This window comes from Thauera humireducens, assembly GCF_001051995.2.
Lineage (GTDB): Bacteria > Pseudomonadota > Gammaproteobacteria > Burkholderiales > Rhodocyclaceae > Thauera > Thauera humireducens.
The window spans coordinates 342,491-567,288 of record NZ_CP014646.1; the positions used below are offsets into that span (position 1 = coordinate 342,491).

At 65.7% G+C, this 224,798-nt stretch carries 215 protein-coding genes and 7 tRNA genes (2 of these 222 running past the window's edge); 119 read left to right on the forward strand and 103 right to left on the reverse strand.

What is annotated here, in order from left to right; translation table 11 throughout:
• The 6 genes from gstA to AC731_RS01640 all read left to right on the forward strand — a co-directional run.
• Positions 1-259 carry the 3' end of a glutathione transferase GstA gene (gene gstA / locus AC731_RS01615; protein WP_004252758.1) on the forward strand. Its footprint begins 347 nt before the window's first position, so only the last 259 of its 606 coding nucleotides appear in the window; its start codon lies off the left edge, out of view; its stop codon occupies positions 257-259.
• Positions 260-413: 154 nt separating this feature from the next.
• Positions 414-2,261, forward strand: a complete 1,848-nt coding sequence (locus tag AC731_RS01620; RefSeq protein ID WP_048708859.1) for an NAD(P)H-dependent oxidoreductase subunit E — start codon at positions 414-416, stop codon at positions 2,259-2,261.
• Positions 2,258-2,983 (forward strand): 2Fe-2S iron-sulfur cluster-binding protein, encoded by a 726-nt coding sequence (locus tag AC731_RS01625; RefSeq protein WP_048708861.1) that lies wholly within the window; start codon positions 2,258-2,260, stop codon positions 2,981-2,983. Before AC731_RS01620 ends, AC731_RS01625 begins: the two co-directional genes overlap by 4 nt.
• Entirely contained in the window at positions 2,983-3,555 is a 573-nt protein-coding gene (locus tag AC731_RS01630; protein ID WP_205626618.1) for an NADH-quinone oxidoreductase subunit B family protein, read from the forward strand. Before AC731_RS01625 ends, AC731_RS01630 begins: the two co-directional genes overlap by 1 nt.
• 26 nt (positions 3,556-3,581) lie before the next feature.
• Positions 3,582-5,048 (forward strand): Ni/Fe hydrogenase subunit alpha, encoded by a 1,467-nt coding sequence (locus AC731_RS01635; RefSeq protein WP_048708862.1) that lies wholly within the window; start codon positions 3,582-3,584, stop codon positions 5,046-5,048.
• 49 nt (positions 5,049-5,097) lie between these two features.
• Positions 5,098-5,547, forward strand: coding sequence for a hydrogenase maturation protease (locus AC731_RS01640; protein ID WP_048708863.1), 450 nt, complete (start codon positions 5,098-5,100; stop codon positions 5,545-5,547).
• Here AC731_RS01640 and AC731_RS01645 read toward each other — a convergent pair.
• Both AC731_RS01645 and AC731_RS01650 read right to left on the reverse strand, forming a co-directional pair.
• Positions 5,528-7,348, reverse strand: a complete 1,821-nt coding sequence (locus AC731_RS01645; RefSeq protein WP_048708864.1) for a GGDEF domain-containing protein — start codon at positions 7,346-7,348, stop codon at positions 5,528-5,530. The two genes, AC731_RS01640 and AC731_RS01645, sit on opposite strands and share 20 nt — an antisense overlap.
• A gap of 184 nt (positions 7,349-7,532) precedes the next feature.
• Positions 7,533-8,504 (reverse strand): YcjF family protein, encoded by a 972-nt coding sequence (locus AC731_RS01650; RefSeq protein WP_048708865.1) that lies wholly within the window; start codon positions 8,502-8,504, stop codon positions 7,533-7,535.
• Positions 8,505-8,612: 108 nt separating this feature from the next.
• Between AC731_RS01650 and AC731_RS01655 the strand changes: the two genes are divergently transcribed.
• Positions 8,613-9,074, forward strand: coding sequence for a ProQ/FINO family protein (locus AC731_RS01655; RefSeq protein ID WP_048708867.1), 462 nt, complete (start codon positions 8,613-8,615; stop codon positions 9,072-9,074).
• Between the two features lie 12 nt (positions 9,075-9,086).
• Here the strand turns inward: AC731_RS01655 and AC731_RS19740 are convergent, their stop codons facing one another.
• Positions 9,087-9,248: a hypothetical protein gene (locus AC731_RS19740; protein WP_156480629.1), complete on the reverse strand. Its 162-nt coding sequence runs from the start codon at positions 9,246-9,248 to the stop codon at positions 9,087-9,089.
• A 113-nt stretch (positions 9,249-9,361) separates the two neighbouring features.
• Between AC731_RS19740 and AC731_RS01660 the strand changes: the two genes are divergently transcribed.
• Positions 9,362-9,437 (forward strand) — tRNA-Thr (locus AC731_RS01660).
• Positions 9,438-9,584: 147 nt separating this feature from the next.
• On the opposite strand, the gene AC731_RS01665 is transcribed toward AC731_RS01660, so the two are convergent.
• From AC731_RS01665 to AC731_RS01695, 7 genes are all read right to left on the reverse strand, one after another.
• Positions 9,585-10,814, reverse strand: a complete 1,230-nt coding sequence (locus AC731_RS01665; RefSeq protein ID WP_205626619.1) for a M20 family metallo-hydrolase — start codon at positions 10,812-10,814, stop codon at positions 9,585-9,587.
• A gap of 62 nt (positions 10,815-10,876) precedes the next feature.
• Positions 10,877-11,962 (reverse strand): tartrate dehydrogenase, encoded by a 1,086-nt coding sequence (locus tag AC731_RS01670; protein ID WP_048708870.1) that lies wholly within the window; start codon positions 11,960-11,962, stop codon positions 10,877-10,879.
• A 20-nt stretch (positions 11,963-11,982) separates the two neighbouring features.
• A complete protein-coding gene (locus tag AC731_RS01675) occupies positions 11,983-12,975 on the reverse strand; it encodes an asparaginase (protein ID WP_048708871.1) in 993 nt (330 codons plus the stop codon).
• Between the two features lie 5 nt (positions 12,976-12,980).
• Positions 12,981-14,255: a TRAP transporter large permease gene (locus AC731_RS01680; protein WP_004252805.1), complete on the reverse strand. Its 1,275-nt coding sequence runs from the start codon at positions 14,253-14,255 to the stop codon at positions 12,981-12,983.
• 13 nt (positions 14,256-14,268) lie between these two features.
• The gene (locus tag AC731_RS01685) at positions 14,269-14,778 is read right to left on the reverse strand and encodes a TRAP transporter small permease (protein WP_004252807.1); all 510 of its coding nucleotides are present in this window, start codon (positions 14,776-14,778) and stop codon (positions 14,269-14,271) included.
• 24 nt (positions 14,779-14,802) lie between these two features.
• Entirely contained in the window at positions 14,803-15,801 is a 999-nt protein-coding gene (locus tag AC731_RS01690) for a TRAP transporter substrate-binding protein (protein ID WP_048708873.1), read from the reverse strand.
• Between the two features lie 45 nt (positions 15,802-15,846).
• Positions 15,847-17,241 (reverse strand): amidase, encoded by a 1,395-nt coding sequence (locus tag AC731_RS01695; RefSeq protein WP_048708874.1) that lies wholly within the window; start codon positions 17,239-17,241, stop codon positions 15,847-15,849.
• 138 nt (positions 17,242-17,379) lie between these two features.
• Here AC731_RS01695 and AC731_RS01700 point away from each other — a divergent pair, with 138 nt between their 5' ends.
• The 4 genes from AC731_RS01700 (at position 17,380) to AC731_RS19380 (ending at position 19,478) form a co-directional block, all read left to right on the forward strand.
• Positions 17,380-18,252 (forward strand): LysR substrate-binding domain-containing protein, encoded by an 873-nt coding sequence (locus AC731_RS01700; protein ID WP_004252812.1) that lies wholly within the window; start codon positions 17,380-17,382, stop codon positions 18,250-18,252.
• Positions 18,253-18,401: 149 nt separating this feature from the next.
• A tRNA-Met gene (locus tag AC731_RS01705) sits at positions 18,402-18,478 on the forward strand.
• Between the two features lie 459 nt (positions 18,479-18,937).
• Positions 18,938-19,171 carry a hypothetical protein gene (locus AC731_RS01710; RefSeq protein WP_048708876.1) on the forward strand — a complete coding sequence of 78 codons (234 nt, stop codon included), beginning with the start codon at positions 18,938-18,940 and terminating at the stop codon, positions 19,169-19,171.
• A complete protein-coding gene (locus tag AC731_RS19380) occupies positions 19,164-19,478 on the forward strand; it encodes an Arm DNA-binding domain-containing protein (RefSeq protein WP_082794224.1) in 315 nt (104 codons plus the stop codon). Before AC731_RS01710 ends, AC731_RS19380 begins: the two co-directional genes overlap by 8 nt.
• Positions 19,479-19,882: 404 nt before the next feature.
• Here the strand turns inward: AC731_RS19380 and AC731_RS01715 are convergent, their stop codons facing one another.
• Positions 19,883-20,074 carry a DUF2283 domain-containing protein gene (locus tag AC731_RS01715; RefSeq protein WP_004254673.1) on the reverse strand — a complete coding sequence of 64 codons (192 nt, stop codon included), beginning with the start codon at positions 20,072-20,074 and terminating at the stop codon, positions 19,883-19,885.
• 779 nt (positions 20,075-20,853) lie between these two features.
• On the opposite strand from AC731_RS01715, the gene AC731_RS01720 reads away from it, so the two are divergent.
• A complete protein-coding gene (locus tag AC731_RS01720; protein ID WP_048708878.1) occupies positions 20,854-23,112 on the forward strand; it encodes a UvrD-helicase domain-containing protein in 2,259 nt (752 codons plus the stop codon).
• A 271-nt stretch (positions 23,113-23,383) separates the two neighbouring features.
• On the opposite strand, the gene AC731_RS01725 is transcribed toward AC731_RS01720, so the two are convergent.
• Together AC731_RS01725 and AC731_RS01730 are read right to left on the reverse strand one after the other, a co-directional pair.
• Positions 23,384-23,788, reverse strand: coding sequence for a hypothetical protein (locus AC731_RS01725; RefSeq protein WP_048708879.1), 405 nt, complete (start codon positions 23,786-23,788; stop codon positions 23,384-23,386).
• Positions 23,789-23,867: 79 nt separating this feature from the next.
• Positions 23,868-24,494, reverse strand: coding sequence for an exopolysaccharide biosynthesis protein (locus AC731_RS01730; RefSeq protein ID WP_237266584.1), 627 nt, complete (start codon positions 24,492-24,494; stop codon positions 23,868-23,870).
• A 178-nt stretch (positions 24,495-24,672) separates the two neighbouring features.
• On the opposite strand from AC731_RS01730, the gene AC731_RS01735 reads away from it, so the two are divergent.
• Positions 24,673-25,713 carry a diacylglycerol/lipid kinase family protein gene (locus tag AC731_RS01735; RefSeq protein WP_048708881.1) on the forward strand — a complete coding sequence of 347 codons (1,041 nt, stop codon included), beginning with the start codon at positions 24,673-24,675 and terminating at the stop codon, positions 25,711-25,713.
• Positions 25,710-26,534 carry a metallophosphoesterase family protein gene (locus tag AC731_RS01740; RefSeq protein WP_048708882.1) on the forward strand — a complete coding sequence of 275 codons (825 nt, stop codon included), beginning with the start codon at positions 25,710-25,712 and terminating at the stop codon, positions 26,532-26,534. Before AC731_RS01735 ends, AC731_RS01740 begins: the two co-directional genes overlap by 4 nt.
• A 166-nt stretch (positions 26,535-26,700) precedes the next feature.
• Here the strand turns inward: AC731_RS01740 and AC731_RS01745 are convergent, their stop codons facing one another.
• Both AC731_RS01745 and AC731_RS01750 read right to left on the reverse strand, forming a co-directional pair.
• Positions 26,701-29,202: a diguanylate cyclase domain-containing protein gene (locus AC731_RS01745; protein ID WP_053085857.1), complete on the reverse strand. Its 2,502-nt coding sequence runs from the start codon at positions 29,200-29,202 to the stop codon at positions 26,701-26,703.
• 168 nt (positions 29,203-29,370) lie between these two features.
• Positions 29,371-31,038 carry a sigma-54-dependent Fis family transcriptional regulator gene (locus tag AC731_RS01750; RefSeq protein ID WP_048708884.1) on the reverse strand — a complete coding sequence of 556 codons (1,668 nt, stop codon included), beginning with the start codon at positions 31,036-31,038 and terminating at the stop codon, positions 29,371-29,373.
• Positions 31,039-31,313: 275 nt separating this feature from the next.
• Here AC731_RS01750 and AC731_RS01755 point away from each other — a divergent pair, with 275 nt between their 5' ends.
• The 8 genes from AC731_RS01755 to AC731_RS01790 all read left to right on the forward strand — a co-directional run bounded on the left by AC731_RS01755 (position 31,314) and on the right by AC731_RS01790 (position 37,638).
• A complete protein-coding gene (locus tag AC731_RS01755; RefSeq protein ID WP_004252829.1) occupies positions 31,314-31,634 on the forward strand; it encodes a 2Fe-2S iron-sulfur cluster binding domain-containing protein in 321 nt (106 codons plus the stop codon).
• Between the two features lie 293 nt (positions 31,635-31,927).
• The gene (locus AC731_RS01760) at positions 31,928-32,191 is read left to right on the forward strand and encodes a phenol hydroxylase subunit (RefSeq protein ID WP_004252831.1); all 264 of its coding nucleotides are present in this window, start codon (positions 31,928-31,930) and stop codon (positions 32,189-32,191) included.
• Between the two features lie 31 nt (positions 32,192-32,222).
• Positions 32,223-33,218: an aromatic/alkene monooxygenase hydroxylase subunit beta gene (locus AC731_RS01765; protein WP_048708886.1), complete on the forward strand. Its 996-nt coding sequence runs from the start codon at positions 32,223-32,225 to the stop codon at positions 33,216-33,218.
• 11 nt (positions 33,219-33,229) lie between these two features.
• Positions 33,230-33,499 (forward strand): MmoB/DmpM family protein, encoded by a 270-nt coding sequence (locus tag AC731_RS01770; RefSeq protein WP_048708888.1) that lies wholly within the window; start codon positions 33,230-33,232, stop codon positions 33,497-33,499.
• Positions 33,500-33,519: 20 nt separating this feature from the next.
• Entirely contained in the window at positions 33,520-35,073 is a 1,554-nt protein-coding gene (locus AC731_RS01775) for an aromatic/alkene/methane monooxygenase hydroxylase/oxygenase subunit alpha (protein WP_048708889.1), read from the forward strand.
• 36 nt (positions 35,074-35,109) lie between these two features.
• Positions 35,110-35,469, forward strand: a complete 360-nt coding sequence (locus AC731_RS01780; protein WP_048708890.1) for a phenol hydroxylase subunit P4 — start codon at positions 35,110-35,112, stop codon at positions 35,467-35,469.
• A 79-nt stretch (positions 35,470-35,548) separates the two neighbouring features.
• A complete protein-coding gene (locus AC731_RS01785; RefSeq protein WP_048708892.1) occupies positions 35,549-36,604 on the forward strand; it encodes an NADH:ubiquinone reductase (Na(+)-transporting) subunit F in 1,056 nt (351 codons plus the stop codon).
• A gap of 104 nt (positions 36,605-36,708) precedes the next feature.
• Positions 36,709-37,638: a catechol 2,3-dioxygenase gene (locus AC731_RS01790; RefSeq protein WP_048708894.1), complete on the forward strand. Its 930-nt coding sequence runs from the start codon at positions 36,709-36,711 to the stop codon at positions 37,636-37,638.
• 40 nt (positions 37,639-37,678) lie between these two features.
• Here AC731_RS01790 and AC731_RS01795 read toward each other — a convergent pair whose 3' ends face one another.
• A complete protein-coding gene (locus AC731_RS01795; protein ID WP_004252846.1) occupies positions 37,679-38,398 on the reverse strand; it encodes an FCD domain-containing protein in 720 nt (239 codons plus the stop codon).
• 160 nt (positions 38,399-38,558) lie between these two features.
• Between AC731_RS01795 and AC731_RS01800 the strand changes: the two genes are divergently transcribed.
• The 9 genes from AC731_RS01800 (at position 38,559) to AC731_RS01840 (ending at position 46,239) form a co-directional block, all read left to right on the forward strand.
• Positions 38,559-38,996, forward strand: a complete 438-nt coding sequence (locus AC731_RS01800) for a GlcG/HbpS family heme-binding protein (RefSeq protein WP_004252847.1) — start codon at positions 38,559-38,561, stop codon at positions 38,994-38,996.
• A 13-nt stretch (positions 38,997-39,009) separates the two neighbouring features.
• Positions 39,010-40,464: a 2-hydroxymuconic semialdehyde dehydrogenase gene (locus AC731_RS01805; RefSeq protein ID WP_004252848.1), complete on the forward strand. Its 1,455-nt coding sequence runs from the start codon at positions 39,010-39,012 to the stop codon at positions 40,462-40,464.
• Between the two features lie 11 nt (positions 40,465-40,475).
• Positions 40,476-41,258: a 2-oxopent-4-enoate hydratase gene (dmpE, locus tag AC731_RS01810; protein WP_048708896.1), complete on the forward strand. Its 783-nt coding sequence runs from the start codon at positions 40,476-40,478 to the stop codon at positions 41,256-41,258.
• Positions 41,259-41,358: 100 nt separating this feature from the next.
• Positions 41,359-42,357 (forward strand): acetaldehyde dehydrogenase (acetylating), encoded by a 999-nt coding sequence (locus AC731_RS01815; protein WP_048708897.1) that lies wholly within the window; start codon positions 41,359-41,361, stop codon positions 42,355-42,357.
• 29 nt (positions 42,358-42,386) lie between these two features.
• Positions 42,387-43,418 (forward strand): 4-hydroxy-2-oxovalerate aldolase, encoded by a 1,032-nt coding sequence (dmpG, locus tag AC731_RS01820; RefSeq protein WP_048710469.1) that lies wholly within the window; start codon positions 42,387-42,389, stop codon positions 43,416-43,418.
• Entirely contained in the window at positions 43,415-44,203 is a 789-nt protein-coding gene (gene dmpH / locus AC731_RS01825; RefSeq protein ID WP_048708899.1) for a 2-oxo-3-hexenedioate decarboxylase, read from the forward strand. The genes dmpG and dmpH overlap by 4 nt, the downstream gene beginning before the upstream one ends.
• A 54-nt stretch (positions 44,204-44,257) precedes the next feature.
• On the forward strand, positions 44,258-44,449 hold the full coding sequence (locus tag AC731_RS01830) for a 4-oxalocrotonate tautomerase (RefSeq protein ID WP_048708900.1): 192 nt from the start codon (positions 44,258-44,260) through the stop codon (positions 44,447-44,449).
• Between the two features lie 106 nt (positions 44,450-44,555).
• Positions 44,556-45,485, forward strand: a complete 930-nt coding sequence (locus AC731_RS01835; protein ID WP_048708901.1) for a SphA family protein — start codon at positions 44,556-44,558, stop codon at positions 45,483-45,485.
• 184 nt (positions 45,486-45,669) lie between these two features.
• The gene (locus tag AC731_RS01840; RefSeq protein WP_048708903.1) at positions 45,670-46,239 is read left to right on the forward strand and encodes an antibiotic biosynthesis monooxygenase; all 570 of its coding nucleotides are present in this window, start codon (positions 45,670-45,672) and stop codon (positions 46,237-46,239) included.
• A gap of 36 nt (positions 46,240-46,275) precedes the next feature.
• On the opposite strand, the gene AC731_RS01845 is transcribed toward AC731_RS01840, so the two are convergent.
• Complete coding sequence (locus tag AC731_RS01845; protein ID WP_004252908.1) at positions 46,276-47,301, reverse strand: threonine aldolase family protein; 1,026 nt, start codon at positions 47,299-47,301, stop codon at positions 46,276-46,278.
• A gap of 8 nt (positions 47,302-47,309) precedes the next feature.
• Positions 47,310-48,545: a serine/threonine transporter SstT gene (sstT, locus tag AC731_RS01850; RefSeq protein ID WP_004252910.1), complete on the reverse strand. Its 1,236-nt coding sequence runs from the start codon at positions 48,543-48,545 to the stop codon at positions 47,310-47,312.
• 195 nt (positions 48,546-48,740) lie between these two features.
• Between sstT and AC731_RS01855 the strand changes: the two genes are divergently transcribed.
• Complete coding sequence (locus tag AC731_RS01855) at positions 48,741-49,223, forward strand: hypothetical protein (protein ID WP_004252912.1); 483 nt, start codon at positions 48,741-48,743, stop codon at positions 49,221-49,223.
• A gap of 5 nt (positions 49,224-49,228) precedes the next feature.
• Here the strand turns inward: AC731_RS01855 and AC731_RS01860 are convergent, their stop codons facing one another.
• From AC731_RS01860 to AC731_RS01885, 6 genes are read right to left on the reverse strand one after another with little or no spacing between them, the layout of a single operon-like run.
• Positions 49,229-50,014 (reverse strand): HAD family hydrolase, encoded by a 786-nt coding sequence (locus AC731_RS01860; protein ID WP_082794225.1) that lies wholly within the window; start codon positions 50,012-50,014, stop codon positions 49,229-49,231.
• A 25-nt stretch (positions 50,015-50,039) separates the two neighbouring features.
• Positions 50,040-50,924: a carbohydrate ABC transporter permease gene (locus AC731_RS01865; RefSeq protein WP_205626620.1), complete on the reverse strand. Its 885-nt coding sequence runs from the start codon at positions 50,922-50,924 to the stop codon at positions 50,040-50,042.
• Positions 50,921-51,817, reverse strand: a complete 897-nt coding sequence (locus AC731_RS01870; protein WP_048708905.1) for a carbohydrate ABC transporter permease — start codon at positions 51,815-51,817, stop codon at positions 50,921-50,923. The genes AC731_RS01865 and AC731_RS01870 overlap by 4 nt, the downstream gene beginning before the upstream one ends.
• Positions 51,818-51,845: 28 nt before the next feature.
• Positions 51,846-53,138 (reverse strand): ABC transporter substrate-binding protein, encoded by a 1,293-nt coding sequence (locus tag AC731_RS01875; protein WP_048708906.1) that lies wholly within the window; start codon positions 53,136-53,138, stop codon positions 51,846-51,848.
• 59 nt (positions 53,139-53,197) lie between these two features.
• Positions 53,198-54,217, reverse strand: coding sequence for an ABC transporter ATP-binding protein (locus AC731_RS01880; protein ID WP_048708908.1), 1,020 nt, complete (start codon positions 54,215-54,217; stop codon positions 53,198-53,200).
• A complete protein-coding gene (locus AC731_RS01885) occupies positions 54,214-55,023 on the reverse strand; it encodes a DeoR/GlpR family DNA-binding transcription regulator (RefSeq protein ID WP_048708909.1) in 810 nt (269 codons plus the stop codon). Before AC731_RS01885 ends, AC731_RS01880 begins: the two co-directional genes overlap by 4 nt.
• Positions 55,024-55,279: 256 nt before the next feature.
• Between AC731_RS01885 and AC731_RS01890 the strand changes: the two genes are divergently transcribed.
• Entirely contained in the window at positions 55,280-56,524 is a 1,245-nt protein-coding gene (locus tag AC731_RS01890; protein WP_048708911.1) for a glycosyltransferase, read from the forward strand.
• Here the strand turns inward: AC731_RS01890 and AC731_RS01895 are convergent.
• Together AC731_RS01895 and AC731_RS01900 are read right to left on the reverse strand one after the other, a co-directional pair.
• On the reverse strand, positions 56,426-56,995 hold the full coding sequence (locus AC731_RS01895) for a hypothetical protein (protein WP_048708913.1): 570 nt from the start codon (positions 56,993-56,995) through the stop codon (positions 56,426-56,428). The genes AC731_RS01890 and AC731_RS01895 overlap by 99 nt on opposite strands.
• A gap of 4 nt (positions 56,996-56,999) precedes the next feature.
• Positions 57,000-57,527, reverse strand: coding sequence for a superoxide dismutase family protein (locus AC731_RS01900; protein WP_048708914.1), 528 nt, complete (start codon positions 57,525-57,527; stop codon positions 57,000-57,002).
• Between the two features lie 144 nt (positions 57,528-57,671).
• Between AC731_RS01900 and AC731_RS01905 the strand changes: the two genes are divergently transcribed.
• The 5 genes from AC731_RS01905 (at position 57,672) to AC731_RS01925 (ending at position 64,663) form a co-directional block, all read left to right on the forward strand.
• Positions 57,672-59,075, forward strand: coding sequence for an NYN domain-containing protein (locus AC731_RS01905; RefSeq protein WP_048708916.1), 1,404 nt, complete (start codon positions 57,672-57,674; stop codon positions 59,073-59,075).
• Positions 59,076-59,109: 34 nt separating this feature from the next.
• Positions 59,110-59,865, forward strand: a complete 756-nt coding sequence (gene ugpQ, locus AC731_RS01910; protein ID WP_048708918.1) for a glycerophosphodiester phosphodiesterase — start codon at positions 59,110-59,112, stop codon at positions 59,863-59,865.
• A 78-nt stretch (positions 59,866-59,943) separates the two neighbouring features.
• Complete coding sequence (locus AC731_RS01915) at positions 59,944-61,164, forward strand: ChaN family lipoprotein (RefSeq protein WP_053085858.1); 1,221 nt, start codon at positions 59,944-59,946, stop codon at positions 61,162-61,164.
• A gap of 78 nt (positions 61,165-61,242) precedes the next feature.
• A complete protein-coding gene (locus tag AC731_RS01920; protein WP_048710477.1) occupies positions 61,243-63,240 on the forward strand; it encodes a M1 family metallopeptidase in 1,998 nt (665 codons plus the stop codon).
• 229 nt (positions 63,241-63,469) lie between these two features.
• Positions 63,470-64,663, forward strand: a complete 1,194-nt coding sequence (locus AC731_RS01925; protein WP_048708919.1) for a lytic murein transglycosylase — start codon at positions 63,470-63,472, stop codon at positions 64,661-64,663.
• 93 nt (positions 64,664-64,756) lie between these two features.
• On the opposite strand, the gene AC731_RS01930 is transcribed toward AC731_RS01925, so the two are convergent.
• The gene (locus AC731_RS01930; RefSeq protein WP_004252950.1) at positions 64,757-65,530 is read right to left on the reverse strand and encodes a GntR family transcriptional regulator; all 774 of its coding nucleotides are present in this window, start codon (positions 65,528-65,530) and stop codon (positions 64,757-64,759) included.
• Positions 65,531-65,890: 360 nt separating this feature from the next.
• Between AC731_RS01930 and AC731_RS01935 the strand changes: the two genes are divergently transcribed.
• From AC731_RS01935 to AC731_RS01955, 5 genes are all read left to right on the forward strand, one after another.
• Positions 65,891-67,588, forward strand: coding sequence for an L-lactate permease (locus AC731_RS01935; RefSeq protein WP_048708920.1), 1,698 nt, complete (start codon positions 65,891-65,893; stop codon positions 67,586-67,588).
• 99 nt (positions 67,589-67,687) lie between these two features.
• Positions 67,688-68,503, forward strand: coding sequence for a (Fe-S)-binding protein (locus AC731_RS01940; RefSeq protein ID WP_004252954.1), 816 nt, complete (start codon positions 67,688-67,690; stop codon positions 68,501-68,503).
• Position 68,504: 1 nt separating this feature from the next.
• On the forward strand, positions 68,505-69,944 hold the full coding sequence (locus tag AC731_RS01945; protein ID WP_048708922.1) for a LutB/LldF family L-lactate oxidation iron-sulfur protein: 1,440 nt from the start codon (positions 68,505-68,507) through the stop codon (positions 69,942-69,944).
• Positions 69,945-70,616 carry a LutC/YkgG family protein gene (locus AC731_RS01950; protein ID WP_048708924.1) on the forward strand — a complete coding sequence of 224 codons (672 nt, stop codon included), beginning with the start codon at positions 69,945-69,947 and terminating at the stop codon, positions 70,614-70,616.
• A 77-nt stretch (positions 70,617-70,693) separates the two neighbouring features.
• Positions 70,694-71,734 carry a DUF475 domain-containing protein gene (locus AC731_RS01955; protein ID WP_237266585.1) on the forward strand — a complete coding sequence of 347 codons (1,041 nt, stop codon included), beginning with the start codon at positions 70,694-70,696 and terminating at the stop codon, positions 71,732-71,734.
• Between the two features lie 25 nt (positions 71,735-71,759).
• Here the strand turns inward: AC731_RS01955 and ubiG are convergent, their stop codons facing one another.
• The 3 genes from ubiG to AC731_RS01970 form a co-directional block, all read right to left on the reverse strand.
• Positions 71,760-72,461 carry a bifunctional 2-polyprenyl-6-hydroxyphenol methylase/3-demethylubiquinol 3-O-methyltransferase UbiG gene (ubiG, locus tag AC731_RS01960; RefSeq protein ID WP_004252963.1) on the reverse strand — a complete coding sequence of 234 codons (702 nt, stop codon included), beginning with the start codon at positions 72,459-72,461 and terminating at the stop codon, positions 71,760-71,762.
• Positions 72,462-72,581: 120 nt separating this feature from the next.
• Positions 72,582-73,292, reverse strand: coding sequence for an OmpA family protein (locus AC731_RS01965; RefSeq protein WP_004252965.1), 711 nt, complete (start codon positions 73,290-73,292; stop codon positions 72,582-72,584).
• A gap of 103 nt (positions 73,293-73,395) precedes the next feature.
• Entirely contained in the window at positions 73,396-74,715 is a 1,320-nt protein-coding gene (locus AC731_RS01970) for a TRZ/ATZ family hydrolase (RefSeq protein ID WP_048708925.1), read from the reverse strand.
• 187 nt (positions 74,716-74,902) lie between these two features.
• Between AC731_RS01970 and AC731_RS01975 the strand changes: the two genes are divergently transcribed.
• A complete protein-coding gene (locus AC731_RS01975; protein ID WP_048708927.1) occupies positions 74,903-76,267 on the forward strand; it encodes a serine/threonine-protein kinase in 1,365 nt (454 codons plus the stop codon).
• 1 nt (position 76,268) lies between these two features.
• On the opposite strand, the gene hemH is transcribed toward AC731_RS01975, so the two are convergent.
• Both hemH and hrcA read right to left on the reverse strand, forming a co-directional pair.
• Positions 76,269-77,366 carry a ferrochelatase gene (hemH, locus tag AC731_RS01980; protein ID WP_048708928.1) on the reverse strand — a complete coding sequence of 366 codons (1,098 nt, stop codon included), beginning with the start codon at positions 77,364-77,366 and terminating at the stop codon, positions 76,269-76,271.
• Between the two features lie 53 nt (positions 77,367-77,419).
• Positions 77,420-78,448 (reverse strand): heat-inducible transcriptional repressor HrcA, encoded by a 1,029-nt coding sequence (gene hrcA / locus AC731_RS01985; protein WP_004252974.1) that lies wholly within the window; start codon positions 78,446-78,448, stop codon positions 77,420-77,422.
• A 126-nt stretch (positions 78,449-78,574) separates the two neighbouring features.
• Between hrcA and AC731_RS01990 the strand changes: the two genes are divergently transcribed.
• Together AC731_RS01990 and recN are read left to right on the forward strand one after the other, a co-directional pair.
• Entirely contained in the window at positions 78,575-79,459 is an 885-nt protein-coding gene (locus AC731_RS01990; RefSeq protein ID WP_048708930.1) for an NAD kinase, read from the forward strand.
• 47 nt (positions 79,460-79,506) lie between these two features.
• Positions 79,507-81,165, forward strand: coding sequence for a DNA repair protein RecN (gene recN / locus AC731_RS01995; protein WP_048708931.1), 1,659 nt, complete (start codon positions 79,507-79,509; stop codon positions 81,163-81,165).
• A gap of 31 nt (positions 81,166-81,196) precedes the next feature.
• Here recN and fur read toward each other — a convergent pair whose 3' ends face one another.
• The gene (fur, locus tag AC731_RS02000; protein ID WP_048708933.1) at positions 81,197-81,634 is read right to left on the reverse strand and encodes a ferric iron uptake transcriptional regulator; all 438 of its coding nucleotides are present in this window, start codon (positions 81,632-81,634) and stop codon (positions 81,197-81,199) included.
• Positions 81,635-81,785: 151 nt separating this feature from the next.
• Between fur and AC731_RS02005 the strand changes: the two genes are divergently transcribed.
• From AC731_RS02005 to greA, 6 genes are all read left to right on the forward strand, one after another.
• Complete coding sequence (locus AC731_RS02005; protein WP_004252983.1) at positions 81,786-82,193, forward strand: outer membrane protein assembly factor BamE; 408 nt, start codon at positions 81,786-81,788, stop codon at positions 82,191-82,193.
• 47 nt (positions 82,194-82,240) lie between these two features.
• A complete protein-coding gene (dapB, locus tag AC731_RS02010; protein WP_048708936.1) occupies positions 82,241-83,047 on the forward strand; it encodes a 4-hydroxy-tetrahydrodipicolinate reductase in 807 nt (268 codons plus the stop codon).
• A gap of 128 nt (positions 83,048-83,175) precedes the next feature.
• Positions 83,176-85,215, forward strand: coding sequence for a response regulator (locus AC731_RS02015; RefSeq protein ID WP_237266586.1), 2,040 nt, complete (start codon positions 83,176-83,178; stop codon positions 85,213-85,215).
• A 155-nt stretch (positions 85,216-85,370) separates the two neighbouring features.
• Positions 85,371-86,513: a glutamine-hydrolyzing carbamoyl-phosphate synthase small subunit gene (carA, locus tag AC731_RS02020; RefSeq protein WP_004252989.1), complete on the forward strand. Its 1,143-nt coding sequence runs from the start codon at positions 85,371-85,373 to the stop codon at positions 86,511-86,513.
• An 85-nt stretch (positions 86,514-86,598) separates the two neighbouring features.
• Positions 86,599-89,829, forward strand: a complete 3,231-nt coding sequence (gene carB / locus AC731_RS02025; protein ID WP_048708940.1) for a carbamoyl-phosphate synthase large subunit — start codon at positions 86,599-86,601, stop codon at positions 89,827-89,829.
• Positions 89,826-90,302, forward strand: a complete 477-nt coding sequence (gene greA / locus AC731_RS02030) for a transcription elongation factor GreA (RefSeq protein ID WP_004252992.1) — start codon at positions 89,826-89,828, stop codon at positions 90,300-90,302. Before carB ends, greA begins: the two co-directional genes overlap by 4 nt.
• An 82-nt stretch (positions 90,303-90,384) precedes the next feature.
• Here the strand turns inward: greA and yhbY are convergent, their stop codons facing one another.
• Positions 90,385-90,849, reverse strand: a complete 465-nt coding sequence (yhbY, locus tag AC731_RS02035) for a ribosome assembly RNA-binding protein YhbY (protein ID WP_048708942.1) — start codon at positions 90,847-90,849, stop codon at positions 90,385-90,387.
• A 76-nt stretch (positions 90,850-90,925) separates the two neighbouring features.
• Here yhbY and AC731_RS02040 point away from each other — a divergent pair, with 76 nt between their 5' ends.
• The 27 genes from AC731_RS02040 to AC731_RS02170 all read left to right on the forward strand — a co-directional run bounded on the left by AC731_RS02040 (position 90,926) and on the right by AC731_RS02170 (position 116,864).
• On the forward strand, positions 90,926-91,549 hold the full coding sequence (locus AC731_RS02040) for an RlmE family RNA methyltransferase (protein ID WP_048708944.1): 624 nt from the start codon (positions 90,926-90,928) through the stop codon (positions 91,547-91,549).
• Between the two features lie 114 nt (positions 91,550-91,663).
• Complete coding sequence (gene ftsH / locus AC731_RS02045) at positions 91,664-93,556, forward strand: ATP-dependent zinc metalloprotease FtsH (protein ID WP_004252997.1); 1,893 nt, start codon at positions 91,664-91,666, stop codon at positions 93,554-93,556.
• A gap of 69 nt (positions 93,557-93,625) precedes the next feature.
• A complete protein-coding gene (gene folP, locus AC731_RS02050) occupies positions 93,626-94,456 on the forward strand; it encodes a dihydropteroate synthase (protein WP_048708945.1) in 831 nt (276 codons plus the stop codon).
• 56 nt (positions 94,457-94,512) lie between these two features.
• Complete coding sequence (gene glmM / locus AC731_RS02055) at positions 94,513-95,865, forward strand: phosphoglucosamine mutase (RefSeq protein ID WP_048708946.1); 1,353 nt, start codon at positions 94,513-94,515, stop codon at positions 95,863-95,865.
• 137 nt (positions 95,866-96,002) lie between these two features.
• Positions 96,003-97,046, forward strand: a complete 1,044-nt coding sequence (gene pstS / locus AC731_RS02060; protein ID WP_237266587.1) for a phosphate ABC transporter substrate-binding protein PstS — start codon at positions 96,003-96,005, stop codon at positions 97,044-97,046.
• A gap of 114 nt (positions 97,047-97,160) precedes the next feature.
• Positions 97,161-98,123: a phosphate ABC transporter permease PstC gene (gene pstC, locus AC731_RS02065; RefSeq protein ID WP_004253006.1), complete on the forward strand. Its 963-nt coding sequence runs from the start codon at positions 97,161-97,163 to the stop codon at positions 98,121-98,123.
• Between the two features lie 13 nt (positions 98,124-98,136).
• A complete protein-coding gene (gene pstA / locus AC731_RS02070; protein WP_048708948.1) occupies positions 98,137-98,979 on the forward strand; it encodes a phosphate ABC transporter permease PstA in 843 nt (280 codons plus the stop codon).
• Positions 98,980-99,029: 50 nt separating this feature from the next.
• Complete coding sequence (pstB, locus tag AC731_RS02075; RefSeq protein ID WP_004253009.1) at positions 99,030-99,794, forward strand: phosphate ABC transporter ATP-binding protein PstB; 765 nt, start codon at positions 99,030-99,032, stop codon at positions 99,792-99,794.
• Positions 99,795-100,005: 211 nt separating this feature from the next.
• A complete protein-coding gene (gene tpiA / locus AC731_RS02080) occupies positions 100,006-100,740 on the forward strand; it encodes a triose-phosphate isomerase (RefSeq protein WP_048708949.1) in 735 nt (244 codons plus the stop codon).
• Positions 100,741-100,772: 32 nt separating this feature from the next.
• On the forward strand, positions 100,773-101,132 hold the full coding sequence (gene secG / locus AC731_RS02085) for a preprotein translocase subunit SecG (protein WP_004253012.1): 360 nt from the start codon (positions 100,773-100,775) through the stop codon (positions 101,130-101,132).
• Between the two features lie 65 nt (positions 101,133-101,197).
• Positions 101,198-101,282, forward strand: a tRNA-Leu gene (locus AC731_RS02090).
• A gap of 100 nt (positions 101,283-101,382) precedes the next feature.
• Positions 101,383-101,757 carry an NADH-quinone oxidoreductase subunit A gene (ndhC, locus tag AC731_RS02095; RefSeq protein WP_004253014.1) on the forward strand — a complete coding sequence of 125 codons (375 nt, stop codon included), beginning with the start codon at positions 101,383-101,385 and terminating at the stop codon, positions 101,755-101,757.
• A 3-nt stretch (positions 101,758-101,760) separates the two neighbouring features.
• The gene (locus tag AC731_RS02100; RefSeq protein WP_004253015.1) at positions 101,761-102,237 is read left to right on the forward strand and encodes a NuoB/complex I 20 kDa subunit family protein; all 477 of its coding nucleotides are present in this window, start codon (positions 101,761-101,763) and stop codon (positions 102,235-102,237) included.
• A 14-nt stretch (positions 102,238-102,251) separates the two neighbouring features.
• Entirely contained in the window at positions 102,252-102,857 is a 606-nt protein-coding gene (locus AC731_RS02105; RefSeq protein WP_048708950.1) for an NADH-quinone oxidoreductase subunit C, read from the forward strand.
• Positions 102,850-104,103, forward strand: coding sequence for an NADH-quinone oxidoreductase subunit D (locus AC731_RS02110; protein WP_048708951.1), 1,254 nt, complete (start codon positions 102,850-102,852; stop codon positions 104,101-104,103). Before AC731_RS02105 ends, AC731_RS02110 begins: the two co-directional genes overlap by 8 nt.
• A 55-nt stretch (positions 104,104-104,158) precedes the next feature.
• The gene (nuoE, locus tag AC731_RS02115) at positions 104,159-104,638 is read left to right on the forward strand and encodes an NADH-quinone oxidoreductase subunit NuoE (RefSeq protein WP_048708953.1); all 480 of its coding nucleotides are present in this window, start codon (positions 104,159-104,161) and stop codon (positions 104,636-104,638) included.
• An 11-nt stretch (positions 104,639-104,649) separates the two neighbouring features.
• Positions 104,650-105,954: an NADH-quinone oxidoreductase subunit NuoF gene (gene nuoF, locus AC731_RS02120; protein ID WP_048708955.1), complete on the forward strand. Its 1,305-nt coding sequence runs from the start codon at positions 104,650-104,652 to the stop codon at positions 105,952-105,954.
• Positions 105,948-108,290, forward strand: a complete 2,343-nt coding sequence (gene nuoG / locus AC731_RS02125; RefSeq protein WP_048708956.1) for an NADH-quinone oxidoreductase subunit NuoG — start codon at positions 105,948-105,950, stop codon at positions 108,288-108,290. Before nuoF ends, nuoG begins: the two co-directional genes overlap by 7 nt.
• Entirely contained in the window at positions 108,290-109,339 is a 1,050-nt protein-coding gene (gene nuoH, locus AC731_RS02130; protein ID WP_038010751.1) for an NADH-quinone oxidoreductase subunit NuoH, read from the forward strand. The genes nuoG and nuoH overlap by 1 nt, the downstream gene beginning before the upstream one ends.
• 7 nt (positions 109,340-109,346) lie before the next feature.
• Positions 109,347-109,832: an NADH-quinone oxidoreductase subunit NuoI gene (gene nuoI, locus AC731_RS02135; RefSeq protein ID WP_048708958.1), complete on the forward strand. Its 486-nt coding sequence runs from the start codon at positions 109,347-109,349 to the stop codon at positions 109,830-109,832.
• A 33-nt stretch (positions 109,833-109,865) separates the two neighbouring features.
• On the forward strand, positions 109,866-110,471 hold the full coding sequence (locus AC731_RS02140) for an NADH-quinone oxidoreductase subunit J (RefSeq protein ID WP_048708960.1): 606 nt from the start codon (positions 109,866-109,868) through the stop codon (positions 110,469-110,471).
• Positions 110,472-110,530: 59 nt separating this feature from the next.
• On the forward strand, positions 110,531-110,836 hold the full coding sequence (gene nuoK, locus AC731_RS02145; RefSeq protein ID WP_004253033.1) for an NADH-quinone oxidoreductase subunit NuoK: 306 nt from the start codon (positions 110,531-110,533) through the stop codon (positions 110,834-110,836).
• A gap of 12 nt (positions 110,837-110,848) precedes the next feature.
• Positions 110,849-112,870, forward strand: coding sequence for an NADH-quinone oxidoreductase subunit L (gene nuoL / locus AC731_RS02150; RefSeq protein ID WP_048708962.1), 2,022 nt, complete (start codon positions 110,849-110,851; stop codon positions 112,868-112,870).
• A gap of 72 nt (positions 112,871-112,942) precedes the next feature.
• Positions 112,943-114,424: an NADH-quinone oxidoreductase subunit M gene (locus AC731_RS02155; protein ID WP_004253036.1), complete on the forward strand. Its 1,482-nt coding sequence runs from the start codon at positions 112,943-112,945 to the stop codon at positions 114,422-114,424.
• 50 nt (positions 114,425-114,474) lie between these two features.
• A complete protein-coding gene (gene nuoN, locus AC731_RS02160; RefSeq protein ID WP_004253038.1) occupies positions 114,475-115,944 on the forward strand; it encodes an NADH-quinone oxidoreductase subunit NuoN in 1,470 nt (489 codons plus the stop codon).
• 30 nt (positions 115,945-115,974) lie between these two features.
• A complete protein-coding gene (locus AC731_RS02165; RefSeq protein ID WP_048708963.1) occupies positions 115,975-116,301 on the forward strand; it encodes a DUF2818 family protein in 327 nt (108 codons plus the stop codon).
• Complete coding sequence (locus AC731_RS02170; protein WP_004253042.1) at positions 116,298-116,864, forward strand: NUDIX domain-containing protein; 567 nt, start codon at positions 116,298-116,300, stop codon at positions 116,862-116,864. The genes AC731_RS02165 and AC731_RS02170 overlap by 4 nt, the downstream gene beginning before the upstream one ends.
• Before the next feature lie 3 nt (positions 116,865-116,867).
• On the opposite strand, the gene AC731_RS02175 is transcribed toward AC731_RS02170, so the two are convergent.
• Positions 116,868-118,043, reverse strand: coding sequence for a GNAT family N-acetyltransferase (locus AC731_RS02175; RefSeq protein ID WP_048708966.1), 1,176 nt, complete (start codon positions 118,041-118,043; stop codon positions 116,868-116,870).
• Between the two features lie 219 nt (positions 118,044-118,262).
• Here AC731_RS02175 and AC731_RS02180 point away from each other — a divergent pair, with 219 nt between their 5' ends.
• Positions 118,263-119,891 (forward strand): NAD+ synthase, encoded by a 1,629-nt coding sequence (locus AC731_RS02180; RefSeq protein ID WP_048708968.1) that lies wholly within the window; start codon positions 118,263-118,265, stop codon positions 119,889-119,891.
• Positions 119,892-119,940: 49 nt separating this feature from the next.
• Positions 119,941-120,279, forward strand: a complete 339-nt coding sequence (locus tag AC731_RS02185; RefSeq protein WP_004253047.1) for a P-II family nitrogen regulator — start codon at positions 119,941-119,943, stop codon at positions 120,277-120,279.
• Between the two features lie 4 nt (positions 120,280-120,283).
• Here the strand turns inward: AC731_RS02185 and AC731_RS02190 are convergent, their stop codons facing one another.
• Entirely contained in the window at positions 120,284-121,393 is a 1,110-nt protein-coding gene (locus AC731_RS02190; protein WP_004253048.1) for a Smr/MutS family protein, read from the reverse strand.
• A gap of 6 nt (positions 121,394-121,399) precedes the next feature.
• The gene (gene trxB, locus AC731_RS02195; protein WP_004253051.1) at positions 121,400-122,353 is read right to left on the reverse strand and encodes a thioredoxin-disulfide reductase; all 954 of its coding nucleotides are present in this window, start codon (positions 122,351-122,353) and stop codon (positions 121,400-121,402) included.
• A 220-nt stretch (positions 122,354-122,573) separates the two neighbouring features.
• Between trxB and AC731_RS02200 the strand changes: the two genes are divergently transcribed.
• The 4 genes from AC731_RS02200 (at position 122,574) to AC731_RS02215 (ending at position 127,805) form a co-directional block, all read left to right on the forward strand.
• Positions 122,574-123,245, forward strand: coding sequence for a Crp/Fnr family transcriptional regulator (locus tag AC731_RS02200; RefSeq protein WP_004253058.1), 672 nt, complete (start codon positions 122,574-122,576; stop codon positions 123,243-123,245).
• Between the two features lie 165 nt (positions 123,246-123,410).
• On the forward strand, positions 123,411-125,702 hold the full coding sequence (locus tag AC731_RS02205; protein ID WP_048708970.1) for a DNA translocase FtsK: 2,292 nt from the start codon (positions 123,411-123,413) through the stop codon (positions 125,700-125,702).
• Entirely contained in the window at positions 125,702-126,373 is a 672-nt protein-coding gene (gene lolA, locus AC731_RS02210; protein WP_048710484.1) for an outer membrane lipoprotein periplasmic chaperone LolA, read from the forward strand. The genes AC731_RS02205 and lolA overlap by 1 nt, the downstream gene beginning before the upstream one ends.
• Positions 126,374-126,389: 16 nt before the next feature.
• Positions 126,390-127,805, forward strand: coding sequence for a replication-associated recombination protein A (locus AC731_RS02215; RefSeq protein ID WP_048708972.1), 1,416 nt, complete (start codon positions 126,390-126,392; stop codon positions 127,803-127,805).
• On the opposite strand, the gene AC731_RS02220 is transcribed toward AC731_RS02215, so the two are convergent.
• Positions 127,777-128,040, reverse strand: a complete 264-nt coding sequence (locus tag AC731_RS02220) for a hypothetical protein (protein ID WP_004253074.1) — start codon at positions 128,038-128,040, stop codon at positions 127,777-127,779. The two genes, AC731_RS02215 and AC731_RS02220, sit on opposite strands and share 29 nt — an antisense overlap.
• Positions 128,041-128,305: 265 nt before the next feature.
• Here AC731_RS02220 and serS point away from each other — a divergent pair, with 265 nt between their 5' ends.
• Complete coding sequence (gene serS, locus AC731_RS02225; protein WP_004253076.1) at positions 128,306-129,598, forward strand: serine--tRNA ligase; 1,293 nt, start codon at positions 128,306-128,308, stop codon at positions 129,596-129,598.
• Positions 129,599-129,605: 7 nt separating this feature from the next.
• Here serS and mltF read toward each other — a convergent pair whose 3' ends face one another.
• From mltF to AC731_RS02275, 10 genes are all read right to left on the reverse strand, one after another.
• A complete protein-coding gene (mltF, locus tag AC731_RS02230; RefSeq protein WP_004253079.1) occupies positions 129,606-130,991 on the reverse strand; it encodes a membrane-bound lytic murein transglycosylase MltF in 1,386 nt (461 codons plus the stop codon).
• Positions 130,992-131,044: 53 nt separating this feature from the next.
• Positions 131,045-132,088, reverse strand: a complete 1,044-nt coding sequence (locus AC731_RS02235) for a DnaJ C-terminal domain-containing protein (RefSeq protein WP_048708974.1) — start codon at positions 132,086-132,088, stop codon at positions 131,045-131,047.
• A gap of 105 nt (positions 132,089-132,193) precedes the next feature.
• Positions 132,194-132,270: transfer RNA gene (locus tag AC731_RS02240), tRNA-Arg, on the reverse strand.
• Between the two features lie 44 nt (positions 132,271-132,314).
• Positions 132,315-132,391, reverse strand: a tRNA-Arg gene (locus tag AC731_RS02245).
• 62 nt (positions 132,392-132,453) lie between these two features.
• Positions 132,454-132,543, reverse strand: a tRNA-Ser gene (locus AC731_RS02250).
• Positions 132,544-132,603: 60 nt separating this feature from the next.
• Complete coding sequence (locus AC731_RS02255; protein ID WP_048708976.1) at positions 132,604-132,963, reverse strand: carboxymuconolactone decarboxylase family protein; 360 nt, start codon at positions 132,961-132,963, stop codon at positions 132,604-132,606.
• Between the two features lie 169 nt (positions 132,964-133,132).
• Positions 133,133-133,939 (reverse strand): GTP cyclohydrolase FolE2, encoded by an 807-nt coding sequence (gene folE2 / locus AC731_RS02260; protein WP_048708978.1) that lies wholly within the window; start codon positions 133,937-133,939, stop codon positions 133,133-133,135.
• Between the two features lie 101 nt (positions 133,940-134,040).
• On the reverse strand, positions 134,041-135,900 hold the full coding sequence (gene dxs, locus AC731_RS02265; RefSeq protein ID WP_004253093.1) for a 1-deoxy-D-xylulose-5-phosphate synthase: 1,860 nt from the start codon (positions 135,898-135,900) through the stop codon (positions 134,041-134,043).
• 57 nt (positions 135,901-135,957) lie between these two features.
• Positions 135,958-136,857: a polyprenyl synthetase family protein gene (locus AC731_RS02270; protein ID WP_048708980.1), complete on the reverse strand. Its 900-nt coding sequence runs from the start codon at positions 136,855-136,857 to the stop codon at positions 135,958-135,960.
• Positions 136,854-137,111, reverse strand: a complete 258-nt coding sequence (locus AC731_RS02275; protein WP_048708981.1) for an exodeoxyribonuclease VII small subunit — start codon at positions 137,109-137,111, stop codon at positions 136,854-136,856. The genes AC731_RS02270 and AC731_RS02275 overlap by 4 nt, the downstream gene beginning before the upstream one ends.
• 124 nt (positions 137,112-137,235) lie before the next feature.
• Here AC731_RS02275 and AC731_RS02280 point away from each other — a divergent pair, with 124 nt between their 5' ends.
• Complete coding sequence (locus tag AC731_RS02280; RefSeq protein ID WP_048708983.1) at positions 137,236-138,342, forward strand: aromatic ring-hydroxylating oxygenase subunit alpha; 1,107 nt, start codon at positions 137,236-137,238, stop codon at positions 138,340-138,342.
• Positions 138,343-138,682: 340 nt separating this feature from the next.
• Here the strand turns inward: AC731_RS02280 and ispH are convergent, their stop codons facing one another.
• The 7 genes from ispH to tsaE all read right to left on the reverse strand — a co-directional run bounded on the left by ispH (position 138,683) and on the right by tsaE (position 146,339).
• Positions 138,683-139,621 carry a 4-hydroxy-3-methylbut-2-enyl diphosphate reductase gene (ispH, locus tag AC731_RS02285; protein WP_048708985.1) on the reverse strand — a complete coding sequence of 313 codons (939 nt, stop codon included), beginning with the start codon at positions 139,619-139,621 and terminating at the stop codon, positions 138,683-138,685.
• 25 nt (positions 139,622-139,646) lie between these two features.
• The gene (locus AC731_RS02290; RefSeq protein ID WP_004253104.1) at positions 139,647-140,075 is read right to left on the reverse strand and encodes an FKBP-type peptidyl-prolyl cis-trans isomerase; all 429 of its coding nucleotides are present in this window, start codon (positions 140,073-140,075) and stop codon (positions 139,647-139,649) included.
• A complete protein-coding gene (gene lspA, locus AC731_RS02295; RefSeq protein WP_048708987.1) occupies positions 140,072-140,608 on the reverse strand; it encodes a signal peptidase II in 537 nt (178 codons plus the stop codon). The genes AC731_RS02290 and lspA overlap by 4 nt, the downstream gene beginning before the upstream one ends.
• Positions 140,601-143,411 (reverse strand): isoleucine--tRNA ligase, encoded by a 2,811-nt coding sequence (ileS, locus tag AC731_RS02300; protein WP_048708989.1) that lies wholly within the window; start codon positions 143,409-143,411, stop codon positions 140,601-140,603. Before ileS ends, lspA begins: the two co-directional genes overlap by 8 nt.
• A gap of 42 nt (positions 143,412-143,453) precedes the next feature.
• Positions 143,454-144,398 (reverse strand): bifunctional riboflavin kinase/FAD synthetase, encoded by a 945-nt coding sequence (locus AC731_RS02305; protein ID WP_048708990.1) that lies wholly within the window; start codon positions 144,396-144,398, stop codon positions 143,454-143,456.
• Positions 144,399-144,498: 100 nt separating this feature from the next.
• On the reverse strand, positions 144,499-145,869 hold the full coding sequence (locus AC731_RS02310; RefSeq protein ID WP_048708992.1) for an N-acetylmuramoyl-L-alanine amidase: 1,371 nt from the start codon (positions 145,867-145,869) through the stop codon (positions 144,499-144,501).
• Positions 145,818-146,339, reverse strand: a complete 522-nt coding sequence (tsaE, locus tag AC731_RS02315) for a tRNA (adenosine(37)-N6)-threonylcarbamoyltransferase complex ATPase subunit type 1 TsaE (protein ID WP_004253112.1) — start codon at positions 146,337-146,339, stop codon at positions 145,818-145,820. The genes AC731_RS02310 and tsaE overlap by 52 nt, the downstream gene beginning before the upstream one ends.
• Positions 146,340-146,381: 42 nt before the next feature.
• Between tsaE and queG the strand changes: the two genes are divergently transcribed.
• The 4 genes from queG to AC731_RS02335 all read left to right on the forward strand — a co-directional run bounded on the left by queG (position 146,382) and on the right by AC731_RS02335 (position 151,237).
• Positions 146,382-147,458: a tRNA epoxyqueuosine(34) reductase QueG gene (gene queG / locus AC731_RS02320; RefSeq protein WP_418081715.1), complete on the forward strand. Its 1,077-nt coding sequence runs from the start codon at positions 146,382-146,384 to the stop codon at positions 147,456-147,458.
• Between the two features lie 31 nt (positions 147,459-147,489).
• The gene (locus AC731_RS02325) at positions 147,490-147,690 is read left to right on the forward strand and encodes a SlyX family protein (RefSeq protein WP_004253114.1); all 201 of its coding nucleotides are present in this window, start codon (positions 147,490-147,492) and stop codon (positions 147,688-147,690) included.
• A 229-nt stretch (positions 147,691-147,919) separates the two neighbouring features.
• Positions 147,920-149,647, forward strand: coding sequence for a nitrite reductase (locus AC731_RS02330; protein ID WP_048708996.1), 1,728 nt, complete (start codon positions 147,920-147,922; stop codon positions 149,645-149,647).
• Between the two features lie 90 nt (positions 149,648-149,737).
• On the forward strand, positions 149,738-151,237 hold the full coding sequence (locus AC731_RS02335) for a type IV pili methyl-accepting chemotaxis transducer N-terminal domain-containing protein (protein WP_082794226.1): 1,500 nt from the start codon (positions 149,738-149,740) through the stop codon (positions 151,235-151,237).
• Positions 151,238-151,268: 31 nt separating this feature from the next.
• On the opposite strand, the gene AC731_RS02340 is transcribed toward AC731_RS02335, so the two are convergent.
• Together AC731_RS02340 and AC731_RS02345 are read right to left on the reverse strand one after the other, a co-directional pair.
• Positions 151,269-151,559, reverse strand: coding sequence for a cytochrome C oxidase subunit IV family protein (locus AC731_RS02340; RefSeq protein WP_004253119.1), 291 nt, complete (start codon positions 151,557-151,559; stop codon positions 151,269-151,271).
• A gap of 16 nt (positions 151,560-151,575) precedes the next feature.
• On the reverse strand, positions 151,576-152,103 hold the full coding sequence (locus AC731_RS02345; protein WP_004253121.1) for a cytochrome c oxidase subunit 3 family protein: 528 nt from the start codon (positions 152,101-152,103) through the stop codon (positions 151,576-151,578).
• 192 nt (positions 152,104-152,295) lie between these two features.
• Here AC731_RS02345 and AC731_RS02350 point away from each other — a divergent pair, with 192 nt between their 5' ends.
• Positions 152,296-152,769 carry a CreA family protein gene (locus AC731_RS02350; RefSeq protein WP_004253123.1) on the forward strand — a complete coding sequence of 158 codons (474 nt, stop codon included), beginning with the start codon at positions 152,296-152,298 and terminating at the stop codon, positions 152,767-152,769.
• 21 nt (positions 152,770-152,790) lie between these two features.
• On the opposite strand, the gene AC731_RS02355 is transcribed toward AC731_RS02350, so the two are convergent.
• Positions 152,791-153,060, reverse strand: coding sequence for a hypothetical protein (locus AC731_RS02355; RefSeq protein WP_048708998.1), 270 nt, complete (start codon positions 153,058-153,060; stop codon positions 152,791-152,793).
• Positions 153,061-153,327: 267 nt separating this feature from the next.
• On the opposite strand from AC731_RS02355, the gene AC731_RS02360 reads away from it, so the two are divergent.
• Entirely contained in the window at positions 153,328-154,314 is a 987-nt protein-coding gene (locus AC731_RS02360) for a magnesium transporter (protein WP_237266588.1), read from the forward strand.
• 29 nt (positions 154,315-154,343) lie between these two features.
• On the opposite strand, the gene AC731_RS02365 is transcribed toward AC731_RS02360, so the two are convergent.
• From AC731_RS02365 to AC731_RS02375, 3 genes are all read right to left on the reverse strand, one after another.
• Positions 154,344-154,730, reverse strand: coding sequence for a thioredoxin family protein (locus tag AC731_RS02365; protein ID WP_004253131.1), 387 nt, complete (start codon positions 154,728-154,730; stop codon positions 154,344-154,346).
• An 11-nt stretch (positions 154,731-154,741) separates the two neighbouring features.
• The gene (locus AC731_RS02370) at positions 154,742-156,721 is read right to left on the reverse strand and encodes a peptidase U32 family protein (RefSeq protein ID WP_048709002.1); all 1,980 of its coding nucleotides are present in this window, start codon (positions 156,719-156,721) and stop codon (positions 154,742-154,744) included.
• A gap of 93 nt (positions 156,722-156,814) precedes the next feature.
• Positions 156,815-157,156 (reverse strand): VanZ family protein, encoded by a 342-nt coding sequence (locus AC731_RS02375; RefSeq protein WP_048709003.1) that lies wholly within the window; start codon positions 157,154-157,156, stop codon positions 156,815-156,817.
• Positions 157,157-157,257: 101 nt separating this feature from the next.
• On the opposite strand from AC731_RS02375, the gene AC731_RS02380 reads away from it, so the two are divergent.
• On the forward strand, positions 157,258-158,394 hold the full coding sequence (locus tag AC731_RS02380) for a PQQ-dependent sugar dehydrogenase (RefSeq protein WP_082794227.1): 1,137 nt from the start codon (positions 157,258-157,260) through the stop codon (positions 158,392-158,394).
• Between the two features lie 28 nt (positions 158,395-158,422).
• Here AC731_RS02380 and AC731_RS02385 read toward each other — a convergent pair whose 3' ends face one another.
• Positions 158,423-160,786, reverse strand: a complete 2,364-nt coding sequence (locus tag AC731_RS02385; protein ID WP_048709005.1) for a serine/threonine protein kinase — start codon at positions 160,784-160,786, stop codon at positions 158,423-158,425.
• A 176-nt stretch (positions 160,787-160,962) separates the two neighbouring features.
• Here AC731_RS02385 and AC731_RS02390 point away from each other — a divergent pair, with 176 nt between their 5' ends.
• Positions 160,963-161,331, forward strand: a complete 369-nt coding sequence (locus AC731_RS02390; RefSeq protein WP_004253152.1) for a diacylglycerol kinase — start codon at positions 160,963-160,965, stop codon at positions 161,329-161,331.
• A gap of 105 nt (positions 161,332-161,436) precedes the next feature.
• Here the strand turns inward: AC731_RS02390 and AC731_RS02395 are convergent, their stop codons facing one another.
• Positions 161,437-161,997, reverse strand: coding sequence for a peptidoglycan L,D-endopeptidase MepK (locus tag AC731_RS02395; protein ID WP_048709007.1), 561 nt, complete (start codon positions 161,995-161,997; stop codon positions 161,437-161,439).
• Between the two features lie 37 nt (positions 161,998-162,034).
• Here AC731_RS02395 and AC731_RS02400 point away from each other — a divergent pair, with 37 nt between their 5' ends.
• From AC731_RS02400 to AC731_RS02410, 3 genes are all read left to right on the forward strand, one after another.
• Positions 162,035-163,702, forward strand: coding sequence for a L,D-transpeptidase family protein (locus tag AC731_RS02400; RefSeq protein ID WP_237266589.1), 1,668 nt, complete (start codon positions 162,035-162,037; stop codon positions 163,700-163,702).
• 90 nt (positions 163,703-163,792) lie between these two features.
• Entirely contained in the window at positions 163,793-165,025 is a 1,233-nt protein-coding gene (locus AC731_RS02405; protein ID WP_048710492.1) for a glycosyltransferase family 4 protein, read from the forward strand.
• Positions 165,025-165,885: a UDP-2,3-diacylglucosamine diphosphatase gene (locus AC731_RS02410; RefSeq protein ID WP_048709009.1), complete on the forward strand. Its 861-nt coding sequence runs from the start codon at positions 165,025-165,027 to the stop codon at positions 165,883-165,885. The genes AC731_RS02405 and AC731_RS02410 overlap by 1 nt, the downstream gene beginning before the upstream one ends.
• Here the strand turns inward: AC731_RS02410 and AC731_RS02415 are convergent.
• The 4 genes from AC731_RS02415 to AC731_RS02430 all read right to left on the reverse strand — a co-directional run bounded on the left by AC731_RS02415 (position 165,864) and on the right by AC731_RS02430 (position 169,623).
• Positions 165,864-166,097: a hypothetical protein gene (locus tag AC731_RS02415; RefSeq protein WP_004253160.1), complete on the reverse strand. Its 234-nt coding sequence runs from the start codon at positions 166,095-166,097 to the stop codon at positions 165,864-165,866. The two genes, AC731_RS02410 and AC731_RS02415, sit on opposite strands and share 22 nt — an antisense overlap.
• Positions 166,094-167,335: an MFS transporter gene (locus AC731_RS02420; protein ID WP_048709011.1), complete on the reverse strand. Its 1,242-nt coding sequence runs from the start codon at positions 167,333-167,335 to the stop codon at positions 166,094-166,096. The genes AC731_RS02415 and AC731_RS02420 overlap by 4 nt, the downstream gene beginning before the upstream one ends.
• A gap of 229 nt (positions 167,336-167,564) precedes the next feature.
• Entirely contained in the window at positions 167,565-168,098 is a 534-nt protein-coding gene (locus tag AC731_RS02425; protein WP_038010757.1) for a hypothetical protein, read from the reverse strand.
• A 487-nt stretch (positions 168,099-168,585) separates the two neighbouring features.
• Positions 168,586-169,623 (reverse strand): IS5 family transposase, encoded by a 1,038-nt coding sequence (locus AC731_RS02430; protein WP_048709013.1) that lies wholly within the window; start codon positions 169,621-169,623, stop codon positions 168,586-168,588.
• 258 nt (positions 169,624-169,881) lie between these two features.
• On the opposite strand from AC731_RS02430, the gene AC731_RS02435 reads away from it, so the two are divergent.
• The 5 genes from AC731_RS02435 to arsB are packed head-to-tail and all read left to right on the forward strand — an operon-like array spanning position 169,882 to position 174,123.
• A complete protein-coding gene (locus tag AC731_RS02435; RefSeq protein ID WP_048709015.1) occupies positions 169,882-170,925 on the forward strand; it encodes an ArsJ-associated glyceraldehyde-3-phosphate dehydrogenase in 1,044 nt (347 codons plus the stop codon).
• Between the two features lie 5 nt (positions 170,926-170,930).
• Positions 170,931-172,184, forward strand: a complete 1,254-nt coding sequence (gene arsJ, locus AC731_RS02440) for an organoarsenical effux MFS transporter ArsJ (RefSeq protein ID WP_156480630.1) — start codon at positions 170,931-170,933, stop codon at positions 172,182-172,184.
• 18 nt (positions 172,185-172,202) lie between these two features.
• Entirely contained in the window at positions 172,203-172,535 is a 333-nt protein-coding gene (locus tag AC731_RS02445) for an ArsR/SmtB family transcription factor (RefSeq protein ID WP_048709018.1), read from the forward strand.
• A gap of 48 nt (positions 172,536-172,583) precedes the next feature.
• Positions 172,584-173,090, forward strand: coding sequence for an arsenate reductase ArsC (locus AC731_RS02450; protein WP_048709020.1), 507 nt, complete (start codon positions 172,584-172,586; stop codon positions 173,088-173,090).
• A gap of 1 nt (position 173,091) precedes the next feature.
• Complete coding sequence (gene arsB, locus AC731_RS02455) at positions 173,092-174,123, forward strand: ACR3 family arsenite efflux transporter (protein ID WP_048709022.1); 1,032 nt, start codon at positions 173,092-173,094, stop codon at positions 174,121-174,123.
• A gap of 11 nt (positions 174,124-174,134) precedes the next feature.
• On the opposite strand, the gene AC731_RS02460 is transcribed toward arsB, so the two are convergent.
• From AC731_RS02460 to AC731_RS02480, 5 genes are all read right to left on the reverse strand, one after another.
• The gene (locus AC731_RS02460) at positions 174,135-174,368 is read right to left on the reverse strand and encodes a DUF3079 domain-containing protein (protein ID WP_048709023.1); all 234 of its coding nucleotides are present in this window, start codon (positions 174,366-174,368) and stop codon (positions 174,135-174,137) included.
• A gap of 217 nt (positions 174,369-174,585) precedes the next feature.
• Positions 174,586-174,676: transfer RNA gene (locus AC731_RS02465), tRNA-Ser, on the reverse strand.
• A gap of 72 nt (positions 174,677-174,748) precedes the next feature.
• Entirely contained in the window at positions 174,749-175,108 is a 360-nt protein-coding gene (locus tag AC731_RS02470) for an Hpt domain-containing protein (protein WP_048709026.1), read from the reverse strand.
• On the reverse strand, positions 175,109-175,486 hold the full coding sequence (locus AC731_RS02475) for a response regulator (RefSeq protein ID WP_038010851.1): 378 nt from the start codon (positions 175,484-175,486) through the stop codon (positions 175,109-175,111).
• A gap of 247 nt (positions 175,487-175,733) precedes the next feature.
• Complete coding sequence (locus tag AC731_RS02480) at positions 175,734-176,351, reverse strand: response regulator (RefSeq protein WP_004253192.1); 618 nt, start codon at positions 176,349-176,351, stop codon at positions 175,734-175,736.
• 278 nt (positions 176,352-176,629) lie between these two features.
• Here AC731_RS02480 and AC731_RS02485 point away from each other — a divergent pair, with 278 nt between their 5' ends.
• From AC731_RS02485 to AC731_RS02520, 8 genes are all read left to right on the forward strand, one after another.
• Positions 176,630-177,016: a DUF2237 family protein gene (locus AC731_RS02485; RefSeq protein ID WP_048710495.1), complete on the forward strand. Its 387-nt coding sequence runs from the start codon at positions 176,630-176,632 to the stop codon at positions 177,014-177,016.
• 7 nt (positions 177,017-177,023) lie between these two features.
• Positions 177,024-178,472, forward strand: coding sequence for an AAA family ATPase (locus tag AC731_RS02490; RefSeq protein ID WP_048709027.1), 1,449 nt, complete (start codon positions 177,024-177,026; stop codon positions 178,470-178,472).
• A 30-nt stretch (positions 178,473-178,502) separates the two neighbouring features.
• Positions 178,503-180,110 carry a VWA domain-containing protein gene (locus tag AC731_RS02495; protein WP_237266590.1) on the forward strand — a complete coding sequence of 536 codons (1,608 nt, stop codon included), beginning with the start codon at positions 178,503-178,505 and terminating at the stop codon, positions 180,108-180,110.
• Positions 180,111-180,156: 46 nt separating this feature from the next.
• On the forward strand, positions 180,157-180,993 hold the full coding sequence (locus AC731_RS02500) for a Rossmann-like domain-containing protein (protein WP_048710498.1): 837 nt from the start codon (positions 180,157-180,159) through the stop codon (positions 180,991-180,993).
• 11 nt (positions 180,994-181,004) lie between these two features.
• Positions 181,005-181,322 carry a DnaJ family domain-containing protein gene (locus AC731_RS02505; RefSeq protein WP_048710501.1) on the forward strand — a complete coding sequence of 106 codons (318 nt, stop codon included), beginning with the start codon at positions 181,005-181,007 and terminating at the stop codon, positions 181,320-181,322.
• Between the two features lie 96 nt (positions 181,323-181,418).
• Positions 181,419-181,850, forward strand: a complete 432-nt coding sequence (locus AC731_RS02510; protein ID WP_048709030.1) for a flagellar basal body-associated FliL family protein — start codon at positions 181,419-181,421, stop codon at positions 181,848-181,850.
• Between the two features lie 191 nt (positions 181,851-182,041).
• Positions 182,042-183,454 (forward strand): YdgA family protein, encoded by a 1,413-nt coding sequence (locus AC731_RS02515; RefSeq protein WP_048709032.1) that lies wholly within the window; start codon positions 182,042-182,044, stop codon positions 183,452-183,454.
• 147 nt (positions 183,455-183,601) lie between these two features.
• Complete coding sequence (locus tag AC731_RS02520) at positions 183,602-185,227, forward strand: methyl-accepting chemotaxis protein (protein ID WP_048709034.1); 1,626 nt, start codon at positions 183,602-183,604, stop codon at positions 185,225-185,227.
• 206 nt (positions 185,228-185,433) lie between these two features.
• Here the strand turns inward: AC731_RS02520 and AC731_RS02525 are convergent, their stop codons facing one another.
• From AC731_RS02525 to AC731_RS02535, 3 genes are read right to left on the reverse strand one after another with little or no spacing between them, the layout of a single operon-like run.
• Positions 185,434-186,723 (reverse strand): saccharopine dehydrogenase family protein, encoded by a 1,290-nt coding sequence (locus tag AC731_RS02525; protein WP_048709036.1) that lies wholly within the window; start codon positions 186,721-186,723, stop codon positions 185,434-185,436.
• Between the two features lie 36 nt (positions 186,724-186,759).
• Positions 186,760-187,866, reverse strand: a complete 1,107-nt coding sequence (locus AC731_RS02530; protein WP_048709037.1) for a carboxynorspermidine decarboxylase — start codon at positions 187,864-187,866, stop codon at positions 186,760-186,762.
• Between the two features lie 8 nt (positions 187,867-187,874).
• On the reverse strand, positions 187,875-188,228 hold the full coding sequence (locus AC731_RS02535; protein ID WP_048709039.1) for a helix-turn-helix transcriptional regulator: 354 nt from the start codon (positions 188,226-188,228) through the stop codon (positions 187,875-187,877).
• Between the two features lie 186 nt (positions 188,229-188,414).
• Between AC731_RS02535 and AC731_RS02540 the strand changes: the two genes are divergently transcribed.
• Positions 188,415-190,085 carry a methyl-accepting chemotaxis protein gene (locus AC731_RS02540; RefSeq protein ID WP_237266591.1) on the forward strand — a complete coding sequence of 557 codons (1,671 nt, stop codon included), beginning with the start codon at positions 188,415-188,417 and terminating at the stop codon, positions 190,083-190,085.
• Positions 190,086-190,099: 14 nt separating this feature from the next.
• Entirely contained in the window at positions 190,100-190,246 is a 147-nt protein-coding gene (locus AC731_RS19745) for a hypothetical protein (protein WP_156480631.1), read from the forward strand.
• Here the strand turns inward: AC731_RS19745 and AC731_RS02545 are convergent, their stop codons facing one another.
• The 4 genes from AC731_RS02545 to AC731_RS02560 are packed head-to-tail and all read right to left on the reverse strand — an operon-like array spanning position 190,247 to position 194,121.
• Complete coding sequence (locus AC731_RS02545) at positions 190,247-191,101, reverse strand: ATP-binding cassette domain-containing protein (RefSeq protein WP_082794228.1); 855 nt, start codon at positions 191,099-191,101, stop codon at positions 190,247-190,249.
• Positions 191,102-191,139: 38 nt separating this feature from the next.
• The gene (gene ssuC / locus AC731_RS02550; protein ID WP_048709041.1) at positions 191,140-191,931 is read right to left on the reverse strand and encodes an aliphatic sulfonate ABC transporter permease SsuC; all 792 of its coding nucleotides are present in this window, start codon (positions 191,929-191,931) and stop codon (positions 191,140-191,142) included.
• Positions 191,932-191,947: 16 nt separating this feature from the next.
• A complete protein-coding gene (gene ssuD / locus AC731_RS02555) occupies positions 191,948-193,123 on the reverse strand; it encodes an FMNH2-dependent alkanesulfonate monooxygenase (protein WP_048709043.1) in 1,176 nt (391 codons plus the stop codon).
• 26 nt (positions 193,124-193,149) lie between these two features.
• On the reverse strand, positions 193,150-194,121 hold the full coding sequence (locus tag AC731_RS02560; protein ID WP_048709044.1) for a sulfonate ABC transporter substrate-binding protein: 972 nt from the start codon (positions 194,119-194,121) through the stop codon (positions 193,150-193,152).
• 411 nt (positions 194,122-194,532) lie between these two features.
• Between AC731_RS02560 and AC731_RS02565 the strand changes: the two genes are divergently transcribed.
• Genes AC731_RS02565 through AC731_RS02580 form a run of 4 tightly spaced genes read left to right on the forward strand, consistent with a single transcriptional unit; the run spans position 194,533 to position 198,450 of the window.
• Positions 194,533-194,853, forward strand: coding sequence for a c-type cytochrome (locus AC731_RS02565; protein WP_048709045.1), 321 nt, complete (start codon positions 194,533-194,535; stop codon positions 194,851-194,853).
• 11 nt (positions 194,854-194,864) lie between these two features.
• Complete coding sequence (locus tag AC731_RS02570; RefSeq protein WP_048710509.1) at positions 194,865-196,148, forward strand: NAD(P)/FAD-dependent oxidoreductase; 1,284 nt, start codon at positions 194,865-194,867, stop codon at positions 196,146-196,148.
• A 35-nt stretch (positions 196,149-196,183) separates the two neighbouring features.
• On the forward strand, positions 196,184-197,032 hold the full coding sequence (locus AC731_RS02575; protein ID WP_048709046.1) for an EAL domain-containing protein: 849 nt from the start codon (positions 196,184-196,186) through the stop codon (positions 197,030-197,032).
• Positions 197,033-197,043: 11 nt separating this feature from the next.
• Positions 197,044-198,450 (forward strand): FAD/NAD(P)-binding protein, encoded by a 1,407-nt coding sequence (locus tag AC731_RS02580; protein ID WP_048709048.1) that lies wholly within the window; start codon positions 197,044-197,046, stop codon positions 198,448-198,450.
• A 27-nt stretch (positions 198,451-198,477) separates the two neighbouring features.
• On the opposite strand, the gene chrA is transcribed toward AC731_RS02580, so the two are convergent.
• The 16 genes from chrA to AC731_RS02660 form a co-directional block, all read right to left on the reverse strand.
• Positions 198,478-199,821, reverse strand: a complete 1,344-nt coding sequence (gene chrA / locus AC731_RS02585; RefSeq protein ID WP_048709051.1) for a chromate efflux transporter — start codon at positions 199,819-199,821, stop codon at positions 198,478-198,480.
• Between the two features lie 66 nt (positions 199,822-199,887).
• Entirely contained in the window at positions 199,888-200,637 is a 750-nt protein-coding gene (locus AC731_RS02590; protein ID WP_048710511.1) for an ABC transporter permease, read from the reverse strand.
• A gap of 5 nt (positions 200,638-200,642) precedes the next feature.
• Positions 200,643-201,881 carry an ABC transporter substrate-binding protein gene (locus AC731_RS02595; RefSeq protein WP_048709052.1) on the reverse strand — a complete coding sequence of 413 codons (1,239 nt, stop codon included), beginning with the start codon at positions 201,879-201,881 and terminating at the stop codon, positions 200,643-200,645.
• A gap of 16 nt (positions 201,882-201,897) precedes the next feature.
• Positions 201,898-202,740, reverse strand: coding sequence for an ABC transporter ATP-binding protein (locus tag AC731_RS02600; protein ID WP_053085859.1), 843 nt, complete (start codon positions 202,738-202,740; stop codon positions 201,898-201,900).
• The gene (locus tag AC731_RS02605; RefSeq protein ID WP_048709053.1) at positions 202,737-203,822 is read right to left on the reverse strand and encodes an acyl-CoA dehydrogenase family protein; all 1,086 of its coding nucleotides are present in this window, start codon (positions 203,820-203,822) and stop codon (positions 202,737-202,739) included. Before AC731_RS02605 ends, AC731_RS02600 begins: the two co-directional genes overlap by 4 nt.
• The gene (locus AC731_RS02610; RefSeq protein ID WP_048709055.1) at positions 203,819-204,379 is read right to left on the reverse strand and encodes a carboxymuconolactone decarboxylase family protein; all 561 of its coding nucleotides are present in this window, start codon (positions 204,377-204,379) and stop codon (positions 203,819-203,821) included. The genes AC731_RS02605 and AC731_RS02610 overlap by 4 nt, the downstream gene beginning before the upstream one ends.
• A gap of 195 nt (positions 204,380-204,574) precedes the next feature.
• Positions 204,575-205,417, reverse strand: coding sequence for an amidohydrolase family protein (locus AC731_RS02615; RefSeq protein WP_048709056.1), 843 nt, complete (start codon positions 205,415-205,417; stop codon positions 204,575-204,577).
• Entirely contained in the window at positions 205,414-206,556 is a 1,143-nt protein-coding gene (gene ssuD, locus AC731_RS02620; protein ID WP_048709058.1) for an FMNH2-dependent alkanesulfonate monooxygenase, read from the reverse strand. The genes AC731_RS02615 and ssuD (AC731_RS02620) overlap by 4 nt, the downstream gene beginning before the upstream one ends.
• A 15-nt stretch (positions 206,557-206,571) precedes the next feature.
• Complete coding sequence (msuE, locus tag AC731_RS02625) at positions 206,572-207,156, reverse strand: FMN reductase (RefSeq protein WP_048709061.1); 585 nt, start codon at positions 207,154-207,156, stop codon at positions 206,572-206,574.
• A gap of 191 nt (positions 207,157-207,347) precedes the next feature.
• Entirely contained in the window at positions 207,348-208,166 is an 819-nt protein-coding gene (locus AC731_RS02630) for an ABC transporter ATP-binding protein (RefSeq protein ID WP_048709062.1), read from the reverse strand.
• Between the two features lie 12 nt (positions 208,167-208,178).
• The gene (locus AC731_RS02635) at positions 208,179-209,024 is read right to left on the reverse strand and encodes an ABC transporter permease (RefSeq protein ID WP_053085860.1); all 846 of its coding nucleotides are present in this window, start codon (positions 209,022-209,024) and stop codon (positions 208,179-208,181) included.
• Between the two features lie 10 nt (positions 209,025-209,034).
• Positions 209,035-210,006: an aliphatic sulfonate ABC transporter substrate-binding protein gene (locus tag AC731_RS02640; RefSeq protein ID WP_048709064.1), complete on the reverse strand. Its 972-nt coding sequence runs from the start codon at positions 210,004-210,006 to the stop codon at positions 209,035-209,037.
• A gap of 242 nt (positions 210,007-210,248) precedes the next feature.
• Entirely contained in the window at positions 210,249-210,905 is a 657-nt protein-coding gene (locus tag AC731_RS02645; protein WP_205626623.1) for a methionine ABC transporter permease, read from the reverse strand.
• On the reverse strand, positions 210,905-211,729 hold the full coding sequence (locus tag AC731_RS02650; RefSeq protein WP_048709065.1) for a MetQ/NlpA family ABC transporter substrate-binding protein: 825 nt from the start codon (positions 211,727-211,729) through the stop codon (positions 210,905-210,907). The genes AC731_RS02645 and AC731_RS02650 overlap by 1 nt, the downstream gene beginning before the upstream one ends.
• A gap of 26 nt (positions 211,730-211,755) precedes the next feature.
• Positions 211,756-212,832 carry a methionine ABC transporter ATP-binding protein gene (locus AC731_RS02655; protein ID WP_048709066.1) on the reverse strand — a complete coding sequence of 359 codons (1,077 nt, stop codon included), beginning with the start codon at positions 212,830-212,832 and terminating at the stop codon, positions 211,756-211,758.
• A 2-nt stretch (positions 212,833-212,834) separates the two neighbouring features.
• Positions 212,835-213,668, reverse strand: coding sequence for a MetQ/NlpA family ABC transporter substrate-binding protein (locus tag AC731_RS02660; protein ID WP_048709068.1), 834 nt, complete (start codon positions 213,666-213,668; stop codon positions 212,835-212,837).
• 346 nt (positions 213,669-214,014) lie between these two features.
• Here AC731_RS02660 and AC731_RS02665 point away from each other — a divergent pair, with 346 nt between their 5' ends.
• Positions 214,015-216,111, forward strand: coding sequence for a molybdopterin-containing oxidoreductase family protein (locus AC731_RS02665; protein WP_048709069.1), 2,097 nt, complete (start codon positions 214,015-214,017; stop codon positions 216,109-216,111).
• 51 nt (positions 216,112-216,162) lie between these two features.
• On the opposite strand, the gene AC731_RS02670 is transcribed toward AC731_RS02665, so the two are convergent.
• The 8 genes from AC731_RS02670 to AC731_RS02710 form a co-directional block, all read right to left on the reverse strand.
• Positions 216,163-217,479: an acyl-CoA dehydrogenase family protein gene (locus AC731_RS02670; protein ID WP_082794229.1), complete on the reverse strand. Its 1,317-nt coding sequence runs from the start codon at positions 217,477-217,479 to the stop codon at positions 216,163-216,165.
• Positions 217,476-218,861 (reverse strand): LLM class flavin-dependent oxidoreductase, encoded by a 1,386-nt coding sequence (locus AC731_RS02675; protein WP_048709071.1) that lies wholly within the window; start codon positions 218,859-218,861, stop codon positions 217,476-217,478. The genes AC731_RS02670 and AC731_RS02675 overlap by 4 nt, the downstream gene beginning before the upstream one ends.
• A gap of 56 nt (positions 218,862-218,917) precedes the next feature.
• A complete protein-coding gene (locus AC731_RS02680; protein WP_048709073.1) occupies positions 218,918-220,186 on the reverse strand; it encodes an acyl-CoA dehydrogenase family protein in 1,269 nt (422 codons plus the stop codon).
• Between the two features lie 283 nt (positions 220,187-220,469).
• Positions 220,470-220,925, reverse strand: a complete 456-nt coding sequence (locus AC731_RS02685; protein WP_048709075.1) for a periplasmic heavy metal sensor — start codon at positions 220,923-220,925, stop codon at positions 220,470-220,472.
• 502 nt (positions 220,926-221,427) lie between these two features.
• The gene (locus AC731_RS02695; protein ID WP_237266592.1) at positions 221,428-221,973 is read right to left on the reverse strand and encodes an RNA polymerase sigma factor; all 546 of its coding nucleotides are present in this window, start codon (positions 221,971-221,973) and stop codon (positions 221,428-221,430) included.
• 66 nt (positions 221,974-222,039) lie between these two features.
• The gene (locus AC731_RS02700) at positions 222,040-222,537 is read right to left on the reverse strand and encodes a hypothetical protein (RefSeq protein WP_048709080.1); all 498 of its coding nucleotides are present in this window, start codon (positions 222,535-222,537) and stop codon (positions 222,040-222,042) included.
• Positions 222,538-222,681: 144 nt separating this feature from the next.
• Entirely contained in the window at positions 222,682-223,890 is a 1,209-nt protein-coding gene (locus tag AC731_RS02705) for an acyl-CoA dehydrogenase family protein (RefSeq protein ID WP_048709082.1), read from the reverse strand.
• 55 nt (positions 223,891-223,945) lie between these two features.
• A protein-coding gene (locus tag AC731_RS02710) for a sigma-54 interaction domain-containing protein (protein ID WP_048709084.1) crosses the window boundary here: on the reverse strand, positions 223,946-224,798 show its 3' portion. It continues 248 nt past the right edge of the window; 853 of the gene's 1,101 nt are visible here — the last part of the coding sequence; the start codon falls outside the window, past its right edge; it ends in the stop codon at positions 223,946-223,948.

Consider the following 224,798-nt stretch of genomic DNA (forward strand, 5'->3'; position numbering starts at 1 on the left):
TTCGGGTGACACCTGGAAGGCGGCGGCGATGGCCAATCTCGAACGCCGGCTCGATTACACGAACGGCGAACTGGCCGGCAAGGCGTATCTGCTGGGCGACGATTTCAGCGTGGCCGACGCTTACCTGTTCACCGTGCTGAGCTGGATGCCCTTCGTCAAAATCGACCTGTCGCGCTGGTCCAACCTGACTGCCTTCCAGGCGCGCGTTGCCGCCCGCCCGGCGGTGCAGGCCGCACTCAAGGCCGAAGGGCTCGCCTGAGGATCTCCGCCGCCCTGAAGAGGGCGGCTGTGCCGGCGGCGGACGCAGAAGCAGAGGTCTTGATCCGCGTCACGATCGAGGCGGATTGTCGTCCGTCGCCGGTACGCCCGGTCTGGTGCTGGTGCAGAATGGTCGGGCAGACCTCGCACGATGCATGTGGACCCCTTCGAGGCAGGAGGAAGGCGTGGCCGTCACGAACATCGAGTCGATCCTGGAGCGGCATGCGTATGAGGCGCACCGCCTGGTGCAGATCCTGCGCGAGACGCAGGACGCGTTGGGCTGGCTGGCGCCGGAGACGCTGACCTGCATCGCACACCGGCTGCAGATTCCGCGTGTGCAGGTCGAGAGCACCGCGAACTTCTACAGCTTCTTCCACATCCGTCCGCTGGGTGAGTACCGCATCCTGTTCTCGGACAACATCACCGACCGCATGCTGGGCAACCAGGCGTTGATGCAGGCCCTGTGCGAGAAGCTGTGGCTCGAGCCCGGGCGCGTCGCCGAGGACGGCCTGGTCAGCGTGGACACCACGTCCTGCACCGGCATGTGCGACCAGGGGCCGGCGCTGCTTGCCAACTACCGCGCGATCACCCGGCTCACACCGGCGCGCATCGACGAGATGGCACACCTGATCCGCCGCCGCGTGCCGGTGGGCGACTGGCCGCCGGAGTGGTTCCACGTCGAGGACAACATCCGTCGCCGCGACGTGCTGCTCGACCACGGCCTGGCGCCGGGGGAAGCGCTGGCGGCCGCGCTGGATCGCGGTCCTACGGGGCTGCTGGGCGAGATCGAGCGCTCCGCCCTGCGCGGGCGCGGTGGCGCGGGCTTCGGCAGCGACATCAAGTGGCGTTCGTGCCGCGACGCCTGGGGCGACGCACACTACGTGATCTGCAACGCCGACGAGGGTGAGCCCGGCACCTTCAAGGACCGCGTGCTGCTCAGCAGCGACTTCGACATGGTGGTCGACGGCATGTGCATCGCCGGCTTCGCCATCGGCGCGAGCAAGGGCTTCATCTACCTGCGCGGCGAATACCGCTACCTGCTCGACCGGCTCGAGACCCGGCTGGCACAGCGGCGCGAGGCGGGGCTGCTCGGGCGCGATATCCTCGGCCGCGGCTTCACCTTCGACATCGAGATCCACCTTGGCGCCGGCGCCTACATCTGCGGCGAGGAATCGGCGCTGATCGAGTCGCTCGAGGGCAAGCCGGGCAAGCCGCGCATCCGCCCGCCGTTCCCGGTGACCCACGGCTATCTGGGGCAGCCGACCACCGTCAATAACGTCGAGACGCTGGCGCTGGCAGCGCTGATTGCGGTGAGGGGCGGCGAATGGTTCCGCGCCATCGGCACCCCGGCCTCGACCGGCACCAAGCTGCTGTCGGTGTCGGGTGATGTGGCGCGGCCCGGCATCTACGAATTCCCCTTCGGCGTCAGCGTGGCCGAGGTGCTGGAGGCAGCCGGCGCCACCGACACCCAGGCCGTGACCACCGCCGGCGCCGCGGGTTCGTGTCTGGCCGTCAGCGAGTTCGGCCGCCGCATCGCCTTCGAGGACGTGCCCACCGGCGGCTCGATCATGGTGTTCGACCAGTCGCGCGATATGTTCGAGGCCGCGCGCAACTTCGCGCACTTCTTCGCGCACGAGAGCTGCGGCTTCTGCACGCCGTGCCGGGTCGGCACCGCGGTCAATGCGCGGCTGATGGACAAGCTCGCCCTCGATCGCAGCTCGCCCTACGACCTCGACGAGATGGAGAGGATGCACCACCTGATGCAGGGCGCCAGCCATTGCGGTCTGGGCAACACGGCGACGATCGCGTTGCGCGACATCCTCGCCAAGTTCCGCCCGGCCTTCGACCGCCGCCTGCATTCGCCCGACTACGAACCCGGATTCGATCTCGATGCCGCCCTGTCGCAGGCGCGGCGCATGACCGGTCGCGACGACGCGGGCGCGCACCTCACCGACAACCGCAGTGCGCATGCCGGCGGACATCCGAGCGAGGCCAAGCCATGACCAGCAGTTTCCTGCTCGACGGCGAGGAAGTCCCCTTCACCCCCGGCCAGACGGTGATGCAGGCGGCCAGCGCCGCGGGCAAGTACATCCCGCACCTGTGCTGGCATCCGGATTTCGCCGCGCATGGCTCGTGCAAGCTGTGCACCGTGAAGATCGGCGGTGGTTTCGCCACCGCCTGTACGACCCGCGCCGCAGCGGGGCAGGACGTGGAGAACGGGACCGAGGAACTCACCGCCAAGCGCCGCACGCTGCTGCAGCTGCTGTTCGTCGAGGGCAATCACTTCTGCCCCTCGTGCGAGAAGAGCGGCAGCTGTGTGCTGCAGGCCAGCGCCTACGAGGTGGGCATGCTGAGTCCGCACTTCGATCACTTCTATCCCGACCGCGCGGTCGATGCCTCGCACCCCGACGTGCTGCTCGATTTCAATCGCTGCATCATGTGCGAGCTGTGCGTGCGCGCCAGCCGCGAGGTGGATGGCAAGAACGTGTTCGCGCTGTCGGGCCGCGGGGCGAAGTCGCATCTCATCGTCAACAGCGAGAGCGGGCGGCTGGCCGACACCGATTTCGCCGCCACGGACCGCGCGGCCGAAGTGTGCCCGGTGGGCGTGATCCTGAGGAAGCGGGTGGGCTTCGCGGTGCCGATCGGGCAGCGCGACTATGACGCCAGGCCGATCAGCCAGAGGGTGGTGGAGAAGCTTGCCGATGGCGAGCAGGAGGCCGGGTGATGAGCAGCGAAACCCTGGACGCAGGCATGACGCCGCGCAAGCTGAAGGTTGCCACCGTGTCGCTGGCCGGTTGCTTCGGCTGCCACATGTCCTTCCTCGACATCGACGAGCGCATCCTGCCGCTGCTGGAACGGGTTGAGTTCGACCGCTCGCCGATCACCGACATCAAGCACTGCGGTCCCTGCGACATCGGCCTGATCGAAGGCGGCGTGTGCAATGCCGAGAACGTGCATGTGCTGCGCGAGTTTCGCGCCAACTGCAAGGTGCTGATAGCGCTGGGCGCCTGTGCGGTCAATGGCGGCCTGCCGGCGCAGCGTAACCACCTGGAGCTGGCCGACATCCTGCAACAGGTCTATCGCACCGGCCATGGCCTGGCCGAGGGCAGCCAGATCCCCAACGACCCCGAGCTGCCGCTGCCGCTGAACCAGGTCCACGCGGTGCACGAGGTGGTCAGGATCGACTACTTCCTGCCCGGCTGCCCGCCCTCGGGTGATGCGATCTGGGCCTTCCTGACCCAGCTCATCAAGGGCAGGGCGCCCACGCTCGGCCACGGCCTGTTGCAATACGACTGATCGAACCGAATGCCCGCGAGACTGCCATGAGCTTCGAACTCGAAACCGCCGCCGTTGCCGGCGAGAACCTGCGCCGCGTCGCCATCGACCCCGTGTCCCGCGTGGAGGGCCACGGCAAGGTCACGATCCTGCTCGACGAGCACAACAAGGTGCATCAGGTGCGCCTGCACATCGTCGAGTTCCGCGGCTTCGAGCGTTTCATCCAGGGCCGGCCGTACTGGGAGGTGCCGGTGATGGTGCAGCGCCTGTGCGGCATCTGCCCGGTGTCGCACCACCTGGCGGCGAGCAAGGCGCTCGACGTGATCGTCGGCGCCGACCGCCTGACGCCCACTGCCGAGAAGATGCGCCGTCTGATGCACTACGGCCAGATCCTCCAGTCGCACGCGCTCCACTTCTTCCACCTGTCCTCGCCCGACCTGCTGTTCGGTTTCGACTCGGAAGTCTCCCGGCGCAACATCGTCGGCGTCGCCGAGAAGTATCCCGACATCGCAAGGCGGGGCATCCTGTTGCGCAAGTACGGCCAGGAGGTGATCCGCCACACTGCCGGCAAGCGGGTGCATGGCACCGGCTCGGTGCCGGGCGGGGTGAACAAGTCGTTGACCGCTGCGGAGCGCGCCGAGCTGCTGAAGGACGTCTACCAGATGATCGCGTGGAGCCGCGACGCGGTGAAGATCATCAAGGAACTGCACGAGCAGAACCCGGCGCTGTACGACCGCTTCGGCACCTTCCCGTCCAACTTCATGGGCATGGTCGCACCCGATGGCAGTCTCGACCTTTACCACGGCGTGCTGCGTGCCAAGGACGCCGCCGGGAACATCCTCTTCGACCACGTCGACTACCAGACCTACGACACGCTGATCACCGAGGAGGTGAAGCCCTGGAGCTACATGAAGTTTCCGTACTTCACCTCGATGGGGCCGGAGCAGGGCTGGTACAGGGTCGGCCCGCTCGCCCGCGTGCAGAACTGCGACAGCATCCCGACGCCGTTCGCCGAGCACGAGCGCCGCGAATTCGTCGCCTACGCCGGCGGCAAGCCGATGCATGCCACGCTCGGCTATCACTGGGCGCGCATGATCGAGATGCTGTTTGCCGCGGAGACGATCAAGGAACTGCTGCATGACGATGCCCTCGCGGGCTCGGACCTCGTCGTGGCCGGCGAGCGCCGCCACGAGGGCGTCGGCGTCATCGAGGCGCCGCGCGGCACACTGTTCCACCACTACCAGGTGGGGGACGATGACCTGGTGACGATGGCCAACCTGATCGTGTCGACGACCAACAACAACCAGGCGATGAACAGTGCGGTGCGCGAGGTGGCGAAGCAGTATCTCGACGGCAAGGAGATCACCGAGGGCCTGCTCAACCACATCGAGGTGGCGATCCGCGCCTACGATCCCTGCCTGTCGTGCGCCACGCACGCGCTGGGCAAGATGCCGCTGGAGGTCACGCTGCTCGATGCCGGGGGGCGGATGCTCGACCGCAAGTACAAATCGTGATTGCGCGGGCTTGGGGTGCGCGCCACGTCGCGGCGATGGGCGGTGCTGGATGAGCCGGGCGCCGATTCTGGTCTTCGGTTGGGGCAATCCGGCGCGCGGGGACGATGCACTGGGGCCGCTGTTCGTCGATGCGGTGGAGGCGATGGGCCTGCCCGGCGTCGAATGCCTGACGGACTTCCAGCTGCAGGTGGAGCATGCGCTGGATCTCGAGGGGCGCAGCCGCGTGCTGTTCGTCGATGCGTCCTTCGGCGCGCCCGAGCCGTTCGGCGTCGCGCCGCTGCGCGCCCGGCGCGACGACAGCATCACCACGCACGCGATGACGCCGCAGGCCGTGCTGCAGGTGTATCGCGACCTGCAGGGCGAGCCGCCGCCCGCCTGGCTGCTGGGCATGCGTGGCGAACGCTGGGCACTGGGTGATCCGTTGTCGGCGTCCGCGCGCAGGCATCTGGACGCCGCGCTGCACTGGGCGCGCGACTGGCTTACACGGCCGCCTGCTTGAGCGGTGCCTGCATCACCCGGTTACGCCCCGCCTGCTTGGCCTGGTACATCGCCGCATCGGCGCGCTTCATCGCAGCCTCGAACGATTCGCCTGTGCCCAAGGGCGTGACGCCGGCGCTGAAGGTGATCACGATCTTCTGCTGGTCGGCCATGAAGAACTCGCGCGTGAGTTCGCGCTGCAGGCGGATCAGCGCCCGGTAGGCGTCGTCGGTCTCGGTCTCGGGCAGCAGGATCAGGAACTCTTCGCCGCCGAAGCGCGCCAGCACGTCCTGCGGCCGCAGGTGCTTGCGCACGACGTTGGCAAGATGCACGAGCGCGGCGTCACCCGTGTGATGGCCGAGCGTGTCGTTGAGCTTCTTGAAATGGTCGATGTCGAGCAGGCCGATCGATAGCGTGCTGCCGCGACGCTGGGCGCGGGCCGCTTCCTTCTCGAACACCTCTTCGAGGCCGCGCCGGTTGAGGGTGCCGGTCAGCTGGTCGTGCCGCATCTGCCGGCTGGCCTCGTCGAGTTCTTCCTGCAGCTTGGCGATGCGCTCCTCGGCGAGGCGGGCCTGCTCGCGGGTGGCGATCAGTTCGTCGCGCGAGCGTTGCGCTTCATCCTGCATGCTGCGGGTTTCCTGCATCACCTCGTCGAGCAGGGGGCCGATGGCCGAAATGTCGTTGACCTCCGCGATGCGCTGGGCGCAGGAGCCAATGCGGTCGTGATAGGCGCCGGTGCTTTCGGAGAAGCGGGCAAGCTGGTCGACGAAGCCGGCGAGCATCTGGCGCAGGTGCCGCTGGGTTTCGACCAGGTTGTGCTTGAGCTGACTCTGCTTGTAGATCAGATCCTTGAGGCGGCGACCAGCATCGTCGATGTTGCGCGGGTTGGGTGGCGCATCGATGATCTCGCGCAGCATCTCGATCTGGCCGGCGAGCCACTTGTCGTCCAGCACCAGGTCGTCGATGTTCCGCAGCAGCAGGCGCAGCAGTTCCAGCAGTCCGCTGCGGATCTCGGCATCGTCCGCTGCGGTCATCTCGAGCCGGTGCGCCAGCTGGCGCAGTCGCGCGCCGATGCGGTCGAGGCGGGCGGTGTCGTCGGTCGCGCCGACCTCCTGCGCAATCTGCGTGGCTTCGTCGGCGAGCTCGGGGTGATCACCGAGGAAGGCCGGCACCACGTCCTGCAAGGTGGCCTGCAGCAGCTTCAGCAGGGTGGCGGCGTGCTCGTTACCGACCAGTCGCAGGATCTGCGTACTCGTTCCCGCCGGCCTGGCGGGCTGTGCCGGCAGGGCTGCGCCGCCCGTCGCCTCTGCACGACTCTCGCCGCCCGGGGATTCGCCGCCTTCCTCAGCTCCGCCCTGGTTCCAGCCCCGCAGCAGTCCTTGCAGGCGTGCGTGCAGGGTGGCGGGATCGGCTGCGTTCAGCACCCGGTCGAGCGATTCGCGTTTGCGCGCGGTGGTCCACCCCGGCTGCCGAGCCTCCCAGGCCCGCAGCAGGTTGGCGATCAGCTCGTTCCAGGCCGGCGGTTCGAGGGTCTTCAGCCCGTCCAGGTAGCGCCCTAGCGCTTCCTCCGCAGCCTTGAGCTTGCCGGCCGCCAGTGCCTGGTCGAACTCGCGGCCGATGCGTTGGCGTTCGGCCGAATCCCGCGGCAGGCGCAGACCCAGCGAGCGCAGGAAGGATTCCGACGCCCCTTCGTCCTCGCTGCGGGTGCCGGCGATCTCGTGATAAAGCTTGCGGTAGTTGTCCGGCGTCGGTGCCACCCGACGCAGGGCGAGCTGACGAAGGGCTTCGCGTGCGACTTCGGAGGGGTTGCTGAGGACGCTCATGAATGGGAAACCGGTGCTCGCAGGTGTATGCGCCGATTATATCGATAGCCCGCACCCGCGAAGGAACAGACGTGATGTCAGTGAGCGGCGGAGCTTGCATCTGCGGTGCCCTCCAGGGGGCCGCGAGACGAACAAGCGGACCCGTCCGCGGCTATGCCGGGAACGGCTCCGCATCATTCAATCCTCAGACGCGCAACTCGTTCATCAGCTTGCCGACGTCGAGCGTGCGGGCGCGTTCCTCGATCTGAGGCGCGTAGCGCTGCTGCAGTTCGCGCGCCTCGCCGACCAGCCCGCTGAACGAGGTCTTGAGCGCATCGCCGCTCAACGAGCGTCCGCCCGCGTAGTAGCGGCGGGCGACGTGACCGAGCGCGTAGGTGCTCGCGAACGAGAAGGCCGAGCCCGTGGCAACGCTGCCGATCGTGCGACCGGCCTTGCCCAGCATCTTGCCGAGCAGTCCACCGACCAGCTTGCGGCCAAATTGCTCGACGTATTGCGAGGTCAGGCCCACGCCGACCGTGGCGAGGAAATCCTTGATGTGACCGCGGTCGAGCTCGTACCCGTAGGACTTGCCGATCCGGTACACCAGCCGCGTCTGCAGCGGGATGATCGCCATCGAAGCCAGCGATTGAGGCAGGAGTTCCAGCGCGCCGTTGAGGATGGAGGCGTTGAGGATCGTCCGGTCGAGTTCGGCGTCGCTCATCGTCGAGTGGCGCGGGCCGGACCCTGCAGCCGTCGCTGCAGGCGGGGTGGCCGATGAGGCTGCCGGGGCGACGTCGAGGGGCAGTTCGGCCAGCTGGTCAGCCTGTGCAGTGAATGCGTCGGCTTCGGCGCGAGCCAGGCCGAGCGCGGTCCGCAGGCGGTCGAGGAACGCCGTCTCGCGGGCATCGTGGACGCCGTCCGCATCGCACACGCCCACCGCGAACTCGAACGCGAGATGGCGCAGCTCCGCTGAGTCCAGGGCCGCCGCAGCCGCGTCGAGACTGAAGCGGCCGAGCAGCACATCTTGATAGACCTGCATCAGGTCCACGCCGCTGTTGGCGCTCAGCGATTCGGCAATACGCCGGATATGCTCGCGCTCGCGATCGTCCTTATGCTGGTCGGCGAAAGCCGCCATCAGGCAGATGGCGACGATGGCTCGGGTCTGTTCGGCTTGCATCCTGAAGTCCTGTCATGGTTTCGGAGAGGCGGGGGCGGGTAGAATACCGGCCTTGATCACCTTGGGATGAAATCGACCGCGTCCCGCCTGTAAGAGTTCTTGTCACCCATGATTACCGAAAACGACGGCAGCACGGCTGCTGCGCCCGAGTCCGATTCATCTGTCGCGCCGGCCGCGCCAAAACAGCGCATCGAGCCGCGTGCCCTGCTGCAGCGCCTGCAGAAGGAATTTGCAGCCTTCCGCGACTGCAAGCCGCTGGCGTTGAAGATCGACGCCAGCATTGCCGAGCGTCTGCCCGAGATCGATCGCAAGAGCCTGCGTGCAGCGCTGCGCATGCACACCGCGTCGACCCGCTATCTCAAGGCGGTGGAGCGTTCGCAACAGCGCTTCGATCTCGATGGGCAACCTGCCGGAGAGGTCACGGAAGAGCAGCGTACGCACGCGGCAACGACTTTGAAGGAGCGGTTCGCTGCGGTCGCCAAGTTGCAGAAGGAGAAACGGGAAGCCGAGGCCGCCGAGAAGCGCCGTACCGAGAAGTTGCAGCAACTCGTGAGCAAGTTCGGGCGCTGAACTGCGCCAGCGCTAACAGCGGCGCTGCACCAGGTTCTGCGAGCGAACCAGCCAGGTCGCGGCGCCAGCAATCACGCTCAGGGCAACGCCCGCCGCCAGGTTGCCGGTCCCCAGCATCAGGCCGGCAAGCAGGCCGAAGGCAAGCAGCAGGCGGGTAAGCAGCGTTTCGGTCATGATTGTCTCCGACGTCGTGTGTTTGATGTCGGTAACTGTAAATCCATACAGTCATTGATGCAAGAGCATCGTGCAGCCTTCGATTCGCGCTTGCGCTATAATCGCGCTCCGCTGCCGGCATAGCTCAGTTGGTAGAGCAGCTGATTTGTAATCAGAAGGTCGTGGGTTCGATTCCTATTGCCGGCACCAAAGAGTCAAGCAAGAACGCCAACCCTTCGGGGTTGGCGTTCTTGCTTTCTGGCACCGTGTATTAATCCTGTAAGCAGGTCCGGGCGGTCCGGGTACGCGAGCGATGCACTGGATTAAGTCGCCGGCGCGCTCGGCGTTTCCGTCGTTCTAGCAGGCGAGCTCGGTCAGGACGGCCGCGAGAATGCGTGCGCCTGCGATCAGATCCGTCTCGTCGGTGTTTTCGGCCGCGTTATGACTGATCCCCCTGTGGCTGGGAACGAACAGCATCCCCGTCGGGCACACATCTGCCAGATGCATCGCATCATGGAACGCACCCGATACCAGCCGGTAGGAGGGTTCGCCAGAGGTCGCGACGGCGGCCTCGACGATCGAAACGACTTCGTCAGCAAAAACGGTCGGAGTCCGCTGCATGAGGCGACGGACTTCAGCGGTACACCTGCCGGTGCCTTGGGCCACGATCTCGCGGATGTGGTGTTCGAATGCAGCGAGGCGCGCTTCTTCCGGGTGTCGCAGATCGATCGTGAACGTGACGCGGTCAGCAACCGTGTTGATGGCGCCCGGGGCTGTGTCGAAGCGGCCCACGGTGACGCGGAGGGCTGGGTCTTCGAGGGAGGCAGCCCTATCGCCGATGCGGGCGACCATCCTTGCCGCGGTCATCAGGGCGTCGCGGCGATCGTCGAGCGGGGTTGTGCCCGCATGCGCGCTGCTGCCGCACACGGTGATCTCGAACCAACGCACGCCCTGGATCCCGGTGACGATCCCCAGTTTGCAGCCAGACACCTCCAGGATGGGCCCCTGTTCGATGTGCGCTTCCAGGTAGGCCCGGACCGGACGGCCAAGCGGCACGTTCAAGGCTTCGGGTGTCGCCGCCACGGTGGCATCGCGCTCCGTCTCGAAGCGCACTCCGCTGGCATCGGTGCTGCCCAGAAAGGCTGCGAGGGACGCGGGTTCTGCGAAGGCACTCGAGCCCATCGCCCCTGGACTGAAGCGGGAGCCCTCTTCGTTGGTCCAGATCGCCAGCTCGATCGGATGCCGTGTGTCGATACCCGCCGAGTCGAGTGCGAGCAAGGCTTCGAGCCCCGCGATGACTCCGTAGGCTCCGTCAAGCCAGCCGCCGACCGGTTGGGTGTCGATGTGGCTGCCCGTCATCACGGGCGGCAGGCTGTCATCGGTACCGGCGCGGCGCAGGAAAAGGTTTGCCGCCGCATCGACGTGCCAGCTGTACCGGGGACCTGATACTTGCTGGATGAGCCAGCGCCTGGCCTCGCGCTCGGTGGCGGTCAGGGCTTCGCGCGCAACGCCGCCATCCTCGCGGCCGCCGAAGCTTGCCAGCGTGCGCTGCATGCCGATGAGCCGGCTGCCGTCCACCTGGGCCATGGCCTGTCTTGCTTCTTCGCTGAGCGAAGGACGGGTGTTTGCCGCACGCATCGCGATACGCCTCAGATCCGATTCAGTGCGGCGGTGACGGCTTTGCCCATCTCCGTCGTGTCCGCCGAGCCGCCGAGGTCCGGTGTGCGCGGGCCGTGCTCGAGCACGTGCTCGATGGCGCTGACAAGCTCCTGCGCGGCCGCAAGGCATGCGGGCTGGCGCTCACCGAGGAATTCGAGCATCAGTGCAGCCGACCAGATCATGCCTACGGGGTTCGCGATGTTGCGGCCGTAGATGTCGGGCGCGGAGCCATGCACGGGCTCGAACAGCGAGGGGAAGCGGCGCTCGGGGTTCAGGTTCGCCGATGGAGCGATGCCGATGGTGCCGGCGCAGGCCGGGCCGAGGTCGGAGAGGATGTCGCCGAAGAGGTTGGAAGCGACCACGACGTCGAAGCGCTCGGGCGAGAGGACGAAGCGAGCCGTGAGAATGTCGATGTGATACTTGTCCCAGCGGACCTCGGGGAAGCCGGCGGCAGCCACTTCGAGACGTTCGTCCCAGTACGGCATGCTGATTGCGATACCGTTCGACTTGGTAGCCGAGGTCAGGTGCTTGCGCTCGCGTCGGGCCGCGAGCTTGAAGGCGTAGTCGAGTACGCGGTCGACGCCGTGGCGCGAGAACACGGCCTCCTGGAGCACGATTTCGCGCTCGGTGCCACCGAAGATCCTGCCGCCGAGATTGGTGTATTCCCCTTCGGTGTTCTCACGCACGACGAGGAAATCGATGTCGCCCGGCTTCTTGCCGGCGAGCGGGCAGGGTACGCCGGGCATCAGCCGGACGGGGCGCAGGTTGATGTACTGGTCGAATTCACGGCGGAACTTCAGCAGCGATCCCCACAGCGAGATGTGGTCGGGCACGACCTCGGGCCAGCCCACCGCGCCAAAGAGGATCGCATCGAAGCCCTTCAGGCGCTCGAACCAGTCCGGCGGCAGCATGTCGCCATGTTCGCGGTAGTACTCGGCGCAGGCCCAGTCAAAGTGTTCGTACTCAAGCGACAGGCCATGGCGCTCACTGAGCGCGGTGAGCGCGCGCAGGGCTTCGGGCATGACTTCCTTGCCGATTCCGTCACCCGGGATAACGGCGATTCTCGATGCAGACATGATTTTCCTCGTGAAAGGCTTCAGCAGCGGTCTTGCTGCCAGTCGAAGGCGGTTCGGATTGCCTGCGGGGTATTTGCCCCGTTGGCCAGAAGCAGGGCCAGGCGGATGCGTGCCTTGCGTGCCGTCAGGTGACGCACGCCGACGGCACCGGCCTCTTCCAGCTCGTGCAGGGAGCCGGGAAATTGGTAGCTCTGGTGGGTCGCGCCATGAAGGGTGGAACTGCAGACGAGGGTGGAAAGACCCCGGTCCATTGCCGAACGCAGTGCCGGCATCCAGCAGGGCGGCACATGTCCGCGCCCGACGCCGTCGATGACGAGGCCGGCCGGTCCGCTCTCGAGCACGGCCTCGAGGAACGCGGCCGAGGCCCCTGCATACACGGGCAGGATGTCGACCCGCGGCAGGGGCGCGCGCAGCATCAGGCGTTGCTGGCGCATCGGCCGCTGCAGGATCTGGACCTCGCCGTTGTCGATGAAGCCCAGGCAGCCCAGTCCCGGCGCATCGAAGCCGTCGAGGCGGAAGCTGCTCACCTTGCGTACGAAACTGGCGCTGTAGAGCGACTCGTTGAACGCCACCATCACACCCATGCCGACCGAATGCACCGATGCGGCAGCGTCTATCGCGCGTTTCAGATTGGCATGTGCGTCACTGCCCAAGGCATGTGGCACGCGCTGCGACCCGGTGACGACGACTGGCACCTTCGCGGTGTCCAGCACGCACTCGAGAAAATAGGCCGTGTCCTCGAGTGTGTCCGTGCCGTGCGTGATCACGATCCCGTCGGCCAGACCGCCGGCAATCAGAGCCTCGCACCGCCGGGCAATCGTCACCCAGTCGGTAGCGTCGATGGCATTGCTTGGCTTCTGGAGTACCGACTCGACTTCGAGCCGGACCTCTTCGCCCAGTGCCAGCGCCTGAACCAGCGCCTCGCCCGGCAGCGCCCCGGACACGTCGCGGCCGTCCTGGCCGGGCGCGCTCGCGATCGTGCCCCCAGTGGAAAGCAGGAAGATGCGTTTCATGGGGATCAATAGAGCGCGTTGGGCAGCAGCATGCTGATTGCGGGAACGTAGGTGATCAGCAGCAGGGCCACCAACATGAGGCAGATCGTGGGCAGCGCCGCGCGGAAGATCTCGTAAAGGGTCATTTTCGCCACCCCCATCGCAACGAAGAGGTTCAGCCCCACCGGCGGCGTCAGCATGCCCACCGACAGGTTCACCAGCGTGATGATGCCGAAGTGGACCGCATCGACGCCGACCTGGGCGGCGATGGGCTGCATCAACGGCGCGAGGATGATGATTGCCGAGGCGCTATCGAGGAAGCAGCCGGCGATCAGCATGATCACGTTGAAGAGCAGCATGATCAGGATCGGGGAGTCCGTGCTCGACAGGACCTCCGAGGCGATCTGGGTCGGCGTGCCCGTGCTGGCGAGGATCCACGAGAATGCGGAGGCGCCCGCCGTGATCAGCAACAGGGTGCCCGACAGCAGTCCCGTGTTTCGCAGGGTCTCGAGGAGTGCGCGGAAGCTGATGTTGCGATACACCACCGCGCCGACGAACCAGCCGTACAGGCATGCCGTTGCCGCCGACTCGGTGGGCGTGAAGACGCCGCTGTAGATTCCGCCGAGCAGGATGACCGGCAAGCCGAGGCCCCACGCGGAGCGCTTGAACGCGAGGCCGATCTGTCCCAGTGACGGGAAAGGGTCACGCGGGTACTTGTGCCGGATGGCGTAGAAGGTGGTGTACGCGATGAGTAAGCCGCCGATGACCAATGCGGGCAGGAGACCGCCGGCAAAGAGCTTGCCAACCGACGTGCCGGTCACCGACCCATAGATGATGAGCGCGATGCTGGGCGGAACGATCGGCCCGAGCGTGCCCGCCGTCGCGATCAGGCCGATGGAGAAGTACTTGTTGTAGCCCGCTGCCACCATGGCCGGATACATGATGGTGCCGATCGCGATGACGGTCGCAGGACTCGAGCCGGAGATCGAGCCGAAGAACAGGCAAGCGAGCACGGTCGCAGCCGCCAGACCACCGGGCAGCCAGCCGATGAGCGCCTTTGCCAGTTCGATGAGCCGGTCGGACAGCCCGCCGATACGCATCAGTTCGGCCGCGAGGATGAAGAACGGAATCGACATCAGGGAGAAGTTGTTCATCCCCGAGAACATCCGCATCGGCACGACCAGCGGATCGACACCGCCGAAGAAGTGCAGCGCGGCCGTGACCGCGAGTGCGAGCGCTGCGAAGATCGGCAGGCCGAAAAGCAGCAGGCTGAAGAAGATGGGGACCAGAGCGGAGATCATTGCGTGCCTTTCCTCAGGTCGCGCTCATGGTGGTCGCGAGGGGCTTGTAGTCCTTGCCGGCCACCAGGGTCTGGAAGATCAGGAGATAGCGAACCAGCATGAAGGCGCCGGCCACCGGAATCGTCAGGTAGATGTACGCCACGGGGACCTGCATCGCTGGCGAGAGCTGGCCCATGTTGGACGTATTGATGAAGAGTCGTCCGCCGTAATAGACCAGCGTGGCGGCAAAGGCGAAGCCGAGGAGGGTCGCCACGTACTTGAGAACGCGGGTCAGTCGGGGACCGGCAAAGGCGTACAACATTTCCACCGAGATGTGCGCTGCGTACCGGACTCCCATGCTGGCGGCGAGGAAGCTCATCGTGATCAGCGAGTACAGGATGAGCTCTTCGGACCAGTAAAGGGAATTGTTGAATACGTAACGTGCCACGACCTGCACGATGGCAACGACCGTGGCCACGAGCATCAGGATGACCACCATGATGTTCTCGACCCAGTCGACGATTTTGTTGAGCGCGTGAATCATTGCCGTCCCCGATCAGAGCTGCGATTAGCTGCCGGCTGCCGCCTTCATGGCCTTCTGGAGCAGCGCGGGCGTGACGCGCGCCTCGAACTCCTTGTAGATCGGCTTGGACTTCTCGACAAAGGCGGCGCGGCCTTCAGGCGTCAGCTCACGAATGTCGATCTTGTCCTTGATCTCGGCGATGATGCGCGCGTCCTCCGCGTCGGTGATCTGGCGTGCATAGTCGCGGCCCACATCGAAGGCGTCGCGCACGACCTTCTTCAGATCATCGGGTAGCGAGTTCCAGGCGGCCTTGTTCATCACCGCTGCATAGGTGTGATAGGCGTGACGGGTCAGCGTCAGATGCTTCTGGACCTCGTGGAAGCGCATCGAATAGATGTTCGCGAACGGGTTCTCCTGACCCTCGACGACACCCTGCTGCAGGCCGTTGTACACCTCGGTGAAGGCCATCGCCGTCGGGTTGGCGCCGTAGGCACGATAGGTGGCGAGGATTGCAGGCGCCTGCAGGGTCCGCATCTTGATGTTCTTGAGGTCATCCGGCTGCGTGATTGGACGGACGTTGTTCGTCATGTGGCGGAAGCCCGCGCCCCAGAAGTTCACGCCGTAGAGGTTGCTCTTGTCGAGCGTGTCCAGCAGTTCGCGACCCACTTCGCCGTCGAGGACGCGCTTCATCGCGTCGTTGTCGGGCATCAGGAAGGGCAGGTCGAAGAGGTACATCTTCGGCTCGAAGTTGGCGAGGTTGCCGGTCGGCGGAATCGCGATGTGAACCAGGCCCATCTGGGTCTGTTCGATGATCTCCACGTCGCCGCCGAGCTGGGCGGCCGGACGGATGTTGATCTCGATGCGACCGTTGGAGTTCTTCTCGACCTCTTCCTTGAACTTCACCGCGGCCTTTGCGTTGGGCGTGCTCTCGACCAGCACGTGAGCGAAGGTGAACTTGAACTCGGCGGCCTGCACTGCGCCAGAGAACAGGGCAGCCATCACGGACGCGACAGCGATCTTCTTCCAGCTCTTCTTGGGTGTCATATGAATCTCCTCCCTCTGCGAGGGTTGGTTGAAACGCAGGAAAAATCAGGCCAGCGCGGGGGCGCGGCCGAGTACGTCGAAACCCCTGCCGATCAGGGACTCGATGTTCAGTGCGATGCCGATCAGGCGCTCTTCGGCCATTGGCGGTCCCATCAGCTGAAGTCCAACCGGCATGCGGCTGGCGTCCAGGCCCACGGGCAGGGTCAGCGCGCACCAGCCGAAGAGGTTGCTGATGACCGTATTGCGCAAGGCCATCATGTTCGCGGGGCCGTAGGCCGAGACCTCGGCGATGTCGGTCAGGCGCGGCGGACTGATCGGAACGGTCGGGGAGAGCAGGACATCCACCTCGTCATAGATGCGTGTGGCGCCCGCAGCGCAGCGTTTGAGCACGGCCTTGCGGCGCAGGTACTCGACCGAGGAGATGCCGTCGGCCCCCTGGACCCGGGCGCGCACCACGGGATCGAGCCGGTCGATCTTGTGAGGGAAATGTTCGTTCAGGTACGCGGCCAGTTCGGGCGCGGCCAGACCGCCTTGCCGGAAGATCTCGTACGCTTCATCGCAATGCGACAACTGGAGCCGGACAATCCGCGCACCTGCTTGCGCCAGGCGTTCGATCGTCGACTCGACGAGCGCACCGATGCTGGAATCGATGTCGTGCCAGAAGAAGTTGTCAGGCACCCCGATGCGCAGACCGTCGAGCGGACGGGGCGTACCCGGGCTCGCCACCCTCAGGCCCCTGTCGTCGATGGCCGAGAAGGCGAAGGCAAGGTCCTCGACCGTACGTGCAAGCAGGCCCGGCGTATCCAGCGAGGACGACAAGGGCACGATGCCATCGAGCGACCAGCGGCCGTAGGTTGTCTTCAGTCCGACCTGTCCGGTCATTGACGCAGGCACGCGCACGGACCCGGCCGTATCCGTGCCCAGCGCGAGCAGGGCGCTTCCCTGGACCAGGGACACACCTGCGCCCGAGCTCGAGCCGCCGGGGGCGCGATGTTCGGCCGCGGACCAGGGGTTGAACGGCGTGCCCCAGTGGGCGTTGACGCCGATGCCCCCGAACGCGAACTCGACCGTATGCGTCTTGCCGACGACGATGCCCAACTGCCTTTGCAGGCTGGAGATCACCGGCCCAGCGGCCTGCCATGCCTCAGGCAACTGCTCGGCGCTGCCGGCGAATACCGGCAGGCCGGGCACGCCGTAGAGGTCCTTCACCGAAACCGGGATCCCCATCAGCGGGCCGAGATCCACGCCCTGGGCAAACAGGGCATCGCTTGCCTCGGCGAGCTTGCGGGCACGGTCACCATCCCAGGTCTTGTAAGCGTTCAGGCGATCTTCGGTACGCAGGAAGTTCCGCGTGCAGTGTTCGACGAGTTCGACCGCTGTCTGCTCGCGATGGCGCAGCCGGCGCGCATGCTCGGCCAAGGGCAGGTAGCTTGTGTCCAACGGTGACCCCCGTAATCGTTTGGATGAACTATTTGTGTCAATTCATCGTACGATCGCATCACACCCGGGGCAACGGTCCATAAATAAACTTAGTTTTTACAAAGCGTGAACAATCGATTCTCGATCGAAGACCTGCAGGTGTTCTCGGAGGTCGTCCGGACACTCAACTTTTCGCAGGCCGCCCAAAGGCTTGGCGTGTCGCCTGCCTTCATTTCAAAGCGTATTCAGGTGCTTGAGGCGCAGCTCGAGTGCAAGCTCTTCCATCGCTCTACGCGTCAGGTTTCGCTCACGGAGCAAGGCGAGCACGTCTATGAGCTCGGTCGTTCGATCCTCGACAAGGTGAGCGAACTCCACGAGGAACTGGGGGTGAAGCGAAACGAACCGCGCGGCGTCCTGCGGGTGTCGACGAGTTTCGGCTTCGGACGCCGGGTCGTTGGCGAGAGCCTGGCGGAGTTCTCGCACAAGTATCCCGAGATCGAGGTTCGGCTCGATGTGCTCGATCATCTGCTCGACCTCGCGCAGAACAAGATCGACCTCGATGTGCGCATCGGCGACGTCATCTCGCCGCACTACATCGCGAAGCGCCTTGCACGTAACCACCGCATCCTTTGCGCCGCGCCGTCCTACCTCGAGCGCTGCGGAACACCGACGGATCTCAACGAGCTTGCGCAGCACAACTGCCTGATCATCAAGGAACGAGACCACCCCGTCGGGCTATGGAAGCTGACGCGTCGAGGCCGGAACTACAACGTCAAGGTACGCGGCTCGCTGGTCACCAACAACGGCGAGATCGCAGTTGCATGGGCGCTTGCAGGCCATGGCATCATGCTGCGCTCGATCTGGGATGCTCGTACGCATCTCGATTCGGGGCTGCTGGTTAACATCCTCCCCGACTACACGCAGGAAGCAAACATCTGGGCCGTCTATCCCGAGCGGCTCAGTTCCTCCGCGAAGATCAAGCTTTGCGTGAAGCACATGGAAGAGTTTTTCCAGCGTTGGGAACAGCGCTGATGCCTTTCCCGGCGGCTGCCGGACCCGGTTCTTCCCCCTTTTTAGTCCGGCTGGGAGAGGGTGAGGACACTGCCACGGCAGCTGAACGAAAAAGATCGAAGAAAAGCTTGCATTGTTTCTCGTCATCACTTATAGTTCTGTTTCTCCGACGCGGGGTGGAGCAGTCTGGCAGCTCGTCGGGCTCATAACCCGAAGGTCGCAGGTTCAAATCCTGCCCCCGCAACCAAAAAAAGTCATTAAAGCCAATCACTTAACGGTGGTTGGCTTTTTTGCGCTTGGGCCACCAGAATGATGTTGGCCCACCTTTGGCCCATGTTGGCCCACCCGTGGCCCCGTCATTTTTTTGCTTTTCTGGCGAGGTCACCGTTTGATCTTTGCTCGTGTCTGCCCTTGGCCCCGTCGGTGTCCGTTCCCAAGTAGGCCTCCAACGCGAGGCGCAAGACCTCGGACCGACTCGGGATCCTCCCTAGTACGGCTTGAAGCGAGACTCGTCGATGATCGATTTTGGTGGCTAGTTCTTCTGTAAGCCGAACATTGATTTGTTGCCGATCCATGTGCACAGACTCCAGTGGGTACGGCGAGATTGTAGCTGTCTAGAAAATAGCGGGTTGACCCGTTGCTCTTCTGCGATAGATTGAAACTGTCTAGGTGCTAGACAAATAGATAAATAGCAAAGGAGCAAGAAATGGCTGCGACCTATCTGACAACTGAAGAACTATCCGATCGCATCAAGTACGACCAGCGAACAATTCGTGAGCGCCTCAAGGACAGCGTTCTGCTTGAAGGAGTGCACTACATCCGTCCGTTTGGAGGAAGGAAGATCCTATACGTCTGGGAGAGGATCGAGGAGGACATGGCGAAGTCCTCACTCAACACGTTCGTGATTCCGATGTCGAACGGGGGCGTGTGTCATGGCTAGCATTCGGACTCTCGCGAGCACAGGAACGCTCTTCATCGATTTTCGCTATGAAGGGAAGCGTTGTCGTGAATACACGCGGCTGGAAGACACTCCCGCGAACCGCAAGAAGCTCATGCGACTCGTACAGCGTCTTGAAACGGATCTTGCCGCTGGCACCTTCGACTACGCCAGCTTCTTCCCTGGCAGCAAGAAGAACTCAAAAGCCCACGGAGGCCGGGTAGAAGCGCAAGCGGTCGTCACAGTCGCTCCGCCTTTGCCGGCTGCGATGCCTATCGGGGCACCGTTTGCTGCAGGCTTGGGCGGATAGCCTTGGTACAGATAGGGCGCAGCCACTGCCGCGCTGATGAGGCAAACGTGCTTCAACACGGCGCTTACCGCGTTACCCCGCTTGTATGAATTCCTGATGGCGCTCTCGAGCAAGCTGGTAGCCGCGTGGGCGGATCGGGCTCTGCGCGCCAGAATGTCGAGCGCACCCGCACCCCACTCCCCGTTCAGCAAGGGCATCTTCCCCGACGTGGAGATGTTGGAGCCAGAGTGACCAGTGTCCTGCTAATTAAAGAAATCCGCGTAAACTTAACTAGTGTTCCGCACTAGTTAAGCGGGCTTAACTAGGACCCCACGACCAACGCTCGTCTAACGGAGCACCGCCGTGATCGGCGCCGTCGAAGTCGACCGTGACGCCGCCTGTCTGGCAGCGGCGTATGTTCTCGGTCACTGTGGGCTCGGTTCGATCTCTATCGGCCAGTGACCTGCGGTTCGGGCATCCAGGATCGTGATCTCGGCGATTCCGTTTGCTGTAAAGCCGATGTTCACGTTCCACCCGAGTGAAACATCCCTCACGATCGGTTCCTCCGAGAAGCCGATGCACAGGATGTCATCTTGCTCGTCGTATCTGATCCTCATCGATGCGCGTCCCTTGCTTCATGTCTACAGGTGTTTCCGTGAGCGCTGCCTCAATCCTCATCTGGGAGTCGGAGAGCAAGCGCTCGGCTTCGCGGGGTGGGAACCCGAGATCCAGAAAGACGTTGCCGCCAATCGGCGTAACGTGAGAGCTTGAAACTGTGTTTTGAGTATCATTCATCCTAGATGGCCCTGCGCAGCGAAGCATCAGATGGTTAGCATAGAGTTCCGCTCTCGCGGACTGTGGGACGATCGAAGCTCGTCCGCCGAGTTTCCTGGTCGGATCTCTTCCACCCGGACTGTATCAACTCGGCATGGTCATCGTACGCCACAAATCGACCAGTATCCCGAAGTGAGTTGTCCGTCTGGCTTCGCGAGTGGACCACGGCCGCCTCAAAGGGACGGATGCTCGGCTAGTTTTTGGAGGAGGACTGTGACACCTAGGCTGTTGTGGTCCACGCGAGTGGTCTTCGACGTCACAGATCGGTGTGCCAAAAGCGCTATGAAATCAAGCTTGAGGTCTTTTAAGCCCAGAGAAACCACAAACGATTGCGCTGGACGCCGTGCAATTTTTTTAGCCTCATAACCCGGGTCGCAGGTTCAAATCCTGCCCCCGCAACCAAAAAAGTCAAAAAAGCCAATCACTTCACGGTGGTTGGCTTTCTTGCGTCTGGGCGCACTGTGGGCACAGTGCACATCCTCGCTGTACGGATTCTGTGCTCAAGGGTTTGACGCCGGTCGGCGCTATCATCTCGCACTTCGTCATTTGAGCTCGACCAACGATGCTGCCGATCAACTACCGAGGTGCGAGTTCAGTGCGGTTCGTGCCGGGGGATTTCCAGCCGACGGCCGAACAGCTGGCGATTCAGCGCTGCCAGAATCGCTATGTCATCGCAATGTCCGCTGCCGGGTCAGGCAAGTCGACGACCATCGCGCTCAAGGTGATGGAGAACGTCCGGTACGGGAAGGATCCACGCAAGATCCTGGTGCTCACCTTCTCGCGCGAAGCGGCGCAGGTGATCCGGCGGATGATCGCCAAGCTTTCAAACGATGCGCAGCTAGCGAATGCCATCAGGTGTGTCGCGTTCGACGACTTCTGTGTCGAGGTGCTGAACGGCTTTGGATATGAGCGGGCCGATCAGCTATCGTCGATGGACGAAGTCTGCGCATATGTCCGGAAGGCGGCGGCGAACATCAAGAAGCGCGAGGACGATCGCGTGCGGCCGCTCGAGATCGCGCTACCCGAGCATAACGAGCAGATCGCCGAGTTCGTGCGGAATGCCCGCCTGATGAAGGCCAATCTCTTGAGCCCCGACCTCGATGAGGACGAAACCTACGAAGACCGGGCGATCCGGTACGGGCTTCCAGAGAGCTTCTTTTATATCTATCGGGAGGTAGAGCGGGTCCGCGGGACGGGCAGCTATTACGACGACCGGCCGGCGGCCTGGCGGAGCGAATTCGACGCGACTTTCGATCTGGCGAGGATGCTGATTGAGACGCAGGGCCGAATCCGGATGCCGACGTACGAGTTCGTCGCCGTCGACGAACTGCAGGACATGAACCCGGCGAGTTACGAGGTCTTGAAGTGGCTGCTGGATCCGTCGCGTGAATCGGTCGAAGGATCGATCGCCGCGGAGATCCTGGGCCCGAAGCCCGTCTACTTCATCGGCGCGGGTGACTTTGACCAGATCATTCACGGCTGGGCGGGATCCAATATCCGCTTCATGAAGGAGTGTTTCGGGGCAGAGTGGCCATCTTCTTCGGTCGTCCGTCTCACGCTGTCGAGCACCTACCGCCACGGGCCGATCATGGCAAAGATGGTGTCGGCGCTGATGGGGGACGGGAGCGATAACGAGCGGGTGCGATCCGGGAGATCGCACAAGACCGAAGTCCGGGTAGAGCGCTATGCAGACCACGGTGCCGCCGCCGGCAAGCTCGTTACGGCACTTGTGGACTTCAGGAAGCGAGGCGGACGTCTCGACGATACGGCGATCATCCTGCGCTCGCCGTACCAGTCCATCCTTGTCGAGAATGCGCTCTTCGAGGCCGGCCTGAACTGGCGTATCGAGGGGATGGAGAGTTATCTGATGCGGCCCGAGGTCCTGGCGCTGCGGGGCATCATGGCCTTTGCGCTGGACGATCTGACGACGATTCCTGGCGACGATAAATTTTCCAGAGTCATCAGTTCCCTGCTGCTTTGGCAGCAGTTCGAATGGGCGCCGGAGCGTCTTCAAGGGAAGTATCTGAAGGATGCGGCCAAGGATCCGGGGCTGAATTTTCAGCACTTCCTGCAGGGGGTGCTGCTGCGTCCGCGAACGATCTATGACCGGCGTGTCGCCCGTCTATCGTGGGAGCGGCAATCAATGGAGGAGACCGCGCTCCTTGAGCGGATCCAGGCGTTGAATCGGAGCGGCCAGACCGCCAAGGCCGAAGAATTGCGCCGGCGCAGCGATTACGAATCGAGCACGGTCGAGGAGACATCCGAGGAGAGAAGGAATCGTCTGCGGCTCGACGCGTCGGTGGCGCTCATTCGTGGCGCTGCGCCTGACGCTCCCGCTCACGTCCTGCTCGAACAGGTCGTAGCCACCCTGGACATGAAGAACAAGGCGCGCTTGCTGTTCGTCGACCCGGCCATGGCGCGAATGGTGTCTCAGTCGTTGGACGGCTTCGTGCAGAGTGCCAAGCGCAGGAACTGTTCGCTGCGCGAGTTCGCGAACTGGCTGAAGGATGTCGATATCGCGCTCCGAAAGGCCAGGCCCATGAACACGCTGCTGGTGTGTTCGGTAGAGGCGGCAAAGGGGCAGGAGTTCGAGGCTGTCCTTCTTCCGTTCCTGGAGGCGGGTGTTTTCCCGGCGCGTGATGCCGACCCGCACGAGGAGCGCAACCGCTTCTATGTCGCAGTCACGCGCGTCTGCGACGAACTGACCCTGCTGGTGCCGGAGGACGAGCAGCGCGTGAGCCCCTACGTCAAGTCCCTGAAGGTGGCGCGGTCGCTTCGGGAGGGGGGCTTTCTCGATCGCTGCAGTGATGACAATCGGTGATCTTTCGCTAGCAATACGCCCCCTTCATCTCGACCTGTGCTTGAGGGCGGCCACATCAAGAGGGTCTGGCAGGCCAAGCTGCGGGTATGTTGGGCTCGCTCAAACGGTGCTCATCGCCGTGCTGCCATGCAGCTTTTCCAGGGCAGTGTGATGCTGGCGGAGCGTTCCCGACTTTCCTTGGCTTCGCCATTTCCTGTGGTCGCGATTCGTGCCGCAACGCTGCGCATCCGACGACCTTTCGGGATGTACTCAAGAAGTTCGCCCAGTGAGATCAGCCATGGATGCCGGGTGGGCTCGGGCGATTTGCCGGGAAAAACGAACCAAGTAGCCGGTGTCCGATTACCGTGATGATCAGCAAGCTCAGGGCGCCCAGCGCCCAGACCGTCCAGAGCAGCGGGCTGAGCCACGCCATGCCGGCGGCAAGCCAAGGCATGATCTGACGGACCCCTTCGATGGTGGCGACGAGACCCGCGTGGATCGATTGGAGCCAGGCAGGGTCAATCCACAGTGCTAACCAGGACGGCAGCGCTGTTGCGTCGAGAACCGTACTGAGGTCGTTCTGAAGCGCAGTGCCCGACTTATGCGCAATCCAGTCGATGACATGAACAGTGAGTGCGGTCATCCCCGTCCACGCGGCGAGGATCACGAAAAACAGGATCCAGATGATCGTTTTCATGTTTGCGTAATTCTTCCAATTGACGTGGAACGGTGAGTGTTCGATCTTCGTTGCTCGTCCGCGGTTGAGGCAATTGAGCTTACTGGCTGAAAGTCAGGCCCATCAGCGACAGCAGTTCGGTGGCGGCGACGGTGCCGCCCCACCACAGCAGCCCGACCGAAGCGACCGCGGCCAGCGTCACCAGATAACCGGCCAGCAGCATCAGGCCGTCACGCAGACGCAGCCCCCAGGAGATCAAGACGATGGCGAGCGCCGGCAGCACGTTGTCAAAGCTGATGATGGGGACGGGGACCATCATCGACAGTCCCGCGGCACAGAGCATCAACCCGTTGGCAATGCGCGCGGGCTTGTCGCTCAAGCGCAGCATGCGCGGTCGTCCCCACCGTGCAATGATCTGGATGACCCGGCTGGTCATGCGCTCGAGCAGCATCCGGGCGCGATCGTTCATCTCTCGTCTGGCAAGCCAGGCGGGCAAGGGCACGGGCTGGCCGCTAAGCAGCCCGAACGCGATCAGAATGGAAAAAGCGCCCACCACCGAAGCCATCCCCGGTAGTGCCACCGGAACAAGAAGTGGCATTGCCAGCAGGCTCAACCAGACCATGCGTTGCCGATTGCTTTGACCCACGGCGTCGGCCATCGTACCGTTCATCGAGGCCAGTCGCGCCCCGGCAATCCGTTCCAGGGTAGCTCGTCGTTTGTCCTTCATGACCAATAGACCCTGCTTGAACTATTTGGCAGTTCGGACTCGTGATCGGGTCCTGCGGTTCCCCGAGGTTTCGCCCCGGTTGCGCAACGACGCACGCCGCAGGCTTTCCACAGCAGCATCTTCCAGAGAACACATTCCATGCCCAACACTCGAAACCTCACCGCCGTCCGGATGCGGCATGGATGACAATTTCCGGTCACAGTGGATCGGGAGCGACAGCGCGCACCGCGCTGCGATGTCGGCTCCGCGACTCGACCCCGCGGCGCCCCTGCTGTTCGTGATCAATGCCGGTGCAGGTGCGCTCGACCTTGAGGCCAAGCAGGCCGTGATCCGGCGTGCGCTCGCCGAGTATGGGCGAAAGGGTGAATTGTTGGCGTGCGAACCTGCTGATCTGGGACGGGGGGCCACCGAGGCCGCTGCGGCAGCGGCGGCGCGCGGCACGGCCGTGGTGGCGGTCGGTGGCGATGGAAGCCTCAACACGGTGGCGCAGGCTGCGCACGCAGCCGGTTGCCCAATGGGCGTCATCCCCTACGGTACCTTCAACTACTTTGCCAGGACGCACGGGATCGCCACCGAGCCGGACGCTGCGGCACGCCAGTTGATGGATGCGAGCCCGATGCCGGTGCAGGTGGGGGCCATCAACGACCGGATTTTCCTGGTCAATGCCAGCCTGGGCGCTTACCCCGAACTGTTGCAGGACCGCGAGGCCTGGAAAGCGCGCTTTGGCCGCAGCCGCTGGGTGGCGTTCGTGGCGGCTTGTGCGACCTTGCTGCGTGCGCAACGCCGACTGCGGCTGCACATCGAAACGGCCACCACGGTGCGTGATGTGCAGACCCTGACGCTCTTCGTCGGCAACAACCGGCTGCAGTTGCAACAGGTCGGAGTGGATCCTGAAGACACCCTGGCCGGTACGCCCGGCGACGGTAGCATGGCCGCGCTGATGCTGCGGCCCATCGGTACGATGTCGATGCTCGGACTGATGCTGCGCGGCGCAATGGGCAGGCTGGGGGATGCCGCCGGCGTGGAAACCTTCGAGTTCCGGCACATGGTGGTGAGGCCCAGGCTGGCAACGAGACGCAAGGTGTTCGTCGTCGCGTTTGACGGAGAAGTGACACGTATGCGCGCGCCGATCGACATTCGTGTGCTGGACAAGCCCTTGTACCTGCTCCAGGCGTCGGGCGCAGGCGGCAGGGCCAGTGCGCCCGAGGCCGCGGCATGAGTGTTCTGCTGCACATTTCCGACACCCATTTCGGCACCGAAGACCCGCGGGTGGTCGAGGCCCTGGTCACTCTGGCCGCCCAGCAGCGCCCGGATATGGTGGTGCTGTCGGGTGACATCACGCAGCGTGCGCGGCCCGCCCAGTTCCGCGCGGCAAAGACCTTCGCCGATCGACTGGGGGCGCTGGTTCTGGCTGTGCCGGGTAACCACGACATCGCACTGTTCGACCTATGGGCGCGCTTCACCCACCCGTATGCGCGCTACGCCAAGGCGTTCGGCTCTGATCTCGAGCCCGTTCACGCTTCGCAGGATCTCCTCGTCATTGGCGTCAACACCACGCGCCCATGGCGGTTCAAGAACGGCGAAGTGTCCGCGGCGCAGATCGATCGCGTGGCTGCACGGCTGGCAGGCGCCAGCGCGCAGCAGTTGCGCGTGGTGGTGGTCCACCAGCCTGCGGCCGTCATCAAGGCTGAAGACCGTGCCGACCAGTTGCGCGGCCACCATGCGGCCTTGCAGGCCTGGGCGGCCGCCGGGGCGGACCTGGTGCTGGGTGGGCACATTCATCTGCCCTACACGCTGGCACAGCACGGTTTGGCGCGGCGACTCTGGGTCGTACAGGCGGGAACCGCGGTCTCGTCACGCATACGCCTCGAGGTGCCCAACTCCGTAAACATCCTGCGCTGGGGCGCGTCGTGCGGTGAGCAGGTACGGCGCGGCGCCGATGCGGGCAAGGACTGTCTTGTCGAGCAGTGGGACTATGCGCGCCACGAAGATGTCTTCGTCCGCACGGCGGCCACGTCGGTCGCGCCCGAGCGCGGCTGATCGGAAGGCGGTGTCGGCGACAGGGCGAGCCGCTGCTGGCCCCTCGTCGGCATGAGGCAGAGCCGCGGATGTCAGGGCTGTCGGCAATGCCGCCGTCCGGCGCCGATTGGTGCCCTGTCGCGAAGGACTGCTTCACGCGAACAGACAGCGCTAACGATCAGTCGGACTACAAATCCTGACGATCGTCAAAAACCTGGCATTGGTTCTTGCCGGCCTGCTTGGCAATGTACATGGCCTGGTCGGCTTGGCGCATGAGCTGATCGGGTGCGATCGGTTCGCGTTGGGGGTAGAAGGTAACCCCGATGCTGCCCGACACCTTGACCGTTGCGTTATCGAGGGCAACAGGCTGATTGATGGCGGCCAGCAGGCGAGCGATGGGTTGTTCGATGTCGCTGCGGCTGTCCAGTGCGCTCATCACCACCACAAACTCATCCCCACCCAGTCGTGCCACGGTGTCTTCGGCGCGCAGACTTTCCGTCATGCGCTGCGACACGGTTTTCAGGAGGACATCGCCAGCGTCGTGACCATGAAGATCATTGACGGCCTTGAATCCGTCCAGGTCGATGAGCGCGACTGCGACGAGCTTGCTGCTGCGTCGGCTCTGGAGCAGGGCCTGCTCCATGCGGTCGGCGAGCAGGGTGCGGTTGGGGAGGCCGGTCAGCGAGTCGAAGTGGGCGAGCTTACGCAGGCGCTCTTCAGCTTCTTTCTGCGGGGTGATATCCGAGAACAGCCCGACGTGGTGAAGCACCTCACCCGAGGGGCTTCGCACCGTGCCGATTGTGAGCAGTTCGGCATAGTCTCGGCCGGATTTGTGACGGTTCCAAATCTCGCCCTCCCAGTAGCCATTGTCCTTGACCGAGCGCCACATCGCCTCATAGAAAGCCGGGTTGTGGCGCCCCGATTTGAACAGGCGCGGGTTCTCGCCAAGCAATTCGTCGCGCGACCAACCGGTGATGTCTGAACAGGCGGCGTTGGCCTCGACAATGCAGCCCTGCGGGTCGGTGATGATGATGCCCTCGCGGGCGCCACTGAACACGCTGGCCGCTAGCTCCAACTGGGTATGCGCATGATGCAACTCGGTGATGTCGGTACAGGAACCCACAATCTCGAGGACGGTGCCGGCATCGTCCAGAACGGCATTGTGGTGTAGCTCGACCCATTTCTGGCCCGCAGCGTCATGGGCAAGCCGGTAGGTGCCACTGAGCAGGCCGACAAAACCCCGTTCCCGCCAGGCCAGCAGTCCATCGCGCAGCGTTGCGCGGTCCTTGGGATGGATGGAGCCAAGCAGGTGCTCCAGATCGAGCGAGTCAGCATGGTCTGCGGGGCCGAGCAAAGCTTCAGCGTTGGGGCTGATGAATGTGCAGTTCAGCGTGTGGGGGTCAAGCGCAAACACAACCGACGGCGTGTTGCGCAGCAGGCCGGACAGACGTTGCGCTTGGGCGCGCTGCGCGTCGACCAGCGAGGCAATCTCGTCGGCCATCGCGTTGAACTGCTCGCCCAGGTGACGAAACTCGTCCTGCGACTGAACCTGAACCCTGACACTGAGGTCGCCTGCAGCAAAGAGGGCGGAGCCTTCATTGATAGTGTTTACCGAGCGCCGGATCGACGTGTAGATGGCGGCAAACAGCGTGCTGATGATGACGAAGAAGCTCATCAGCACAAGGACGTCAGCAATCATTGCGCGCCGCACGTCCGCCAGGCCCGCTTCGATCATGGCCACTGACCGAGGGTACAGATGATCGACATGAAGTCGTCTGGCCGCGTCGATGGCCTGCGTGGCGACGTCGAAGAGGTCTGCGGCCTCGACGGGTGCAGGAGAAAGGTAGGTGCTGGAGCGCGTGGTATTGCGGACATACCGGATGGCATCATGAAGCTCGCGCACCACAGGGTCATCCATGTGAAGGCTGTCGGGCAGCAACCTGCTGATACGGTCGATGCGGTTGTGTGTGTGGCCTTCCACGATATCGACGGCCGACACGCGGCCAGCAAGTTCAGAGGTGATGCCTGCATCGCGCCCGCCCGCCAACAAGGTGCCGGTGGCGTAACCGCGCAGATTGGCCAGGCTTTCGACCAGACTAGGCAGTGACCGAATCTGCGCCAGATTGAGGTGGTAGAGCGCCGGGTTCGAGGTGGCGGTGATGCCTGCCTCATCCCCGATGTCCACGATCCACGCGAGCAACTCGTTTACTGCCGCCGTATGGGTGTCAAAGCTGGACTGCGCGCTTGATTGATCTTCGGTGGAGTGGATGGCGCGCTCGATACCCGCACGTACGGATGCCCAGCGGGGATGCAAGGCCGTGAGCGAATCAAGCCGCACGAGGGCCGCTTCCACCTGTTCGATGCCGCTGCGAACTGCTGACTTCTGCTGAGGGAGGCGGGCCGTGAAATCGTCACCACCCTTACGCGCGGTGAAGGTCACCCCACGCTGGAGCTGAAGCTCGATCATCAGTGCGAGAGAGTCACGCACCAGCCCTAGACCACCGATTGCGCGCTCAGCCAGCACGGCTTGCGCGCGGTAATGGGCGTAGATCTGGTGCAGGAACCCGGCTGCCGCGACGACAAACACCACGGCCACGGTCGCGAACTTCCAGCGAAAGCTGAGGCGGTCCAGGAGACGGACGATGAACGCGAACGGGGCGTAGAAGGCGGGCGTAGAGGGGGCGCTCAAGGCTGGTTCTGGGCGCCCCTTTGCTGGGTGGGGCGTGATTGTCTCAGAGCCCCGAGTGTACCTCCATCGAGTATGCGGTACTGCAACATCGGTCACGCCCCGTCTGTGTTTGCGGGGCTGAAGCGATCGTCGAGCATGCGTCCATGCAGTAAGGCGCTGAGATGCGCCTCAGTCCGACTGCTTCTTGATCCGGTAGTTGAGCTGCGGCCGGGTCATGCCCAGCAGCCGCGCGGCGGCGGCGAGGTTGCCGTTGGCGCGCTCGACGGCGCGTTGCAGGAGGCTTTGCTCGAAGGCCTCGAGCGACACCCCTGACTCGAGCACGGCAGCGGCGAGATCCTGTGGCGGCTGCCGTCTGGCTTCGAGCGCGCCGTGCGCGCCCAGCGAGTGTTGCTGGGCGGCCTCACTGAAGTTGCCGATGAAAAGGCGCTCGACCTCGATCATGCCGTTTTGTGGCGCGAGGATCACGCCGCGCTCGAGCACGTTCTCGAGTTCGCGCACATTGCCGGGCCAGGTGTGGAGCTTCAGCGCGTGCATGGCCTTGTCGCTGATGCCGGCGATGCGCTTGCCATGCAGGGTCTCGAAGCGGCGGACCATGGCATCGACCAGGGCCGGGATGTCGCCCGTTCGCTCGCGCAGCGGTGGGATCGTCACCGGATAGACGTTGAGGCGGTAGAACAGGTCGCGGCGGAAGGTGCCGGCATGGACGGCCTTCTGCAAGTCGACGTTGGTCGCGGCGACTAGCCGTACATTGACCTTGCGCGTGCGCTCGTCGCCGAGCCGTTCGATTTCCCCTTCCTGCAATACGCGCAGCAGCTTGGCCTGGGCCGGTAGAGGCAATTCGCCGACTTCGTCGAGGAACAGCGTGCCGCCGTGCGCGCGCTCGAACTTGCCCGCACGTGAGGCGTGGGCGCCGGTGAAGGCGCCGCGCTCGACCCCGAACAGCTCGGATTCGATCAGCTCGTCGGGCAGGGCGGCGCAGTTGACCGCGACGAAGGGCTCGTCCTTGCGCGGGCTCATCTCATGCAGGGTGCGTGCGAAGCGCTCCTTGCCGACGCCGGTTTCGCCGAGCAGCAGTACCGAGACGTTGGTTGACGCGGCACGGCTGATCAGGTCGTAGGCGTGGAGGAAGGCCGCGGAGTTGCCGATGAGGTCGGCGGTCCGGCGCGGGCAGGCGATCGTGTGGCGCATGGCCTCGATCTCGTCGCGCAGCTCGAGCAGGCGGCCGACGATCGAGTCGGCCTCGAAGTACGGCCGCAGCTCGTCCGCGTCGGGCCACGCCTCGGCGGGTTTGCCGACGATGCGGCAGTGCTCGCACCCCGTCGCCGCACACTCGACTTCCTTGAACAGGATGAAGCGTCCCATGAAGGCGCTGGTGTAGCCCGAGGCATAGCCGATCATCATCCAGCACACCGGGTGGTCCACTTCACCAAAAGCCTGCACGTGCGCCTCGGCTTCCCAGGCGTTGTACCACAGGAACTCGCCGTAAAAGCCGTTGCCTGCGCCGCCAAACTCGAGCCGTACCGGCTCGACCCGCGCACAGCCCTCGAGCATGTGCAGTTGTGGCCCGACCACGAAGGCGTCTGCGGGTTCGCTGGTGCCGCGCGTCTTGCGCGCCAGTTCGGCGTCGCGCATGCCGGAGGCGAAGCCCATGCGCGTGAGGATGCGGCGTGCCTGTTGCTGGCCCACCGAAGCGATCAGTTCCTTGCGCAGTTCGGACATGGCGCCGGCATGCAGGAGCAGCATGCGGTGCTCTCCCAGCCAGATGTGCCCGTCTTCCGCAGCGAACCGGAGCAGGCTGCGGAGATCTGCGCTCTCCGGGTAATGGATAGTGGCCAAGGGTCTCCTCCAGGTCAGGTCGCTCCGCTCTGCGGCGGGTCGTTCCCCGGACACCTCGGCGTTGTCCGGACTGAGGCCGAAGCTTAACCGAGGCGGCTCCTGTTTAGGGAGCGGGGACTTCTGGCGATGATAGTAAGAATCTCGAGATAAATAAACGATTGGCACGATTCTTGTAACGGTGCGCCACATCGCCGGTATGCGCGACCAATTGCTGATCGCGTACAGGCGTAGTGATACGCACGACGACAGGCACATCGAGAGAGGAGGCCGTAAGGATGGGGCAGAGATTCGCGGTGACGATCGAGGACAGTGGAGAACGGGTTTCATGCGCCGAGCAGGACAGCGTGCTGCACGCGATGGAGGCCCTTGGCCGCAAGGGGATTCCGGTCGGTTGTCGCGGGGGCGGTTGCGGTGTCTGCAAGGTGAGGATTACCGGCGGCGCATACCACACGCGGAAGATGAGCCGTGCCTGCGTGTCCGAAGCGGAAGAGGCGGACGGGGTGGTGCTGGCATGCAAGCTGTTCCCCGACAGCGACCTGAGCCTGAAGGTGGTGGGGAAGATGGCGAAGGCGGTCTGTGCGGAGGGGCATAACTGAACCGTAGATCGGACAACCTGGCAGGGTGCCGAACGGGTCGGCGGACGCAGGTCCCCGGCCCGTTCTGCTTTCGGGCTCCGGTTGTGCAGAGCAATAAAGTAAGTGAATCAAATAATCAACGAAATCCATGAATGGATCATTTGATCAAACCATGCGCCTGCCTGGTGTGGCGGTCAAATCTCGATAATTCGGATAAATAGCGCCAATACGAGGATTGGCTGAGATTGGCACGGAAGTTGTTAATACCCTCCCCATAGCAAGCCCGTGTTGATCAAACCGAAGGAGTGTGGGGGATGAAGCGTACAGAGCCCGAAATCGACCTCAGCCGCAAGTTCGTGCGCCTGATCGAGCGTCGGCCCGACGGTTTCGTGGAATTCGAGTTCGCGATCGGAGATCCCGAGCTCTACGCCGAGATGCTGCTCCCGGCGGAGGCTTATGCCGCGTTCTGCGAGGTCAACAGCGTGACCTTCCTCGAGCCCCGTGAAGAGGGCGGCGCGGGCGAGACGGAGGATTGGAACTGGAACCTGCATCAAGCCACGCACCAGCGGTTCCGCTGAGCGTGACCCACAAGCACAAGGAGGAGAATCCATGCAGATCGATTTGCGCACCGTCACCATCAAGCCGCTGCGGCATACGTTCGACAACATCGCCCGGCGCATCGGGGGCGACAAGCCGGCGTCGCGGTACCAGGAAGGCACGCTGGACATGCAGCAGACGGCCAACTTCCATTACCGGCCGACCTGGGACCCCGAGCACGACATCTACGATGCCTCGCGCACGGCCATCAGGATGGCCGACTGGTATGCCTTCAAGGATCCGCGCCAGTTCTACTACGGCGCCTACACCATGGCTCGCGCCAAGCAGCAGGACACCGCGGAGGCCAACTTCGACTTCGTCGAGAACCGCGGCCTCGCTGCGACCCTGCCCGAGTCGGTGCGCGATACCGTGCTGAAGCTGCTGCTGCCGCTGCGCCACGTGGCCTGGGGCTCGAACATGAACAACGCGAGCGTCTGTGCCTACAGCTACGGCACCGGCTTCTCGCAGCCGCACATCTACCAGGCGATGGACCAGCTCGGCATCGCCCAGTACCTGACCCGCGTCGGCCTGCTGCTCGGCGACGTCGAATCTCTGGACGAAGCCAAGCGCGCCTGGATGGAGGACGACACCTGGCAGGGCCTGCGTCGCTACGTCGAGGATTCCTTCGTGATCAAGGATCCGGTGGAGCTCTTCGTGGCGCAGAACGTCGCGCTCGATGGCCTGCTGTATCCGCTGGTGTACGAAACCATCGTCGATGACGTGCTTTCGTCCCGGGGCGGCACCGCGGTGGCGATGCTCACCCAGTTCATGACCGACTGGTTCGCCGAGACCCGGAAATGGGTCGATGCCACGGTCAAGATCGCGGCGGCCGAGTCGCCCGAGAACAAGGAGGTCATGACCCGCTGGCTGAACCTGTGGCGTGATCGTTCGGCCTCGGCGCTGCTGCCGGTGGCCCGCATCGCCCTCGGCGATCGCGCGGACGAGGTCCTCGCCGAAGTCGTCCAGCAATTCAACGCACGCATGGCCAAGGCCGGCGTCGCCCTCTGAGCGGAGCACCCATGTCGACCGTATTCCTTGCATTGCAGACCAACGAAGACACCCGCCCGATCATCGAGGCGATCCTGCAGGACAACCCTTCGGCCGTCGTCGACGCGCAGCCCGCGATGGTGAAGATCAACGCCGACGGCCGCCTCGTGGTGCGTCGCGAGACGATCGAGGAGATCACCGGCCGCGCCTACGACCTGCAGGAGTTGCAGGTCAACCTGATCACCATGTCGGGCAATCTCGATCAGACCGACGACGAGATCACCCTGTTCTGGAAATCCTGAGACCCCGAGGAGACAAGACGATGGACATGCAAGTTGCCAAGAAGAAGCTCGGCCTGAAAGAGCGCTATGCGGTGATGACCCGGGGCCTCGACTGGACGCCGTCCTACCAGAAGATGGAGGACATCTACCCCTACATCGCCTACGAGGGGATCAAGATCCACGACTGGGACAAGTGGGAGGACCCCTTCCGCCTGACCATGGATGCCTACTGGAAATACCAGGCCGAGAAGGAGCGCAAGCTGTACGCGATCATCGACGCCTTCAACCAGAACAACGGCCACCTCGACGTCACCGACGCGCGCTACATCAACACCGTCAAGCTCTTCATCAGCGGCATCAGCCCGCTCGAGTACGTCGCCCACCGCGGCTTCGCCCATGCCGGCAGGGCTTTCCCCGGCCCCGGCCCGCGCGTCGCCTGCCTGATGCAGTCGCTCGACGAGATCCGCCATGCGCAGACGCAGGTGCACGCGATCTCGAACTACAACAAGTACTACAACGGCATGCACGACTTCCATCACATGCATGACCGCGTGTGGTTCCTGTCCGTGCCCAAGAGCTTCTTCGACGACGCCATTACTTCCGGGCCGTTCGAGTTCATGGTCTCGATCGGCTTTTCGTTCGAGTACGTGCTGACCAACCTGCTGTTCGTGCCCTTCGTCTCGGGCGCCGCCTACAACGGCGACATGGGCACGATGACCTTCGGCTTCTCGGCGCAGTCCGACGAAGCACGCCACATGACGCTGGGCCTCGAGGTGATCAAGTTCATCCTCGAGCAGGACCCCGCCAACGTGCCCATCGTGCAGCGCTGGATCGACAAGTGGACCTGGCGCGGCTATCGCGTGCTGACCCTGGTGGCGATGATGATGGACTACATGCTGCCCAAGCGCACGATGAGCTGGAAGGAAGCCTGGGAGGTGTACTTCGAAGAGAACGGCGGCGCGCTGTTCAAGGACCTCGCCCGTTACGGCATCAAGATGCCCAAGTGTGCTGAGCAGATCGCGCTCGAGAAGGACCACCTGTCGCACCAGGCCTGGCGCACCTTCTACAACTACGCCGCCGCCGCCAACTTCCACACCTGGATGCCGGACGAGGACGAGATGGCGTGGCTGTCGGCGAAGTACCCGGAGAGCTTCGACAAGCACTACCGTCCGCGCTACGAGTTCTGGCGCGAGCAGGCCGTCAAGGGCAACCGCTTCTACAACAAGACGCTGCCCATGCTGTGCCAGACCTGCCAGATCCCCATGCTGTTCACCGAGCCCGGCGACCCGACCAAGATCTGCTACCGCGAGGTCGACTACAAGGGCGACAAGTACCACTTCTGCTCGGATCACTGCAAAGCGATCTTCGAGCACGAGCCGGAGAAGTACGTCCAGGCCTGGCTGCCGGTGCACCAGATCTACCAGGGCAACTGCTTCCCCGAGGGCACCGACCCGACGGTCGAGGGCTTCGACGCGCTTGGCGCGGTGCTCAAGTACTACAACCTCGAGCATGGTCGCGACAACCTCGACTTCGACATCTCGGAAGACAAGAAGAACTTCGCCGAATGGCGCGGCCAGGCGACGAAGAACATCTGAGCCCGCGACCGACGACAAGACATCAGGAGACATGACATGGCTGTAGTCGCCATTTCCAAGTACGACTTCGCGCCCGCCGACACCAGGGACAAGTTCCACGGCGCGCAACTGCTCTACATCGGCTGGGAAGACCATCTGCTGTTCTGCGCCCCGTTCTGCTTCCCCTTTCCGCCGACGATGCGTTTCGGCGACGTGGTTGCCGGACCGATGAAGGCCGCCTTCGGTTACCACCCGGACTTTGCCCGGATCGACTGGGCGAAGGTCGAGTGGCTGAAGTCCGGCAAGCCGTTCGCGCCCGACTTCGACAAGTCGCTCGCCGACAACGGCCTCGGGCACAAGGACGTAATCCGCTTCCGCACGCCGGGCCTGACCGGCATCAAGGGTTCGTGCAGCTGACGCGGCGCAGGGATGGCGGCCCGCTGCGGCGGGTTGCCAACCTCGCCCGGCGGAGAACGCAAAAGAACGGAAACGCATCATGAGCTACGAACTGACCATTGAGCCGATCGGCCAGACCATCGAAGTGGAGGAGGGCCAGACCATCCTCGACGCCGCCCTGCGCGCGGGCGTCTGGCTGCCCCATGCCTGTTGCCACGGCCTGTGCGCCACCTGCAAGGTGCAGGTGATCGACGGCGAGGTCGACCACGGCGAGGCGTCCAGCTTCGCGCTGATGGACTTCGAGCGCGACGAGGGCAAGACGCTGGCCTGCTGTGCGCGCCTCGAGTCCGACGTGACGATCGAGGCAGAGATCGAGGAGGAGGCGGACGCGGAGTCGATTCCGGTGCGCGACTTCCCCGGCACCGTGACCCGCATCGAGGCGCTGACACCGACGATCAAGGCGGTGTTCATCGAGACCGACGAGCCGATGCACTTCCAGGCCGGCCAGTACATCAACTTCTTCCTCGAAGGCGGGGAGTACAGCCGGGCCTTCTCGCTGGCGAATCCGCCTTCGACCGGACGCGAGGTGGAGCTCAACATCCGCATCGTGCCCGGCGGGCGGGGCACCACCTGGATCCACGAGCAGCTCAAGGCCGGCGAACGCGTACGCCTGTCCGGCCCCTATGGTCGCTTCTTCGTGCGCAAGTCGGCGCCCGAAGCGCTGCTGTTCATGGCCGGCGGCTCCGGGCTGTCGAGCCCGCGCTCGATGATCCTCGACCTGCTCGAAGCCGGCGACACGCGACCGATGACCTTGGTGTACGGTCAGCGCAACCGGGGCGAGCTGTATTACCACGACGCGTTCCTCGCGCTCGCCGCGAAGTACCCGAACTTCAGCTACGTCCCGGCCCTGTCCGACGAGCCGGCCGACTCCGGCTGGGACGGCTTCCGCGGCTATGTCCACGACGCGGCGACGGCGCACTTCGACAATGACTTCCGCGGACACAAGGCCTACCTGTGCGGCCCGCCGCTGATGATCGACGCCTGCATCACCGCGCTGATGCACGGCCGCCTGTTCGAGCGGGACATCTTCATGGAGAAGTTCTTCTCCGCGGCCGATGTCCAGCAGGTCCGCAGCCCCCTGTTCAAGCGCATCTAGTGTTCTCTGGCCGGCGGCGCCTGCCCGGCTGCCGGCCTGTGTCGTGACGATTTCAAACCGCCGCGGGAATCCACCCCGGCAATCAATATGGAGAGGAGACAATCATGGCAATGACTGGTGTTCTGCGTCCGGGCCACGCCCAGATCCGCGTGCTCGACATCGAGGAAGGGGTCAAACACTACGGCAAGGTGCTCGGCCTGATCGAGACCGGCCGCGACAGCCAGGGCCGCGTGTACTTCAAGGCCTGGGACGAGCGCGACCACCACAGCGTGATCCTGCGCGAGGCCGACAGCGCCGGCATCGACTTCTTCGGTTTCAAGGTGTCGGACCAGGCCACGCTCGACAAGCTTGACCGCGACCTGCAGGCCTACGGCGTGAAGACCGAGCGCATTCCGGCCGGCGAGCTGCTCGAGACCGGCGAGCGCGTGCGCTTCGAGGTGCCTTCCGGCCACCTGATCGAGCTGTACTGGGAGAAGAGCGACTACGGCAACGACGACACCTACACCAATCCGCCGCCCTGGACCGACGACGCCGAGCGTGGCATCGCTCCGATCCGCCTCGACCATTGCCTGCTCTACGGTCCCGACATCGAGAAGGTGCAGGACATCTTCGTGAACGTGCTCGGCTTCTACCTCGTCGAGCACGTGATCATGGAAGACGGCAAGACCGATCTGGCGATCTGGCTGTCGTGCTCGATCAAGGCGCACGACATCGCCTTCGTCCGCCATCCCGAGCCGGGCAAGCTGCACCACGTCTCCTTCCTGCTCGAAAGCTGGGAGAAGGTGCTGCGGGCGGCCGACATCATGTCGATGAACCGGGTGTCGATCGACATCGGTCCGACCCGCCACGGCATTACGCGCGGCACCACGATCTACGCCTTCGACCCGTCGGGCAACCGCTTCGAAACCTTCTGCGGCGGTTATCAGTGCTACCCGGACTGGAAGCCGATCCGCTGGACCTGGGACGAGGTCGGTGCGGGCATCTTCTACCACGACCGCAAGCTCAACGAGCGCTTCCTGACCGTGGTGTCGTAAGCGGCAGCGGCCACGGCAGCCTCGCTGCCGTGGCCGGGTCTCAGTGCTTGCCCTTGCCGGTGAAGAAGTCTGCCGGCATGCGCCTGACGGCATCCAGGGTGCGCAGGATGTGCTCGGTCAGGATGGAGGTGGCGCGGGTCGCATCGCGTGCCAGCGTTGCCTCGAACAAGGCCTGGTGCTCGGCATGGATGTCGCGGGCGATGGGCTGTCGGAACAGGCTGATGCGGCGATACCGCTCGGACTGCTGGTAGAGGATGTGCTGGAAATGACGGATCCAGCGCGAGCCGGAGGCGGAGATGAGGGCTTCATGGAAGGCGCGGTTGCGGACCTCCCATTCCTGCGTGGTGCCGACGTCGTGATCGGCCAGGCGCTGCTCGGCACGCGACAGGCGGTGGAAGGCGGCGACGATCGCGGCTTCCCATTCCTCGCCACCCGAGGCGATCGATTGCCTGAGCGCTTCGGTCTCGAGCAGTACGCGGGTGCGGGTGATGTCCTCGAAGTCGGCGATCGAGATCGGTGCGACACGGAAGCCACGCTGGCCCTGCGCGACGACCAGGGCGTCGGTCACCAGCAGCAGCAGCGCCTCGCGCAGCGTGCCGGCGCCGACGTCGTAGCGGTCCTTGAGGTGCTCGACGCGCAGCTTCTCGCCCGGTGCATGCACGCCCTCGATGATGTCGCGGCGCAGACGCTGATAGGCGCCTTCGACCAGGGTCTTGGGTTCCAGGGCTTCCGGGGCTTGGGTGAGGGCGTTTTCGCTCATGGCCGCGAGGGATCTGAAGGAAGGTTTCGCTTGCATTCTAGCTGACGCGAGGCACTGCTGTAGATTAATTAAAATATCGAGAAAACATATTGACGTCGAGAAAATGGTAGTCTAAGTTCATGCAGGTAAGGCGCAAGGGCGCGAAATGGGAGTCGAGAGAATGAAGCTTGCCGTCACGCAGAATACGATCAGCTGGGAGGCCGCGCATGCGGCGGTGGAGGCCGCCGTGCAGGAGGCGCAGCGGCTCGGTGTGCGCATCAACGTCGCCGTGGCCGATGCTGCGGGCAACCTCGTCGCATTCCTGCGCATGCCGGGGGCCTTTCCGCAGTCGATCGCGATCGCCATCGACAAGGCCTACACGGCGGGCGGCTTCGGTTTCCCGACCGGCGACTGGATGAAGGTGGTGGGCGACAACGAGGGCATGAAGCTCGGATTCTCCGCCCAGCCGCGGCTCATCGTCTTCGGCGGTGGCCTGCCCATCCGCAGTGGTGGCGCCCTGCTGGGCGGCATCGGCGTGTCCGGTGCCTCGGAAGAACAGGATGGCATTTGCGCACAGGCCGGCCTGCGCGCGATCGGTGCCGACGACAACGAAGCGTGAGGGAGCGCAGTCAATGAAACAGATCCACAACTTCATCAACGGCGAGTTCGTCGCCACGGCCAAGTCCTTTGACAAGTTCTCGCCGCTGGACAACGCGCTGATCGCCAAGGTGCACGAGGCCGGCAAGGCCGAGGTCGATGCGGCCGTCGCCGCGGCCCGCGCCGCGCTGAACGGACCCTGGGGCCGCATGACCGTGGCCGAGCGCGTCGACCTGCTCAACGCGGTGGCCGACGGCATCAACAAGCGCTTCGATGATTTCCTGGCGGCCGAATGCGCCGACACCGGCAAGCCGCGCAGCCTCGCCAGCCACATCGACATCCCGCGCGGCGCGGCCAACTTCAAGGTGTTCGCCGACGTCATCAAGAGCGTGCCGACCGAGTTCTTCGAGATGGCCACCCCTGACGGCCGCGGCGCGCTGAACTACGCCGTGCGCCGCCCGGTGGGCGTGGTCGGCGTGATCTGCCCGTGGAACCTGCCGTTGCTGCTGATGACCTGGAAGGTCGGCCCCGCGCTGGCCTGCGGCAACACCGTGGTGGTGAAGCCGTCCGAAGAGACCCCACAAACCGCGACGCTGCTGGGCGAAGTCATGAACGAGGTCGGCATGCCCAGGGGCGTGTACAACGTGGTGCACGGCTTCGGCCCCGGTTCGGCGGGCGAGTTCGTCACCACCCATCCCGGCGTCAATGCCATCACCTTCACCGGCGAGACGCGCACCGGCGCGGCGATCATGAAGGCAGCGTCCGACGGTGCGCGCCCGGTGTCGCTGGAGATGGGGGGCAAGAACCCCGCCATCGTCTTCGCCGACTGCGACTTCGATGCCGCCATCGAAGGCACGATGCGCTCGGTCTTCGCCAACTGCGGCCAGGTCTGCCTGGGTACGGAGCGGGTCTATGTCGAACGTCCGATCTTCGACCGCTTCGTCGAGGCGCTGAAGAAGGGTGCCGAAGGCCTGCGGCTCGGCCGTCCCGAGGATGCAGCCACCGGGCTCGGCCCGCTGATCTCGCAGGAGCACAAGCGCAAGGTGTTGTCCTACTACGAGAAGGCGAAGGCGCTGGGCGCCACCGTGGTCACCGGCGGCGGCGTGCCCGACATGCCGGGCGAGTTGGCGAACGGCGCCTGGGTGCAGCCCACCATCTGGACCGGCCTGGACGACAGCTCGCCGATCGCGCGCGAGGAGATCTTCGGCCCCTGCACCCTGATCCAGCCCTTCGACGCCGAAGACGAGGTGATCCGCCGCGCCAACGACACCGAGTACGGCCTCGCCTGCTCGGTGTGGACCAAGGATCTGGCGCGCGCGCACCGTGTCGCCGGCCAGATCGAAGCCGGCCTGGTGTGGGTGAACTCGTGGTTCCTGCGCGACCTGCGCACCCCCTTCGGCGGGTCGAAGCAGTCGGGCATCGGCCGCGAAGGCGGCGTGCATTCGCTCGAGTTCTACACCGAACTCAAGAACGTCTGCATCAAGCTGTGAGGAACGCCGCCATGGACAAGAACACCATCGAACAGCTCGGCGACGAGCTCTATCAGGCGCTGGTCAAGCGCGAGGTGCTGTCGCCGCTCACCGAGCGACATTCCGACATCACCGTCGAGGACGCCTATCGCGTCCAGCAGCGCATGATCGCGCGGCGCCTCGAGGCGGGCGAGCGCATCGTCGGCAAGAAGATCGGTGTCACCAGCAAGGCGGTGATGAACATGCTCGGCGTGTTCCAGCCCGACTTCGGCATGCTCACCGACGGCATGCTCTACAACGAGGGCGAGGCGATTCCCGCCAACACCCTGATCCAGCCCAAGGCCGAAGGCGAGATCGCCTTCGTGCTGAAGAAGGATCTCAAGGGTCCGGGCGTGACCGCGGCCGACGTGCTGGCCGCCACCGAAGGCGTCATGACCTGCTTCGAGATCGTCGATTCGCGCATCCGCGACTGGAAGATCAAGATCCAGGACACCGTCGCGGACAACGCCTCGTGCGGTGTGTTCGTGCTGGGCGACAGCCTGGTCGATCCGCGCAAGGTCGACCTGAACACCTGCGGCATGGTGCTGGAGAAGAACGGCGAGATCGTCGCCACCGGCTCGGGCGCCGCGGCGCTGGGGGCGCCTGCCAACGCGGTGGCTTGGCTGGCCAACACCCTGGGCGCACTCGACATTCCGCTGAAGGCCGGTGAAGTCGTCCTGTCCGGCTCGCTCGCGATCATGGTGCCGGTTGCGGCTGGCGACAACCTGCGCGTCACCATCGGCGGCATCGGCAGTTGTTCGGTGCGTTTCGTCTGATTGCGCGTGTCCAGTTCGCAACTGCACGGCTCCCGTCTCCCACTTTCTCCGGGGGCCGTGCGGTCTGCGTCCTTACGCCACTCCTTGCAAGGAAGCTCTCATGAACAAGATCAAATGCGCCCTGATCGGTCCGGGCAACATCGGCACCGACCTGCTGTACAAGTTGAAGCGTAGCCCGGTGCTGGAGCCGGTGTGGATGGTGGGGATCGACGCCACCTCCGAGGGCCTGGCGCGTGCGCGCGAGATGGGCCTCAAGACCACCGCCGAGGGCGTCGACGGCCTGCTGCCGCATGTGGTCGCCGACGGCGTGCAGATCGCCTTCGACGCCACCAGCGCCTACGTCCATGCCGAGAACAGCCGCAAGCTCAACGAGCTGGGCGTGCTGATGATCGACCTCACCCCGGCCGCGATCGGCCCGTTCTGCGTGCCGCCGGTGAACCTTGCCGAGCACGTGGGCTGGCCGTCGCCGGGCCGCTCCCAAGACGGCCAAACCCCCTCGGGGGGCAGCGAACGCAGTGAGCGTGGGGGCCTGCTCTCCGAGATGAACGTCAACATGGTCACCTGCGGCGGCCAGGCCACGATCCCGATGGTCGCGGCCGTGTCCCGCGTGCAGCCGGTGGCCTACGGCGAGATCGTCGCCACCGTGTCGAGCAAATCGGCCGGTCCGGGCACGCGCAAGAACATCGACGAGTTCACCCGCACCACCGCGGGCGCGGTCGAGAAGGTGGGCGGCGCCAAGAAGGGCAAGGCCATCATCATCCTGAACCCGGCCGAACCGCCCCTGATCATGCGCGACACGGTGCATTGCCTGACCGAGACCGAACCGGACCAGGCCGCGGTCACCGAATCCATCCACGCCATGATCCGCGAAGTGCAGAAGTACGTCCCCGGCTACCGCCTGGTGAATGGCCCGGTGTTCGACGGCAACCGCGTCTCGGTCTTCCTCGAAGTCGAAGGCCTGGGCGACTACCTGCCCAAGTACGCCGGCAACCTCGACATCATGACCGCGGCCGGTGCGCGCACCGCCGAGATGTTCGCCGAGGAGATCCTCGCCGGGCGCCTGAAACTCGAATCCAACCGCGCCACGCTGGTGGCCTGAGCGGCGACCGAACGAAGGAGATGAAGAACATGGAACTTCGCGGCAAGAAGATCACCGTCCACGACATGACCCTGCGCGATGGCATGCACCCCAAGCGCCACCTGATGACGCTCGAGCAGATGAAGACGATCGCCGTCGGCCTGGACGAAGCGGGCATCCCGCTGATCGAGGTCACCCACGGCGACGGCCTCGGCGGCAGCTCGGTGAACTACGGCTTCCCCGCCCACAGCGACGAGGAATACCTCGGCGCGGTGATCCCGCTGATGAAGCAGGCCAGGGTCTCGGCGCTGTTGCTGCCGGGCATCGGCACGGTGGACCACCTGAAGATGGCGCACGAGATCGGCGTGTCGACCATCCGGGTGGCCACCCACTGCACCGAGGCGGATGTCTCCGAGCAACACATCGGCATGGCCCGCAAGCTTGGCATGGACACCGTCGGCTTCCTGATGATGGCCCACATGAACAGCCCCGAAGGGCTGGTCAAACAAGCCAAGCTGATGGAGAGCTACGGCGCCAACTGCATCTACGTCACCGACTCGGCCGGGCACCTGCTGCCCGACACGGTCAAATCCCGCCTCAGCGCGGTGCGCGATGCGCTCAAGCCCGAGACCGAACTGGGCTTTCACGGCCACCACAACCTCGCCATGGGCGTGGCCAACAGCCTCGCCGCGCTCGAAGTCGGTGCCACCCGCATCGACGCGGCGGCCGCCGGGCTGGGTGCCGGGGCGGGCAACACCCCGATGGAAGTCTTCATCGCGGTGTGCGACCTGATGGGGATCGAGACCGGCGTGGACGTGTTCAGGATCCAGGACGTGGCCGAAGACCTGGTGGTGCCGATCATGGACTTCCCGATCCGCATCGACCGCGACGCGCTCACGCTGGGCTACGCCGGGGTGTATGGCTCCTTCCTGCTGTTCGCCAAGCGCGCCGAGAAGAAGTACGGCGTGCCCGCGCGCGAGATCCTGGTCGAGATGGGCCGGCGCGGCATGGTCGGCGGGCAGGAGGACATGATCGAGGATACGGCGCTGAATCTGGCGCGGGCGAAGGGGATTGCAGCATGAAACTGTCACGTGAAGTCATCAAACAACTGGCCATTCATCTCGAAACCTGCGAGCTGGAGGCGAAGGACACGCCCAAGATCACCGATGCGCATCCCGACATGGACTGGGATGACGCCTATGCGATCCAGGACGAGATCAAGCGGCGCAAGATCGCCCGCGGCAACCGGGTCATCGGCCTCAAGGCCGGCCTGACCTCGCACGCCAAGATGAAGCAGATGGGCGTCGAGACGCCGGTGTTCGGCTTCCTGGTGGATTACTTCAGCGTGCCCGAGGGGGGTGAGATCGACACCTCGAAGCTGATCCATCCCAAGGTCGAGCCCGAGATCGCCTTCGTCACCAAGGCGCCGCTGCGCGGACCCGGTTGCCACATCGGCGCCGTGCTGGCAGCGACGGATTTCGTGATTCCCGCCATCGAGGTCATCGACAGCCGCTACCGCGACTTCAAGTTCGACCTGAAGAGCGTGGTCGCCGACAACTGCTCGTCGAGCCGTTTCGTCGTCGGTGGCCGGATGGGCAACGTAGCCGACCTCGACCTGCGCACCACCGGCATCGTGCTGGAGAAGAACGGCGAGCCGGTGGCCTTCGGCGCCGGTGCCGCGGTGCTGGGGCACCCGGCGGCAGCCATCGCCATGCTGGCCAACATGCTGGGCGAGCGCGGCGAGGAGATCCCCGCCGGCACGCTGATCCTGTCGGGCGGCATCACCGAGGCGGTGGCCGTGCAGCCTGGCGACGACGTCACGCTGCGGGTGCAGGACCTCGGCTCGGTGTCCGTCCGCTTCAAGTAAATCGAACCCTTCGGGGCGTCCTCCGGCGCCCCGACCTCATTCCGGGAGAAGGCAATGCCGTTTGCGCAGATTCACATCCTCGAAGGCCGTACCGAAGAGCAGAAGCGCGCCGTGATCGAGAAGGTTACCCAGGCGCTGGTCGAAGCGCTCGATGCGCCGCAGCAGACCGTTCGCGTGCTGATCAGCGAGGTGCCGAAGGGCAACTGGGGCATCGGCGGCGTGTCGGCGAAGGACCTCGGTCGCTGAGCGCACGCGACGTCGTCGCGGTGTTCCACCGAGCATCCTGCAGAGGGTGCCGGCAGAAGGGCAGCAGACATTGCAGCAACACAACCATCAAGGAGGAGAAAGGGACATGGAAATCAGGAAGATCGCTGCAGCCGTCGCGTTGGGCGTGCTCGCACTCGGCAGTGCGCAGGCGAAGGAAGGGGGCGACCAGTACCCGAACGGCGCCGAGACCTGGCTGGCAGGCGCCGTGCCGCCCCCGGGCAACTACTTCATCAACTATTTCGGCTACTACAGCGGCGACCTGGTGGATGGCGACGGCAAGCGCGTGCGCGGTGCCGGTGTCGATGCATGGTTCGATGCGCTGCGCTTCGTGCAGACCACCGAGCACAAGATCCTCGGTGCCAACTGGGGCTGGCACGTCATCGTGCCGCTGGTGCATCAGGACGTGAGCCTCGGCGCAGGATCGAAGTCGAAGTTCGGCCTCGGTGACATCACCATCAACCCGTTCATCCTGTCCTGGCACACGAAGAACTGGCACTGGGCCCTGGCGCTCGACATCAACCTGCCGACCGGAACCTACAAGTCGGGCGAGCCGCGCGAGAGCATTGGGGCCAACTACTGGAGCGTCGAGCCGATCTTCGCCGTCACCTACATGGGGGACACCGGCTGGGAGGTGTCGGCCAAGTTCATGTACAACATGAAGTCGGAGAACAAGGACTTCCGCCCGGTAGTGGGGGTGCCGAAGATGGACTACCAGTCCGGCGACGAATTCCACATGGACTATCTGGTCGGCAAGCGCTTCGGCCCTTGGGGCGTGGGCCTTTCGGGCTACTACCTGAAACAGACGACCAATGACGAACTCGATGGGCGCAAGATCTCGTCGGCGTTCGGTCCCTGGTCCGACGGTCGCAAGGGCGAAGTCTTCGCGATCGGCCCGAGCGTGACCTACACGACCAAGAACGGCATGCATTTCATCGCCCAGTGGCACCACGAAGCCGAGGCCGAGAACCGCTTCAAGGGCGACAAGGCCTGGTTCAAGCTGATCATGCCGCTGTGACGGGCCTGCCCACCGCAAGCTGACCGGAAACCCCGGCTGCCGCCCGACCCGGGGGCGGCCGGGGCGCCGGCATTTTCAACCCGACATTTTCAACCCGACATTTTCAACCCGACATTTTCAACTCGACATTTTCAACTCGACATTGGCGGCGCCGACAGCGGCAGGCCGCGGAGTCCATGACACGATGAGCAGCACGACAGACAGCCCGGCAGCCCGCGTCACCCGTATCGCCCGCCGGCGCGCGCAGCCGGGGCGTGAGCGCGAATACGAGGAGCGGCTGCGCGAGATGCTGGCGAAGATGCGCGCCCACAAGGGTTTCCTCGGTGGCGACGTCATTCCGCCGGAGGTGCCCGACGGGGAGTATCAGATCGTGACCCGCTTTGCCTCCGAGGCCGAGCTCGACGAATGGGACCGCAGCGCCGCGCGCGCCCATTGCCTGGAGCGCCTGCGCGAAGTGGCCGAGGGCGAACCCGAGTTCCGCAAGATGAGCGGCCTCGAAGCCTGGTTCGAGCCCGCCGTCGTGCCCGCCAGCATGCATCCGCCGCGCGCGCGGATGGCGCTGGTGACCTGGCTCGGCATCTTCCCGACGGTGTCCTTCTTCCTCTGGTTCGTCGCGCCCTGGCTGCAGGGCCTGCCTTTCCTGCTGCGCACGGCGCTGCTGACCGCGCTGATCGTCATGACCATGACCTGGCTGGTGATGCCGCGACTGACGCGACTGATGCGCGGCTGGCTGAATCCGGCGCGCCGCGACTGAGCATGGCGTTCGGGCGCGGACTCTGACGCGACGCGTTCAGCGCGCCAGCGTGCGGATGTCCGCCAGCAGCGCGTCGACGCTTTCGGGCAGGGTGTCCCAGCCGCACATGAAGCGGGCGCCGTCGGTCCCGATGAAGGTGTAGAAGCGCCAGCCGCGCTCGCGCAGGCCGCTCATCACCGGCTCGGGCAGGCTGCAGAACACGCCGTTGGCCTGCACCTCGAACAGCAGGCGGATGCCGGAAATGCCGTGCAGGCCGGCAGCGAGGCGCTGCGCCATCGCGTTGGCGTGGGCGGCGTGGCGCAGCCAGGCACCGTCCTCCAGCATGCCGAGCCAGGGCGCCGACAGGAAGCGCATCTTGGACGCGAGCTGGCCCGCCTGCTTGCAACGCCAGGCGAAGTCCTCCGACAGCTTGCGGTCGAAGAACACCACGGCCTCACCCACCGGCAGGCCCATCTTGGTGCCGCCGAAGCACAGCACATCCACTCCTGCGCGCCAGGTGAATTCCGCCGGCGCGAGGCCCAGGGACGCGGTGGCGTTGGCGAAGCGCGCGCCATCCATGTGAACGTGCAGCCCGTAGCGATGCGCCAGTTCGGCAAGCGCGGCGATCTCGTCCGGCCGATACACCGTGCCGACTTCGGTGGCCTGCGTCAGCGTGAGGACGCGCGGGCGCGGGTAGTGGATGTCGTTGCGCCGCGTGATCAGTTCGGTCACCGCATCGACGGTGAGCTTGCCGTTGGCGCCGCGTGCCGGCAGCAGCTTGGCACCGTTGGAGAAGAACTCGGGCGCGCCGCACTCGTCGGTATCGACGTGGGCGATCTCGTGGCAGATCACGCTCTGATAGCTCTGGCACAGCGAGGCGAGCGCGAGCGAATTGGCCGCGGTGCCGTTGAAGACGAAATAGACGTCGCAGTCGGTCTCGAACAGGGCACGCAGCCGGTCCGACACGCGCTGCGTCCATTCGTCCTCGCCATAGGCGGGGGCGTGGCCGGCGTTGGCCGCCTGCAGCGCGGCGAGCGCCTCCGGGCAGATGCCGGCGTAGTTGTCACTGGCGAAATGCTGCATCGTCGGTCTCAGGCAGTTTCGGCTGCGCCCTTCGGGGCCGGCGCCGTGCATGCGGCGGCGGTGAACAGCACGTCGGTGGAGGAGTTGAGTGCGGTCTCGACCGAATCCTGCACCACGCTGATGATGAAGCCAATCGCCACCACCTGCATCGCCACGTCGCTCTCGATGCCGAACAGCGCGCAGGCCATCGGGATCAGCAGCAGCGAGCCCCCCGCCACGCCCGACACGCCGCAGGCCGCGAGCGAGGCCACGATGCAGAGCAGCAGCGCGGTGGGCAGGTCCACCTGGATGCCCAGCGTGTGCGCGGCAGCGAGGGCCATCACCGTGATGGTGATGGCCGCGCCCGCCATGTTGATGGTGGCGCCGAGCGGAATCGAGATCGAGTAGGTGTCCTCGTGCAGGTCGAGGCGACGGCATAGGTCGAGGTTGATCGGGATGTTGGCGGCCGAGCTGCGGGTGAAGAACGCAGTCGTCGCGCTCTCGCGCAGGCAGGTGAAGACCAGCGGGTAGGGGTTGCGGCGGATCTTCCAGAACACGATCAGCGGGTTCATCACCAGTGCGACGAACAGCATGCAGCCGACGATGAGCAGCAGCAGCCGGCCGTAGTCGAGCAGGGCGCCCAGGCCGGTGTCGGCCAGCGTGCTCGCGACCAGGCCGAAGATGCCCAGCGGTGCCAGACGGATGACCATGCGCACGATGCCGGACACCGCGTCGGCGACGTCGACCAGCAGCGTCCGCGTGCTCTCCGTGGCATGGCGCAGGCCGATGCCCAGCGCGGCGGCCCAGGCGAGGATGCCGATGTAGTTGGCCTCCATCAGCGCTTTCACCGGATTGGCGACCGCGCTCAGCAGCAGGTTCTTGAGCACGCCGACGATGCCGCCCGGCGGCGTGCCCGCGGCCTGCGGTGCGTCGAGGATCAGCGTGGTCGGAAAGGCGAAGCTGGCGACCACCGCCACCAGCGCCGCGCCGAGCGTGCCGATCAGGTAGAGGATCAGCACCGGGCGGATGTGCGTGGGCTGACCGTGGCGGTGGCTGGCGATCGCGGAGGCGACGAGTACGAAGACGAGCACCGGGGCAACGGCTTTCAGCGCCGACACGAAGACGTCGCCGAGCAGGGCGACCGACGCCGCCGCGGACGGGGCGAAGACCGCGAGAAGGATGCCAAGCACCAAGCTGGCTGCGATCTGGCTGATGAGGCTTGCGCGCGTGATGCGCTGCAGGACGGAGGGGCGTGCCATGTTCATGGAGTGACACCGCGCGAGGCGGGATCCGGTCAAAGAACGGAATTGTGCGGTGCGAGCGGAGATTTCGGGGCGGAATTCGCAGCGAATGCGTGAAATCCGAGGGGATGTCGCGGGGCGATGGGGCGCAACGCAAAACGCCCGTAACCTTGATCGCCTAGGCTCCCCGCCGTTTGTGCATTCATTGGGAGTCGGGGCATGTCAGCGCTGCGGGTTACCTATGTCAAGACCGAGGCCGGCGTGCGTGAAGTTGCCGCACGCAGCCTGCGCCTGCCCGCGAACCTGCGCCGCCTGCTGATCCTGATCGATGGTGAGCGCGATGCGGCGCAACTCGCGAACCTGCTTGGCGCGGATGCGGTCGCCGCGCAACTCGCCGAACTCGAGGCCGCCGGCCTGATCAGGAATCCTTCTGCGCCACCTCAGGTCAGCAAGCCCGACGCCGCGCCGGTGGTCGATCCGTCGGTGCTGCAGCATGCCCGCGCGCTGATGTGCGACAGCGCGATGCGCCACCTCGGCCTGCTTGGCAAGACCCTTGCGCGCGAGATCGAGTCGGCCGAAAGCCGCGGCGAACTCCTGTCCCTGAGTGCCCGCTGGCACATGGCGATGCGTGCCTCACGCGACGGTCATCAGGAGGCGGATGTGCTGTTGGGTTCCCTGCGCAGGATGCTGGCGCTGGCCTGATCCGATCAACGGCTGATGGCCGGCGCCGTCCCACGAGGCAGGGCGCTGCCGCCGGCCCGCTTGGCGGACGCCGCGAACGAGGAGGGCGTTGACGCCGCCTCGCCGCCGAGAGAGAGCTGCGGCCAGCCGCGTTCGCGTGCGACATCGGTTAGTCTCGCATCGGCATCCACCGCCACCGGACGGCCCACGGCCTCGAGCAGGGGCAGGTCGTTGGCGGAGTCGGAGTAGAACCAGGCGTGCGAAAGCGTGTTTGCGGGATCGAGACCGAGTGTCGCCAGCCAGCGGTGCACGTGTCCGATCTTGCGCTCGCGAAAGCAGGGCTCGCCGTCGATGCGGCCGGTGAAGCGGCCGTCGACCACTTCGGCTTCGGTACAGATCAGGCTGTCGATGCCGAGCAGGCGCGCGCTCGGTTCGGCGAGGAAGCGATGCGTGGCCGAGACGATGGCGCAGCGCTGTCCTTGCGCACGGTGGTGCGCGATCAGTGAAGCGGCACCCGGTGCGATGTGCGGCGCGAGCTGGGTGGCGGCGAAGGCCTCGCGCAGCGGCTGCAGCGATTCCAGGCTGCGGCCAACGAGAGGCTCGAGCTGGAATTCGAGGTAGGCGAGGATGTCGAGCCGTCCTGCCGTGTAGTCGGCCAGGTAGTGCGCCTGGCGGGCCAGGACCGCGGCGGCGTCGATCAGGCCGCGATCGGCGAGGAAGCCCAGCCAGAGTTCGTTGGAGTCGCCGGCGAGCAGGGTGTGGTCGAGGTCGAAGAGCGCGATCGAGGGGGAAGGGGTTTCGGGGCTGGGCATGAAGGGCGTGGCGGGATGTGGCAGGTCAACGGATGCCTGCGCGCAGGAAGCTCTGCACGAACTGGCGTTGGAACAGCAGGAAGGCGATGAGCAGCGGGCTGGAGGCCAGCAGCGTGGCGGCAGTGATGATCGCCCAGTCGATGCCCTGGTCGGTGCCGGCGAAGACCGCCAGGCCGACGGTGAGCGGGCGCGTTTCGACGGTGTTGGTGACGATCAGCGGCCACAGGAAATTGTTCCAGTGATGGCTCATCGACACCAGCGCGTAGGCGAGGTAGGTGGGTTTGGCCAGCGGCACATACACCCGCCACAGGATGCCGAGCGTGCCGCAGCCCTCGATGCGCGCGGCTTCTTCCAGTTCGCGCGGGATCGTCTTGAAGGTCTGGCGCAGCAGGAAGATGCCGAAGGCCGAGGCCATGTAGGGCAGCGCCATCGCCGGGATCGTGTCGACCAGGCCGAGCGCGTGGATGCTGCGGTAGTTCTCCACCACCAGCACGTCGGGCATGATCATCAGCTGGATCAGCACCAGCGCGAAGGCGATGTCGCGCCCGGGGAAGCTGAAGCGGGCGAAGGCATACGCCGCCAGCGTGCCCAGCACGAGCTGGCCGGCGAGGATGGTGGCGACCAGGATGCTGGTGTTGAGGAAGTAGCGCGGAAAGGGGGCAGCCGCCCAGGCGGCGCGGAAGTTCTCCAGTGTCAGCGGCGCGAGGAGATCGAAGCGCGTCGAGTAGGCGCCGGGATGGAAGGCCGTCCACACGGCGTACAACAGGGGGGCCAGCCACAGCAGGCCCAGCGCCCAGGCGCCGGTGGTGTTCAGCATGCGGTCGATGCGGCCGTCGGCAAGCAGGCCCGATGGGGCCGGCGAGGCGATGGGGCGCACGAGGGCGCGGGTGAGTTGGGCGGATTCGCTCATTGATAGTGCACCTTGCGTTCCAGCCAGAAGAACTTGAGCAGCGCCACCGTTGCGAGCAGCGACAGCAGCACCATCGTCAGCGCGGCGGCATAGCCCTGGTCCCAGAACTTGAAGCCGACCTCGTAGATGTAATAGAGCAGCAGCGACGTGGCGTTGTCCGGGCCGCCGCGCGTCAGCACGAACAGATGGTCGACGAGGCGGAAGGCGTTGATGGTGGCGTTGATCAGCACGAACAGCGTGGTCGGCATCAGCAGCGGGAAGGTCACGCGCCAGAAACGCTGCCAGCGGCTGGCGCCTTCGAGCTGCGCGGCCTCGCCCAGTTCGGGCGGGATCTGCTGCAACGCGGCGAGGTAGAAGATCATGAAGAAGCCGGCTTCCTTCCACACCGTGACCACGATCACCGCGCCCAGCGCGGTGTCGCCGCTGCCGAGCCAGTTGACCGCCGGCAGGCCGAACAGGCCGCGCAGCTGGTCGAACAGACCGTAGTCGGGCGTGTAGAAGAACAGCCAGATGTTGGCCACGGCGATCATCGGCAGCACCGTGGGGGTGAAATAGGCCAGGCGCAGCAGGCCGCGGCCGGCGATGCGCGCATTGACCCACAGCGCCATCGCCATGGCGAGCGCGATCGAGGGCAGGATGGTGCCGGCGGCGAACACCAGGTTGTTCTGCAGCGCCGTCCAGAAGATCGGGTCGGCCAGCAGGTCGCGGTAGTGGTCGGCGCCGATGAAGCGCGCCGGACGGTTGCCGCGCGGGGTGGTGAACAGGCTGTGCCAGAAGGTGGCGACGGCCGGGTAGTGGGTGAAGGCGGCGAGCAGCACCGCCGCCGGCAACAGCAGCAGCCAGCCGTGTATCGCGGCCAGGCGGCCGCCGTTGCCGAGGGGGTGTGCAGTCATGCTTGCGGGCTCCGCGGGCGGCTTCGCGTCAGCGGTAGGGGCGCAGGATGCGCTCGGCTTCGCGCTGGGCGTCCTGCATGGCCTGGGCCGGGGTCTTGGTGCCGGTCAGCGCGGCCTGCAGACCGTCGTTGAGCGCCTTCGTCACACGCTGGTTCTCGTGCGTCGACAGCTCCGCCACCGCGTACTGCAGCTGGTCGCGCGCGACCGTGGGCGCGGGGAAGTCCGCCACGTACTTCTTCATCGTGTCGGTTTCCCAGGCCGCCGGCGACACCGCCACGTAGCCGGTGGCAATCGCCCATTCGGCGGCGCGCTGCGGCGCGGTCATCCACTTGACGAACTTCATCGCGGCTTCGCGTTCCTCGGCCGTGGCGCGCTTGAAGACATGGAAGTTGCCGCCGCCGGTGGGCGTTCCACGCTGCTTGCCCGCGGGCAGCATCGCCACGCCGAAGTCGAAGCCTGCGTTGTTGCGGATGTTGGTGAGGTTGCCGGTGGTGGTGTAAATGATCGCGGCCTTGCGCTCGAAGAAGTCCTTCGGCGTCGTGCCCCACTCGACCACGCCCTGCGGATGCACGCCGTGCTTGCGCGACAGGTCGACCCAGTACTGCAGCGCTTCGATGACCTCGGGCTTGTCGAAGTAGGTTTCGGTGCCCGCGGTGTTCATCAGCTCGACGCCGGCCTGCGTGGTGAAGGTCTGGAACAGCCAGTAGGGGAAGCCGGAGGAGGGCACCTGCACGCCCCAGGTGGTGACCTTGCCGCTGGCGTCGCGCTGGGTCAGCTTCCGGCCGTAGTCGACGAGTTCCTGCCAGGTTTGCGGCGGACGCTCCGGATCGAGACCGGCGGCCTTGAACAGGTCCTTGTTCCAGTACATCACCACGGTGGAGCGCTGGAAGGGAATGCCCCAGGTCTTGCCGCCGGTCTGGCTGTTCTTCATGAAGCCAGGGAAGAAGCCCTGCATCCAGGCGCGGTCCTCGTCGCTGCGGGCGAGTTCGTCGAAGGGCACGATGGCGTCTTCGTCGATCAGGGTGTACATGTCGGTCGACAGCAGGACCGAGACGTGCGGCGCATCGCCGCCCTTGCTCGCGGTCAGCACCTTGGTGATGGTGTCCTGATAGCTGCCGGAATACACCGGCTTGACGCGTATGCCGGGGTGTTCCTTCTCGAACGCGGCGGCCATGTCGTCGACGATCTTCGTGACTGGCCCGCCAACCGCGACCGGGTAGAAGAAGGTGAGATCGGTCGCCACGGCCGGGGTGGCCGCGACACTGAGGGCGATGCCGAGGCCGGCAGCGATCTGGTTGAGTCCGGAGAACAGCTTTCTCATGCGGGGAAGCTCCTGGTGGATGGAACGGGAGGGGAAGTCGGGAGGAAGGGCGCGCGCGTTCATGTGCCTGCCACGCGGCGCCCGTGGTCGCGGGCGAAGCGGTGTTCGGCATCGGTCGGCCAGACGAGGCCGACGCGTTCGCCGATGCCGGCGGTGACGCGGCCGGGCATGCGCACGGTGATGCGGTGCGCGTCGTCGTGGCGGCAGATCAGCATGGATTCGGCGCCGAGGTACTCGATAGTTTCGAGCTGCGCAGGCAGTCCGCGCCCGGGTTCGCACAGGGTGATGTGCTCGGGGCGCACGCCGATCAGGATCGAGTCCGCCGGATCGCCGGCGCGCGCGGCGGCGGCGGGCAGCAGGTTCATCGCCGGGCAGCCGATGAAGCCGGCGACGAAGGTGCTGGCCGGGCGCTCGTAGAGTTCGGCCGGGCTGCCGTGCTGCTCGATGCGGCCGGCGCGCATCAGCACGACCTTGTCGGCCATGGTCATGGCTTCGGTCTGGTCGTGCGTGACGTAGATCAGGGTCATGCCCAGGCGCTGCTGCAGCGCGCGGATCTCCTGCCGCATCTGCTGGCGGAGCTGGGCGTCGAGGTTCGACAGCGGTTCGTCCATCAGGCACACCGCCGCCTCGGCGACGATCGCGCGCCCGAGCGCCACGCGCTGCCGCTGGCCGCCCGACAGCTGGGCCGGCCGGCGGTCGAGCAGCGCGCCCAAGCCCAGCAGTTCGGCGGCGGCGTCGAGCCGGCGCTTGCGCTCGGCCACCGGCACGCGCCGGACCTGCAGCCCGAACACGATGTTCTCGGCGACCGTGAGGTGCGGGAACAGCGCGTAGGACTGGAACACCATGGCCACGCCGCGCTGGGCCGGCGGCAGGCGGGTGACGTCGCGTCCGCCGATGTGGATCTCGCCCTCGTCGGCGCCCTCGAGGCCGGCGATCAGGCGCAGCGTCGTCGACTTGCCGCAGCCCGAAGGCCCGAGCAGGGCGACGAGTTCGCCCGAATTGACGTGCAGGCTGACGCGATCGACGGCGCGCGTCGTGCCCCAGTTCTTGACGACCGCGTTCAGATGAACGTCGCTCATGAGCAGCTTTCTCCGGTTTGACGGGCGGGGGTCTCGGCACTGGCCGCGACGTGCACGCGGGGCCGGTCGGCATCGAGTGCGCCGAGGTAGTCGGCCGGGACCGGTGCGTCGATGAAAAGGTGGTCGGCATCGCCGAGCGGGCCGCCGCGGGCAATCGCGGGGCGACCGAATTTGCTGGCGTCGGCCACGAGCAGGCTGGTGCGGCAGTTGTCCGCCATGGCCTGGCGGGTGGCGACTTCGGCCACATCGAAGTCGAGCAGCGTGCCGTCACGGTCGATGCCGCCGACGCCGAACACCGCGAAGTCGGTCTTGAAGGCCGAGAAGCAGCTCACCGCGCCGCTGCCAACGACGTCGAGGTCGGTCGGGCGCAAGGGGCCGCCGGCGATCGTCACCTCGATGCCCGGGTTGCCGCCGAGCGCGGTGGCGACGTTGAGGCTGTTGGTGATCACGCGCAGGCGAGTGTGGGCACGCAGTGCCACCGCGACCTGGGCCGGCGTGGTGCCGATGCCGATCGACACGCTGGCGCCATCCGGGATGAAGGCCGCCACCGCATTGGCGATGCGGCGCTTGGCGTCGAGGTTGAGGATCTGGCGGCGCGGGTAGGGCAGGTTGCCGTGGCGGGGCGAGTCGACGCCGCCATGCACGCGCCGCAGCAGGCCTTGTTCGCACAGGCGGTTGACGCCGCGCCGGATGGTCTGCGGGGTGACGTCGAAGCGTTGCGCCAGATCGTCGATGCCGGCGAAGCCGCTGCGCAGGACCTGCTCGAGGATCTGGCGTTCGCGGGCATCAAGGGTGGGTGGGATCATCGCTGATTCGAATGGAGTCGGTTTTCATTCGAATCCTGAAGGGCGCGTGTTGCCGTTCGTTTGCACGAATGTGATCGCAGTGTGAAACCGCGGGTGGAGACGCTGCGGTGTGCTGCCGGACGCCGTCACGCGGGCTTCATGTGCGTCACCTAGCCTGTGGTGTCCGGGCAGGTGCGGCGCAGGCCGCGACTGCCAGCGGGGCGAGCGGTCCGCCATGAACGGGATGCGCCGCCTAATCGACCCAGGAGGGGCGTCCATGCGTGTGCTGATGGTTTCCGACGTGTATTTCCCCCGCGTGAACGGGGTCTCGACTTCCATCGAAACCTTTCGCCGAACGCTGGCGGCCTATGGTGTCGAGGTGCGTCTGGTGGTGCCGGCATACGGTGAAGACGCGCCGGAGAATGGGGTGGTCCGGGTGCGCGGCGTTCCGGTGCCCGGCGACCGCGAGGACAGGCTGGTGGGCTGGCGGGCGATGCACGCGGCGGTGCTGCACGCCGCGCGGGACTGCGACCTCATCCACGTCCAGACGCCCTTCGTCGCGCACTACGCCGGGCTTGCGGCTGCGCGCAAGCTGGATCGGCCGGTGCTGGCGACCTACCACACGCTGTTCGAGGAATACCTGCAGCATTACGCCCCCTTCCTGCCTGCGGGCTGGCTCAGAGGCCAGGCACGCGCCTGGTCGCGGCGCCAGTGCAATGCGCTCGATGTGGTGGTGGTGCCGTCGACCGCGATGCGCGAGCGTCTCGCCGGCTACGGCGTCGAGGCTCCGATGCACGTGCTGCCCACCGGGATTCCGCTGGCTGCGCTCGGAGGCGGCGATCGCGCGCGCTTTCGCATGGAGCACGAGATTGCCGCGGATCAGCCGGTGGCGCTCTTCGTCGGTCGCGTCGCGCACGAGAAGAACATCGGTTTCCTGCTCGATGCACTGCGCCACGCCCTGTGCACGCGTCCCGATCTGCTGTTGCTGATCGCGGGCGAGGGGCCGGCGCTGGAAGATCTGCGCCGCCGCGTGCGTCGTGAGGGACTGGACGCCGCGGTGCGTTTCATCGGCTATCTCGACCGTGGCGAGGCCTTGCCGTCGTGCTACGCGGCGGCCGACGTCTTCGTCTTCGCGTCCCGCACCGAGACCCAGGGGCTGGTCCTGCTCGAGGCGATGGCGGCGGGCGTGCCGGTCCTGGCGCTGGCGGAGATGGGCACCATCGACATTCTCCAGCCCGGACGCGGTAGCGTGTCGCCGCCCGCCGACCCAGCGCTGTTCGGCGCCGAACTGGCCAGCCTGGTGGCGGACGAGCCGCGCCTGCGCGCCCTGGGCGCCGAAGCGCGGAAGTACGCGCAGCACTGGTCGGACACCGCGATGGCGCAACGCATGGCGCAGCTCTACACCGGTCTGCTGCAGCGCGCCTCAGCCGTTCGGCGCGCCGAAATGCAGGGCGACGTCGCAGTCGCCGCCGCCGCGGAACCAGCGCGCGGACACGCGGGCGCCGCCCGCGAATCGCAGTGAGTGCTCGTCGGTCATCGGGCCCGCCCGCATCGGTTCGGCGCTGAACGCCGCGAGGGCGCCTGTCAGGCGCGTGGCGAAGGCCTCGGCGGCATCGCGGCAGGCTGTGCTGCTCGACGTGCGCAGCTTGCCGTGCGCGGGCTGGAGCACGATCTCCTCGATGCGGCCATCGGCACCGGCCATGGCCATCACGCTGGCCGGCGCGCGCCCCAGCGCCTCCGGCAGACCGACCTGCAGCCCGAACTGCGGACGTGCGTCGCATCCAGGCCCCACCGCTGCCGCCGCAGGATCCAGCGTTGCCGCGATGCGGGCCGCGTCATGCACGTCGCGGCCCAGCGTCACCGGACCGACGCCGTCTGGGGCCAACTGCACGGGCTGGCCCTGAGCGGTCGGAGGCGGTGCGCGCTGCGCCGAGGGCAGCGCAGTGAGCGGTGCCGTCAGCAGCAGCGCGAGCAGCGCGCGCCTGAGCCGCATCGCCTCAGTCGCCCTTGATCACGCCGCAGAAGACACGCGCGCCGGCCCCGCCGATCGGCTGTGTCGCGTGGTCGTCGCGGTTCTCGTGGATCACCAGCGCCGCGCCGTCCTCGTCAAGGATCTTCGCGCGTCCGCCGCGGCCGTCGAGGCTGGTGAGCGGGGTGTACAGCTCGGCCTCGACACTGCCGTCCGCATGCACGAAGAGGTTGGGCAGGTCGCCCGCGTCCGGCCCTTCCGGGTTCATCAGGCCGTGCTTGCGGCCATCCGGGTTGAGGTGACCCTTCGAGGCGACGAAGCCCTTGTCCGCGTCGTCGCAGGTGCCCACGCTATGGATGTGGATGGCCTTGGGACCGGGCGGAAGGCCCTTGGCCGTCAGGTGGATCATCACGCCTTGCGGGCCTTCGACGAGGGTCGCCGTGCCGACGGTCTGGCCCTGGCGGTCGATGATGGAGGCGCCGGCGCGCTCGGTGGCATGGCTGGCCGTTGCCAGGGTCAGCAGGGCGCAGGTGGCAAGGAGGCGGGGCAGGTTCATGATCGGTCTCTCGTTGTTGTGGGGGAAACTATGATGATAGTCAGCATTCCGGACAGGTAAAGCCGGCGCCCACGCAACGCAGGCTTGGGTGGCGCGGGTCGGCCACAGGCCGTAACATCGCGCCCAACATCCAGGGAGAAGAACATGGCGTCCTCCGCCGACAGCATCAGCATGGCGCTCTTTTGCGACTTCGAGAACGTGGCCCTTGGCGTGCGCGACGCCAACTACGAGAAGTTCGACATCAAGCGCGTGCTCGAACGCCTGCTGCTCAAGGGCAGCATCGTGGTCAAGAAGGCCTATTGCGACTGGGACCGCTACAAGAGCTTCAAGGCGTCCATGCACGAGGCCAACTTCGAGTTGATCGAGATCCCCCACGTGCGCCAGTCGGGCAAGAATTCGGCCGACATCCGCCTCGTCGTCGATGCGCTGGACCTGTGCTACACCAAGTCGCATGTCGACACCTTCGTCATCATCAGCGGTGATTCGGACTTCTCGCCGCTGGTGTCCAAGCTGCGCGAGAACGCCAAGCAGGTCATCGGCGTCGGCGTGAAGCAATCGACTTCGGATCTGCTCATCGCCAACTGCGACGAGTTCATCTTCTACGACGACCTGGTGCGTGACAGCCAGCGTTCAGCGCGGCGTGACGCGCGCGACGCCCAGCCCGCGACGAAGCGTTCGCCGGAAGAGGAAAAGCGGCGCAAGGAGGAGCTCGAGGCGCGTCGCGGCCAGGCGATCGAGATCGCGGTCGAGACATTCGACGCGCTGATGGCCGAGCGCGGCGACAGCGGCAAGATCTGGGCCTCGATGCTCAAGGAAGCGATCAAGCGTCGCAAGCCGGATTTCAACGAGAGCTACTTCGGCTTCCGCGCCTTCGGCAATCTGCTCGACGAGGCGCAGTCGCGCGGCCTGCTGGCGGTGGGGCGCGACGAGAAATCGGGCACATATGTCTATCGCCCCTCGGCCGAGCCCGCGCTGAACGTGGTGCCAGCCGAAGCTGAAGCCAGGGTGGCAGAAACCAGGGCAGCCGAAACGCCGGCGGCCGAGGCGCCCGCCGCCGAGCCGACCCGCGCAGCCCGTGGCGCGGCTGGGCGCAAGAGTGGAGATGGGCGAGCGGCGGGCGGGCGCAAGGGCAGGGGCGCGGTCGAGATTTCGGCTGAGGAACTGCGGCCCGTGACCGAGCCTGCCGTGGCGCCGGAGCCCGCTCCGTCGTCGGTGGCCGAGGTCGAGGCGCTGCTGGCTGCAGCCCCCACTGCCGTCGAAGGCGAGGCCGTCGTGCGCAAGGCGGCGGAGCCGACGGCCAGTGGGCCCGTCGAAACCGAGGCGAAGCCGGCGAGCCGCGCGCGCAAGCCGTCCAGCGGACGTGCGCGCGCCAGCCAGCGCAGCGGCAAGGCCGCCGCCACCCCGGCTGCGGTCGAGCCGCCACCGGCCGCAGTGCCGGCCAAGGCCTCCGAAGCACCGGCTGCCGAGGCCGAGACCCCCAAACCGCACAAGCCGGCCACCCGCCGCCGCACCCGCAAGCCGGCGGAGGGCGCGGGCGAAGGCCACTGAGGTCGCACGTCACGCCACCCGTCTCGAGCGCGACATGATGCAACTGCCGATCGATGCCGCGACCTGGCCTTACCCGCGATGGATCGCCCATCGCGGGGCGGGCCTGTTCGCGCCGGAGAACACGCTGGCGGCTTTTCGCCTCGGCCATGCCCACGGCTATCGCATGTTCGAATGCGATGTCCGCCTGAGCGCCGATGGCGTGCCCTTCCTGCTGCACGACGATGTGCTGGATCGCACCACCGACGGCAAGGGGGGGGTCGCCGGCCTGGACTGGCCGGCGCTGTCGCGGCTCGATGCCGGCAGTTGGCATTCGCCGGGCTTCCGCGGCGAGCCGCTGGCGAGCCTGCAGGCGGTGCTGTCCTTCTGCGAGGCGCAGGACTGCGCGCTGAACGTCGAACTCAAGCCGACGCCGGGCACCGAATTCGAGACCGGCGTCGTCGTCGCCCGGACGCTGGAGCGCGACTGGCGCGGCCGACTGCCGCCGTTGCTGAGCTCCTTTCGCATCGAAGCCCTGCGCGGTGCACAAGAAGGTGCGCCAGCGTTGCCGCGCGCGCTGTTGATCGAGCGGCTCGAGCCCGACTGCGTTGACCTCGCCCTGGGGCTGGGCTGCGTTGCGGTCGTCGCCCACCACGCGCTGATCACTGCGCGCTTCGAAGCCTGGCTGCGTTCGGCAGGGCTCGCGGTGCTCGCCTACACGGTCAACGACGATGCCGAGGCGTGGCGCCTGCGGCAGATCGGGGTGCACGGCCTGATCACCGACCGTGTGGATCACTTCGATCCGGCAAGCTGACCAGGGCCGCGGAGCGATGCCGGAACTCGCCATGGCAGCCGTGTTCTACGCACTCATTGTTCCGTCGAGACGCAGGTCATGAACGTTGCCCGATTGCTTTTCTCCCGCCACCTCCGCATTGCGCTCCTCATTGCGGTGCTGCCTGCGGCCCCCAGCTTTGCGGCCGATGACGGGCCCGCCTGCCTGCAGCCCGGCGCCTGGACTGCACTCGATGCCGACGGCGTGCGGCCGGGAGCGCCAGTTGCGCCGCTGGTGGCGTCGATGGCGAAGCGCGAGGTGGTCCTGCTCGGCGAACAGCACGACGACGCCGACCATCACCGCTGGCAGCTGCAGATGCTTGCAGCGCTGCACGCGCAGCGCCCGGACATGGTAATCGGCTTCGAGATGTTCCCGCGCCGCGTGCAGCCGGTGCTGGATCGATGGGTGGCGGGCGAACTGTCCGAGCGCCAGTTCCTGGATCAGGCGGAGTGGGACAAGGTGTGGAGCATGCCCGCCGAGCTATACCTGCCCCTGTTCCACTTCGCGCGCCTGAACCGCGTGCCGATGGTGGCGCTCAATGTCGAGCAGGGCCTGACGCGCAGCATCGCCACGCGTGGCTGGGACGGCGTGCCCGAGGCGGAACGCGAGGGGGTGGGGCGGGCTGCAGAGCCGCCTTCGGCCTATGTGGACTTCCTGTTCGGCGTCCACCGCGAGCATGCGCGCATGCGTGGCCGTGGCGACAAGGAGGCGTCGCGCGACGAGCCTACCTTCCGCAACTTCGTGGAATCACAACTGGCCTGGGACCGGGCCATGGCTGAGGCGCTGGTGGCGGCGCGCGACAAGGCGAGCAGCGCGCAAGGGCGTGCGCCGCTGGCGGTCGGCATCATGGGTAGCGGCCATGTGCGCTTCGGCCACGGCGTCGCGCATCAGCTCAAGGCGCTGGGTACGACCGAAGTCGGACAACTGCTGCCGCTGGCTGCATCGACCGCCTGCGCGGAGGTCGTCGCCGGGCTGGCAGATGCGGTATTCGCGGTGCCGGAGCCGGTGCGCTCGCCAGCCCCGCCGCCCAGGCTGGGGATCAGCATGGAAGACCATCGCGACGGCGTGCGCATCGTCGAGGTCACCGCCGGCAGCCTTGCCGCGCATACCGGCCTGCGTGCCGGCGACATCATCGTCGATGCGGCCGGCGCACCGCTCAAGCGCTCGGGTGCGCTCGCGGCACTGGTGCGGGAACAGCCGCCGGGTACCTGGCTGCCGCTGAAGCTCCGGCGCGACAAGGAGACACTCGATTTCGTCGTGCGCTTCCCGGCGCGCAAGTGAGTGGCGGACGCTGTCGTGCGTGACGTCCTCCGTGGCTTCTCCCGCGGTCTAATCGCCGCGGTCCTGCTGCTGGGGGTGATGCGCCCGGCGCTTGCCGACACATGGCCGATATCGCTCGAGGTCGACCTTGACCCGGCGCGGCGCAGCCTGCAGGTCGATGCGGCACTGCATCCGACCGAGCGCGACTTCCGCTTCCTGCTGCATTCGAGCCTGAGCATCCTGTCGGCGGAGGTCGATGGCAAGCCGATGCGCGTCGAGCGGGCCGGTGGCGGCGCGCGCGATGCCCTGAAGGCGTGGCGCATCCGGCTGCCGGCCGATGGCACGCTGCGCCTGCGCTATGGCGGCACCCTGCCGGCGCTGGATGCGCGGCTCGACCATCGCGAGGTGCTGCAGGGCCTGCCGCCGATGGCCGCGGAGACGGGCAGCTACCTGCCCGCAGGCGGCGCGTGGTATCCGCGGCCGGCCGACACCTTCGCTTACCGCGTCGACGTCCGCGTGCCCGGCGGACAGCGCGTGGTCGTGCCCGGGCGGTTGGTCGAGGAGACGGTCCCGCCGCCCAATGGACAGGAAGGGGGCACCTACCGCGCGCGTTTCGAGTTCCCCCATGCCGCGGACGGTATCGACCTGATGGCCGGGCCGTGGGTCGTGCGCGAACAGGTCGTGGCGCGCGCAGGCGCCGAGCCGCTGCGCCTGCGCACCTATTTCCCGCCCGCGCTGGATGCGGAGCCGGACCTGGCGGATGCCTACCTGCGCGACAGTGCCCGCTACATCGCGCACTACAGCGAGCGCATCGGCGCCTACCCCTTCACCGAGTTCTCGGTGGTCGCCAGCCCGCTGCCCACCGGTTTCGGCATGCCGACGCTGACCTACCTCGGCGAGCAGGTGCTGCGCCTGCCCTTCATCCGCGCCACCTCGCTCGGCCACGAGGTGCTGCACAACTGGTGGGGCAACGGCGTGCTGGTCGACTACGCGCGCGGCAACTGGTCCGAGGGGCTGACGACCTTCATGGCCGACTACGCCTACAAGGAAGCGCAATCCGACGCGGCGGCGCGCGAGATGCGGCTGGGCTGGCTGCGCGATTTCGCCGCGCTGCCGGCCGATGCGCACCAGCCGCTGGCGAGCTTCCGCTCGCGCACCCACGGCGCGGCTGCGGCCGTGGGCTACGGCAAGGCGTCGATGGTGTTCGTGATGCTGCGCGACCTGATCGGTGCCGAGGCCTTCGACGAGGGTATCCGCCTGTTCTGGGCGCAGAACCACTTCCGCATCGCCGGCTGGGCACAGTTGCAGGCGGCGTTCGAGCAGGCCTCGGATCGTGCGCTGGACGACTTCTTCCGCCAGTGGCTGACGGTGCCCGGCGGCGCGGCGGTGACGATCGAGCAGGCGCGATTCGTAGCGGCGGGCGGAGAGGGCAGGCTGCAACTCAGCGTGCGCCAGTCCGGGCCGACGCATGTGCTGAACCTACCCGTCCGCCTGGAGGCCGACGATGGCGTCGAAACGCGCTGGATCACTGCGTCCCGTGCGCAGGAGACGGTCGAGTTGCCGGTGGCGCGCGTGCCGCGGGCCGTCCGTCTCGATCCCGAACTGCGGGTCTGGCGGCGGCCGGAGGCGGCGCAGCTGCCGCCCATCCTCCGGCAGTGGATGCTCGCGCCGGCGCCGCGGCTGGTGGTCGCGAACGAGGGCGATGGGGCAGTGCGCGATGCGGCCCAGGGGCTGGCCGAGCGCCTGTTCGAGCGTCCTGCACGCTGGGCCGGGCGTGACGCGCTGAAGACGCCGGCGGACGGGACGCTGCTCGTCGGTACGCATGCGGCCGTCGATGCCGCGCTGGCCGGCGCCGGCCTGCCGCCGCGTCCGCCGACGCCGGGCCTGCGCGGTGGTGCCCAGGTCTGGACGCTGCGCACCGAAGCCGGGACGACCCTGGCCGTGGCGTCGGCACGGGACGCCGCAGAGCTGGCTGCGCTCCAGCGCCCGCTGCCGCATTACGGCGGGCAGAGCTGGCTGGTGGCGGAGGCGGGGCGGGTCGTCGACCGAGGGGTGTGGGACGCGCCGGGCACGGCGGTGCCGGTTCGGCGTGACTGATGCGCCGCACCGATGCGGCCGGTCAGCCGGCCGCACGGTGCTGAGGTGAGGGTGGCCCAGCGAGGCGTGGTCCAGAGAAGCAGGTCGTTTCGAAATGTGCCTGAGTGCGAGGGCCGCAGCTGTCGCGATTAGAATTCAGCCCATGAACACGACACTGCATTCTTGCCCTTTTCCCGCTGCATTCCGCACGCCCCTGACGGCGCCTCCAACCCGCAGGCCTTTGCGTGCCATGCTGCTGGCAGGCGCGTTGTCCGGCCTGTCTGCCTTCGCCTCGCAGTCGCTGGCTTCCGAAGAGGCCTTCGCGAGCTGCCTGCGCGAGCTGCGCGCCGAAGCCGCGTCGAAGGGCGTGACGACGGCGACCTTCGATCAGCACACGGCTGCGCTGGCGCCCGACATGGCGGTCGTCGGTTTCCTCGACGCCCAGCCCGAGTTCGTCACCCCGATCTGGGACTACCTGGCCGGCCTGGTCGATGCGGAACGCGTCGCCGACGGGCGGGCGATGCTGGCGCAGTGGCAGGACGTCCTCGCGCGGGGCGAAGCCGAATACGGGGTCGATCCGGCGACCGTGGTCGCGGTGTGGGGCGTGGAGAGCAACTTCGGGCGCAACTTCGGCTCGCGTCCGCTGCTCACCTCGCTGTCGACGCTGTCCTGCTTCGGGCGGCGCCAGCCCTTCTTCCGCGGTGAATTCTTCACCACGCTGAAGATCGTCCAGGAAGGTCACGTCGCGCCCGAGCGCCTGACCGGCTCGTGGGCGGGCGCCTTCGGCCACACGCAGTTCATGCCCTCGACCTTCATGCGCCTGGCCGTGGATTTCGACGGCGACGGCCGTCGCGACCTGGTCGACAGCGTGCCGGACGCGCTGGCCTCGACGGCGAATTTCCTCAAGCGCGCGGGCTGGAACAGCGCGCTGCCCTGGGGCTTCGAGGTTTCCCTGCCGGCGGGTTTCGACACCTCGGACGCCGGCCGGCGCAACAAGCAGCCGATGCAGCAGTGGGTGGCGCGCGGCGTGAAACGTGTCGATGGCGGGGCGCTGCCGCCAGGGGCGACGCCGGCAGGCCTGTTGCTGCCGGCCGGTGCGGGCGGACCGGCCTTCCTCGTCACGCGCAACTTCGATGCGCTGTATTCGTACAACGCGGCTGAAAGCTACGCACTGGCCATCGCCCATCTGTCCGACCGATTGCGGGGCGGCGGCGCCTTCGCGACCGCCTGGCCGACGGATGATCCGGGCCTGTCGCGCGTCGAGCGGCGGGAACTGCAGACACTGCTGATCGCGCGCGGCCACGACATCGGCGAAGCGGACGGCATGATCGGCAGCCGCACGCGCGAGGCGCTCAAGGCCGTGCAGGTCGAGCTGGGCCTCGAGCCCGATGGGCGGGCCGGGCAGAAGGCGCTCAACGCCTTGCGCGCCGCAGTCCGGAAGTAAGCCGCCCGGCGCTGGCCAGCACGTATTTCTCGGGTTTTTTCACCCTGCAGGGCGCACGGGTCAGCGTGTCCTGCAGGGCGGCTGTCACCGCCTTCAGGCCGGGGCGCGTCGGCGGCTGGCCCGCTCGGCCCGGCGCACCGCATCCTGTGCTTCAGCCAGCACGTCCTGCACGTAGAGCAGGTGGCGGCTCGACAGCGCACGCGCATCGTCGGCGCGGCCGTCCATGATCGCCCGGTAGAGTTCGCGGTGCTGGTCCATCAGCGCGTCGCGCACGTCGCTGCCTTGCGGATACATGCCACCGATGTTGGTCACCACACTGCGCTCGAGCAACTGGAACAGGCTGCGGATGGTGTGCAGCAGCACGGCGTTGTGGCTGGCCTCGGCAATGGCAAGGTGGAAGTGCGCGTCGGCAGCGCCTTCCTCGGCGCGCGTGACCTTGCCCGGCGGACGTGCATGACAGTCCACGACGCGGTCGAAGGCTGCGGTGAGACGCTCGCGGTCCGGCGCGGTCGCGCGCAGGGCGGCGTAGTAGGCGCAGGAGCCTTCCAGCGTATGGCGGAACTCGAGCAGGTCGCGCTGGGCTTCGGGATTGTTCTCGAGCAGGGCGAGCAGCGGGTCGCGGAAGGATGAACCGATCTCGGCGCTGACGAAGGTGCCGCCACCCTGGCGGCTCAGCAGCAAGCCGCGTGCTACCAGCTTCTGCAAGGCCTCCCGCAGCGAGGGGCGCGACACGCCGAACTCCTCTGCCAGCGTGCGTTCGGCCGGCAGCCGTTCGCCCGGTTTCAACGTGCCTTCCAGGATCAGGGTTTCGATGCGTTCGACGATGTCGTCCGACAGTCTTCGCTGTTGCAGCGAGGGTGCCTTCATGTGGACGCTCCTTGCAGGTTGGCGATGGTCGGCGTCGTGGCGCCGAACGCAAGACGATCGTGCATGTTTCTGGTTGTCGCGATGGTGCCGAATCGGGCGCTGTTTCCCGATCGACGGCGGCACGGGCGTTCGGCGGAATCCGGCCTTATCTTCTCATCCAATTTGCTGATTTCCTCGATTGACTCTTTGAATTCAGTCGCCTACTCTAGCGCAACAGTTGGTCAAATGGTAAGACCAATTGACCAATTTTTCCACATGGAAACCTCTGAGGGAGTAGGTCGATGAAGATGCGGCTCAACGGAATCGGGATGCGCGCGCATCCTCTGGTGCGCGCGGCGCGAGTCTGACGGAGCGACATCGATGCAAGCCGGAACCCTCGCCTTATTCGCCTTCTCTCCCATCCTGCTCGCAGCGCTGCTGCTGGTCGGCCTGCGCTGGCCGGCCAAGCGGGCGATGCCGCTTGTCTATCTGCTGACGGCGGGCATCGGCCTGTTCGTCTGGGACATGAGCCTGAACCGCGTGCTCGCCTCGACCCTGCAGGGCCTGGTCATCACCATCGGGGTGCTGTGGATCATCTTCGGCGCCATCCTGCTGCTGAACACGCTGAAGTACTCCGGCGGCATCACGGCGATCCGCGCCGGCTTTGCCACCATCAGCCCCGACCGCCGCATCCAGGCCATCATCATCGCCTGGCTGTTCGGCTGTTTCATCGAGGGCGCCTCGGGCTTCGGCACGCCGGCGGCCATCGCCGCGCCACTGCTCGTGGCCATCGGCTTTCCGGCGCTGGCGGCGGTGCTGCTGGGCATGCTGGTGCAAAGCACGCCGGTGTCCTTTGGTGCGGTGGGCACACCGATCATCATCGGCGTCAACAGCGGGCTGGACACGGCCGCGATCGGCGCCCAGCTTGCCGGACGGGGATCGAGCTGGGAGCTCTTCCTGCAGCAGATCACCAGCAACGTGGCGATCATCCATGCGCTCGTCGGTACGGTGATGCCCTTGATCATGGTGATGATGCTGACCCGCTTCTTCGGCCGCGAGAAGAGCTGGAAGGCCGGGCTGGAGGTGCTGCCGTTCGCGCTGTTCGCCGGTCTCGCCTTTACCGTGCCCTATGCCTTCACCGGGGTCTTCCTCGGTCCCGAATTCCCCTCGTTGCTCGGCGGTCTCGTCGGCCTGGCGATCGTGACTTCGGCGGCGCGTGCCGGTTTCCTGGTGCCGAAGAAGACCTGGGATTTTGCCGATGCGAAGGACTGGCCGAGCGAGTGGATGGGCAGTCTCGAGATGAAACTCGACCAGTTGCCGCATCACCAGCCGATCAGCGTATTCCGTGCCTGGTTGCCCTATGTGCTGGTCGGTGCGCTGCTGGTGTTGAGCCGCGTGTTCCCCGAGATCGGCGGGGCGATGAAGTCGGTGGTCATCGTCTTCTCCGACATCCTGGGCGAAAAGGGCATGAAGGCCGATTTTCAGCCGCTCTATCTGCCGGGCGGCATCCTGGTTGCAGTGGTGCTGGTCACCGTCTTCCTGCACCGCATGCATGCGCGCTCGCTGGTGAAGGCCGTGGGCGAGTCCTCGCGTGTGCTGCTGGGCGCGGGCTTCGTACTGTTGTTCACCGTGCCGATGGTGCGCATCCTGATCAACTCGGGCGTCAACGCGGCCGGCCTGCCAAGCATGCCGATCGCGATGGCGCAGTGGGTGGCGGACAGCGTTGGCACGGTCTATCCGCTGCTGGCGCCCTCGGTCGGGGCGCTGGGCGCCTTCATCGCCGGCTCGAACACCGTCAGCAACATGATGCTGAGCCAGTTCCAGTTCGGCGTGGCGAGCACGCTCGGCATCTCCGGCGCGCTGATCGTGGCGATCCAGGCGATCGGCGCCGCCGCCGGCAACATGGTGGCCATCCACAACGTCGTGGCGGCATCGGCCACCGTCGGCCTGCTGGGACGCGAAGGCGCGATCCTGCGCAAGACCTTCTGGCCGACGGTGTACTACGTGCTGATGACCGGCATCATCGCGATGGTCGCCCTCTATGTGCTGGGCGTCTCCGACCCGCTGGTCGCGGGTTGAGCGCCGGACCGGGATGATCCCGGGTATTAGCGTTATCAGCAGTCGCGCATCCGCCGCGGCTGCCGCACAATCGAGAAGTCATTCACGGAGGCACTCCGCATGAGCCATCAAACCGCTGCCGCACCGAACGCCACCCGCGTGGCGCCGCCGCTGCAGGCGCCGCGCAGCTACCCCGCCAAGCCGAGCGACGTCTTCCTGTTCGGCACCTGCGTACTCGACCTGTTCTTTCCCGACGCCGGCATGGACGCGATCCGCCTGCTCGAGCGCGAGGGCATCAAGGTTCACTTCCCGCAGGCGCAGAGCTGTTGCGGCCAGCCGGCCTACACCTCGGGCTATACGGAAGAGGCACGCGAGGTGGCACGGGCGCAACTGGCGCTGTTCGCGGGCGAGTGGCCGGTGGTGGTGCCGTCCGGCTCCTGTGCCGGGATGTTCCGTCACCACTATTTCGAGCTGTTCAAGGACGAGCCCGGCACGCTGAAGCAGGTCGAGTCGCTGGCCGCGCGCACCTTTGAGCTGGCCGAGTTCCTGCTGGAGGTGTGCCGCGTGAAGCTTGCCGACACCGGGGCGCCGGTGAAGGTGGCGCTGCATACCTCGTGTTCGGCACGGCGCGAGATGAACACCCATGTCCATGGTCGTGCGCTGCTCGCACAGTTGCAGGGGGTGGAGCGCCTCGACCACGACCACGAGAGCGAATGCTGCGGCTTTGGCGGCGCCTTCAGCGTGCGCATGCCGGACATCTCGGGTGCGATGGTCAAGGACAAGACTGCGGCGCTGAAGGGGTCGGGGGCGGCCGAGGTGGTCAGCGCCGACTGCGGTTGCCTGCTGAACATCAACGGCGCCTTCGAGAAGCAGGGCGAGTCGCTGCGCGGCGAGCATCTCGCCAGCTTCCTGCTGCGTCGCACCGGAGGAAAGTGACATGAGCAATCTTGCCGACCTGCCCGGCGTACCGATCGAGTTCAAGCGCAACGCGCGCGAGGCGCTGGGCGATGGCCAGTTGCGCCGCAACTTCCGTGGTGCGATGGATTTCCTGATGGCCAAGCGCCTGGCCCAGTTCCCGGATGCCGATGAGCTGGAGCGCCTGCGCGCGTTCGGCAACCGCGTCCGGGCGCGGGCGCTGTCGAAGCTGCCCGACCTGCTCGAGCGCCTCGAGGCCAACCTGACGCGCAACGGCGTGAAGGTGCACTGGGCGGAGACGGTCGAGGAGGCCAACGCGATCGTGCATTCGATCGTGCAGGCGCATGAGGCGAAGAAGGTCATCAAGGGCAAGTCGATGGTCAGCGAGGAAATGGAGATGAACCATTTCCTCGGCGACCGCGGCGTCGATTGCCTCGAGTCGGACATGGGCGAGTTCATCGTGCAGCTGCGCGAGGAGAAGCCGTCCCACATCATCATGCCGGCGATTCACCTCAACGCCGGGCAGGTGGCCTCGCTGTTCCACGACAAGCTGGAGGTCGATTACACCGAGGACGTCGATCGGCTGATCCAGATCGGGCGCGAGACGCTGCGGCGCAAGTTCTTCGAGGCCGATATCGGTGTGTCGGGCGTTAACTTCGCCATTGCCGAGACGGGCACGCTGCTGCTGGTCGAGAACGAGGGCAACGGCCGCATGTCGACGACGGTGCCGCCGGTGCACATCGCGGTCACCGGCATCGAGAAGGTGGTCGAGAACCTGCGCGACGTCATTCCGCTGCTGTCGCTGCTGACCCGCTCGGCGACCGGCCAGCCGATCACCACCTACGTCAACATGATCTCGGGCCCGCGCAAGGCCGATGAGCTCGACGGCCCGCGCGAAGTACACCTGGTGCTGCTCGACAACGGTCGCAGCCAGGCCTTCGCCGACGGCGAACTGCGCCAGACGCTGAACTGCATCCGCTGCGGCGCGTGCATGAACCACTGCCCGGTGTATACGCGCATCGGTGGTCACGCCTACGGCACTGTCTATCCCGGCCCGATCGGCAAGATCGTCACGCCGCACATGCTGGGCCTGGACAAGACGCGCGACCTGCCGACCGCTTCGTCGATGTGTGGCGCCTGTGGCGAGGTATGCCCGGTGAAGATTCCGATTCCCGCCCTGCTGCGCCGGCTGCGGGAGGAGGCGGTACGCGCGCCCGACGAAGGGCCGCATCACATGCGCGGGCAGGGCGCCAAGTATTCGGCAAAGGAAAGGATGATCTGGAAGGCGTGGAAGGCGGTGAACACCTCGCCCGGCCTGTATCGCGTTGCCCGTTTTGCCGGCACCCGCCTGCGCGGGCTGATGCCTTCCAACATCGGTCCCTGGACTGAACACCATGCGCCGCCGAAGCCGGCCGCGCGCAGCCTGCACGAACTCGCGCGCGACCACCTGGGAGACGAATGAATGAGCGCCAAGGAACGCATCCTCGCCAAGCTGCGCGGCAGCCTCGAGGGCACGACAGCGGTTGCCGACGACTACGATGAGGCGCTCGTCACCGTGCCCTGGCGCTATGCGCCGGAGAAGCGACTCGACCGACTGCGCGAAGTGCTGGAAAGCGTGCATGGCGAGACGCGGCTGACGACCGCTGCCGACTGGCCTGCACTGGCGCTGGCAGCGCTGGTCGAGCGCGGCATCGACGAGTTGCTGGTGTCGCCGGCCACTGCGCATGGGCAGCAATTCGCGGGCTACCTCGCGCTGAACGGGAGTTCATTGCGCTTGAAGGCCTATGACCGCCCGGTCGAGGACTGGAAGGACGAACTCTTCTTCCATACACCGGCGAGTCTGACCGGGACGCTGGGCGGCATTGCCGCGACCGGCAGCCTCATCGTGTGGCCGACGGCGCAGGAGCCGCGCCTGATGAGCCTGGTGCCGCCCCTGCACATCGCGCTGCTGAAGGCGAGCGAGGTATTCGACAATCTGTTCGAGGCCATGCACACGCAAGGCTGGGCGGGCGGGCTGCCGACCAACGCGCTGCTGGTCTCGGGGCCGTCGAAGACCGCCGATATCCAGCAGACGCTGGCCTATGGTGCGCATGGACCGAAGGAATTGCTGGTCCTGATCCTGCAGGACGCCTGATCAGGGGGGCGGCGCTGCAAGCGACACGACGTTGATCGAGGACTTTCGCTAGAATCGCGCGCTTCAGGCCGGACGTATTGCCGGCCTTCATCCTTTCCTGGCTGCACATGCAAGATCTCGGCTATTTCAAGTGGTCCATCCTCGTCACCATTCTGGGCGTCATCGGTGGTTTTCTGCTGGCGGGGTGGTCCGGCGCCTTCATCGTTGTCGTGCTCGCCATTCTCGAGACCTCGTTGTCCTTCGACAACGCGGTGGTGAATGCCACGGTCCTCAAGCACATGGACGAGAAGTGGCGCCAGCGTTTCCTGCTGTGGGGCATCCTGATCGCCGTGTTCGGCATGCGCATCGTGTTTCCGCTCGCCATCGTCGGTGTCGTGGCCGACATGGGGCCGATGGCGGTCATCGACCTCGCGCTGTTCGATGAAGCCGAATACGCGCGCATCCTGCTGTCCGCCCACCACGAGATCGCCGCCTTCGGTGGCGCCTTCCTGGCAATGGTCTTCCTCAAGTTCTTCGTCGACAGCAACAAGGACTTGCACTGGCTGCAGATCCTCGAGGAGCCGCTGACCAAGCTGGGACGACTCGAAGCCGCGCAGATCCTGCTCACGCTGTTGGCGATCCTGAGCAGCGCCGCCTACCTGGAGAGCGACACGAAGCGCGTGGAGTTCGTTGTCGCCGGTGTGTGGGGGCTGATCACCTACATCATCGCTGACGGTCTGGGGGCGATCCTGGGCGGCGAGGAGGGCGAGGGCGGCAAGGTCGTGGCCAAGACCGGTTTCGCCGGCTTCATGTACCTGGAGTTGCTCGATGCGTCGTTCAGCTTCGACGGTGTGATCGGCGCCTTTGCGCTGACGAACAGCCTGCCGATCATCGCGATCGGCCTGGGCGTAGGCGCGATGTTCGTGCGCTCATTCACGCTCATGCTGGTCTATCGAGAGACACTCAACGCCTACCGCTTCCTCGAGCACGGCGCATTCTGGGCGATCGGCGCGCTGGCGGCGGTGATGTTCATCGGTGTGCACGTCCACATCCCCGAGGTCTTTACCGGCCTGGTCGGCGCCGTGCTGATCGGTGCGGCGTTCTGGAGTTCGTTGCGCCACCGGCGGGCCATCGCCTGAGCGCGGCCCGCCGCCGGCGGCGGCGTCAGCCGCGGCGGGTGTGCAGCAGGTAGTTCACGTCGGTATCGCGGCCCAGCGAATAGACCTTGGTGAGCGGGTTGTAGCTCATCCCGATCAGTTCGTGCGTGTCGAGGCCGGCATTGCGGCAGTAACGGCCGAGCTCGGACGGCTTGAGGAACTTGGCGTATTCGTGCGTGCCGCGCGGCAGCATGTTCAGCACGTATTCCGCACCGATGATGGCCAGCACATACGCCTTGAGATTGCGGTTGATCGTCGAGAAGAAGACGTGTCCGCCCGGTTTGACCAGGCGCGCGCAGGCGGCAATCGTGCTGGCGGGATCGGGAACGTGCTCGAGCATTTCCATGCAGGTCACGACATCGAAATGGCCCGGCATCTCCTCGGCGAAGGCTTCCGCGCTCACCAGCCGGTAATCGACGCTGTGGCCGCTCTCGAACAGATGCAGGCGTGCAACGCTGAGCGCCTTCTCCGACAGGTCGATCCCGGTGACGCGGGCGCCGACGGAAGCCATGCCTTCGGCCAGGATGCCGCCGCCGCAGCCGACGTCCAGCACCGTCTTGCCGGCGAGGTCGGCTTTTCCGTTGATCCAGCCCAGGCGGAGCGGGTTGATCTCGTGCAGCGGCTTGAACTCGGATGCGGGATCCCACCAGCGGTGGGCGAGCTCACTGAATTTCTGCAGTTCGGCAGGGTCGGCGTTGATTGCACTCATCGTCTGTCGTCCGGGGGATTGGTTGAATGAGACCACGTGAATCGTCGTGCGTTTCGATCCGGCACTCCAAAAAACAAAAAGCCCCGCCGAAGCAGGGCTTTTCGCGCATCGGAAAACCGATTACTTGGAGCCGATGACTTCGACTTCCACGCGGCGATCCGGCTGCAGGCACTCGATCAGAGCCTTGCGGTTCTTCACGTTGTCGCACTTGTTGCCGGTAACGGGCTGCTTCTCGCCCTTGCCTTCGGTGTAGACGCGGTTGGCTTCGACGCCCTTCGACACCAGGTAGGTCTTCACGGCGGCAGCGCGACGCTCGGACAGCTTCTGGTTGTAGGCATCCGAACCCAGACGGTCGGTGTGGCCGACAGCCAGGATGACTTCCAGCTTCAGCTGCTTCGACTTGGCGGCCAGGTCGTCCAGCTTGGCGCGGCCTTCCGGCTTCAGCGTGGCTTTGTCGAAGTCGAACAGGGCGTCGGCAGCCAGCTTGATCTTGTCAGCGGTGGGCTTGGGTGCAGGAGCGGGGGCCGGCTTGGCAGCAGCGACCGGCGCAACGCACTTGTCCTTGGCGACGATGTCGCTGTCGCACTCGCAGCCAACCGGGAACTGGCCGGCCATGGCGGTCGAGGCGGCAGCCGGCGACCAGTAGCCAGTGCGCCAGCACAGGCCGGTACCGCTGCGGGCAACGACGTTGCGTGCATCGATGACGTAGGGGATTTCGCCCTTGCCGTCGACCACGACATCCTTGACTTGCGCGTAGGCGCTGGGAGCGGACAAGCCGATCGAGGCGATGGCGGCCAGCATGAACATCTGCTTCTTGGTTTGTTTGATCATGGTTTCCTCTTTGAAGGGCGAGTCGCCGGATTTACCACTGCAACGGAAAGTGAAAGCAGCCGTGAAGCTGAATTCGCGTCGATATTGAACGACTGTATCCAGTTCAATTAGCGAGCTTAGTGTGCCATAGCGCTGCGATCCTGAGCAATTCTTTGTCGTGAATATGCAACAGCGGAACGCCTTTGTTCACGCGGAGTTCGCCATTTACCCACACATGTGTGACGTGTTCGCGACCCGCCGAATACACGAGGTGGGAGACGGGGTCGAAGCACGGTTGCGTAAAAAGGCCACCGAGGTCGACGGCACACAGATCGGCCTGCTTGCCCGGCGTGATCGAACCGATCAGTGCTTCCATGCCGAGCGCCCGTGCACCGTCGATCGTGGCCATTGCCAACACACGGTGCGCGGGAAGGGCGCCAGCGTCCAGGCTTGCGACCTTGGCCAGCAGGGCCGCGTGTCGCATTTCCTGGAAAAGGTCGACGCGGTTGTTGCTCGCGGCGCCGTCGGTGCCGAGGCCGACGCGTATCCCGGCCTCGAGCAGGCGCGTGACGGGTGCGATGCCGCTGCCCAATTTCATGTTCGATGTGGGGCAATGCGCGACGCTGCAGCCATGTCGGGCGAGCAGTTCGACGTCCATGTCGGCGAGATGCACCGCGTGCACGCCGATCGTGTTCTCGCCGAGCACGCCCAGGCGGGCCAGGCGGGCGAGGGGGCGCACGCCGTGGGTCGCCAGCGACTCATGGATCTCGGTCTCCGTTTCATGAACATGGATGTGAATGCCTGTGTCGAGCTCATCCGCCAGTGCGCGTACGCGCTCGAAAGCCGCATCGGACACCGTATAGGGCGCGTGAGGCGCCACGGAAAAGGACAGCAGGGGATGCTTGGCAAAGCGATCGCGTGTCTCCAGTCCCTTGCGCAGATAGTCGTCCGCATCGCTCGCCCACGGCGTGGGGAAGTCGAGCACCACGATGCCGACGACGGCCCGCATTCCCGCCTCGGCAAACGCTTCGGCCGCTGCGCCGGGATAGAAGTACATGTCGTTGCAGGTCGTGATGCCGCCCCGCAACATTTCGGCTGCCGCGAGCAGGGTGCCGTCGCGCACGAAGGCGGCGGATACGTGCCGGCTCTCCGCCGGCCAGATCGCTTCCCGCAGCCAGCGCATGAGCGGCAGGTCGTCGGCGATCCCGCGCATGAGGTTCATTGCCGCGTGCGCATGGAGATTGACCAGCCCGGGTATCAGGACGTGTTGCGGTAGTTCGACCGTCTCGCCCGGCTGGAATCGAAGACGGGCTTCGTCCATGGGCAGGACGGCGATGATGCGGCCGTCGCGGATGGCGACCGCGTGGTCCTCGAGGGGCGCACCGGCCGGTTCGACGGTGATGGTCCAGCGCGGGTGAATCAGCAGGTCGATGGGTTCGCTCAAGCGCAGCTCCTGGGGCGGCGCAGCACGGCAGGCTGCGGGGGTGGTCGATTGTAGGCATGCCGCTGTGCGTGGAACAATCGAGACATGCCCGCGCCCGCTGGAACGCAGTGCCGGCGGGCGCGACTTCGTGCCACAATCAGGCGACTTCTAAGCAAAACGGCGGTGTCTGATCGCCGTCTCGATCGCAATGAGCGAAACCCCGGACAGGATCGGCAAGTACAGGATCGTGCGCGAGATCGGACGCGGTGCGACGGCGATCGTCTATCTGGCGGAGAGCCCCGACTATCCCGAGCCCGTTGCGCTCAAGCACGTCCGCTTCGACGACAAGATCAAGGACGAGGCGAAGTGGAACCGTCGCCTGCTGAAGCTGCTGAAGGCCGAGGAGGCGGTGTCGAGCCGCCTGAACCATCCGAACATCATCCGCATCTTCGACGCGTCGATCGAGACCACGCAGGCCTACGTGGTGATGGAGTATTTTCCCGGCGGCTCGCTCGAACGCTACTGCAGCTTCGAGAACCTGCTGCCGATCCATCGCACCATCGGCATCGTGTTCAAGTGCTGCATGGCGCTCGATCATGCCTATCGGCAGGGCATCGTGCACCGGGACATCAAGCCGGCGAACATCCTTGTCGATGATCAGGACAACGTGAAGATCACCGACTTCGGCCTGGCGATGAACATCAACAAGAAGGTGGACACCGATTCGACCTTCATCATGGGGGTCGGCTCGCCGGCCTACATGAGCCCGGAGCAGATCAAGGGCTATCCGCTCAACCAGAAGACCGACCTGTACTCGCTCGGCGTCCTGCTGTTCCACCTGTTGACCGGGCGCCTGCCGTTCCGCGCCAGCAACCCCGCGCAGCTGGTCTACAAGATCATCAACGCGGATCCGCCTTCCGTATCACAGCTCAACCCGGACGTGCCCGAGCAGATGGATGCGGTGATCCGCAAGGCGCTGGAGAAGGACCTTTACTCGCGTTATCGCAATGGTGCGGAGTTTGCGAAGGATCTCGCCGCGGTGCGCTACAAGATCCTGGACGACAGCTACGTGCCGCCCGACACCAGCCGCTTCGCGCGCTTGCGCAAGGTGGCTTTCTTCACCGAGTTCGAGGATGTCGAGCTGTGGGAAGTGCTGCGCATCTGCAGCTGGCGCAAGGTCGACAAGCACGTGACGCTGGTCCGGGAAGGCGGCACGGATCAACGCTTCGGCATCGTGCTCGACGGCAGCGTGGAGCTGTCCGTCGATGGACGCAAGGTCATGGAACTGGGACATGGTGAAGTCTTCGGCGCCCAGGCCTGGCTCGATCACCTCGAGCACAAGCATTCGATGTCGGTGGTGTCGCTGACGCCACTGACCTACCTCGAGATCAATCCGTCGGCGCTCGCGCTGGCCAGCGAAGAAGTGCTCGAGCGCTTCCGGCGCCAGCTGACCACCGTGATCGTGCGTCGCATGGCTCAGCTGGCGAAACGGATGTCGGAAGACGGACCGCCAGCGGTGCGTGGAGAATTCACGTCAACGGGCGGTCTTGACCTGCAGTTGATCGACAACTGACTCAGCGCGTCGCACCCTTTTCCATGGCGCGACTGCGGGCTGCGGCCAGCGAAGCCTCGTCCGGGCGCCCGATTTCGAGCCAGTTTCCGAGGTGTGCGATGCTCAGGCGGGTCAGCGCATCGATCCACTCGTGGTTCTCGTTGAGGCAAGGGATGTAGTGGAATTCCTTGCCGCCGTGCTCGAGGAAGGCCTCGCGGCACTCCATGGCGATTTCCTCCAGCGTCTCCAGGCAGTCCGCGACGAAGCCGGGGCAGATCACGTCGACGCGCCCGACGCCTTGCGCAGCCAGCGCCTCGAGCGTGGGTTGGGTATAGGGCTTGAGCCATTCCGCCTTGCCGAAGCGCGACTGGAACGTGACCAGCGCGCGTTCGCGCGGCAGGCCGAGCGCCTCGGCGAGCAACCGGCCGGTCTTGTGGCACTCGCAGTGATAGGGGTCGCCGAGGTCGAGCGAGCGGCGCGGCACACCGTGAAAGCTCATGACCAGCCGATCCGGTTCGCCGTTCTTCATCCAGTGGTCACGCACGCTGCGGGCCAGGGCCTCAATGTAGCCGGGATCGTCGTGAAAGTTTCGCACGAAGCGCAGTTCCGGCTGGTTGCGCATGTGGCCCATGCAGCGCGAAACCTCGTCGACCACCGTCGCGGTGGTGCTCGCCGAGTATTGCGGATAGAGCGGCACGACCAGAATGCGGCTGCAGCCGCGTGCGCGCATCGCCTGCAGGCGGTCGGCGATGGACGGCGAGCCATAGCGCATCGCGAAATCGATGTCGAGATCCGGGTGGCCGGCCTTGGTCAGGTAGCCGGCGAGCAACTTGGCCTGGCGCTCGGTGTGCACCTTCAGCGGCGAGCCCTCGTTCATCCACACGCTGGCGTACTTCTTGGCCGATGCGGCCGGGCGGGTGTTGAGGATGATGCCGTTCAGGATCGGCCACCACACGAGTCGGGGAATCTCGACGACGCGGGGGTCGGACAGGAACTGCTTGAGATAGGGCCGCAGCGCGGCGGCTGTCGGGGCTTCGGGCGTGCCGAGATTCACGAGGAGCACACCGGTGCGTGCCGCGGTGCCGTGTTGGTAGGCGGGTTCGGGCCAGTAGCGAGCCATTGGGGTCCTTGAGCGGTGGTTCCAGTGCCGGTCGCGTCATGCGCGCCGGCAGGTCAGGCGTTTGCGGACAGGGCGTTCGACAAGAGCCGTGCGGTGATGTCGACGATGGGGATGACGCGGTCGTAGGCCATGCGCGTCGGGCCGATGACGCCGACCGAGCCCACGACCTGGCCGTCGACCTCGTACGGCGCGGTAACGACGCTGCAGCCATCGAGCGGAGCCAGGCCCGATTCGCCGCCGATGAAGATCTGCACGCCTTCGGCCCGGTTCGAAAGCTCGAGCAATTGCATCAGTCCGGTGCGCTGTTCGAAAAGCTTGAACAGCTCGCGCAGGCGCGACATGTTCGAGGACAGGTCCTCGACGTCTAGCAGGTTGGTTTCACCCGAGATGACGTAGCTGGTGGCAGTCTCTTCGGCGGCTTCGCTGCCGGCATCCACCGTGGCGGTCATCAGCTCGGTCATGTCGCTGCGCAGCTGACGCAGTTCGTCGGCAAGCCGGCGACGGATCTCGTTGAAGGACAGCCCGGCGAAGTGTTCGTTGAGGTAGCTCGCCGCGCCGCTCAGTTCGCCCGCATTGTAGGCGCGGCGCGTCAGCAGGATGCGGTTCTGCACGTCACCCGCCGTGGTGACGATGATCAGCAGGATGCGGTTTTCGGACAGGCTGATGAACTCGAACTGGCGGATGCGCACGGCGTCCTTGCGCGGCGCCACGACCACGCCGGCGAACTGCGTGAGGTTCGACAGCAGGTGAGAGGCCGAGTTGATCAGGCGCTGAGGCTGGTCGGGCTGGAGCTGCCCTTTCAGCTCGCGGACGCGGGCGGTCTCGAGCGGCTGTACGGTCAGCAGGGCATCGACAAAGAAGCGATAGCCCAAAGGCGTCGGGATGCGCCCTGCCGACGTATGCGGGCTGGCGATCAGACCCATCTCCTCGAGGTCGCTCATCACGTTGCGCACCGTGGCTGGCGACAGCTCCAGTCCGGAAAAGCGTGACAGGGCGCGCGAACCAACCGGCTGGCCGTCCACGATGTAGCGTTCGATCAGGGTCTTCAGCAGGATCTGGGAGCGGGCGTCGAGCGAATTCATGGCTGACAGGGAATATAGCCCGGATTCTATGAGAGTGGGGCGCGGGTGGCCAGTAGGGCAGCGCTCGTGCAAGCGCCGCCCGCAGCGGCGCCAAGGGGCTGTCCGGTTATGGTTTAATCCGCCTCCATGAATGCCAAATTCAGGAACCTTGCCCTCGTCGGCAAATACCAGAGTCCGGACGTCGCCGAGTCGGTGATGGCGATCGCCCGCTTCCTGCGCGAAAGCGGGCTGATGGTGTGGATCGAGCAGGGAACGGCGAGTTCCATCGGCGGCGCGGGAGATTTTCCCGTCGCGAGCTACGAGCACATTGGTGGCGAGGCCGACCTTGCCGTGGTCATCGGCGGCGACGGCACGATGCTGCATACCGCACGCCGACTCGTCGAATACGGCGTGCCTCTGGCGGGTGTCAACCTCGGGCGCCTCGGCTTCCTGACCGACATCGCGCTCAATGACGCGCAGCGGGGTCTCGGGGAGATCATCGCGGGGCGCTACACGGAAGAGTCCCGATTCATGCTCGATGCCGAGGTGCTGCGCGGCGGTACTCGGGTCTTTCACACGCTGGCGCTCAACGACGTCGTGGTCAACAAGGGCGATCTCGGGCGGATGATCGAGTTCGATCTGTCGATCGATGGCGAATACGTCTACACGCAGCGGTCGGACGGCATGATCGTCTCGACGCCGACCGGCTCCACCGCGTATGCGATGTCCGCCAACGGGCCGATTCTTCATCCCAGCGTGGGGGGCATCGCGCTGGTGCCCTTGTGTCCGCACGCGCTGACGGCGCGGCCGATCACGCTGCCCGACCATTGCCGTATCGACATCGAACTGCTGCCGCCGCAGGACGCGCGCGTGCACTTCGATGGCCAGGCGCGCTTCGATCTGCGCGCCGGTGACGTCGTGCGCATGACGCGCTCGGCGCAGTCGCTGCGACTGCTGCATCCGGAAAGCTACAGCTACTTTGCGATGCTGCGCGAAAAGCTCCACTGGAGCGCCACGCCGCGCCACAACTGAACCCGTGCCGCGCCGGCGGTCCGTCCTCCCAATTCCGTTCGTCTGCCATGCTGAGAAGCCTCTCCATTCGCGATTTCGTCATCGTCGATCAACTCGAGCTCGACTTTGGTTCCGGCTTCGGCGCCCTGACCGGCGAGACCGGCGCAGGCAAGTCCATCCTGCTCGACGCGCTGGGACTGGCGTTGGGCGGGCGTGGCGAGGCCGGCATGGTACGCGTGGGGCGGGAGCGCGCTGACGTGATCGCCGAGTTCGACCTGCCCGAAGGCGGTGGCCTGCGGGCGTGGCTGGGTGAGCAGGCGCTGCCGGTGGAGGAGGGCTGCGTGCTGCTGCGGCGGACCATCGACGTCAGCGGCCGCAGCCGCGCGTGGATCAACGGTGTCGTCGTGACGCTGGCGCAGCTGCGTGCGGCGGGGGAATGGCTGGCCGACATCCATGGCCAGCACGCGCATCACGCGCTGCTGCGCGCCGATGCGCAGCGCGTCCTGCTCGATGCCCAGGCCGGCGCCGAGGCGCTCGTCGCCGAGGTCGGAGCGCGCTATCGCGACTGGCAGCGCCTTGCCCGACTGCGACTGGAAGCCGAGAACGACTCCGCCAGTTCCGCGCGCGAGCGCGAACTGCTCGCCTGGCAGTTGCAGGAGCTGGATGAACTCGCATTCGATGCGGACGAATGGGCCGAGATCAACGCCGAGCATGGGCGCCTGGCGCATGCCGCCAGCCTGATGGAAGGCGCCGACGAAACGCTCGATACGCTGGGCGAGGGCGAACTGGCCGTGTGCTCGGTGTTGCGCCACCTCGACGCGCGCATCGCGTCGCTGGCCGACATCGACCCGGCCCTGGGCGACGTGCGCGAACTGCTGGCGTCAGCGGCCATCCAGGCGGACGAGGCGCTCCATGCGCTGCGTCGCTATCGTGACCGGCTCGATCTCGATCCGCAGCGCCTCAACGAAATCGAGCGCCGCATCGCGGCGGTGACCGACATGGCGCGCAAGTACCGGGTCGGGGTGGATGTGCTGCCCGAACTGCGCGAGCAGTGGAAGGCGCGGCTCGAGACCCTCGAGGCGAGCGCGGATCCCGAGCGGCTGGCGGCGGACGAGGCGCGCGCGCGCAGGGACTACGATGCGGCCGCCGAGCGTCTGTCGGCCGCGCGGCGGCCCGCGGCCGAGGTGCTGTCGCATGAGATCACCGAGGCGATGCAGACGCTGGCGATGGCGGGCGGGCGCTTCGAGGTTGCCCTCGAGCGCTGCGAGCCCGGTGCGTTTGGCGTGGAGAGTGTCGAGTTCCGCGTGGCGGCCAACCCGGGGCAGACCTTGCGCAGCCTGGCCAAGGTGGCGTCGGGCGGCGAATTGTCCCGGATCGGGCTGGCGATCCAGGTGATGACCAGCCGTGCCTCGGAGACGCCGACGCTGATCTTCGACGAGGTCGATGTCGGCATCGGCGGGCGGGTGGCCGAGATCGTCGGCAAGTTGCTTGCCCGTCTGGGCGAGGGCCGACAGGTCATGTGCGTGACACACCTGCCGCAGGTCGCTGCCTGCGCCGACTGGCAGTGGCGCATCGCAAAGCGCGAGCAGGCAGGCGAGACGGTCAGCGAGGTCACGCCGCTCGATCGCGAGGGGCGCGTGGAAGAGATCGCGCGCATGCTGGGCGGCGTCAACATCACCAGCACCACGCGCGAGCACGCTGCCGAAATGCTCGGGCAGCGCGGTTAGGTCAGCGAGCCTGGCGGCTCCGGCTCAGTATTCAGCTTTCGGCAGGACGGTCCGGGCAGTTCTCGCGGGTGCAGTCGGCATACAGGTACAGCGCATGCTCGCGCAACGAGAAGCCGCGTTCCTTGGCGATGGCATTCTGCCGGCGTTCGATCTCGGGGTCGTAGAACTCCTCGACCTTGCCGCACTGCATGCACACGAGGTGGTCGTGGTGACCGCCTTCATTGAGTTCGAACACGGCCTTGCCGGATTCGAAATAGTGGCGCTCGAGCAGGCCCGCCTGTTCGAACTGCGTCAGCACTCGGTAAACGGTCGCCAGGCCGATGTCCATGCCCTCGTTCATCAGTGAGCGATAGACGTCTTCGGCGGTGAGGTGGCGTTGATCTGAACTCTGAAAAAGGTCGAGGATCTTCAGGCGCGGGTAGGTCGCCTTGAGGCCGATGCTTTTCAGGTTCTTGGAATTGTCGGTCATGGCGGCGGCTCGATGGGTGGGGGTTGGCGCATGTGCGTTGTATGGGCGCGCGTGCGAGTCTGCACGCCCTGTAATGTCACCCTATGTTATATTTTTTGCCCTTTCCTGAGAACCGCGCACCCCGTGCGCACGCTCCTCGACACCTTTCTACATGCGCCCCTACCTGCCAGCAGCTCTTCTCGCCGCAAGCCTGATTTCCGGCTGCTCCTTCGACTCCGTGGTCGGTGTCGTCAATCCTTACCGTATCGATGTTCGCCAGGGCAACTATGTGGACCAGGACATGGTGGCCCAGCTCAAGCGCGGCATGACGCGCGATCAAGTGCGTTTCGTGCTCGGTTCGCCGCTGGTCGTCGACCTGTTCCGCAAGGACCGCTGGGACTACGTCTACCGTTACCTGCCGGGCTCCGGTCAGGCCGAGCAGCGCGTCATTTCCGTGTATTTCGTCGACGATCGTCTGGATCGCGTCGAGGGCGACGTGCAGGCAGCCAGTGATTCGGCGCCGGCAGCCGCTGTCGAGCGCAGCCGCGTGGTCGAGGTTCCGGCGTCCGCCGACAAGTGATTCATCGCCCCGCTTGGGCGGGGCCAAGATTTCTAGGACGGGATTCGATGTCTGATATTCGTGTTGCGATCGCCGGCGCTTCCGGCCGTATGGGCAGGATGCTGATCGAGGCTGCGCTGGCAGCCGAAGGGATCCGCCTCGGCGCGGCTTTCGATCGTGCCGGTACGCCCTTCGTCGGGCGTGATGCGGGCGAGATGGCCGGCGTGGCAAGCGGTGTCGCGATCGTCGACGACGTGCGTGCCGCGATCGCAGCCGCCGACTGCGTGATTGACTTCACGCGGCCGGAAGGCACGCTCGAGCATCTCGCGATCGCACGCGAGCTGGGCAAGGCCATGGTGATCGGTACCACCGGCTTCGATGCGGCCGGCAAGGCAGCGATTGCGGAAGCGGCCGAGGACATTCCGGTGGTGTTCGCGCCCAACATGGCGGTGGGGGTCAACGCGGTCTTCAAGCTGCTCGAGGTGGCGGCGCGCATCCTGTCCGAGGGCTATGACGTCGAAGTCATCGAGGCGCATCACCGCTTCAAGGTCGATGCCCCGTCGGGTACCGCGCTGCGCATGGGCGAGGTGGTGGCGCGCGAACTCGGACGCGATCTCGACGAGTGCGCGATCTACGGACGGGAAGGCCACACTGGCGAGCGTCGGGCCGAAACCATCGGCTTCTCGACGATTCGCGGCGGCGACGTCGTGGGGGATCACACCGTCCTGTTCGCCGGCATCGGCGAGCGGATCGAAATCACCCACAAGTCGGGCAGTCGCATGCCCTATGCGCTGGGTTCGCTGAGGGCCGCGCGCTTCCTGCAAGGACGCAGCAAGGGGTTGTTCGACATGCAGGACGTCCTGGGATTGCGCTGAGCGAGAGTATGGACAACAAGCGGCGTAGCGACCAGCTCAGGGCGGCGGTCGCTACCCGAACGCCCCGCTGGATCTGGCGACCGTTCCCGGCTTCGGGCATCGCGGTCGGGGGGCGTGGGCGGCGCGAAATGGAGCTGCTCGAAGCCAAGGCGGCTGCCGAGGCATCGAGCCGGGCCAAGAGCGATTTTCTTGCCAGCATGAGCCACGAGATCCGGACGCCGATGAACGGCATCCTGGGCATGACGGATCTGCTGCTCGATACCGAACTTTCCGGTGAGCAGCGCGACTACGTGCAGACCGTCAAGTCCTCGGCCGAGACCCTGCTCACGATCATCAACGACATCCTCGACTTTTCGCGTGTCGAGGCGGGGCGGCTGGAACTGGAGGAGATCGATTTCACGCCGGCCCTGGTGGTGTCGGACACCTGCCGGGCGCTCGCCTTGCGCGCACACCAGAAGGGTGTCGAGCTCTTCTTCGATCTCGCGCCCGATGTGCCGTCGGTATTGCGTGGCGACCCGACGCGACTGCGGCAGGCGCTGACCAACCTCGTTGGTAACGCAATCAAGTTCACCGAACGGGGTGAGATCGAGGTCAGTGTTCGCGTCGAGGGACGAACCACGGGCGGTGTGGTGCTGCGCATCAGCGTGCGCGATACGGGATGCGGCATCGATGCCGCCAAGCTCGAGAGCATCTTCGAGGCGTTCTCGCAGGCCGAGGTGTCGACCAATCGCAAGTACGGCGGTACCGGGCTGGGGCTTACGATTTCCCGTCACCTGATCGAGTTGATGAACGGCCTGATCGAAGTGCAGAGCGAGCCGGGCCGGGGTAGCACCTTCTCGGTCGTCGTGCCGCTGGGTGTGGTGGCCGATGAGCCGCTGCAGGACCCACGCGATCTGCGCGCGGCGCGCCTGCTGATCGCCGCACGCAACGAAGCCTTCGCCGCCATGCTCGCCGGAGTATGCCTGCAGTGCGGAATCCGTGCCGACGTCGCCACGACGGGTGAAGCCGTCATCGCTGCGCTCGTCTCGGCGCGCGATGGTCGTGATCCTTTCGACTTCCTGCTGATGGACGCGGACATGCCCGAGCCGGCGGGTTTCGAGCTGGTCAGGCGTTTCGCCGACGCGACGCCCTGCGTCGATCGCATCGTCATGATGCTGTCGAGCCATACCCAGCGGGAGGACTCGGCACGCTGCAAGGAATTCGGCCTGCCCGTGCGGCTGTCGAAGCCGTTCTCGGCCGGCGACCTGTTCGAGGCGCTGCAATTGGCGAAAGGCCGACACGAAGCGCAGGCCGAGGTGCCCGTGGTGGCGCCGGCCTTCGTGCTGGAGCCGGCGATGCTGCTCGAGTCGGCGCTTGCTGAGAAGCCTTCCGAGGGATACTCGATCCTGGTCGCCGAGGACAACCTGGTGAATCAGACCGTCGTCACCCGCCTGCTGGAAAAGGCCGGGCACCGTGTGAGCATCGTGGGCAACGGCGCCGAGGCCATCGAGGCATACGATGCGGGGCGCTTCGATCTGATCCTGATGGACGTGCAGATGCCGGTCCTGGGCGGCCTCGAGGCGACGCAGGCGATCCGTGCCCGCGAGGCGCGACGCAGCTGGATCGTGCAAGGGCACTGGCATGCCGTCCCGATCATCGCCATGACGGCGCATGCGATGGCGGGCGACCGTGAACGCTGCCTCGAGGCGGGGATGGACGATTACGTCTCCAAGCCGATTCGTGCCGACGCGTTGCACGCTGCGATTGACCGGGTGATGCGACCGAGGCACGAGGACGACGACGGCTATGGCGATCGCAGCCTTCTAGAGCTCGACCCGTCGGCCGACAGGCTTGTCGCCAATCTGCAGGAGGCGCGGCAGATGTTCGAGGGCGACGAGGAGGTGGTGCAGCAGTTGCTCGCGGTGTTCTTCCGTGATTTCGACCGTATCGTCGGTGACTTGCAGCGCGCAGCGGCCGGGCTCGATTTCACGCGACTCGCAGACCTTGCGCACTCGATCAAGGGGTCCGTGGGCCTGTTTGGTGCCCAGCGTGCGCTGGAGGCGGCAGGAACGCTAGAGCAGATGGCCCGCGACGGTGATCCCGCCGCCGCCACGACCGAGGCGAGCCGTCTCATCGACGAGATGAGACGGCTGGCGAAGGTGCTGCGAGCCGATTATCGTCCTTCATAGTGAATCGGCGCCGTTTGCCTTCGTTCGCCCAAAAATATACAATTCGGCGGTTTATTCAGCGGGATCGGCCCAGAGGCTCGTCCCGCTTTTTTGCACATATCGGGGCGCGAATTTTCGTTAGTCCCTGATTTTAAAGCTGAATCCAGGAGTTACTCGTGAGTGCATACCCGTCCGCCCTTCTTGCGCTTGCCGACGGGACGGTTTTCCACGGCAAGGGTATCGGTGCGGTAGGCAGTACGGTTGGCGAGGTGGTGTTCAATACCTCGATGTCCGGTTATCAGGAAATCCTGACCGACCCGAGCTATTCGCGCCAGATCGTCACGCTGACCTATCCCCACATCGGCAACACCGGTGTCAATGTCGAAGACGTCGAGTCGGCGCGCGTCCATGCGGCCGGCCTGGTCATTCGCGACCTGCCGATCCTGCCGTCCAATTTCCGCATGACCCAGCGTCTCGACGCCTACCTGCGTGCCGAGAACGTCGTGGCGATCGCAGGCCTCGACACGCGCAAGCTGACGCGTGTGCTGCGTGAAAAGGGTGCGCAGGCGGGTTGCATCGTCACCGCCGCCGAAGGCGAGACGCTGAACGCCGATGCAGCCATCGCGCAGGCGCGGGCCTTCCCCGGCCTGGCCGGCATGGACCTGGCCAAGGTCGTGAGTGTGACCGAGGCTTACGAATGGAAGCAGGCCGAGTGGAAGCTCGGCGAGGGTTACGTCGACCAGGCCGAGCCGCGTTTCCACGTCGTCGCCTACGATTTCGGTGTCAAGTTCAACATCCTGCGCATGCTGGCTGAACGTGGCTGCCGCCTGACCGTGGTGCCGGCGCAGACGCCCGCCAAGGACGTGCTCGCGCTCAAGCCGGATGGCGTGTTCCTGTCCAACGGCCCCGGCGACCCCGAGCCCTGCGACTACGCCATCGAGGCGATCCGCGAGATCGTCGCAACGCGCACGCCCACCTTCGGCATCTGCCTCGGCCATCAGCTGCTGGCGCTTGCCTCCGGGGCGAAGACCATGAAGATGGCCACCGGCCACCATGGTGCGAACCACCCGGTGAAGGACCTCGACACCGGCAACGTGTTGATCACTAGCCAGAACCACGGTTTTGCCGTCGATCCGTCGACGATGCCGGCCAACCTGCGCGTGACTCACGTTTCGCTGTTCGACGGCACCAACCAGGGTATCGCGCGCACGGACGTGCCGGCCTTCACCTTCCAGGGGCACCCGGAAGCGAGCCCCGGTCCGCACGACGTCGCCTATCTGTTCGACCGCTTCATCAAGCTGATGGAAGAGGCCAAGTAACACGGCACCGGGCGGGCTCTGGGCCTGCCCTCACTGTTCGACGCCGGCGCACAAGGCCGGGTCAAGGAATCATCGAGGCAAGACAATGCCGAAACGTAACGACATAAAGAGCATCCTGATCATCGGCGCCGGCCCGATCGTCATCGGCCAGGCCTGCGAGTTCGACTACTCCGGCGCCCAGGCCTGCAAGGCCCTGCGCGAGGAAGGCTACAAGGTCATCCTTGTGAACTCGAATCCGGCCACGATCATGACGGATCCGGAGACGGCCGACGTCACCTACATCGAGCCCATCACCTGGCAGGTGGTCGAGCGCATCATCGAGAAGGAACGCCCCGACGCGATCCTGCCGACCATGGGCGGGCAGACCGCGCTGAACTGCGCGCTCGACCTCGGTCGCAACGGTGTGCTGACCAAGTATGGCGTGGAGCTGATCGGTGCCTCGGAAGAGGCGATCGACAAGGCCGAGGACCGCCTGAAGTTCAAGGACGCGATGACCAAGATCGGTCTCGGTTCGGCGCGCTCGGGCATCGCCCACAGCATGGAAGAGGCGCTGCAGGTGCAGGGCGGCATCGGCTTTCCGGTCATCATCCGCCCGAGCTTCACGCTCGGCGGCACCGGTGGCGGCATCGCCTACAACATGGAAGAGTTCCACGAGATCTGCAAGCGTGGCCTCGAGGCGAGCCCGACCAACGAGCTGCTGATCGAAGAGTCGCTGCTCGGCTGGAAGGAATACGAGATGGAAGTCGTGCGTGACCGCGCCGACAACTGCATCATCGTGTGCTCGATCGAGAACCTCGATCCGATGGGCGTGCACACCGGCGATTCGATCACCGTCGCCCCGTCGCAGACGCTGACGGACAAGGAATACCAGATCATGCGCAACGCCTCGATCGCGGTGCTGCGCGAGATCGGCGTCGACACCGGCGGCTCGAACGTGCAGTTCGCCATCAACCCGAAGGACGGTCGCATGATCGTCATCGAGATGAACCCGCGCGTGTCGCGTTCGTCGGCGCTGGCCTCGAAGGCGACCGGTTTCCCGATTGCCAAGGTCGCAGCCAAGCTGGCGGTGGGTTACACGCTCGACGAACTCAAGAACGACATCACCGGCGGCGCCACGCCGGCGTCCTTCGAGCCCTCGATCGACTACGTCGTCACCAAGATTCCGCGCTTCGCCTTCGAGAAGTTCCCGCAGGCCAACGACCGCCTCACCACCCAGATGAAGTCGGTGGGCGAAGTCATGGCCATGGGCCGCAGCTTCCAGGAGTCCTTCCAGAAGGCCCTGCGCGGCCTCGAGGTGGGGGCCTATGGCCTGGACGAGATCGAGGCGGACAGCGCCGACCTCGAGCACGAACTGTCGAGCGCCGGCCCGCAGCGCATCTGGTACGTCGGCCAGGCCTTCCGCGAGGGCATGAGCCAGGAACAGGTGCACAACCTGACCAAGATCGATCCGTGGTTCCTCGCCCAGATCGAGGACATCGTGCTGTCCGAGAAGGCGCTCGCCGGCCGTTCGCTCAAGGCACTGCAGGCCGCCGAACTGCGCGAACTCAAGCGCAAGGGCTTCTCAGATCGCCGCCTCGCGAAGCTGCTCAACACCGACGAAACTGCCGTGCGTCTGCATCGCCATGCGCTCGGCGTGCGTCCGGTGTTCAAGCGCGTCGATACCTGCGCGGCCGAGTTCGCCACTTCCACCGCATACATGTATTCGTCCTACGAGGACGAGTGCGAGGCGCGTCCGACCGACAAGAAGAAGATCATGGTGCTGGGCGGCGGTCCGAACCGCATCGGCCAGGGCATCGAGTTCGACTACTGCTGCGTCCATGCCGCGCTTGCCCTGCGTGAAGACGGCTACGAGACCATCATGGTCAACTGCAACCCCGAGACCGTGTCGACCGACTACGACACCTCGGACCGCCTGTACTTCGAGCCGATCACGCTCGAGGACATCCTCGAGATCGTGCATATCGAGAAGCCGGTCGGCGTGATCGTGCAGTTCGGCGGCCAGACGCCGCTGAAGCGCGCGAAGGCGCTGGAAGAGAACGGCGTGCCCATCATCGGCACCACGCCGGACATGATCGACGCTGCGGAGGACCGCGAGCGCTTCCAGAAGCTGCTGACCGACCTCGGCCTCAAGCAGCCGCCCAACCGCACCGCGCGTACGCCGGAAGAGGCGGTCCGCCTGGCCGCCGAGATCGGCTATCCGCTGGTGGTGCGCCCGTCCTACGTGCTTGGCGGTCGTGCGATGGAAATCGTGCATGAGCAGAAGGATCTCGAGCGCTACATGCGCGAAGCGGTGAAGGTCTCGAACGAGTCGCCGGTGCTGCTCGACCGCTTCCTGAACGACGCCACCGAAGTCGACGTCGATGCGCTGTCCGACGGCAAGCAGGTCATGATCGGCGGCATCATGGAACACATCGAGCAGGCCGGCGTGCATTCGGGCGACTCGGCCTGCTCGCTGCCGCCCTACACTCTGTCGGCCAAGTTGCAGGACGAACTGCGCCGCCAGACCGAAGCGATGGCGCGTGCGCTCAACGTCTGCGGTCTGATGAACGTGCAGTTCGCCATCCAGGGCGAGGGCGACAACGCCGTCGTGTATGTGCTGGAAGTGAACCCGCGCGCTTCGCGTACCGTTCCCTTCGTTTCCAAGGCCTGCTCCCTGCAACTGGCCAAGGTCGCTGCACGCTGCATGGCCGGCCAGAGCCTGGAGAGCCAGGGGGTGAACGGCGAGATCGTGCCGCCGTACTACTCGGTCAAGGAAGCGGTGTTCCCGTTCGTGAAGTTCCCCGGCGTGGATACGATCCTCGGGCCCGAGATGAAGTCGACCGGCGAGGTCATGGGCGTCGGGCGTACGTTCGCCGAAGCCTTCGTCAAGAGCCAGATCGGCGCGGGCGTGAAGCTGCCGACCGGCGGTAATGCCTTCATCAGCGTCAAGCCCAGCGACCGTCCGGTGGCGGTTGAGGTGGCGAAGGAACTCCACGAGCTTGGCTTCGCACTGGTGGCCACCCGTGGCACGGCTTCGGTCATCGAGGCGGCAGGTATCCCGGTCACCGTGGTGAACAAGGTCAACGAGGGGCGTCCGCACATCGTCGATATGATCAAGAACGAGGAGATCTCGCTCGTGATCAATACGGTCGAGGAAAAGCGGCAGGCCATCACCGACTCGCGCTCCATCCGTACCAGCGCGCTCGCGGCGAAGCTCACCATCTTCACCACCATCGAAGGTGCGCGCGCGGCCTGCATGGGCATGCGGCACATGGCCAATGGTCTGGACGTGTATTCGGTGCAGGCGCTGCACGCCGAACTGAAGGGCGCAGCATGAGCAAGACGCCGCTGACTGTTGCTGGCGCCGAGAAGCTGCGCGAGGAACTCCACCGCCTGAAGACGGTGGAGCGTCCGAACGTGATCGCGGCGATCGCCGAGGCGCGCTCGCACGGCGATCTGTCGGAGAATGCCGAATACGACGCCGCCAAGGAGCGCCAGGGTTTCATCGAGGGGCGCATCATGGAGGTCGAGGGCAAGCTGGCCAACGCCCAGATCATCGATCCCAAGCTGCTCGATGCCGATGGGCGCTGCGTCTTCGCCGCGACCGTGGAACTCGAGGATATGGAGTCCGGGCAGGTCGTGACCTACCAGATCGTCGGCGAGGATGAGGCCGACATCAAGGAAGGCAAGATTTCGGTGAGCTCGCCGATCGCCCGCGCGCTGATCGGCAAGTACGCCGGTGACATCGCTGAAGTTCAGGCGCCGGGTGGTGTGCGCGAGTACGAAATTCTCGACGTGCGCTACGAGTGAAAGTCGGGTATTCGTCTGCAGGTGGCGAATGAAAAAGGGGCGGCCATCGAGCCGCCCCTTGTGCTATCTTGCGTCGCCTCGCTCAGCGACCGCGAGTGCCGCTGCCCGGACCCCGGCTGCGTGAAGCCGGCCCGCGCGCGGGCGAGCGGCGTGCTTCGGCGCTCGCCTTGGCCAGTGCGGCACGTCGCGCCGCGGCAGCAAATGCCGCTGCCGATTTGGCTGTCGAGGGTCGTGCGCCGGACTTCTGCGTAGCGGGGGCTGCATTCTTTTCTTCCTCGCGTCGCTGGCGCCAGACGACGAGGATGTTGCCAATATGCTGTACCGGTGCTGCGTCGAGCGTTTCGCACAGTTCGTTCATCAGCGCATCGCGCTGCTCGCGTTCGGCGCCCTGGATCTTCACCTTGATGAGTTCATGGGCCTGCAGCGAGCGTTCGATTTCGGCCACGACGGTGGGTGTCAGGCCATTGCCGGCGATGGTCACGACGGGGTTCAGGTGATGGGCCCGCGCGCGCAGGTCGCGGCGCTGGACCGGGGTGAGTTCGATCATTGAATCTCTCTGAATGCTTGAAGCGTCAAACGCGCAATTCTACTCTGATTACTAGAGGCGAACTTCTTCTAAGTCGATGAAAAAGAACAAGACAAGCCGTGCCTGGGTGCACGACCATCTGAACGACCCCTATGTGCAGCGCGCGCAGCAGGACGGTTATCGCGCCCGTGCGGCCTACAAGCTCATCGAGGTCGACGAGCGCGATCGCCTGCTGAAATCCGGAGCGGTCGTGGTCGATCTCGGTTCGACGCCGGGGTCGTGGTGTCAGGTTGCAGTAAAACGTTGTGGGGCAAAGGGCAAGGTGTTTGCGCTCGACATCCTGCCGATGGAACCGGTGGCCGGTGTCGACTTCCTGCATGGCGACTTCACCGAGGATGCGGTGCTCGAGGATCTCGAGTCGCGGCTCGAGGGCGCCAAGGTCGATGTCGTCCTTTCGGACATGGCGCCGAACCTGTCCGGCGTGACGTCGGTCGACCAGGCGCGATCGATCCATCTGTGCGAGCTGGCGCTCGATTTTGCCGTCCGCCATCTGAAACCGGGCGGTCAGTTTTTGGTCAAGGTGTTCCAGGGCGAAGGCTTCATGGAGTACCGCAAGCAGATGGAGGCGGCGTTTGCTTCGGTGCAGGTGCGCAAGCCCAAGGCGTCGCGTGACCGCAGTGCCGAGGTCTATCTGCTCGGCAAGGGTCCGCGTGCGGTCTGATGCTGTAGCGATTGGCCGTAGTAATCGCGGCCATTGGTTTGCCGGCGGGAACGTTCGGCACTAGAATCGGTCAGTCGCGTACATGGCCAAAAACGGCTTCTGAGGAAGGGAACGTTGAACAATCTATTCAAAAACCTCGCGATCTGGATGGTCATCGGCGTCGTGCTGATGACCGTGTTCAACCAGTTCAATACGCGTCAGGTTGCGCCCAACACCATGGAGTACTCGCAGTTCCTGGAGGAAGCCAAGGCTGGACGCATCGCCAAGGCAACCATTGACGGTCGCATGCTCAAGGCGACCACCCAGGAAGGACGCTCGATCACGGTCTATACGCCCGGTGTGCAGGATATCTGGATGGTGTCCGACCTGATGCGCTACGGTGTGCAGATCAATGCGTCCAAGCCGGAAGAAGAGCAGTCCTTCCTAGCCAGCGTGTTCGTCTCCTGGTTCCCGATGCTGTTGCTGATTGGCGTGTGGGTCTTCTTCATGCGTCAGATGCAGGGGGGCGGCAAGGGAGGCGCGTTCTCGTTCGGAAAGAGCAAGGCGCGCATGCTTGACGAGTCCGCCAACACCATCACTTTTGCCGACGTCGCGGGCTGCGACGAGGCCAAGGAGGAAGTGTTCGAACTGGTCGAGTTCCTGCGTGATCCCTCCAAGTTCCAGAAGCTCGGCGGTCGCATTCCCAAGGGCGTGCTAATGGTCGGCTCGCCGGGGACCGGCAAGACGCTGCTCGCCAAGGCCATCGCAGGTGAGGCCAAGGTGCCGTTCTTCTCGATTTCCGGCTCCGACTTCGTCGAGATGTTCGTCGGCGTGGGTGCGGCGCGCGTGCGCGACATGTTCGAGCAGGCGAAGAAGCAGGCCCCGTGCATCATCTTCATCGACGAGATCGACGCCGTGGGGCGCCAGCGCGGCGCAGGCCTCGGTGGCGGCAACGATGAGCGCGAGCAGACCCTTAACCAGTTGCTCGTGGAAATGGATGGCTTCGAGGGGCAGACCGGCGTGATCGTGATCGCCGCGACCAACCGTCCCGATGTCCTCGACCCGGCGCTGCTGCGTCCCGGCCGTTTCGACCGTCAGGTGGTGGTGGCACTGCCCGACATCCGTGGCCGCGAGCAGATCCTGAAGGTCCACATGCGCAAGGTGCCGATCGCACCCGACGTCGATCCGCAGGTTCTGGCGCGTGGTACGCCGGGCTTTGCCGGTGCCGATCTGGCGAACCTGGTCAACGAAGCCGCACTTTTCGCCGCCCGCGCCAACAAGCGCCTGGTCGACATGGACGACTTCGAGCGTGCCAAGGACAAGATCATGATGGGCGCGGAGCGCCGCTCGGTGGTCATGCCTGAGGAGGAGCGCCGCAACACGGCCTATCACGAGTCGGGACATGCCGTGGTGGCGCGCCTGCTGGACAAGACCGATCCGGTGCATAAAGTCACGATCATCCCGCGTGGTCGTGCGCTGGGCGTGACGATGCAGTTGCCGACCGAAGACCGCTACAGCCAGGATCGCGACCGTCTGCTGCAGACGATCGCCGTGCTGTTCGGTGGCCGTATCGCGGAAGAGGTGTTCATGAAGCAGATGACCACCGGCGCCTCGAACGATTTCGCGCGTGCGACCGATCTGGCGCGTCGCATGGTGACGCAGTGGGGCATGTCGGACACGCTGGGGCCGATGGTGTATGGCGAGGAGGAGGGCGAGATCTTCCTCGGGCGCCAGGTGACGACGCACCGCAATGTGTCCGAGGCGACGATGCAGAAGGTCGACGCCGAGATCCGCCGGATCATCGACCAGCAGTACGCCTTGGCGCGTCGCCTGCTCGAGGAGAACCGCGACAAGGTCGAGGCCATGACGAAGGCCCTGCTCGAGTGGGAAACCATCGACGCCGAGCAGATCAACGACATCATGGAGGGCAGGCCTCCGCGGGCGCCGAAGCCGGTGTCGACGCCGACCTCGCGTCCGAAGGACGATGCCCCCGGGGCGGCTCCCACCGCGGCAGCTCCCGCGGCCTGAGTTTCACCGCTCTTGACCCTGTAATCCGACGGGCCGGTTTTTCCGGCCCGTTTCTCTTGGTGCTTCAGCATGACGACTGTTCAGTGTGGGCGTTTCCGCCTCGATCTTTCCCGGCCGCAGGTGATGGCGATCATCAATCTCACCGATGACTCCTTCACCGGTGATGGCCTTCACGGCGACCTGTCCGCAGCCCTGCGGCGGGCCGAGTTGGCCGTCGAGCAGGGTGCGCAGATGCTCGACATCGGTGCCGAGTCATCGCGCCCGGGCGCAGATCCGGTCCCTGAGGCGCAGGAGATGGAGCGCGTGGTCGGCTTCATCGAACGCACCCTCGACTGGAACATTCCACTGTCGGTCGATACGCTGAAACCGGCCGTGATGGCCGCGGCGGTGCGGGCCGGGGCGGACATGATCAACGACATCAACGCGTTCCGCGCTGAGGGCGCCATCGAGGCGGTTGCTGCGAGTCCGGCGGGCCTGTGCGTGATGCACATGCAGGGCGAGCCGCGCACGATGCAGGACGATCCGCGCTACGACGACGTGGTGGGTGAGGTGAAGGCCTTCCTCGACGAGCGGGTGCAGGCCCTCGAGGCTGCGGGCGTCGCACGCGAGCGCATCGTGCTGGACCCGGGTTTCGGCTTCGGCAAACGTACGGTGCATAACTACGCCTTGCTGCGGGAACTCGAGCGCTTCCGGGTCGATGGGTACGCGGTGCTCGCAGGGCTGTCGCGCAAGACCATGCTGGGTGCGGTGACTGGACGGCCGGTCGAGGCGCGCATGCCGGCCAGCGTCGCTGCCGCGCTCATCGCCGTGCAGCGCGGAGCGGGCATCGTGCGCGTGCACGATGTGGGGCCGACCTGCGACGCACTGAAGGTCTGGCAGGCGGTGTGCGGCGACGCGTGAGCAAGGCTGGGTGCCGGATGCGATAATCCGCGTTTTGAGACAGACGTGGAGTGACGATGGGGCGCAAGTATTTCGGTACCGATGGCGTGCGTGGCAAGGTCGGCGACGCGCCGATCACGCCGGAGTTCGTGATGAAGCTGGGTTATGCGGCCGGGGTGACGCTCGTTGCCCGCGAGAAGCTTCCAGCTGGCGAACGCCCTGCCGTACTCATTGGCAAGGACACCCGCATCTCGGGCTACCTGCTCGAGGCTGCACTGGAGGCGGGGTTCGCTGCGGCCGGTGTGGATGTCATGCTCGCGGGACCGATTCCCACGCCGGCGGTCGCCTACCTGACCCGGGCGCTGCGCCTGCAGGCGGGCGTGGTGATATCCGCCTCGCATAATCCTTTCTACGACAATGGCATCAAGTTCTTCTCCGCAGGCGGCACCAAGCTGCCGGATGCGATCGAGGTCGAGATCGAGGCGCGGCTGGATCAGCCGATGGGGTGCGTCGACTCCGCGCGACTCGGTCGGGCGCGTCGCATCAACGACGCCGCCGGACGCTACATCGAGTTCTGCAAGAGCACCTTCCCCAACGAGCTCGACCTGCGCGGCTTGCGCATCGCGCTCGATTGCGCCCATGGCGCGGCATACCAGATCGCCCCCGCCGTGTTCCACGAGCTGGGCGCCGAGGTGCTTCCCGTCGGGGTGGAGCCCAATGGCCTCAACATCAACGACGGTGTCGGCGCGACCCGGCCAGAGCACCTGCGCCAGGCGGTGCTCGCGCAGGGGGCGGACCTCGGCATCGCGCTCGACGGCGACGCCGACCGGCTGATGATGGTCGACCATCGGGGCGAGATCTACGATGGCGACAAGCTGCTGTACGTGATTGCAGCGGCTCAGAAGGCAGAGGGACGGCTGGACGGGGTGGTCGGTACGCTCATGAGCAACCTGGGCTTCGAGCATGCCATTGCCCGTCTTGGTGTGCCGTTCGCGCGCGCGAAGGTCGGCGATCGCTACGTGCTGGAATTGCTGCACGAGCGCGGGTGGAAGCTCGGTGGCGAGAACTCCGGGCACATCATCTGCCTGGACCGCCATAGCACCGGCGACGGCATCGTCTCCTCCCTGCAGGTGCTGGCTGCCCTCAAGCAGCGGGGCGCGACGCTTGCGGAAGCCTGCGCCGACCTCGTCTTCTATCCACAGAAGCTCATCAACGTGCGCCTGCCGGCGGGCTTCGACTGGCGCGCTGACGGAGGTATCGCTGCGGCACAGGCACAGGCAGAAGCGGAACTGGGCGACAGCGGTCGCGTGCTGCTGCGTCCGTCGGGTACCGAGCCCTTGCTGCGCGTGATGGTGGAAGGCAGCGATGGCGTCCTTGTCGAGCGCCTTGCCCAAGACATCGCCTTGGCCGTGCAGAACGCGGTCGCCTGATTGGATGTGCTGCCGGAGCCGAGGGCGGCTCCGGCTACCGTCGCTTGGCGGGGTATTCTTCCCGTTTGATGACATGAAACGTGGCTGTAACAATGCATTGATACCTTACGGGTCTAGTCTTTCAACCCGAGGTAGTCATGATGCGTTTTTCCACCAAGTTCGCTCTTACCGCTTCTTCCGCCGTCCTGTTTGCCGTCAGTGCCCAAGCGGCTGACATCACCGGGGCGGGCGCATCCTTCCCCGCGCCGATCTACGCCAAGTGGGCTGACGCCTATCAGAAGGCGACGGGCAATCGGGTGAACTACCAGTCGATCGGTTCCGGTGGTGGCATTCGCCAGATCACCGCCAAGACGGTCGACTTCGGTGCTTCGGACATGCCGCTGACGCCCGAGAAGCTTGCCGAAGGCGGTCTGCAGCAGTTCCCGACCGTGATCGGTGGCGTGGTGCCCGTGGTGAACCTCCAGGGCGTCAAGCCGGGTGACCTGAAGTTTACTGGCGAAGTCTTGGCCCAGATCTACCATGGCAAGATCACCAAGTGGAACGACCCCGCGATCGTCGCGCTGAACCCGGGTCTCGCGCTGCCGGACCAGGACATCGGTGTGGTCCGTCGTGCTGACGGCTCGGGCACCACCTTCGTGTTCACCAACTACCTGTCGAAGGTTTCCGCCGAATGGAAGGAAAAGATCGGTGAAGGCACCGCCGTGCAGTGGCCGGTGGGGCTGGGTGGCAAGGGCAACGAAGGCGTGTCGGCGTTCGTGCAGCGTCTGCCGGGTTCGATCGGCTACGTCGAGTACGCCTACGCCAAGCAGAACAAGCTCTCGCATGCCATCATGCAGAACAAGGAAGGTCAGTTCGTCGAGCCGAACAACGAGACTTTCGCCGCTGCTGCAGAGGGTGCAGACTGGTCGAAGTCGGCGTTCTACGAGATCCTGACCAACCAGCCGGGTGCGAAGTCGTGGCCGATCACCAGCGCAACCTTCATCCTGATGCACAAGGTTCAGGACAAGCCCGCTCAGGCCGCCGAAGCGCTCAAGTTCTTCGACTGGGCCTACGTCAACGGTGGCGAGATGGCGCTCGAGCTCGAGTACATCCCGATGCCGAAGGCGACGATCGACCTGATTCGCGCCTCCTGGGGCGAGATGAAGGACGCCGGTGGCAAGGCGGTTTTCCCGGTCAAGTAACCCGGACCGCGCCCCGTGGTTCAACGTAACCAACAGCCAGAGGCCCGCGGGGCCTTTGGCGTTTCCATTTCCCCGGGTGGCGGTGCTCCGGCCGCGGCCCTTTCGGGTGTTTCCATGCGAACGACCGAGTTCACGTCTTCGGCGTCCAAGCGGGTCGGCGACAAGGTGTTCGGCGGTTTGGCGAAATCCTTCGCCTGGCTGACCCTCATCCTGTTGGCGGGCATCATCATTGCCCTTGTCTATGCGTCCTGGCCAAGCATACAGGCCTTCGGTATCGGCTTCCTGTTTTCGGATGCCTGGAATCCGCCGATGGAGGATTTCGGCGCCCTGATCCCGATCTACGGCACGCTCGTCACCTCCGCAATCGCACTGCTGATCGCGGTGCCCGTCAGTTTCGGTATCGCGCTCTTTCTCACCGAGCTTTCCCCGACGTGGTTGCGTCGCCCCCTCGGTACCGCGATCGAACTGCTGGCCGCGATCCCGAGCATCGTTTACGGCATGTGGGGCCTGTTGGTCTTCGCCCCCATCTTCGCCCAGTACATCCAGCCCGCCCTGCAGTCGTCGATCGGTCACGTGCCCGTTATCGGCAAGCTATTCGCCGGCGCACCGCTCGGTATCGGTCTCCTCTGTGCCGGCGTCATCCTGGCGATCATGATCATCCCGTACATCGCTTCGGTGATGCGCGACGTTTTCGAAGTGACGCCGCCCATGCTGAAGGAGTCCGCCTACGGTGTGGGCTGCACGACGTGGGAGGTGATGCGGGGCGTGGTGCTGCCCTACACCAAGACCGGCGTCATCGGTGGTGTGATGCTGGGTCTGGGGCGTGCGCTCGGCGAGACCATGGCCGTGACCTTCGTCATCGGCAATACCAACTTCCTGAACTCCGCTTCCCTGTTCGAGCCCGGCAACAGCATCACTTCGGCGCTGGCGAACGAGTTCGCCGAGGCGGATCAGGGGCTGCATACGGCGGCGCTGATGGAACTGGGACTCATCCTGTTCGCGATCACGCTCGTGGTGCTGGTCGTTTCCAAACTGCTGCTGACGCGACTCGCCAAGGGCGAGGGTGCGAAGAGCTGAGCGAGTGACCGACATGAACCTGCTTACAAGACGCAAACTCGTCAACAAGATTGCCCTGACCCTGTCGTTGTCGGCGATGGTCTTCGGCCTGTTCTGGCTGGCCTGGATCCTGTGGACCGTGTTCGAACTGGGCCTGTCCGGCCTTTCGCTGACCCTGTTTACCGAGATGACGCCGCCACCCGGCGCCGAGACGGGCGGGCTGCTCAACGCGATTGTCGGCAGCCTGATCCTGGTCGTGCTGGCGACCCTGCTCGGCACGCCGATCGGCGTGCTCACCGGCGTGTATCTTGCCGAGTACGGGCGTCATCACTGGTTGGGGCAGGCGACACGCTTCATCAACGACCTGCTGCTGTCGGCACCCTCGATCGTGATCGGCTTGTTTGTCTATGCCGTCGTGGTTGCGCAGACGGGCAAGTTTTCCGCGTGGTCCGGCGTCATCGCGCTGGCGTTGATCGTGCTCCCGGTGGTCGTGCGCACCACCGAGAACATGCTGCAGCTCATCCCGAACACGCTGCGAGAGGCGGCGTTCGCGCTGGGGGCGCCGAAGAGCGTGGTGATCTCCAAGGTCACGCTGCGCGCGGCGCGGGCGGGCGTTCTGACCGGCGTGCTGCTGGCGGTGGCGCGCATCGCGGGTGAGACGGCGCCGCTGCTCTTTACCGCCCTGTCGAACCAGTTCTGGACGCTGAATCTGAATGAGCCGATGGCGAACCTGCCGGTCACGATCTTCAAGTTCGCGATGAGCCCCTTCACCAACTGGCAGGAACTCGCCTGGGCCGGCGTCTTCCTGATCACCATGGGTGTGCTGGTGCTCAACATCATCGCCCGTGTCTTCCTGCGGGCCGAGAAGATCAACTAAGGAACCAATCGATACCATCCGTGCCGCGAGGTACGAGATTGGAGATGACTATGCAAATCACCGACGCGCAAATCGAGTTCAAGGACTTCAACTTCTATTACGGCAAGTTCCACGCGCTGAAGAACATCAACTTCCAGATGGCGCGCCACAAGTGCACCGCGTTCATCGGTCCCTCGGGTTGCGGCAAGTCGACGCTGTTGCGCACCATCAACCGCATGTACGACCTCTACCCGGAGCAGCGGGCCGAAGGTCAGTTGCTGTTCGACGGTCGCAATCTGCTCGGCTCCGACATCGACGTCAGCGTCTTGCGCGCGAAGATCGGCATGGTGTTCCAGAAGCCCACGCCGTTTCCGATGTCCATCTACGACAACATCGCCTTCGGTGTGAAGCTGCACGAGAAGCTGTCGTCGAAAGACATGGACAACCGGGTCGAATGGGCGCTGCGCAAGGCGGCGCTGTGGGACGAGGTGAAGGACAAGCTCAACCAGAGCGGCATGAGCCTGTCGGGCGGTCAGCAGCAGCGTCTGTGCATTGCCCGCGGGATCGCGGTGAAGCCGGAAGTCATCCTGCTCGACGAGCCGACCTCGGCGCTGGATCCGATCTCCACCGCGCGTATCGAAGAGCTGATCGACGAGCTCAAGACCGAGTTCACGATCGTCATCGTCACGCACAACATGCAGCAGGCCGCACGGATCTCGGACTACACCGCCTACATGTATCTGGGCGAGATGGTGGAGTTCGGCGTAACCGATGAGCTCTTCGTGAAGCCCAAGAAGAAGGAAACCGAGGACTACATCACTGGCCGCTTCGGCTGATCGATGAAAGGGCGGATGATCCACCCTTTTTCATTCCGAGGCGGGGCGCCCGATTGGTACTGATGGTGCGTGACGACAACGTCCCCTCGACCCCGAGAGTCGGTATCGGCTGAACTGGCATCATGGCCGCGTGTCACGGCGTGAATTTGCCGCCACGGCGAGTGATGCCTATAATCCCGCGGTTTAGCTCTCGACGTCAGCCGTCCGTACCATGAGAAAATTCGTCGCCGGCAACTGGAAGATGAACGGCAGCCTTGCCGCCAATGAAGCGCTTCTCGCCGGTCTTGAGGCGGTGCCCGGGGTCGAGGTCGCGCTTTGCGTGCCGTATCCTTATCTGGGGCAACTCCAGCGCCGCCCCGTCGGTCTCGAGTTGGGCGCGCAGGATGTCAGCGAGTTCGACGTCGGTGCCTACACGGGCGAAGTGAGCGCTGCCATGCTTGCCGAGTTTGGTTGCCGTTACGTGATTGTCGGGCATTCCGAGCGGCGTGCGCTGTTCGGGGACGATGATCTTTCGGTGGCGCGCAAGGCAGAGGCCGCCCTCTCTTCCGGGCTGGTGCCCATCGTTTGCGTCGGCGAGACGCTGGCCGAACGTGACGCCGGACAGGTGCACGCGGTGATTTCCCGTCAGCTTGCTGCGGTCGGCGAGGTGCTGGGACGTGAGCGATTCGGCGGCGTGGTCGTGGCCTACGAACCGGTCTGGGCGATCGGTACGGGGCGTTCGGCCACGGCTGCCCAGGCGGAAGAGGTGCATGCCGCGATTCGCGGCTGGCTCGTGGAGCAGGGCGTGCAGGCGGATGCGGTCCGCATTGTGTATGGTGGAAGCGTGAAGCCGGACAACGCAGCCGAACTCTTTGCCATGCCGAACGTGGATGGCGGGCTGATCGGCGGCGCATCGCTGGTGGCTGACGATTTCATGGCGATCTGCCGCGCGGCGGCTGGGGTCTGATCTTTCAACGAAGTGTCTTTTTAGGGTTTGTGATGGGCGACTATCTTTTTTCTCTGGTGCTGACCGTGCACGTGCTGGTGGGCCTCGGTGTCATCGGCCTGGTTCTTGTGCAGCACGGAAAAGGTGCTGACATGGGGGCCGCCTTCGGTAGCGGGGCCTCGGGCAGCTTGTTCGGATCGTCCGGCTCTGCGAACTTCCTGAGCCGGACGACAGCCGTGCTTGCAGCTGTGTTCTTCATCACCAGTCTGGGTCTCAGCTATCTCGCAAGCGACAAGCCCGCTGCGCCCTCCAGTGTCATGGAAGGCGTTCAGTCGTCGCCTGCGACTGATGCGGTGCCTGCCGTTCCTGCGCCTGCGGGGGATGACTCCAAGGCGCAGTCGATTCCGAAATAATTGCGCAACGAACTCTTTGCGCACCGCGCAAAAAGTCGTATAATCATTTGGCTTTGAAACGAAGCGCCGACGTGGTGAAATTGGTAGACACGCTATCTTGAGGGGGTAGTGGCGAAAGCCGTATGAGTTCGAGTCTCATCGTCGGCACCAGATTACGGAGAACGCCCGCTTATGCGGGCGTTTCCACGCAGAGCAACCAAAACAATAATGGCAGCAATAAAGCTGTCAATCTTACTGGGGGTTTCTGAACATGCTGGAAAACTACTTTCCTGTATTGATGTTCATACTCGTAGGTTTGGGTTTCGGTGTTGCTCCTGTAGTCCTCGGGCGAGTTCTCGCCCCATATCGCCCTGACAGCGAAAAGCTCTCTCCTTACGAATGTGGCTTCGAGGCGTTTGAAGACGCCCGGATGAAGTTCGACGTTCGGTATTACCTGATAGCCATCCTCTTCATCCTGTTTGATCTGGAAATCGCCTTTCTTTTCCCGTGGGCGACGGTCTTTCAGGAATTCATTGCCGCTGGCGAGCTGGCCTGGTTCGTGTTCGGTTCGGTAATGGTCTTTCTCTCGGTTCTGGTCATCGGTTATATCGTCGAGTGGAAGAACGGCGCACTCGACTGGGAGTAATGCATGAGCATTGAGGGCGTCTTCCGCGAGGGGTTTGTCACCACCTCGCTCGATGCGGTCATCAACTGGACGCGAACCGGTTCGATGTGGCCGATGACTTTCGGTCTTGCCTGTTGTGCGGTCGAGATGATTCATGCGGGCTGTGCTCGTTACGACCTTGACCGCTTCGGTGTCGTGTTCCGTCCGAGTCCCCGTCAGTCGGATCTGATGATTGTTGCCGGCACGCTGTGCAACAAGATGGCGCCGGCGTTGCGCAAGGTCTATGACCAGATGTCCGAGCCGCGCTGGGTCATCTCCATGGGCTCCTGCGCCAATGGTGGCGGCTATTACCACTATTCCTACTCGGTCGTGCGTGGTTGCGATCGCATCGTGCCTGTCGATGTCTATGTGCCGGGCTGTCCGCCGACGGCCGAGGCCTTGATTTACGGCATTCTCCAGCTTCAGAACAAGATCAAGCGCACCAATACGATTGCGCGCTGACGGGTGTCATAGACATGAGTGCCAAGTTTGAACGCCTGAGCCAGACCTTGCGCGACCTATTCGGCGACACCCTGCAGTCGCTCGTCGTTGATCGAGGCGAGGTCACCATCGAAGTTGCCGCTGCCGATTACCTGCAAGTCGCGCGCATGCTGCGTGACAGTCCGGATCTGCATTTCGAGCAGTTGGTGGATATTTCGGGGCTCGACTATTCCGCCTTTGGCAATGCGCCCTGGTCAGGCAAGCGTTTTGCGTCCGCGGCTCACCTGACTTCGGTGCGGCACAACTGGCGCCTGCGTCTGCGCACGTTTGCCGATGATGACGAGTTTCCGGTGCTGGATTCTGTCGTCGACGTGTGGCCGAGTGCCAACTGGTACGAGCGCGAGTCCTTCGACCTCTACGGCATCATGTATTCGGGGCATCCGGATCTGCGCCGGATTCTCACTGATTACGGTTTCGTCGGGCATCCGTTCCGCAAGGACTTTCCGGTGTCTGGGTATGTCGAGATGCGTTACGACCCGGAGCAGGGGCGGGTCGTCTATCAGCCGGTCACCATCGAGCCGCGCGAGAACACGCCGCGCATCGTGCGCGAAGAGAACTACGGGGACGTCGGCCATGGCTGAGATCCGCAACTACACGATTAACTTCGGTCCGCAGCACCCGTCTGCGCACGGCGTGCTGCGTCTGGTGCTGGAACTGGACGGCGAAGTCGTCGAGCGTGCCGATCCGCATATCGGTCTGCTGCACCGCGGCACCGAAAAGCTGGCCGAAACGCGCACCTGGGTGCAGTCCGTGCCCTACATGGACCGCCTCGACTATGTGTCGATGATGTGCAACGAGCACGCCTACTGCATGGCGATCGAGAAGCTGCTCGGTGTGCAGGTGCCGGAGCGTGCGCAGTACATCCGCGTGATGTTCGACGAGGTCACGCGCATTCTGAATCACCTGCTGAATATCGGTACGCACGCACTCGACATCGGCGCGATGACGATGGTGTTGTATACCTTCCGCGAGCGCGAGGACCTGATGGACGCCTACGAGGCGGTGTCGGGTGCGCGCATGCACGCGGCGTATTACCGGCCGGGTGGTGTCTATCGTGATCTGCCCGATCGCATGCCGAAGTACGAGGTCAATCGGTTCAAGAACGAGAAGGTCGTTCGCGAATTGAATGCGAACCGTGAAGGCTCGCTGCTCGACTTCCTCGAGGACTTCACGAACCGCTTCCCGACATACTGCGACGAATACGAGACGCTGCTGACCGACAACCGGATCTGGAAGCAGCGCACCGTCGGTATCGGTGTTGTCTCGCCCGAGCAGGCGCTGGCTTGGGGTTTCACCGGTCCCATGCTTCGTGGCTCCGGGGTTGCGTGGGATCTGCGCAAGAAGCAGCCCTACGAAGTCTACGACCGGATCGACTTCGACATTCCCGTCGGCAAGAACGGTGACTGCTACGACCGTTACCTGTGCCGCATGGAAGAGATGCGCCAGTCGAACCGGATCATCAAGCAGTGCATCGACTGGCTGCGCAAGAATCCCGGTCCGGTCATCACCGACAACCACAAGGTGGCACCGCCGGCGCGCGAGGACATGAAGTCCAACATGGAAGAGCTGATCCACCACTTCAAGCTCTTCACCGAGGGTATTCACGTGCCGAAGGGCGAGGTCTATGCGGCGGTGGAGCATCCGAAGGGTGAGTTCGGCGTCTATGCGGTGTCCGACGGCGCCAACAAGCCTTACCGGCTGAAGCTTCGCGCACCGGGCTTCGCGCATCTCGCGGCCATGGACGACATCGCGCGTGGGCACATGATCGCCGACGTGGTCGCCATCATCGGCACGATGGACGTCGTGTTCGGCGAGATCGACCGCTGAAGGTCGTGACCGTAGCAAACAAGAATCGGCAGGCTATCCGGAAGATCAAGACGACATGCTGAGCCAGGAATCGCTGCAACAGATAGATCGAGAGATCGCCAAGTACCCATCGGATCAGAAGCAGTCCGCCGTGATGGCGGCGCTGCGGATCGCGCAGGTCGAGAAGGGCTGGCTGCCGAAGGAGCTCATCGAGTTCGTCGCGCGCTACCTCGACATGCCGCCGATCGCCGCCTTCGAGGTGGCAAGCTTCTACAACATGTACGACCTCCATCCGGTCGGTCGCCACAAGATCACCGTCTGCACGAATCTGCCCTGTGCGCTGTCGGGGGGTGTGCATGCCGGTGAATACCTCAGGCAGAAGCTGGGTATCGGCTTCAATGAGACCACTCCCGACGGCAAGTTCACGCTGAAGGAAGGCGAGTGCATGGGCGCCTGTGGCGACGCCCCGGTGCTGCTGGTGAACAACCATCACATGTGCAGCTGGATGACCACCGAGAAGATCGACCAGATGCTGGCCGACCTGGACAAGAAATGAGCACGCAAGGAATGATCCTCGCCGGCTGTGACGGCGACCGCACCTGGCGGCTCCAGGACTATGTCGCGCGGGGCGGTTACGCCGCACTGCGCCGGATCGTCGCCGAGAAGATTCCCCAGGACACGATCATCGGCGAGCTGAAGACTTCGGTGCTGCGCGGTCGTGGCGGTGCCGGCTTCCCGACGGGCTTGAAGTGGAGCTTCATGCCGCGCTCGTTCCCGGGCGACAAGTACCTCGCCTGCAACTCCGACGAAGGCGAACCGGGTACCTTCAAGGACCGCGACATCCTGCGCTACAACCCGCACAGCGTCATCGAGGGCATGGCGATTGCCGCCTATGCGATGGGGGCTGCGCGCGGTTACAACTACATCCACGGCGAGATCTTCGAGGTGTATCAGCGCTTCGAGGAAGCGCTGGCCGAGGCGCGGACCGCTGGTTTGATCGGGCAGAACATCCTGGGCTCGGACTTCTCGTTCGAACTCTTCGCCCATCACGGCTACGGTGCGTACATCTGCGGCGAGGAAACGGCGCTGCTGGAATCGATCGAAGGCAAGAAGGGGCAGCCCCGCTTCAAGCCGCCGTTCCCGGCAAGTTACGGCCTTTACGGCAAGCCGACCACGATCAACAACACGGAAACCTTCGCGTCCGTGCCGTTCATCATGAACATGGGCGGCGAGGCCTTCCTGAATCTCGGAAAGCCCAACAACGGCGGCATGAAGCTGTTCTCTGTGTCGGGCCACGTCAATCGCCCGGGCAACTACGAGATTCCGCTCGGCACGCCGTTCTCCGAGTTGCTCGAGATGGCGGGTGGCATGCGAGGCGGACGCAAGCTAAAGGCCGTGATCCCGGGAGGCTCGTCAGCGCCGGTCGTGCCGGGCAGCGTCATGATGGACTGCACGATGGATTACGACTCGATCTCGAAGGCGGGTTCGATGCTCGGTTCCGGTGCGGTGATCGTGATGGACGAGACGACCTGCATGGTGAAGGCGCTCGAGCGTCTGTCCTACTTCTACTTCGAGGAGTCCTGCGGTCAGTGCACGCCCTGTCGTGAAGGCACCGGCTGGCTCTATCGCGTGGTCCACCGCATCGAGAACGGCCTCGGCCGTCCGGACGATCTCGATCTGCTGAATTCCGTGACGGCCAACATCATGGGTCGCACCATCTGCGCGCTGGGCGATGCCGCATCGATGCCGGTGCAGAGCTTCGTCAAGCATTTCGGCGCAGAGTTCGAATACCACATCGAAAACAAGAAGTGCCTCGTGCCGCCGGAAGTGCAGCGCGCGGGCAGTCAAATCTACGTGAGCCCGTCATGCTAGAGATCGAAATCGACGGCAAGCAGGTCCAGGTCGACGACGGCAGCACCGTAATGGATGCCGCCGCGGTTGCTGGCGCCTACATCCCGCACTTCTGCTACCACAAGAAACTGTCGATCGCGGCCAACTGCCGCATGTGTCTGGTGCAGGTTGAGAAAGCGCCCAAGCCGTTGCCGGCCTGTGCGACGCCCGTCACCAACGGCATGAAGGTGTGGACCCACTCGGAACTCGCCGTGAAGGCCCAGAAGGGCGTCATGGAGTTCCTGCTCATCAACCACCCGCTCGACTGCCCGATCTGCGATCAGGGTGGAGAATGCCAGTTGCAGGATCTGGCGGTCGGTTATGGCTCCACGGCCTCGCGCTACCAGGAAGAGAAGCGCGTCGTCTTCAACAAGAATCTCGGTTCGCTCGTGTCGACCGACATGACGCGCTGCATCAACTGCACGCGCTGTGTCCGTTTCACGGCCGAGATCGCCGGCGAGATGGAGCTGGGTCAGGCCTTCCGCGGCGAGCATGCGGAGATCATGCCCTTCATCGAGAAGACGATCGACTCCGAGCTGTCGGGCAACATCATCGATCTGTGCCCGGTTGGCGCATTGACGTCGAAGCCGTTCCGCTTCGCCGCCCGCACGTGGGAGTTGTCACGGCGCAAGTCGGTCAGCCCGCACGATTCGCTGGGTGCAAACCTGATCGTCCAGACCAAGCACGACGTCGTGAAGCGTGTGCTGCCGTTCGAGAACGAAGACGTCAACGAGTGCTGGCTGTCGGACAAGGATCGCTTCTCCTACGAGGCGCTCAATGGGGACGAACGCCTGACGGCCCCGATGATCAAGCAGGGCGGCGAGTGGAAACGCGTCGACTGGCAGGCCGCGCTTGAATTCGTTGCGACCGGGCTGCGCGACATCGCCAAGGATCATGGCCCTGCGTCGATCGGCGCGCTGGGTTCGCCGCACTCGACGCTCGAGGAACTCTATCTGCTGCAGAAGCTGGTTCGTGGCGTCGGCTCGGATAACGTCGATTTCCGCCTGCGTCAGTCGGATTTCCGTGCTGATGGCAAGCGCAGTGGCGCGCCCTGGCTCGGCATGCCCGTCGCGGGCGTGAAGGACCTGAATCGCCTGCTCGTGGTGGGCAGCTTCTTGCGCAAGGATGCGCCGCTGCTTGCTCAGCGCGTTCGCCAGGCCGCGAAGAAGGGCCTGCATGTCAGCGCGATCGGGCCGAACGCCGAAGAATGGCTGTTGCCGGTCAAGCATCGTGCGCTGGTTGCGCCGTCGGCCATGGTCGCGATGCTCGCTGAGGTGGTCGCGGCCCTGTCTGCAGCAAAGGGCGTCGAGGTCTCGGTCGCCTTGCACGGCAAGCTGCCTGGCGTCGTGTCCGACGCCGCGCGTGGCATCGCAGAGAGCCTCGCAAGCGGGGGCAAGGTTGCGGTGTTGCTGGGTAACCTCGCCGCCCAGCATGGACGTGCGAGCGAGTTGCAGATGCTCGCCCAGGAAGTTGCACGCCTGTCCGGCGGCACGTTCGGCTTCATCGGCGATGCGGCGAACAGCGTCGGCGGATACCTCGCAGGCGCGACGCCTGGTGCAGACGGCCTCAATGCGCTCAGCATGATCGCGCAGCCCCGTCAGGCTTACGTGGTGCTCGGCGCCGAACCTGATTTCGATTTCGCCGACCCAGTGGCCACGAAGGCAGCCCTCGGCAGCGCGCAACTGGTTGTCGGCCTGAGCGCCTTCGACTCGGCGTCGTTGCGCGGCGTCGCCGATGTGATGCTGCCGATCGCACCCTTCACGGAAACCTCCGGTACCTACGTGAACTGCGAAGGCCGTGCGCAGAGCTTCACCGCTGTCGCGCGCCCGCAGGGCGAGACGCGGCCGGGCTGGAAGGTCCTGCGCGTGCTCGGCAACATGCTGTCGCTCGACGGTTTCTCGCAGGGGGATTCGGAGGCCGTGCGCGACGAAGCCTTGGCCAGCGGCATCGCCGAGCGGCTCGACAACGGTCTCGAGGGCGTGTTGGTATCGTCAGCAGTGGCGGCGGCCGGTGCGCTCGAGCGCGTGACCGATGTGCCGATCCATTTCGCCGACCCGATCGTGCGTCGTGCGCCATCGCTGCAGAAGACCCGTGACGCTGCAGCGCCGGTGGCTCGTATCGCCCCTGAGACCCTTGCTGCGCTCGGCGTCAATGCCGGCGATCGCGTGCGGGTCCGCCAGGCTGGCGGTGGGCAGGCGGATCTCGTGGCACAGGCCGACGCCGGCCTCGCGGCCGGCTGCGTGCGGATTGCTGCGGCACATCTTTCAACCGCAGCGCTGGGCGCGATGAGCGGTGATGTCAGCGTGGAGCGTGTCTGATGGAAGCGATGCTGCAACCCGTCGCCGATTTCTTCGGCCCGACCTGGCCGGCCGTGTGGACGCTGGTCAAGATCGTCGCGATCATCGCGCCGCTCATGATTGCGGTCGCCTATCTGACGCTGGCCGAGCGCAAGGTCATCGGCTTCATGCAGGTCCGGTTCGGGCCGAATCGCGTCGGCCCCTGGGGACTGCTGCAACCGATCGCGGACGGCGTCAAGCTGCTCCTCAAGGAGATCATTGTCCCCAGCGGTGCGAGCAAGGGGCTCTTCATCCTCGGCCCGATCCTCGCAATCGCGCCGTCGCTTGCGGCATGGGCGGTGATTCCTTTCGATGACGGGCTGGTGCTGGCGAACGTCAATGCCGGCCTGCTGTTCCTGCTGGCGATCACCTCGATGGAGGTTTATGGCGTGATCGTGGCCGGCTGGGCATCGAACTCGAAATATCCCTTCCTCGGCTCGATGCGTGCGGCTGCACAGATGGTGTCGTATGAAGTGTCGATGGGCTTCGCCCTGATCTGCGTGCTGCTGATCTCGGCGAGCCTGAACCTGACCGACATCGTGACCTCGCAGGGGCAGGGGCGCTTTGCCGACATGGGGCTGGGTTTCCTGTCGTGGAACTGGTTACCGCTGCTGCCGATGTTCGTCGTGTATGTGATCTCGGGCATCGCCGAGACCAACCGCGCGCCGTTCGACGTGGTGGAAGGTGAGGCGGAGGTGGTCGCGGGTCACATGGTCGAGTACTCGGGCATGGCCTTCGCGCTGTTCTTCCTCGCGGAGTACGCCAACATGATCCTGGTCTCGATTCTGACCTCGGTCCTGTTCCTGGGCGGCTGGCTGTCGCCGGTGGGTTTCCTGCCTGACGGCTTCCATTGGCTCGCACTGAAGACGGCTGCCATCCTTTTCGTCTTCCTTTGGGCGCGCGCCACGTTCCCGCGGTTCCGCTACGACCAGATCATGCGGTTGGGCTGGAAGGTATTCATACCGGTTACCCTCGTGTGGGTGTTTGTCGTGGCGGTGTGGTTGATGTCGCCGCTGTCGATCTGGAGTTGAGAAGACCATGGGTGCCAAGGATTACATCGGCAGTCTGTTCCTGAAGGAACTGCTCAAGGGCATGGCCCTGACCGGGCGGCATTTCTTCCAGCGCAAGATCACTGTCCTGTTCCCGGAAGAAAAGACGCCGCAGAGCAACCGATTCCGGGGACTGCATGCGCTGCGTCGCTACCCGAATGGCGAAGAGCGCTGCATTGCTTGCAAGCTGTGCGAAGCGATCTGTCCCGCGATGGCGATCACCATCGAATCGGAGCAACGCGACGACGGTTCGCGGCGCACAAGCCGCTACGACATCGACCTGACGAAGTGCATCTTCTGCGGATTCTGCGAAGAGGCCTGTCCGGTCGATGCAATCGTCGAGACGCGAGTGTTCGAGTACCACGGTGAACAGCGGGGCGATCTCTACTACACCAAGCAGATGTTGCTGGCGGTGGGGGATCGCTACGAGTCGCAGATCGCGGCCGACCGCGAACAGGACGCGAAGTACCGCTAACGGACGGCGCCCTGCGCGCCACGAGTCAAGAACATGGAATTCAAGACCTTCGTCTTCTACTTTCTCGCCGCGATCATGGTGTTCGCGGCGCTGAGGGTGATCACAGCCCGGAATCCGGTGCATGCCGCGCTGTTCCTGGTGCTGACCTTCTTCAACGCGGGTGGCATCTGGCTGCTGCTGCAGGCCGAGTTCCTCGCGATCACGCTGGTGATGGTGTACGTCGGCGCAGTGATGGTGCTGTTCCTGTTCGTGGTCATGATGCTCGACATCAACCTGGACAGGATCCGCGAGGGTTTCTGGAGTTACCTGCCGGTCGGTGCGCTGGTCGGCATCCTGATGCTGGTCGAGATGGTCATGGTGCTCGGGGGCTCCTACTTCGGGCTCGAGGCGATGCCGGCGCCGCCGGCTGCGGGTGAAGGGTTCAGCAACACCCGCGAACTCGGGCGGGTGCTCTACACCGATTACGTCTATCCGTTCGAACTGGCTTCGCTCGTGTTGCTGGTGGCGATGGTGGCCGCTGTGGCGCTGACGCTGCGCAAGCGCAAGGGCATCAAGTACATGCATCCGTCGGACCAGGTGGCCGTCAAGCGCGAAGGGCGCGTCGAGCTGGTCAAGATGCAGGCCGAGAAAGAAGACTGAACCCGCACGCGAACAAAGAAACGCACCGGTAACAGACCGGTGCGATCAGGGAGTCACAGATGCTTTCGCTTTCCCATTTCCTCATCCTGGGCGCGATCCTGTTCGCGATCAGCGTGGTCGGGATCTTCCTCAACCGGAAGAACCTGATCGTGCTGCTGATGGCCATCGAACTGATGCTGCTTGCGGTGAACATGAACTTCATCGCCTTCTCGCACTATCTCGGCGACATTGCCGGCCAGGTTTTCGTTTTCTTCATCCTCACGGTCGCGGCTGCCGAGTCGGCAATCGGTCTGGCGATCCTGATCGTCATGTTCCGGAACATGCGCACGATCCATGTGGATGATCTGGACAGCCTCAAGGGTTAAGGAAGCGTCACGATGACGGACATGCAGACTCTCTATCTCCTCGTCCCGCTGGCGCCGCTGGCCGGGGCGATCCTTGCCGGCCTGTTCGGCAAGACCATCGGGCGCACCGGCGCGCACATCGTCACCATCCTTGGCGTTGCGATTGCGCTGGCAGCCTCGGTCGTGATCTACCAGGACGTTCAGGCGGGCAACACCTTCAACGGCACCATCTACACCTGGATGGTTGCCGGTGGCATCACCTTCGAGGTGGGTTTCCTGATCGACTCGCTGACCGTCATGATGATGCTGGTCGTGACCTTCGTGTCGCTGATGGTGCATATCTACACCATCGGCTACATGTCCGAGGACCCGGGCTACCAGCGCTTCTTCAGCTACATCTCGTTGTTCACCTTCTCCATGCTGATGCTGGTGATGTCCAACAACTTCCTGCAGTTGTTCTTCGGCTGGGAAGCGGTGGGGCTCGTCTCGTATCTGCTGATCGGTTTCTGGTATGACCGCCCGACGGCCATCTACGCCAACCTGAAAGCCTTCCTGGTGAACCGCGTGGGCGACTTCGGTTTCCTGCTCGGCATCGGCCTGATTGCCGCCTATGCAGGCACGCTGAATTACGCCGAAGTCTTCGCGAAGGCCGGCGAACTCGCTTCGCAGGACATGGCCGTGACCGGCTGGCCGCTCATTACCGCGATTTGCATCTGCCTGTTCATCGGCGCGATGGGCAAGTCGGCCCAGGTGCCGCTGCACGTCTGGCTGCCGGACTCAATGGAGGGCCCGACCCCGATCTCGGCACTGATCCACGCCGCGACCATGGTGACTGCCGGCATCTTCATGGTGGCGCGCATGTCGCCGCTGTTCGAACTGTCGGACGCAGCGCTGTCCTTCGTGCTCGTGATCGGTGCGACGACCGCGCTGTTCATGGGGTTCCTCGGCATCGTGCAGAACGACATCAAGCGCGTCGTGGCGTATTCGACGCTGTCGCAGCTCGGCTACATGACGGTCGCGCTGGGCGTGTCGGCTTACTCGGCCGCGGTGTTCCACCTGATGACGCACGCCTTCTTCAAGGCGCTGCTGTTCCTTGGCGCCGGTTCGGTGATCATCGGCATGCACCACGACCAGGACATGCGGAACATGGGCGGCCTGTGGAAATACATGCCCATCACGTGGATGACCTCTTTGCTGGGTTCCCTCGCGCTGATCGGCTTCCCGCTGTTTTCGGGCTTCTACTCGAAGGACTCAATCATCGAGGCCGTGCATGCCTCGACGATCCCGGGCGCGGGCTACGCACTGTTCTGCGTGCTGCTGGGGGTGTTCGTCACCGCGTTCTACTCCTTCCGCATGTATTTCCTCGTCTTCCATGGCGAGGAGCGCTTCGGCAAGGCCGACGGGCACCATGACCACCACGGTGATCACGATGACGAAGAACCCGCGGCCGATCATCACCATGGTCTCGCTCCGGGCCAGAAACCGCACGAGTCGCCGTGGGTCGTGACGCTGCCGCTGGTGCTGCTGGCGATCCCGTCGGTGCTGATCGGTTTCTTCACCATCGAGCCGATGCTGTTCGGCGACTGGTTCAAGGGTGTGATCTCCGTCGGCGACAACCATGTCGGCCTGAAGGAGCTCGAAGCGGCGTTCCACGGTCCCGTCGCAATGGCCTTGCACGGCCTGCAGACCGCGCCGTTCTGGCTGGCGATGGGGGGAGTCGCAACCGCCTGGCTGTTCTACATGGTCAAGCCGGGCATCCCGGCCGCGATCCAGCGCACCTTCAAGCCGATCCACAGCCTGCTCGAGAACAAGTACTACTTCGACCGCTTCAACGAAATCGTCTTTGCCGGTGGTGCGCGAGCGCTGGGCAAGGGCCTGTGGAAGGCGGGCGACCAGGCACTGATCGACGGTGTGGCGGTGAATGGCACCGCGCGGCTGGTGGGCTGGGTCGCGCAGATGTCGCGCCTGTTCCAGACCGGCCATCTGTACCAGTACGCCTTCATGATGATCATCGGCGTGTTCATCCTGCTCACCTTCTGGTTCAACCGCGGGTAAGCAGGACACGGCGGCAGGAATACATAACAAGATGGAACGCGCCGTACGCGGCGCACTGAACGGAAAGCAACGATGACGGACATTCCTCTCCTCAGTCTGGCGATCTGGGTGCCGATTCTCGGCGGCCTGCTGGTGCTCGCGACCGGCGCCGATCGCAATGCCCCGCTGGCGCGCATGCTCGCCCTCGCGGTTGCGGTGGCTGGTTTCGTCGTGACCCTTCCGCTCTACACCGGCTTCGACACGACGACGAGCGCGATGCAGTTCGTCGAGATGACGTCCTGGGTGCCGCGGTTCAACATCAATTACCACCTCGGCGTCGACGGCATCTCGGTGCTGTTCGTGATCCTCAATGCCTTCATCACGATCACGGTCGTCCTGGCGGGCTGGAAGGTCATCGATGACAGGGTGGCGCAGTACATGGCGGCCTTCCTGATCATGTCGGGGCTGATGAACGGCATTTTCTCGGCACTGGACGGCGTGCTGTTCTACGTGTTCTTCGAGGCCTCGCTGATCCCGATGTACCTGATCATCGGCGTGTGGGGCGGTCCCAACCGTGTGTATGCGGCGATCAAGTTCTTTCTCTACACGCTGCTCGGCTCGCTGCTGATGCTGGTCGTGCTGCTTTACCTGTTCATGCAGTCGGGCGGCAGCTTCAGCATTCTCGACTGGCACCAGCTTCCCCTGCCGATCGAGCCGCAGATTCTCATCTTCCTGGCCTTCCTGATCGCCTTTGGGGTCAAGGTACCGATGTGGCCGGTGCACACCTGGCTGCCTGATGCCCACGTCGAGGCGCCGACGGGTGGCTCCGTCGTGCTGGCCGCGATCGCGCTGAAGCTGGGTGCCTATGGTTTCCTGCGCTTCTCGTTGCCGATCGTGCCCGATGCTTCGCAGGAGCTGGCCTGGCTCGTGATCATGCTGTCGCTGATCGCCGTGGTGTATATCGGTTTCGTCGCGTTGGTTCAGGCCGACATGAAGAAGCTGGTGGCCTATTCGTCGATCTCGCACATGGGCTTCGTCACCTTGGGCTTCTTCATCTTCAATCCGCTGGGGGTGGAAGGCGCGATCGTCCAGATGATTTCCCACGGTTTCGTGTCGGCCGCGATGTTCCTTTGCATCGGGGTCCTGTACGACCGCGTGCATTCGCGCCAGATCGCCGATTACGGCGGTGTGGTGCACACCATGCCCAAGTTCGCCGCGTTCTTCATGCTGTTCGCGATGGCCAACTCGGGTCTCCCGGCGACGTCGGGTTTCGTGGGCGAGTTCATGGTCGTGCTGGGGGCAGTGCAGTACAACTTCTGGATCGGCTTCATCGCCGCCACCACGCTGATCCTCGGTGCCGCGTATTCGCTCTGGATGTACAAGCGCGTGGTGTTCGGCAAGGTCGCCAACAAGCATGTGGCCGAACTCGAAGATATCAACGCGCGCGAGTTCGCCTTCCTTGGCATCCTTGCACTCTGCGTCCTGGCGATGGGCCTGTACCCGTATCCCTTCACCGAGGTGATGCACGCGTCGGTCAACGAACTCCTGCGGCATGTTGCCGTGAGCAAGCTCTGAGTGCCGGGCATCCCGAGCGCCATAGAGACTTATAACGGACTGGTCAGAAGATGAACTTTGTCGTCCCCGACTTCTACCCCGCAGCGGCCGAGATTTTCGTTGCCGTGATGGCCCTGGTGATCATGCTCGCGAGCACCTTCGCGCGCAGCATTGCCCGATCGCTTTCCTACTACGCGACCCAGTTCACGCTGATCGCGGCGGCCTTCGTCACCATCTTCACGATGGAGGGCGAGCCGGTGTACACCTTCAGCAATCTGTTCATCAGCGACCTGATGGGCGATTTCCTGAAGCTGATGATCTACTTCTCGACGGCCATCGCCTTGCTTTACGGCCGGGCCTACCTCGCCGACCGCAAGATCGACAAGCCCGAGTACTACCTGCTTGCGCTGCTGATGACGCTGGGCATGATGGTGATGGTCACGGCCAACCATATGCTACCGATGTATATCGGCCTCGAGATGATGTCGCTGGCGCTGTACACGATGGTCGCCTTCGACCGCGAGTCGGCACGCTCGACCGAGGCGGCGATGAAGTACTTCGTGCTCGGCGCACTTGCATCGGGCCTGTTACTCTACGGCATGTCGATGGTCTATGGCGCGACCGGCTCACTCGAGTTCTCGGCCATTGCGCAGGCGATCTACAACGAGGCAGCGAATCGTACGGTGCTGATGTTCGGCCTCGTGTTCCTGGTCGCCGGCATCTCGTTCAAGCTCGGTGTCGTGCCCTTCCACATGTGGGTGCCCGACGTCTATCAGGGCGCACCGACGGCAGTCACACTGATGATCGCGACTGCGCCCAAGCTGGCGGCGTTTGCAATGGCGGTGCGTTTGCTGATCTGGGCGCTGTTCGACATCGCCGAGGAATGGCAGACGATGTTGATGCTGGTTGCGGTCGCTTCGATCGTGCTCGGCAACCTGGCTGCGATCGCGCAACAGAACATCAAGCGCATGCTCGCCTACTCGGGTATCTCGCACATGGGTTTCATGCTGCTTGGCCTGCTTGCGGGGGTGGTGGACGGGGATCGCCACTTCGCGCTCAATGCCTACAGCTCGGCCATGTTCTACGCCGTGTCGTACGTGATCATGAGCCTGGCATCCTTCGGCATGCTCATCCTGCTGTCGCGTGCCGGATTCGAGGCGGAGAACATCGACGACTTCAAGGGACTTAACAGGCGCAGCCCCTGGTTTGCGCTGATGATGCTCTTCGTCATGTTCTCGATGGCCGGCATTCCGTTCTTCATTGGTTTCTTCGCCAAACTGTCGGTCCTTCAGGCCGTCGTGGCAGCCGGTTACTTCTGGCTTGCGGTGGTCGCGGTGCTGATGTCGGTCGCTGGGGCGTTCTACTACCTGCGTGTGGTCAAGGTCATGTATTTCGACGAACCGGTCGATGCGTCCCCGATCCACGCGCCTGCTGAGGTCCGCGTGATGCTATCGGCGAACGGTATCGCGATCGCTGCGCTGGGACTGGCGCCGCAGATGCTGATGTCCCTGTGCGCGTATGCGCTGTTGGGGTCGCTGTAAGCCGGTCCGGACGTTCGGCGCCGCTGACTCATGAACGAGACGACGAGCGTCTATCTGCTCCTGGCCATCGTGTTTACGATGGCCAACCTGCCTTTCGTGTTCGATCGCATCCTCTTCGTAATCCGCCCCCCTGCGGGGCGTGCAAAAGGCCTGGCGTGGCGCCTCTTTGAGTTGGCGATCCTGTATTTCGTCGCCGGCGCACTGGCGATGGGACTCGAAGCTCAGGGGCATGGCAGCGTGTATGCGCAGAACTGGGAGTTCTACGCCACCACCTTCTGCCTGTTTCTCGTGTTCGCATTCCCGGGTTTCGTCTTCCGCTACCTGTGGCACGCACCGCGCAAGGCAGCAGCCGAATGAGCGGGGCCGCGGGGACGGAGCCGCTGGAGGAGCGCGAGCTTTCGACCGAGCAGGTGTTCGGCGGCCGTCTGCTGAATGTGTGGCGTGATCGGGTGCGCCTGCCCGATGGCGGGGAAGGTACCCGCGAGTACATACGCCATCCCGGTGCGGTGGTGGTGGTTGCGGCGCTGCCGGACGGCAGGCTGCTGTTCGAGCGCCAGTTTCGCTATCCGTTGCGGCGCGCCTTCGTTGAGCTGCCAGCGGGCAAGATCGACCCGGGCGAGGACATCCTGGCCTGCGCGCAGCGTGAGCTGCGCGAGGAAACGGGCTACGAGGCGGCGAGCTGGCAGCATGTCGGCGTGATGCATCCCTGCATCGGTTATTCGGACGAGCGGATCGAGATCTTCTTCGCTCGGGGTCTGCGTCATGTCGGTCATGCATGGGACGAAGGCGAGTTCCTCGAGATCCTGACGCTTTCCGTGGAAGAGGCCGAGGCGGCCATTCACCACGGCGAAATCACCGATGGGAAGTCGATCAGCGCCTTGTATCGCTGCCTGCCCCTGTTGCGTTCAGCGGGGCGTTGAGGGCTACGACCCCCCTTTCGCCGAGGCCTTGAACGGGGCGTGCTCGGCCAGTTCGTCGAGATAGAAATCCATCTGCCCGCGTTCGCGGGTGAGATAGTCGTCGACCGCCGTCCGGAAGCGTGGGTCGGCGATCCAGTGTGCCGAGTGCGTTCGCACCAGCTGCAGTCCGCGTGCCAGCTTGTGTTCGCCCTGTGCGCCTCCTTCGAAGCGTTGCAGGCCATGTTGGATGCAATATTCGATGGCCTGGTAGTAGCACAACTCGAAATGCAGGAAGGGCAGGTTCTCCGTTGCACCCCAGTAGCGCCCGTAGAGTGTGTGGTCGTCGCACAGGAAGAAGGCCGACGCGACCGGTGATTGTCCGCGCTCGGCAAGCAGAAGGCGCACATGGCCGGGCAGGTCACTGGCCAGCCGGTCGAAGAAGGCGGGGCTGAGGTAGGGTGTCGAGCGGTGCAATGCGTAGGTCGTGGCGTAGCAACGGTAAAGGAAAGCCCAGTCCGCGGTCGTGGCCGAATGGCCGTCTTCCCAACGCAGGGACAGGCCGTGGGTGGCTGCGCGACGACGTTCCTGTCGGATCTTCTTGCGCTTGTCGTGATTGAGACTGGCGAGGAAAGCATCGAAGTCCCGGTAAGGCGGACCGGAGGGATCATGCGGATCGGCATTGCGCCAGTGGAACTGCACGCCGTGGCGAATCGACAGACGCGCGTTCTCCAGCACGCCCAGGTCGTCGTCCATCGGAAACAAGAGGTGTAGCGAGGACAAGCCGCTCTGACGAGCGTGCTGGATCACGCTCGTCAGCAATGCCTGGCGGCTTGCGGTCGAGCGGCCGAGGAGGCGTGGGCCGGGAATCGGGGTGAAGGGGATGGCGGACAGCCATTTCGGATAGTAATCCAGGCCATGGCGGTGGTAGGCCTCGGCCCAGGCCCAGTCGAACACGTACTCGCCCCACGAATGCGTCTTCAGATAGAGCGGCATCGCCGCGACGAGTTCGGCATCTGCCCATAAGGTTGCATGCCGGGGCGTCCATCCGGTCTCGGGGCATACGCAGCCGCTGGCCTCGAGGGCGTGCAGGTAGGCATGGCGGAGGCAGGGTGGCGCGTCGGATGGGAGCAGGGCGTCCCACGCTTCGGGCGCGACGTCGGAGATTGCGTCGAGGAGATGGAGGCCGTGCCGGGCGTGCATGAGCGGGGGCGGGAGGGAGCGCGGGTGGTTCGGCGAGTTGCCGTAGGCGGGAGCAGGCTGGGGGGCTGCCTTATTTTTGAGCAGATCGAAGATACGCTTTGTGCGCTGCAACTTGCAAGCGCTGTCCACTGCTTGTCCACAGGCTTTCACACGGTCGCTGTGGGTTACACAGGTCCGCGTTTGCACGGCGGTTGCGCCGAAGCGGTATAGTTTCGCTCCATGAATGCGAACGCCCACATGCCCCTTACGCTTGCAGTCGCCCAACTCAATCTCACCGTCGGAGATCTCGTCGGCAACGCCGACCGGATCATCGGTGCCATCGAGCGCGCTCGCGCGGCAGGGGCCGACCTTCTGCTCACGCCTGAACTCGCGCTGTCCGGTTACCCGCCAGAGGATCTCTTGCTCCGGCCCGACTTCTATCGCGCCTGCGCCCGCGAGACGCAGCGCATCGCTGACGCGGCAGGCGACATGCGGGTGGTCCTCGGCCATCCCGCGGAATCCGGCCATGCGCGCTTCAATGCAGCGTCGGTGCTGAGCGGCGGTCGGGTGCTGACCAGTTACTACAAGAACCTGCTGCCCAACTACGAGGTTTTTGACGAGGAGCGCTATTTCGAGTCCGGTGCGACGCCCTGTGTGTTCGAGCTCAAGGGCGTGCGGTTCGGCGTCAATATCTGCGCCGACGTCTGGGAGACCGGACCGGCGGAGCTCGCGCGGGCGGCAGGCGCCCAGGTGTTGCTGTCGCTGAACGCTTCGCCCTATCACATGGACAAGCAGGCGCAGCGCGTGCAGGTGCTGCGTGACCGTGTGCGGGAGACGGGCCTGCCGGTGCTGTACTGCAACATGGTGGGCGGACAGGATGAACTGGTGTTCGACGGCAATTCGTTCGCGCTCGACATGGATGGCCGGCTGGGCTATCAGGCGACGTCCTTCGATGAGCGTGTCGACATTCTCCGTTTCGATGCCGGACGCTGGTCGAGCGATACCAAGGCAGCACCCCGTCTCCTCGAGGCTGAGGTCTATGAGGCGCTGAAGACCGGGGTGCGCGACTATCTTGGCAAGAACGGTTTCCCCGGGGCGATCATCGGCTTGTCTGGCGGAATCGATTCGGCACTTACCCTGGCGGTGGCGGTAGATGCGTTGGGGGCGGACAAGGTTCGCGCGGTGATGATGCCTTCGCCCTACACCGCACAGATGAGCCTGGACGATTCGCGCGAGATGGTGCGCAGGCTGGGCGTGCGTTACGACGAGATCCCGATTGCGCCGGCGATGCAGGTGTTCGCCGACCTGCTCGAACCGCATTTCGCCGGGCTGCCTCCGGATGCGACGGAGGAGAACCTGCAGAGCCGGATCCGCGGCATGATCCTGATGGCCTTGTCCAACAAGACGGGGGCGATCGTGCTGACCACGGGCAACAAGAGCGAGATGGCCACCGGCTACGCGACCTTGTATGGAGACATGGCTGGCGGATTCGCGGTCCTGAAGGATCTCTACAAGACTTTCGTGTTCCGCCTGTCGAACTGGCGCAACACCGTGGGCCCGGTGATTCCACGAAACATCATTGACCGCCCGCCATCGGCCGAGCTCAAGCCCGACCAGAAGGATCAGGACAGTCTGCCGCCCTACGAAGTGCTCGATGCGATCATCGAGGCCTACATGGAGCGTGACGAGTCGCCGCGCCATATCATCGCGGCTGGTTTTCCAGAGGCGGAGGTTCGTCGCACGGTGGGCATGCTCAAGCGCAACGAGTACAAGCGTCGCCAGGCGCCGGTGGGCATCCGCGTGACACAGCGGGGGTTCGGCAAGGACTGGCGTTATCCGATAACATCTCGTTATCAGGATGAGTTCTAGTCATTGAGCTTGGCTCTAGGTTCGACCCCAACATCTTCAGGAGACATGCATGAAAAAAATCGAGGCGATCGTCAAGCCTTTCAAGCTGGATGAGGTCAGGGAGTCGCTGTCCGAAGTGGGCATCACCGGCCTGACCGTTACCGAAGTCAAGGGTTTCGGGCGCCAGAAGGGGCATACCGAGCTCTATCGTGGCGCTGAGTACGTCGTCGACTTCCTGCCGAAGATCAAGGTGGAGGTCGTGCTCGCCGACGACATGGTGGATCAGGCGGTCGAGGCCATCGTGAAGGCTGCGCGCACGGGGAAGATCGGCGACGGCAAGATTTTCGTGACGTCGGTGGAGCAGGTCATTCGCATCCGTACCGGCGAGACCAACGAAGCCGCGATCTGAGGTTTCAGCGCTGCGCGGCGTTCTGCGCCCGCAGCAGCACCAGCAGCGCGCCCCCGCCGCCATCGTGGGGGCCAGCCTGGCAGAAGGCCAGGATCTCTTCGCGCTGGGCAAGCCAGCCGCGGGACAGTTGCTTGAGGATGGACACCTTTCCCGGCGAGCCGTGCCCCTTGCCGTGGATCACCCGGATGCAGCGTTTGCCCTGGGTCAGGCTGTCGTGCAGGAAATGGGCGAGCGCATCGCGCGCTTCGTCGCGCACCAGACCGTGCAGGTCGATCTGCCCCTGCAGCACCCAGCGCCCGCGTCGCAGGTCGGTCAACACCCTGCGCGGTAGTCCGGGACGAAGGAACGCCGCCTCGTCGCCCATGTCGAGGCGATCTTCGAACGTCAGCGGCGCCTGCAGCGATTCGTGCAGCGCTGCCCGCTCGTCTTCCTCGCGCTTGATTGGCGCCGGCCGCGGTGTTGGGCGGGCGAGCTCCACCCGGTTGCGCAGGTCGATCGGCTGGGTGTCGCCGACCACACTGCGGAAAAGCGACGCAGGGTCGCTGACGTCGGCATCAGGGGGCAGGACGATGGCGTCGGGCCGTTGGATGCGTGGCGCCTGTCCGGTCGTGTCGTGCCGAACGCGGTGCCGCAGCGGGGTGTCGAGTTCTACCCGGCCGGTATCGCGCAAGGGCATGACGCCTTCGTAGGCCAGGCTGAGCGGGTCCCGGGGCGGCTGGCGTGCGGGGGCGGGTTCATCGTCGACGGTAGGCTGAGCGCGCGGGATCGGTGCGGGACGTGGACGCTCGATCTCGATGCGGTCACCGCCGCGGACCGGCAAGGTGTCACCGGCCATGCGGCGGAACAGCGCCATCTCTTCCGCGTCGGGCAGGCGGGCGTCGGCCAGCGAGGTGTCGCCTTCGGTCTCGCGTGTGGCCGTGCGCGACGGACGGATCTTCTTTCCTGCCGGTTGTGGCACCTGCGTCGGCCGCGTGTCAGCCTGGTTGTCGCGGAGTTGCTTGCGCAGCCCCGCGAGCGGCGTGTTGGGCGGAAGCCCCCGGCCTGCGTCGGCGTCGCCCGTGCGCGCGCCGGCCGGCGTGGCCGAAGGCAGGGCAGGGCGCGGGCGACGAGCCATTGCGGATCAGTTGCCGAGTGCGTCGAGGTAGCGCTCTGCATCGAGCGCGGCCATGCAGCCGGTGCCCGCAGACGTCACTGCCTGGCGGTAGATGTAATCCTGCACGTCACCGGCGGCGAACACGCCGGGGACGCTGGTCTGGGTGGCGTTGCCGTTGCGACCGCCCTGGGTGACGATGTAGCCGCCTTCCATCTCGAGCTGGCCTTCGAAGATGTCGGTGTTGGGCTTGTGGCCGATGGCGATGAACACGCCCTGCAGGGCCACATCACGGGCAGCGCCCGTATTGACGTCCTTGATGCGCATGCCGGTCACGCCGCTGTTGTCGCCGAGCACTTCGTCGAGCGTCGCATTGAGGGCAAGCTCGATCTTGCCGGCGGCGACCTTTTCCATCAGCTTGTCGATCATGATCTTCTCGGCGCGGAACTTTTCGCGGCGATGGACGAGGGTGACCTTCCGGGCGATGTTGGCAAGGTAGAGCGCTTCCTCGACCGCCGTGTTGCCGCCACCGACCACGGCGACGTCCTGATTGCGGTAGAAGAAACCGTCGCAGGTGGCGCAAGCCGAGACGCCGCGACCGGCGAACTTCTCCTCCGAGGGCAGGCCGAGGTACTTGGCGGTGGCGCCGGTGGCGATGATCAATGCGTCGCAGGTGTACTCGCCGTTGTCGCCGATCAGGCGGAAGGGCTTTTCGGCCAGTTTCACCGTGTGGATGTGGTCGAAGATCATCTCGGTGTTGAAGCGCTCGGCGTGCTTCTGGAAACGCGCCATCAGGTCCGGACCCATCACACCGTCTGCGTCGGCGGGCCAGTTGTCGACGTCTGTCGTGGTCATCAACTGGCCACCCTGGGCGAGGCCGGTGACCAGCACCGGATTCAGGTTGGCGCGGGCGGCATAGACGGCAGCGGTGTAGCCGGCGGGGCCGGAGCCGAGGATCAGCAGGCGGGCGTGTTTCGTGGTCATCGGAAGCATTCCTGCGGGTTGCGAGTGAAGCGCGGATTATAGCCGAGCGCATCCTGACGTCGCGGCCATGAAGCCGATAGGGGCGCTTCATCGCCGGTGTGCGTCCCGTGTGGACGTGATCTGCATCACGCTGCTGCAATGGTGCGGCGAATATTCGTTTAAACTCGTGACAAAACGCCCTCGACAAACATTCTTGCGCTGTGTTACCCGCGGAGTCAGCATGACCAAATCCACTGCCGTGTCCGTCATCGCCCTGAAGACGTTCCCGCTCTTTCACGGACTGTCCGACGATGTGCTCGCCAATGTGGCCCGCGTGTCGATGATGCGGCGCATTCCGCGCGGACAGTCGGTCGTGAATGCGGGCGATCGTTCAGACTATGTGTATTTCGTGCTGACCGGCAGCCTCAAGGTCATCGTCAGCGACGAGGACGGTCGCGAGGTCATCCTGTCGATCCTGGGGCAGGGCGAACTCTTCGGCGAGATGGGCATGTTCGACGAGCAACCGCGCTCGGCTTCCGTCGTCGCCGTGGTGCCGGCCGACCTCATCCTGATCGCCAAGCAGGATTTCCGCATCATCATGCGCGACAACTTCGAGGTCGCCTGGCGCATCATGTGCAATCTCGCCAGTCGTCTGCGCAATGCGGACCGCAAGATCGAGAGCCTGGCGCTGATGGACGTCTACGGGCGCGTTGCCCGCCTGCTGATCGAGATGGCCGAGGATGTCGGCGGCGAGTCGGTCGTGGTGCGCAAGATCTCGAAGCAGGATATCGCCAAGATGATCGGCGCCTCGCGCGAGATGGTCAGCCGCGTCATGAAGGATCTCGGCCAGCAGGGCCTCATCGAGGAGCGCCCGCAGGGCATCATATTGCGCGAGCGACTCAGCGAAGTCTGACCTGCTCCCGGGCGATTCCCTTCGATTGGCGGTGCGCAGGTGGCGGCGCTGCGGAGAAGGGTTCCGGCGCAGGTTTGTGAGCAGGCGCAACGTCGCGGCCGAGTGCCGTGATGCATCGCATATAATCCGCGCTGTTGTTTCATTCAGGCTTGCTGCCGTCGCCCAATGCTGTCTCGTTCGTCGTCCCGTTCCCAGCCCCTGCCGGAAAAGATCTCGCTGCTGCTGCAGGAAGCACGCTGGCTGATCCTGGGCGTCATGTCGCTCTACGTCGGTCTCATCCTGCTGGGATACAGCAAGGCTGACCCGGGCTGGTCGCACGCGTCGGATGTCGGCCGCGTGGTCAATCCGGGCGGCCGCTTCGGCGCCTGGCTGGCCGATCTTCTGCTTTACCTTTTCGGCGTGTCCTCGTGGTGGTGGGTGGTCTTTCTCGGCTACAGCCTGCTGTGGGGCTTCCGGCGCCTGAAGAACCGCCTGACGCTGGACCGCCGCTCCTTCGTCTTCGTGATGATCGGCTTCCTGGTGGTGCTGCTGACCAGCAGCGCGCTCGAGTTCCTGCGCTTCCACAGCCACGGTGCGGCCGTGCCGCTGGGGCCGGGTGGGCTCATCGGCATGGAGCTGGGGGGGCTGACGAACCGCTACTTCGGCTTCACCGGCGGCACCTTGCTGCTCCTGGCCCTGCTGGCGTCCGGATTGTCGCTGTTCACCGGGGTGTCGTGGGTTGCGGTCGTCGAGCGGATCGGGCTGTGGCTGGAGCAGGCTGTCATCGGTGCGCAACAAGCGTGGCTGCGCTGGCAGGACCGGCGAGTCGGACGTGAGATCGCCCAGAAGCGTGAAGCCGTGGTCGAGACCCGTCGGCGCAAGACCGAGAAGGCGCCGCCGCCGCCACTGCGTATCGAGCCGGCTGTGGTCACCGTGCAGAAGTCGGAGCGTGTCGAAAAGGAGCGTCAGCAGACGCTGTTTGCCGACGCCGCCGAAGGGGCGATTCCGCCGGTGGGGCTGCTCGACCCGGCGTCGGGCGAGGTCGAGCCGCCGTCGGCCGAGGCACTCGAGTTCACGTCGCGCCTGATCGAGACCAAGCTGGCCGATTTCGGCGTCGAGGTGAAGGTGCTGGCTGCGTATCCGGGGCCGGTCATCACGCGCTACGAGATCGAGCCGGCCACGGGGGTGAAAGGCAGCCAGGTGGTGAATCTGGCCAAGGATCTGGCGCGCGCGCTGTCGCTGGTGTCGGTGCGGGTGGTCGAGACCGTGCCCGGCAAGTCGTGCATGGCGCTCGAACTGCCCAACCCCAAGCGCCAGACCGTGCGCCTGTCCGAGATCATCGGCTCCAAGGTCTACCATGACATGGCCTCGCCGCTGACCGTCGTGCTCGGCAAGGACATCGGTGGCCAGCCGGTGGTCGCCGATCTGGCCAAGATGCCGCACCTGCTGGTCGCGGGCACGACCGGTTCGGGCAAGTCGGTGGGCATCAACGCGATGATCCTGTCGCTGCTGTACAAGAGCGAGCCGGACCGTGTGCGCCTCATTATGGTCGACCCGAAGATGCTCGAATTGTCGATCTACGAGGGCATCCCGCATCTGCTGGCGCCCGTCGTCACCGACATGAAGCACGCAGCCAATGCGCTCAACTGGTGCGTGGCCGAGATGGACAAGCGCTACAAGCTGATGGCGGCAGTCGGCGTGCGCAACCTCGCCGGCTTCAACAAGGCCGTCATCGAGGCGCGCAAGGCCGAGACGCCGCTGACCAATCCATTCTCGATCACACCGGAGAGCCCCGAGCCGCTGGAGACGCTGCCCTACATCGTCGTCGTCGTCGACGAGCTGGCCGACATGATGATGGTGGTCGGCAAGAAGGTGGAGGAGTTGATCGCGCGCCTGGCGCAGAAGGCGCGTGCGGCGGGCATCCACCTGATCCTCGCCACCCAGCGGCCGTCGGTCGATGTCATCACCGGCCTGATCAAGGCCAACGTGCCGACACGGATTGCGTTCCAGGTTTCCAGCAAGATCGATTCGCGCACCATCCTCGACCAGATGGGGGCCGAGACCCTGCTCGGCATGGGCGACATGCTCTACTTGGCGCCCGGTACCGGACTGCCGGTGCGGGTGCATGGCGCCTTTGTCGCGGATGACGAGGTGCACAAGGTGGTCGATCACCTCAAGCGCGTCGGTCCGCCGGATTACGTCGAGGGCATCCTCGCTGCGCCCGAGGACGATCTCGAGGCCGCCCTGGGCGGCGGGGGCGAGGGCGGGGACGGTGAGGCTGATCCGCTTTACGACCAGGCGGTGGAAGTGGTGATCAAGACACGCCGGCCGTCGATCTCGCTGGTGCAGCGCCATCTGCGCATCGGCTACAACCGCGCGGCACGCCTGATCGAACAGATGGAGCGCGCCGGGCTGGTGTCGGCAATGGGCAGCAACGGCAACCGCGAGGTGATCGTGCCGGCGAAGGAGGGCGAATGATGTCAGTGCGTTTCGGCGTGGGGCGTGCAGTTCGGGCGCTGGTTCGGAGCCTGTGCGCTGCCGGCCTGCTGGCGATCGGCGGGTTGACGCTTGCCGCGGACGGGGTCGAGCAGCTGCGCCAGTTCGTGAGTTCGACGCGCAGCGCGGAGGGGGCTTTCGAACAGACCGTGGTCGCAAAGTCGGGGCGCAGGCCGCAGCAGGCGGCCGGCAGCTTCGCCTACGCGCGGCCCGGACGCTTTCACTGGGAATACGACCAGCCCTATCGGCAGGTGCTGGTGGGCGACGGCACTCGGCTATGGACCTGGGATCCGGATCTGAATCAGGTGACGGTACGCGAGATCGGCGAGGCCCTCGGCGCGACGCCGGCGGCGATCCTGTTCGGTAGCGGCGAACTCGAGGAAGGCTTCGAGTTGGCCGATGGTGGTACCGACAATGGGCTGAGCTGGGTCGAGGCGCGCCCGAAGAAGACCGAGAGCGGCTTCGAGTCGTTGCGCATCGGCCTTCAGGACGGTCAGCTGCGGCAGATGGAAATGCGCGACAACTTCGGCCAGACCACTTTCATCCGCTTCACGCGCCTGCAGCCCAATCCGCAACTCGATGCCGGTCGCTTCCGCTTCACGCCGCCGGCGGGCGCAGACGTGATCGGCGACGTGCCGGCCGTGGCGCGTTAAGTCACGGTACTTCCCGATGGCCGACCTGTTCGAATCGATCGAGCCGCCACGCGTCCCGCTGGCCGAGCGCATGCGGCCGAAATCGCTGGACGAGGTTGCGGGGCAGCAGCACCTGCTGGGTCCCGGAAAGCCCTTGCGCCTGGCCTTTGCCGCGCGCAAGCCGCATTCGATGATCCTGTGGGGGCCACCCGGTGTTGGCAAGACGACGCTCGCCCGGCTGATGGCGCAAGGCTTCGATGCCGATTTCGTCGCGCTCTCGGCGGTGTTCTCCGGGGTCAAGGAGATTCGGGAGGCGATCCAGCAGGCGCAGGCCGCCAAGGCGCGCGGACGGCATACGATCCTGTTCGTGGATGAAGTCCATCGCTTCAACAAGTCGCAGCAGGATGCATTCCTGCCATACGTCGAGCAGGGGCTGGTGACCTTCATCGGCGCCACCACCGAGAATCCATCCTTCGAGGTCAATTCGGCGCTGCTGTCGCGTGCCACCGTGTATGTGCTCGAGCCGCTGGACGCCGGTGCGATGCAGATGCTGTTCGGGCGAGCATGGCAGATTGCCTGCCCGGCGCTGGCCATCGACGATGATGCGCGGGATCGCATGATCGGCTTTGCCGATGGCGATGCACGCCGCCTGATGAACCTGATCGAGCAGGTGCAGGTGGCGGCCGAGACGGCCGCGGTGGCACCGGTGACGGCGGATTTCATCGACGCTGCGCTGTCGCAGAACCTGCGGCGCTTCGATAAGGGCGGTGAGGCTTTCTACGACCAGATCTCGGCGCTGCACAAGTCGGTGCGCGGTTCTGACCCGGATGCCGCGCTGTACTGGCTGTGCCGCATGCTCGACGGTGGGGCCGATCCGCTCTATCTCGGACGACGGCTGATCCGCATGGCGGTGGAGGACATTGGTCTCGCCGATCCGCGCGCGCTCGAAATCAGCCTGAACGCCTGCGCGACCTACGAGCGCCTCGGCTCGCCGGAGGGCGAGCTGGCATTGGCGCAGGCGACGATCTTTCTGGCCTGTGCGGCCAAGTCCAACGCCGCTTACAAGGCCTACAACGCGGCGCGCGATTTCGTGAAGCGGGATGGCTCACGTCCTGTGCCGCTGCACCTGCGCAATGCGCCGACCCGGCTGATGAAGGAGCTGGGCTACGGCAAGACCTACCGCTACGCACATGACGAGCCCGAGGCGTATGCGGCCGGGGAAGACTACCTGCCTGAGGGCATGCCGCGGCCGGGCTGGTACCAGCCCACGCCACGGGGCATGGAAGCCCGGATTGGCGACAAGCTCGCCCATCTCCGGGCGCTGGACGCCGCCGCGCAACAAGAAAGCACCCGCCTCGGGAAGCCTGCTGCTCCCGCGACGGGTGCAAACCCGGAGGGGACATCCGGGCAAGATCGTGACGACCTCAATGTGGCAGGGGGTGATCGGACATGAAACGCTCGCACACCCTGCGTGCCAATTGCGCCTTCCGTTCGTCGCCGCGTTCACTGGCCCGCTCGATGAGGTCGAGCATGTAGTGGGTCAGCATCAAGACGCCTTCGGGCGTCTGAACCAGACCGCAGGCCATCTGTGCCGCAGCCACGTCGGGAATGCCCTCATGCTCGGCGATGAGCGAGACCTCATCGTCGGTAAGGTCGCAGTAGTCGAGGCAGTCTCGAATGGATAGCATGCCGTAATCCTCCTTTGATCGTTACCGTCTGGTGCGGCTTGATGACTCCTTTAAACATATTCGACGATAGAGAAATTGCAAGTTCGATTTACGTAGGGTCAACTCTCTAAGTGATTGATCTCGATAGTTAATTTTGTGCGTCGCATCATCGTGGTGCGACGTCCTGGATGCCGTTTCGGATCAGATACTTGTTGAATCTGTTCCAGGCTCCACTTCAGATTTCGACGCCAAGTCGATGACTCAATAACGATTTCAGGAACGACCGATGCTCGACATTCAACTTCTGCGCAGCCAGATCGATGTGGTTGCCGCTCGCCTGGCCAGCCGCGGACTGCAACTGGACAGCGCTGCCTTTCAGGCACTCGAGGACGAACGCAAGCAACTGCAGACCCGCACCCAGGAACTGCAGGCGCGGCGCAACGCCTTGTCGAAGCAGATCGGCATGCTCAAGGGCAAGGGCGAGGACGTCGCGCCGGTGATGGCCGAGGTGGCGCAACTCGGCGATGAGCTGAAGGCCTGCGAGCAGGCTCTGCCCGGCCTGCTGGAGCGCATCAACGACTTCGTGGCCCGCCTGCCCAACCTGCCGCACGAGAGCGTGCCGGTCGGCGAGGACGAGAGCGGCAACGTCGAGGTGCGCCGCTGGGGGATGCCGGCGCAGTTCGACTTCGAGGTGCGCGACCACGTCGATCTCGGTGCGCCGCTGGGTCTGGATTTCGAGACCGGCGCCAAGTTGTCGGGTTCGCGTTTTGCCTTCCTGCGCGGCCCGATCGCGCGCCTGCACCGTGCGCTGGCGCAGTTCATGCTCGACACCCACACGCGCGAGCACGGCTACACCGAGTGCTACACGCCCTACATCGTCAACCGCGAGGCCTTGTTCGGGACTGGCCAGCTGCCCAAGTTCAAGGAAGACCTGTTCTGGGTGCTGCGCGGCGGCGACGAGGAAGGTGTCGAGCAGTACCTGATCCCGACTGCCGAGATCACGCTGACCAACAGCGTGCGCGAGGACGTGCTGGCGCTGGATGCGCTGCCGATCCGCATGACGGCGCACAGCCCCTGCTTCCGCTCGGAGGCGGGCAGCGGTGGCCGCGACGTGCGCGGCATGATTCGCCAGCACCAGTTCGACAAGGTCGAGATGGTGCAGGTCGTCGAGCCGTCGACCAGCTACGAGGCGCTGGAGCAGATGGTCGGCCACGCCGAGGCCATCCTGCAGAAGCTCGAGCTGCCCTACCGCGTGATTACGCTGTGCACCGGCGACATGGGCTTTTCCGCGGCGAAGACCTACGACCTCGAGGTCTGGCTGCCGGCGCAGAACACCTATCGCGAGATCTCGAGCTGCTCGAACTGCGAGGCCTTCCAGGCACGCCGCATGCAGGCGCGCTTCAAGAACGCCCAGGGCAAGAACGAGTTGGTGCACACGCTCAATGGTTCTGGCCTGGCGGTGGGTCGCACGCTCGTAGCGGTGCTGGAGAACTATCAGCGCGCGGACGGTGCCATCGTGATTCCCAAGGCGCTGGTGCCCTACATGGGCGGCGTCGAGGTGCTCGAGCCGGCGTTGTAAGCAGGGCTCAGTCGGTCTGGCCCAGCCTCAGGCGGGGCAGGGCCAGTGCCGGCTCGTAGGGGGCCTCGAGGCGTAGCAGGATGTCGTGGAAGCTGCGCACGTTTTCCGTCATCACCACCGCTTCGCCGCCGCGTGCCGGCCCGGCTTTCAGCCGCTGTGCGTATTGCGGTCTCGACAGCAGCGGCAGCACCGACTTCATGTCCCACCACGAGCGGTCGTCCTTGCCGAGGCCGCGTGCGATGGTGCGCGCGCCTTTCATGTGGCCCATGCCCAGGTTGTAGGCCGCGGTCGCCATCCACGTTCGATCCGGCTCGGGGAGGTCGTCCGGCAGTTGCTCCCTGAGCATGTCCAGGTAGCGGGCGCCACCCAGGATGCTCTGGCGCGCATCCAGCCGGTTCTCGACGCCGAGGTGATCGGCGGTGTCCGCCGTCAGCATCATCATGCCGCGCACACCGGTGAACGAGGTGGCGTGGGGATCCCAGTGCGACTCCTGGTAGGCGACGGCCGCGATGTAACGCCAGTCGAGGCCGGTCAGGGCTTCGGCCTCGTGGAAGAAGGGGCGGTAGCGCGGCAGGCGCTCGCGAATGCGGCTCAGGAAGGTGGCGACGTCGGCTTCGTCGAGCCGCCGCACGTGGCCGAAGTAGCGATCGGCGATGCGTGCCAGGCGGCCACTGGCGGTGATCTCCGTGAGGAAGGCCGCAATGTCGGTCGCGAGTGCGCCTCCCGCCTGAGGCAGCGCCCAGGCGATGCCTGAGCGGCCAGGCAGTTCATGCACGATTTCGAGTTCGGGATGGATGCGTGCGGCAAAGACGAAATGCAGGCGATCGGTGGCGACGAGGTCGAGTCTGCCTTCGGCCAGATCGCTCAGCAGCTTCTCCTCGGCGCTCCGGGTCGGGAAATGCACGTTAACGCCCGGCAGGCGCTTGCGGATCTCCGACACCTTGTCGGCGGCGAGTGTGCCGCGACGCACGGATACGGTACGTCCCGCAAGATCCTTCTCGGCGTTGACCGCTCGTCCATCGCTGCGTCCGACGATGACGTACTCCACCTCACGCAAGGATTGCGACCAGCTCAGTGGCAGGCGATCGTTGCGTCCTAGGCCGGCGGCGGCCATATGGACCTGGCCGTTGATGACGGCGTCGAGCGCGCGTGCGGCATCGGGATAGGGCACGAAACGCACGGGTACGCCCAGCGTGTCACCGAGTGCAAGCAGCAGATCGTGCTCGAAGCCACTGGCGCGGCCGTCCTCGTCGAGGCGGTATGAGATGGCGTCGTGGCGGGTTGCCACGCGCAACTCACCGACGCTGCGATAGTCGCCCACGCGCGGGGTTTCGCTCGGGGCACAGGCGGCCAGGACAAGGCTCAGCAGGGCAATCAGGAGCAGTCGGAGCATCGTGTATCCCGGTGTTGTGCCTGCGCTCAGGCCGGGCACGTCCGTGAGTGAGCTCAATCGGGTAGCCATTGTGCCTGCCAGGCGGCCAGTTCCGGTAGGTGATGTGCCAGCGCGCCCTGGAGTTCCCGCTCGAGGGCTTCGAGCAAGGGCTGAAGCGTGTCGTCGGCATGCGACAGCATGACGGGGCGCAACTCGACGATCAGGTCTCCCGCAGGGCGTTCGCCGCGCGCCGGAAAGCCCGCACCGGGGATACGGAGCTCGCGCGGGGCCGTGCTGCCTGGGGCGAGCGAGAGCGTGCGCGTTCCGTCTGGATGGGGGATCTGAAGATCGCCACCGAGCAGCAGACGAACGGCGCTTACGGGACGCTGCAGGCGCAGATCGCGGCCCTGGCGTCCGAAGAGCGCATGCGGCTGAAGACGTATGTGCAGATGAAGGTTGCCCGGGAGACCATGGTGTTCTGCGGGCGGCTCGCCTTCGCCGGCCAGGCGCAGGGTGTCGCCATCGATCAGCCCTGCGGGAAGGCTGACTGCGAGCCAGCGCTCGAGCGTTGTGTTGCCCTGCCCGTGGCAGTGCGGGCAGGGCGTTGTATTGCGATAGCCACGACCGCCGCAGCCCTCGCAGCGTGTCAGGTGCCTGCTGCCTCCCACGCGGCCGGAGCCGCGGCAGGGTTCGCACAGACGCGTGTGCGCAAGGGTCACCTCGCCCTCGCCGTCGCAGTGGGCGCAGGGCGAAGACTGTTGCAGACATAGCGGCTTCTGCCCCCCGCGGAAGGCCTCTTCGAATGTGAGCTCAAGCTCCATGAAGCGATCTGCGCCGCGCGGCTCGGCATTGGCGGCGGCGCGCGCCGCTTCCGCCTCGGGTGCGGCTCGCCGCGTGTTCGCATCGTCGTCCGATGTCGGCCCGGTGCTGGCCAGGCCCTTCTCGATTTCATCGAGCAGCGTGTCGTGCGCCTGACGCAGTGCCTTGAAGTGTTCTGCGGCCAGGGGGTCGCCATTCCGATCGGGATGCCAGCGCATCGCCAGCCGGCGAAACGCACGCCTGATTTCGGCCCGGGTCGCGCCGGGCTCCAGGCCGAGCAGTTCGTAAGCGTCGTGCATGATTGGCGTCTGCCTGATGGAGGAGGGGCTCCAGAGCGCTTGGGTGTCGAGACGGTGCCGAAACGCAAAAGGCCCAGTCCGGAGACTGGGCCTTTTGCGCGAAGCTGGCGCGCCCGGAAGGATTCGAACCTCCTACCCCCTGGTTCGTAGCCAGGTACTCTATCCAGATGAGCTACGGGCGCAATCTCGAAACGTTTAGGGCCCGTCATCGAAAGGCCTGAAAAACTGGCGCGCCCGGAAGGATTCGAACCTCCTACCCCCTGGTTCGTAGCCAGGTACTCTATCCAGATGAGCTACGGGCGCTTTTTGCTGCACTGCGAAGGAGCGGGATTATAACGCTTAATTCCGCATCTTCAAGTGTTTTTTGGCGGAGAGGGTGGGATTCGAACCCACGGTAGGCTTGCACCTACGCCTGATTTCGAGTCAGGTACATTCGACCACTCTGCCACCTCTCCGCTCGAAGGTCGGCATTATAGGGCGTAATCCGGGGAAGTAAACGCCCTTGCGTGAAATTTTTAAGCTGTGGGGGTCTTCGGTGCCATTTCCTCATACGCACGAACCGCTTCGGCCGCATACATCAGGGCCGGGCCGCCGCCCATGTAGGTGCATACGCCCAAGGTTTCCATGATCTGCTCGCGGCTGGCGCCGAGTCGGATCAAGGCCTTGATGTGGAAGCCGACGCAGGCGTCGCAGCGTTGGGTGACAGCGATCGCCAGGGCGATCAGTTCCTTCTGCAGTTCGCTCAAGACGCCATCCTGCAGTGCGCCTTTGGCCATCGCGCTGAAGCCCTGCATCGTTTCCGGGGTCTCCTTGCGCAGCGTGGCGAGCGCCTTGGATACGTCGGTGGTGATCTGGACGAAGGACTTGGAGGACATCGCGGCGACTCCGTATTTAAGGAAATGCTTATTTTAATCCGAAAGTGCGGGCGAGGGGCATTGGCCTTGTCGATTCATGCATGCGGCAAACGAATCGGCCGGAAAGCGAAACGGCGGCCGTCCCTTTGGAGGATGGCCGCCGCAGGCAGGATTGAAACGCGGGCGACGCTCAGGGGCGGCGCTTGTCGCACTCGATCAGGGCGTACGCGGAGTGGTTGTGGATGGATTCGAAGTTCTCGGATTCCACGACGTAGGCGTCGATGCGAGGTTCGGCATTGAGCAGGCCGGCGACGTCGCGCACGAGGTCCTCGACGAACTTGGGATTGTCGTAGGCGCGCTCGGTGACCCATTTCTCGTCCGGTCGCTTGAGCAGGCCGAAGACCTCGCAGGAGGCCTGGCTTTCGACCAGCTGCACCATGTCCTCGATCCACAGGTGGTCGTTGAGCACCGCGGTCACGGTGATGTGCGAGCGCTGGTTGTGCGCGCCATAGTCCGAGATCTTCTTGGAGCAGGGACACAGGCTCGTGACCGGCACCACGATCTTCATCGTGAACTCGTAGCGGTCACCTTCACGGATCTCGCCGATGAAGGTGACGTCGTAATCGAGCAGGCTGTTCACGCCGGAAACAGGTGCGGCCTTGTTGATGAAGTAGGGGAAGCTCATCTCGACATGGCCGGTCTCGGCCTCGAGGCGCTCGACCATGGCACGGAGCATCGGTTCGAAGGATTCGACCGAGATGTCGCGTTCGTTCGAATTCAGGATCTCGACGAAGCGCGACATGTGGGTGCCCTTGAAGTTGTGGGGCAGCCCGACGTACATGTTGAAGCTGGCGACGGTGTGCTGGACGCCACCGGTCTTGTCGCTGACCTTGACGGGATGGCGGATCGACTTGATGCCGACCTTGTTGATCGCGATCTGCCGCGTGTCCGCGCTGCTCTGGACGTCGGGCATGGGTGCATCGGTGGGGGTGTTCATGAGCGGCTCTCAGGAAAGGCTGCGGGGCGGCCTGCCGCGCCCGCATGACATGCAACCCAGTTGCAACAGGGTTGCCATCTTAGCTTTCCCGACAAAAATGCTCAACTATCGATCTGATTGACTTTCCCGATACTGGCGAGGATGCCGGCTTCGTCGAGGCCTACCGAGGCGAGCAGTTGCGCCTGGTCGCCGTGGTCGATGAAGCGGTCGGGCAGGCCGAGGCGCAGCACGCGCGGGCGCTGTGGCAGCGTATCGACGAAGCGCGAGACTTCGGCGCCGGCGCCGCCGACCACGGCGTTCTCCTCGAGGGTCACGAACAGTTCGTGGCTGCCAGCGAGTTCGGCGAGCAGTGCTTCGTCGAGCGGCTTGACGAAGCGCATGTTGACCACGGTGGCGTCCAGCGTCTCGCCGACCCGCTCGGCCACGCCGACCATGCTGCCGTAGGCCAGCAAGGCGACCCGCTTGCCGGCGCGCCGAACTTCGGCCTTGCCGATCGGCAGGGCCTGCATCTGTGCCGCCGGCGCCGCGCCGGTGCCGCTGCCGCGCGGGTAGCGCACGGCGGTCGGTCCCGGGTGTTGCGTGGCCGTGTAGAGCATCTGGCGGCATTCGTTTTCGTCCGCCGGCGCCATCACCACCATGTTGGGGATGCAGGCGAGGTAGGACAGGTCGTAGGCGCCGTGGTGGGTGGCGCCGTCCGCGCCGACCAGGCCGCCACGGTCGATGGCGAACACGACCGGCAGGTTCTGCAGCGCGACGTCGTGGATCAACTGGTCGTAGGCGCGCTGCAGGAAGGTGGAGTAGATCGCTACCACCGGGATGAAGCCTTCGCAGGCCATGCCTGCGGCGAAGGTCACGGCGTGCTGCTCGGCGATACCGACGTCGAAGTAGCGATCCGGGTACTCGTGGGCAAAGCGCACCAGGCCCGAGCCTTCGCGCATCGCGGGAGTGATGCCGACGATGCGCGGATCGGCCTTCGCCATGTCGCACAGCCAGTCGCCGAAGACCTGGGTGTAGGTGAGCTTGCCTGCCCCCTTGCCGGTCTGGATGCCTGCCGTGTGGTCGAACTTGGAAACGCCGTGATAGAGAATCGGATCGGCTTCGGCCAGTTTGTAACCCTGACCCTTCTTCGTGATCACGTGCAGGAACTGCGGACCCTTGAGCTTCTTGAGGTTCTGCAGCGTCGGGATCAGCGCGTCGAGGTCATGGCCGTCGATGGGGCCGTAGTAGCGGAATCCGAATTCCTCGAACAGCGTTCCCGGGCTGATCATTCCCTTTGCGTACTCTTCGACCTTGCGCGCCAACTCGGCGACCGGCGGGGCCATGCCCAGCACCTTTTCGCCAACGCGGCGCGCCGTGTTGTAGGTCGAGCCTGAGAGCATTCGGGCGAGGATCTTGGTGAGTGCGCCGACCGGCGGCGAGATCGACATCTCGTTGTCGTTGAGGATCACCAGCAGGTTGATGTCCTCGATGTCGCCGGCGTTGTTGAGCGCCTCGAAGGCCATGCCGGCGCTCATCGCGCCGTCGCCGATGACGGCGATGGCATGGCGGTCTTCCTTGCGCGCACGGGCGGCGACAGCCATGCCCAGTGCCGCCGAGATCGAGGTCGACGAGTGTGCGGTGCCAAAGGTGTCGTATTCGCTCTCGCAGCGTCGCGGGAAACCCGAGATGCCGCCCCAGTGGCGCAGGCCGGACATCGCCTCGCGGCGGCCGGTGAGTACCTTGTGGCCGTAGGTCTGGTGGCCGACGTCCCACACGATACGGTCGTAGGGCGTGTCGAACACCCGATGCAGCGCGATGCTCAGTTCGACCGTGCCGAGGTTTGACGAGAGGTGGCCGCCGGTCTTGGAGACCGATTCGATCAGGAAGGCACGCAATTCCTGAGCAGCCGTGTCGAGCTCGCGGCGGTCGAGTGCGCGCAGGTCGGCAGGTGAGCTGATGCGTTCCAGGGTGGGGTAGGACATGGGCGGTCCGAGTCTGAGTCGTGTTCGTTCGTGGGCGTCGGTCGGGCGGTCGCTTGCCTAGAAGGCGCGGTGCACGATGTAGTCGGCCAGGGATTCGAGGCGCGCGGCAGCGGCGCCCAGGGGCGACAGTGTCGCACGGGCGTCGGCCAGCATGTCTTCCGCCAGACGTTTGGCGTCGGCGAGGCCGAGCAGGCTCACGTAGGTCGGCTTGTCATTGTCGGCGTCCTTGCCCGCGGTCTTGCCGAGCGTGGCGGTGTCGGCCTCGGCATCAAGGATGTCGTCCACGACCTGGAACAGCAGGCCGACGACCTTGGCGTAATGGTCCAGGCGCTCCAGGGTCGCGTCGTCCAGGCTGCGTCCGGCATGCGCACCCAGCAGCACGGCGGCGCGAATCAGCGCTCCGGTCTTGTGGATGTGCATGAACTCCAGCTCCTCGCGGCTCAGCTGCTTGCCCACCGCAGCGAGGTCGATCGCCTGGCCGCCGGCCATCCCGCGCGAGCCCGATGCCGTCGCCAGCAGGCCGAGCATCTTGAGCTGCGTCTGCGGCGTGTCGGCCGTCTCTGCATCGGTCAGGGACTGGAAGGCGAGCGTCTGCAGGGCGTCGCCAACCAGCAGCGCGGTGGCCTCGTCGTATTCGACGTGCACGGTCGGCTTGCCGCGACGCAGCACGTCGTTGTCCATGCAGGGCATGTCGTCATGCACCAGCGAATAGGCGTGGATCAGCTCGACCGCACAGGACACGCGATCCAGTCGCTCGGCCGACGCACCCGCGAACTCGCCGGCTGCATGCGTCAGCAGCGGGCGGACACGCTTGCCGCCGCCCAGTACCGCGTAGCGCATGGCTTCATGCAGACGCTGGGGGGCAATCGCCGCGGCGGGCAGCAAGGTGTCCAGTGCGACCTCGGTGCGCTGCTGCACCTGGAGCATCCATTCCTTGAAGGACTGAGTGGTGCTCATTCGGCATCTCCCGTGTTCGCGGCCTGACCGCTTTCGTTGCCGAATGCGACCAGTGTGTCGCCTTCGAGCACCTTGATGCGCTGTTCGGCGTTCGCGAGCGTACCCTGGCAATAACGCAGCAGGCCGACGCCGCGCTGGTAGCGCGTCAGCGCCTCTTCCAGTGGCAGGTTTCCGGACTCCATCTCCTGCACGATGGCTTCGAGTTCGGAAACCGCAGCTTCGAATGACTTGGGGGAGGTCGCCGACTTTGGCATGGATGAATATCTGCGCGGCAAAAGCGGGAAAATAACCGATGGCAGGTCTGGCGGTCAAACAGAGGGTGGCTTACACTAACCTGTTTATTTTTCCGGATTTCTTGTCCGCAAGGGGGGTTCGGGGATGACCGACATCGCTTCCAAGGCTCAACTGGCCCAGGCTGTTTCGCAACTGCCTGTTTCGTGGTACTTCGACGAGAAGGTGTTCGAACTGGAGAAGCAACTCCTCTTCGATGCCGGTCCGGGGTACGTCGGCCACGAGCTGATGGTGCCTGAGGTCGGCAACTACCGTTCGCTCGAGTGGCTGGATCACTCCAAGCTACTGTTCCGCACCGAAGCCGGCATTCACCAGATGTCGAACGTCTGCCGCCATCGTCAGGCCATCATGCTGCAGGGCAGTGGCACAGCCGAGCACATCGTGTGCCCGGTGCACCGCTGGACCTACAACCAGCAGGGCGACCTCATCGGGGCGCCGCATTTCGCCGAGAAACCTTGCCTGGGACTCAAGCGCGATGTGCTGGAAAACTGGCATGGCCTGCTGTTCAAGGGGCCGCGCTCGGCCAATGCCGACCTCGCGGGCATGAAGGTCGCGCCTGAACTGGACTTCTCCGGCTACAAGCTCGACCGCGTCGAAATCCACCAGTGCAACTACAACTGGAAGACCTTCATCGAGGTCTATCTCGAGGACTACCACGTCGTGCCTTTCCATCCGGGCCTGGGCAGTTTCGTGACCTGCGACGACCTGACCTGGCAGTTCGGCGACTGGTATTCGGTACAGCAGGTGGGGATCACCTCGCTGGCCAAGCCGGGCTCGGCGACCTACGCCAAGTGGCACAAGGCGGTGCTCGACTACTACGGCGAGAAGAAGCCCGAGCATGGGGCGATCTGGCTGACCTACTACCCCAACATCATGGTGGAGTGGTATCCGCACGTGCTGGTGGTGAGCACGCTGATCCCGACCGACATCGACAGGACGACCAACGTGGTGGAGTTCTACTACCCGGAGGACATCGTCGAGTTCGAGCGCGAGTTCGTCGAGGCCGAGCAGGCCGCCTACATGGAGACCGCCATCGAGGACGACGACATCGGCGAGCGGATGGACCGCGGGCGGCTGGCGCTATACAAGGAAGGCCGTAACGAGGTCGGTCCGTACCAGTCGCCGTTCGAGGACGGCATGCAGCATTTCCACGAGTTCTACCGGCGGATCATGGAGCCGCACATCGGGAGGTAAGGCGCTTCAGGCGGGCGGGGCGCCGTGGCGTGTCCGGGGCGTGATGTGCGGGGTATTCGCTCCGCTGGCTGCGGAACTCGCTCGATTCCTCGCTCGGACAGTCCTCGCCAGCTGCGCAAACACCCCGCACACCACTCCACTGATCGGTGCGGGTCGGCCCCGCTGCAACCCGCCTTCTAAACTGGGCGGGCTCTTCAGTACCGATCACGTGAGCGGCGTGCGGGGTATTCCTGGAGTCGGCGAGGACTGTCCGAGCCCGTAGGGCGAGTTCCGCAGCCGATGGAAGGAATGCCCCGCATGGCGCCTTCGGAGCGCTTAAGGAGACGCTTCGAAGCGCTTTTCAGCGAACGTCCTGCAGTTCCTTCGGCAGCGGAAAGGTCACCTTCTCCGGCACGCCGTCGAGGTTGCGCACCGAGCCGCCGCTCAGTTCCTTGAGCCGCGCGATCACTTCCTCGACCAGCACCTCCGGCGCCGATGCCCCCGCGGTGACGCCGACGCGGCGCTTGCCTTCGACCCAGGCCGGGTCGATGCCTGCCGCGTTGTCGACCAGATAGGCCGGCACGCCCCGCAGTTCCGCCACTTCGCGCAGGCGGTTGGAGTTCGAGCTGTTCTTCGAGCCGACCACGAACACCACGTCCGCGTGCGGGGTCATGAACTTCACCGCATCCTGGCGGTTCTGCGTGGCGTAGCAGATGTCGTCCTTCTTCGGTCCGGCGATGTTCGGGAAGCGCGCGCGCAAGGCGTTCACGATGTTTGCCGCATCGTCCACCGACAGCGTGGTCTGCGTGACATAGGCCAGCAGATCCGGATTGGCGACCTGCAGCGTGGCGACGTCTTCCGGGGTCTCGACCAGATGGATGCCGGTCTTGACCTGGCCCATCGTGCCCTCGACCTCGGGGTGGCCCTTGTGGCCGATCATGATGATCTCGCGGCCCTGCTCGCGCATGCGGCCGACCTCGATGTGCACCTTGGTCACCAGCGGGCAGGTGGCGTCGAACACGCGCAGGCCGCGTTTCTCCGCTTCCTCGCGCACTGCCAGCGATACGCCGTGGGCCGAGAAGATCACGGTGTTGCCGGTGGGGACTTCGTCGAGTTCCTCGACGAAGATCGCGCCCTTGTTGCGCAGGTCGTCGACGACGAACTTGTTGTGCACGACTTCGTGGCGCACGTAGATGGGCGCGCCGAAGCGCTGCAGCGCGCGCTCGACGATCTCGATCGCGCGTTCGACGCCGGCGCAGAAGCCGCGCGGGTTGGCCAGCAGGATTTCCTTGTCGCTCATGTTTCGTCTCTGTGGGGCGCAGGGCTCAGGACACGCCGATCACTTCCACCTCGAAGCGGATGGATTTGCCAGCGAGCGGGTGATTGAAGTCGATCAGCGCGGACTGTTCGTCGATTTCGCGCACCAGACCCGAGTAGCGCGAGCCGTCGGGCGCGGTGAATTCCATGATGCTCATCGGCTCGATCTCCTCGTCCGGCATGTGTTCGCGCTTCACGCGCTCGATGAGCTCGGGACGGTGCGGGCCGAAGGCCTGTTCCGCTTCCAGCTCGAACACGTGGTGCGTGCCGGGGGCGAGGCCGATCATCAGCTGCTCCATCGCCGGCAGCATTTCGCCCGCGCCCAGTTGCAGGGTGGCGGGCGTGGCATTGAAGGTGCTGATCAGCGGCTGCCCGTTGGGCAGCGAGATGCGGTAGTGCAGCGTGACCAGGCTGTTGGCTTGGACGACTTGGCTCAAGATGGCTTCTCCGGGGTCGGGCGGCGGTCGTGGCGGAATTGTCCCCACAGCATCAGCACCACGCCGACGGTAATGGCCGAGTCGGCCAGGTTGAACGCCGGCCAGCTCCAGCCGGCGTAGTGGAAATGCAGGAAATCGACGACTGCGCCATGCACGAGGCGGTCATACACGTTGCCGACGGCACCGCCGATGATCAGGGCGAAGGCGGTCGGCAACAGTTTCTCGTCGCGGTGCTGCCAGGTCAGCGCCAGCAACCAGCCGCAGATCACGGTGGCGAGCCCGGTGAAGAACCAGCGCTGCCAGCCGTCGTGGTCGGCAAGAAAGCTGAAGGCCGCACCCGGATTGAACACCAGCACCAGGTCGAAGAAGCCGGTGACCGGGATGATCTGGCCGTGGTGCAGGCTGTTGAGCACCCATTGCTTGCTCGCCTGGTCGAGCACGGCGACCGCGATCGCCAGGGCGATCCAGGGCGCCATGGCGGCCAGTGCGGGACGCGTCGAGGTCTTGTGCATCGCGGGCAGTACGTCAGGCATGGATACGCGTCTCGCCGTCGCCGAACAGGTTGCTCACGCAGCGGCCGCACAGCGTGGGGTGTTCGGTCTGGCTGCCAACCGATTCCACGTAATGCCAGCAGCGCTCGCACTTCTGCGCGGCACTGGGCGTGGCGACGATGCGCTCGTCCTCCGCGTTGGCCACCTGGACGAGGGTTGCGGCCGAGGTCATGGTGACGAAGCGCAGGTCCTCGCCCAGGCTGGTCATCGCGGCGAACTTGTCGGCGGTCAGCGCCAGGCTCAGTTCGGCCTGCAGCGAGGCGCCCACCTTGCCCTCGGTGCGCAGCGCCTCGATCACCTTCAGGCCCTCGCTGCGCACGGCGCGGATGATCTCCCAGCGCGCGATCAGGCCGGCTTCGCCTTCCTGGGCGGGCAGGGCATGGAAGGTGTGCAGCATCACGCTGTCGGGTTCCTCGCCGGCCTTGGCCGGGTTCAGGATGGACCAGGCTTCCTCGGCGGTGAAGGACAGGATCGGCGCCATCAGCTTGAGCAGCGTCTGGGTGATGTGCCACAACGCGGTCTGCGCGGCACGGCGCGGCAGGCTGCCGGCAGCCGTGGTGTATAGGCGGTCTTTCAGGATGTCGAGATAGAAGGCGCCGAGGTCCTCGGCGCAGAACACCTGAAGCGCCTGCACGATGCGGTGGAACTCCATCTTCGCGTAGTCGGCCTCGGCCTGCTGCGCCATCTGGCGGGTGAAGGCGAGCGCGTAGCGGTCGAGGTCCATCCACTGCTCGAGCGGCACCGCGTCCTTGGCGATGTCGAAGTCGGCGGTGTTGGCGAGCAGGAAGCGCAGCGTGTTGCGGATGCGGCGATAGACCTCGACCACGCGGTCGAGGATCTCCTTCGAGATCGACAGCTCGCCCGAGTAATCGGTCGACGCGACCCACAGGCGCAGGATCTCGGCGCCGAGCTTGCCGGTGACTTCCTGCGGCACGACCACGTTGCCGAGCGACTTGCTCATCTTGCGCCCGGCGCCGTCCACCGCGAAACCGTGGGTGAGCAGGCTGCGATACGGTGCGTGGCCGTCGATCGCGCAGCCGGTGAGCAGCGATGAGTGGAACCAGCCGCGGTGCTGGTCCGAGCCTTCCAGGTACATGTCGGCGCGCGGTCCTTCGGGGTGGCCGTCGTTGTGCGAGCCGCGCAGCACGTGCTTGTGGGTGGTGCCGGAGTCGAACCAGACGTCGAGGGTGTCACTGATCTTGTCGTACTGGCCGGCTTCGGCGCCGAGCAAGTCCGCAGCGTCGAGCTTGAACCAGGCCTCGATGCCTTCCTTCTCTACGCGCAGCGCGACTTCCTCCATCAGTTCGACGGTGCGCGGATGCAGCTCGCCGGTTTCCTTGTGCAGGAAGAAGGGGATCGGCACGCCCCAGTTGCGCTGGCGCGAGATGCACCAGTCGGGGCGGTTGGCGAGCATCGCGTGCAGGCGCGCCTGGCCCCAGCCGGGGTAGAACTTGGTGGCTTCCACCGCGCGCAGCGCGCGCTCGCGCAGCGTCGAACCGTCGGCGGCCGTCTTGTCCATGCCGACGAACCATTGCGCGGTGGCGCGATACACCAGCGGCGTCTTGTGGCGCCAGCAGTGCATGTAGCTGTGGGTGATCTTGCCGTGCGACAGCAGGGCGCCGACTTCGGCGAGCTTGTCGACGATGGCGGCGTTGGCCTTCCAGATGTTCATGCCGCCGAAGAAGGGCAGGTCGGGCACGTACTCGCCGCCACCCATGACCAGCGACAGGATCTCCTCGTTGCTGCGGCCGTAGGCGCGCCACGAGTTGAAGTCGTCCACGCCATGCGCCGGTGCCGAATGCACGATGCCGGTGCCGGCGTCCACGCCGACGTAATCGGCCAGATACACCGGCGAGACACGGTCGTAGAAGGGATGGCGGAACGCGATGCGGTCGAGCGCCACGCCCTTGGCGGTCGCGACGATCGTGCCTTCGCGCTGGTAGCGCTGCAGGGCGGTCTCGACCAGTTCCCTGGCGAGCACCAGAAGACGATCACCCACGTCCACCAGCGCATAGTCGAACTCGGGGTGGGCGTTGAGGGCCTGGTTGGCGGGGATGGTCCACGGGGTGGTGGTCCAGATCACCGCGGCGGCGGGCTTGTCGAGCTTGGCCAGGCCGAAGGCGGCAGCGAGCTTGTCAGCCTCGGCCACCGGGAAGGCGACGTCGATCGTCGGCGACTGCTTGTCGGCGTACTCCACCTCGGCTTCGGCCAGCGCCGAGCCACAGTCGAAGCACCAGTTGACCGGCTTCAGGCCCTTGAACACGTAGCCGTTCTTCGTCATCTCGGCCAGCGCGCGGATCTCGTTGGCTTCGTTGGCGAAGTCCATCGTGCGGTAGGGGTTGTCCCAGTCGCCGAGCACGCCGAGGCGGATGAAGTCGGCCTTCTGGATCTCGATCTGCTCGGCGGCGTAGGCGCGGCACAGCTCACGCACCTTGTCGGCGGGCAGGTTTTTGCCGTGGGTGACCTCGACCTTGTGCTCGATCGGCAGACCGTGGCAGTCCCAGCCCGGCACATAGGGCGCGTCGAAGCCGGCGAGGGTCTTCGAGCGCACGATGATGTCCTTGAGGATCTTGTTCAGCGCATGGCCGATGTGCAGGCTGCCGTTGGCGTAGGGCGGGCCGTCGTGCAGCACGAACTTGGGCCGGCCGGCGCTGGCCTTGCGGATGCGCTGGTAGAGCTTCCTTTGCTGCCAGTCGGCGATCCAGTTCGGCTCGCGCTTGGGCAGGTCGCCGCGCATCGGGAAGGGCGTGTCGGGCAGGTTGAGCGTCTTGCGGTAGTCGGCCATGGCGTAAACGTCAGTCTTGTGGGTTCTTGGGGCTCGGGCCGTTCAGGCCTGAAGGCGGTCGGGGTGGTCGGCAAACCACTGCCGTGCGATGTCGGCGTCGAGTGCAATCTGGGTGCGCAGGGCGTCGAGCGATTCGAACTTGCGCTCGGCACGCAGCTTGTGCAGGAAGTGCACGCGGATGTGGGCGCCATAGCAGCTCTGCGTCCAGTCGAAGAGATGCACTTCCAGACGCGCGCGTCCTGCGGATGTCGCGGTGGGACGAACGCCGATGTTCGCCACCCCGGCGATGCGCTTGCCGGCTAGTCCTTCGACGCCCACTGCATAGACGCCGGTGAGCGCCGGCCGGCGGTGCTTCATCTGGATGTTGGCGGTCGGGAAGCCCAGCTGGCGACCGATCTTGTCGCCATGGCTGACGCGGCCGGCAATGCTGTAAGGGCGCCCGAGCAGGCGCGCGGCATGCTCCAGGTCGTCCTCGCCGAGCGCGTCGCGTACCGCGGAGCTCGATACACGCTCGCCCTGGACGCCGAGCGTCGGCATGGATTCGACCCCGAAGCCATGTCTGTCGCCCGCCGCCTGCAGCATCGCGAAGTTGCCCTGACGGCGCGCGCCGAAGCAGAAGTCGTCGCCGACGAAAAGGTGGCGCACACCCAACCCACGGACCAGCGTGTCCTCGATGAAGGCTTGCGCGGTCTGCGATGCAAAGCGGGCGTCGAAGCGGCACACGTAGGTACGGTCGACACCTGCGGCGCCCAGCAGCAGCAGCTTCTCGCGCAGCGAGGCGAGGCGGGCGGGGGCGTCGGACGGGCTGAAGTACTCACGCGGGTGCGGTTCGAATGTGAGCACGACAGCCGGCAGGCCGAGTGAACGCGCCTTGTCGGTGAGTAGCTTGAGCAGCGCCTGATGGCCGAGGTGGACACCATCGAAGTTGCCGATGGTCAGCACCGCGGCGGTGTCGGCTCGCTCGGGAATCCCGCGAAAAACCCGCATAAGCGCCTGAAAAAAGCGGCAATTATAACGGCAAAGCGCGACCGTGCGGGCTTGCCGCGGACCGCGTCGGTTGCGATAGGGTCCGCAGGCCGCGGGGTGTTCAGCCGAGTTGGGCGACGCGCGTCGTACCCGCTGGCGGGTTGGTCTCGAAGTAGCGCCGGATTCCGCGCAGCAGGGCGTTGGCCATTTTTTCCTGGTAGGCCTCGTCGTTCAGGCGGCGCTCTTCCTGCGGGTTGCTTATGAAGGCCGTCTCGACGAGCACCGAGGGGATGTCCGGCGCCTTCAGGACCGCGAAGCCCGCCTGTTCGACATCCTGCTTGTGCAGGCGGTTGATGCCGCCGATCTCGCCGAGCATGGCGCGGCCGAGCTTGAGGCTGTCGTTGATCGTCGCGGTCTGCGACAGATCGAGCAGGGTGCGGGCGATGTGGCCGTCCTGGCGGGCGAGATTGACGCCACCAACGAGGTCGGCGTCGTTTTCCTTTTGCGCCAGCCAGCGTGCCGCGGTACTCGAGGCGCCGCGCTCGGACAGCACGTAGACCGAGCTGCCGTTGGCCTCGGGTTTGACGAAGGCGTCGGCGTGGATGGACACGAAGAGGTCGGCACGCACGCGGCGCGCGCGCGTGACACGCTGCTGCAGCGGCACGAAATAGTCGCCGTCGCGCGTCAGCACCGCGCGCATGTTCGGTTCGGCGTCGATCTTGCGCTTGAGGCGGCGGGCGATGGAGAGCGTGACGTTCTTCTCGTAGCTGCCCGCGGCGCCGATCGCACCCGGGTCTTCGCCGCCGTGGCCCGGATCGAGCACGACGGTAAACAGGCGATTGACGTTCGGGTCGGCGCGGCGGGCGGTGCTGCGTTCCGCCGGCGGATTCCCGTTGTCGGAAACGCTGGCCTGGGCGCTGTCCTGGCCAGCGTCGCCCGCCGCGGCGTCCATCGGCGAATCCTTCATGATCAGCGCCAGCAGCGGGTCGTGCTCCTCGGTCGAGTGCAGGTCGAGCACCAGACGGTGGCCGTAGTTGCCGACCGGTGCAAGGGTGAACACCTGCGGATTCACCGGCGCTTTCAGTTCGACCACCACGCGCACGACACCGGGGCGGTTCTGGCCCGCGCGGATCAGGCGGATGTACGGGTCGGACTCCATGACCTTGGAGGGCAGGGACTGCAGCACGCTGTCGAGGTGAACGCCCTCGAGGTCGACCACCAGTCGGTCGGGGTCGGGCACCAGCATGTGGCTATAGCGCAGGGTGGTCGAGCCCTCGAGCGTGATGCGGGTGTATTCGGCCGACGGCCAGACGCGAACGGCGAGCAGGCTGGCCGGCGCTGCGTGGCCGACAGGGCTGACCAGCAGGGCCAGCGTCGCCCCGGCGAACTTGAGCAGGCGACGACGATCGATGCCCTGCGCAAGCGCAGCATCCGGCTCCGTCAGGACGCCGGGTCCGCGCCCCGCAATGCTTTCCCCAGTTCGATCACGCATGTCCGCCCCGCATCCGTATTGCCATCGATCTCCACAAACCGCCCGGAATCATGGGTTTCGAGCCGGATTTCGAGGTCAGGCGGCGGCAGATAGGGGGCGGCTTTGTCCGGCCATTCCACTACACATACGCCCTGACTCGCGAAGTATTCGTCCAGCCCCGCGTCCAGATATTCTTCGGGCGAATTGAAGCGATAAAAATCAAAGTGATATAAGTCTAATCTAGAAACAACGTAAGGTTCAATCAAGGTGTATGTCGGACTTTTCACCTTGCCTTCGTGACCGAGTGCCCGCAGCAGCCCGCGCGTGAGCGTCGTCTTGCCCATGCCGAGGTTGCCCTGCAGCCAGATTCTGAGCCCCGGACGCAGGGTGGCGGCCAGTGCGGCGCCGATGGCTTCGGTGTCGGCCTCGGCGGGCAAGTGCGCGCGGAGGCGGGCGCCGCTATCATCGGCGGCCTTGAGCAACTCGATCATGGAATCCTCTCGTTGATGGCTGAAAACGCGGCGGCAGACGGCATGGCGGGTGCCGATGGCACCCCGTTCGACGGGGCCGCCCTGCTGGCCCGCATCCGCCAGTGGGCGGCGGAACTCGGTTTCGGCGCCGTCGGCGTCGCGGACACCGACCTGCACGAGGCCGAGCCCGGGCTCACGGCATGGCTGAATGCCGGTTTTCACGGCGGGATGGATTATATGGCGCGCCACGGCATGAAGCGTGCGCGTCCGGCCGAACTGGTGCCCGGAACCCTGCGCGTGATCAGCCTGCGGCTCGACTACTGGCCCGACGCCGCCGATGCCGGAGCGAACCTGGCCGATGGCCAGCGTGCCTACGTCTCGCGCTATGCACTGGGGCGCGACTACCACAAGGTCTTGCGCAACCGGCTGCAGAAGCTGGCCGAGCGGATCGCCGCCGAGGTGCCGCACGCGTACCGCGTGTTCACGGACTCGGCGCCGGTACTCGAGGTCGAGCTGGCCAGTCGCAACGGGCTGGGCTGGCGCGGCAAGCACACCTTGCTGCTGGATCGCAGCGCCGGCTCCTATTTCTTCCTCGGTGAGATCTTCACCGACCTGCCGCTGCCGGTCGATGAGCCGGTCGAACCGCACTGCGGTCGCTGCACCGCCTGCATCGACGCCTGTCCGACCGGCGCCATCGTCGCGCCCTACCAGGTCGACGCGCGGCGCTGCATCTCCTATCTGACGATCGAACTGCACGGCCCGATTCCCGAGGCGCTGCGCCCGTCGCTGGGCAATCGCATCTATGGCTGCGACGACTGCCAGCTGGCGTGCCCGTGGAACCGCTTCGCACGCCTGACGGCGGAGGGCGACTTCGCGCCGCGTCATGGCCTGGACACTGCGCGCCTCGTCGAACTGTTCGCCTGGAGCGAGGCGGTGTTTGCCGAACGCACTGCCGGCAGCCCGATCCATCGCATCGGTCACGAACGCTGGCTGCGCAACATCGCGGTGGCGCTGGGCAACGCGCCGGCCGCGCCGGATGTGCTCGCCGCCTTGCAGGCGCGCGCCGACCATCCCTCGGCCCTGGTGCGCGAACACGTGGCATGGGCGCTGGCGCGGCATGGCGCGCCCCTTGCCGGCTAGAATCGCGCCCCTCAACTCACCGGATACCCGCATGGAAGACCGCCTCGAAGCGCTCGAAACCAAGATCATGTCGGCCGAGGATCAGCTCGACGAACTGAACCGCACCGTTTGGCGCCAGCAGCAGGAGCTCGACCTGCTGCGCGAGCAGGTGCGACAGCTGGCGCAGCAGGTCAAGACCATCCAGCCGGGCGCGCCGAACCGTCCGGAAGACGAGATCCCGCCGCACTGGTAGGACATCCACGGAACGCCTCGGAGGCGGACGCGCGCGCGTGTTCGCGACACCCTCGGCCGGGCCCGGGAGACCGGCAGGAAGCGACACCCTTACCCTCGATCAAGTCCGGTTTGGCCTGAAACCCGCACGCCGACCGGGGTTTTAGGCCCTCTTGATTTTCATCAAAGCGGCGATTTTCCTGCTTGCGAAATTGCGCCACCGATTTCGTTTTCAGCCAGGAGAAGGGACCATGAAGTCAGCAGCTTTGAAGCAGTTCGGGGTGCTTGCGGTGTCGACGCTCGCGCTCGCATGTCAGGTGGCCTTCGCCGAGGCCCCGGCCGGACATGGCGATGCGGCGATGAAGGAGTACCAGGCCGGCGGCTCGCCGATGGCCGACGTGCCGATGCACCACGACATCAACCCGCTGGCGCCGCGCATGTCCGAGCCCGAGTTCGACAAGGCCAAGCGCATCTTCTTCGAGCGTTGTGCCGGCTGCCACGGCGTGCTGCGCAAGGGGGCGACCGGCAAGGCGCTGACGCCCGACATCACGCTGGAGAAGGGGCTCGAGTACCTGAAGGTCTTCATCAAGTACGGTTCGCCCGGCGGCATGCCGAACTGGGGTACGTCCGGTGTGCTGAGCGACGACGAGGTCGACCTGATGGCGCGCTACATCCAGCAGACGCCGCCGGCGCCGCCCGAGTACGGCCTCAAGGAAATGGAAGCGTCGTGGAAGGTCGTCGTCCCGGTCGAAAAACGTCCGACGAAGAAGATGAACGATCTCAATCTCGAGAACCTGTTCTCGGTGACGCTGCGCGATGACGGCAAGATCGCGCTGATCGACGGCGACAGCAAGAAGATCGTCAGCGTTCTCGAGACCGGCTACGCGGTGCACATCTCGCGCATGTCGGCCTCGGGCCGCTACCTGTTCGTGATCGGCCGCGATGCCAAGATCAACCTGATCGACCTGTGGATGGAGAAGCCGGACACGGTCGCGGAGATCAAGGTCGGCCTCGAGGCGCGCTCGGTGGAGAGCTCCAAGGCCAAGGGCTGGGAGGACAAGTACGCCATCGCCGGCACCTACTGGCCGCCGCAGTTCGTGATCATGGACGGCGACACGCTGCAGCCGCGCAAGATCGTCTCCACCCGCGGCATGGTCACCGGCACCCAGGACTATCACCCCGAGCCGCGCGTGGCCGCGATCGTGTCCTCGCACTTCAATCCGGAATTCTTCGTCAATGTGAAGGAAACCGGCATGGTGTATTCGGTGGACTATCGCGACCTCGAGAACCTGAGCATCAAGATGATCGAGGCGGCGCCCTTCCTGCACGACGGGGGCTTCGAGTCCACGCACCGCTACTTCATGGACGCAGCCAACGCATCGGACAAGATCGCGGTCATCGATACCAAGGAAGGCAAGCTGGAGAAACTGGTCGACGTGGGCAAGGTGCCGCACCCGGGTCGTGGCGCGAACTTCGTCGATCCGAAGTTCGGCCCGGTATGGGCCACCGGCCACCTGGGCGACGAGACGATCTCCTTGATCGGCACCGATCCGCACCAGCACCCGGACAATGCCTGGAAGGTGGTGCGCACGCTGAAGGGCCTGGGGGGCGGATCGCTGTTCCTGAAGACGCATCCGACGTCGAAGAACCTGTGGGCCGACACCACGCTGAACCCGGACGAGAAGATCAGCCAGTCGGTTGCCGTGTGGGACATCGACAACATCGACAAGGGCTACGAGCTGATCCCCGTCGGCGAGTGGTCCGGCGTCAAGGCCGGCCCGAAGCGCGTCGTTCAGCCGGAATACAATAAGGCGGGCGACGAGGTCTGGTTCTCGGTCTGGAATGGTGCGGACCAGGAGTCGGCGATCGTCGTCGTCGATGACAGGACGCGCAAGCTCAAGGCCGTGATCCGTGATCCCAGGTTGATCACGCCGACGGGCAAGTTCAACGTCTACAACACGCAACACGACGTGTACTGAGGCGCCTGCGAGTCCCTCGGGGGAGAGGGCAGCCCCTCCCCGGATTGCTCAGTCCGTCGCCTTGCCGAACCATCTAGAGGTGTCGTTGAAGTGATCGCCCCAACGAGGGACGCCCTTTGGGCGCAACGCAAGCTGCTGGCGGCCGAGCCGCTCTTTGCCGGCCTGCCGGCGGCCTTGTTCGACGAACTGGCGGTGGGTAGCCGCGTGCTCGAACTGAACGCGCAGAGCCTGCTCTACCGTGCCGAGGATCCGATCCACGAGGCCTTCGTGCTGGCCAGCGGCAGCGTGGCGCGCGAGCACCTGCTGCCCACCGGCAACGAGAAGGTGCTGGAACTGGCGCAGGCGCCGCAGGTGCTCGCGCTCGGCGAACTACTGGCGCGCACGCATTACGGCGCATCGTGCAGGGCGCTCGCCCACAGCGTCGTCGTTGCGATCGACATCCGCCGCCTGCGCGGGGCCATCCAGAAGGACCCTGCGTTGAGCTGGCGGATCGTGCAGACGCTGGCGAAGCGCCAGTGCGCGATCGAGTTCGACGTTTCCGGCCACCATTCGGGGGCCACCGGCGCACAACGCATCCTCGACTACCTGCTCGCGCAGGCGGGTGATCGCATCGGTCTCGCCGGCGAGACCACGGTCGTGCTGAAGGCCAGCAAGAAGATCATTGCGGCCCGCATCGGCATGACCCCCGAGTCCTTTTCACGCAGCCTGCGCCAACTCAGCGATCAAGGTGTGGTCGTCGTCGAGGGGCGCAAGGTGCACGTCCAGCACGCCGCGCTGAGCGATATCGAAGCCGGCAAGTCGGGCCAGCGCCTGCGCTTCGTGCGCAAGGGCAAGGCCCAGGGCGTGCCGTCCGGTGCGCGTATCGCGCCCGGGGCACTGGTCAACCTGTGCGGTCGCTGTCGCATGCTGTCGCAGCGCATGGCCATCGCCTGGGCACTGATCGCGGCGGGCCTGTCGGTGGAGAAGGCCGCGGTGCGCCTGCGGCGGCTGGTGCACGAGTTCGAGCGCGTGCTGGCCCGTCTCGAGGCGCTGGGGATGCCCGATCTCCTGGAGTCGGGGCGCGTGGCCGTGGTCGAGGCCTGGCCCGATTACCGTGCCGCGCTGGCCGAGGACGGCGCGACGCCGGCGCGGGCGAAGCGGGTGCTTGCCGCCAGCGAAACCGTGCTCGATGCGGCCGACCGGCTCACCAGCGCGGCCGAGCAGGCGTTCGGGCTGCCGGACGCGCATTACGTCAATGTGGCCGGTCGCAACCGCATGTTGTCGCAGCGCATCGGCAAGCTGTTCGTGTTTCGCGAGTGGGTGGCCGAGCCGGCGCGCATCCAGGACGAGATCGACGCGGCAACCGGTGAGTTCGAGCGCAACCTCGACGAACTGCGCCACAGCGGGCGGCGCCTTCCCGAACTGTCTGGGCAACTGCAGGAAGTGTCGGACCAGTGGCAGCGCTTCCTGCGTGCGCTGGCACCCGATGTGATGCGCGTGCAGCGCGCGCAGCATGTGCGGGCGGTGGTCGGCGAGGCCGACCGGCTGTTACGCCATGTGGATACCGCAGTGAAGCTCTATGAGCGGCTGACGCCGGCGCCGGCCGCCTAGGGCATGACACGCCGCGGACCAACGGGGCGCATCAGACCAGCGCGCCGGTCAGCCGTGCGAGCATGTCGCCGAAGGCGCTGGTGAGGATCACCAGAATCGGCATGCCGTAGCAGAAGCCGTGCATCGCCAGCCGGATGCCGCGCCGGGCCGTCGGCAGTTCGAGGAAACGGTCGCACACGATGCGGACCTTGATGCCCATCACCAGCGCGACCAGCACGGTGACGCCGAAGCCGGTGTCCGGGCTGCCGCCGAGCGCGGCGCCGACCACGCTCAGCACGACCAGTCCCAGCCAGGCGAGGTCGAGCTTGCGGATCTCGTTCATGGCATCGTCTCCAGGCTCAGCGCAGCACGTAGAACAGCGGAAAGATCATCAGCCAGATGATGTCCGTCGCGTGCCAGTAGCAGGCAAAGGCCTCCAGTCCCGAATGCTCGTCGGCCGAGTAGGAGCCGGTGCCGGTGCGCAGCATCACCCAGATCAGGCCGAGCAGCCCCCAGAACACGTGGATCAGGTGGTTGAAGGTCAGGTAGTAGTAGGTGACGATGAATACGCCGGCATCGCCGTCGAGACCGTGGGCGAGGTTCCAGCGCACTTCGAACAGCTTGATCACCGGGTAGCCGAGACCGAACACGAACGCGCCCAGCAGCCAGCGCAGGCTCGCCTTCCGGCGTCCGGCGCGCATGGCGTGCACTGCGCGTGCCACGCACCAGCCGCTGGTCAGCAGCATCAGCGTGTAGCCGGTGCCGGCCAGCAGCGACAGTCGCTCCGGGCCGGCGCGGAAGACCTCGGGGTGATGCGCGCGCGCGATGAAGTACACCGCGAACATCAGCGCGAATTCGGTCACCTCGCAGAAGATGCCGACCCACATCGCCTTGCTGCCCGGGATGCGGCCGGGGGCGGGTGGAGCGTCGGGCAGGGTGGCGGCGTACGACACGGGAGGGGCTTGAAGACGGGATCGGAAAGGCATTCTCGCGCGGCCGCGCCGGCGCTGCCTTGATGCAGGGTAAATTGCGCGTCGCAATGCGATACTGGCGGCTCTCCGCAACAAGGATGCACGGACGTGAAGATCTTCCTGCTCGGCGCGCTGGGCGCCGCCCTGGCATTGCCGCTCTGCGCGCAGGCCGAGACCGTCGGCGCTGTCGATACCGCATTCAAGCTCATCGGGCGCAATCACCAGGTGGTGGTCGAGGTGTTCGACGACCCCAAGGTGAAGGGCGTGTCGTGTTACGTATCGCGTGCGCGGACGGGTGGCATCAAGGGGACGCTGGGCCTTGCCGAGGACACGGCCGATGCCGCGGTTGCCTGCCGCCAGGTGGGTGAGATCACCCTGCTGGAACCGTTGGACAAGCAGGAGGAGGTGTTCTCCGAGCGCGCGTCGATCCTGTTCAAGAAGGTGCGCATCGTGCGCATGGCCGACGCCAGGCGCAACACGCTGGTATACCTCGTCTATAGCGACAAGCTGATCGATGGCAGCCCGCAGAACAACGTTACCGCAGTCCCCTTGCCCGCGAGCGTACCGCTCAAGCTGCGCTGAACCGAGCTCGTCTCAGCGCGCTCAGGCGGCGGCGACTTCCTGCAGGCTGCACTTGGCGACACCGAATTCGGTGTTCACCAGCAGCGGGTAGCGGGCACCGCTGAAGCGGCCGTAGTGGCCGATGTTGTAGCCCACCACGCAGCCGGCGACGTGGCCGACCAGGACTTCGCGTCCGATACGGTAACCCGCATGGATTGCGCGGTTGATCGCGATCTCTACGCCGTCGGGGCAGATGGGGTCGTGGGGTTGGTGGCGCGAACCCTCCACGATCAGGAGGTCTTGGGGGCGCATGATGGCCTCTGGGTCCTTGTGTTGAAGCGCGGATTTCGCGCCTGTCTTGTCTGACTCAATGGTAATCCCCGATGCCGTTGGACTGCGTGTGAGCCCTGTCACGGAGCGGCGCATGCAGTCTGCGCGGGCGGGGAGGCCGGTTTCGACCTCGGGCTGTTCGCGGGCCGGGGCCCTTTGCTAGCATCTGGGCAGGAAACGGCGGGAGGCAGGGGCGTGGACGAGACGGACGAGCGTCGGAAGGAGGTGTCGGCGTCTCACGGAGGCGGAGTGTCCGGCGCCCGGCGCGACGGCATGGGACCGGACGAGACGGCCGGGCACTATCTCGTTGCCAACGTTCCGCGTGCCCGGCGCGGGCAGACGGTGGCCGAGGTGCTGTCCCAACTTATCGCGCATGCCCACGACTGCATGGACGTCGTGTGTGTGCTCGATGACGACGAGCGTCTGGTGGGCGTGCTGACCCTGGCCGCCCTGTTCGCGCTGGAGCGGGACCGCCGTCTCGGCGACGCGGTGCAGCCGGGGTTTCCCAAGGTGCACGCCACGACCGACCAGGAACGGGTGGCCTCGCTGGCGCTGCACCATGCCATCAGCGCAATTCCGGTGGTCGATGCGAAGGGCAAGCTGCTGGGCGTGGTGCCCTCAGCAGCGCTGATGCACATCCTGCGCCGCGAACACGTCGAGGACCTCCACCGTTTCGCCGGCATCGCGCGCGAGACCACGCTCGCGCGCGAGGCGATCGAGGCGCCGCCCCTGCGCCGGTTGCGTCACCGCCTGCCGTGGCTGCTGCTCGGGCTGGCGGGCAGCATGCTGGCGACGCTGATCATGTCGCGTTTCGAAGGGGCGCTTGCGATCGATCCGGCGATTGCGTTCTTCGTCCCGGGCCTCGTCTATCTGGCCGACGCCATCGGCACGCAGACCGAGGCCGTCGCGGTGCGCGGCTTGTCGCTGAGCCATGCCCGCATGCGCACCATCATCGGCGGCGAGGCGCGCACCGGCGTGCTGATCGGTCTGGTCATGGGCGGGCTGACCTTTCCCGCCGTGTGGCTCGTGTTCGGCAGCGTCCACCTGGCGGTTGCGGTCGCGGTAGCCCTGGTGGTGGCCGGCGGCATCGCCACGACCGTGGGGCTGGTGCTGCCCTGGTTGCTCGGCCGCTTCGGCAGCGATCCCGCCTACGGCAGCGGGCCGATGTCCACCATCATCCAGGACCTCCTGACGCTGCTGACCTATTTCGTCGTGGTCAGCCTGATCGTCGGCTGACGGCAAGGGACTGCGGCGGGCACCGGCGTTCAGCCGGCCAGGCGTGCGCCGAGCTCGAGCACCTCGGCCGGGATGTCGCGCGGCGCGCCCGCGGGTGTGGCGGCCGCGCTGCGGATCAGGCGCGTGACCACGGGCTCCAGGGGCAGGGATGCGCCGAAGTGCAGCGGTGTGCCGTGGTGGAAGATCGCGAGGGTCGGGAAGCTGTCGAGTTCGATGTCGCCCACCAGCTCGGCATCGTCCTCGATGTCGGCCCAGGCGAACACCATCTCGGGATGGGCGAGCGCGATGCGCTCCAGCACGGGCTGGAACTCGCGGCAGGTTCCGCACCAGTCGGCGCAGAGCGCGATGACGATCACCGGCCCGTCGGCAAGGCGCGGGTGAGCGGGAAGGCTCTGGATCGGGTGCAGGGCGGACATGGGGGCGGGGTTCAGTTCCGTGCTGCTGCGGTCTTGTCGCTGCCCGGCTTGCTCGGGAAGAAACTGACCTTCTGGGCCACCACGGTGTCGCGCATCTTCGTGATGTGCGGCTTCATCGCGCCGACGACGTGCATCTCGCAGCGCTTGCAGTCGAAGCGCAGGGTCAGCGTCTCGTTGCCGTTGACCAGCTGCATCGGGTCGGGGCGGATGCCTTTCACTTCCTTCGGGCACAGGTTGAAGCTGTAGCGCAGGCAGTGCTTGGTGATCATCAGCGAGACGTCGTCGGTCTCCTGGTTCTCTTCGAAGGCCGCGTCGATGAGCTTGACGCCGTGCCTGGCGTAAAAGACGCGCGCCTTGTCGTTGAGCACGTTGGCGAGGTAGCTCAGCGCGTCCTGCGGGTAGGGCACCGGCGGCTCGACCGCGGCGGCGCGCGGCGGGCGCGCGTGGGCCGCGATGCGGGCGGCTTCCAGGCGTTCCACGGCCTCGCGGCGCAGCGCGTTGAGCTGGCCGGCGGGCAGGAAGGGCACGGTGGGCAGGTCGAGCGTGATCGCGTCGAGGGTGAAGATGGTGTTGCCCAGCTTGCCGAGGTGCTCGTGCAGCGTGGCGAGCGCGCGCTCGGCGTTCTGCGCCGGCTCGAGGGCGGCGGCGAGCGTCGCGGTGGCGCTGACGCCGTCCTCGTCGCGCAGCGTCAGCGCCAGGCCGTCACCGGTGACGGCGAGCTGCGCGTCGACGCGGAGGCGGCGCTCGGCGGACTTCTTTTCCAGCGCACGCTCGAACGCGTGGTCGTGGTTGCGGAACACCGAGGTGCCCGGCACCAGTTCGGCCGGCAGCGCGTCGGACGGGAAGATGCGGTCGATGCCCTCGCCGCCGCCGTTGGGCTCCGAGCGGTTCACCCGCAGGCCGGTGAGTTCGCCCTTGGGCGTGTACCAGGTCAGGCCGTCGGCGTTGTGGATGGGCGAGCTGCGCTCGACATCGAAGAACTTGCGGCCCTTGGTGTCGATCTTCGTCACCCGGCCGATCGGCTCGCCCACGAACTTGGGCGACTCGAAGGCCTCGATGCCGTGCTGGCGATCGTTGGCGAAGTAGTCGGTGTAGCCGCGGTTGAAGGTCTTGTCCGCCTGCGGGGTGAACAGGAAGGTGGTGCGACCGCTCGAGGCGCGGCGATACGCCGGGCCGTCGGCGTCCGGGTGCTCGATGATCTCGTCGAGCAGTGTGCGGTAGTGCGCGGTGATGTTCTTGACGTAGGAGAGGTCCTTGTAGCGGCCCTCGATCTTGAACGAGCTGATGCCGGCCGCGGCCAGCGCGCGCAGGTTGGCGCTCTGGTTGTTGTCCTTCATCGACAGCATGTGCTGCTGGCTGGCGATGGTGTTGCCGTCCTTATCCTTGAGGTCGTAGGGCAGGCGGCAGGCCTGCGAGCATTCGCCGCGGTTGGCGCTGCGCCCGGTGTGGGCGTGGCTGATGTAGCACTGGCCGGAAAACGCCACGCACAGTGCGCCGTGCACGAAGTACTCAAGTTGGCAGGTGGTGGCCGCGGCGATCTTCTTCACGTCATTGAGCGACAGTTCGCGCGCCAGCACGATCTGCGAGAAGCCCACGTCCTGCAGGAAGCGCGCCTTGCTGGCGTCGCGGATGTCGGTCTGCGTGCTGGCATGGAGCTGGATTGGCGGCAGGTCGAGCTCGAGCAGGCCCATGTCCTGCACGATCAGCGCGTCGACGCCCGCATCGTAGAGCTGCCAGATGAGCTTGTGCGCCGGTTCCAGTTCGGCATCGAACAGGATGGTGTTGGTGGCGACGAAGACCTCGGCGTGGTAACGGTGAGCGTGCTGCACCAGGCGGGCGATGTCTTCCACCGTGTTGTCCGCCGAAGAGCGTGCGCCGAAGGCCGGGCCGCCGATGTACACCGCATCCGCGCCGTGGTTGATGGCCTCGATGCCGAAGTCGGCGGTCTTGGCCGGGGCGAGGAGCTCGAGGGTGTGACGGGGATGGCTCATGGGGGCGGCTCGGGCGCGTGTCTGTCGCAAGCGCTTGATTGGAAAGGGCGCGATGATAGCAATAGGCCCGGTTCTTGACGAGCGGACCGTGTCTCAGCGCCGCTGGCTGCGCAGCCAGGCCGGCAGCAGCACGAGCAGCCCGACCGCATCGGCGAGCCAGTCCCAGGGGTCGCCGAAACGGTGCCCGGTCTGGGACTGGGCCAGCTCCATCGCTGCGCCATACAGCAGGAGGCCAAGGGCGATGGCGACCGGTCTCGTCGGCCACGCCACCAGCGCGAACAGCGCCAGCGCGGCGAACAGGACGGCATGCTCGATCTTGTCCTGCCACGACACGAGCCTGGCCACATCCGGCGCGGGCATCAGGGCGAGCCAGAATACGGCGACCAGCGCCAGCACGAAGGCGATTCGAATCAGGGTGCGAACGGATGAGGTCATGAAGAGTCCTAGAATCGTTCCCGAACGCCAGGCGGTTCGGGGTGCGTGGGCCGCGGGCGGGGCCGAGGCCGGCGAAAAGCGCCGCTAACAGGGAGGAGCGCATGATGAAGATCATTCACAGGATTGTCCTGTCGGCGGGGCTGGTGTTCGGCCTGGGGCTGTCCGTGCCGGGCTGGGCGGCGGACCGGGTGCTTCAGTCGGAAACGGGGCCCCTGCGTGTGACCGAAGTTGCGCACGGGCTCGATACGCCCTGGGCGCTGGCCTTCCTGCCGGATGGCCGGCTGCTCGTGACCGAGCGGCCAGGGCGCATGCGGCTCGTCGCACGCGACGGGTCGCTGTCCGCACCCATTGCCGGCGTGCCACCGGTGCATGCCCGCGGACAAGGCGGTTTGCTCGACGTGGCGCTCAGTCCGGACTTCGGCACTGACCGGACGATCGTGTTTTCGTTCGCCGAACCGACCGCGGGCGGTGCCCGTACGGCAGTGGCGCGGGCACGGCTGGACCTCGAGCGCCTGAGGCTGGAGGACGTCAAGATCATCTTCGCGCAGAACGAAGACCCCTCGGGCAGCCACCACTGGGGCTCGCGTCTGGTGTTCGACCGCGCGGGCAACCTCTTCGTGACGCTGGGCGACCGCTTCCATTCGCGCGACCGTGTGCAGGCGCTGGACAGCCACATCGGCAAGGTCGTCCGCATCCGGCCCGATGGCAGCGTGCCGGCCGACAACCCCTTTGTGCAGCGGGAGGGCGCGCGGCCCGAGGTGTGGTCCTACGGCCACCGCAACGTGCAGGGCGCAGCGCTGCATCCGGTGACCGGCGAGCTGTGGGCGCACGAGCACGGCCCCCAGGGCGGCGACGAGCTCAACCGCGTCCTGTCCGGGCGCAACTACGGCTGGCCGGACATCACCTACGGGCGTGAATACGTGATCGGCACGAAGATCGGCGAGGGCACGACACGGCCGGACGTGGAGCCGCCGGTGACGCAATGGACGCCGTCGATCGCGCCCTCGGGCATGAGCTTCTACACCGGCGATGTGTTCCCGCAGTGGAAGGGGAATCTTTTCGTTGGCGCGCTCAAGTTCCAGTTGATCGCGCGCCTGGTGCTCGACGGGGACAAGGTGGTGCACGAGGAGCGCATCGAACTGGGCCACCGCGTGCGCGACGTGCGCGAGGGGCCGGACGGCCGGCTGTGGCTGCTGGACGAGAGCGGCGGACGCGTGTTGCGGATCGACCCGGCCTGAGCCGGCGTGAAGCCAGGCCCGCCGTTCGTCAGCCGGCCTGCTTGATCGCCATCACCGCCTGGTTGCGCAGGGTACGCAGCAGGGCCAGCTCCTGCTCGCTGATCTCGATCTCGCCGGCATTGTCCTTGTCGGCGTAGATCATTCCCACCGGCCGGCCCTTGATCATCAGCGGGAACAGCACGAAGGTGCGCGAGGGCACGTTTCTCCGGTACCAGGCGGGGATGCGCGCGGCGATCTTCGTCTCGTCGATGTCCTCGATCAGGATGTCCACCCCCTTCGCCGTGGCGACGTTGAAGACGTTGTCCGGGTGGGCCGACAGGCTGAAGCGCAGGTGACGGGCGAGTTCGGTCGCGCCGGGGCCGAAGCCGAAGCGGCCGGTCATCTCGTTGCTGCGCGCATCGCGCACGCACAGCAGCACGCGCTTGAAGCCCATCGCGCGGTACATCGTCTCGAGGATGATGCGCAGCACGTCGTTGAGCTTGAAGTCCTCGACCAGCGTGTTGCTGATGTCCTGGATACCCGAGCTGAGCACGGCCTGCGGGTCGGCCGGTTTCTCGCCGGCCAGCGCCGCTTCGGCCACCGACTTCTGTTCGAGCACCGCCTCCGAAGGCATCTGCGTCTCGGTGGTCGCGTGCGGGTGGATCAGGGTCTCCTCGCTGTCGAAGCTTGCGAGATTGCGGCCGATGCGGGTCTGGCGCAGGTTGATCTTGATGATCTGGGCGAAGTTCTCGATCTCCTGCACCGCGGCCTGCATGAGCTCGCGCACCGCCTTCAGCTCGACCGGCACCGCATCGGCAAAGCGACCCGCGATGGCTTTCATCGCCTTGTCGCGTTCGGCCGGGGCGAGGTGCGCGACCGCGTCGCAGTATTCGTTGGCAACCGCCGACAAGGCGCGCAGCCGGTCTTCCTGGGTCGCCGGCCGGCGCACCGCGCCCGCGGGCAGCTTGCGCATGCTCTCGAGAATCACCTGCGGAAAGCCCCAGCTGCGTGCGAGGCCGATGCCCAGGTCCTCGAAGCTCACGCCCAGCACGCGCTGGGCGGCCACATCCTCGCGGTAGTCGTGCTGCGTCATCACGCGGCGGATGTCCTCGGACTCTTCCGGAAAGTAGTACTGGCACAGCAGACGCCCGAGGCTGTGGAAGATCGAACAGATGTAGGCCTGCTCGAGCTCGCGGGTCTTCATGTGCTTGGCGAGGTCGCGCGCGAACAGCCCCGCCAGGCAGGCTCGCAGGAACTCCTCGCGCAGCAGCGCCGCATGCGACTTGTTCTGCAGGTGCTCGAACAGCAGCACCGTGATGGCGATGTTGCGGACGGTGTCGAAGCCGAGCACGACCAGGGCGCGCGACACCGTGCTGATGCGTCCGCTCGCCGGGCGGTAATGCACCGAGTTCACCAGCCGCAGCAGCTTGTTCGTCAGCGAGAAGTCGCGCAGCACCAGGTTGGACAGGGTGTCGATGTTCTCGGCCTCGCTCGAGGCGATGCGGTTGATCGCCGCGACCGATTCGGAGAGTGCGGGGAAGTCGCCGCGGTGGCGCATGCGGCGCAGCAGGAAATCGACCGCGCCGGAGCCCGCCGGTGCGCTTGGTGCTTCCTGGGGATTGAGCCACGCGTCGAGGGCGACGCGGAAGTCCTCGGCGCTCTGGAAGCGGGCCGCAGGGTCGAGCGCCGCGGCGCGCAGGGCGATGGCCGCAAGCGCCTCGTCGACGTCCGGCGCGTCCTTCGGCAGCGTTACCGGCACGGTGGCGGCGAGCTGCAGGGCGCGCTGCGGGTCGCGTTCACGCATCACGCGGCGTCCGCTGATCATCTCCACCAGCATCACGCCGGCAGCGAACACGTCGTTGGACGGCGCGACCTGGCGGCTGCGGATGTACTCGGGCGCCATGTAGCCGGGCGTGCCCGACAGCGTGGTGCCGGCGGTGTCGGCGTCCAGGCGTTGCGCGATGCCGAAGTCCATGACCCGCGGCTTGCCGTCGACGTCGATCAGCACGTTGCTGGGCTTGAGGTCGCGATGGACGATGCCTTCGGCGTGGGCCGTCGACAGTGCGGTGAGGATGTCGATGCACAGCCGCGCGGCATCGGCCGCGGGCAGGGGGCCGTGCTGCTGGAGATGCGTGCCGAGGTTGTCGCCCGGCACGTACTCGAACACCAGGTAGACGTCGCCGGCTTCCTCGCCCGCCTCGAACACCGGGACGATGCCCGGATGGCGCAGGCGGCTGACGGCGCGCGCCTCGGCCAGCAATGCGGCGTTGTCACGCCGCTCGGCCGCGCTGAAATGCAAGGTCTTCACCGCCACCTCGCGCTCGAGCTGGGGGTCCCAGGCCAGGTAGACGATGCTCTGGGCGCCGCGCCCGAGTTCGCGTCGAATGTCGAATCGCCCGATCTTGCGTGTCATGGGTGTGGAGAAAGAAGGCCGGTTTGCGCAGCCGGCAGCGCAGTGTTGCTGGGTGCGGCACGCTATTACGTTTCGCCCGCGGCGTCCAGCGTGCGCATCCGCGTGCAGGACTGCAACCGGAATGACGCAGGATGTGTGCAATCATCCCGCCTTTGCGACGTTTTGGAAGAAGCTGAATGGAGAGTCCATTCAAGGGCAAGACCGGCCTGCGCCGCGTCTGGAACGCCTTTCACTATTCGCTCGACGGGCTGCGCGCGGCCTACCGCCACGAGGACGCCTTTCGCCAGGAGGTCTGGCTGGCGCTGCTCCTGATCCCGCTGGCGCTGTGGCTTGGAGACGGGGCCGTGTCGAAGGGGCTGATGATCGGCAGCGTGATGCTGGTGCTGATCGTCGAACTGATCAACTCGGCCATCGAGGCCACCGTCGACCGCATCTCGCTCGAAAGCCACCGCCTGGCGAAGCGCGCCAAGGATATCGGCAGCGCGGCTGTGCTGATCGCGCTGCTCAATGTCGGCGTGGTCTGGGGGCTGGTGCTGTTCGGATGAGATGATCCGGAAATGAAACCGGGCGCAGCGCGCCCGGTCGAACTTTCGAAATGGCCTGGCGCAGAACCCGCGCCGGGAAGCGCCGGGTCCGCACTCAAGCCACACTCAAGCCGATTTGGGACCCCAGTGGCGCACCGGGCCGGTATCGATATGGACGAAGTCGGAGTCAGGGTAATAGCCGACCCCGCCTGCACCGAGGGCGATCGCCGCATCGCGCACGCGGGCGGTGTCGCAACCGACCAGGCGGATGTCGATGGCCTTGCCGTCCATGTGCAGGCTGCGCTTGGCGACGCCGCCGCCGGTCTTGCGCAGCATCGCGTTCGTCTTGGGGGAACGGTAGCCGGAGATGATTTCGAAGGTCTCCCCGCCGCAGCTCACGCTGAGTGCGTGGAGGATGTCGTACAGTCGGGGATCCATGCGGGCCACTTCGCCGGTCCGAAAGTCGCGGAGCAGCCAGTTCATGCGCTTGATCGCCGGCTCGATGTAGCCGCGGCGGTTGCGGAACGCGGTGCTGAGACGTTCGTCGGTGTGGGTGTGTCGAAAGGACAGGTGGAGCATGTCGCCCGCCTCTGCAGAAGCAAAGGGAAGGGCCAGCGGTAGCGAGGCGAGGCCTTTCAGGAACAGACGGCGATGCGGGACGGTGTGGTGGCGGGAACGTGAGAACATGAATAAACTTCAGTCCGTACAAGCACTTGAAGGCGGCATGCTAATCGAACTCGGGATTGGTTTGCGCAAATCAGTTGTAACGGTCGCGACCCTTGTGACGGTGGCCCTGATCGGTGCGCCGCAGACAACTCTGGCCGTGGGCGTCGCGTCGGCGGACGGCGCCGCCGCCGGGCAGCCGGCCGCAGCGCTGCCTGCGTTGATCGAGGCGGGCCTGCTGGCCGGTGCCTACGACGTCGACGAGACCGTCCAGATCTTTTACCGGCAACGGGGCTTTCAGCCCGTCTGGAATCGGCCCGAGCGCATCCACGAACTGATCGCGGCGGTCGAAGCCTTGCGTGACCATGGGCTGGATCCTTCGGAGTTCGAGGCCGATGGCCTGCGCGCCGAGGCGTCCCTGTCCGTGGCCGCACTCCCGCCCGAGCGGCAGGTCGAGCGGGAGCTGCGCTTGACGGGCACGCTGGCCCGCCTGGTGCAGCAGATTCGCTTCGGCAGGGTCGATCCGCGCGGCCTCTACCGCATGTGGAACTTCTCGGTGCCGGAGCAGGCCTTTGAGCGCGCCCTGCGGCTCTCGCGCGTCGTTGATGGACCGTCGCTGCAGGCGGCCGTGGAAGCCCAGGCGCCCGATCTGCCGCTCTATCGCGAACTGCGCGCAGCGCTGCAGCAGTATCGCGCGCTGGCGGCCTTGGGCGACTGGCCAAAGGTGCCCGGCGGCGCAACCCTGCGGCCGGGCGAGCGCAGCGCGCGCATGCCCGCGGTGCGAGCCCGGTTGGCGGCCGAGGGCGAGGGTGATGACGGGTTGGTCGGCAGCGACGATCCGGCGCGCTACGACGACGCGCTGGCCCAAGCCGTGATGCGCTTCCAGCGGCGTGCCGGTCTGGCGCCGGACGCGGCCATCGGGCGGCAGACGGTCGATGCGCTCAACATCGGCCCCGCGCAACGTGTCGACCAGATCCGCGTCAACCTCGAGCGCCTGCGCTGGGTGGCGCAGGACATGCAAGGCGATCACCTGCTGGTGGACATCACCGCATACCATGCTCATCTCCGGCTCGGCGGGCTGCCTGCATGGTCGTCGCGTGTGATCGTCGGCAAGTCCGCGCGGGCGACGCCGGCCTTGCTCGACAGCGTTCAGCACCTCGTCTTCAACCCGAAGTGGGTGGTTCCGCCGACGATCCTGCGCGAAGACGTGATCCCGGGCGTGGTGCGCAACCCGGAGTACCTCGCCGATCATCGCATGCGCGTCGTCGACCGTTCCGGCCAGGCGGTCGATCCGGCACTGATCGACTGGCAGAACGCGAGGCGCAGTGGTTTTCCCTACATGATCGTGCAGGCGTCGGGCGCAGATGGATCGCTCGGGCGGATCAAGTTTTCGCTCGCCAATCCCTACTCGATCTACCTGCACGACACCAACGCGCGTTCGCTGTTCCGGCGCGACGCGCGCGCACTGAGTTCAGGCTGCGTGCGACTGGAGAAGCCGCAGGAGCTGGCGCTGATCCTGCTCGACGATGCCGCGCGCTGGACCCCCGAGGCGCTGGAGGCGGCGCTGGCGGGCGGCAAGACCCGCAGCGTGCCGGTGGCGCGCGAGATCCCGGTGCTGCTCCACTATGCGACTGCCGGCCTGGACGATGAAGGACGCTTCCAGTTTCGCCCCGACATCTACGATCGCGATACGGCGGTGCTGGCCGCCTTGAACGCCGCGCCTCGCTGACGCGCTGGTCGCTGGCGCGGCCGGTCCCTGTCACGCAGCAGACACGCCGGCGTAACGCCGCGGTCTTTTTCGCCGCCTATGCTGCGGCGCATGAAAGCGATCGATTTCACGACCGAAGAGCTCTGTCATGATCCGCGGCTGCGTATCGCCCTGGTGACCGAGACCTGGCCGCCGGAAGTCAACGGCGTGGCAATGACGCTCAAGCGCATGGTCGATGGCCTGATCAAGCGCGGCCACAGCGTGCAACTGGTGCGGCCGAAGCAGACGCCTGGCGACGTGGCACTGCGGGGCGGCGCGCTGGAGGAGGTGCTGTCGCGCGGGCTGAAGCTGCCGCGCTACGACGGCCTCAAGCTCGGCCTGCCGGCCAAGTCGCGGCTGGTGCGAACCTGGACGCGGCAACGGCCCGATCTGGTGCATGTCGCCACCGAGGGGCCGCTCGGCTGGACCGCGGTCTCTGCCGCCGCCAAGCTTCGGCTGCCGGTGACCTCCGATTTCCACACCAACTTCGACCACTACAGTGCGCACTACGGCGTGGGTTGGCTGCGCCAGCCCGTTGCGGCCTATCTGCGCCGCTTCCACAACCGCACTGCCGCCACCTTCGTACCGACCGGCGAACTGGCCCACGCGCTCGCCGGTCAGGGTTACGAGCGGGTCGAGGTGATCTCGCGCGGGGTGGATACGACGCTGTATTCGCCCGCCCGTCGCAGCGACGAACTGCGCGCGCAGTGGGGTGTGGCGCCCGGCGGTCTTGCCGTGGTCAGCGTCGGCCGCCTTGCGCCCGAAAAGAACCTGGGCCTGACCCTGCGCGCGTTCGCGGCGATCCGCCAGCAGCGGCCCGATGCGCGCATGGTGGTGGTCGGCGACGGCCCGATGCGCGAGGCGCTCGCGCGCGAATGTCCGCAGGCGGTGCTCGCCGGCATGCGCCACGGCGAGGATCTGGCGGCGCACTATGCGTCGGCCGACCTCTTCCTTTTCCCCAGCCTCACCGAGACCTTCGGCAACGTCACGCTGGAAGGCATGGCGAGCGGGCTATGCACCGTCGCCTACGACTACGCCGCGGCGGCCGAAGTGATCCACGATCTGCACAACGGCGCTGTGCTGCGTTGCGGTGACGAGGACGGCTTCATCGAACGTGCGGTGCAACTGGCCTGTGCGGATGAACTGCGCACCGAGATCGGCCGCGAGGCGCGGCGCAGCGCGGAGGGCATCGACTGGGAGCGGGTGAACGACCATTTTGCCGAAGCGCTGGTGCGCGTCTGGCGCGGTGGCGTCGGTGCCCGCGATGGCAAGACCGTGTTGCGTACGCAGGAGGCGGAAAGCTGATGCCAGCCGTTCGAGCGATCTTCATCTCCGATGTGCATCTGGGCACGCGGGCGAGCCAGGCCGACCGCCTGCATGCCTTCCTGAAGGAGTACGAGTCGGAGTACCTCTACCTGCTGGGCGACATCATCGACTTCTGGGCGATGAGCCGCAGCGTGCAGTGGGCGCCCGCGCACAACACGGTGGTGCAGAAGGTGCTGCGGCGCGCGCGGCATGGCGACAAGGTGTTCTTCATCCCGGGCAATCACGACGAGACCCTGCGCGAGTACGCCGGCATCGCGTTCGGCGACATCCGCGTCGAGAGCGAGTGGATCCACGAGACCATCGACGGTCGCCGCTACTGGCTGATCCACGGCGACGAGTACGACCAGGTCACGCGCCACCACCGCTGGGTGGCCGTGCTGGGCGACGTGGCCTACAACGCGCTGGTGCGGCTGAACCTGATGCTGTCGCGCGTGCGCCGCCTGTTGCGCATCCCTGGCTACTGGTCGCTGGCGGGCTACGCGAAACAGAAGGTGAAGCGCGCGGTCAGCTTCATCTTCGACTTCGAGGATGCGGTCGCACACGCGGCCCAGCAGCGCGGGGTCGATGGCGTGATCTGTGGTCACATCCACTGGGCGGCCGACCGCCGCATCGGCAACGTGCGTTACCTGAACTGCGGCGACTGGGTCGACACCTGCAGTGCCGTTGTGGAGCACTACGACGGCCGAATCGAGGTGTTGCAGTGGGGCGCGCAGGCCGTGCCCCAGGCGCGCCCGGACGAGCCCGGCGTTTCCGTGCCCGCCGCGCAGCCGGCGGAGCCGGCGACTGCGGCGAAGTCCGTGCTCGAACTCGAGCGCCTCTATCTCACTCCCGACGTCTGATCGCGCGCTGCCGGGGGCTCGCGCATTAGCCCGACGGCAAGGCGGATGCCGAGCCAGGCATTGACCAGCGCAAAGCCCGCCACCACGATCATCGCCAGCGGCACGAGGGGGTAGGTGCGCAGGATCCAGGCCAGAACCGACGACATCACATTGAGCACCACCATCATCCAGAAGGCCGGATTGCGGGGTTGCCAGAGGCGGGAAAGCTTCATCGGGATTCCAGGGCAGGGTGGGCCCGCAGCCTGCCGCGGCGCGCGATGAAGAGGACCGCCAGCGCCAGGACGACCTCGATGGCGCCGATGGTGATGAACACCGGGGCATTGGGGTTGGCGGAGAATTGGCCGTAGAACGCCAGCAGCAGACTGCTGATGAGCGGTCCGGCAGCGAAGCCGAGTGACCCCGCCATGTTGAACGCGGCCAATGCGCTGGCGCGGCAGTCCTCGCCACCGTAATGCGCCGCCAGCACCAGCGAGGGCGCGTACATCAGCGCGGCGATGACGCCGCCGGCGGCCATCGTGCCGACCACCCAGTCCGGCGGCACGAAGACCAGCGCGCCGAGAAAGACGCCGTACAGCACGCTGCCCGCGACCATCATCAGCAGCGGATCCCAGTGGCGCGACAGGTGGCCGGCTGGCCAGGTCAGCAGCGAGAACGGAATCAGGAAGGCCGCCATCGCACCGCCGATGGCGCGTGCATCGAAGCCGAGGGTGAGCCCGAGATAGAGTGACAGCGTCGACACGATGAAGCCGACCGTGAGCCGGTCGGCAAACGAGAAGGCGAGCGGGATCGCCAGGGCCCGGCGGGTGCGCAGCGTGGCGAGGATCTCGCCGATCGCGAGGCGGGGGCGGGCGCCGCCGCTGTCCTGCAAGGCGATGGCGCCGAGGCCGGCCAGTGCCACCGACAGCAGGCCGCCACCCAGCGGCACCCACGCCGGGTCGATGCCGCCGATCACGCCGCCCAGCGGTGCGCCAGTGGCCACGCCGAGGCTGATCGCTGCGCCGATCGCACCCATGCGTCCGCCCAGCCCGCCGCGCCCGACGTGGTCGGCGCCCAGCGCCATCAGCAGCGACAGCGCGGACATGTGGGCGAAGCCTTCGATGAGGCGCAGGGACAGCAGCAGGGCGTAGCTGTCGATGTGGCGGTAGGCGAGGGCAATACCGAGCAGCGTCAGGCCGTTCAGGGCCAGCGCAGCGACGGCGAACGCCTTGCGCCGGCCGAGGCGGTCGGACAGCAGACCGGCGATCGGTGCGCCCAGCAGCGCACCGATCATGTTGATGGACATGAAGAAGTGGCTGGCGAACTGGCTCAGGCCGGCGAAGCGCTGTGCGGTGAACTCCGACAGCACCGGCACCATCCCGGTCACCGGCAGCATCAGTCCGAACAGCAGCAGGAGCGGAGCGAGCGTCCGTACCGGGGCGATGCCATCGGAGGCGGTGGAAGGAGCGGCCATGGAGGAAGAGGCGGGACGGTAAGCGCCCAATGATACGCTGACCGCACCGTGCCCAAGCCCGGCCCGAGGGGAAAGGGCTTCCGCCCCGGGCACGCGCAGCCAGCGTGCGCCTCAAGCCGTTATGCCTCGCCGAATCCGTCCGTTTCCAGCGCGTCGCGATGCGGCGCGGGTCCGGCATTGCCGAGCGAGGCCGCAGTCAGCGTGCTTGCGTGCAACGGCCTTCGACTTGTCAGTCCTCGTCGCGACCCAGGCGCGGAAAGCCGCCCGCGATCCACCTGACAGCCTCGGCATTGGTGAGCCGGAAGTCCGGCCGAACGCGCTCCTGCGCCACTTCCTCGCCTTCGTCGTCGATGGCGCTGAGCGTGGCAAAGGGCTCGTATTCGTCGGGCGTGATGTCGAGCCGGATTTCCCACTGGCGTTCGAGCGCGAACACCGTCAGGCGCTTGTGCAGGGCTGCGTGTGCCTGTTGCGCGTGGCGCTGCAGCACCTCGGTCGCCGTCTTGACCAAGGTGTTGAAAGCGGACTGGTCGAGCGGCTTGGGGTTCTTCTTGTCCCGTCCCATGGTCCAGGGGCCGACGAGGGCGGGTTCGGGCTCGCCGTCCTTGAACATCTCGACGGCCCAGCCGTCGTCATCCTCGTTCTTGACGACGCGTGCGGTCCAGCCGTTGTCGTGCCACAACCGGTCTTCGCGAATCGCGGTGTTGGAACTGTCCTGTGCGGCATCGGTTGAATCAGTGGGGGCGGGGAGGTCTGTGTGCTGCATGGGGCCTGGGGCTGGAGTCGGGGTGGAGTCGATGGCGTCGTGCGCGATCAGGCGCGGCTGCGGGGACGTCGCAGGCGGGGCGGCAAGCCTGGACGCTGCGCGAGTCCGTGCGGGCCGGGCCGTGGGTGCGGGCATGACTGCGTCTGGGAGGGCAAGACTGAGTTGGCTCACGTGAGGCTATCCGGGGTGCTTTCCGAGAGACTGAAAGTTTATACAGTTATTGCGTTCGTGCAAGCCTGCCGGAATCACGATGTCGAGGCGCCACCGGCATGGCAGGTTTTCCCCAGCCGGTGGGGACAGGCTTGTGGGGCGACTTGTGGATGGGGACCTCGAATAACCCGAGGTTTTCAGTGAATCCCGCCGCGCAATGATGACCGCGAACGAATTCGACCCAATTTCTTTGGCAAACCACCGCGTTTCTCGGCGGGGTTGCCTCGTTTTTGCCTCGAATCGTCCCGGGCATCGGCGATTCGGCCCATTTCGGGCGTCAGAAGGCCTCGATGCCGGCCTTCCGGAAGTAGACCAGCCGCTTCAAGTTGTAGCAGGCGGCCATCATCATCATCGCAAAGTTCGCCCGCGCCTGACCGATGGTGCGCAGCAACTTGCCGCCCATCTGCTCGATGGCGGCAAATACATGCTCGACCCGGACGCGCGTTTTGGCGATGCGCTGGTTACGCCGCTGCTGGCACTCGGACAGCGGCTTGTTGCGTTTGCCCTTCCTCTGGATCTGATTCCGGAAGCCCTTCTCTTTGAGCCAGGCTTCACGCGCCTCGGACGGGTAGCCTCGGTCGGCATAGACGTCCCGACTCGTGTTGCCCGCATCGAAGACGTTGTCGAAGTGCTGGCTGTCGTGCGTACTCGCCGTGTCGGTCTCGATTCGGCGAATGATCTTGTATTTCTTGTCGACGTTGATCGAGAGCTTGTAGCCGAAGTGGCTCTTGCCGTGCTTCTTCGTCCAGGTCGCGTTGATGTCCTTCTGGCGCCGCTTCGCAGGCTTCCAGTCGGCGGGCATCGCACCTTGCTCGATCAGCGCCTTCTCGCCTCGGCTGTTGTGCTGCTTGGGGGCGGGGACCAAGGTGGCGTCGATGATCTGACCGCCGCGCGCGATGAAACCCTGCTTCAACAGCTGCGCCGAGACTCCGTCAAAGAGCGCCTTGGCGCCCGCTTCACCGATCCGGTTCTCGAACATCCACACCGTGGTGCGGTCCGGCACGTGGGTCGCGTTCACCAGTCCGCAGAAGCGCTTGTAGCTCATGCGGTCGAGCAGTTGGTACTCCATCTGCTCATCGGACAGGTTGTACAGACGCTTGAGCACCAGGATCCGTACCATCGTCTCGGTCGGGTACGGCGGACGCCCGCCCTGCGCGCTCGCCGGGCGCGGCGCAACCTCATCCACCTCGGCCGCCAACGCCACAAAGTCGATGTGCGACTCGATGTCGGCCAGCGGGTCGCCCAGCGAGTCGAGCTTCTTGCGGTGGTGTTCGTCAGCGAACAGGTCAGTCTTGATAGCGCTACGCGGTTTCATCGGTGCAGCCTGCGGCGTTCAGGGCGTCGTAATTTTACCAAGGGCGGGCGAGACGGAGGTTTTTCGAGGCGCCCGGATAAGTGCCAGCAGGGCGCGGCCGTCCTGGGAACGACGCTGATGCCTCACAAATAGGCAGCGGCGGGGCGTGGCGTGTCAGCGCGGTCTTTATGGCCGCGCTCAGGCTGCCTGCAAAGAAACGGTCATAATTCGCGGCAATAATTCAACTAATATTAAAACGTTGTCGAACGGAGACCGTATATGAAAGTGGGCATCAACGGCATGGGCCGCATCGGGCGGCTGGCACTGCGTGCAGCGATGGGCGCGGCGGAGCGGCCGGCAGACGATCCGCGCGCCGGCAACCGCCTGGAAGTCGTGCACCTCAACGAACTGAAGGGCGGAGCGGCGGCGACCGCCCACCTGCTGGCCTTCGACAGTGTGCAGGGCAAGTGGCGCGCCGACCTCCGCGCCGAGGGCGAGGACACGATCCGTATCGACGATCGTACGCTGTCGTTCTCGTCGCACGCCACCGCCGCGGAGATCCCCTGGGGCGAACTTGGGGTGGACGTGGTGCTGGAATGCACCGGCAAGTTCCTGACCCCCGAGACCCTGCAGGGCCACCTCGATCGGGGCGCCAAGCGCGTGATCGTGGCCGCCCCGGTCAAGAGCGGCGGCGTGCTCAACATCGTGGTCGGCATCAACCACGAGGCCTATGATCCGGCGCGCGACCGCATCGTCACCGCGGCCTCGTGCACGACCAATTGCCTCGCGCCGGTGGTGAAGGTGGTGCATGAGAACCTCGGCATCCGCCACGGCCAGATCACTACCATCCACGACCCCACCAACACCAACCTGGTGGTCGACGCACCGCACAAGGATCTGCGCCGCGCGCGCAGTTCGCTGATGAGCCTGGCGCCCACCACCACCGGCAGCGCCACCGCGATTGCGCTGATCTACCCGGAGTTGAAGGGCAAGCTCAACGGCCACGCGGTGCGTGCGCCCGTGTTGAACGCCTCGCTCACCGACTGCGTGTTCGAGTTGCAGCGCGAGACCACGGTGGAGGAGGTGAATGCGCTGTTCAAGGCCGCGGCCGAAGGTCCGCTCGCCGGCATCCTCGGCTACGAGGAGCGCCCGCTGGTGAGCGTCGATTACGCGCGCGATACGCGCAGTTCGATCGTCGACGCGCTCTCCACCATGGTCACCGACGGCACGTTGCTCAAGGTTTACGCCTGGTACGACAACGAGATGGGCTACGCCTGCCGCATGGTCGACCTCGCCTGCCACATGGACGCCGTGGGCATCTGAAAACCATGCAACACGCCGCGCGCAACTACGCCATCGTCACCGCCGCCTACTGGGGCTTCACGCTCACCGACGGCGCGCTGCGCATGCTGGTGCTGCTGCATTTCTATCGGCTCGGCTACTCGCCCTTCACACTCGCCTTCCTGTTTCTGCTCTACGAGGCGGCAGGTGTACTGGCGAACCTGGTGGGCGGCTGGCTGGCGACGCACTACGGCATCGCGCGCATGCTGGCGGTGGGCTTGGTGACGCAGATTGTCGGCTTCGTGCTGCTGTCGGTGCTCGATCCGGGCTGGACGGCGGCGATGGCGGTGGCCTGGGTGGTGGTGGCGCAGGGCATCTGCGGCGTGGCCAAGGACCTGACCAAGACCGCGAGCAAGTCGGCGATCAAGATCACCCAGGCGGAGGCGAAGGCCGAGGCCCAAGGGGGGAGCCCGGGGCAACTCTTCAAGTGGGTAGCGTGGTTCACCGGCAGCAAGAATGCGATGAAGGGCATCGGCTTCTTCCTTGGCGGCCTGCTGCTGGAGACCCTGGGCTTTCGCGGCGCGCTGTGGGCGATGGCGGGGCTGTTGGCGCTGGTGCTCGCGGGGGTGCTGCTGTCGCTGCCGCCGATGATGGGCAGAAAGAAGGCCTCGAGGTCGGTGCGCGAACTGTTTGCCAAGAACCCCGGCATCAACGCCTTGGCCGCCGCGCGGGTGGTGCTGTTCGGTGCGCGCGACGTGTGGTTCGTGGTCGGGGTGCCCGTGTTCCTGTACTCGGCGGGCTGGACCTTCACGATGGTCGGGACCTTCCTCGCCGCGTGGACCATCGCCTACGGCGTCGTGCAGGCGCTGGCGCCGCAGATCGTGCGCCGCAGTGCCGACGGCCTCAGCCATGAGGTGCCGGCGGCGCGGCTGTGGTCGGCGCTGCTGGCGTTGATTGCGGCGGCGCTGGCGGTGGCGGTGTGGCTGCAGGCGCCGAATCTGGAATGGGTGGTGGTCGGCGGGCTGGGGCTGTTCGGCTTCGCCTTCGCGGTCAATTCCTCGGTGCATTCCTACCTGATCCTCGCCTACGCAGGCTCGGAGAAGGCGGCAGAGGATGTCGGCTTCTACTACGCCGCCAACGCGCTCGGCCGCTTCATCGGCACGCTGCTGTCGGGCCTGCTGTACCAGTGGGGCGGGCTGCTGTATGCGCTGATCGGTTCAGCCGTGATGCTGCTGATCTGCTGGCTGACGACGCTGGCCCTGCCGCTGGCACGTCACGATGCCGCCCGGGCGGAGTCCTGAGCGATCTGGAGAACGAATATGGAAAAGAACATTGCGCTGCCGATCTTCGAGGCCCTGTCCTCGGGCATTCGCCTGGACGTGTTTCGCCTGCTGGTGCGCGTCGGACCCGAGGGCATGGTGGCGGGCGAGCTGTCGGCCGCACTCGATGTCCCGCCCACTAACCTGTCCTTCCATCTGAAGACGCTTACCCATGCGGGCCTGGTGTCGGCCGAGCAGGAAGGCCGCTTCCAGCGCTACCGCGCCAACATGGCGCTGATGCGCGAACTGGTCGCCTACCTCACCGAGGAGTGCTGCGCGGGGGCGCCCGCGCTGTGCGGCGTCGATGCCTGTGCCTCGGGATTGAACTGCTGAACTGCAAGACCGCCCGATCCGGGCTCATAACGATTACTGGAGTCTCCCATGTCCGACAAGATCTACAACGTGCTCTTCCTGTGCTCGGCCAACTCGGCGCGCAGCATCATCGCCGAGGTCATCCTCAATCAGATCGGGAAGGGCCGGTTCCGGGCCTTCAGCGCCGGCAGCCATCCGCGCGGCGAGGTGCACCCGATGACCCTGCAGGTGCTGCAGGGCCAGGGCTACGACACCAGCGCGCTGCGCAGCAAGAGCTGGGATGAGTTCGCACGCCCCGACGCGCCGCAGATGGACTTCGTGTTCACCGTGTGTGACCAGACCGCCGGCGAGCTCTGCCCGGTGTGGCCCGGCCAGCCTCTGACCGCCCACTGGGGTTTCGCCGATCCGGTCAAGGTCGAGGGCAGCGAGCAGCGCCAGCTCGATGCCTTCAGCCAGATCCAGAACCAGATCGCCAATCGCCTGCGCCTGTTCCTGAGCCTGCCGCTGGCCAAGCTCGACCGCCTCGCGATCAAGCACGAGATCGACCGCATCGGCCAGACCTCGGCGGAGGCATGAGATGGGGCTGTTCGAACGCTACCTGACGGTTTGGGTCGGGCTGGGCATCCTCGCCGGCGTCGGCCTGGGGCTGGTCGCACCGGGCGCCTTCCAGATGATCGCCGGCCTCGAGTTCGCCCAGGTCAACCTGGTGGTGGCCGTGTTCATCTGGGTGATGATCTACCCGATGATGATCCAGATCGACTGGCATGCGGTGAAGGACGTCGGCAAGAAGCCGCAGGGCCTGCTCCTGACGCTGGTGGTCAATTGGCTGATCAAGCCCTTCACAATGGCGGCGCTCGGCGTGCTGTTCTTCCAGCATCTTTTCGCGCCCTGGGTCGATCCCGCTTCGGCCAGCGAGTACATCGCCGGCATGATCCTGCTCGGCGTGGCGCCGTGCACCGCGATGGTGTTCGTGTGGAGCCAGCTGGTGAAGGGCGATCCCAACTACACCCTGGTGCAGGTGTCGGTGAACGACCTCATCATGGTGTTCGCCTTCGCCCCGATCGCCGCCTTCCTGCTCGGTGTCACCGATCTCACCGTGCCGTGGGAGACCTTGCTGCTCTCCACCGTGCTCTATGTCGTCCTGCCGCTCGTGGCCGGTATGGCGACCCGGCACGTGCTCGAACGCCGTTCGGCACAGGCAGTCGCTGAATTCGTCGGCCGGCTGAAGCCCTGGTCCATCGTCGGTCTGATCGCCACCGTGGTGCTGCTGTTCGGCTTCCAGGCACGCACGATCGTGGCGCAACCACTGGTGATCGGCCTGATCGCGGTGCCGCTGCTGGTGCAGAGCTACGGCATCTTCCTGATCGCCTACATCGCCGCGAAGGCGATGAAGCTGCCGCACAACGTGGCGGGGCCGGCCTGCCTGATCGGTACATCCAACTTCTTCGAGCTGGCGGTGGCGGTGGCGATCTCGCTGTTCGGGCTGAACTCGGGCGCGGCGCTGGCAACCGTGGTCGGCGTGCTGGTGGAAGTGCCGGTGATGCTGTCGCTGGTGGCGATCGTCAACCGCACGCGGTACTGGTTTCCGGCGCCGATCGCGCGGCGCTGAGCGAAACCGCGCTAGCGCGAGCTGTTTGCTTGCGGATCGGCGGACCGGCTGGGGTCGGGGGTGTCCTCGGGAAGGTCGAGGCCCCAGTCGCCATGCATGTACCAGTCGTCGCCAAGCATTTCCGCAGGGTGCATGGTGCGCCCAGAACCGTTGCCGCACCCGAGGGCGTCTGCTGCGCAGTACTTGTCGCAACCCCAGCAGATGCGCTCGGGGTGCTTCGGGTGGAGGGGGAACTTCTTGGCCATGGGAAGCCCTGCAGAAGGGGAGTGCCCAAGGCTAAGCCTTTGCCGCAGTCAATGCACTGACTGCAATCAAGTCTGGAAGGTTTTGCTTTGGAGATGCCCGTGCAGTCCGCCCGACGAGGGGTGCTCTGCCGTTGCCTGTTCGGCCCGTAGAACCTGATGCAGAACGCCAGGTAGAAAAAGAAAAAGCCCTGAAGAGTCAGGGCTTTCTTGTGTTCGGTGGCGGACAGGGCGGGATTCGAACCCGCGTTGGGATATTATCCCAAACACGCTTTCCAGGCGTGCGACTTAAACCACTCATCCACCTGTCCATCGAAGCCCGGCAGTATAGCCGAAAGAGGCGGGCATAGGAAGAAAAAGATGTGAGGCGAGAGGCGCGTGCTTCAATCGGCCAAGTAGGTCTTGACTTCGGCCAGCACGGCCTTCAGTTCATGTTTTAGCGGGCCGACATCCGCTTCGGTCGGGCGATAGGCGGAACCGGCCTGCTTGCAGCGCGATTCGATGCGCTGCGCGATCTCGACGGCGTTGGCGGCATGGAGCTGGGCCAGCGTACCGCGCACGGTGTGCGTCACCCGGGCCAGCGCCAGCGCATCGCCGGCTGACGCCGCGGCCTGAAGGTCGGCCTGCGCACCATCATGCCAATCCGCGAACGCGCCAAGCACGCTGACGACGACGGCCTTGTTGTCGAACAGGTCGTGAAGCAGGGCCCGAGGGTCGAAGTGCGTGTAGCTTCCTTCCGGCATTCAATGGCTCCCGGGGCTGCCGATGGTTTGGGTCAGGGCGGCGACCGTGACGGGCTTGATCAGCACCGCATCGAAACCGTCGGCCAGAAAACGGTCGATGTCCTCGTTCATCGCATGTGCCGTGTAGGCAACGATACGGACATCCTTGCACTCCGGATTGCTCCGGATTCGTGCGCACGCCTCTTCGCCGCCGATGTCCGGCATCGAGATGTCCAGCAGGATCACTGCAGGACGAACCGACTGGAGACGATCGAGCATCGGGGCAGCGCCTTCGAACGCCTCGATGCGCCAGCCGAGGCGTTGCATGAGCGCAGTCGCGACCTTGACGTTGATTGCGTTATCGTCGGTGACGAAGGCCAGGTTCTGGTCGATATCCATCAGTCGATTCGCCGGGCGGAACATTCGAAGCTGCGTGGCCGTTAAGACCGACCCGCCACATGCGGCGAGTGTAGCGCTAACCGGTTGTCCTTCGTCATCGCCGAGCGGTCGGAGTCCGGTTCCAGGGTTGCAGCGTGGGTTTTCGAGTCGGCGTCTGTTCGGTAGCCCTGACTCGGCGTTCGGTCCGTAGGCGAGTCTGCGCGCCACATCACCGCAACATGCGCATCGACCCCGGCCGAGGCCGGCGTCAGCCGGTCGTGCGGGTGCGCCGGCGCTGCGCCACCAGCGCTTGCATGTAGCCGTGGAGTTCGTGGAAGGGGACAGGCTTGCGATACGCGGTGACGTCCTCGGGGAGGCCACCTTCGGCCGCGATCTCTTCAGCGCTGAGGGCAGATACCACGACGATGGCGACTTCGCTGGCGAGCGGGTTCTCGCGCAGGCGCCGGATCATCTCGAAGCCATCGAGGCCGGGCATGCGCAGGTCTGCGATGAGCAGATCGGGCGGCTCGCGGCCGACTTCAACGAGGGCGTCGAGGCCGTGATCAAACACGCACAACTCGATATCCATCGTCCATTCGCCGAAGGTTTCGCGGTACACCTGCTGCAGCAGGCTGTCGTCTTCGACCACCACCACCCGGAGCTTGGCGCCGTTGTTGCGCGGACGGGCGCTGCCCGTATGCTGGCTGCGGGCGAGGAGCGCATCGACCGAGTCCTGACGGATGCGGCGGTGGCCGCCGGCCGTCTTCCAGCCTGCCAGGGTTCCGCTCTCGACCATCTGCTGGACCGCTCCGAGCGAAAGTCCGAGCTGGCGGGCGGCCTGAGCGGTGCTGATGAATTCGCGTGTGGAGTCAGCGTTGCGCGCCATTTGTGATCCGACGAAATGCGTAAAACAGTGAAAATAACAGCATTGGGTCGATTGCGGCAAACCCAATTTTGACCGGGCCAAATTATTCTTACAAATGGGTGATCTGACCAGCGCACATGACCCTTGGATGCGTGCTTGCGCCGCACCGCGGTGATACGCAAGGGGCCTTCGGCGAGCCGGCAGAGTGGCGGTACAATTGTGCTCCGCGCGCTGGCGTCGGCTTGATGCCTGGCCTTGCGCTGGGCTGGATGGAATGTGACGCGACCTCGGGGGTCTGCATGAACACATCGAAGAACGTTCTGGGTGGGCCATTGCTGGCCTGCAGTTACGCCCCGCTAACCGGGTTCTACCGGACAGGATGTTGCGAGACGGGGCCGGAGGATGCCGGCCGTCACGTCGTCTGCGTGCGGGTTAGTGAAGCGTTTCTGGCTTTCTCGCGCAGTGCCGGCAACGACTTGTCGACGCCTCGGCCCGAGTACCGCTTTGCCGGCCTGAAGCCGGGTGACCGCTGGTGCCTGTGCGCGCTGCGCTGGAAGGAAGCATGGGAGGCGGGGGTTGCGCCGCCGGTCGTGCTCGAGGCCACGCACGAGTCGGCCCTGCGTATCGTCGATCTCGACACCCTCAAGGCGCACGCCTTCGGCACTGCGGCGGGCTCGCGGGACTGAGCCCGCCATGGCGTCCGAGGCCGTCGTACCTGCCCACGACTGGCCGGCACGCCTGTCGCCGATTCTCGTCGCGCTGGAAGCGGGGCTCGTCGAGCGCCGACTGCCGCTCCGACTGGCCTTGCTTGCGGCACTGAGCGGCGAGCACACCCTGCTGATCGGTCCGCCGGGCACGGCCAAGAGCGTACTCGCCCGCCGCGTGCATCTGGCGTTTCGTGACGCCCGCTATTTCGAGCGCCTGTTGACGCGCTTCACCGTGCCCGAAGAGCTGTTCGGCCCCTTGTCCATCCGTGCGCTGGAGGAGGATCGCTATGAGCGTCACACCGCGGGTTTCCTGCCCGATGCCACGGTGGCTTTCATCGACGAGGTGTTCAAGGCCAACAGCGCCATCCTCAACGCCCTGCTGACGCTGCTCAACGAGCGAGAGTTCGACAACGGCGCGGGTCGCCAGCATTGTCCGTTGGTGAGTGTCATCGGCGCCACCAACGCCGTGCCCGAGGACGAAGTGGCGGAAGCCTTCTTCGACCGTTTCCTCGTGCGCCTGAGCGTGGGGCCGGTGAGCGCGGGCGGCTTCGAGCGTCTGATGCTCGACGCGGCCTCAGTCCCCTTTGGTGAGGCAGGCGTCGCCATGCCTGCGGCCTTGTCGGCTGCCGAGCGTGCCGCCTTGTCGCAGGCTGCGCTGCAGGTCGCCTTGCCGGACGAGGTGCTGAGCCACCTCGGTGCCTTGCGGACCTGGCAGGCGGAGCGGGGGAATTACGTTTCCGATCGGCGCTGGGTCAAGCTCGGGCACTTGCTGCGCACTGCAGCAGCCTGCGAGGGGCGCGACAGTGTTTCGGCGTGGGATCTTGCCTTGGCACCGTATTGCGTGGCGGCCGATGCGAGCGAGCAGGGCGAGATCGCAGCGTGGCTGGCGGCGCGCCTGGGCGTGCGGGCGGTCTGGTCGCCACCGCGATTGACTCGCATCGTCGAGGCGTTCGAAGCCCAGCTGAGCGCCGAGCGTGCGGCCAACGACCTCGACTACGACGAGGCTGGCCGGCTGCGTTTCTCCGCGATCGGGCAGGCGCAGGAGCAGGCCGAGGCGCTTGCGGGTGCGATTGGCGATGCCAAGGGCGGGGCGGGCGCGCTGCGCATGAGCTATTCGCGCCAGCGCCGCTACGGCCCATTGCACATCGGCGCACGCACGCGCCAGATCGACGAACTGCTTGAACGCATCGCCCGGTACCAGCGTGAGCTGGCGGCCCAGCGCGCGGCGCTGGCGGACTGGAGGGCCGGCAGCCTGTGGGCGCCGCCGCGCTTCGCCGAGCAGGCGCAGACGGTGCTGGAAGGTGTGGCCGCTGCGCTCGGTGCACTCCAGGTCCGCGCGAGCGAGGCCCGCGCCGGGTTCGAGTCGCTTCCCCGTCTTGCGGAAGGGGCAGGAAGCGCACCGGAGCCGGTCGCGCACGAACCGTTCGTCGACTGAGGGCGAGGCCAGATGGAAGAGGCGCGCCCCATGCCCTGCCTGTTCGAGCCCCTCGAAGCCCGGCTGGCGGTGCTCGACGCCTTGCCCCCCGCCCTGTGGCTCGGCGGCATGACGCACGCAGGTGGGCGGCTGGAACCCCGCTTGCTGGCCCTGCAGACGTGGCGCGGACTGCTGGCGCAGGGCCTGAATCCACTTGATCGCCTTGCACCGGGGCCGTTGTCCGACGCGGACTGGCCCGCGCCTGTGCTACGCGAAGCATTGAAGACCTGCTTCGACCACCTGCAGCTGGCGCGCTACTGCGAGGCGCATGCCGATCTCGCCGATCTGGTGCTGCAGAGCTTGCTGTTCCATCTCGACCTCATTGTCGATTACCGCGATCGCGGTGCAGGCGAGGCCGCGGCAGCGCGCATCGCGATCGAGGCCTTCCATGCCGACTGGGCCGAGCGGTGCGGCGAGATCGACGAGCTCGCCGCGGCCTTCGGTGAGCTGGGCGACCTGTTCAAGAACACGCGCTGGGATACCTTGCGCGGCCTGCTGCGCAGCCGCGAGTGGCAGGACCTGGTGCGCATCCGCAGGCTCGTCGAGAGATTGCCCGAGCTGGCACGACTCATCCGCAGCCTTGGGCGGGCTCAGCCGGTCGAACCGGCGCCGACCGACAGCCAGCACAGGCAAAGCGTCATGATGCCGGCGCTGGCGCTGCAGGCCGACGCGCATACGCAGCGCGTACCCGACATGCCGGGGGAGACACGCGGCGTGCATCGTTCCGATCGTCTGGCGCGCATGCTGCCGGCAGAGGCCATGTTGCTCGGCCATCCCCGCCTGCGCTTCGTCTGGCATGCCCGTCGCGCCGAACGTACGCTGCTGTGCTATGAAGACGACGACCGTCTGCGCGAGCGGCATCACCACCCTCTGCCGGTGCCGCGCCCACAGCCGCGTCCGGCGCCGGCCCCGCGGCTTGCGATGGGACCGATGCTGGTCTGCGTCGATACCTCGGGATCGATGCAGGGTGGCGCCGAGGCGGTGGCCAAGGCCGTGGTGCTGGAGGCGGTGCGCACCGCCCACGCGCAGCACCGGCCCTGTCGCGTCTTCGCGTTTGGCGGTGAGGGCGAGGTGGTCGAGATGTTGCTGGCGCTCGATCCCTCCGGTGTCGCACAGCTCGCGCGCTTTCTCGGTCAGGGCTTCCACGGCGGCACCGACATCTGCGGCCCGATCGAGCACGCCCTCGCGCGGCTGCAGGAAGAGGACTGGCGACTGGCCGACCTGCTGATCGCCTCCGACGGTGAATTCGGCGCCACCCCCGCGGTGGCGGCGCGCCTGCAGCAGGTGCGCCGTGAACAGGGGCTCCGCGTGCAGGGGGTGTTGATCGGCGACCGCGAAACCATCGGCCTGCTCGAGCTGAGCGACGCGATCTTCTGGGTGCGCGAATGGCGCCGCTTCGGCCCGGCGGCTGAGGCTGGCCGCTACGGAGAGGGGGGCGAGGGCGGCGAGGGCGGCGGCTCGCCCGTGCATTCGAGCAGGCTGACGGCCGACTACTTTCCCGGTGCGCTGCGCACGCCGGACAATCTCGCCCGCACGCAGCCGCCCGAAACCGCTGCTGCTGCGGTGCGTGCCGGTCGGCATCGCGACGCGGCGTCGTGACCACCCGCCTGAAGCCAACCCACAGACCGTGTCCGGGATCTCGTCCATGACCTTCGCTTCCGATCTCATCGCCGAACTCGAACGCGCCACGGCCGGCCACCCCGTGCCGCGCGTGCGTGCGCTTCATTTGCCGCCGCCCGAGGCGGCTGCGTCGAAGAATGGCGAGTTCTGTGCGCTGGAACTCGACGACGGCGCGCTCGGCATCGCCTACGTGCTGCTCGACGACGCCCTCACGCGGCTGTGCGCTGCGGGCGATCGGGCGGGCGTGGCCGGCATGGATGCGCTGCAGCTTGCGCGCGAGTTCGTCGGCGGTGCCACCGACCTGCGGCGTACGCTCGGTTTCGCCGCGGCCAACGCGCTGTCGCGCAGCGTCATGGACCGCATCGGCTTTGCGCCGCCGCGGGCCACCGATTCGATCGGCGGCATCGCGCCGCAGGCTGGTGACCACATCGGCATGGTCGGGCTGTTCTCCCCACTGCTGAAGCAGGTCACCGCAGCCGGTGCGCGACTGACGGTGGTGGAGCTGAACCCGGACTACGCCGGACAGTACGACGGCTATCGCGTCACGCTCGACGCGGCCGAGCTCGAAAGCTGCAACAAGGTGCTGTCGACCAGCACCATCCTGCTCAATCACTCGGTTGATCGCATGCTGGCGCACTGTCGCAACGCGACGCGCATCGCGCTCATTGGCCCGAGCGCGGGCTGCCTGCCTAATCCCTTGTTCGCGCGCGGCGTACGTGTCGTGGGCGGCAGCTGGGTGAGCGACCGCGCGGGCTTCGTCGATGCGCTGCGCAGTGGGGCGGCCTGGGGTGGGTTCGCCTACAAGTTCGCCCTTACGCCGGAAAACTGGGCCGTTGCCGATCGGCACTGGTCGGGGGTGTGACAGGCCGCGCCATGCCGTCCATCTACGACATCCTGGCCGAACAGCGCATCGCCGATGCGCTGCGTCGCGGCGAGTTCGACAATCTGCCGGGCGCGGGCAAGCCCCTGGTGCTCGACGACGAGCTCTTCGTGTCGCCCGAGCAGCGCATGGCGAACAAGGTCTTGCGCAATGCAGGCTTCAGTCCGCCCGAGGTCGGCCTGCGCAAGGAGATCGCGAAGTTGCGCGCCGAGATTGGCGAACTCGAGGACGGCGAACGGCGCAGCGCCCTGCGGCGCCGGCTGGCGATGCTGATCGTGCAACTGGGCGAGATTGCGCGCAGCGGGCACTGACCGGGCTGTGATGCGCCGAGCGTGACATTGCTCACGCCGCGGAACGGCGTTGTCAATGTCACAATCGCGAGTCCGTTGAAGCCATGGAAGCGCCTGATGTCGGACAGGATCCTCACCGCAGTCGTCGCCAGTCTCGTGCTGGTCTTGCTGCTGCTCATCTACGGCATCGCCACGCTGGGCTCGAACACGGCGGACAGCGACCGCGTGCTGCCCGAACGCCACCATGCCCGCATTGGGCAGGTCGTATTCCGTTCCGAAGGTGGAATGACGCGCATCAATCCCGCCGTTGCGTGCGCCACGCGCGACGCGTGCGAGCTGGTTGACCGGATCGCCGCAGAGGTCAAGGACGGCATCCAGGCGCTCGGCGGGGCGCACCCGGTTCACGCGCTCGAGACGACCGAAGGCAAGCTGCAGCTGCAATCCGCGCTCACGGCCCATGTCCAGCAGCTTGTGCAACGGAACACCGGCAATCCGTCCGACATCGTGACGGTGTTCTTCGACGAGATCATCTCGACGACGGTCGATTGACGTGCCAGGCGGGGCGCGGAGGCGGCGCCCGTGTCTCTGGCGCCCGCGCTTCGTCGTCTGCCATCACCTAATGCATTCGCATATACTGTGCGCCGTTTTGCGGTGCAGCACGCTACGCCAGCGTTCGTGGCAGCGCTCGATTGACGCCGCCGCCAAGCAGATCGCCCCGATCGAACAAGGAGAATCACAGCATGAGCCGTCCTACCAAGATTGCGACCGCGCTGGTCGCGATCGCGCTGATCTACCCCGCCGCCACGTGGTTTTCCGGCCAACGCATCCAGGCGGTCCTGGACGAGCACTATGCGGACATGAAGTCGCACCCTTCGCTGAAGGTCAGCGAGCGGACCTATGAACGCGGTGTGTTCAGCAGCACCGAGAAGGTCAGCTTTGAAATGGCGATGCCGGTGGCGGCCGAGGACGGCACGGTGCAGGCGGGCGAGCCGCTGCGCATGACCATCAGCAGCCGCATCCAGCATGGTCCCGTGCCCGGTTTCGAAACGCTTGCCGCAGCCATGCTCGACAGCGAAGTCGTGCTGGAAGGCGAGGTCGGCGCTGCGCTGCGCAAGTCGCTGGGCGGCAAGGCGCCGCTCGTGGCGCGCACCGTGGTGAAGTTCGACGGCGGCGGACATTCGGCGATGACCAGCCCCGCCTTCGAGCTTGCCGTCCCCGACGGCACGGGCCAGGCCTTGCGCATCGGCTTCAGCGGCCTCAAGGCCGACATCGATTTCAGCGCCGGGATGCGCAGCTACACGATGAAGGGGACGGCAGACGGCCTGTCGATGGAAGACCCCGACATGCTGATAGAACTGTCGGGGCTGGTGTTCGACGCGGACCAGCATCGTCTGTTCGACGACGAAGCCTGGCTGTATGCCGGCAAGCAGCGCGCGACGGTGGCTTCGATGAAGGCCGAGGCGAAGGAGGAGGGCGAGCTCGGCGACACCCGTTTCGAGCTGGAGCTCCTGAGCTACGACATCGATATGCCGGGCAAAGGCGAGTACCTCGACATCAAGGCACTGATGGGCACCGAAGTGCTGCGCGTGGCGGACGTCGACTACGGCCCCGCACACTACGACTTCTCGATCAGGCACCTGCATGGGCGCACGCTGATGGATCTGTATCGCAAGCTGCTGGAGATCAGCGGCGATCCTGCCCAGCTCGCCCAGCAGACCGAGGACCCGGCAGCGCTGTTCGCGCCCCTTGCCGGACCCGCGATGACGCTGCTGGCCCACGACCCCGAGTTCAGCATCGACCGCATCAGCTTCACCAGCCCCCACGGCACGGCGGCCCTGTCGGCTGAAGTCAGTCTCAAGGGCGTCCAGCCCGACGAGCTGAGCAATCCGCTGATGCTGCTCGCCAAGCTGCGCGCCTCCGCCGACCTTTCGGTGCCGCAAGGCCTGCTCCTGGCGTTCGCCAGCAACGAGGCAGAAGACCCGGAAGAGGCCGACTTCGCGGCCGCCCAGCTGCAGCAGCAGCTCGAGCTGCTGGAAGCCCAGGGCTATCTCCAGCGTCAGGGCGATCAGGTCAAGACCAGCGCGGCGTTCTCCCAGGGACAGCTGACGGTGAATGGCCGGCCGTTCAATCCGCTGGCGATGGGCGGGCGCTGAAGCAACACGACCCAGGTCATAAGCGCTCCAAATCCGAGGATCACTGTGCATCACGTCACAGCTCGGTCGGTGCGTCGGGCTGTCTGTCACAGAACCGACGCAATCCGCATCTAGATTCCACGGCGCTCCGCTTTCGCCGTGAACTAGATGAAGATCCGACACCAACTGGTGAGCTTGCTCGTTGTCACCATCGTCGCCCTGATCGGGCTTTCCGTGCTTTCCTTTCTGCAGCTCAAGCGCACCGCTGAGCTGACGCGGGATCTGACCGATCGCGCCATTCCTGCGTTGGCTGCCGCCAATGAGCTGCGGTCGAGGGTCGTCCTCTACAACGAGACGACCGTCTCGGCCTTTCGTGCGCCGGACCTGTTCTCGACCGCCGAACTGCGTGAGCGTCTGCAGTCAGGGCATGCCCAGATTGCGCAGAGCGTCTCCGAGCAGCTGGACTACACGTCCGACCCGACGCAGCTCGGGCTCATCAGCCAGATTCGGGAGAGCCTGCAGCACTACGTCGAGGCTGGAGAACAGGCGCTCGCGTTCGTGGGCGGCGATCAGGTCGAGCTGGCGCAGGCGGTGATATCCGGCAATGCCGAGCCCCACATCCGGGAGATCGAGCAAGTGCTCGAGACGCTGCTCGTGGAGAAGGGGCGGTCGCGCGACGAGGCTGTGCGGGCGCTGGAGACGGCGCAGAAGGATGCGCGGACACTGATGGGCATTGCGCTTGCCGTCACGGTGCTGTTGCTGCTCATCCTCGGTGTTCGCCTGTACCGGCGGATCGTGGGGCCCTTGCGGGTGATGGAGGCCAAGATGCATGCCATCGCGACGGACCTGGATTTCACGCAGCGCGTTCCGGTCGGTCGCGATGACGAGCTTGGGCAGTCCGTTCGCACCTTCAACATGCTCATGGAGGCCGTGAGCGCGGCGCTCGGCGAGATGGCGGCCGTCATTCGCGACAACGAGGTCATCGCGCACGAAATGCAGCGCTCGGCGACGGAGGTGTCCCGTATCGCCGACGAGGGCAAGGGCTCGACCGTGGAGATCCGCGGCGCGGCGCGGGCGGTGCATGATCAGATCGAACAGATCGAAACGGCGACGAATACCGCGGGTGAGCTTGCTGCATCGTCCCGCGAACGCGCCATGACGAGCAGTGAGGCGATCGGCCGCACGGTCGAGGACATCAATGCGCTCGCAGCGAGCGTGGGGGCTGCGGCGGATCGCGTCTATGCGATGGAGTCGGTGGGCGCGAGCATCTCGACGCTGGTGGGCGAAATCCGGGACATTGCCGACCAGACGAACCTCCTCGCACTCAACGCCGCCATCGAAGCCGCCCGGGCTGGCGAATCCGGTCGCGGCTTCGCCGTCGTCGCCGACGAAGTGCGCAAGCTGGCTGAACGCGTCACGTCGGCCACACGCGCGATCACCGAGCAGGTATCCGCCATCAATACCACGTCAGCGGAGTCGACGACCCTGATACGGCGCGTCGAGGCGGATCTGCGGCGCAACATCGCGCTTGCCGCTCAGGCCAAGTCCGCGATGGACGAGGTGCGGACGTCGTCGCTCAAGGTCACGGCGGTGGTGGGTGACATCGGCGGCCAGGTTCAGGCTGGCTATCTCTCCGGCAGCGACATCCTGAGGCGCTCCGACACCATCGCAGGGCTGATGGCCGAGGCAGTCGATACGGCCGCAACCACCAGCGCGCTGGCCGACAACATGCGCCAGATGTCGGCCCGGATGCTGTCGATCGTGCACAGGTTCAGGGTCGGCTTGCCTGGTTGAGGGACATCGGACGCGGTTTACCGTCGAGGCGTTCGCTGATCGCCAGCCTCGAGGAAGCGGGGTCTCTGGCCGTGGTCGTCTATCCGCTGAGTACGCCTGCGCCGGAATGATCGAGGCATGGGGGCAGGTTTTCCATGCTGTCAGGATCATTGCCGGGCAGGCGGGGCCATGACGACCGATCTGGCTGCCGAGGCAGCCCTTCGAGCTTACCTTGCGCTGGCGGTCTTCCGCTGCTCGCGGCTGAAACCGACTTCGCGCTCGGGATCGAGCAGGCGGTCGCCCGCGGCGTCGCGAATGCGGGTCGGCAGCCCCATGCCGTTCATCAGCTGGATGAAGGGCAGCGGATCGAGCTCCTCGACGTTGGCCATCTCGCCGATGTCCCAGGTGCCGTCGGCGATCAGCATCGCCGCCGCCACCGCCGGTACGCCGGCAGTGTAGGAAATCGCCTGACTGCCCACTTCGCGGTAGCACGCCTCGTGGTCGCACACGTTGTATAGCAGCACTTCCCTGGCCTGGCCGTTGCGGGTGCCCTTGATCAGATCGCCGATGCAGGTCTTGCCGGTGTAGTTGGGCGCAAGCGAGGCCGGGTCAGGCAGGACCGCCTTCACGACCTCGAGCGGGACCACCTCCTGGCCGCGCGCGGTGCGCACCGGCTTCTCGGAGAGCAGGCCGAGATTCTTCAGCACGTTGAAGACGTTGATGTAGTGCTCGCCGAAACCCATCCAGAAACGGATGTTCGGCACGCCGAGGGTCTGCGACATCGAGTGCAGTTCGTCGTGGCCGGTGAGGTAGGCGGCCGATTTGCCGACCACCGGCAGGTCCCATTCCTTGCGATGCTCGAACATCGCGTTTGCCTTCCAGGCGTTGTCCTCCCACGACCACACGGTGGAGGTGAACTCGCGGAAGTTGATCTCCGGGTCGAAGTTGGTCGCGAAGTAGCGCCCGTGACTGCCGGCGTTGATGTCGATGATGTCGATCGACTCCACCTGGTCGAAGCAGTGGTCGACCGCGTAGCGCGCGTAGGCATTGACCACGCCGGGGTCGAAGCCGACACCGAGCACCGCGGTGACACGGGCGTCCTTGCACGCCTCGCGGCGCTTCCACTCGTAGTTGGCATACCAGGGCGGCGTCTCGCACACCTTGGCCGGGTCCTCGTGGATCGCGGTGTCGAGGTAGGCCGCGCCGGTGTCGATGCAGGCGGCCAGCACCGACATGTTGAGAAAGGGCGAGCCGACGTTGATGACGATCTGGCTGCGCGTGGCGCGGATCAGGAACTTGGTTGCCTCGACGTCCATTGCGTCGAGGGCGTGGGCCTTGAGCTGGCCCGGCTGCTGCATGCTGCCCTTGTCCTCGATGGAATCGATGATGGCCTGGCACTTTGCGAGCGTGCGCGACGCAATGTGGATATTGCCGAGAAGGGCATTGTTCTGTGCGCACTTGTGCGCCACCACGTGAGCGACACCGCCCGCTCCGATAATCAGGACATTACGCTTCATTTACATCTCCCATCACTCTGGTTTGACCGCACTTCGTCAGGACAAGCTGCTGACGTAGTCGTCATACGAAAAATCGCGCACGAGGCGCACGCTGCCGTCCAGTTCGCGGACGGCGATGGCCGGCATGTGGATGCCGTTGAACCAGTTCTTCTTCACCATGGTGTAGCCGCCGGCATCTCCGATCGAGATACGGTCGCCGACCTGCAGCGGGCGGGCGAAACGGCCCTCGCCGAAGATGTCGCCGGCGAGACAGGTCTTGCCGCAGATCTGATAGACGTACTCACCCTGTCCATCGCCGATCGGCGCGGTTTCGCGGTAGATCAGCAGGTCGAGCATGTGGGCTTCGGTCGAGCTGTCGACCACCGCGAGCTGTTTGCCGTTGAAGCCGGTGTCGAGCACGCTGACTTCGAGCGTGGTGGTGTGGCGCACGGTGGCCTCGCCCGGTTCGAGATAGACCTGCACGCCCCATTTGCTGGAGAAGTGGCGCAGACGCTCGCAGAAGGCGTCGAGCGCATAGCCCGGCGAGGTAAAGCTGATGCCGCCGCCCAGGCTCACCCATTGCAGCCGCTGCAGGATTGCGCCGTAGCGGCGCTCGACCTCGCCCAGCAGCGCATCGAACCGCGCGAAATCGTCGTTCTCGCAGTTGTTGTGGATCATCACGCCGCTGAGACGATCGATCACCGACAGGATGCGGGCAGGATCGGATTCGCCCAGCCGGCTGAAGGGCCGCGCCGGGTCGGCGAGATCGAATCCGGCGCAGCTGACGCCCGGGTTCAGGCGCAGGCCCACCGGCTTGCCCATTGCGGCGGGTGCAAAGCGCTCGAGCTGATTGATCGAGTTGAAGATGATCTTGTCGCTGTGGGCGACGACTTCATCGATCTCGTGGTCGGCGAAAGCCACGCTGTAGGCATGGGTCTCGCCGCCGAACTTCTGCTGACCCAGTTTGACCTCGTACAGCGACGACGAGGTGGTGCCGTCCATGTGCTCGCGCATGAGATCGAACACCGACCAGGTCGCGAAGCACTTCAGCGCCAGCAGCACTTTTGCGCCGGACTGCTCGCGCACGCGGTCCATGATCTGGAGGTTGCGCAGCAGGGCCGACTTGTCGATGAGGTAGTAGGGGGTCGAGATCGTTTCTTGCATCAGGGTTCCTAGTGTTCGCTGGCGGTGACCTTGGTCCGGCTGCCGCGTTTCTTCGCGGCTCTCGTCTCGCCGAGATGATCGATGATCACCGCGTTCTGATCCGGAAACGTCGCCACCAGCGCGAGCTGGCCACCGACACTCTCCACGTAGTGCCGCAGGGTGGACAGGAGCATGTCGCTGCGCTTTTCGAGGCGCGAGATGGTGTCCTGCCCGACGCCCAGCGTCTCCGCCAGGTCTTCCTGGGTCCGTTTCGCGCGTTTGCGCAGTTCCTTCAACGTAGCCAGCGGCAGGGCGACCAGCTCAGTGCTTCCATTGCGGCCGGCAGGACGTACCGGATCCTCGTCGCCGTGCTTTCTTGCCATGCCGAAGTCTCTTCGATCGCTTAAGGAGGCTGGATTATGGCATTAAAACCATATGCTTTCAATGCCATGTGTCTCTGCCGGCGGGTGGGCGTCGTAATGCCTGGTGCCAATCGGGCGGCGCCGCAGGAAACGGGGTGCTGCGTCGCGGCAAACCTTGCATGCGTGTCACATTCGAGGACAAGAATCGTGCAGGTTCCGATCCTGGGCAGCGCATTCATGAGCATCAGACACAGTCTCGTATCCCTCATCGTCATCACCACTGCCTTGCTGATTTCGATCGGCGTGATCGGTGGCGGCCACTACCGTCATAACACCGAACTCATCCAGTCCCTGACCGACGATGCGATCCCCGGCGCATTGATTGCCGCCGACCTCAGTGCGGACCTCAAGCAGGCCGAGCTTGAACTGATCAAGCTGGTCATTGCGCCGACGCCGGACATCATCGAAAGCGTTGAGCGCAGCCTGCGCGCCCAGCATGCGCTGCTGGGCGAACGCCTCCGGTCCCTCAGCCAGCTTCCCTCGTCACCGACGGAGCGCGCCCTGATCGAGCATGCATCGCAGCGGCTCGCGGACTATCAGGCCTCGACCGAGGACATCGTCGGCCTGGCGCGCTCGGGGCAGCGCCTGCTGGCCGAGGCAAGCCTTTACGCCAATGCGGCGGAATATGAGCGTGAGCTGCAGCAAGTGCTGGACACGCTGCGCATCGAGAAGCGCAGAAGCAAGGATCAGGTCGTCGAGGTGCTGGAAGCGGGGCTCGATAAGACGATCTGGGTGCTGGGCGGAGCGGGAGGCCTGACCCTGCTCGTGCTGATCGCGCTCGTCATGCGCCTGCATCGCAACATCGTCACGCCGCTGCGGGCGATGGAAGGCACCATGGGCGCCATTGCGAACTCACTCGATTTCACCCAGCGTGTGCCGGTGACGCGAAATGACGAGATCGGTCAGTCGGTGCGGGCCTTCAATACGCTGCTCGATACCCTGCAGGCTAGCCTGGGGGCCATGATCGAGATCATCCGCAGCAACGAAGGTGCAACCGCCGAGATGCACCAATCGGCCCAGGTGGTTGCGCACATCGCCTCCGAAGGCAGCGGCTCGTCGAAACGTATCCAGCAAGCGGTGCGCTCGATACAGGAGCACATCCGGGAGATCGACCGGGAATCGCGTCAGGCCGGGCGGATCACCGAGGAGTCCAGCCAGGCGGCGACGTCGCGCAGTGCCGTCATCCGCGAGACGGCGAACCGCATCGAGGCGTTATCGACGTGCCTCGAAGGCGCGTCCGGTCAGGTGTTCACCCTGGCCCGGGAGGTAGGCGAGATTGAAAGCGTGGTGTCCGAAATTCGCCAGATTGCCGATCAGACGAACTTGCTGGCACTCAACGCGGCGATCGAGGCCGCCCGTGCAGGAGAAACCGGCCGGGGTTTCGCAGTGGTTGCGGATGAAGTGCGCAAGCTCGCCGAGCGCTCGGCCGCTGCGACGGAGTTGATCAACCAGCGCCTCGGTCGCATCCACCATGCATCCCATGAGTCCACCGCGCTGATGGAGCAGGTCGGCGTTGAAATGGCGCACAGCGTCACCCTGGCGCGCTCGGCGGGAGAGGCGATCGAGAGCATTGAGCGTTCGGCGGTCGGGGTCATCGAAGTGGTCGGCGAGATCATTCGCCTGGTGCAGATCGGCCAGGGCTCGAGTTCCGAGATCGTCGAGCAAGTGGGCACCATCGACGTACTGCTCGATCAGGCCCATTCGGCGGCGCGCCATACGAAGGGTGCCGCCGACCGCATCCGCGATATCTCGGTCGAGCTGGTATCGATCGTGTCCCGCTTCCGCATCGAAACGGCAAGCGCATCGGCACGCGGGTGAGTGCTGGGAGGCTGATGCAAGACCGGAAGGTGGCGCGCCGGCACGGGGTGATCCCGATCTCGGCGGCAGAGGCGGCCGTGGTGTGGTGCCATTTGCCGGGCGGCTTCTTCGATGTGACGGCGAAACGTCGGCTGATCGCCGACGGTCCATTTTCCTGCTGATCACGCAGCCCAACGCCAGGCATTGAAGGGCGGCGCCAGTGGCTGCGTGACCTCTTCGAGCGGCGGATGCTGCAGCACCCGCCGGAGAATGCGGTCTTCCAGCGCGGTGAAATCCGTGATCGCGCGCTCGCGCGGGCGGTCAAGTGGCACGGCCAGGTCGAGTGCCAGCTCGCTGTCCTCGATCAGCAGCACGCGATCAGCCAGGGCAATGGCCTCGGACACGTCGTGGGTGACGAGCAGGGCGGTAAAGCCTTGTGTCTGCCACAGGCGTTCGATCAGCGTATGCATCTCGATGCGAGTCAGTGCGTCGAGCGCGCCCAGCGGCTCATCGAGCAACAGCAGGCGGGGCTTGTGGATCAGTGCGCGGGCGAGGGCGACACGCTGGCGCTGTCCCCCGGACAGCCGTGAGGGCCACTCATCGGCGCGGTCGCTCAGGCCGACGTCGGCCAAGGCGGTCAGGGCCGCGGCACGTCGTTCGCGTGCCGAGCCGGGCAGGCCGAGGGCGACGTTGTCGGCGACGGTCTTCCACGGCAGCAGGCGCGCGTCCTGGAACATGATGCGTATCGCGTCGTGCGTCTCCCGTAGGGGGCGGCCATCGATCGCAATCGTCCCTGCCGTCGGCGACTCCAGGCCGGCCAACAGGCGCAGAAGGGTGCTCTTGCCGCAACCGCTGCGCCCGACGAGGGCGACGAACTGGCCGGCTGGGATGTCCAGGTCCAGGGACTGCAGGACCTGGCGGTCTCCATAGTGCTTGCTCAGGCCTTGCAGGCCGATGCGCACGCCGGTGGGGCGATGCGTCGCCGCACCGGTGGGCGCGGCCAGGGCGCGCACTTCATTCGAGTCGATGATGCCCATCGAGGGTTCTCCAGGGTCGTGGTGACAGCGGGCGGGTGTCAGTGCCCGGCGTAGGCCGTGTTCCAGCGCAGCAGTCGCCGCTCCAGCAGCCGAGCGGCGACGTCTGCCAGCTTGCCCAGCACGGCGTAGAGCAGGATGGCGGCGACGACGATGTCGGTCTGCAGGAACTCGCGGGCGTTCATGGCCATGTAGCCGATGCCGGAGCTGGCGGCGATGGTCTCGGCGACGATCAGCGTCAGCCACATGAAGCCGAGCGCGTAACGCACTCCGACCAGGATGCTGGGCAGCGCGCCGGGCAGGATCACGTGACGGAACAGCGACCAGCCCGACAGGCCGTAGGAGCGCCCCATCTCCACCAGCGCAGCATCCACCGAGCGGATGCCGTGGAAGGTGTTCAGGTACACCGGGAAGAACACGCCCAGCGCGACCAGGAACAGCTTGCCTTCCTCGCCGATGCCGAACCACAGGATTACCAGCGGGATGAGCGCGAGGTGAGGCACGTTGCGCACCATCTGCAGCGTGGTGTCGAACAGGTTTTCCGCCAGACGGTAGCCGCCGTTGATGAGGCCGAAGAAGAAGCCGATACCGCCGCCGATGGCGAAGCCGATCGCCGCGCGCACGAAGCTGGCCTGCAGATGCACGAACAACTCGCCGGAGGCGGCCAGAGTCCAGGTTGCGGCCAACACGGCCGAGGGCGCGGGCAGGATCCGCGTGGACAACCAGCCAAGCTGGGCGGCGACCTGCCAGCCTGCGAGGATGGCGAAAGGGACCAGCCAGGGGCCGACGCGGCGCAGCGCACGGCCTGCGGCAAATGGTTTCGGAGTGGTCACGGTCGCTGTCCCCGGGTCAGCTTTGCGCAGCCTTGGGCGCCTGCGCATAGCCGACGATCTCGCCCATCGGCGCGACGCGGCGCCTGGATGCGCCAGGTGGCGCCAGCTGGGCAGTGTCGCGGCCGGCCAGCGGCAAGTGGGGGAAGACCAGCTCGGCGAAGCGGTAGGCCTCTTCCAGGTGCGGATAGCCGGACAGCACGAAGGTGTCGGCCCCGAGCGCGGCGTATTCCTTGATGCGCTCGGCGATGATCTTGCCGTTGCCCACCAGGGCGGTGCCCGCGCCGCCTCGCACCAGCCCGACGCCCGCCCACAGGTTAGGGGCGATTTCAAGCTTGCTGCGGTCGCCGCCGTGCAGTTCGCGCATGCGGCGCTGGCCTTCGGAGTCCATCTGGCCGAGCGCGCGCTGTGCGGTGGCGATGGTGTCGTCGTCGAGCTGGCTGATCAGTTCGTCCGCTGCCTGCCAGGCTGCCGCCTCGGTCTCGCGCGGGATCACGTGCAAGCGCATGCCGAACCGCACCTGACGGCCTTCCTTCTCGGCGCGCTCTCTGACATCGGCGAACTTTCGCGCCACCTCGGACGGCGGTTCGCCCCAGGACAGGTAAAGCTCGACATGTCTGGCTGCGGTGTCGTGCGCGCGGTTCGAGGAGCCGCCGAAGTAAAGCGGCGGATACGGCTGCTGCACCGCCGGGAAGAGCTGGCGCGCGCCCTTGACCTCGACATGCCGGCCCTTGTAGTCGACCGTTTCGCCTGCCAGCAGGCGCTTCCATACCTCGAGGAACTCGTCGGCATGATCGTAGCGTTCGTCGTGGCCCAGGAAGATGCCGTCGGCCTCGAGATCAGAGGAGTCGCCGCCGGCCACGAGATTGATCAGCAGCCGGCCATCGGACAGGCGGTCGAAGGTGGCGGTCTGGCGCGCGGCAACGGTCGGCGACGTGGTGGCCGGCCGCAGTGCGACCAGGAATTTCAGCGTGCGCGTGACCGGGATCAGGCTGGAGGCCACCACCCAGGCGTCCTCGCAGGCACGCCCGGTCGGAATCAGCACGCCGCCGTAGCCCAGGCTGTCGGCCGCCTGTGCGATCTGCTTCAGGTAATCGTGGTCGACTGCGCGTGCGCCGTGCGCGGAGCCGAGGTAGCGTCCGTCACCGTGGGTTGGCAGGAACCAGAAGATGTCGAGTGGCTTATGTTGAGGCATGGTGGAGGTCCGGTTTCGTGGATCAATCAGTGTGCCGGACGCCACACGACCGATGCGACGTCGAGCTTTTTCGGGATCAGCTTCAGCCCGGTGAGGGTGTCGGCCATCTGCTGCTGGTGGCGGATCACATCGTCGGTCAGTGGCTTGACGCCATAGCCGTAGCGCGAGATCGACACAGCGGCCACGTCGACCGGCAGGCCGATCTGCGGCGCAACGATGGCGGCGGCCTCCGCCTGGTTGCCGCCGACCCACTCCCCGGTTTCGTTGATCGCCTCCAGGGCGGAGGCCAGCACCTGCGGATGCTTCTGTACGAAGGGGCGTGAGGCGATGTAGAAGTTGTAGTTGTTCGCGATGCCCGTGCCGTCGGCCAGGATGCGCGCATCGAGTTGCGCTTCGGCCGCAGCCCCGAAGGGGTCCCAGATCACCCACGCGTCGACCGCGCCGCGCTCGAAGGCAGCGCGGGCGTCGGCCGGCGGCAGGAACGCCACCTCGACATCGCTGTACTTCAGATTGACCGATTCCAGCGCCTTCACCAGCAGGTAATGCACGTTGGAGCCTTTGTTCAGCACCACGCGCCTGCCTTTCAGATCGGCCAGCGACTTGATCGGAGAATCCTTCGGTACGAGCACCTTCTCCGCGCGTGGCGCGGGTGGTTCGTTGCCGACATAGACGAGGTCCGCGCCTGCAGCCTGGGCGAACACCGGCGGCGTCTCGCCGACCACGCCCAGGTCGATGCTGCCGACGTTGAGCCCCTCGAGCATCTGCGGGCCGGCAGGGAATTCGGTCCACGTTACCTTCACGCCCTCGGCCTTCAGGCGTGCTTCGAGATTGCCGCGCGCCTTTACGATCGAGAGTGTCGAGCCCTTCTGCCAGCCGATGCGGATCTCGGGGGTGTTGGCGAGCGCAGCAGGGGTCGAGAGCGCGATCGGTGCTGCCGCTGCTGCGAGCAGCCCCTTGAGAACGGAACGCCGAGAGAGGGCGCTGGACGAAGTGGACATGATTGGACTCCTGATGTGTGTCGGGGAAGGGGGCCGTGGCCGACGGGTCTGTGGGCCCGGTTGTCGGAGCGCATTAGACGACGCGTTCAGCCCGCCATCGAACCAAGAAAAACCGCTTTGCTTATCGACGGTCTCGTGGAATCGTTTGCAGATTCCGGTCTTTGGCCGTTGGCGAATGCAATCGCCAGGCGCTTTGGCGCGCGCGTCCGCACGGCGGGGCAGACTCATTCAAGGAAGTATCCATGGCGGATTTCCTGGGCAGTTTCCTGCTGGCGGCCGCGCTGACGCCGGGGCATGCGCTGTCGGCCGTCCCTAATCGACAAGCCTGAATACCTCAGCAGAATTTCTTCGTTGGGTTTCGTCGGCGGATAAGAGAGCATCCGCCGCCTCGACTCTTTGCGGAGAATTCACATGCGCGCTCCCGTTCGCGCCCTTGGCGCCGTTGTTGCGGCCTCGGCGCTTCTTTCAACTTCCCCGGTACAGGCCGAGGCGGGCGACCGCCAGGTGCGCGTCTGGGCGGCGACTTGCGCCGCCTGCCATGGCACGGATGGCCATGCCCAGGCCGGCATGACGAGTCTGGCTGGACGTGACGCCGACGATCTCTACGCGCTGCTCAGCGACTTCAAGAGCGGTGTTCGCCCGGCGACGGTCATGCACCAGCACGCCAAAGGGTATTCCGACGATGAACTGAAGCGGCTGGCCCAGTGGTTTGCCGCCCAACCGAAGCGCTGAGGTGGATGCTCATGAATACGATTGATCGCCGCGGATTCATCAAGGCTTCCGCCGGTCTGGCGGCTGCACTGGGCGCTGGCCTCGGCGCCGGTGCGTGCGCGACACCGGTGGGGCGCGCGTCGCTGGGGCGCGTCGTCGTCATCGGCGGCGGCTTCGGCGGCGCCACGGCCGCCAAATATCTGAAGAAGTGGGAGCCCCGCCTCGAGGTCACGCTGGTTGAACGCAACCAGAATTTCGTCTCCTGCCCGATCAGCAACCTGGTGCTGGCCGGTGTCAAGCAGATCGAGGACATCACCATCGCCTACGACGGCCTGGCCAAGTACGGCGTACGCCTTGTGCGCGACGAGGCCGTGGCCATCGATGTCGACAAGCGCGAGGTTCGACTCGCCAAGGGCGACCCGTTGCCGTGGGACCGGCTCATCGTCGCGCCCGGCATCGATTTCCTCTACGACCAGATTCCCGGTCTCGACAGCGTCGAGGCGCAGCAGCAGGTCCTGCATGCGTGGAAGGCAGGGGCGCAGACCGTAGCGCTGCGCAAGCGTCTCGAAGAGTTGCCCGATGGTGGCGTCTTCGCGATCTCGATCCCGAAGGCGCCCTACCGTTGCCCGCCGGGACCGTACGAGCGCGCCAGCGTGATCGCCAACTATTTCAAGCAGCACAAGCCGCACGCCAAGGTGCTGATCCTCGACGGCAACCCGGACATCACCTCGAAGAAGGCGCTGTTCCTGCAGGCCTGGGAGGAGCGCTACAAGGGCATCATCGAGTACCGTCCGAACAGCGTGCTGCAGGATTTCGACCTGCGCGGCAATGTCGCGAAGCTCGAGTTCGACACTGTTCGGGCCGACCTCTTCAACGTCATTCCACCGCAGCGCAGCGGACGTATCGCCACCCCTTTAGCCAATGTCGGAGGCCGTTGGGCAGGCGTCGATTTCCGCAGCTTCGAATCGACCGCCGTTCCAGGCGTGCATGTGATCGGTGATGCGACGGCTTCGGCGCCCGGCATGCCGAAGTCCGGCTTCATGGCCAACAACCACGCCAAGGTGGCGGCGGATGCGGTCATCGCCAGCCTCACCGGACTCCCGCCGAATCCGACGCCGATCATCGCCAACACCTGCTACAGCTTCGTTTCCGATCGCGACGTGGTGCATGTGGCCTCGGTGCACAAGTTCGATACGCAGGAAAACACGCTCCTGCCGGTCAAGGGTGCGGGCGGGCTATCCGCGGTCGCCAACGATCTCGAAGGCAAATACGCACTGGCCTGGGCCCGCAACATCTGGGCCGATGCGCTGACCTGATCCGCGATTTAAACTTGCTGGCAGAGGAGGTAGGAATGGAAGACCAAGCCGACGGCGTGCAGCCGGCCCTTGCGCAGCGCGCGCGGGCATTTCTCGACCGCTTGCCGCTCGGGCGCGGGGGCGGGCGACAGTTGCGCCGACTGTCGGAAGGTGGCGTGGTGGGCGACTGGTTCGGCTGCGAACTGTCGAGTGTCTTCCAGCCGATCGTGCGGCCCGCCGACGGTAGCACGATCGGCTACGAGGCCTATCTGCGCATCCTTGGCAGCGGCGAGCGCGCACTTTCGCCGTGGGCCCTGTTCTCCTCGAACGCGGACGATGACCGCCTGGTGGCGCTGGATCGCCTGGCGCGGACCGTCCATGCGCTGAACTTCCTGGCCTCGGTCGAAGGTGACGGCTTGCTCTTCCTCAACGTTCACGGCCGCCTGCTGGCCGCCGTCAGCAGCGACCACGGTGCTGCATTCCGCAAGGTGGTCGATGCGCTGGGCCTGCCGCCGGAGCGTATCGTCATCGAGACTCCGCTCGAGGCCAGCAGCCAGCCGGACCTGCTGGCCTTTGTCCTGCGAAACTACCGCAACAACGGCTTCCAGGTTGCCATCAATGTCGAGTCGCCGATGCAGTGGCAGACCCTCTCCGGCCTGGTGCCGGCGCAGTTCGTGAAAATCGACAGCGCTCGCCTGTTCATTGCCGAAGACTGGCAGGCGCGCCTGGGGTGGCTGGTGAGCTTGCGCGAACGTGCGAACGTCGTCGTGACGCGACTCGAGCACAAACTGGACGGTGTTCCGGATGAGACCCTGCTCGCCCAAGGGTACGCCTATGGCCTGCCGGCCCCGCGCGCTGCGATCACGCGCGCGGAGCGCTACGCCCTCGATCGCTTCGCCTTCTAAAGGGTACGACGGTGAAAGATGCGTCCTGTCCGCCGCGCACGCGGCACGTTGTCATTGTCGGCGGTGGGTTCAGCGGCACGCTGACTGCGGTCCATCTGCTGCGTGAGGCAGCGCCGGAGCAGGTTTGCATCACCTTGATCGAGCAGCATGCGCGTGCTGCCCGCGGGTTGGCGTATCGCATCTGGGATGACAGCATGCTGCTCAACGTGCCCGCCGGCAACATGAGCGCACTCGCTGAGGAGCCAGGGCATTTCCTGACCTATTGCCGCGACATCGATCCGGCCTTCAATGAGGGGTCGTTCGTTCCTCGCCGCCTCTTCGGAGACTACCTGGAGCACACGCTGCGCGTTGCTGAGCTCTGCAGCGCAACGTCGTTCACACGCGTTCGTGCCGAGGCCGTGGCGGTGCGGCGAATGCCGGCATTGCGACGCTTCGAGATCAGTTTGGACAATGGTGCTGCGCTCGCGGCCGATCAGGTGGTACTCGCGCCCGGACATGTGGCGACGCAGACCTTGCCCGTCGCTGACGCATTGGCCGGATCGGGTCGCTATGTGGGCAACCCTTGGGATTACGGGGCGATGGATCATGTTCCCGGCGGACAGACCGTTGCGGTGCTTGGCACCGGGCACACCGCGATTGACGCACTGTTCCGCCTGACCAGCCGCGATGACGCGCGCAAGGTCTATCTGCTGTCACGTCGCGGTCTGCTGCCCAAGGGGCACCGTACTCGCCCGCAGCCACCCGCGACGATGGCCTTTCCAGACTATCTGGAGGGGCTGGAGCCGACCACCTTCGCCTACCTGCGAGCCATCCGGCGCCAGATTCGCCTGCTCCAGCAAGAGGGACAGAACTGGCGGGATGTGATCAACGGGCTGCGCCCTCACACCGCCGAGCTCTGGCGCAGGCTGCCGTATGGGGAACGACGACGTTTCCTCTCGCGTGTCGGGCCATGGTGGGACATCCACCGCCATCGTCTCGCGCCGACGGCCTATCGGCGCCTGCAAGGCCTGCTCGATTCCGCGCAGGCCGAGGTCCTTGCCGGGCAGGTCATCGGCATGCAGGTGCAAGGCCAGGGCGTCCGCGTGAAGCTGAAGCCGCGTGATGGCGGCCCGGTGCGCGAACTCGAGGTGGCCGCCGTGGTGAATTGCACCGGCCCCGACTACGACGTCACGCGTCTCACGGCGTCGCGTCTCATCGTGCAACTGCGGGAAGAGGGCTATCTGCGGCCGGATCCGCTGCACATCGGGATCGAATTGGATGAGCACTACAACGTGATCGGCAGGGATGGCTACCGGGTAGCGGGACTGCATTACGTCGGCCCCATGCTGCGAGCGCGCTACTGGGAGGCGATCGCCGTTCCGGAGTTGCGTCGTCACACGCAGGACCTCGCCCGCCATCTGCTGGAACGCCCGGCCTGAAGTCCGGCCCTCCACGGCTGAAGCCTTTCAGATGAGGGCTTGCACGAGGCCGATGGAAGCGCACGCAGCGATTACGCTCATGACGTCCTGCTTGTACTTCCACAGTGCGATGAAGGCTCCCAGCGAAATCAAGGCGTAGAACCATTCGAAGCCACCTGAGAATGGTGCAGCCTCGGTCGCGTGCGGGAAGATCACGTGCCAGCCGAAGAACAATGCAAGGTTGAGTATCACCCCGACCACGGCGGCCGTGATGCCGGTGAGCGGTGCGGTGAATTTCAGGTCGCCGTGGGTGGACTCCACCAGCGGCGCCCCTGCGAGAATGAATACGAAGCTCGGCAGGAAGGTGAAGAAAGTGGCCACCGATGCGCCGACGAAGCCCGCCAGCAACAGGGCATCGGGACCGAAGATTTCCTTGGTCCAGGCACCCACGAAGCCGACGAAGGCGACCACCATGATCAGCGGCCCGGGCGTGGTCTCGCCCAGGGCCAGACCATCGATCATCTGTGTGCCGGTGAGCCAGCCGTAGGTGTCGACGCCGCCCTGATAGACGTAGGGCAGCACGGCATAGGCACCGCCGAAGGTGACGAGCGCGGCCTTGGTGAAGAACTCGCCCATGGTACGCAGCACCGGTTCGTCGAGCACGGCCATCGCCGCGCCCCAGAGGATCGCCGCCGCAACAATCAGTGTGACGAGGTAGGTCCAGCTGAAGCGCGTATGGGGCAGGGGTGGAGTGTTGTCATCGATCAGGGCGGGGCCGTAGTCCTTGTCGGCGCCAGCATGTCCGCCGCCGACCCTGAACTTGTCCGGCGCCAGTTTGCCGCCGAGCGCGCCGAGCAGGCCGGCGCCGACGACGATGTAGGGAAAGGGTATGCCGAAGATGAAGATGGCCACGAAGGACACCGCCGCGAGCGCCCACAGCAGCCGGTTCTTCAAGGCCCGCGAGCCGATGCGCCAGGCGGCGAACACCACAATCGCCACCACCGCAGGCTTGATGCCATTGAAGATGCCCTGCACGAGAGTCAGGTCGCCGAAGGCCAGGTAGATGTAGGTCAGCGCTGCCAGGATGAACAGCGATGGCAGCACGAACAGCGTGCCGGCGACGATGCCGCCCCAGGTCCGATGCAGCAGCCAGCCGATGTAGATGGCAAGCTGCTGCGCCTCGGGCCCGGGCAGCACCATGCAGTAATTGAGCGCATGCAGAAAGCGCCGCTCCGAGATCCAGCGCCGATTCTCGACCAGCTCCTGATGCATGATCGCGATCTGCCCGGCAGGGCCGCCGAAGCTGATGAAGCCGAGCTTCAGCCAGAACAGGAAGGCTTCGCGGAAGGAGGGCTGGGCGGGGTGCTGAGTCAGCGGTGGGCTGGCATTCATGTCGGTTGGTCCTCCTGGTCCCCGATTGTCGCTGACTTGATGCTGCGCGGCGCGCCGCTATGCGATTCAGCGCTTGTGCAGCCAGCGGGCGTACAGCCACCGTGCCGCATGGTCGAGCGCGAAACCCAGCGCGCCGATGATCAGGATCGCCGCCATCAGGTCTGGGTAGGCGAGGCGGTCGCGGGCGTCGAGAATGAAATAGCCCAGCCCGGCCGACACCCCGAGCATCTCCGCGGGCACCAGAATGATCCAGATGATGCCGATCGCGAGCCGCACCCCGCTCAGGATGTGGGCGACGATGCCCGGCAGCACGACGCGGAAGATGGTCTCGAAGCGGGTGGCAGACAGGCTGCGTGCGAGCATCAGCCAGTTGCGATCGAGCTGCGCGACGCCGGCCGCGGTGTTGAGCAGGATCGGCCACACGGCAGCGAAGGCGAGCAGGAAATACACCGGCGCGTCGCCCACGCCCAGCACCATGACTGCGATCGGCATCCACGACAGTGGCGAGATCATGCGCAGGAACTGGAACAGCGGCGTGGTCGTCTGCGCGAACACGCGCGACACGCCGGTGAGGATGCCCAGCGGCACGCCGATCGCGAGCGCCACCCCGAGGCCGACTGCCACCCGCTGCAGGCTGACGCCGATGTGATCCCACATCAGCGGGTCGACCACCAGCCTGGCAAGTGCCCGTAGTGCCTCCACCGGAGCGAAGTTGGCGAGGATTGGCGTGTCGGTGGCCAGCAGCAGGGTGGCTACCGCCCACAGGGCGGCAGCCAGCGCGAGGCCGAGGACGGGGAGGGTCAGCGGTGTGGGCATGCGCATCAGACCACGATGGTTTCCTGCCGCAGCAGGTTGGCCGGCAGGCCAAAGACCTGCGGACCGCCTACGGCGTCGATTGCCACGCGCACGAAGCGGTCATCGACCAGGTCGCGCGCCACGAAGGCTGGGTCGAGCTTGGCGAGGAAACTCGCATCGCCTTCGACCTTGGTGGTGAGCAGGCTGCGCACCAGCTCTTCGGTGTAGGACGGGAAGGGGTAGGGCTGGAAATCGATGCGGCGCTGGTGCCAGCCCTTGTTGCGGGCCACGCCGCTGTCCTCGTAGATCTTGTAGTCGGTGGCGGACAGCACCTTCGCCAGCACCTCGACCGTGTGCGGCGTGTAGCGGTTGTCGCCATTGGCGGCAAGTAGCTTGGCCGCCTCGAGCTGGTTGCCGCGCGTCCACAGCTGGGCCTTGACGATCGCGTTGGTGACGCGCTGGGCCCACTGCGGGCGTTCGGCGATGTCGCGTTCGGACAGGAAGGTCACGCAGCAGGCGTGGTCCTTCCAGACGTCGCCGGAGAAGCGCAGCACCTTGCCGACCTTGTTGATCTCGGCCGCGGCATTGAAAGGGTCGGCGACGATGAAGCCGGCGATGCCCTTGCCGGCCAGCGCCGACACCATCTCCGCCGGCGGCAGCACGATCAGGTTGACCTCGTTGGCTGCGATCGAGGTGCCGCGCGGTCGGGTCACCGCGGTCAGGCCGTTGGCCACCAGCAGCTTCTGCAGCAGGATGTTGTGGATCGAGTACCAGAACGGGATCGCTACCGTCTTGCCGCCGAGGTCCGTCACCTTGTTGATGTCGTGTGCGACGGTCAGCGCCGAGCCGTTCATGTGGTTCCAGGCCACCACTTTGGCCGGGAAGTTGGTGCCGTAGCGCACCCACAGGGTCGTCGGCGACAACAGGTGGATGACATTCACCTGGCCGGAGACGAAAGCCTCGACGATCTGCGCCCAGCTTCGGAAAAGGCGCGGCGCTTCGGTGCGCAGGCCTTCGGCTTCGAAGAGCTTGCGCGCATGCGCGACCAGTAGCGGCGTCGCATCGGTGATCGGCAGGTACCCGATCCTGACCGGCACGTCGTCACCTTTGGCGGCCTGTGCCATGGCGTCGCCCGCGCGCAGCATGGGCACGGCGAGGCCTGCGCCGGTCAGGGCAGACAGGCGCAGGAAGTCGCGGCGGGTCATGCCGCAGCCGCAGTCGGACGACAGGCAGATGTGGGGTCGGGTGGCGGGTTTGTAGTCCATGGTTTGTAGTTCCTGTTCAGGAGTCGTTCGGCGCTGGCGCGAGCGTGGCGGCAGCGCCCTCGGCCGTTGCGCGCAGGGCAGTCAGGACCTGCATCCGCAGCGTGGTGACCGCTGCGGGGTGGTCTTCGCGCGGATGCGGAATGTCGACCGCCCACTCACGGTGGATGTGGCCGGGTTTGCCGGCCATCAGCAGAATGCGATCGGCGACGAGGATGGCCTCGTCGATGTCGTGGGTGACGAGCAGCACGGCCGCATGCCAGCGGTGAACGACCTCCACCAGCAGCCGCTGCATTTCGGCGCGGGTGATCGCGTCCAGGGCCGAGAAGGGCTCGTCGGCGAACAACAGCTCGGGCTCCCGGGCCAGCGCGCGGGCCAGCGCGACACGCTGGGCCTGCCCGCCGGACAGCTCGGCGGGCCAGGCCTGCTCGCGCCCAGCCAGACCAACGGCGGCCAGCGCCTCCTGCACGCGCGCCTTGCGGGCGGCGGCGTCGATGGCGGGCTGGTGCTTGAAGTCCAGCCCGAAGCTGGCGTTATCGAACACGTTCAGCCAGGGCAGCAGGCTGGCCTGCTGAAACACCAGCGCGCTGCGTGGATGCGGCTGGTGCAAGGGCTGGCCAAGAAAGCGCACTGCCCCGGCTCTGGCTGTTTCCAGGCCGGCGAGCACGCGCAGCAAGGTCGATTTGCCGCAGCCGCTGCCACCCAGCAGGCAGACGATCTCGCGCCGACCGATGCCGATCGAGACGTCCTCGAAGGTGGGGCCGGCTTTCGCGTAGGCGAAGGACAGGCGCTCCGCGGAGAGCACCTGTTCGCCGGCGGGATCCCTGCCGAGGGTTGAGGCAAGCGGCTGCGGCGCGTTCATGCTTTGCAGGCTCCGGCCTGCTTGGCGAGTTCGCCCTGCAATTGCGTGAGGCTGGGGGTGATCACCGGGATGAAAGCACCCTCTACCCAACGCCGCGCGAAGTCACGGTTCTGGTCGCGCAGGTAGGCGCGTCCTCCGCTGGCGTCGAGTTCCAGCCCGAGCGCGCTCTGCACGATCTCGGCAAGCCGGATGCGGATGCGGAACAGCGCGGCCGGCTCGGCCACGAAGCGGCGGCTCGCCAGCCCGTCGCGGACCGCGCCGACGAGTTGTTCGAGTTCGGCCGAGACTTCGCCGACACGCGGCAGCAGGATGCGATGGGCACCCTGGCCGTGCTGGGCGGCGGTGCGCAGCGCCACGCGCGCAAGGCCGATCGACATCCCCAGTTGCAGTGACAGGAAGGCCGGACGCACGCCGGGGCAGAAACTGCGCGCATCCTCGTGCAGCACGTGCTCGGGGCCGATGTCGGCGGCGCTCACATCGATGGCCGCGGTGTTGCTGCCGCGCAGCGCCACCAGGTCGAGGTCCGCGCTGCGCGCCACGCCTTGCTGGCTGTCGGTGAGCGCGACGACCATCGGTGTTGCGCCATCGCTGCGTTCGACAGCGGCCGCGACGATGAAGCCGGCCTTGCGCAGGTTTGTCACCCACGGCAGACGGCCATCGAGCTCCCAACGCGCACCGTGCTGCGTCGCCCGCAGCTGCAGCGATTCGATGCCCGAGAGGAACTTCATCGCGTTCGACAGTCCGGTGGCGCCGGCGAATTCGCCCGTCAGCAGTGCCGGCAGCCAGCGCTCGCGCAGTTGCGTGTTGGGCGACTGCAGCAGGTATTCGATGAAGGTGCGCTGGCCCCAGAACACGAAGGCTGCGGTCAGCGAGCGCTCGGCAATGGCGGCGATCGCCTCGACGCCGTCGAAGGTGGCGCCGCCGTCCCCGCCCAGAGACTGGGGCACGCCGATGCGAAACAGCCCGCGCCGGCCCAGTTCCGGGACGAGCTGGTCGGCGTCGGCCGCACCGAGGTTGTAGGCCTCGGCGTTGATGGAGAACCAGCTGAGGTCGGCGTCGACCGCATCGATGCGCGCGTTCATGGCTGCAGTACCCCCGGGCGGAAGTCCTGCAGCTGCGGGTTGATCTCGCTGGCCGCCAGGTTGTTGGCGAAGTTGCAAAGCGTCGCCAGGCTGATGCCGAGCACGACTTCGAGCGCTTGGGCTTGGTTGAAGCCTGCGTTGAGGAAGGCCTTCAGTTCGCCATCGCCGACGTTGCCGCGACTGACGATGACCGCGCGGGTGAAGGCGACGAGTGCGTCATAGCGCGGATTGCCGGTGGCGCCGCGCTGCTGCAGTGCCACCACCGTGGCGCGTTCGAAGCCCGCCTTCTTCAGCGCGATCGCCGAATGTCCGCTCACGCAGAACTCGCAGCCGTGCACGCTGGCGGCGGTGATCTGCACCACTTCGCGCTCGGCCAGCGTCAGGCTGGCGCGACCATTGATCTCGCCGACGGTGAAGTAGGTTTCCACCGCGGTGGGTGCGTTGGCCAGCACGCCGATCAGGTTGGGCACGAAGCCGTTGTTGGCGAGTGCGCGCTCGATGAAAGGACGGCTGGCTTCGGGGGCCGTTTCGAGGCTTTGCAGGGGCAGGCGGGACATGGTGTTCGATCCGTATTGGAAAACCGGCGCAATTGTGCTGAAGCAGGGCCACGGATCGAACCAAGAAAATCTGCTTTGCTTATCACCGGTGAGTGCATATCGATGTGACGATCGGCGCGGTGCCGGCCACCTCCGGGATAGAGCCCTTGAGGTGACCGGCCGCCCCGAGGGTTTCGCAACTCAGACTCCAATCGGTTACAGCCTGAACAGCCGCGCTGCGTTGCCATACAGCGCCTTGTCGAGCGCCGAAGCGTTCAGTCCCAGCGCCAGAAAATCGTCGATCGACTGGCGGATCGGGCGGAAGGGGTAGGACGAGCCGAACAGGAGCTGGTCGGCCATGAAGCCGTTTGCCGCCTCGACATAGCCCTTGCTGCCAGCGACGAACAGGTACATGTCGGGCACGAGGTGGATGTTCTCGTAGCGAAAAGCGAGACCAATGGCCTGCGCCATGTTCGGCCACCAGCCGTGGTAACAGACGATGGGCAGTTGCGGAAACGCGCGTGCCACGTTGGCCAGCGGCGCCGGATCGTTGAAGCGCGGGTCGGGCGTGGTCGGGCCGGTCATCAGGAACACCGGCACGCCCAGCTGTGCGCACACCTCGTAGATGGGAAAGTAGGCTGGGTCGTCGACATGGCGCGCCGGGCTGCCGAAGCCCGGCTCGATGTCGATGCCCGCCAGCCCGAGTTCGCGGATCGCGCGTTCGGCTTCATCCACCGCGGCACGGCCCTGGATCACCGGATCGACGCCGGCGATGCCGAGCAGCTCGTCGTGGCCGTGCGTGATGCGGTGGATCAGCTCGATCGGCAGGTGCTGGGCGGGCGTGTGGCGGCCGACGACGACCGCCTTGGTCAGACCGGCCTCGCGTACTTCGGCGAGGAAGCCGTCCTGCGTGTGCGAGCGGGTGAAGTGTTCATCACTGCCGCGGGTGCCCACGCGCCGGTTGAGCCAGCGCGCGGTCTCGTACTCGGGCGTGCCGGGCGTGGCGCCGAAGAAGTCGTGCAGGAAGGCCGGGCGGCAGCGCAGGTCGATGACTTTCATGCGGCCTCCTTGATCGGGGTCTTGACCGTGCTGGCGTCGAAGGGCCCGCCGGTGATGACCTGGTCCTGAGTCGTGACCGGCGCCTTGCCCGGCAGCAGCGGGAACACCAGCTCGGCGAAGCGCCAGGCTTCCTCAAGGTGCGGATAGCCGGAGAGCACGAAGCTGTCCACACCGAGGTCCGCATACTCCTTCAGGCGTGCGGCTACCGTTTGCGGATCGCCCACCAGCGCGGTGCCGGCACCGCCGCGCACCAGGCCGACGCCCGCCCACAGGTTGGGACTGACTTCCAGCCTGTCGCGCCGGCCGCCGTGCAGCGCAGCCATGCGGCGCTGGCCTTCGGAATCCATCGAGGCGAAGCGTGCCTGCACCTTGGCGATGGTCTCGTCGTCCAGCCGGCTGATCAGCCGGTCGGCCTCGGCCCAGGCTTCCTCGTTCGTCTCGCGCACGATCACGTGCAGGCGCACGCCGAAGCGCACCTTGCGCCCGCGTTCGGCGGCGCGCGCACGCACGTCGGCGATCTTCTCGGCCACTGCCGCGGGCGGTTCGCCCCAGGTCAGGTAGGCGTCGACCTGCTCGGCCGCGAGATCGTGTGCGGCGTTTGACGAGCCGCCGAAGTAGAGCGGCGGATGGGGCCTCTGCACTGCCGGGAACAGCAGTTGCGCGCCTTCCACTGTGTGATGCTCGCCAGCGTAGTCGACCGTTTCGCCCTGCAACAGGCGGCGCCAGATGGTCAGGAACTCGCTCGCCTCGTCATAACGCGCATCGTGGTCGAGGAAGATGCCGTCGCCGGCCAGTTCGGCCGAGTCGCCGCCTGCGACCACGTTCAGCAGCAGCCGGCCGCGGGTGGCCTGGTCGAGCGTGGCCGCCATGCGCGCCGCCGCCGTCGGCTTGGTCAGCGCGGTGCGCAGCGCGACCAGCAGCTTCAGCTTGCGCGTCACCGGGGCCACGCTGCCCGCGACGACCCAGGGGTCGAGGCAGCCGCTGCCGGTCGGGATCAGGATGCCGTCGTAGCCAAGGTTGTCGGCAGTCACCGCGATCTGCTGCATGTATTCGATGGTGACCGGGCGACCGGAGTTGGATTTGCCGAGATAGCGGGTGTCACCCGAGGTGGGCAGGAACCAGAAGATGTCGAGACTCATTGGCTTGGTCTCCGTTCAGGCGGCAGCACGCACGAAGCTCGGCTGGCTGGAGCCGATGCTCGCGCGTTTGCGCAGGAAGGGGCGCGCACGCTCGGCGGCAAGATCGATGCGTGCCTGCAGCGCCGGGCTGGTGATCTGGTAATCCTGGATCTCAGCCTCGCTGCCATACACGCCGATCGGCAGGGTGTGGGCCTGGAAGAAGCTGAACAGCGGGCGGAACTGGTGTTCGAGCACCAACGCATGGCGGTCGCTGCCGCCGGTGGCAGCGAGCAACACGGGGACATCGATCAGCGCGTTCTGGTCGACGAAGTCGAACAGGTGCTTGAACAGGCCGGTGAAGGACGCCCGATACACCGGGCTGGCCACCACTAGGAAGTCCGCCGATTCGATCGCGGCGATATCGGCCTTGACGTCGTCCGGCAGTTGCGACGGATAGAGCGCGCCCGCCAGCTTGGGGCCTATGGCGCCGAGTTCGATCAGGCGCACATCGATCGGCGCCTGATCGCCCAGGGCGTCGATCAGGGCTTCGACCACGGTCAGGGTGCGGGAGGGGCGCTGCAGCCCACCGGAAACGGCGACAACCTTGATTTGCTTGCTCATGCTTTCACCTTCGTCTGTTGTGTGAGTCGTGCCGGAACTGGCACTCAAAGGTGCTTTAGCACGAGCTGTGCCAGATAAAAGAAATAATGAAAACAGTAGCTTGGGTGTTTCATGGGTGGGATTCTGCTGCCTGCGCAGCAGTTCCGGCCAGCCGGCTGGTGATCAGGCAACAGCCGGCTGGCCGGAATCCATCACACCGCGAACGACAGCGACGCGAAGTCGACGGGTTCGAGCGGGCGCGGCCTGGCCGCCAGTTCCCCGGTCAGATCCAGGTAGTCGAGTTGCTCGCCATGCAGCAAGGTGAGCGCCCGTGCCTGTGCGTGGCTCAGTTCCACGGCGGCCCGATCGCGGGGCCGGGGCAGTCCGACCTCGATCTCGCCGGCGATGCGTCCCGGGTTGGCCGACATCACGAAAATCCGATCGCTCAGGTACGCCGCTTCGTCGATATCGTGCGTCACCAGCAGCAGCGTCGTACCGTGGCGTTCGGCCAGCGAAAGCAGCAGGTCCTGCAGGCGCATGCGGGTGAAGGCATCGACCGCGCTGAACGGTTCGTCGAGCAGGAGCAGGGCGGGCTGGGCGAACAGCCCGCGTGCAATCGCCGCACGTTGCGCCATGCCGCCGGACAACTGCTTCGGATAGGCGTCGGCGAAATCCGCCAGGCCGACCTCGGCGAGCAGTTCTCTGACTCGCGGATGGCCGCCGCCGCCTCGCCCGGCCTCGAAGCCGACGTTGTCGGCTACGGTCAGCCAAGGCAGCAGGCGCGGCTCCTGGAAGATGAAGCCGACGTCGGGCGAATGCAGGTGCGGCGCGGCGCCCTTGATGCGGACGGTGCCGCGGTAGTCTTCATCCAGCCCGGCGACGATGCGCAGCAGCGTGCTCTTGCCGCAGCCGCTGGGGCCGAGCAGGCTGACGATCTCGCCGGGCCGGATGTCGAAGCGGACGCCGTCGATCACCGAGCGCGACTGGAAGCGCTTGTCGCTGACGTTCAGCGCAAGAAGGGGTTCGGACATTGTCGTGCCTCCTCAGGAACGCTTACCGTCATAAACGTCACGCCACGCCAGCAGCCGGCGTTCGGCGAGCTGCAGCACGCTGTCGCTGAGCTTGCCCAGCAGTGCAAGCACGATGATCGCCACGATCACCAGGTCGGCACGCGCCATCTCCCTGCCGTCGGTCAGCAGGTAGCCCAGGCCGCGCGTCGCGGCGATCAGTTCGGCCGCGACCAGGAACATCCAGGCCAGCGACAGCCCGGTGCGCAGGCCGGTGAGCAGATTGGGCAGCGCGGCCGGCAGGAAGATGCGCACGATCAGCCGCCAGCCCTTCACGCCAAAGATGCCGCCGACCTCCACCAGCTTGCGGTCCACGTTCTGGATGCCGGCGACCAGATTCAGATACACCGGAAAGAAGGCGCCGATGGCGATCAGCGTGATCTTCGGCGCCTCGTCGATGCCCAGCCAAAGCAGCAGCAGCGGTACCCAGGCCAGCGAGGGGATGGCGCGCAGCGCCTGGAAACTCGGGTCGAGGTAGGCCTCGAGCTCGCGCGACAGGCCCACCGCGGCGCCGACGACCAGCGCCAGCACGGCGCCGATGGCAAAGCCGGCCAGCACGCGCAGGCCGCTCACCCCGATGTGGCCCAGCAGTTCGCCGCTGGACGCAAGATCGGACAAGGTGACGACCAGCTCGGACGGGGGCGGCAGCAGGTGGGCGCTGGCCCAGCCCAGTCGCACCGCGGCTTCCCAGATCACTACCAGCCCAAGCGGCACGACCCAGCCCTTGAACTGCGCGGCGAGCCGCCGCCCCTGTCGGGGGCGGTGCGCCGTATCCAGGGGCGTGGCGGGCAGCGGCGCGTCCAGTGTCGAAGCCTTGCTCATGATGGGACGCTCACTTCACCACGGCGCGTGCATGCGCCGGTTCGACCAGGGCGTCGATCACGGCCGCCACGTCGGTGCCCTTGCGCACCAGGTCCTCCTCGACCAGGATCGGGGCGGCTGCCTTCAGGGCCTCCACATGCTGTGCCCCCGGCACCGGCGTGCTGAAGTCGTTGCGCGACAGCTGCAGCCTGGCCACTTCGAGCGGCAGCTTGGCCTCCTCGGCAACAAGGCGGGCGGTGTCGTCCGGGTTGGCGAGGATCCACTGGCGCGCCTTTTCATAGGCGGCGATGACCCGCTGCACGTAGTCCGGATGCTGGGTCGCGAAGCGCTCGGTGGTGTTGAGGAAACCATAGGTGTTGAAGGCGACGTTGCGGTACAGCAGGCGCGAACCCGCTTGCACCTCGCTGCCGGCCATCAGTGGATCGAGCCCGGACCACGCGTCGACGCGTCCCTGCTCCAGTGCGGCCCGCCCGTCGGCATGCTGCAGCGCGAGGATCTCGACGTCGGTCTTGGACAGCCCCTCCTGCTGCAGGCTGCGCAGCAGGAACAGGAAGGGGTCGGTGCCCTTGGTCGCGGCCACCTTCTTGCCCTTGAGGTCTTTCACCGACTCGATCGGCGAATCCTTGGGCACGACCAGGGCCGTCCATTCGGGGCGCGAATACACATATACGCTCTTGATCGGGTTGCCGTTGGCCTTCGATAGCACGGCGGCCAGGCCGGCGGTGGAGCCGAAATCGACGCTGCCGCTGTTGAGGAATTCGAGCGCGCGGTTGCTGCCCTGGCTCAGCACCCACTTCACCGGCACGCCGTCGGCCTTCAGGTCTTCCTCCAGCCAGCCGAACTTCTTCAGCACCAGGCTGGGCGGGGAGTAGTAGGCATAGTCGAGGCGGACCTCGGCAGGCTTGTCGGCGGCGTGGGTGAGGCCGGTGGCGAGCAGCACGCCGGCAGCGGCGAGGGTGAGGCGTTTGAGGGTCTTGAACATGATGAATCCCGATGGGGTTGTTGAATCAGGGATTCACTAACGCAGTGATCGTGCCAGAAATAATAGTTGTTTTATTTCAATTGCTTGAGTTGATTGTGGAGGGCGAGTTCTGCTGGATTTGCAGCAGACGGGCGCAGCGCTGCTGCGAATCCAGCAGACCGCCTGCAGACGTTTTGAGCCCGCCGACAACGCAAACGGGGCCGCATTGCTGCGACCCCGCTCGTTCGTCGGTTTCCCGTTGATCAGATGCGCTTGTTCAACTTTAGAGCCAGTTTGTCCCCGCCAAACTGGATGACCGTCACCAGCACCACCAGCAGCACGATCACGGTCAGCATCACATCGGTATCGAAGCGCTGATAGCCATAGCGGTAGGCCAGGTCGCCCAGTCCCCCGGCACCGATCGCACCTGCGACCGCAGAGGCGTTGATCATGCTGACCACCGTGATCGTGAAGCCGGCGACGATGCCCGGCCGCGCCTCGGGCAGCAATACATGCCAGATGATGTGCCAGCGCTTGCAACCCATTGCCTGCGCCGCTTCGACCAGGCCGCGATCGACCTCGCGCAAGCTGACTTCGGCGATGCGGGCGAAGAAGGGGACTGCAGCCGCGCTGAGCGGGACGATCGCGGCCCACACGCCGTAGCTGGTGCCGACGATCAGGCGGGTGATGGGAATCAGGGCCACCATCAGGATCAGGAACGGAATCGAGCGGATGACGTTCACCACGCTGCCCAGCACGTTGTTGGCCCAGCGCGCCTCGAAGATGCCATCGCGCGAGGTGGCGACCAGGATCAGCGCCAGCGGGATGCCGAGCAGCAGGGTGATCACCGACGACACGCCGATCATCACGAAGGTGTCCCAGGTGCCTTCTATCAGGCGGTCAATGAGCAGGGGCGACATCAGTTCTTTTCCCAGAGCCGGAAGTAGAGGTCACCGAATCGTTTATCGAGTTCGGCACGGACGGCGGGCGAGTTCTGGTAGATGGCGACGAACTGCGCGACCCGGGGATCGTCCTTGCTCTTGGGATGGGCGACGAAGTGGATGCCGTACTTGCGGCTTTCGGACTCCGACTCCCAGTGCAGCGCAGATTTCGGGTCGATGACGCCCGAGGCGAGCAGGAAGTGGGTGAAACCGTGGGCCAGATCGACTTCATTGACGGCCAGCGGCAACTGGTGGAAATCGATCTCCAGCAATTTCAGCTGCCTGGGGTTGTCGATGATGTCGTTCAGGGTCGCTCTTGGACCGGCTCCGGGCTTGAGCTTCAGCAGCCCGGCGTCCTGGAGCAGATGCAAGCCGCGGGCGAAGTTCACCGGGTCGCCGGCGAGTGCAACGCGGGCGCCGTTGGGCAGGTCCTGAAGGCGCTGGTATCTCTTGGAGTAGAGGCCGGTCTTGTTGACGATACCGATCGCGACCGGCTCGAGATTCAAGCCCCGTTCTTTCTTCACGACATCCAGGAACAGGCTGTGCTGGAAGTAGTTGAGGTCGATTTCGCCGTTGGCGAGGGTCACGTTCGGCGACACCGGATCGGTGAACTCGATCAGTTTGACGTCGAGCCCCTGCTTCTTCGCTTCCGCGACCGCCACTTCGAGTGGTGCAGCAAACCCCGCATTGGTCCCTACCTTCAGCGGGCCGGAGGCGGCCGTGGCGGGGCTGGCGATCGCACTCAGCAGGCCGGCGAGCAGGAGTGTTCTTGCCAGTTTTCGAATGGACTGTAAGGCTTTCATGTGTCTGTTTCCTTCGAGTTGTGTGCTTAAACGAGGCTGACGTAGCCCACGTGATGGATCTTGTCGGCGAGGCCCTGCGCCCGCCGGATGATGTCCGCCGCCGGCTCGCTGGAGTCCACGCTCACCAGCAGATGCCCTTGCGCGCGGTTCTGGATGCGGTCGATGCCGCCATGCACCAGCCGCGTGCCCGCGCCCAGTACGTTGGCGATCGACAGCAGATCGGGGTCGCGGCGGCTGACACCGGTGAAGTGCAGGTCGAGCAGCAAGGCTTGCGCTTCGGTCGTGCGTTCGGGGTGGATGTGGCCGTTCAGGTCGTCGGGCAGGTCGTGATGCACGGTGCCGAGCAGGGTGCGAGTGACTTCATGCTGAGGGTCGCCGAACACCTGCCACACCGGCCCATGCTCCACCACGCGGCCGCGCTCCAGCACCACCACGCGGTGGCAGATCTCGTGGATCACTTCCATCTCGTGCGTGATCAGCACGACGGTCAGTCCCAGGCGCCGGTTGATGTCCTTCAGCAGGGCGAGGATGGCCTGGGTGCTTTCCGGGTCGAGCGCCGACGTGGCCTCGTCGCACAGCAGGATCTCGGGCTGGTGCACCAGGGCGCGGGCGATGCCGACACGCTGCTTCTGCCCGCCGGACAACTGTGCCGGGTACATGTCGCGCTTTTCCGACAGGCCGACCAGTTGCAGCGATTCGGCCACGCGACGTTCGATCTCGGCCGGCTTGATACCCGCCACCTTCAGCGGCAGGGCGACGTTCTGCCACACCGTCTTCGCCGACATCAGGTTGAAGTGCTGGAAGATCATGCCGACCCGTCGGCGCAGCGCCACGAGCTGGGCTTCATCCAGGCTGCCGATGTCCCGCCCGTCGATCAGCACCTTGCCGCTGCTCGGATCTTCCAGCCGGTTCAGGGTGCGGATCAGCGAGGACTTGCCCGCGCCGCTGCGGCCGATGATGCCAAAGATCTCGCCGCGCTGGATGTCGAGGTCGATGTCTTCCAGCGCGGTGACGGCGCCGCGGCCGGTGTCGTACGTCTTGCCGATTCCTTCCAGCCGGATGTGGGCAATCGACTGTTCGATGTGCGTTGCAAGCCGGTCCATGATCAGTGCTCCCAGGCCGCGGTGTAGAACTGGCCGGAGTGCTGGTCGAGTGCGGCGCGCACGGCGGGTGAGGTGTGATAGACCTTGACGAACTTCTTCAGGCGCTCGTCATCCTTGCCCTCGGGACGGGTGACGAAATGCACCGCGTAAACCTTCTGGCCCTGGCCGTCGAAAATCAGTGCCTTTGCCGGGTCGATCGTGCCTGCGAGCTTGAGGTAATGCGGCATGCCCTGAGCGAGGTCGACGTCATCCAGCGCGCGTGCCAGCTGCACCGCCTCGAGCTCGATGATCCTGAGCTTATTCGGGTTGTCGACGATATCGGCCTGCGTCGTCTTATAGCCGGTGCCCGGCCTGAGCTTGATCAGCCCGGCTTTCTCCAGCAGCTGAAGGCCGCGCGCGCCATTGACCGCGTCGCCGGCGATCGCCACCTTGGCGCCGACCGGGATGTCGGACAGCGCCCTGTGCTTCTTCGAGTACAGACCGACGTTGTTGATGATGCCGATGGCGGCCGGCACCAGATTGAAGCCGCCTTCCTTGTTCGCGTTCTCGAGGAAGGGAATGTGCTGGAAGTAGTTGGCGTCGATGTCGCCTTTCGCCACCGTGAGATTGGGCGTGTTCCAGTCGGTGAATTCGACCAGCTCGACCTTCACGCCCTGTGCAGCAGCCTCCTGCACGGCGACCTCCAGCGCCGGCACGAAGGCAGCGGTCGTGCCGAGCTTGAGCGGCTTGTCGGCGGCAGCCTGGGCCAGACCCATCGTCGAGCTGGCAACCGCGGCGATGGCGAAGGTTTTGAGCCACTTGGCGGCAGCGTGGCGGATCGGGTTGTTCGTGCTCATGTTTCACTCCTGAAGGGGTTTGGAATAAGGCTGACTGCTTGTGAATCAGGCTGGAAGGAGATGAGCAAGAGCGGTGCCAGAGAACTAAAGGTTTATGAAACAAGGGTTTGTGGTTTTACTGCGAGGACGCGCTGTTGAATTTGCAGCGCCGCTGCAGGCGGAGTGCGCCGCCTTCAGCAACGCTCGCGGTCAGGGCGAATACCGCCATGTCGCCGCAACGCCGAAATCCGGGAATGCAATTCCAATCAACTTCGTTTGCCCGCTGTTTTTCCCTTGCGTGGATCTGCGATCATTGGCCCCACATGAACGATCGGGCGTGCGCTGATGCGCCCGTCCCGGAACACCGATGACTCGAGAAGACCGTAACCCCGACCCCCTGATTGACGTTCCGCGCGACGGTCGCGTGCTGGGTGCCTGCCCGCACGACTGTCCGGACACCTGTTCGCTCCTGACCACGGTTCGCGATGGCGTTGCCATCAAGGTGCAGGGCAATCCCGGCCATCCGCAGACGGCCGGCGTGCTGTGCACAAAGGTGTCGCGCTACACGGAGCGGACCTATCACCCCGAGCGCGTGCTCGCGCCGCTCAGGCGTGTCGGCCCCAAGGGCGCAGGGCGCTTCGAGCCGGTCAGCTGGGATGAGGCGCTCGATGACATTGCCGGGCGCTTGAAGGCGATTGCTGTGCGCGACCCGCAGGCCATCGTGCCCTACAGCTACGCGGGCACGATGGGGCTGGTGCAGGGCGAGAGCATGGCGGCGCGCTTCTTCCATCGTCTCGGTGCGTCGCTGCTCGACCGTACGTTGTGCGCATCGGCCGGCGCGATGGCGCTGGAAGCCACGCTGGGAACCAGGCAGGGCACGCGGGTGGAACACTTCGCCGATGCGCGCCTGATCCTGATCTGGGGGAGCAACCCGATCAACAGCAACCTCCATTTCTGGCGTTACGCCCTCGAAGCCAAGCGCAAGGGCGCGAAGCTGGTCTGCATCGACCCGCGGCGCTCGGAAACCGCGGAAAAATGTCATGCGCACCTCGCACTGCTGCCCGGCAGCGATGCGGCCCTGGCCTATGCCCTGATGCACGAGCTGATCCGCAACGACTGGCTGGATCACGACTACCTGGCGCGCCACACGCTGGGGTGGGCGGAACTGCGCGAACGCGCGCTGCAATGGCCGCCGTCGCGTGCGGCCGAGATCTGCGGCCTGACCGAAGCGGAGATCGTCGCATTGGCCGCCGACATCGGCGCCAGCTTCCAGCGCCGGGAGCCTGTCGCCATCCGTCTCAACTACGGCATGCAGCGTGTGCGCGGCGGCGGCAACGCGGTGCGGGCGATCGCCTGCATTCCGGCCTTGATCGGCGCCTGGCGGCATCGTTCCGGGGGGCTGCTGCTGAGCAGTTCGGGCGCCTTCCCGGTCCAGCGTGCGGTCCTTGAGCGGCCGGACCTGCTGCGACGTTCGGGCGTGGCGCATCCGCGCACGCTCAACATGAGCACGATCGGCAACGACCTGCTGCGTCCCGCGTCCGAGGCCTTCGGTCCGCGCATCGAGGCGCTCGTGGTCTACAACAGCAATCCGGTGGCGGTGGCGCCGGAGTCGGGCAAGGTGGTGGCCGGGTTTGCGCGCGAGGACCTGTTCACCGTGGTTCTGGAGCATTTCCGCACCGACACGGCGGATTACGCGGACTATGTGCTGCCCGCGACGACCCAGCTCGAGCACTGGGACATTCATTCGAGCTATGGCCATACCGATGTGTTGCTCAACCGCCCGGCGATCCCGCCGCTGGGTGCGGCCAAGCCCAACTCGCAGATCTTTCGCGAGCTGGCGCGACGCCTCGGTTTCGACGAGCCGTGTTTTGCCGACGACGATCTGGCCTTGTGCCAGCAGGCCTTCGACGAGCGTGTCGACTTCGAGCGACTGCTGGTGGAGGGCCATGTTTCCCTGGCCGTGCCGGAGACGCCCTTTGCCGAGGGGCAATTCCCGACCCCGTCGGGCAAGTGCGAGTTCTTCAGTGCGCGGCTTGCTGCGGCCGGACATGACGGTTTGCCGGCCGTGCTGCCGAACTACGAGGCGCTGGGCTCGGACGAGCGCTACCCCCTGGCGATGATCTCGCCGCCGCCGCGCAACTTCCTCAACTCCACCTTCGTCAATGTCGATAGCCTGCGCGACGGCGAAGGGGGGCCGAATCTGGAGATCCATCCCGACGACGCCGCGCCGCGGCAGATCGCCGACGGCGCGCGCGTGCGCGTCTTCAACGACCGCGGCAGCTATCACTGCATCGCCCGGGTCGGCCTGCGCGCTCGGCCTGGAGTGGTCAATGGGCTGGGCGTGTGGTGGCGAAAGCTCAGTCTGAGCGGCACCAACGCCAACGAGCTCACCAGCCAGAAGCTGACGGACCTCGGCGCGGCACCGGTGTTCTACGACTGTCTGGTCGAGGTCGAACCGGCCTGAGCCCTGCCGTTCGCATGTGCCGGGCGCCCGCGGACGTCCGGCACATGCGACTTACGCCGTCGTCGTCCCGACGCTCCAGTAGAAGCCGGGCGTGGTGCCGTTGAGCGCATGGTCTCCCACCACCCGGGCCTTGAAGATCACCGGGTTGTGCGACGCCAGCGTGCGGGCGTTGCGCCAGTGGCGATCGAGCCGGCGGTCTTCCTGCACGGCCGAGGCGCCACCGACGTCGAACAGTCGGGTGGTGGCGTTCAGCACCGTATCGACCAGGCCGACCTGCGCCTTGGCAGCGGCCAGTTCGACGTCGACCAGCAGGCTCTCGGGGATGGCTTGGCCATCCTGGCGCAGGCGGTCGATGTGCCCGAGCCTGGCCGCCACCGCGCGCACCGCGGTTTCGCCGATGAAGGCGGTGCTGGCGAGTTGGCCGATGACCTGCTGGATCAGCGGGTCCTCGCGCGGCGTGGTGCCGCTGCCGTGGCTGAACACGCGCTTGCGCGGGCGAACGAAGGCGCAGGCGTCGCGCTCGATGGCGCGGGCGATGCCGGTCAGCGTGGCCAGATGCACGAGCTGGAAGAATGCGGTCATCGGCGTCGGCCCGCTACGGGAATAGCGCCAGATTGCATCCGCATCGACCTCCACGTCGGTGAAGCAGGTGGTGCCCGAGCCGGTCAGGCGCTGCCCGAAGCCCTTCCAGTCGTCGATGCGTTCGACGCCGGGCGCATCGGCGCGGACAAGCACCGTAACGCCGCGCTCGCTGCCATCGTCCTCCTGCAATTGTGCGGTGGCGGCGATCCAGTCGGCGTACAGCGATCCGCTGCTGTAATACTTGGTGCCATTCAGGTGCAGCACACCGTCGCGCCGGGTGATCCGGGTCGCCTGCGTGCCGAGTGCGCCGTCGCCGGCCTCTGTGGTGGCGTTGCCGAAGATCTCGCCGGCCGCGGCGCGTTGCAGCCAGACGGGATGCTGTGCCGGATCGATTTCGGCATACAGGCGTTCGATCTGGCCGAAATGAGCGCGGAAGATGTTGGGCAGGTTGGAGTCGGCTTCGGCAAGTTCGATCAGCAGGTCGAAGAACTGCTCGACCGTGGCGCCGAAGCCGCCGAATTCCACTGGCACACGCAGCGCCCCGAAGCGGGCGTCGCGCAACCAGCCGACGGCGTCGAAGGGCAGTTCGCGTCCATGTTCGCGCGCGGCGGAACGCTCGGCGATGCGTGAGAAGATCGGGCGGAAGCGTGCGGCCAGCGTCTCGTAAGCGGGAGCATGCGCCGCTGCAGCCGGCGGCGTCGTCGATGGAAAGGGATAGGGCATCGATTCGAGACTGGCCGGAACGACGAGATCCGGCTGGGGGAGGTTGTGCAGGCGCGCGTTCATGCGAACTCCACAGTGCTGTTTGCGGTATTGGGGGTGAAGGCGCCGCGATAGCGGGCAGCCGGATGGCGTTCGTTGATGCGGTCGGTGCCGAACAGCTTCTGGCGTAGCGTACCGGGGCGGTACTCGCGCTTGGCCAGGCCGCGCTTCTGCAGCACCGGCAGCAGATGTTCGTTGAACTCTTCGTACGAGCCGGGCAGGTGCCAGTTGATGACGTTGACGCCGTCGATGCCGGCCTGCTGCCACTGCTCGAGTTGATCGGCGATCTGCTCCGGCGTGCCGGCGATGCGGCCGCGGCGTGAGGTGAGACGACCCAGATCGGCCACGGTCGGCACCTTGCCGGGGGTGCTCTTGGCATACCAGTCGAGGATGCTCTGGCTGGCCTCGGACTTGATCGCCGACAGCGGGGTGTCGGCCGGGTAGGGCTTGCCGTAGCGGTCGACCGCATAGTTGTGATGAGCGAGGAAACCGTCGACGCTGACGTGCTCGTCATACTCGGCCTCCTTGCGGCGAACTTCGGCCTCGGTGCTGCCGAGGATGAAGCTCATGCCCTGGAAGAACTTGATGTCCTCGGCGCGCCGGCCTGCGGCGACGGCGAGGCGGCGGGTATCGCGGATGAGTTCGGCCGCGACCGTGGGATTGGGGGTGATGATGAACTGGCCCTCGGCGTTGGCTGCCGCAAACTGTCGCCCGGCGCCCGAGGAGCCGGCCTGGAACAGCAGCGGCGTGCGCTGCGGCGACGGAGAACTCAGGTGCGGCCCTTCCACCCGGTAGCGCGCGCCGACGTGGTTGATCTTGTGGATCTTGTTGTGATCGGCAAACACGCCGCGCGCGCGGTCGATCAGCAGCGCGCCTTCGTCCCACGAGCCTTCCCATAGCTTGTAGACGACATCGACGTATTCTTGCGCCCAGGCGTAACGCTCGTCGTGCGGCGTGAGCTGGTCCAGGCCGAAGTTGCGCGCAGCGTTTTCCACTGAACTGGTCACGATGTTCCAGGCCACGCGTCCGCGCGAAATGTGGTCCAGCGTCGACACCTTGCGTGCGAAATCAAATGGATGCGCCTGCAGCACCGAGCTGGTGAAGGCCAGACCAAGGTGTTCCGTATTGACAGCAAGAGCCGAAAGCAGCACCGACGGGTCGTTGCTCGGAATCTGCAGCCCCTCGCGTGCATTGACCTCGTAGTCGCCGCCGAGCGGACCATACACGCCGACGATGTCGGCGAAGAAGATGGCATCGAAGAGGCCGCGCTCGAGCGTGCGCGCAAGGTCGACCCACAGATTCACGTCGTTGAAGTTGACCTGCTGGGCATCGGGGCGCCGCCACTGCCCATGCTGGATGTGGGAGGCGGTATTCATTACGAAGGCGTTGAAGGCGAGTGCTGTCATGGGAATGTCCTGTGCTGGCTGGGATTCTGGATGCGGTCGCGATGAGCAGGGATGGCTCAGACCACCGGTTCGCCGATACGCGGGGCTGACGCATCGTTGGGGGAGACTGTGCGCTGAAGGGGCGGCTGGCGGCCCTCAGGAGCGGGCGCGGCGCGCTGGCGCGTGATCGCTTCCTTCGCCACGCGCTCAATGACCATGTCGTTGTGCGGCGGGTTGTAGAGGCCGCACTGCACGTCGCGGAAATAGCGCTCCAGCGGCAGGTCGCGCGACAGCCCATGGCCGCCCGCGATCTGCATCGCCAGCTCGACGATGCGGATCGCGTTGTTGGTCACAACGTACTTGGTGATTGCGACCTCGCTGCCGAGCCTGTCCTTGAGTTCGTCGTGGCGGTCCCAGCGCTCGGCCAGGCCGTAGAGCAGCGCCTTCGAGGCGCTCACCAGGATCTCGATCTCGCCGATCTTCTGCTGCACCTGAGGCGCATCGAGGACCGCCCCACCGAGTGCGGGTGCGAAGCGGCTATCGGCAAAGTCGAGGATGAAGTCGCGCGCGGCTACCGCGATGCCGAGATAGATGGCCGGCAACTGCAGCGAGTAGGCACTGCTGCAGGCCATGAACCGGCTCGGCTTGCCCTTCTCGAGGCGGACCAGCAGGGCCTCGGCGGGCACTTCCACGCCGTCGAGTTCGACGTCGTGGCTGCCGGTACTGCGCATGCCCAGCGAATCCCATGTTTCGATGACCCGCACGCGGTCCGTCTTGCGCACCAGGAACTCGGCCGTCTGGTCCTCTTCCTCGATGTAGGCGAGCACGGTGAATTGATTCACTGCGGGCGCAAGTGTTGAGAACGCCTTGCGCCCCGTGATGACCCAGCCGTCACCGCGCCGGCGTGCGCGGGTCGTAGGGTTGAAGCCGCGGATCACGTTGCCGGCATCGCGTTCGGTAGCGAAGACGTTGATCAGCTCGCCGCGCTCTACCGCATCGCGGCAGATGCGTTCGAAGATCGACTCGTCCCAGGCGCGCGTGGTGCGCAGGCCAAAGAGCGTCATCAGGTGCCAGCCAAGCGCCAGCGCCGTGGCGCCACTGGCACCCGCGAGGCGTTCCTGAATCAGCAGAGTTTCATAGAGGGACAATTCCCGGCCGCCGTACGTCCTTGGTACGGTCAGACCGAGTGCGCCCTTGCTCCGGAGGATGTCGAAGTGTTCGAAGGGGAATTCTCCCGTGCGGTCATAGCGCGCGGCGGTCGGACGAATTTCGTTGGCGATGTCTTGAGCGTAGGCAACCAGTTCGGTGTCGCGTGCGTTGCGGATGGTCAGGTCGTCCATGGACATTGTGCTGTCTCGGCTACAGGTCAGGTGGAATTGAAGGATGCGGAGGCATCACTCCATCTCTCCCTGTGCAGCATCCATGCCAGAAGATGAAATATAGATAAATCAAGGACTAACGGCGAGACTTCGGCATGACGCTGTTGCGCAGAAGCCAGATCTGAACGGCTGCTGTTGCCCCGTGCGCAGGCGTCCGTTCGCGTAGCGAGAACCGGAAATGCGACAGGCCGTCGTGATGACGGCCTGTCCAAGGGGATCTGAGATCCGGTGGCACGCCTCAGGAGGGCGTCTAGCGTGCGTGTAAATCTTCCGCCGTGCTACGTGTTGGAGGCTGGTCGAGCAGCAGCCCGAGCAGCGTCTGGCGTTGTCCTGCGTCGAGGATCGCGCGTTCGGTAATGAGCTGCTCGATGAGCATGCGCTGCTGCGCCTGCTGCAGTTCGGCTATCGCCGCGCGTTCCGATTCGATGCGCTCGGGATCGAGGGTGTCGGCGAAGAGTGCCTTCACAAGCGCGGTGCGGTGTGCTTCGAGCTGTGCACTGGCCCTTTCGAACTGCTGAAGGAATGGACGCTCGGCAGCCTCCCAGCGGGCGCGCTGCGCCTCATCCAGGCCCAGAACCTGATGCAGCGGAGGCTTCGGAGCGGGTGCGACGTTGGAGCGGAGCCGGTCCAGCGCAACGGCGCCGACGACGCCAAGGTTGACTGCGAGCGACAGCAGCAGTGCGAGTTGAAGCGAGCGGGGTTTCATCGTGAGTTCCCTGTTGGGTCGCAAGCATGAGCGCTGGGGCAGAGATTTCCCGGCGGGACGGAGTCGAACAGGCTCATGGCCACAAGCGTGACGTTCCTTGATGGCGGTGAGATGGAGGGCTCCATCTGTAGCAGGCTCTCACCCAGCCACAGACCCATCGCGATGGCTGCGGTAGCCCCCGCAGACGACGACAAGGCGAATGACCAGCGGGTCAGCGGACGGGCCAGGGACATCCACCGTGCCCGCCATCCCATGTGCGGACGTCCTTGCACCGCCGGCGTCGCGCCGGCCTGAAGGCGCGCAATCACCCGTTCTCCAAGGTCGACATCGAGCATGGCGGGAGGCAGGGCGAGGAAGGCCGCATGCAGGCGCCTCAGTCCGTCCAGTCTGGTCGCGCACTGCGGACAGCCTGCGCAGTGGGTGAGCAGTTCCGTGCGGGCCGAGGCGGGCAGTGCCTCGTCGACCAGAGCCGATAGCGCATCGTCTGGGGGGCAGATTCCGGTCATTTTCGCGCTCCTCCATGCGGATCGAAATGTTCAAGCAGCGCGGTGCGCGCGCGGGCGAGGCGAGACTTCACGGTGCCTTCGGCAACCCCCAGGACGTCCGCCAGTTCTGCGTAGGCGAGCCCCTCGACTTCGCGCAGCAACAGGACCTCGCGGTGCTCGGGGGCGATACGCCGCAGGGCGCGGTCGAGCTGAATCTGTTGCTGATGGCTGGCGTAACGGGCCTCCGGTCCCGGCGACGCATCAGCGACGTCGAGCCCATCTTCCAGTGGCGCGAACCGCACGCGTTGTCGGCGGCGCAGATGGTCGAGCGCCGCGTTGCGTGCAATCTGCAACAGCCAGGTGGAGAAGCGGGCGTCCGGACGCCAGCCGGGCAATGCCTGCCATGCCTTGACGAACACGTCCTGCGTCAGCTCCATCGCTTCGTCGTGGGCGTCGAGCATGCGCATGATGAAGCGGAACACGCGCGCCTGATGACGGCGGACGAGGTCAGCAAAGGCCGACATGTCACCCGCTCGTGAGCGGGCGACATCGCTGACATCCATTGCCGCATCCGTGTCATTCATGCTGGCAGGCGGCGTGTTGTCGTGCGCGCGGCTTCATCGACTGGCTCAGTGCTCCGTCTTCAAGCCCTTCCAGCCCGGATGTTCGAAGTGGGCGGCGTAGTCGTCAAGGGTTCTCGCGACAAGGACGACGCCTTGCTCCCGTTCGGTGCCCGGCTTGTGTCCGGCGATCACATCGACGCCCTGGCCGATCTCGCCAATGATCGCGTGCAGGACGTCGTCCGCTTCGGGCTGCAGCTTGCAGTTCTGCACCACGTAGCCGACCTGCGCTTCAATGGATTGCGCAAGCGTCTGGTAGCGCGTGGTGTCGAACTTGCCCGAATGGACGTCAGGCAGGGCCTGCGCCAGTGCGTTCCGAATGGATTCCATCCCTGTGCGCAGTGCTTCGTCGGTTTGCCACTTCGCGCCCTGATTGAGCTTGAGCACCGCCGTGTGGGTATCGTGTTGATGGGTGTCGGCCGCCATGACCGTGGCGGGTGCGAAAACACCGCCAAGAAGGGCAAAGGCGCCGATGGCCAGCAATCGGGCGGGTGTATAGGCGTTCATATCGATGAGGTCCTTTTGTCCTGGTTTCGAGCGGGCGGCGATGCCGTCCTGAAGCTTGAAACGAGCGGACTAGGAAAATGTTCCGTCAATCGATACGCCAACATGAGTCGAGCGCCCGTCTCGGGTTCATGTTGGCCCGCGTGATCAGGAGTAGAAGGAAGGGGGCGGGTACCTGTTGTTCAGCGCCCAGTCACCGAGTTCACGCACCTTGAAGTCGAGCGGATCGTGAAGGGTGTGCACCCGCAGGTTGCGCCAGAAGCGGTCGAGGCGCAGCGCTGCGGTGGTGGAGCGTGCGCCGGTGACCTCGAAGATGCGGCTGGTGATGTCCAGCCCGCCGCGGGTGGCGGCGACCTTGGCGGTGGCGACGGCGAGTGCGACCTCGCCGCGGCCGGCCCCGGTCAGCGCCAACCCTTCGTTCCATGCGGCGTCGAACACGGTGACCGCATGGTCGGCGAGCTTGCGCGTCGATTCGAGCGCGACCCAGAAGTCACCGTAGTGGGCCAGCACGTAGGGGTCTTCCGTGACATGTGCGGCTGGCGATGCAGCCCACAGGCGCGCTTCATTGCGGGTGTAGTGGCGGGCCTCGGCGAGCGCGCCTTCGGCAATGCCGAGGAAGATGTTCACGAAGATGAGCTGCGCAAGCAGCGGGCGCAGGCAGGCGTAGGGCGAGGACAGCGGGCCGGGATGCGACAGGATCTCGTCCTCTGCCACCGCCACGTGCTCGAACAGCGCGCTGCCGCTGTCCGTCTGGCGCTGACCCATGTTGTCCCAGTCCTCGAACAGGGTGATGCCGGCGCGGCGGGTGGGGAGCGCAGCGATGATGAGCTTGCCGTCGGCGCTGTCCTCGACGGCCGAGGCCAGCAGCATGTCGGAGTCGAGCGCGCCGGAGCAGAAGCTCTTGCGGCCCGAGAGCGCGCGTCCGCCAGGCACGCGGGTGGCGACGGTACGCTTGTCGAGCGGGTTGAGCGCGTTGCCCCAGAACCAGCCGTGCCTCGCGGTATCGCGCAGCCAGGGCTCCCATTGTGCCGGGCTGCCGAACAGGCGCACCGAGGCCAGCTGCAGGTGGTGGAATGCGAAGACGTGGCCGACGGAGCTGTCAGCACGCGCCAGTTGGCGGACGACCGAGAGCGTCTCGGCCCAGCTCGCCCCGAGGCCGCCGTACTCGATTGGAATGCTCAGCGTGAGCAGGCCGCTGGCGCGCAACTGGTCGCGCTCGGCCTTCGGTGTGCCGCCCGCCAGGTCGCGCGCGGCAGCGGTTTCGGCAAACCGTGCGGCCAGGCGTGCCGCGATGGCGGAGGGCGGTTCCGACAAGGGGGTGTCGTGTTTGGCGGTGGTGGCGTCGGCCAGACTCATGGTCGATTTTTCCTTTGTCTGCGTTCAGTTCGATTCGTGGGGAAAGCGCTCGCCCTCAGGCATCGGCCGCGGCCGGCGTGTCGGCCGTGCTGTCGCCGATCAGGCCGAAGCGCTTGAGCTGGGTGCGCAGGATGTTGCGCGAGATGCCCAGCTGTTTGGCCGTGCGGACCTGGTTCTCGCGGCAGTATTCGAATGCGGTGGAAAACAGCAGCTTCTCGATGCGCTCGTAGACCTCGGGCGTGTCTTCATCGAGCAGTTGGCGCAGGCCTGCGCGCACCGCGGCGAACCCGTCGCCATCTGCGCATCCGGGCGTGACCGCATTGGCCGCCCGCGACAGGGCGATGCCGGGCAGGCGCAGATCCCCCGTACTGATGACGCCGTTCTGGCTCACGATCAGTGCGAAGTGGACGACGTTCTCCAGTTCGCGGATGTTGCCCGGCCAGTGGTAGGACACCAGCTCCGCTGCCGCTTCCTTGCTCAAGCGCGGTGCGGGGATGTCGAGGCGCTGGCGGTAGTAGTCGATGAAGTAGTCGACCAGCGGCAGGATGTCGCCCGGGCGCTCGCGCAGCGCAGGCAATTCCACCGGTGCGACATTGAGGCGGTAATAGAGGTCGAGCCGGAAATGGCCTGCCTGAACCGCCTTCTCCAGGTTGACGTTGGTGGCCGCGACCAGGCGCACGTCAACGGCGATCGGCTTGCGCGAGCCGAGACGCACCACCTGGCGCTCCTGCAGCACGCGCAACAGCTTGACCTGCATCGCCAGGGGCAGGTCGCCGATTTCGTCGAGGAACAGCGTGCCGCCGTTAGCGGCCTCGAACCAGCCGGCGCGCGCCTGCTGGGCGCCGGTGAATGCGCCGGCCTCGTGGCCGAACAGCTCCGCCTCCACCATGTTCTCGCTGAAGGCGCCG

Coding starts and splice junctions, on each gene's coding strand:
- AC731_RS01620 (WP_048708859.1), top strand. CDS start 414: ATGTGGACCCCTTCGAGGCAGGAGGAAGGCGTGGCCGTCACGAACATC.
- AC731_RS01625 (WP_048708861.1), top strand. CDS start 2,258: ATGACCAGCAGTTTCCTGCTCGACGGCGAGGAAGTCCCCTTCACCCCC.
- AC731_RS01630 (WP_205626618.1), top strand. CDS start 2,983: ATGAGCAGCGAAACCCTGGACGCAGGCATGACGCCGCGCAAGCTGAAG.
- AC731_RS01635 (WP_048708862.1), top strand. CDS start 3,582: ATGAGCTTCGAACTCGAAACCGCCGCCGTTGCCGGCGAGAACCTGCGC.
- AC731_RS01640 (WP_048708863.1), top strand. CDS start 5,098: ATGAGCCGGGCGCCGATTCTGGTCTTCGGTTGGGGCAATCCGGCGCGC.
- AC731_RS01645 (WP_048708864.1), bottom strand. CDS start 7,348: ATGAGCGTCCTCAGCAACCCCTCCGAAGTCGCACGCGAAGCCCTTCGT.
- AC731_RS01650 (WP_048708865.1), bottom strand. CDS start 8,504: ATGCAAGCCGAACAGACCCGAGCCATCGTCGCCATCTGCCTGATGGCG.
- AC731_RS01655 (WP_048708867.1), top strand. CDS start 8,613: ATGATTACCGAAAACGACGGCAGCACGGCTGCTGCGCCCGAGTCCGAT.
- AC731_RS19740 (WP_156480629.1), bottom strand. CDS start 9,248: ATGACCGAAACGCTGCTTACCCGCCTGCTGCTTGCCTTCGGCCTGCTT.
- AC731_RS01665 (WP_205626619.1), bottom strand. CDS start 10,814: ATGGCCCAGGTGGACGGCAGCCGGCTCATCGGCATGCAGCGCACGCTG.
- AC731_RS01670 (WP_048708870.1), bottom strand. CDS start 11,962: ATGTCTGCATCGAGAATCGCCGTTATCCCGGGTGACGGAATCGGCAAG.
- AC731_RS01675 (WP_048708871.1), bottom strand. CDS start 12,975: ATGAAACGCATCTTCCTGCTTTCCACTGGGGGCACGATCGCGAGCGCG.
- AC731_RS01680 (WP_004252805.1), bottom strand. CDS start 14,255: ATGATCTCCGCTCTGGTCCCCATCTTCTTCAGCCTGCTGCTTTTCGGC.
- AC731_RS01685 (WP_004252807.1), bottom strand. CDS start 14,778: ATGATTCACGCGCTCAACAAAATCGTCGACTGGGTCGAGAACATCATG.
- AC731_RS01690 (WP_048708873.1), bottom strand. CDS start 15,801: ATGACACCCAAGAAGAGCTGGAAGAAGATCGCTGTCGCGTCCGTGATG.
- AC731_RS01710 (WP_048708876.1), top strand. CDS start 18,938: ATGGCTGCGACCTATCTGACAACTGAAGAACTATCCGATCGCATCAAG.
- AC731_RS19380 (WP_082794224.1), top strand. CDS start 19,164: ATGGCTAGCATTCGGACTCTCGCGAGCACAGGAACGCTCTTCATCGAT.
- AC731_RS01715 (WP_004254673.1), bottom strand. CDS start 20,074: ATGAGGATCAGATACGACGAGCAAGATGACATCCTGTGCATCGGCTTC.
- AC731_RS01720 (WP_048708878.1), top strand. CDS start 20,854: ATGCTGCCGATCAACTACCGAGGTGCGAGTTCAGTGCGGTTCGTGCCG.
- AC731_RS01725 (WP_048708879.1), bottom strand. CDS start 23,788: ATGAAAACGATCATCTGGATCCTGTTTTTCGTGATCCTCGCCGCGTGG.
- AC731_RS01730 (WP_237266584.1), bottom strand. CDS start 24,494: ATGAAGGACAAACGACGAGCTACCCTGGAACGGATTGCCGGGGCGCGA.
- AC731_RS01735 (WP_048708881.1), top strand. CDS start 24,673: ATGGATGACAATTTCCGGTCACAGTGGATCGGGAGCGACAGCGCGCAC.
- AC731_RS01740 (WP_048708882.1), top strand. CDS start 25,710: ATGAGTGTTCTGCTGCACATTTCCGACACCCATTTCGGCACCGAAGAC.
- AC731_RS01755 (WP_004252829.1), top strand. CDS start 31,314: ATGGGGCAGAGATTCGCGGTGACGATCGAGGACAGTGGAGAACGGGTT.
- AC731_RS01760 (WP_004252831.1), top strand. CDS start 31,928: ATGAAGCGTACAGAGCCCGAAATCGACCTCAGCCGCAAGTTCGTGCGC.
- AC731_RS01765 (WP_048708886.1), top strand. CDS start 32,223: ATGCAGATCGATTTGCGCACCGTCACCATCAAGCCGCTGCGGCATACG.
- AC731_RS01770 (WP_048708888.1), top strand. CDS start 33,230: ATGTCGACCGTATTCCTTGCATTGCAGACCAACGAAGACACCCGCCCG.
- AC731_RS01775 (WP_048708889.1), top strand. CDS start 33,520: ATGGACATGCAAGTTGCCAAGAAGAAGCTCGGCCTGAAAGAGCGCTAT.
- AC731_RS01780 (WP_048708890.1), top strand. CDS start 35,110: ATGGCTGTAGTCGCCATTTCCAAGTACGACTTCGCGCCCGCCGACACC.
- AC731_RS01785 (WP_048708892.1), top strand. CDS start 35,549: ATGAGCTACGAACTGACCATTGAGCCGATCGGCCAGACCATCGAAGTG.
- AC731_RS01790 (WP_048708894.1), top strand. CDS start 36,709: ATGGCAATGACTGGTGTTCTGCGTCCGGGCCACGCCCAGATCCGCGTG.
- AC731_RS01795 (WP_004252846.1), bottom strand. CDS start 38,398: ATGAGCGAAAACGCCCTCACCCAAGCCCCGGAAGCCCTGGAACCCAAG.
- AC731_RS01800 (WP_004252847.1), top strand. CDS start 38,559: ATGAAGCTTGCCGTCACGCAGAATACGATCAGCTGGGAGGCCGCGCAT.
- AC731_RS01805 (WP_004252848.1), top strand. CDS start 39,010: ATGAAACAGATCCACAACTTCATCAACGGCGAGTTCGTCGCCACGGCC.
- dmpE (WP_048708896.1), top strand. CDS start 40,476: ATGGACAAGAACACCATCGAACAGCTCGGCGACGAGCTCTATCAGGCG.
- AC731_RS01815 (WP_048708897.1), top strand. CDS start 41,359: ATGAACAAGATCAAATGCGCCCTGATCGGTCCGGGCAACATCGGCACC.
- dmpG (WP_048710469.1), top strand. CDS start 42,387: ATGGAACTTCGCGGCAAGAAGATCACCGTCCACGACATGACCCTGCGC.
- dmpH (WP_048708899.1), top strand. CDS start 43,415: ATGAAACTGTCACGTGAAGTCATCAAACAACTGGCCATTCATCTCGAA.
- AC731_RS01830 (WP_048708900.1), top strand. CDS start 44,258: ATGCCGTTTGCGCAGATTCACATCCTCGAAGGCCGTACCGAAGAGCAG.
- AC731_RS01835 (WP_048708901.1), top strand. CDS start 44,556: ATGGAAATCAGGAAGATCGCTGCAGCCGTCGCGTTGGGCGTGCTCGCA.
- AC731_RS01840 (WP_048708903.1), top strand. CDS start 45,670: ATGAGCAGCACGACAGACAGCCCGGCAGCCCGCGTCACCCGTATCGCC.
- AC731_RS01845 (WP_004252908.1), bottom strand. CDS start 47,301: ATGCAGCATTTCGCCAGTGACAACTACGCCGGCATCTGCCCGGAGGCG.
- sstT (WP_004252910.1), bottom strand. CDS start 48,545: ATGAACATGGCACGCCCCTCCGTCCTGCAGCGCATCACGCGCGCAAGC.
- AC731_RS01855 (WP_004252912.1), top strand. CDS start 48,741: ATGTCAGCGCTGCGGGTTACCTATGTCAAGACCGAGGCCGGCGTGCGT.
- AC731_RS01860 (WP_082794225.1), bottom strand. CDS start 50,014: ATGCCCAGCCCCGAAACCCCTTCCCCCTCGATCGCGCTCTTCGACCTC.
- AC731_RS01865 (WP_205626620.1), bottom strand. CDS start 50,924: ATGAGCGAATCCGCCCAACTCACCCGCGCCCTCGTGCGCCCCATCGCC.
- AC731_RS01870 (WP_048708905.1), bottom strand. CDS start 51,817: ATGACTGCACACCCCCTCGGCAACGGCGGCCGCCTGGCCGCGATACAC.
- AC731_RS01875 (WP_048708906.1), bottom strand. CDS start 53,138: ATGAGAAAGCTGTTCTCCGGACTCAACCAGATCGCTGCCGGCCTCGGC.
- AC731_RS01880 (WP_048708908.1), bottom strand. CDS start 54,217: ATGAGCGACGTTCATCTGAACGCGGTCGTCAAGAACTGGGGCACGACG.
- AC731_RS01885 (WP_048708909.1), bottom strand. CDS start 55,023: ATGATCCCACCCACCCTTGATGCCCGCGAACGCCAGATCCTCGAGCAG.
- AC731_RS01890 (WP_048708911.1), top strand. CDS start 55,280: ATGCGTGTGCTGATGGTTTCCGACGTGTATTTCCCCCGCGTGAACGGG.
- AC731_RS01895 (WP_048708913.1), bottom strand. CDS start 56,995: ATGCGGCTCAGGCGCGCGCTGCTCGCGCTGCTGCTGACGGCACCGCTC.
- AC731_RS01900 (WP_048708914.1), bottom strand. CDS start 57,527: ATGAACCTGCCCCGCCTCCTTGCCACCTGCGCCCTGCTGACCCTGGCA.
- AC731_RS01905 (WP_048708916.1), top strand. CDS start 57,672: ATGGCGTCCTCCGCCGACAGCATCAGCATGGCGCTCTTTTGCGACTTC.
- ugpQ (WP_048708918.1), top strand. CDS start 59,110: ATGATGCAACTGCCGATCGATGCCGCGACCTGGCCTTACCCGCGATGG.
- AC731_RS01915 (WP_053085858.1), top strand. CDS start 59,944: ATGAACGTTGCCCGATTGCTTTTCTCCCGCCACCTCCGCATTGCGCTC.
- AC731_RS01920 (WP_048710477.1), top strand. CDS start 61,243: ATGCGCCCGGCGCTTGCCGACACATGGCCGATATCGCTCGAGGTCGAC.
- AC731_RS01925 (WP_048708919.1), top strand. CDS start 63,470: ATGCTGCTGGCAGGCGCGTTGTCCGGCCTGTCTGCCTTCGCCTCGCAG.
- AC731_RS01930 (WP_004252950.1), bottom strand. CDS start 65,530: ATGAAGGCACCCTCGCTGCAACAGCGAAGACTGTCGGACGACATCGTC.
- AC731_RS01935 (WP_048708920.1), top strand. CDS start 65,891: ATGCAAGCCGGAACCCTCGCCTTATTCGCCTTCTCTCCCATCCTGCTC.
- AC731_RS01940 (WP_004252954.1), top strand. CDS start 67,688: ATGAGCCATCAAACCGCTGCCGCACCGAACGCCACCCGCGTGGCGCCG.
- AC731_RS01945 (WP_048708922.1), top strand. CDS start 68,505: ATGAGCAATCTTGCCGACCTGCCCGGCGTACCGATCGAGTTCAAGCGC.
- AC731_RS01950 (WP_048708924.1), top strand. CDS start 69,945: ATGAGCGCCAAGGAACGCATCCTCGCCAAGCTGCGCGGCAGCCTCGAG.
- ubiG (WP_004252963.1), bottom strand. CDS start 72,461: ATGAGTGCAATCAACGCCGACCCTGCCGAACTGCAGAAATTCAGTGAG.
- AC731_RS01965 (WP_004252965.1), bottom strand. CDS start 73,292: ATGATCAAACAAACCAAGAAGCAGATGTTCATGCTGGCCGCCATCGCC.
- AC731_RS01975 (WP_048708927.1), top strand. CDS start 74,903: ATGAGCGAAACCCCGGACAGGATCGGCAAGTACAGGATCGTGCGCGAG.
- hemH (WP_048708928.1), bottom strand. CDS start 77,366: ATGGCTCGCTACTGGCCCGAACCCGCCTACCAACACGGCACCGCGGCA.
- hrcA (WP_004252974.1), bottom strand. CDS start 78,448: ATGAATTCGCTCGACGCCCGCTCCCAGATCCTGCTGAAGACCCTGATC.
- AC731_RS01990 (WP_048708930.1), top strand. CDS start 78,575: ATGAATGCCAAATTCAGGAACCTTGCCCTCGTCGGCAAATACCAGAGT.
- recN (WP_048708931.1), top strand. CDS start 79,507: ATGCTGAGAAGCCTCTCCATTCGCGATTTCGTCATCGTCGATCAACTC.
- fur (WP_048708933.1), bottom strand. CDS start 81,634: ATGACCGACAATTCCAAGAACCTGAAAAGCATCGGCCTCAAGGCGACC.
- AC731_RS02005 (WP_004252983.1), top strand. CDS start 81,786: ATGCGCCCCTACCTGCCAGCAGCTCTTCTCGCCGCAAGCCTGATTTCC.
- dapB (WP_048708936.1), top strand. CDS start 82,241: ATGTCTGATATTCGTGTTGCGATCGCCGGCGCTTCCGGCCGTATGGGC.
- AC731_RS02015 (WP_237266586.1), top strand. CDS start 83,176: ATGGAGCTGCTCGAAGCCAAGGCGGCTGCCGAGGCATCGAGCCGGGCC.
- carB (WP_048708940.1), top strand. CDS start 86,599: ATGCCGAAACGTAACGACATAAAGAGCATCCTGATCATCGGCGCCGGC.
- greA (WP_004252992.1), top strand. CDS start 89,826: ATGAGCAAGACGCCGCTGACTGTTGCTGGCGCCGAGAAGCTGCGCGAG.
- yhbY (WP_048708942.1), bottom strand. CDS start 90,849: ATGATCGAACTCACCCCGGTCCAGCGCCGCGACCTGCGCGCGCGGGCC.
- AC731_RS02040 (WP_048708944.1), top strand. CDS start 90,926: ATGAAAAAGAACAAGACAAGCCGTGCCTGGGTGCACGACCATCTGAAC.
- folP (WP_048708945.1), top strand. CDS start 93,626: ATGACGACTGTTCAGTGTGGGCGTTTCCGCCTCGATCTTTCCCGGCCG.
- glmM (WP_048708946.1), top strand. CDS start 94,513: ATGGGGCGCAAGTATTTCGGTACCGATGGCGTGCGTGGCAAGGTCGGC.
- pstS (WP_237266587.1), top strand. CDS start 96,003: ATGATGCGTTTTTCCACCAAGTTCGCTCTTACCGCTTCTTCCGCCGTC.
- pstC (WP_004253006.1), top strand. CDS start 97,161: ATGCGAACGACCGAGTTCACGTCTTCGGCGTCCAAGCGGGTCGGCGAC.
- pstA (WP_048708948.1), top strand. CDS start 98,137: ATGAACCTGCTTACAAGACGCAAACTCGTCAACAAGATTGCCCTGACC.
- pstB (WP_004253009.1), top strand. CDS start 99,030: ATGCAAATCACCGACGCGCAAATCGAGTTCAAGGACTTCAACTTCTAT.
- tpiA (WP_048708949.1), top strand. CDS start 100,006: ATGAGAAAATTCGTCGCCGGCAACTGGAAGATGAACGGCAGCCTTGCC.
- secG (WP_004253012.1), top strand. CDS start 100,773: ATGGGCGACTATCTTTTTTCTCTGGTGCTGACCGTGCACGTGCTGGTG.
- ndhC (WP_004253014.1), top strand. CDS start 101,383: ATGCTGGAAAACTACTTTCCTGTATTGATGTTCATACTCGTAGGTTTG.
- AC731_RS02100 (WP_004253015.1), top strand. CDS start 101,761: ATGAGCATTGAGGGCGTCTTCCGCGAGGGGTTTGTCACCACCTCGCTC.
- AC731_RS02105 (WP_048708950.1), top strand. CDS start 102,252: ATGAGTGCCAAGTTTGAACGCCTGAGCCAGACCTTGCGCGACCTATTC.
- AC731_RS02110 (WP_048708951.1), top strand. CDS start 102,850: ATGGCTGAGATCCGCAACTACACGATTAACTTCGGTCCGCAGCACCCG.
- nuoE (WP_048708953.1), top strand. CDS start 104,159: ATGCTGAGCCAGGAATCGCTGCAACAGATAGATCGAGAGATCGCCAAG.
- nuoF (WP_048708955.1), top strand. CDS start 104,650: ATGATCCTCGCCGGCTGTGACGGCGACCGCACCTGGCGGCTCCAGGAC.
- nuoG (WP_048708956.1), top strand. CDS start 105,948: ATGCTAGAGATCGAAATCGACGGCAAGCAGGTCCAGGTCGACGACGGC.
- nuoH (WP_038010751.1), top strand. CDS start 108,290: ATGGAAGCGATGCTGCAACCCGTCGCCGATTTCTTCGGCCCGACCTGG.
- nuoI (WP_048708958.1), top strand. CDS start 109,347: ATGGGTGCCAAGGATTACATCGGCAGTCTGTTCCTGAAGGAACTGCTC.
- AC731_RS02140 (WP_048708960.1), top strand. CDS start 109,866: ATGGAATTCAAGACCTTCGTCTTCTACTTTCTCGCCGCGATCATGGTG.
- nuoK (WP_004253033.1), top strand. CDS start 110,531: ATGCTTTCGCTTTCCCATTTCCTCATCCTGGGCGCGATCCTGTTCGCG.
- nuoL (WP_048708962.1), top strand. CDS start 110,849: ATGACGGACATGCAGACTCTCTATCTCCTCGTCCCGCTGGCGCCGCTG.
- AC731_RS02155 (WP_004253036.1), top strand. CDS start 112,943: ATGACGGACATTCCTCTCCTCAGTCTGGCGATCTGGGTGCCGATTCTC.
- nuoN (WP_004253038.1), top strand. CDS start 114,475: ATGAACTTTGTCGTCCCCGACTTCTACCCCGCAGCGGCCGAGATTTTC.
- AC731_RS02165 (WP_048708963.1), top strand. CDS start 115,975: ATGAACGAGACGACGAGCGTCTATCTGCTCCTGGCCATCGTGTTTACG.
- AC731_RS02170 (WP_004253042.1), top strand. CDS start 116,298: ATGAGCGGGGCCGCGGGGACGGAGCCGCTGGAGGAGCGCGAGCTTTCG.
- AC731_RS02175 (WP_048708966.1), bottom strand. CDS start 118,043: ATGCACGCCCGGCACGGCCTCCATCTCCTCGACGCAATCTCCGACGTC.
- AC731_RS02180 (WP_048708968.1), top strand. CDS start 118,263: ATGAATGCGAACGCCCACATGCCCCTTACGCTTGCAGTCGCCCAACTC.
- AC731_RS02185 (WP_004253047.1), top strand. CDS start 119,941: ATGAAAAAAATCGAGGCGATCGTCAAGCCTTTCAAGCTGGATGAGGTC.
- AC731_RS02190 (WP_004253048.1), bottom strand. CDS start 121,393: ATGGCTCGTCGCCCGCGCCCTGCCCTGCCTTCGGCCACGCCGGCCGGC.
- trxB (WP_004253051.1), bottom strand. CDS start 122,353: ATGACCACGAAACACGCCCGCCTGCTGATCCTCGGCTCCGGCCCCGCC.
- AC731_RS02200 (WP_004253058.1), top strand. CDS start 122,574: ATGACCAAATCCACTGCCGTGTCCGTCATCGCCCTGAAGACGTTCCCG.
- AC731_RS02205 (WP_048708970.1), top strand. CDS start 123,411: ATGCTGTCTCGTTCGTCGTCCCGTTCCCAGCCCCTGCCGGAAAAGATC.
- lolA (WP_048710484.1), top strand. CDS start 125,702: ATGTCAGTGCGTTTCGGCGTGGGGCGTGCAGTTCGGGCGCTGGTTCGG.
- AC731_RS02215 (WP_048708972.1), top strand. CDS start 126,390: ATGGCCGACCTGTTCGAATCGATCGAGCCGCCACGCGTCCCGCTGGCC.
- AC731_RS02220 (WP_004253074.1), bottom strand. CDS start 128,040: ATGCTATCCATTCGAGACTGCCTCGACTACTGCGACCTTACCGACGAT.
- serS (WP_004253076.1), top strand. CDS start 128,306: ATGCTCGACATTCAACTTCTGCGCAGCCAGATCGATGTGGTTGCCGCT.
- mltF (WP_004253079.1), bottom strand. CDS start 130,991: ATGCTCCGACTGCTCCTGATTGCCCTGCTGAGCCTTGTCCTGGCCGCC.
- AC731_RS02235 (WP_048708974.1), bottom strand. CDS start 132,088: ATGCACGACGCTTACGAACTGCTCGGCCTGGAGCCCGGCGCGACCCGG.
- AC731_RS02255 (WP_048708976.1), bottom strand. CDS start 132,963: ATGTCCTCCAAGTCCTTCGTCCAGATCACCACCGACGTATCCAAGGCG.
- folE2 (WP_048708978.1), bottom strand. CDS start 133,939: ATGAACACCCCCACCGATGCACCCATGCCCGACGTCCAGAGCAGCGCG.
- dxs (WP_004253093.1), bottom strand. CDS start 135,900: ATGTCCTACCCCACCCTGGAACGCATCAGCTCACCTGCCGACCTGCGC.
- AC731_RS02270 (WP_048708980.1), bottom strand. CDS start 136,857: ATGAGCACCACTCAGTCCTTCAAGGAATGGATGCTCCAGGTGCAGCAG.
- AC731_RS02275 (WP_048708981.1), bottom strand. CDS start 137,111: ATGCCAAAGTCGGCGACCTCCCCCAAGTCATTCGAAGCTGCGGTTTCC.
- AC731_RS02280 (WP_048708983.1), top strand. CDS start 137,236: ATGACCGACATCGCTTCCAAGGCTCAACTGGCCCAGGCTGTTTCGCAA.
- ispH (WP_048708985.1), bottom strand. CDS start 139,621: ATGAGCGACAAGGAAATCCTGCTGGCCAACCCGCGCGGCTTCTGCGCC.
- lspA (WP_048708987.1), bottom strand. CDS start 140,608: ATGCCTGACGTACTGCCCGCGATGCACAAGACCTCGACGCGTCCCGCA.
- ileS (WP_048708989.1), bottom strand. CDS start 143,411: ATGGCCGACTACCGCAAGACGCTCAACCTGCCCGACACGCCCTTCCCG.
- AC731_RS02305 (WP_048708990.1), bottom strand. CDS start 144,398: ATGCGGGTTTTTCGCGGGATTCCCGAGCGAGCCGACACCGCCGCGGTG.
- AC731_RS02310 (WP_048708992.1), bottom strand. CDS start 145,869: ATGCGTGATCGAACTGGGGAAAGCATTGCGGGGCGCGGACCCGGCGTC.
- tsaE (WP_004253112.1), bottom strand. CDS start 146,339: ATGATCGAGTTGCTCAAGGCCGCCGATGATAGCGGCGCCCGCCTCCGC.
- queG (WP_418081715.1), top strand. CDS start 146,382: ATGGCGGGTGCCGATGGCACCCCGTTCGACGGGGCCGCCCTGCTGGCC.
- AC731_RS02325 (WP_004253114.1), top strand. CDS start 147,490: ATGGAAGACCGCCTCGAAGCGCTCGAAACCAAGATCATGTCGGCCGAG.
- AC731_RS02330 (WP_048708996.1), top strand. CDS start 147,920: ATGAAGTCAGCAGCTTTGAAGCAGTTCGGGGTGCTTGCGGTGTCGACG.
- AC731_RS02340 (WP_004253119.1), bottom strand. CDS start 151,559: ATGAACGAGATCCGCAAGCTCGACCTCGCCTGGCTGGGACTGGTCGTG.
- AC731_RS02345 (WP_004253121.1), bottom strand. CDS start 152,103: ATGTGGGTCGGCATCTTCTGCGAGGTGACCGAATTCGCGCTGATGTTC.
- AC731_RS02355 (WP_048708998.1), bottom strand. CDS start 153,060: ATGCGCCCCCAAGACCTCCTGATCGTGGAGGGTTCGCGCCACCAACCC.
- AC731_RS02365 (WP_004253131.1), bottom strand. CDS start 154,730: ATGTCCGCCCTGCACCCGATCCAGAGCCTTCCCGCTCACCCGCGCCTT.
- AC731_RS02370 (WP_048709002.1), bottom strand. CDS start 156,721: ATGAGCCATCCCCGTCACACCCTCGAGCTCCTCGCCCCGGCCAAGACC.
- AC731_RS02375 (WP_048709003.1), bottom strand. CDS start 157,156: ATGACCTCATCCGTTCGCACCCTGATTCGAATCGCCTTCGTGCTGGCG.
- AC731_RS02380 (WP_082794227.1), top strand. CDS start 157,258: ATGATGAAGATCATTCACAGGATTGTCCTGTCGGCGGGGCTGGTGTTC.
- AC731_RS02385 (WP_048709005.1), bottom strand. CDS start 160,786: ATGACACGCAAGATCGGGCGATTCGACATTCGACGCGAACTCGGGCGC.
- AC731_RS02390 (WP_004253152.1), top strand. CDS start 160,963: ATGGAGAGTCCATTCAAGGGCAAGACCGGCCTGCGCCGCGTCTGGAAC.
- AC731_RS02395 (WP_048709007.1), bottom strand. CDS start 161,997: ATGTTCTCACGTTCCCGCCACCACACCGTCCCGCATCGCCGTCTGTTC.
- AC731_RS02400 (WP_237266589.1), top strand. CDS start 162,035: ATGCTAATCGAACTCGGGATTGGTTTGCGCAAATCAGTTGTAACGGTC.
- AC731_RS02405 (WP_048710492.1), top strand. CDS start 163,793: ATGAAAGCGATCGATTTCACGACCGAAGAGCTCTGTCATGATCCGCGG.
- AC731_RS02410 (WP_048709009.1), top strand. CDS start 165,025: ATGCCAGCCGTTCGAGCGATCTTCATCTCCGATGTGCATCTGGGCACG.
- AC731_RS02415 (WP_004253160.1), bottom strand. CDS start 166,097: ATGAAGCTTTCCCGCCTCTGGCAACCCCGCAATCCGGCCTTCTGGATG.
- AC731_RS02420 (WP_048709011.1), bottom strand. CDS start 167,335: ATGGCCGCTCCTTCCACCGCCTCCGATGGCATCGCCCCGGTACGGACG.
- AC731_RS02425 (WP_038010757.1), bottom strand. CDS start 168,098: ATGCAGCACACAGACCTCCCCGCCCCCACTGATTCAACCGATGCCGCA.
- AC731_RS02430 (WP_048709013.1), bottom strand. CDS start 169,623: ATGAAACCGCGTAGCGCTATCAAGACTGACCTGTTCGCTGACGAACAC.
- AC731_RS02435 (WP_048709015.1), top strand. CDS start 169,882: ATGAAAGTGGGCATCAACGGCATGGGCCGCATCGGGCGGCTGGCACTG.
- arsJ (WP_156480630.1), top strand. CDS start 170,931: ATGCAACACGCCGCGCGCAACTACGCCATCGTCACCGCCGCCTACTGG.
- AC731_RS02445 (WP_048709018.1), top strand. CDS start 172,203: ATGGAAAAGAACATTGCGCTGCCGATCTTCGAGGCCCTGTCCTCGGGC.
- AC731_RS02450 (WP_048709020.1), top strand. CDS start 172,584: ATGTCCGACAAGATCTACAACGTGCTCTTCCTGTGCTCGGCCAACTCG.
- arsB (WP_048709022.1), top strand. CDS start 173,092: ATGGGGCTGTTCGAACGCTACCTGACGGTTTGGGTCGGGCTGGGCATC.
- AC731_RS02460 (WP_048709023.1), bottom strand. CDS start 174,368: ATGGCCAAGAAGTTCCCCCTCCACCCGAAGCACCCCGAGCGCATCTGC.
- AC731_RS02470 (WP_048709026.1), bottom strand. CDS start 175,108: ATGCCGGAAGGAAGCTACACGCACTTCGACCCTCGGGCCCTGCTTCAC.
- AC731_RS02475 (WP_038010851.1), bottom strand. CDS start 175,486: ATGGATATCGACCAGAACCTGGCCTTCGTCACCGACGATAACGCAATC.
- AC731_RS02480 (WP_004253192.1), bottom strand. CDS start 176,351: ATGGCGCGCAACGCTGACTCCACACGCGAATTCATCAGCACCGCTCAG.
- AC731_RS02485 (WP_048710495.1), top strand. CDS start 176,630: ATGAACACATCGAAGAACGTTCTGGGTGGGCCATTGCTGGCCTGCAGT.
- AC731_RS02490 (WP_048709027.1), top strand. CDS start 177,024: ATGGCGTCCGAGGCCGTCGTACCTGCCCACGACTGGCCGGCACGCCTG.
- AC731_RS02495 (WP_237266590.1), top strand. CDS start 178,503: ATGCCCTGCCTGTTCGAGCCCCTCGAAGCCCGGCTGGCGGTGCTCGAC.
- AC731_RS02500 (WP_048710498.1), top strand. CDS start 180,157: ATGACCTTCGCTTCCGATCTCATCGCCGAACTCGAACGCGCCACGGCC.
- AC731_RS02505 (WP_048710501.1), top strand. CDS start 181,005: ATGCCGTCCATCTACGACATCCTGGCCGAACAGCGCATCGCCGATGCG.
- AC731_RS02510 (WP_048709030.1), top strand. CDS start 181,419: ATGTCGGACAGGATCCTCACCGCAGTCGTCGCCAGTCTCGTGCTGGTC.
- AC731_RS02515 (WP_048709032.1), top strand. CDS start 182,042: ATGAGCCGTCCTACCAAGATTGCGACCGCGCTGGTCGCGATCGCGCTG.
- AC731_RS02520 (WP_048709034.1), top strand. CDS start 183,602: ATGAAGATCCGACACCAACTGGTGAGCTTGCTCGTTGTCACCATCGTC.
- AC731_RS02525 (WP_048709036.1), bottom strand. CDS start 186,723: ATGAAGCGTAATGTCCTGATTATCGGAGCGGGCGGTGTCGCTCACGTG.
- AC731_RS02530 (WP_048709037.1), bottom strand. CDS start 187,866: ATGCAAGAAACGATCTCGACCCCCTACTACCTCATCGACAAGTCGGCC.
- AC731_RS02535 (WP_048709039.1), bottom strand. CDS start 188,228: ATGGCAAGAAAGCACGGCGACGAGGATCCGGTACGTCCTGCCGGCCGC.
- AC731_RS19745 (WP_156480631.1), top strand. CDS start 190,100: ATGCAAGACCGGAAGGTGGCGCGCCGGCACGGGGTGATCCCGATCTCG.
- AC731_RS02545 (WP_082794228.1), bottom strand. CDS start 191,101: ATGGGCATCATCGACTCGAATGAAGTGCGCGCCCTGGCCGCGCCCACC.
- ssuD (WP_048709043.1), bottom strand. CDS start 193,123: ATGCCTCAACATAAGCCACTCGACATCTTCTGGTTCCTGCCAACCCAC.
- AC731_RS02560 (WP_048709044.1), bottom strand. CDS start 194,121: ATGTCCACTTCGTCCAGCGCCCTCTCTCGGCGTTCCGTTCTCAAGGGG.
- AC731_RS02565 (WP_048709045.1), top strand. CDS start 194,533: ATGCGCGCTCCCGTTCGCGCCCTTGGCGCCGTTGTTGCGGCCTCGGCG.
- AC731_RS02570 (WP_048710509.1), top strand. CDS start 194,865: ATGAATACGATTGATCGCCGCGGATTCATCAAGGCTTCCGCCGGTCTG.
- AC731_RS02575 (WP_048709046.1), top strand. CDS start 196,184: ATGGAAGACCAAGCCGACGGCGTGCAGCCGGCCCTTGCGCAGCGCGCG.
- chrA (WP_048709051.1), bottom strand. CDS start 199,821: ATGAATGCCAGCCCACCGCTGACTCAGCACCCCGCCCAGCCCTCCTTC.
- AC731_RS02590 (WP_048710511.1), bottom strand. CDS start 200,637: ATGCCCACACCGCTGACCCTCCCCGTCCTCGGCCTCGCGCTGGCTGCC.
- AC731_RS02595 (WP_048709052.1), bottom strand. CDS start 201,881: ATGGACTACAAACCCGCCACCCGACCCCACATCTGCCTGTCGTCCGAC.
- AC731_RS02600 (WP_053085859.1), bottom strand. CDS start 202,740: ATGAACGCGCCGCAGCCGCTTGCCTCAACCCTCGGCAGGGATCCCGCC.
- AC731_RS02605 (WP_048709053.1), bottom strand. CDS start 203,822: ATGAACGCGCGCATCGATGCGGTCGACGCCGACCTCAGCTGGTTCTCC.
- AC731_RS02610 (WP_048709055.1), bottom strand. CDS start 204,379: ATGTCCCGCCTGCCCCTGCAAAGCCTCGAAACGGCCCCCGAAGCCAGC.
- AC731_RS02615 (WP_048709056.1), bottom strand. CDS start 205,417: ATGAAAGTCATCGACCTGCGCTGCCGCCCGGCCTTCCTGCACGACTTC.
- ssuD (WP_048709058.1), bottom strand. CDS start 206,556: ATGAGTCTCGACATCTTCTGGTTCCTGCCCACCTCGGGTGACACCCGC.
- msuE (WP_048709061.1), bottom strand. CDS start 207,156: ATGAGCAAGCAAATCAAGGTTGTCGCCGTTTCCGGTGGGCTGCAGCGC.
- AC731_RS02630 (WP_048709062.1), bottom strand. CDS start 208,166: ATGTCCGAACCCCTTCTTGCGCTGAACGTCAGCGACAAGCGCTTCCAG.
- AC731_RS02635 (WP_053085860.1), bottom strand. CDS start 209,024: ATGAGCAAGGCTTCGACACTGGACGCGCCGCTGCCCGCCACGCCCCTG.
- AC731_RS02640 (WP_048709064.1), bottom strand. CDS start 210,006: ATGTTCAAGACCCTCAAACGCCTCACCCTCGCCGCTGCCGGCGTGCTG.
- AC731_RS02645 (WP_205626623.1), bottom strand. CDS start 210,905: ATGTCGCCCCTGCTCATTGACCGCCTGATAGAAGGCACCTGGGACACC.
- AC731_RS02650 (WP_048709065.1), bottom strand. CDS start 211,729: ATGAAAGCCTTACAGTCCATTCGAAAACTGGCAAGAACACTCCTGCTC.
- AC731_RS02655 (WP_048709066.1), bottom strand. CDS start 212,832: ATGGACCGGCTTGCAACGCACATCGAACAGTCGATTGCCCACATCCGG.
- AC731_RS02660 (WP_048709068.1), bottom strand. CDS start 213,668: ATGAGCACGAACAACCCGATCCGCCACGCTGCCGCCAAGTGGCTCAAA.
- AC731_RS02665 (WP_048709069.1), top strand. CDS start 214,015: ATGACTCGAGAAGACCGTAACCCCGACCCCCTGATTGACGTTCCGCGC.
- AC731_RS02670 (WP_082794229.1), bottom strand. CDS start 217,479: ATGAACGCGCGCCTGCACAACCTCCCCCAGCCGGATCTCGTCGTTCCG.
- AC731_RS02675 (WP_048709071.1), bottom strand. CDS start 218,861: ATGACAGCACTCGCCTTCAACGCCTTCGTAATGAATACCGCCTCCCAC.
- AC731_RS02680 (WP_048709073.1), bottom strand. CDS start 220,186: ATGTCCATGGACGACCTGACCATCCGCAACGCACGCGACACCGAACTG.
- AC731_RS02685 (WP_048709075.1), bottom strand. CDS start 220,925: ATGAAACCCCGCTCGCTTCAACTCGCACTGCTGCTGTCGCTCGCAGTC.
- AC731_RS02695 (WP_237266592.1), bottom strand. CDS start 221,973: ATGGATGTCAGCGATGTCGCCCGCTCACGAGCGGGTGACATGTCGGCC.
- AC731_RS02700 (WP_048709080.1), bottom strand. CDS start 222,537: ATGAACGCCTATACACCCGCCCGATTGCTGGCCATCGGCGCCTTTGCC.
- AC731_RS02705 (WP_048709082.1), bottom strand. CDS start 223,890: ATGAGTCTGGCCGACGCCACCACCGCCAAACACGACACCCCCTTGTCG.